We start from the raw sequence: 227846 nt of genomic DNA, 5'->3' as shown, positions 1-227846 counted from the left end.
GACGCTGGTCTTCGAAGGAAAGTGAGCGGATCACGTAACTTCGGCAAGGCCGGCATCATTTGAAATATCGTCAATCGACAGGAGGGATTTGTGCAGCGTGAAAGCTACGTGCATGGCAACAGCGGTGCGCCTCTGATTGGCAGGACGATTGGCGCCCTTCTGGACGACGTAGCTGCGACCGACGGGTCCCGCGAGGCGTTGGTCGTTGCGCACCAGAAGATCCGGTGGACCTACGCGGAGCTCAAGTCGCACTCCGACGCATTTGCCTCGGGACTTCTGGCTCTCGGTCTGGAGCCGGGAGACCGGGTCGGCATCTGGTCGCCGAACTGCGCGGAATGGACGATCGCGCAATTCGCAACGGCGAAAGCGGGCCTGATCCTCGTCAACATCAATCCAGCCTATCGCCTGAGCGAGCTGGAGCACGTCTTGAAGGCGGTCGGTTGTCGCGCGCTGATCACCGCGGCCCTCTTCAAGTCGAGCGACTACATCGCCATGATCCGCGAGCTCGCCCCGGAGCTCGGACGTGCAAACGGCGAGCTGCGCAGTTCCCGCCTGCCGGAGCTCCTGCACGTCATCTCGATTGCGGGGAAGCACGATGGCTGCTTGACGTTCGACTGGGTCCTCGAGAAGGGCAGGCAAACAGGCAACAGGCGGCTAGACTTCGTTGCGTCGAAAGTCCAGATGGATGATGCCGTCAACATTCAGTTCACCAGTGGCACTACGGGACTGCCGAAAGGAGCGACCCTCTCACACCACAATCTGGTCAACAATGCTTTCTTCGTCGGCGAGGCAACCGGCATCGAGCCTGGCTCGCGCGTGTGCATCCCGGTTCCGCTGTATCACTGCTTTGGCATGGTGATGGGCAATCTCGGCTGCGTAACGCATGCCGCTACGATGGTCTATCCATCGGAGTCGTTCGAGCCGCTCAAGACGTTGGAGGTCGTCGAGGCCGAGCGTTGCGACGTGCTCTACGGCGTTCCCACGATGTTCATCGCGCAGTTGAACCACCCCGAATTCCCGCGCTTCGATCTGAGGGCGCTGCGCCGCGGGATCATGGCGGGGGCGCCATGCCCGATCGAGGTCATGAAGGACGTCGCCTCGAAGATGCACATGAGCGAAATCACCATCGCTTACGGCATGACCGAAACCAGCCCGGTGAGCTTCCAGAGCAGCCGGAATGACCCGCTCGAGATGCGGGTCTCGACAGTCGGACGAATCCAGCCGCACCTTGAGGTCAAGATCGTCGACCGTCAGGGTCGGGTCGTTCCGCGCGGAGAGGCCGGCGAACTCTGCACCAGAGGCTACTCGGTAATGCTCGGCTATTGGAACGATGAGGCGCGAACGAAGGAGGCGATCGACGCCGCCGGTTGGATGCATACGGGGGACCTGGCAACCATCGACGAGGATGGCTATTGCCGCATCGTCGGCAGGATCAAGGACATGGTCATCCGCGGCGGCGAGAACATCTATCCTCGCGAGGTCGAGGAGTATCTGTACCGCCATCCCGACATTCAGGACGTCCAGGTCTTCGGCGTTCCCGACGCAAGATATGGCGAGGAGCTTTGCGCCTGGATCGTTCCGAAGCCCGGCGCCAGGCTCTCCGAGGAGGTCGTGCGCGCGTTCTGCCAGGATCGCATCTCGCACTACAAGATCCCGCGCTACATCCGTTTCGTGGAGAGCTTCCCATCGACTGTCACGGGCAAGGTCCAGAAATTCGCGATGCGGGAGGCGATGATCGAAGAGTTCGCGCGCGCGGCGAGGGTTAGCGCTTGAACTGCGGCGAACGCGGCGTTGAAGCAAGAGAGCAGCCAACACGTCGCTTGGCGTCCGGTTGGAGACTATGCTAATCGAAGGCCGAATGGGGACGAAAACAGCTCGGAAGAGGCGGCCGCGCAAGAGGGCTGAACAACAGCGCTCAATCGAGACGCGGGCCTCCATCCTCGATGCTGCGATTTCAGAATTTGCTGAAAAGGGATTTGAGGGGGCGAGCATCCGCGCCATCGCCGATCGGCTCGGCCTGCAGCATCCCCTGATTACCTATCACTATCGCAGCAAGGACATTCTCTGGCGGGCAGCAGCGGAGTATGCCTTCGCACAGATTCGGTCCGAGTGGGATGTGTCGGCCCCTGACGGGTCCGAGTTGTCGCCGCTGACGCGGCTGCGCCGAGAGTACGCGACTCTTTTCCGGTACACCGTCGCGTTTCCCGAGTTTCACCGCTTCATGCGCCAGGAAAGCTTGATGAATAATCCGCGTTTGAAATGGGTCGCGGAAACGGTGCTGGCTCCGCTCTTGGGGCGGTTGTTGCCTCAGATCATTGAGGCGCAGAAGCTCGATCTCATTCCTGCAGTCGACCCCATCTTGTTTCACTATATGATGGTCGGCCTCACCGCCACGCTTTCGGGATTCGGGCCGGAAATGCAGATTACGAGCGGGCTGTCCTCCGGGGATCCGAAAGTGGTGGAGGCCTATTGGCGACTTGTCGATGAAACGGTCTTCGGGAAAGGACCGAAGCGGGTCGCAAAGGCGCACCTCTAGCTAAAATCATGTAGCTTTCCGGTCAGGCCGTGGCGCCGGCGCCCCCGCTCAACGCCGATCTCGGCGCCCAACGCCTTGACCTTCGTCGTGTCGGGTGAAGTGGCGGCCCGTGGCTCGGACGGATCGACTTCGTTGGCAACGGCAATCTTCATGAGACCTCCGGCGACGCGACCAAGTTCGGAAAACTGTAGCTCTTGAACTGGTCGCGTAGCGCGGTCTTCAGGATCTTGCCGGTTGCGGTATGAGGAATGGGACGATCGTCGAAGCCGTCTTTTCGGTCGGTGAGACCCGTCACTTCGTCTATGGGAAGGGAGAATACAAGATCCACGATCTTGAAAATGTTGGCGATGCTGACTTGTGGTTCACCGCGGTTGAGTTTCTCGACAGTGCCAATGCGCCCTTGGCGCTTGGCATGTGATCTCAATCGTGGAGCTTGCACGAAGCTGACTGTCAGCGATTCGTCTGACGATTTGCACTCGCGCTTGATCGAGCGTGTAGTCGCCGGCGAGCGGGAAGCTCGCCGGCGACGCATCGCCATACCCTATTGCCGCGTCAGGCGAACCACGTCCTGCCTCAGGAGGTAGAGCGAGACGGCGAGCAGAACTACGTCCTTCATCAGGAACGGCACGTTACCGGTCATCGCAGGGAAGCCTCCTGCGGCGATGTCCCAGCCCTCTGGCATGAACGGAATGATGGTGACGGTCGCGATGAACGTGCCGGTCGAGCCGAGCGCGCCAAGAACGCCAAGCCGCTTGTCCCAGAAGCCCGCGAGCAGCAGGGACCCGAACGTCCACTCCGACGCGCCCAGGAAATAGCTGGCGCCGGTGTGACCGAACACTGGATAGAGCCACCAGATCAGCGGGCCGTTGCTGATGAACGGGGCCAGTCTCTCGAACTCGTACGGAAACCACTTCTGGTAACCGAAGAAGAGAAACATGATCACCATCGAGGCCCGGACGATGTGGTAGTCGAGATCCTCCGCGAGCAGCCCGGACCTTGAGAGCGCGCGGACAAGTGGGCTCTGTGTGGTGTTGGCAAGCGTAGTCATGGTCGTGATCCTTTCATGCAAGATCTGACTGGGGCGCGGTCGCGTCACGCGACCGCGGGGAAGTCGATCTCGGTGTCGTTGATGCGGTTGAACACGTTGGTGAAGACGGTGGTCGCGAACGCGAGGCTGATCTCCACCAGCTGCGCGTCGCTGTAGCCGGCGGACTTGATCGCGGCGAAATCCTCGTCGCTGACGGTGCCGCTGAATTGCGCAAGCTTGCGGACGAAGCGGATCAGCGCATCGCGCTTTTCATCGCCGGTCGCCCGGCGCTCGCGGATCCTCTTCAACTCTTCAGGCTTCACCCCGGCGAGCTTGGCGAGATGATTGTGGGCGGCGACACAGTAGTCGCAGCCGGCGGCTTCGCTGATAACGAGCTTGATAGTCTCCTGATCGCGCTTGGTCAGGCTGCCTGCAGCGAGCACGGTATCGGCAGCGAGCACTGCCTTGAGTGCAGCTGGACCGTGGGCGGCAATGGCCGCAAAGGTGTTCGGCACGCTGCCAATCGCCTTCTTGATTTGGGCGTAGATCTGGCCGGACGGGCCGGCGACGGTTTCGAGGTTGGGGACTGAAAGACGGGACATGATGGCACTCCTTGGTTTGGGTGGTGAACGATTGCGAATGACAGTATGGCCTCGTCATGATACTTTAAATGTCAGTATGTCTCATATTTATGCTCAATCGTATCAAATTGGGGCTCTCGGGAGGCCGCCATGGATTGGCTCAGCCGGCTGTTCGAGATGATGCCCGTGCGCGGCCGGCTCGACCTGCGCTGCAACTACGGGGCGCCCTGGCGCATCGACCAGGGGCCGGGCGAGGCGAACGAGATCCCGTACCATGCCGTGCTTGCCGGCTCTGCGATGCTCGAAGATCCGGCGGGAGGCCGGCCGTTGCAGCTCAAGGCCGGCGACATCCTGCTGCTTCCCGGCAATCCGCGGCACGTCATGCACGACGGCAGCGGTGCGGCGCCGCTTCCGGCCCGTAACCGCGCGACTCTCAACTTCACGATCAGCGAAAGTCTCGGCTCGGACGAGCGGCTCGATCTCCTGTGTGGGCACTTCGCGATCGCTCCGCCGCATGAGCGCCTCTTGCGCAACTACTTGCCAGCACGCCTCGTCGTGAATGCCGGCGTTCACGCCGGCGAGAGGGAGACGGCTAGTCAGCTCAGTGGCCTCGTATCTCTGATGCGCAGTGAGTCCGCGGACAATCGTTTGGGCGGTCGCGCGATGCTGAACGCGCTGTCGACTGCGATGTTCGCGCTTGTGCTGCGGCTCGCAAGCGAAGCCGACAGCGCGCCGCGCGGTCTTCTTGCGCTGGCGGGCGATCCCCGCCTGGCATCGGCAGTAGCCGCTCTGTTCAATGAACCCGCCCGCGCGTGGTCGCTGCCCGATCTCGCGCGCCTTTGCAACATGTCGCGCGCTACGCTCGCCCGGCAATTCCAGGAAAAGCTGGGCACATCGGCAAGCAACCTCCTCACCGAGATCCGGATGGCATACGCTGCAAACGAGCTGAGGAAATCTTCTCTCTCCACCGGCGCTGTAGCGGAGACTGTCGGGTACCAGTCGGAAGCGGCCTTCCAGCGCGCCTTCAAGAGCCACATGGGCGTCACTCCGGCGCAGTGGCGCAGGATGCGGGAGCCATCCGCTCGGGATGTCTTCGCAAGGTCGGCGGCTGCCGCCAGCGCGCCGAAGCGGATGTGGCTGACAAGGGTCCGCCAGCGAAGGGCGGCGACGCTCCTTCGCTGGCCGAGAGTTAATGGAGGGCGAGGTGCCGCTCAGGCGGCCGCTGCGGAGTCGGCAGTCGGATAGTCCGTATAGCCGCGCGCGTCGCCACCGTAGAAGGTTGACCGATCGTAGCGGTTGAGCGGCAGGCCGTTTCGCAGCCGCTCGGGCAGGTCCGGGTTGGAGATGAAGTGGCGGCCGAACGCGACGAGGTCGGCATCTCCGGCAGTGACGATCGCCTCGGCCGAGTGGGGGTTGAACCCGCCTGCCGCGATCAAGGTTCGCGAGAACTTTGGCCGCAGATGCTGGGCAGCAATCGGAGCCTGGCCCTTCGCAACTTCCTCGATACCCTTGATGCGCGGCTCGACCAGGTGCAGATACGCGATGCCCAAGCGGTCAAGCTCGCCCGTCACGTAGCCGAACGTCGCCGCCGGATCGCTGTCCGACATCGATCCGTACGTGCCGCTCGGTGCGATGCGCACGCCTACGCGATCGGCGCCCCAGATGGAGATCGCCGCCCGCGTCACCTCGAGCAGGAAGCGGGCACGATTTTCGATTGGACCGCCGTACTCGTCCGTACGCTTATTGGTGCCGTCCTGCAGGAATTGATCGGGCAGATAGCCATTCGCGCCATGAATTTCGACGCCGTCGAAACCCGCGCTTAGCGCGCGCTGTGCGCCCGTGCGGAACTCCTCGATGATGTCAGGGATCTCGTGCAGCTCGAGCGCCCGCGGCGTAGAGAAAGGAACTTCTCCGTTCCTGGTGTAGGCGTAGCCCTCCGCGGCGATCGCGGAAGGGGCGACCGGCGCCTCGCCGTTCGGCTGCAGGTCGACATGCGACTGCCGGCCGACATGCCACAACTGCTGGAATATGTGGCCGCCCTTGGCGTGGACCGCGTCGGTGACGCGCCGCCAGCCGACGATCTGAGTATCCGAGTAGATGCCCGGCGCTCCGGCATATCCGTTGCCGCGGGTGGAGACGGGCGTTGCCTCGGAGATGATCAGGCCGCCACGCGAGGCGCGCTGGGTATAGTATTCGACCATCAGGTCGCTCGGGATATCGCCGGGGTCGGAGCGCATCCGCGTCAGCGGCGCCATCACAACGCGATGGGACAATCGATAGGGGCCGACCTGGGTCGGCGTGAACAGCTTGGACATCGTCGTTTTCCTTTGAGACAGATCGGGTGAAGAGACGACGGCCGATGGTCGCGAAGACCTTGCGCCCCATCGGCCGCCTCATGCGCCGTCAGGCCTTGACGGCCACCGCCTGCTGAAGAACCGGGATCATGTCTTCTGGCTCGGGTCGGCGGGTGTAGTCGGGGTTCACTTCGGAGTAGAGGATCACGCCGTCCTGTCCGATCACGTAGCGGGCCGGCATCGGCAGCGTCCAACTCGGATCATCGTTGAACGTCGGCAGATCATTCTTCAGTTGCTTGTAGAGCTCGACCAGATAGTCGGGCAGGTTAAAGCGCAGACCGAACGCGGCGCCGACCTTGCCCTTGGCATCCGACAGGATCGGGAAAGACAACTTGTTCTGACGCACCGACTTGCGGCTGTTCGGCGCGGTCTGCGGCGAGATGGCGATGAGCGAGGCGCCGTACTTGTCGAACTCGGGCTTCGCTGCTTCGAGCGCCTGCAGCTCCATATTGCAGTACGGGCACCAGACACCGCGGTAGAAGCTGAGCACCAGCGGGCCGCGCTTCAGCAAATCCTCCGAGCTCACGACGTTGCCTTCGGGATCCCTGAGCGAGAAGGAAGGAGCGAGATCGCCAGCCTTCCTGGCGCGCTGCGCGGCGCCCGACTCGATCAATTCCGCGGTGGCGCGGTGCATCGTCTCAATGACGGAGCGAGGAACGTTGTAAGGCGGCTTTCCGGCCTCGAAATCGGCTTTGAAAGCATCGAGCTTGGCTTGAAGCGACATGACGGTTCTCCTTCGCTTGCGTGGAGGACGGCAGCGCCGTCCGTTTCGTTGAACTCACACGCAGCAAGCTAAGGGAGCCAGCCATGCCGGGTAGCGGGGTTGTTGGACTAGAGATTATTCCCACCGGGAATGACCGCTACGCAGGGTCAGCAGCCGCGACAGATGATCAGCTTGCGGTCCAGCTCCTGGTCGAACTGCTGTTGCTGATGCTCCCATGCCGACACGGCTTTTCGATCGGGGGACATCGGCCTGCTGTGGCTGCCGATGGCCGACCGGAGCGAGCCAGGGAAGGCGCGAGGTCAGTGCTATCGACCGGTTCCGTGCAACGGCTGAGTTCGTTTCCCTGGCATCGGCATGATTTGTTGTCGTGCTGATCGGCAGATCAGCATCGTCCTGGTAGGCCGCATTTACCGGCGAATGCGGGGCGATCAAGACAAGGCCTGCAGCGGCCGCGCGGATCGCGCGGTTGATGATCGAGATGCGGGGCATGGCGACACTCCTTGGCAAGAAGCTCGGGATGAGCAACTCCGTTGTATGTCACCGTACCTATCGCCCCGAAACCTTGAATGCCGCCCCGGATCGAAGACATGCTCGTTCGTCTCATCGGCATCGAGTGCCCATGGACGCCAGCGCTCAGGCTTACTCGGTCATGCGTTGAATGTACGTTCGAAGAAATCCACGAACGCCCGCGCTTTTGCCGTTGCGGCGCGCCCGCTCGGAAGCACGGCCCACAAGTCGAGGGCCGGGAGGCTCCATTCCGACAGGACCGCGCGCACCGCACCCGATCGCAGCTCGGGGCTGAACATCCACTCCGAGGCGATGGTGAGACCTGCATCCGCGAGCACCGCAGCTCTCACGCCTTCCGCGGCGGTCACGCGTAATCTGCCCTTAACGGTGACCGCCAATTCGGTGCTCTCGCGCCGAAATGACCAAATGCTGCCTTCTCCCTGGAGATAGACGACCGCCTGATGCTTGCTCAGTTCACTTGGCGTCAAGGGCGTGCCCGCGCGATCGAAGTAGGCAGGCGTGCCCAACACGAGACGCTGGCATCTTGCAATACGGCGAGCAGTCAGGGTCGAATCCATCATCTTCCCCATCCGAAGAGCCACGTCGATCCCCTCCTGGACGAGGTCGATCTGACGGTCGTCCAGAACGATCTCGAGCTCGAGCTCAGGGTGTTGCGACAGAAATTTCGGCAACAGCGGAATGAGATGAATGCGGGCGAAGGTCACCGCGGCGCAGATCCGCAATCTGCCTTTCAGTCCGGCGCCGGCTCCGCGTGCGGCGAGCTCGGCCTCGGCCGCTTCCTCGAGAGCCCGCCTGGCGCGCTCGAGATAGCCGAGCCCGGCTTCCGTCGGGGTGAGGCCGCGCGTCGAACGCGTCAGCAGCTTGACCCCGAGATATTCCTCCAGTTGGGCGACCGATTTGGAGACGGCTGGCTGCCCCACCCGAAGCTGTCGGGCGGCTCCGGAGAAGGAGCCCGTCTCAACGACCCGCACGAACGTCTCCATCGAAGCTAGACGATCCATCCTATTCTCCGCAGGAATGAGCGATATCGCTCCGCCCTGTCTGCCATGTCTGACGAGAATTGGCCACTCTCCATCCATCCAAGCGGTTGCCCGGCAAAGGAGAGAGAGTGATGTGCACCCATGAACACCCGATCGCAATTCCGGTCCGGAGCGCAGGCGCAGCCTCGAGCAGCTTGACTCGCGCGGAGGCGGTCGCCCTCCAGACCGTTCAAACCCTGAGCGCGACGGCAAGGGATGCTCTGTTCGCCTATGCGATGACGGGCAGCGCGGTGGCGAGCCTCGCCATCATTGCCGCGCCGCAACTGGAGGTGCTGCTGCGCTGCGTCTTCAATGGCCGTGGATGATAGGGCGCAGGCCGCCTGCGCGCCTTGCGTAGTTGACAAGCTCTCGCCAACGCATTGAATCGGATGCGGCAACGCATGCCAACAGGTGGAACTAGGACGTCCCGAATGGAGCAACCGATCGAACGCCCGACAGCACCTATCTCGCATAGGCGCACATTCGACCGGGCCAGCGTCCCTGGCCAGATCGTACTCGTTCTGCAGGGTGGGGGTGCATTGGGATCCTACCAGGTCGGCGTGTACCAGGCGCTGCAAGAGGCTGGCATCGAGCCGGACTGGATCGTCGGCACGTCCATCGGAGCCATCAACGCCAGCCTCATTACCGGAAACGCACCGCAGGATCGTCTGCCGCGACTGCGCGAATTCTGGAGCAGGGTGCAGCGCGTGCCGCAGTGGGGTTTTAGCGGCGTCCTGTCGGGATTTGGCGACAAATGGTCCTACTGGACGACGTTGACGCACGGCATACCCGGCTTCTTTACGCCCAATCCGTTCGCCCATGTCGGCGATTGCTATCCGCTGGGCACAGACCACGCCGGCTACTATTCGACTGCACCGCTTGAGGCCACTCTCTCCGAGCTCGTAGACTTCAATCTCATCAACGGAGGAAAGCCGCGCCTCACGGTCGGGGCGGCACATGTGCGCACCAGCCAGATGACATATTTCGACAGCCGCCGCTGCGAGCTGGACGTGAAGCACATCATGGCGTCCGGCGCGCTGCCGCCGGCATTTCCAGCGGTGCGTGTCAATGGCGAATTGTATTGGGACGGCGGCATCCTCTCCAACACGCCCACCGAGGTGGTGTTTGACGACAACCCGCGCAGGGATTCGCTCATCTTCACGGTCCACCTCTGGAATCCAGTGGGCGGCGAGCCAAGCACGATGGCGGAAGTCCTCAATCGCCACAAGGACGTGCAGTATTCCAGCCGGATCGCAAGCCAGATCACGCGACATCAGCAAGCCCACCGGTTGCGCCACGTCATCAACGAGCTTGCGGCGCGATTGCCTGATGCCGAGCGCGACAGACCGGAGGTGCGCGAATTGATGGGTTATGGCTGCCAGACCCGGATGCACGTGGTGCAGCTGTTGGCTCCGCAACTCGATTACGAGGATCACACCAAGGACGTTGATTTCAGTCCTGACGGCATCAGGCGGCGTTGGGACGCGGGCTACGGCCACACGAAGGCAGTGCTCGCACGCGAGCCGTGGGTCGGGCAGTTCGATCCGCTCTCGGGCGTGATCCTGCACGAGGCTAGAGAGTTCAAGGCGCTCGCCGCAGAATGAGGGGGAGGTAAGCGCCGCACTCGTTATCCTGCACCGGCGGCGCTCAGCTGATAAAGCCGCCCGGTTGCGTCCAGGTCCTCGACGCGCCATTCACCGCCGACACCGTCGATGATCCACCTGAGCAGCGCCCACAAATCGGTATCGACATTGGTGTCGTCCAAGGTCTCAAGCGCATAGGGCAGGGCGTAGACCTCGAGCCCGTCCGGAAACGGCTCGCCGCTCCGCCCGATGAACACCAGCGCGTAGATCATTCCCGAAGGAGCCCGCACGTAGCCAGGTCGCGACAAACCTGCGGAATTCAGCGCGAAGCGGTTCACGAAGAAATCCCGGAATTCGGGGTAATGGCCGAGGCGATCCTCGGTTAACACCAGTGCCCTTCTAGTTCCGCTCATTTCGGGATCATCGATGATTTCGATCTTCGTCGTCACTGCCTCCCATCGATGCGATCGAGAAAACGGTTGATCTTGCCGGCGATCTCGTCGCCGGAGTCCTCCTGCAGGAAGTGCCGACCTGTCACTAGTTCGGGTCCTTCGGCGTGCGGTAAGAGCTCCTTGAAGCGCGTCGCGAATGTCTTGTGGTCGAACACCTCGTCCTCTCTGCCCCAGACCAGCAGCGTCGGAAACTTCGACTTCTTCAGCTCGCGCTCGAGCCATTCGAAGCGCGCGAAGCCGCGTGCGCTTTCGTCCAACGGTATCCAACGCGGCCAGGTCCATGTGAGAAGACGGGATGCTGAATCGGGCAACATGCCCTCATAAATGGGCTGCGCCTCGTCCCTGAACTTCCTGCGGTCGACCACGGAGAGATACATCCCGCGACCTGCAAGCGCGTTGTGGCGTCCGAGAAGATAGGGCCCGACGAGGGGCGCATGCATTATGCGCCATGGGAAAATCTGCTTGTGAAATTCGGCCGGAGGCAGCGGCCATGCCCACGTGCTCATGATGACCAGGGCGCAGACGCGGTCCGGATTGGACAGGGCGAACCCGAGGCCGGTAGGTCCGCCCCAATCGTGGCAAACCATGGTCGCGTTGCGCACATCGAGTTGTCGCAAGAGACCGGTCAGGTTGGCGGTGTGTCCGTCCAGCGTGTGGGCCTGTTCGCGGACGGGCTTCTCGGAGAGCCCGAAGCCGACCATGTCCGGCACGATCACGCGCCTTCCCGCCGCGGTCAGCGGCTTGATGAATTTCCGGTACAGAAATCCCCAGGCTGGGTTGCCGTGGAGGAGAACAACCGGATCGCCGGCGCCCTCGTCGATGTAGTGCATGCGCCAGCCGTTGACTTGCTTGAATTTCGGCTCGTACGGCCATTGCTCATGCGTGAACCGCTGCGCTGTTTCCGACGCTTTCATCCTTTTCCTCCCTATCCAAAGAAGATGACGGCCTGGCCGTTGAGGCCCGGCAGCCTGACCACGGGGCCAAGAGATTTACCAGTCGCGAAATCGAACGCGACGACTTCGTCCTGGGCCACGCAATACAGCTTTCCGTCCGACCCGAAGCGTAGGCCGCGCGGCTTTCGAAACCCCAGCCCGCGATCCGGAGCAAGGACGCGAACAAGACGGCCGTTGGATCGATCATATTCGCGGAGAGTCGTCACCGCGTTCGGATCTCCAAATGGTCGTTCACTGCTGACGACCACGTTTCCGTTTGGCGCGATCGTGAGATCGAGCGGACTGAGATCCGGATCTTGGACCTTCCAGGAAGGATTGACCGTCCACTCCGGACCGAATGCCAGAATGGTGTTGTCGCCTTCGCCGCCCGGGCCGATGCCGGATGCGAGAAAGAGCGTGCCGTCCTGTCCGAACGCAAAACCGCGCGGGAACGGGACCACTGCGGTCGGAAGTACAACTTCGCCGGATCCATCGAGCGTCGGGGCAAACGCCACGATCGTCCGCGCAGCGCGCAATCCGACGTAGTACCGGCCATCTGGTCCAAAATTACCGCCGCCTGGGTTTAGCCTGGGTATTGCGCCGGTCTCGCGCACCACACGCGCCTTGCCATCGAGTGCCAGAACGCGGTCCGAACCTCTGTTGAGGAAGAGCAATGAATCGTCGACGCCGACCCCGCGCGGGTCGACGATCCGGGCGTCTTCACTGAACGGGCCGAGCAGTTTGCCGTCCGCATCGAACGCTAAGAGCTTGCCGTGCCCCGAGCCATTCGCGCCTGAGGCGCTCGTCACAAGAAGGACCATGGAATGCTCCTGTGGTTATCCTCACGCGATCATCTCGAGTGCCAGAGCGATCCCCTGGCCGCCGCCGATGCACATCGTGACAATAACCTTCTTGAGTCCATCCCGGCGCATCGAATGGAGGAGACGGGTGGTCAGCACAGCGCCTGTCGCGCCGATCGGATGGCCATGGGCGATAGCGCCGCCCTCGACGTTTACGATCTCGGGCGGCAGCTTGAGTTCCTGCATGACCGCAAGTGCTATGGCGGCAAACGCTTCGTTGATCTCGATGCGCTCGACGTCATCACTGGTCCAGCCGGCGCGCGCCAGCGCCTGTCTGACAGCGGGGATCGGGCCAAGGCCGAACATGCCCGGCTCGACCGCCGCGATGCCGTAGGACACGAGCCGGGCAATCGGCGTCAGGCCGCGTTTGGCGGCCCAATCCTCTCCCGCCAGCACCATCGCCGCTGCGGCGGTGTTCAAGCCGGGCGCATTGCCCGCGGTGATCGTGCCGCCATCGCGGAAAGCCGGCTTCAGCCTGCCCAGCGCCTCGATCGTTGCATCCGGGCGGTTATGCTCGTCGACCTGGAACGTACTCGGTCCCTTTCGGGTGAGAACTTCGACGGGCACGATCTCGCCCTCGAATTTGCCGGCGCTCTGCGCGGCGGAAAACCGCGTATGCGAACGCAGGGCCCACTCGTCTTGCGTTGCTCGGCTGATCTGAAACTTCGTGACCAGGTCTTCCGTGTGCCAGCCCGAGTGCGCGTCCGAGAAGGCATCGTTGAGGCCGTCGCGCAACACGCTGTCGTAGAGGGTGCCGTCCCCCAAGCGGTGGCCCCATCGGCCGCGCGCGATCAGGTACGGAGCTGCGTCCATGTTCTCCATGCCGCCAGCGATGGCGGCATCCACCGAATTCATCAGGATTTCGTGTGCCGCGGAAACGATCGCCTGCGCGCCGGAGCCGCAGACGCGATTCACCGTCATGGCAGGTACCTGGACCGGAAGTCCCCCTTGGATCGCGGCCTGGCGCGCGGGATTCATCTTGTTGCCGGCCTGCACCGTGTTTCCCATGACGACCGTGCCGATCTCGTCAGGCCGCAGGTCGGAACGCTGAAGAGTGGCATCGATCGCCGCCGCACCCAGTTCGACGGCCGGAATATCCTTCAAGGTTCCGCCGAATGTTCCGATGGCCGTTCGAACCGGCTCAACGATCACCACCGAGTGCTTCGATGTCATGGAAAGACCTCCGCCGAGAAGACGCACAGCAATTGAGAACCTAGCTGTCGTGCATGGGATGATTCCGGCAGAGCCGTCTTCGCAACAATACTTATTCCTGCGTAGAATATGCGGCGGGGGTTAAGGAGGGCCCTCCGCCGTCGACCTTCCGATCACTATCCATGCTGCGTCTTTGTTCCTATTGCGCCCTCGGCCTTTCCTGGATTGTGCTCGGATCCGGCTGGCCCAGAGTGGGCATCGGGGAGTAGAGTGAACCGGGTTCTGCGCGGGAGGTTTGCCTATGCCGCCCGGACCGACGCTGCTCACGAAGCGCTCCGCTGCGAGATGCTCCGACACGGCTAGAACAGCTTCCAGTTTAGCAATCTCTTAGAACATTTAGCTCGCTTGCCGCGCTTTGGCGAGCAATCAGGTCTTTCTGGCTCCTCGCCTGCGAGAGCAGTGAATGCGCGACGTGAGCGACCATACCGGGACCGAGGACCGTCACAGGATCCAGCAAGTCCCTCCAGTCGCTGCCGAGCGTCTCGCCTTTCCAGGTTCGTCGGGCGATCCAACGAGGGAGGGTCCCGGAACCATGGCCGCCGGCTCATTTGCGCGAGGACCCATTCCCCGCCGGAATGAATGATATCGCCAGATCACGCCTGCCGTAGCGCCGGGGAATGGGCGAGGGTGCTGTCCTACGTTCTGACCAGGAGACGGGAGAGAGAAATGATCAACGGATTTACGCTTCACGACACGAAAACCGCGCCGGCGGCTTCCGCCGAAATCCTCAACGGCGTTCAGAAGTCTTGGGGTTTCGTGCCCAACCTGCGCCGCGTCCTCGCAGAGAGTCCGGCAGCACTTGAGGCTTACAGCACCCTTTGGGGGATTGCCGAAAAGACCAGTTTCACCCCGCAAGAGCGCAACATCGTCTATCTCGCTATCATCTACGAGAACGAGTGCACTTATTGCATGGCCGGTCACACCAATCTGTCGCGCATGGCCAAGGTGGAGCCGGAGGCAATCTCCGCCGTCCGCGAGGGCCGCCCCATCGCCGACGCGAAGCTAGAGGCCTTGCGCCAGTTCGCGGCCAAGGTCACCCGGCAGCGCGGCGTCGTGAGCCAGGCCGACGTCGCCGCCTTCAAGGCCGCGGGCTACGACAATCAGTCGGTGCTGGACGTGCTCGTCCTCGCCGCGACCAAGCTCATCTCCAACTACACGAACCATCTCGCCGAGACCCCGAACGATTCGTTCATGAAGGGCGCCGAGTGGAGCGCGCCGGGCAAGTTGAAGCCCGCCGCCTGATACGTGAACGAGGCTGCCTTTGTTGTTGCGCAGGCAGCCGTCGCGCCTGACGCGCAAGGAGACCGAACATGATCGAACTCTTTTATTGGCCAACGCCGAACGGCCACAAGATCACGATGTTCCTGGAGGAAGCTGGGCTGGAATACGTGATCCATCCTGTCGACATCAGCGCCGGTGATCAGTTCAAGCCAGACTTTCTTGCGATCTCGCCGAATAATCGCATGCCGGCGATCGTCGACACTGCGCCGGCCGACGGAGGCAAGGCTATCAGCGTGTTCGAGTCGGGCGCCATCCTGCTGTATCTGGCCGAGAAGACCGGCCGCTTCCTTCCGAAGGATACCCGCGGCCGCAAGACCGCGACGGAGTGGCTGTTCTGGCAGGTCGGCGGCTTAGGGCCGATGGCCGGTCAGAACCACCATTTCGGTGTCTACGCGCCGACTAAGATCCCGTACGCGATCGACCGCTACGTCGGGGAGACGAACCGTCTCTACGGGGTGCTCGATCGCCACCTCGAAAACCGCGCATTCATTGTCGGCGACACCTACAGCATCGCCGACATGGCATCCTATCCCTGGGTCGTGCCGTGGAAGCGCCAACAGCAGAATCTGGATGACTTCCCGAACCTGCGGCGCTGGTTCGACGCCGTGCGCCAGCGTCCCGGCACGCAACGGGCCTACGCGAGAGGCGAACCGTACTCGAGCCGCCCTGCGGTTACGGAAGAGGGAAAGAAGATTCTTTTCGGGCAAACAGCGAGCAGGGCGTCGGTGGCGTGACGGAAGGATAGAACCTCGTTTCACGCGATGGAAGGAGAACAGCGATGAAGTCCTCGTCGGAAAACATGCAGGCGTCCGAAAGCAGGTCCATCGATCAAAGGAAGATCGCATACCAGAAACCACAGCCCATTGGCATGGTGCCGGATGTATTCATCGGCTCTGCGCTGGCGCTTGACGGGGACGAGCGGGAATGGGTCCCGCAATCGCCGACCGTCGCCTTCCGGCCGCTCGTGCTCAATGTGAGCCAAGGTTATTACATCAACATCCTTCGGGTCCGCTCCTCGGGCGTGCTGTCGCGCCATCGCCATTCCGGGCCGGTGCATGCCTTCACGTTGCGCGGAAGCTGGCGGTACCTCGAGCACGACTGGGTCGCGTCCCCTGGGGACTATGCGTTCGAGCCGCCCGGCGAGACGCACACGCTGGTCGTTCCGGATGACGTCAAAGAGATGGCCACGCTTTTCCACGTGACGGGCGGGTACACGTACGTCGATCCCTACGGCGAGGCGCTTGGATACGAAGATGTCTTCACCAAGCTCGAACACGCCATGCAGCACTACGAAGCCGTCGGGCTCGGCAAGGACCATGTGAAGAGGATCGTGCGATGACGAGACGAGAGACTGTCGATGTGGGTGGCTTGCCGATCAGCTATCTGACCGCCGGCAAAGGCGGCCCCTTGGTTCTCCTGCTTCACGGCACCTATTGGAGTCGCGTCTGGCAGCCTGTGCTCGAGGGCATCGCTGCCGCTGGTCTCCGCCCGGTAGCGGTCGATTTCCCCGGCTTTGGCCGCTCCGGAGGCGAACTCGCCCTGAGCGAGGCTTCGGTACCACGTCTTTCGGCGTGGCTCGTGCGTTTCCTCCAGGCGCTCGGGCATAAGGACCCAGTCATGGTTGCCGGCCACGACATCGGTGGCGGTGTCGCGCAGCACTGATGCTCGCAAAGGACGTGGAGGTCCCACGCGTGGCCGTCGTGAACGGTACTATGTACGACTCATGGCCGGTGCCAGGCGTTGCCCGCTTCCGGGATCCGGCGGTCGCTGCGGCAACGACGCGCGACGACATTTTGGCTGCGCGTCGCGTATCGGTCGTGAAGGCGCTCGGACGACCGGCCAGCGAAGCCGAGATCGCGGAGTATCTCAATCCCTGGACGGATCCACGGGTCGCTCGATCCTGGCTGGCGCTCGCGGGCGCCGCCGACCATCGCTACACCATGGAGATGCTGCCGGCATTACTGCAGTCCAGGGAGCCAAAGCTATTGGTGTGGGGCGAGGACGACCCGTTTCAGACCATCGACTACGCCGAACGCTACGCTCGGGAGATCCCAGAAACGCGGCTCGTCCGGATCAAGTCGGCCGGTCACATTCCGATGGAGAACGATCCCAAGGCGGTAGCTGGAGCTCTGGCCGAGTTCTTCGCCGCCGATCGCTGACGGAGGGCTGCAATGAAGGTTGCCATCCTCGACGATTACCAGAACGTGGCGCTGCGGCTCGCTGACTGGTCTGGCGTCCGCCAGCACGCCGAGATCACCGTGTTCAACGACCACGTGGCCGACCCCTCGGCCGTCATCGAACGGTTGCAGCCGTTCGATGTGGTTTGCATCATGCGTGAGCGGACGCCGCTTCCAAGGGAGATCCTGCAGCAGCTCCCGAACCTCAAGCTGATAGCTTCGACGGGACCGCGAAACGCGTCCATCGACGGCCAGGCCGCGACCGATCTCGGCATCGCGGTCACCGCGACGGGCTACGACTCGACCCCGACCATCGAGTTCACCTGGTCGCTGATCCTGGCGAACATGCGGGGCATCGACCGAGAGGCGGCGTCGCTCAAGGCGGGGGGATGGCAGACCGGTCTCGGCTCGAACCTGCGGGGCAAAACGCTCTCGGTCGTTGGGTTGGGCAACATCGGAAAAGAAGTCGCGCGGATCGCTCTTGCCTTTGGCATGAAGGTGATCGCCTGGAGCCAGAACCTGACCGAGGAGACGGCCAGTGCCGCCGGCGCTACCCGCGTCGAAAAGCCGACCCTGTTTCGCGAGGCGGACGTCGTCACGGTGCATCTCGTCCTGAGCAGGCGCACCACAGGCCTGATCGGGCGGTCCGAGTTCGCCCTGATGAAGCCGACGGCGAGACTCGTCAACACATCGCGCGGTCCGATCGTGGACGAAGCGGCTCTGATCGAAGCGCTGCAGGCGCGCCGGATCGCCAGCGCCGCCGTCGATGTGTTCGACATCGAGCCGTTGCCTATCGATCATCCCTTCCGGAAACTGGAGAACGTCCTGGCGACGCCTCACATCGGCTACGTGACCGAAGATCTCTATCGGACCTTCTACGGCGATGCCGCAGCCAACATCACGAAGTGGCTCGAGGCCAACGCGGCTGCGTAACCGTCCTCACGCGCGACAAACTCTTACTAAACAACGAGGATTGAAATCATGAGCACGACCAATCAGAGAAAAGACGTCCCGAAGAAGGTATTGATCACAGGTGCAAGCGGCCTGCTGGGCGTCGCGGCCATCGAGAGATTTCTGGACGCGGGTTGGGAGGTGGTCGGTGTCTCGCGCCGTGAGCCAGAGCTGCCGAGCGGCCGCAACGTCGACTTTCTGTCGGTCGATTTGCGTGACCAGGAAAAGACCCGCGCCGCATTCGAACCGCTGACCGACGTCACGCACATCGCCTATACGGCTCTCCACGAAAAGCCCGAGCTGGTCGCCGGCTGGTCGAGCAAGGATCAGATCGAGACCAACAATGCCATGCTGCGCAACGTGGTCGAGTCCATCGTCCGCGGCGCCAGGAATTTCCAGCACATCAGCATCCTGCAGGGGACGAAGGTCTATGGCGTGCACCTGCATCCCATTCCCATCCCGGCTCGCGAACGTGATGCCCGCAAGGATCACCCGAACTTCTTCTTCGATCAGGAGGCCTATGTCGGCGAGATGGGTGCCAAGCACGGTTTCAACTACACGGCTCTGCGCCCGCAGCTCGTCACCGGTCCGACCCCAGGGGCTCTGAACGTTCTCCCTGCCATCGGAGTCTATGCGGCGATCCGCCGCGAGAGGGGGGAGCCGTTCGGCTTCCCGGGAGGTCCGTCATTCGTTTGGGAAGCCGCCGATGCAGATCTCGTTGCAGACGTGGCGGTCTGGGCCGCCCAATCGCCGCAGGCAGCGAACGAGGCTTTCAACATCACCAATGGCGATGTGTTCGAGTGGCGTAATGTGTGGCCGGGTATCGCCGAGACTCTCGGTGCAGAGACGGGACCGGACGCGCCGACGAGCGTGACGGCCTACCTCGCCGAAAACGCCGCGATCTGGGACAAGATTGTCGCGAAGTATGGTCTTCGCTCGCGGAACCTGCGGGAGCTGGTCGGTCAAGGAGACCAGCATGCGGACTTCGCGTTCGCCTATGGCGCCCCGGCGGGACCGCGAGCCTTCGTGAGTACCATCAAGCTGCGCCAGGCCGGGTTCGCAAAGACGGTCGATACCGAGACCTCGTTCCGCAACGCGCTGCAGTCTCTGATCGACCGCAAATTCCTGCCTCCGGCGTCCAAATGATGTGGGTTTTTGCGCGGCGCGTGTCGATCGCGGGGATCAGTAATCTAGAAGGATGAGAAGGATGCTCAGGCTACAGGGCAAAGTGGCAGTGGTTACAGGCGGCAGCAGTGGCCTCGGGCTCGCGACAGCCCAGCGGTTTGCGAGAGAGGGGGCATTTGTCTACATCACCGGCCGCCGGCAGGACGAACTCAATATGGCGGTTGCTAATATCGGTGACCGTGCGGCCGCCGTTCGAGGGGACGTGCAGAAACTTGCGGGATATCGATCGGCTTTACGACCGGATCAAGAGGGAGAGGGGGAAGATCGATATTTTGGTCGCGAATGCGGGTTTCATCGATCCGGAGTCGCTCGTCGAGGTCACGGAGAAAAATTTCGATCAGACTTTCGCCATCAATGTACGAGGGCTTCTCTTTACGGTTCAGAAGGCGCTGCCTCTCTTTACTGATGGGGGCGCCATCGTCCTGATTTCGTCCATCGCCGCGTTTAAGGGGCATTCCGCGCTACACCGCCTACAGCGCGACCAAAGCAAGCGTTCGCTCGTTCGTGCGAACGTGGACCGCCGAACTCAAGAACCGCGGCATCCGTGTCAACGCGATCAGTCCGGGCGCGATCGACACGCCCATCATCGACGCTCAGGCGGTAACGAAAGAAGGCGCGGACGCGATTAGGGAGAGCTTCAAGGCTGCGACCCCACTCAACCGCCTTGGCCGGCCCGAGGAGATTGCTGCCGCAGCCCTGTTCTTGGCTTCTGACGAAAGCAGCTACGTGGCCGGAGCCGATCTCGTCGTCGATGGTGGACTGAGCGCGCTTTGAGTTTGAGGAGGCCATGTTCGCAATCCCGCGCCGCTACAGTCACTTCATCTTTGGCGTCATCCAATCGGGATTGACTCCCTTTATCGCCGCCATTGAGAAAGGCTCGTCTGCGAAGGCCGGCGACGTCGTGACGCGGCTCTCGGCGGTGGAATTGACGGCACAAGCGGACTAGGCGCGTGCCGCGCTCGCGTCCGCCATCGCAAACCGCAACAACGTCTATGCCGGTGTCCGCCGCGAAAGGTCGATTCCCTCAAGGCTGCCGTCGCCAAGGCAGGCGCCCGCCTCGACTATGTGCAGGCCCAGCTCACGCGCACCAGCAGGCTCGCACGGCAAAGCTTACCATCTTGTCGAGGCGGCGCTCGAGCACGGTGACCGCTGCGGCCGCGGCCTGGACCTGCGCGGCGCACAATTATCCGGCTTGCGTCGGGACGACCGTCTCCCGTGCCGCGTGGACCCGCCGCCAATCGAGCCCTTCGAGCAGCGCCGACAATTCCGCCGCTGAGCGAAATCCTGTTAGATGCTCGACCGGTGGTCTAGGTGGGTTGGTTGACGGCGATCAGTTTAGACTTTTTCATCGCTTTGTGTCTCGCGAGCGCGCTAAACCCTGTCTCCCGCTCCTCAACCCCACTCAGGTATCTCCTGATCTGCCAGACTTGCTCCTCGATCGGTGCCGGTACGTCCCTGATATTGGACCTGTCCCAAGCCGCGCGACGTTTGGCGTAGTGATCGGTCTTGCAATCAATGTCGACAGCTCCAACCATTGCGATCACGTCCGCTCGATCCATGATGCTCTTCATGTTGGCAATGAACTGGTGCCGGAATGTAAAAAGCGAAAACTTGATCTCACGCGAGGGGAACAGGATGTCACACGCCTCATACAGGAGTTGGGAACATTCCGAACGTCGTTGTTGAATTTTGTGATCCATGGCCCAGTCCCGTGAATTCTGGGCCATGCGCCTGACGGCTTCCACCGTATCCGGCTCAAAGCTGGAAATGTCGAGTGTACGGTAGGTCAGGCTATTCGGATCTTGTCGCTGGGGAGGCTTTCTCGCGCATGTAGCGTTCGCGCAATTGGCGTCCACGCTCGAGCAGAGGGCTCGCGTGGAGCTTGTGACCGGGTCGCTGTTCTCGTTCTCCATCTGGAGTGGCTGCCTTGCCTATTTCTGGTTCATCTCGCCTCGCGCGGGACAAACGTCGCCGTACGACATCGCGGCCGAGCGCCGCCAGGACCTGGCGGATTTGCGGTATGCTTCCGATTGGCGTCAGGACATTGACACCGCGCCAGCGGCCTTGCGGATGACGTCGAGCACCACATCGGGCTTCGACAACATGGGGACGTGCGAAGACGCGACTTCGGTCGTGGTCGCCTTCATGCGCTTCGAGACAAAACGTTGCAGATCCGGGGGAACCGTCTGGTCCTGGGTGGCGAGGACATACCAGCTGGGCTTGGCGTTCCACGCTGTGCCCTCGACCTTTTGGTTGAAGAGGTCTGCCACCGGCGCCGCCTGCGTCGCATACACCAGCTTTTGTTCCGCCTCGGACAGATCTCCCGCGAAGTGTTTGACGCCGCTTTGTTTGAGCCAGATGCGCCCTTCCGGCACATCGAGGTGGTCGAACACGGGGGACGTCGGAAACTTGCCAAGCAGGCTCTGAGAGGTTTCGTCGGCCTCCGGCGCGAGGGCCGCGATATAGACGAGTGCGGCTACCCGGGCATCGGTCCCTGCGTGCGTGATCAGTGTTCCGCCATAGGAATGACCGACGAGGATCGCCGGGCTGGGGACCCGAGCAAGGCATGCCTTCACGGCGGCGACGTCGGTCGCGAGGGAATCGAGGCCGTGCTGACTGGCCATCACGTCATGGCCCTCGGCTTGGAGCGCCGGGATCAGCTTGCTGAAGCATGATCCATCGGCCCAGAGGCCATGTGCGAAAACGATGCTTGGTTTGGTCATGGCAGTCTCCGTTGGCTGCGTGAACTTTGATCGCGTGACAGATAGGCCGCCGCTTGAGGCGGCCTCACGTTGTCGATGGCGTTCCGGCGTTGAGAAGATTGGAAATGGCGGTCACCAATTGCGCTGACGCGAACGGCTTTGGGATAACGATGCTATTCGGAACGCCATATGCGGGCCAGTCCCGATCATAGGCGGTAACGTAGATGACCGGGAAAGAGGGGTCCTTCTCTCGGATGCGCTTGGCGACTTCCCAGCCGGTCAAGCGACCCGCGAGCTTCACGTCCGTAATTAGTGCGCTGGGACGTCTGGCGCCGTCCATGAGCAGCGTCAGCGCTTCTTCGCCGGACGACACAATATCAGTGGCGAAACCGGCGTCGGTCAGCACCTTCTCAATATCGGCCTGCAAAAGATACTCGTCTTCGATGACGAGGAGCAAAGGCAACTCGGACACGGTTCCCCCTCGCGCGAACGCTGCGGCAAGGAAATGTTCCAAAGTGAACATTGGTTCCTAAAGGCTAGGCCACGCTCAAATTTAACTAGGGGTTCAACACGGATAGGACCCCGCCGCGTCCAAGAACAGATTGGCAATCGCCGAGGGACTAAGCAAATGCCCATCGAAATGTCCGTTAGGGGCACAAAGCGCGAGTTTGGGGTTCGGCAGCAAACTTCCGCTGCACGGCGTCAACGACACCGAAAGGCACAGAATGATACCTTCGGCGGTGCGAACGACCTACGAGGCAAAATATCAGGCTGCGTGGTGCGCGCCGCCAAAGCGGGGCTCAATCCGTTGGCTGCGGGCCGTCGTAGCCTTCGATCACGATGATATCGATGTCCACGGCGCCCGCGCGCAGTCCCCTCGCCCTGGTGTATTCCGGTGAGCGGTAGCAGGCGAGCGCGACAGTATGGCTCCGGCCCGGAATTACTGAAGCTCTGAGAATCAGCTCTCCAAGAATCGATGAGGCTCACCTCTTGGGCCTTGCACAACAGCAGACCTGCCAGGTGCCGAATCAACATAAAGGACTATCTGATCGTCGCCGCAATGCGCCAAGCACCGACCGCGACCTCCGCATTGCTACATCGCTAGACCGTTGGGATAGTGCCACCATCGATGACGTATTCAGCCCCCGTAATCGATGCGGCGCGCGGCGAAACCAGAAACGCGATGAGATCGGCCACTTCCTTCGGCTTCGCGGGGCGACCGAGCGGAATACCGCCAAGACCTTTCATGATCATTTGCTTCCCGCCTTCATAGTCTGTGCCGGCCTGTGCCGCGAGACGATCGGCCAGGGCAACAGCCGCTTCGGTTTCGATCCAGCCAGGTGAGACACGGACCACGCGGATACCCTTCGGCGTGACCTCCTTTGACAGGCTCTTGCTGTAGGTGGACAACGCGGATTTAGCCGCGGCATAGGCGGTGGTCGATTCGGGCAGTGGAAGCTGGCGTTGGATCGACGTGACGTGAATGATTACGCCTGATCCTTGTGCGATCATTGACGGCAACAGCGCGCGATCCAGCCGAACTGCCGCAAAGAGATTCTGGTTCAATTCTTTTTGCCATTCACTGTCAACGAGGGCTGCGAATCCACCACTTGGCGCGCTCGAGCCACCCAGCACGTCGACGATGATGTCGATGCCACCGAGCTGTTGTAAGGTCCACGTCGCAACGGCGTTGCAACCATCAGCCGTTGAGAGATCGGCCGCAACGTAACGCACGCCATCGGCCGGCTGAGTTGGGAGCAATCGGGCCGTTGTGACGACTCTCGCGCCGGCCTCGCGCAGCACCTCGACCACCGCGGCACCAACGCCCTTGGTGCCGCCGGTGACGAGCGCTCGGCGGTTCGTGAGCTGAAGATCGAAACTCATGGGGCGATCTCCAGCGCCGCGATCTTGCCGCGCTCGAGGCGGAATCGGTGTCGCAGAATGACCGGGCTCCCGGGAAAGTTACCCGTCAGCCGGCTGGTGACGACAACCACGCCATCCGTCTCATCGAGGGCCAAAAGCTCGCTCGTGAAGGTATACTTGGCCGACACGTCGGTCCGCCATTTCGTGATGGCCGGGAGGCCGGTGTAGGTATGCCCCTCATCTTTCACAATGGCATCGTTGGTGAAGCATCGCGTGACCGCCATCGCGTCGCGCCCGTCAGCGGCAAAGTACGCGGCGATCGGTTCGGGAATATCAAGGCGTTCGCTCATCTCAAATCTCCATCGGTCGATTGATGTGACCAAGATGACGATTTCTATCCATAAGATAATGACCTATAGTTGGATCAGCCTATTTAGGAAATGATGCATAATGCGCGGTTCCGATTTTGCCGAATTGAGGGCTTTTGCAGCCGTCGTCGAACGCGCGAGTTTCGCACACGCCGCAGGTCATTTGGGGCTATCGGCGTCAGCGTTGAGCCAGACGATCCGCCAACTGGAGACGCGTCTTGGGGTGCGGCTTTTGAATCGCACCACGCGCAGCGTGGCGCCCACGCCGGCCGGGGCTCGGTTGTACGAGCGCATCACACCTATGATGCTGGAGCTGGACGCTGCGGTCGCCGAGGCCATGACGGCTACCGGCCGCACTGCCGGCACGTTGCGCATCAATGCGCTCGGCATGGCCGTCAGAAAGGTGATTGCACCGAGGCTCGGACGTTTCTATGCAGCGCATCCGGATGTCGTGCTCGATATCGTGATCGACGATGGATTGACGGATATCGTTGCCGGCCGGTTCGACGCCGGCATCCGCGTCGGCGAGCGGCTCGAGAAGGATATGATCGCCGTGCGCCTGACGCCCGACGTCGAGATGATTGCCGTCGCATCACCTGACTATCTCTCTCGGCACGGCGAGCCGAAGACACCGGCGGAGCTGCATAACCACGTGTGCATCAACTGGCGGTTTCCCGGCAGCGGCAATCTCTATCGATGGCAGCTGGACAAGAAAGGAAACAAAATTGAGTTGAGTGTGACGGGCGCATTGATCTCAAACCATGAGGATGTCGTATTCGAAGGCGCGTTGCAGGGATTGGGCATCCTCTACGCGCACGACGACGATCGCATTCACGAAGCGATCGCGCGAGGCCAGCTCAAGCGTCTGCTCGCTGGGTGGTCCCCAACCGTTCCCGGTCTTTTTCTCTACTATTCGAACCGCCGTCACGCCCAGCCGGCGCTACGCGCATTTATCGACTGTTTGCTCGACCAAGATGCGCGGCCCAGTTTAGGGCAAAGACGGTCATCGGACAGTTCGCGTCAGCGACGTCGCACTGGCCAGCCTTGAATTGAGTGAGCAGAGCCGGTGACGACGCTGGATGTCTCCTATGGGTCTTGGCCGCGTGAAAACGTTTCAATGCGGGGGCGGCGCTTTGAACAGCCCCATGGGGTCGCGGATTGGCGCCGAAATGGCATAATTTCCGGCGAGGCCCCGGAAGCCAGCCCAATGGCTTGCCCGAGCCACTATAATCGATGATGAGGTTGGTGGCACGCGCGCGACAGCGCTCCTGGCTCACGCCTGAATCGCCGCGATCAACGCACCAGCACCCATGATGTTCATCACGCGCGTGAGATTGTAGGCGAGCACGTGCAGCGCCATCTCAGTGGCGACCTTCGGCAAGCGCTTCGTCAGGAAGTGCGTCGCGCCCATGCGCATCTTCAGCGTGCGGAACGGATGCTCGACCGTCTCGCGACGGCGACGCATCGCCTGGCCGATTAGGTGTCGTCGCCAGGACGCTGTGGTTAGCCTCGGGTCGCTCGCGGTCGGTCTTACAGGATGAAGGCGTGAGCGCGCGTGCGGGCAGATCTATCGATCAACGTCCTGGACCGGGCAGGGCACATCGTGCCCACTCGGAAGGATCCGGCTTCTCAACAGAACGCGCTATCCGAGATGTCCCGCGACGAGCTCGTTGCCTTCATCGAGCGCAACCAAGCTGAGATCGACAAAGTTGTCGGAAGAGCGCCGTCATTGTGCGCAGCGCTGTTGGCTGGCGTCAACGTTCAGCAAAAGTCAGACGATTGCGCTATCACCAATCTATCAAACGCGGGCTATCAATCGTCACTGCAATCTGCGAAATTTGACTGCCGACAAACAATAATGCGCTTTGTGAAAAACAAGCCGAAGGGAGGGTTCGCAATGGAGAAGGTGCGACGCTTACGTGCGATGGGTTCGCTGTGTCGTCAACAGGCCGCGTACAACAGCATGAACAAATGGAAGCTCCTCGCCGAAGCAGAATACTGGGAGTACCTAGCTGAGCTTGCGCTGTCGTCCTACTTCCAAGAATGCAATGCGGCTAGCTCAAACGAGAGCGAGCAGCCTGCCTTGGGAGTTACAGCTCGCGCTCGATTGCAGGATGCTGCCGGCTCTTGACTTTGATCCAGTACTTACATCGGCCAGCGACGTAAGGTTGTTCACGATGCTTTGACACCAGTCGTTCAAGCCCCAACTTGCAGGCAGCTCGAAACAGATCAGGCCCAAGTTCGCCACGTTCGAAAGGATTGATGAACACGCCTTCAGGACGACGGGCCAGCAGGGGCTCCAAATTCGTTTTCCGCAGCGACCGGGCGAGCATGCGCAAGTCCTCACCGCCTTCCGCGAGAATATCGATGGCGCAGAACTGCACTTCCTGATCGTGCTTGCGCGAGTGAAGCGCGTTAAAATCTGAGATGCCATCGATGCCGAGCACGACCGCTTCGCCGTCGAGCTCGAATTGCTTCTGGCGGACCTTGCGCGCGGCCTCCACGATCCACGGATAACGGCTGGTCCAATTGTAGCCACCGCGCGTGATCATGCGCACGCGGTCGCCATCGCGCTCTAGCCGGTCTCGTGGGGCCAATCGGGGCCGTCAGGGACGCTGGTCGCTCTTAGATCAGCATTCGCGGCGGTTTTTGGAGCACGGCACCTCACGCTACCGCTTGCCCCACCACGTCGGATCGTCTCCGAGATTCTTTTGGTGCGCAGTGAAGGAACTTGTTTCGCAGCTATTGGGATATCGCAATGTAGTGACGCCCTTTTTGCATGGAACGTCGGCGAGTGACCATTTTGAATCCTCGAGTTGCTCGCCTTGGGCGCGGAACTAAAAGTAGGAGGAGATATCGTGATTAGGAAAGCAAGGCTTCTTGCAGTAACCGCGATACCGGCGTTGTTGATTGCAGCGTCCGGCCCGCTGCATGCGCAAGTGGGCGGGGTCGGCGGAGTTGGCGGGGTCGGCGGAGTAGGTGGGGTCGGCGGGGTCGGCGGAGTTGGTGGAATTGGCGGAGTTGGCGGGGTGGGCGGAGCTGCTGGGGTCGGCGGAGCTGCCGGGGTCGGCGGAGTTGGCGGGGTCGGCGGAGCTGCTGGGGTCGGCGGAGCTGCCGGGGTCGGCGGAGTTGGCGGGGTCGGCGGAGCTGCCGGGGTTAGCGGAGCTGCTGGGGTTAGCGGAGTTGGTACGGGTGTGGGTACTGTCGGCCCCGCGAGTTCGATATCGGGCGTGACTCCGGGGCATTCGCCAAGTTCGATATCGGGCCTGCCTTCCGTTCATTCGGCAAAACACGGGATGCATTCTCAAAAGGGCCGCGAGCATCATCGAGCGCAAGAAGGGCAGCACGAGATACGCGAGCATAATGAAGCGCTAGGACAGCACAAGCAGAAAGGCGGCAAGCATCAGCAGGCGCAAGAAGAGCAGCACGAGACTGAAGCGCTAGAACAGCATGGCCGCGAGCAGAAAGGCCACGAGCATCATCAAGCGCAAGAAGAGCAGCACGAGATGCGGCAATTGTGCGGCGATCCGGACAAGGGCGTCACCGCCTGGCCGCTTGCCGAGATCGCGCAGGCGGTCCAGCCGACGCCGGAGCAGCGCGCTTTGCTCGACGAATTGAAAGCCGCGGCGGCGAAGGCTGCCGATGTGCTCAAGGAGTCGTGCACCGATACCTATGCGCTGACGCCACCCGGCCGCTTGCGCGCGATGACGAACCGCGTCAGCGCCACGCTCGAGGCGGTGAAGATCGTGCGGCCGGCGCTCGAGAAGTTCTATGGTTCGCTCAGCGACGAGCAGCAGGCACGTTTCAACGCGCTCGGTATCGGCGAGCCTTCGCAACAGCAGCCCCAGCAGCAGGAAGCGAATGCTCAGCCTGAGAGCTGCGGCGATCCGAAATCAAGCCTGACGCAGCTGCCGATCGAACGGATCGATGCAGTGGTAAACCCGGCTGGCAAACAAAAGGAAGCGCTCGAACGCCTGGGCGACGCGACTAAACAGGCGATTCATGGACTGCAAGCTACCTGCCCGAATGAAGTGCCGTTGACACCAGTCGGACGGCTGGAAGCCATGCAGAGGCGACTCGAAGCCATGCTGGAGGCGGCCAGTTGGGTGCAGCCCGCATTGGATGAATTCTACGCGACGCTCAGCAGCGAGCAGAAGGCGCGCTTCAACACGCTGCCCCGGAGGGCAAGCCAGTGATCGCCACCAGCGTTGCCTAAGCAATGATCCTAGAGCGTGATGGGATTAGGTCTAGGTCAGGTCGGGCGCCTCGGTGCTCACCTCTCCCCAGCGGGGAGAGGTCGGATTGCGAAGCAATCGGGGTGAGGGGCCGCAGAGCTCAGTGAGACCGTGACCCTCACCCGGATCGCATCTTTCGATGCGATCCGACCTCTCCCTACGGGAGAGGTGAACCGAGCGCTCCGGCTGGCAGCGATTCAATCAGAACTCATCATGCTTTACCACGCTCCGGTGCCGGTCGATGCAGGTGTGCAGCACTTCGTCCATAGGCTTCTCCCACCAGTCGTTGGAGAAGATCTCGATCTCGGAATAGCCAGCATAGCCTTGGGCCTCGACCGCGGCGCGCACCGATTTGATGTCGATGACGCCGTCGCCCATCATGCCGCGGTCGTTGAGGATGTCCTTCGTCGGCACCAGCCAGTCGCAGACATGGAACGCCAGCAGGCGGTCTTGGCCCGCGCGCGCGATCTGGGCCATCAGCTCCGGATCCATCACTAGCCTGTCGCGACTGGAAAGCCCCTGCCATGAGCAGCGCTTTCTGCCTAAGATGGCCAACGTGACGCGACCTTGGGAACACGCATCCCAACGTCGCGCTCCTCGTCAGTCGTGAGGATCACCGGCATCGCCTTGGGATGGATCGGCGCAACCTGTCATTCGGCCTGCAATATTGACCCCCCGTATTGCCTCATCTGCAGATGTTACCCTGATGGCGCCATTGCCGATGATGATCCGATGTCGATTGATCGGCCGCGCCAGGTGGCTTTCCCGGCTTGCTCGACGAGAGGGGCTGTGGGCGGGTCGGGCCCTACATAGCCCGAGCCGTCCACAACCCCGGGCCATGGGGCAGCGGTCGTGGCGGCGCCAAGCGCCTCCTGAGCGACCAGCTGTTCGGCAGCCTTGCGTCTAAGCGCCCTCAGCAGACGCTGCACGATCGAATGCTGTCTCGTCCCGAACTCCTCGGGGTATTTCTCGCTCAGCCGGCCGACAATGGCGAGTGCCGTCAGCTGCGGCTGCGCAGCGAGCCAACCCTCGATCGTAGCAATATGTGGGTCGAGCTTGGACGGCATGCGAACTCTAGTTTTATAGGGCCGACGGGATCGCCGGTGTGTGGCACGAGTCTCGCCGCCCTTCGCCGTCTTGCCGAGCGTTTTGGCAAAATTGGCTGCGGTCGCTGGCGCGTTGCGGGCCACGCGCCTGTCCGGCTCGACGGTCGACACGATTGCCGAGCTCCTCCTGGGCCGAGCGAATCTCGGCCAAGAGCGCGATTGGATCGAGCGAGCGATACTGATCGCGTAGCCGTTTCTTCACAGCCGTGGTTACCTTGGGATGCGCCAATGTACGCTCATAGGGCGTCGACGGAGGATAATAGCGCTTGATCACTTTAGCTCCTTCGCGGCGCTTCTCCTTCAGCTTGAAGGATGGCTGGAAGAAGTTGACGTAGAGCCGTGCGGCCGCATAGAGGCGACCCATCACGTGCGCCGTCTCGACGCCATCGAAGCGGCCGTAACCCATGAGGCGGCGGACGACGGCACCATTCTTCTGTTCGACGAACGCTTGATCGTTCTTCTTGTACGCGCGCGAACGCGTCACTTCGAGCTTCTGTTCGCGACACCATGGCACGACGACATCGTTCATGAAGGCGCTGTCGTTATCGAAGTCCACGCCGCGCAAAAGCCAGGGGAACAGGCTCTGTGCGTGTTTTATCGCCTCGACGACCAGCGAGCCATCCCGCGTCACCAATGGCAGGCACTCCGTCCAGCCCGTGGCGATATCGACCATCGTCAGGGTCTGGATGAATGAGCCAGCCACTGACGTGCCGCCATGGGCCACCATGTCGACCTCGCAGAATCCCGGCGGCGGACTGTTCCAGTCATTGAACGTGCGGATCGGGACCTCGCGCCGAATTGCCGAATAGAACCCTGCACGTCGGCGCCTGCCGCCGCTCGCCGCGACCTTCACGTCAACGAGCAGGCGATCGATGGTAGCGGCGCTGATGGCCAGAATACGACCACGATCCGCTTGGCCAAGCTGCAACCGACCATGTTGCTCAAGGGCTGGCAGCAAGGTCGGGATCATCACCTTGAGCCGCTTGCCACACACCCGATCCGATGCCTCCCACAGAGCCGTCAGCGCGTCCTTGATCGTCGCGCCATATCTTCGTCTGCGTTCTCGTGGTGCCTCGACCTCGCTCGGCCCAACCGTCTCATGTTGCCGTAGCGCGCGCACCGCATGCTTGCGATGCCACCCCGTCGTCGTGCACAACGCGTCGAGGATCTCCCCCTTCTCCGCCCGTTTGGCCGACCGGTAACGCTCCGTCACCGCCGACACCACCTCGCGCCGCGCGCCCATACTGATCCTTCCCGCCATCGACGACACCGACCCGATTCGGTGACGCCGCCCCAGTCATCGGCGGGAAATTGTCCAGTAACATTCTGGGTGAGGCAATGCGGGGTCAAATTTGAACGCCGATTGACAATCGGCTCTTGCCCCCGCGCAGCGGGCTGGAGCGCAGCGACTTTGTGCTGTGGCCCTTCGCGACGAAATCCGCCTATCGCCTGTATGTCGGCTGTGAGGGGTAGACCGGACCTAACGGAGATCGAGCAAAACTATCGCGATTGACCCGGATGTATGGTCCGGCCGCGTTGCAAGAGGTTTCGTTAACCTGGCCGATGCGGTCTTGCATCAATGTATCCGGCCTCTGATTGGAGCGTGTTGGGCTCCGGGCCATCATGGATATCAGCGCGCATGCGAGCTATTTAGCCGACAGGCCTCGAATGGGCCATTCGGGTCAGTGTTCTGCATGCGCCGGGAAGACCGGTCCTCCATCGTAATCGAGGAAGATTTGCGCGCTTTTGGAGCAACGCCGATGACGGACGGAAAATCGATCAGCTATCTCCGAGTTTCGACCGATCGGCAGGGCAAATCCGGTCTTGGCATCGAGGCACAGCGTAATGCGGTCGCCGAGTACCTGAACGGCGGCAACTGGTCGCTCGTGAAGGAGTTCGTCGAAGTGGAGAGCGGAAAGAACACCGAGCGGCCAAAGCTTGGCGAGGCCATCAAGGCTTGCCGAGTCTAACGGCGCAAAGCTGGTCATTGCCAAACTCGACCGATTGTCCCGCGATGCTCACTTCCTGCTCGGTCTGGAAACGGCTGGCGTTGATTTCGTTGCGGCCGATATGCCGAATGCAAATCGTTTGACCGTGGGGATCATGGCAATGGTTGCAGAGGAAGAGCGGCCGATGATCAGCAAGCGCACGAAGGATGCGCTGGCGGCGGCAAAGAAGCGCGGCACGAAGCTTGGTGGTGATCGCGGCGTGGTGCCGAGCAAGAAGACCCGCGCAATGGGCGTGCAAGCCTTGCAGGCGCGCGCTGATGCCAAGGCTGCCGATCTAGGCCCAATTATCGAAGAGCTACAGGCGACCGGGAAAAACGAGTCTGAGGGCCATTGCCGCGGGCCTGAATGATGCGGGCATTCCTACCGCTCGTGACGGGAAATGGTCGTCACCGCAGGTAATGCGGATGCTGGAGCGAATCGATCCCTTTCGCGAAGAAGAAGCGGCGGCGTGAGCGTGTAAACGGTAGATGAAGTTTGAGCTCGCCGGGGCATTGAGCGCCGTCCGTGTAGCGGCGAATGCGAAACGGCCAGGCCGGCTCAGGCTTTGAAGCCGGCTGTGGTTTGGTGACGGCGAAGTCACGACGCCCTGCGCTGGCCAGTACGCGAGCCCTTCGCGGTTGCGACCCGTAAGCTTTTTGCTCGCCTGCCTTTGCTGTCGATCCGGTGACCGAGGACATCCCGCAAAGCTTTCGCGATGTCTTCCGCCGCCACCGAGGTAATGCCTTCGTTCTGGTGTTCCGTGGCAACATGCTCGCGGTTGAATTCATGGCGAGGTCCCGTCCTGCGCCACCGATCTGGCCTTCAGATCGCCCGCGCCTGCCTGCGAACCTCATTTGCAATCGGCCTCAGGGATTCCGGAGCAGCCTGACCGACCAGGCTGTAGCCCACGCCAGCGTCAGCCCAGGCGAAGCCACCGACATTGCCCTGCGACCGGGGCGTCATGGGCGCATCATGGTCCGCACTGCTCATCGGCCGGGTCAGCATGACAATCCGGCTGCCGCGGTCATCGTCATACATGAACATTGCAGCGGGGCCGTGCGAGGTGGCGACAAGCCGTCCTCCCATCAATCGGTAGCCCGAAGTCGTCAAATCCGGCACCTTCACCGGCCGATGCAGCCGGTCGGAGACCCACTGTACGAGTTGGGCAGAGTCGGAGGCGCGAACCTCGACGGGTCGGACGCGGTCCGGCGCGTAGACGTTATATGAAGCGGTGGCCTCCTGCGCGAGCGCAACCAGTCCGCCCGGCGTCACCTCCAGCGCGCTGCGCGCGGCCCAGCCGCCGAGGCCGCCAATGCTCAAGAGCAGCATCGCCGCCATCGCCCAGCGGGCTACCGAGGGCCGTCGCGCGCGGTTCTCGATGATTCGCGATAGATTGAGCTCCGGCGGCAAAGGTTCTTCGGCGATCGGCGCGAGTGCCGTGCGCAACAGCTCCCGCTGGCCGGTGAACGCAGCGACGCGTTTGGCGACGTCCGGATGTTCGCGCAGATAGTCGGCGACTTCCGCCTGTCGCTCCGACTCAAGGACACGATCTACATAGGCGTGGAGATCATCTTCGGTGATCGGTCGAGGGCTCATTCTCCCCTCCGTAGTGACACGACGTTGGTGGACATATTGTCCGCAATCCCCTCGATCTCTTGCTGTAGTCTTTCACGTGCCCGGGAGAGCCGCGACATCACCGTACCCACAGGGATGTCAAGCACCTTTGCGGCGTCCGCATAAGAGAGGTCCTCGACCGCAACGAGCAGCAGCACGGCGCGCTGGTCTTCCGGCAGTCTCGCGAGCTTGTTCATGACATCCTGACACATCATTTTCCGTTCCTGCACGGCGGGCTCGCAGAAATCGTCCTCATTGGTCTCGTCGATCGGAATATGCCTGCCGCGCGTCGCCGTTTGACGAAACTGACTGATTGCCAGGTTGTGGACGATAGTGAAGAGCCAGGCGCGAACGTCGCCGTCGCGCCGCTGGTGCCAGCGGCTGACGGCACGCTCCAGGCAGTCCTGCACCAGGTCGTCGGCATTGGCACGATGGCGAACCAGGGCGCGGGCATAGCGGCGGAGCGCGGGTATCAGCGGTTCGACCTGGAGCAGCATGTCTTTCATTGCGCGCTCCGCCTGCGGCGTGCGTTACTCTAGCACTATTGGGTTTGCACTTGTACTGCCGCTCCGAACGTCGTCGCATCTCCGGGGGCGATGACCAGGTAGCGCCGCTCCGAAGTCGCGGGATCGTGGACGATTTGCCGGATCGGACCGGTCGCATTGACGATCGCCGATCCCGCCGGATTGGTCACAAAGGCCGCCAGCGGTTGCAGGGTGCCGCCCCCGTCCGCGCGATCGGCCAGTGCGAGCACGTACTTCTGCTTCGGCTCGAGCCCCGTGACGGACGCCTGCAACACCTGGATCAGGCCCTGATCAAACAGGGAAACGCTGGTTGGCGCCTGTCCGTCCTTTGCGTCTTTCACAGCCAGCGCCAGATGCAAGACCTGGCCGGCGACACCGAGAGGCTGCAGGTTCTGGCGATCGTCAGGATTCGGGGCAGCATTGGGCACATAGGCGATCGCCTGGGGCGCCTGTCCGATCGGAATGTTTGCGATCACGGTGTTGGTCGCAGTGTCGATCGCCGCGAGTTCATCGGCATTCTCCAGTCCGACATAGATACGTGACCCATCGCCGGACGGCCACACGCCGTGCGGAAGACTCCCAACCGGGATGGTTGCGACCTCCGAAAAATCGTCGATGCGGAATACCCTGACTTCGTTCAGGCCGCCGATTGTGACATAGGCAAATGTTCCCTTTGCCGTATGAGCGAAGTTCACGTGGTTCGTAATCGGGCCCGTGTCGATGGTCTTGATCAGGTTGAACGGCGGCTTCGCGTTGAACACCTGCGTCTTGCCGACATCCTTGAGCGTGAACCAGACCTGGGTCCCGTCCGGTGTTGCCGCGATGTTCGGACAGAATGGGCTCGCTTGCGTGACCTTTGCAATGATCTTGTGATCAGCAACGGAGACGACGTCTGTTTCCGGATTGAAGGACGAGCAGACATAGCCGTACTTGCCGTCGGGCGAGAATATCTGCATGCCGGGCCCGCTGGGCGTGGTGATGCGGGTCTTCTCCGTGAACGTCTTGCTGTCAATCACGGAGATATAGTTCTCGCCGCGCACCGTCACCCAGACCTCCCTGCCGTCGGGGGTGAAGAAAGCTTCATGCGGCGAGCGGCCAACATATGTCATATGCTTCACGGCATTCGTGGCAGTGTCGATGAAGGTCACGGAATTCGATCCGATCGAAACCACGGCCAGCGTCCGATGATCGGGCGAATAACCCATGCCATGGACGAGAACCTGTCCCTTGTAGAGAGGGCTAAAATTGGCCGGCTGCGGGTCCCCCAACCTGATAACCCCGAGGAGCTTGTTATCGACCGGGTCTGTCACCGAGACCGTATTGGAGAATTGTTCCGCGGCGTAAATGCGGTCGTGATGGCTGATCGGGACATCAGGCGCGGATAGCGCGCCGGGCGCCTGGCCTGCCCACGCATTGCCACAGGTCGCAAGCACGGTGCCTGCAAGAAGAAGGCTTTTGGCGAACGAGAACAGCTTGCTCATCTTCATCATCCCTTGGTTAAAGGCGAGGCAACTTTCGTGATGTCGGCCACAGCTTCGGCAAAGGCTTGAGGGGCCTCCTGCGGCAGATTGTGCCCGATGCCGCCCGTGACGGTCCGGTGCGAATATTTGCCGGAAAACATCTTTGCATAGGCCACGGGCTCGGGATGCGGCGCACCGTTCGCATCGCCTTCCATGGTGATGGTCGGCACGGTGATGACCGGTCGCTGGGCGAGCTTCTTTTCCAGATCGTCGTATTTCCGTTCACCCTCGGCGAGGCCGAGCCGCCAGCGGTAATTGTGGACCGCAACCGCGACATGATCGGGATTGTCGAATGCCTTCGCGCTGCGATCGAAGGTGGCGTCGTCAAACTCCCACTTCGGCGACGCGAGCTGCCAGATCAGCTTCGAGAAGTCGTGACGGTATTTGTCATAGCCGTCTCGGCCGCGCTCGGTCGCGAAATAGAATTGGTACCACCACTGCAGCTCGGCCTTTGGAGGCAGCGGTTTCTCTTCGGCTTCCGGGTTGCCGATCAGATAACCGCTCACCGAGACCATGGCCTTGCAGCGTTCCGGCCAGAGTGCCGCGACGATGTTGGCCGTCCGCGCGCCCCAGTCGAAACCGGCGAGCGTCGCCTGCTCGATCCTGAGCGCGTCCATCAGCGCGATAGTATCGACGGCGACTGCCGACGGCTGGCCGTTGCGGATCGTCGCATCGGAGAGGAAGCGCGTGGTGCCATAACCGCGCAAATACGGTACAACCACGCGATAACCCGCCGACGCCAGCACGGGGGCGACATCGGCAAAACTGTGAATGTCGTAGGGCCAGCCATGCAGTAGGATGACGGGCGCGCCGTCGGCGGGACCGGCTTCGGCGTAGCCGACATTGAGAAGCCCGGCGTCGACTTGCTTCAGCGACGCGAACGAGGTGTTCGTGCTCGGCTTGAAATTGCGCGTATCCGGGGTCTTCTTGCTGGCTGGTTGCGCGTTGGCGAAACCGTCGAGGGCGAACTGGGCTGCAGCAAATGTCATGGCCGCTGTGCCGAAAAAGCGACGCCGATCTTGATTGATCTTGTCTGACATTTTGATTTTCTCCTTTCGTTGCTTCTTCGCGAGGTGCTGACGAGTTCACCGGGCCGTGGCCGGTTTAGTTTGCAAATGCCGCGATCAGCTCACTAGGTGGTGGGTCTCGTCATCGTAATGGCATGTCGATCTGCATGCCGGAGTGGTGATGCTGGGCCGGAGTGGAAGCCGGTTCCTGTTGCGTCGGAGCAGGCGTGGAATTCGTTATGGATTCGCCAATCGCAAGCTTCATCGCCGCGATTTCCTGCATCTGGTCGACGATGATCTCCTGCGCGATGCGTCGCAGCTGTTCGTTCCTGCCGTAGCGCAGTTCGCTGATCGCCATGTCGATCGCACCTTGATGATGAGGGATCATCATCGCTGCGAAATCTCGGTCGATATCCCCGGTCGGCTTGATCGCCATATCGTTCATCATCTTGATCATTGCGGCCTCGTTCTCCTTCCAGAACGGAGCTTCGTCGGCGACCGTCGCTGGCTGCGCGGACGGGTGGACTTCGTGCGCCAGCACATGCGACGGAAGCGCAAACGCGATAAGAAGGCGAGCGCCAAGGACCGCAACGCCGAGACCATGCCTCGGAAGCGTGCCGCCGAGCGCCGTCATGACGCTGCGAAATGATGGCCGATACATTCTGAACTCCGTAGGTGTTGCATTCGGGGTGGGGCGTATCGCGACGCGTCTTATTCCGCCGGACCGCTACAAAGAATCTCGGCGGCGCCAACGATGGTCATCCCAGGATCAGGGATGACAAGGGATCATCGATATGAGTTTGAGGCTGCGTCCCATAGGCGTGCCGCGTAGACGTGCTGTCCATTCTGTGAACTTGCGCGTGCGATCGAACCTGCGGCTCGGCAAGGATATGTCTTGGGGTAGCCGCAAAAGCGGCAGGAGCGCCAAGCACGATGGCGCCGAGCACCAAAGTCGTGAAGACGAGAACAGTGCGACGTGATTTTTCAACGGTCATTTCAATTCTCCATTGTTAGATCGTTCGACGAATGATTGGGCGGACTTCGACGATGCCTGAGCGGGTTGCTTGAGGGTGGGACGTAGGAGCTGGCGTCCCTATTCCGTCGGACCGCGAAAAAATCTGGAGCAGTCGCTGGCAATCGTGAAAAATGCAGCCGTTACAAAGGCAAAGAACCGCCAGGGCGCCTGATCACATAAGCGTTAGCGAAGAGACTTCCGGCTCTTAGCCTTGGGCGTCAAGGGCATTCGGGGGCTTAGCCGTTCGTCAAAAACCGCTTTTCATCGTCGTCCGTTTCGAGTTCGCGGCCGGCCTGCTTGAACTTCTCAAGTTCGTTTTTTTGAGCCTTTGACATTCCCGCTATCCCTTTAGCGACCGGTTATTGGCTGGTGCTTGGTCCCAAGCGCTTGAAAGTGCTAAAATACCGCTGCGTTAATGGTCTTGGTCAGATCGCGATCGGTGGAGGCCATCGTGAAGATTGAGCGAGCACTGGCAATTGCAGGCCGGGCACGGGTCAGGCGGCGTGTTTCTTCCGATCTGGCTGCGCCATAACCGGAGCGATAGCGTCATCCCAGCGGCCGATCCCATTGCGCGATGGGCGCGGACGTTTTGTCAAAGGCTACGCTGGTGGACCGGGACGGCCGCCGCGTGACTGTCTCAGGGAAGCCTTTACGAGCGACTTACTTGCGGTCTGGAGACGCTGCACCTGCCAGGCCACGCAGGAGATGCGCTTCGTCCAGCTTCTGAAGCTGTGCGATTTCACGTCGGCGTGTGGCAGACGGCGTTCGAATGAGAGAGATGCTCGCGTTGTCACCCGGGTTTGGCCGCACTAGGTCGGGTTGGTCGCAAATGCAAGACACGCTGACCTATAAGCCTCAGCAACGTCAAATTTCGGCCATTGTGCCAGCACTTGGCCGAGTACATAGAATTGTCGCACACCTTAGCGCAAGGGGGGACAATGATCGAGGACAACAGCAATCGCCACACTGGAGCTATTGGCTCCAAGCTTTCAAAACACGTCCAATTGCACGTCATTCGCCTAACGCTTAATCAGCTTGACCAACAGCTATCAAGCATGCGGGAGAGCGATGGCGAGAGCGTTGTCGATGATATCATAGACAAGAGCCGCACCAGCACGTTCATTCGAACGGTGGTAGAGCGCGAGCTAAAGCGACGGGACCAAGGAGATCAATTGTTTGCTCGCGTTGAGGGGGTGGTTCAAGCGCTTCGTAGCGCAGACGAGGGCTTGTCGTCGCCTTCCAAAGGCTCTTCCAAGCGCGATGTCAGATCAAGCATGATGCCACGCTGTGGCTGACATCAGCCACGCTATCGCGAAAGGCGTTGCCCCTTAGGTAGTGGAGATTTCAATTGACGGCCGTGCCGACATGACGATGAAAGCCCATTACGTAACGGATGGAGATCGTCATGGGTCTCAAGAATCCCGAGCGGCAGGCGCGATGGCGCACCAATCGGAAGGAGGAAATCGAACGACTGCGCAACGTCGTCGCCGAACAGTCTAAGCAATTGGCCGAGGCGCGAAGAAAAATCGAGATTGCCGCCCTTCAGCAAGAGAACGCGACATTGAAGATTGCGCTTGCTGATGAGCGCAAACAGCATGCAGCAACCAAGGCCATGGCCGCCAAGCCCGCGCCGCCGCCGATTGATCCCGACGAGATGGCCCGCCTCGAGGAGAAGAATCGAAACCTGTGGCTCGCGCTGCAAGAGATGAAGAAATGGTATGAGGGGGAAAGTCGCCGGAAGGGCCTCATGACGTTCGCGACTTACGGCAAGCTCATGAAATGCTTGCATCCCGATAGCCAGCCAACCGACGCGGAGAGAAGCGAGGCATGCGCGCTGCTCGGTCAATGGAAACAGGACGGGGATAGAGCGCGACGCCGAGCCCACTAGCGGGCCGCGCCGCGCTGATCTTCCCCCGAAAAAATGGACAGGGTTAAGCTGCTTTTAGCTCCATCTCGATCGGGCTGATATAGCCGATGGCGGAGTGACGACGCTTTCGATTGTAGAAGCCCTCGATGTAAGCAAAGATATCACGTCTGGCTTCCTCACGTGTTTCATAATGCTGCTGATGGACGAGTTCTGTTTTGAGCGTATGGAAGAAACTCTCCATCGGTGCGTTATCGTAACAATCGGCCTTGCGGCTCATCGAGGCCCGAAAACCGGCGGACTGCATCATCTTGCGATAGTCCGCCGAAGCATATTGAACGCCACGATCTGAATGGTGGATCAAGCCGGCGCCAGGCCGCTGTGTCGCAATGGCCATCGCTAGGGCCGCCATCGGCAGTTCGGCGCGCAAATGATCCGCCATCGCCCAGCCGACGATTTTGCGGCTGTAGAGATCCATTAGCGTGGCCAGATAGAGCCAGCCCTGCTCGGTCTCGACGTAGGTGATGTCGGCGAGCCAGATCTGGTTCGGAGCAGTGGCGATGAAGTTGCGCTCGAGAAGATTCGCGGCGATCGGGAAATCGTGACGGCTGTCGGTGGTCCGCACCCGTCGTGGCTTCGCCATGATGGCCCTGATGCCATGGCGGCGCATCAATCGCTCGATGCGACCGCGGCTGGCCCCGCGGACAACTCGGCATGGACGCGCGGGCTGCCATAGCGGCCATTGGTGTCGCGGTGAACCCGCCTGATGTCGTCGACGAGCTCACGATTGGCTGCGGATCGCTGGCTCTCCGGGCGCGAGCGCCAGGCATAATAGCCGGCCGGCGAGACACCGAGCACACCGCACATGATCATCACCGGATAGTCGGCGCGGCGATCTTCGATAAAGCGGAATCTCATTTCGGAACTCCAGCAAAGATCGCAATGGACTTTTTTAAAATATCACGCTCCATGCGCAGCCGCTCGTTCTCCCGCTGCAAACGCGCGATCTCCGCCGCGTGGTCCGCCGACGGCAGCGTCGCCTGCGTTGTGGGGCGCCGCGTCGCCGCCGTCGGCTCCAGCCGGGCCCCTCGCTGCTCCACCCACCGCCGCAGCACGGAATCGCGCAGGCCAAGCTCCCTGGCAACAGATCCGATCGAGCGCCCGCTCGACACTACGAGATCAACCGCTTGCCGCTTGTAGTCATCCGTAAACGACCGACGTTGACGTCCTTCCATCCGACACCTCCTGGCTCTTCGAGCCTACTACAGGTGTCCATCAATTCGGAGGAGGTTCAGCGCCGACCATAACGATGGCCCCGACGATATTGCGCGTCGGGGCCCCTTCAAGATCATCCGGCCGGGTACATCCGCCGTGCCTTCCGATCCAGGTGGACCACACGCCGTCTGCGACGACGCGCATTCTCCGCTGGGTCCAACGGAAATTCTTATCGCGTGAGCAGCCCGAACCTACGCCTACGCCCGACGCGAACTTTCTTGGAGCGTTCGTAGATCAACTGACGAGCCATCACGCGCGCACGAATGCGTTCGACCTCAGTGCGGCCCTCCAATGGAGGCAACGCTGCGGCGATCTGTCTCGCGATCGAATTGGGGATGTCGGTTGGATCGCTCCCGAACCAGCCGTCAACCCTGGTCAGCGTCCTGCACGGCTCAGCACCGGGCGGACTAAATTTCATGAGGTCACCTCCAGATTGCGAGCGGTGCCCGCGCGCACATCACGCGGCAAATCCTTTGTAGGTCGGCTGAGCCTTCTTGATGAGATACGTGAAGTGTGGCTCCGCGGGCGGCTGGGCCGGCGCGGGGGCCTGTGCCAATGCCTGATCTTCGATACGCGGCAGCGTGGCCGGCGCACCGCATCTGCATGCGCACGCAACAACTTGGCGACCAATTCGAGCGCCGCAGGCACCTCCGCGCGACAGATCGGCATGAACTTGTCGAGCCCCAGCGCGTCATAGACGATCGGAACGGCCGCGCTCCGTCGTGCTGTTGAATTCTGCACCGACCTGCCGCTCTGCCGCTCTCCGACAATTTCCGGAGCACGATGGACGACAGCTGTCCCCCGTCCAGTTGGTCCGCGAGGTAACTATCGATTTACCGTGGGCGGCCTGCTAGCCCGGCCTGCGGATCAGGCGATGCTTCTGTCCTCCATGATCCGGCGTTTGACAGTTTCGCAGGTCTTGCGAACGTCCTCTGTGAATAGTGCACACTCCTCAATTCGCTTGAAAATCCTCTTGGCTTCCTCGCGATATGACGCCGCCGTATCACGCATGAAGGCAATCGTAGTATGCACCTCAGCGGTCATCGCCTCGCATTTCCTCGCCGCGCTGATCAACTCAACTCCCATAGCTTCGATCTCTTTGGCCGCGGCTTCATAGTCACGCACCACCGCCTCGGCAGTGAGTTGGCCTACACGCGAGACCCCTTCTCGATGCTCGACATAATCCGGCAATGGTTCAGATGGAACCGGTGGTGCAGCCCTGACGGGCATTGCTGGCAAAGCCGATGTGACATCTGCTTCAAGCTTGGCCAGATCTACTGCCTTGTTTCGCGGAAATTTCTCGATGATCGACATCCGTCCCTCCTACTGGACTCTCCCCTTCATCAAATGGAGCCAATGCGCGAGAAATTCTGGACAATACTCGGCAATGGCGAGCTCATTGAGACTTCTGATTCGTGGCGAAAGATTCGCGAAACTACGGCGACCTACTACCGTGAAGATGTCGCGCTATGGATGCTGCCGCATGACCGGAAGTTACAAGCAACCCGGACGGGGATGCCACCTATGTCAGCGTATTGAGGGCGATCGCCCAGGAGCGCCGTCGCTTCGGCTACCGACGCCTGCATGTTCTGCTCACTTGAACGCGGAGGAAGAGCCGGAGCTGCCCGACTACCCGAAGGACCCAGCATTCCGTGCCGTCGCGAGCGTTGCCGATGCCAAGGCCTTCCGATCGGGACGAGACTTCTCGGCCTGGGTTGGGCTCGTGCCGAAGCAGAACTCGAGCGGGGGCAAGGACAAGCTCGGCAGTATCATCAAAGGCGATCGCTATTTGCGCAGCCTGTTCACGGCCGGCGCGCTCGCCGTGATCCGCTATGCCAAGATCCACGGCACCCGGCATCGGCCCTGGCTCTGCTGACGCGCCGCCCCACCAAGGTCGCGGCCATCGCACTCGCTAACAAACTCGCCAGGATGGCCTGGGCGATGATGGCCAGGAACGAACGTTACAATGAACCCGCCGCTCTCGCGGCGTGACGAGACGAGATTACACCGGACATCCGGTGTGACGTAACGGTTGGGAGGGCGAACAGCACGTAATGCAGCGCCGGTCGATCCGGCGATCAGGACAACCCACTTGGGCCATGGCATCTTCGAATGCGTGGTTTTGACCGGGACCTGATCCGCGGAGGGCATTATGGCCAGCGGTCATGAGTACCGCGCTAACAGGCCGAACACATGGCTGCTCCGACTACCGCCGCATGCGCAAAGAAAACCCTTGCCAACCCGGAGCCGTCCACACATGGCCCATCGCGTCATTTCGCTGCGATGCAGAATTTGGTCGCTATCGGGGGTATAGCGGCCTTCAAGTAAGCCACTGCGATGTGGCGCTGCCGCTTAAGCCGCCGGTTAAGCAGTTGGTTACTAGTCACTGTCACCATCTGCATATTGGCCGCCTGTTCGCGGCAAGGCATTCTGAAAACGGTTTTAAACACGCCCGGTTGGCGGTCTCTTGCAGGGGAGGCCCAATGTTCAAGGGCTTCACGGTGGTAGTTGTGGCGCTGGTTAGTACAGTGCAGCTGGATCAATACCTAACCAACGGTCGGTACACCGACGCGGCCATGGCTATGCTGCGGCAAATCAGGCACGCGTTTGGGGTTTGAGATACCTCTCGGAGACAACTTTGAGGCGCGTGATGGAAGGCGGCATCTCATGGGCTGATCTCGACGCGGATGAGCAACGTGCCATTGCGATATTGGGAGCCGGACTTTCTATCGAGCTATGTGACCCCGTTGCGCTCCTGACCTTAAGGCGGCTCGGTCTGATCGTAGGCTCCCATTTGACGATCGCCGCACACGATTTGCGGAGAGACGTTGTTTTGGACGAACTCGGGGCGCGTGATTGCGTGATGTAACCTTATTGGCGCACTCCCAAACCTGCTTGGTCAGAAGGGCTTGAGGGTATGAATAAGGCTGGGGGTGGAGATGTCAGGAGCTATTGGGCTGATCGTGGATGGTTACGTTTCCCTCAAGGACCAGAAGGCTCTCGATGAGCTTCGGATACAACGCCGGAAACTTATCGCAGACCTCAATGCGTGTACCGGGATCGACTGCGCGAGTACTATCCAGCAGATCGAGGAAGACATCGTCGTAATCGAGGCTGGGCTGGCGCGGTTGGATAGCGCAACGACGAGCTAACCAACCAGCTGCTCGCGGTTCAACCTGCCGCCTTATCTTCCTTCTCCGCCCCACGCATCACGATCTTAAGCGCATCATCCGACAACGGCCGTTGCAGCGCCTTAGCCTCATCTCACGGCGCCCGCATCCAGACATCGCGCATCATTGAACCTCCTCCGAATTGATGGACACCTGTAGTAGGCTCGAAGAGCCAGGAGGTGTCGGATGGAAGGACGTCAACGTCGGTCGTTTACGGATGACTACAAGCGGCAAGCGGTTGATCTCGTAGTGTCGAGCGGGCGCTCGATCGGATCTGTTGCCAGGGAGCTCCAGAGCGGTCATGAGACCGATGCGCTCCATACCGCCTGACGGATCCTCATCATTGCGTTAATCCAATCTGCACCCTGGGTTTTGGACCCGCAACGGAACATATGGCGCTAAATCGTCGGGCGCGCTGGCAATTGCCCAAGTGCCAGAAGCGCTGCGGCCAGCGCCGCCGCGGCCTCTTCGGGCCGGGCTTTCTCATAGATTGCGAACTCAAGGTCAGGAAGGCGCGGCAGCCCCTCTTGCGGTCCCAGAATGCGCAAACCTGCGATGACCGCGCTCGCGGGAAGCGGCGTGATGGCGAGACCAGCGAGCGCCGCCGCGCGCACACCTGTCAGGCTGGGGCTGGTATAAATGATCTCCCACGTCAGTTCGCTGTCATTGAGCGCGGCGAGCGCTGCCTCACGCGATACCGACCGCTCGCGATAGAGCGCCAGCGGCAGCACCGCGCCCGGAACCAGATCAAACGCGTCGGCGGCGGCCCAGACCATGGGTTCGCGCCAGACCAGGCGCCCACGCGAGGTACCGAGCGGACGCTTAGCGAACACGACGTCGAGTCGTCCCTTGTTCAACTGCTCGATCAATTCCGCACTGACGCCGATCTGCACCTCGAGCTTCACGCTCGGGTGCAACATGGCGAAGCGTCCCAGCGCCGATGGCAGCGAGCCGCCGGCGACTTCCTCGACCACCCCAAGACGCACGGCTCCTGACAAACGCGGCGCTGACAGGCGATGGCGGGCCGCCTCCTCGAGTTGCAACAGACGACGGGCGTCACCGAGCAGCATCTCGCCGTCGTCGGTCAGCGCGACGCTGCGGGTCGTGCGCCGGAACAGCGGACGTTTGGTTTCAAGCTCCAATCGCTTGACCTGCTGGCTGATGGTCGACTGCGTCAGATTGAGCCGTTCGGCGGCGCGGTGGAAGCCGCCGTAATCCGCGACGGCAACAAAGGAACGCAAAAGCTCGAAATCCAGCATGTCAATTGATCCTATTTCATAATCAATCATATTACAAAATATCGTTTCTATAATCAATACTGGTCTCCTAACTTCTGCATCGAAGACAGCGTCGAGCGAAGGAGGTTCATCATGCACGCCACATCACGACAGGGAGCGGATCGCTCCGCCCGGCTGGCTCGGGCCGCCACGATCTGCTCTGAAAAGCTTTGCCCTGCCGAGCGCGCGACCGAGTTGGTCGAAGCGATCATCGAGCCGGGCGACCGCGTTGCCATCGAAGGCGACAATCAGAAGCAGGCCGATTTTCTTGCCGCCGCCCTGACGAGCGTGGATCCGGCGCGGATTCACGATCTGCACATGGTGCAGTCGGTGCTGGCGCTGCCCGACCATCTGGCCGTGTTCGAGCGCGGCATCGCCAACCGGCTCGATTTTGCCTTCGCAGGTCCGCAGAGCCGCAAGCTCGCCGAACTGGTCGGCATCGGCACGGTGAAGATCGGCGCAATCCATACCTATCTCGAGCTCTATGCCCGGATGCTGGTGGACCTGACGCCGCACGTGGCGCTGATCGTCGCCGACAAGGCCGATCGCAACGGCAATCTCTACACCGGTCCCAACACCGAAGACACGCCGACCATCGCCGAAGCCGCGGCCTTTCGCGGCGGCATTCTCGTGGCGCAAGTCAACGAGATCGTCGACCGGTTGCCGCGCGTCGACGTCCCCGGCGACTGGGTCGATTTCGTCATACCGAGCCCAAAGCCTTACGCGATCGAGCCTCTGTTCACGCGCGACCCCGCCAAGGTAAGGGACGAGAACGTGCTGATGGCGATGATGGCGATTGCTGCGGTCTACGAGCCATTTGAGGTCCGGCGGCTCAATCACGGCATCGGCTACGCCACCGCGGCGATCGAGCTGATCCTGCCGACATTTGCCGCCCGGCGTGGCCTGAAGGGCAAGATCGCGAGCCACTTCGTGCTCAACCCGCACCCGACCCTGATCCCGGCGATCGAAGCCGGCTTCGTCGACGGCGTCTATTGCTTCGGCTCCGAGCTCGGTATGGAGCGCTACGTCGCAAAGCACGCCGATGTATTCCCGATCGGCGCCGACGGCAGCCTGCGGTCGAACCGGGCGCTGGCGCAGGTCGCCGGACAATATGCCTGCGACATGTTTGTTGGCGCCACGCTGCAAATCGACACGCAAGGCAACAGCTCGACGGCCACGAAAGACCGGATCGCAGGCTTCGGCGGTGCGCCGAACATGGGCGCGGATGCACGCAGTCGTCGCCACGATAGCCCCACCTGGCTGCGCGCCGGTCAGGAAGCAGGCGATCCCTTACGCGGGCGCAAGCTTGTGGTGCAGATGGTGCAGACCCATCAGCCAAACGGCGCGCCCAGTTTTGTCGAGCGTCTGGACGCGTTCGATCTGGCTGCCTCCGCGGGCTTCGCATTGCCGCCGGTGATGATCTATGGCGACGTGAGCCATGTCATCACCGAGAAGGGCGTGGCGAACCTCTTGCGCTGCCGATCACCGCAAGATCGGGAGGCGGCATTGCGCGCGATCGCCGGCGACACCGAATTCGGCAAGCGCCAATTGCCTGTCACAACCGAGAGCCTGCGCCGCCGCGGCATCGTGATGTTTCCAGCAGACCTTGGCATCGATGTCGGCACGGCGACGCGCGATCTGCTCGCCGCCAAGACGATCGATGAACTCGTGGCCGCCTCTGGCGGACTCTACGCGCCACCGGCCAAATTCCGCCGCGCCGTCACCGCGCAAGCTTGAGGAGGAAGTAGTCATGTCCGCAGTCCGCCAAACTTCCAGCGATCCATCCAGCACGAAATTGCCGCCCCTCGATCGCGCGAAGCAGCTCGCAGCATCGCTGCTCTCCGAGCGCAGCCAGGCCTCAGGAGCGCTGGTCGCGCGGCAATTGCGCGAGCTGCTTGGCGCACTCGACGACAACGATCGCCGCTGCTTTCAGCGCTATCTCGCCACGGAGTTCCATCCTCACGGCCCCGCTTTGCGCGCGGCGGCGCAGCGCTACCTCGCCGAAGGCACCGCAGAAACCGCGGCCGCACTCGCGCGTGCCGCCGAGCCGCCGCGCCAGGAAGTGCTGCGGCGAATCAACATGGCACCCGGCGGGATCAGCGCGCTGATCGCGATGCGCAGCGAAGTTGCTTCATGCATGCGCACTGACCCCGAACTGAAGTTGCTCGACGCGGACCTCAAGCATTTGTTCGCCTCGTGGTTCAACCGCGGCTTCATCGAGTTGCGGCGCATCGACTGGCAGACGCCGGCCGCGGTGCTGGAAAAGCTGATCGCCTACGAAGCCGTGCACGAGATCAAGGGCTGGGACGACCTGCGCCGGCGCCTTGCACCCGATCGGCGCTGCTTCGGCTTCTTCCATCCCGCACTTCCAGGCGAGCCGCTGATTTTCGTCGAGGTTGCTCTGGTGGAAGGACTGGCCACGGCCGTGCAGCCGCTGTTGTTGCAGGACGCCGGTGAAGCCATCGTGCGGCAGCGCGCCGCGCGCGCCGACACCGCGATCTTCTATTCGATCTCCAATTGTCAGGACGGCCTGCGCGGCGTGGCGTTCGGCAATTTCCTGATCAAGCAGGTCGTCGAAGAGCTGCAGTCGGAGTTTCCGCAGCTGAAGCGTTTTTCCACCCTGTCGCCGGTACCGGGATTTCGGCAATGGCTCGATAATCGGCTTGCGAATGCGAGTGATCCCGATGCGGCGCTGTTGCCGCAACTGGAGAGCGATAGCTGGTGGAATGATCCGGCGCAGAGCGAGAAGCTGCGCGTGCCCTTGCTGCGGCTCTGCGCCAGCTATCTGACACGGAAGCCCTCGATACGCATCGACCCCGTGGCGCGCTTTCACCTCGGCAACGGCGCACGGCTCGAGCGCATCAACTGGCTCGGCAACACCGCGCAGCGCGCGATCCAGGAATCCTTCGGGATCATGGTCAACTATCTCTATGACCACGACAGCATCGAGACCAATCACGAGGCATTCGTACGCGACGGCACCATCGTCCGTTCGCCTGATGTCGATGCCCTACTGCACACCACCGACTGAGCCGCCATCAAGTTCGACCTTCCCGCCAACTCATGTGAACCCAGGAGAATGACCATGATGATCAACAGACGCGATTTTTCCACCGCCCTGCTTGCTGGTGCAGCCGCTTCGCTGGTTTCCACTCGCGGCACGGCCGCTCGTGCAGCGCCGCCAAAGGCCCGTAACGTCGTGCTGGTGCACGGCCTGTTCGCCGACGGCTCCAGCTGGTCGGAAGTCATTCCGCGCTTACGGGCGGTAGGGTTGAACGTCACCTCCGTGCAAAACCCGCTGACCACACTGCCTGAGGCGGTGGCTGCGGCCGAGCGCGTGCTTGCGCGGCAGGATGGCCCAACGGTTCTGGTCGGTCATTCCTTTTCCGGCATGATCGTCACCGAAGCTGGCGTTCATCCGAACGTCTCGGCGCTGGTCTATGTGGCGGCGCGCGCCCCGGACGCTGGCGAGGACTACACCGCGCTCGCCAAGACCTATCCGACTCCGCCGGCATCGGCCGGAATCGTGTTCGACGGCGACGAGGGACGCCTTTCCGAAGAGGCCTTCCTGCGGGATTTCGCGGGTGACCTGCCGAAGGCAAAAGCGAAGGCGCTCTATGCGGTGCAGGAGCCGTTCCAGAAAGCGCTCCTCGCCGGCAAGACCACGAACGCGGCCTGGCGATCGAAGCCGAGCTATTACGCCGTCTCGACCGAGGACCGCACCATCAATCCGGACCTCGAACGTTTCATGGCCAAGCGGATGGGAGCCAGGACCATCGAGGTGAAGGCGAGCCATCTTTCACTGATCACCCATCCTCACGAGATCTCCCGGTTGATCTTGGAAGCCGCCGGACAGCCCGCTTAACGGGCGAGCGTCCTCGTGCCCCGGCCGCTTTGCTGATCAGTTGCGGCGAAGTCCAGAACGGCCGGTCTCAAATTAGCGAATCGCAGCGAAGAAAGGCATATGTGCTATGGCCAGTCTATATTCCACGACAGTCACGGCGAGCGGAGGCCGTCACGGTTCGATCCGCAGCGAAGACGGTCTGCTCGACCTCAAACTCGCGCTGCCGCGGGCGCTTGGCGGAAGAGGCGATGCGACCAATCCCGAACAGCTCTTCGCGGGCGGTTATGCGGCCTGCTTTGAGAATGCGATCCTTCACGTCAGCAGGGATGCTGGCCACCGCTTTGCGGATGACGAGATCAACGTCGTCGCCAAGATCGACCTTGGTCGAAATGAAGCGGGTGCTGTTGTCCGCCGCGCTTGCCGTGACCATGGCTGGCATCGACCAACCGACCGCTGAACGGCGCGTCCAGGGTGCTCATGCGATCTGCCCTTACTCTAATGCGATACGGGGCAATGTCGATGTCACCATCTCCGTCTCGGTCCGATGAGCCCGATGGCGGCTAAGGCGTGCACGCACTCAGCGCTTCAACGCAATTGGTACGTTCTAAACCGCGAGCCAATCAGATAATAGAAGTCGCGATCGGGATCGCCCTCAACGTCTAGATAAACGGGATTTTGCGGAATGCTGAATGAGGGCGTTCCGACGACATGAACGCGGTTCTTGCGGATCGCGAGCGCCTTCAAGGCTGGTTCATACTTTGGTGCGCGCGAACGATGACGGACTGGACGCCTGCGTGGTCGGAAGGTGTAGGATAGCTGGGTTACCGTGAAGATCACTTTGTCGTTGAATTTCTTTCGTTCCTTCTCGCTGATGTTGGCCAATAGACTGAGTTCGTCTTTTTCACCAGCAATTTGGCGGCAGCGGTCCCGGAACTCACATGCTGGACAATGTTTGTTCAAGATCAGAGGCGGTGGTGTAGCATTCGCATGCCGTACGATGGTCTTCGTAATCAGCGGCCGAGCAACTTCGATCAGCTTCGGCAGAGATATTGTGGTTGATGCATGCTCAGCGCCATGGATGATCTTGCCGACGCGCGGCCTGATGCCTGTCAGGCGCGAGATTGCGAGAGCATCAAACGCGAGCAGCAGCTTGTCAGCGGCGGAGAGTTTTTGGTTCGGAACAAATCGAATAGGGCTATAGACTGTATCCGCCGTATCGCTGGTGGAATGGTTGAGCATCAATGCGTGAACCCGGGCTTGGATATCAGAAACTATGGTCACGCAGTTGAATACGACGCGATAGGGCTGCTGCTGCAACGCCTGCTGTGGAGGAGTTCCTACGTAGTACTCGCCTTCTCTTAAGCTCGCACGGAACCGATGCTGCTCCGCTCGAGTGAAGGTTTCGGTCCGACGGCGTTGCCAATCGGCAATGCCGGACGGAGCGCTTTGGGCGCCGTTGAGCAGGAGGTACGCTTTCGTCTCACATTGCAGAGCCGCCTCGAAAATCTCATTGGTGAGTGGCGTGTTCGCGGTCATGGATCACCCGTCTCTTCAGAGAATCGTCCGGGTCGTCACAAACGGAATCAGTCGACCCAGATGTGAGCAGGAGCGGCAAGCATTGTACGCGTGAGGCAGGGCTGTGACGAAAACTGTTGACTGAAACGCAAAAGTTACGCGGGTGTAAATCCGAAGTCTGTCCCTGCTCAATCGGGGGTCGCCTGAACGGAGTTACGCGGCCGTCTTGCTTGTTGGCGTTGCTGCGAACGGAGTCTTGCGGCACTTCCGATCGTGTGAAGGGTTTCGGATGCCGGCCGCATGAGGGACAGCGCCGCGTATTCGGGGGCCGGCGTCCGAAAGCCTCCAAGGGAGATGCTATGGGGCGGGCGGCGGCGGTGAGGACGGTGAGGATATGGCATTCATCGGCCCTGATGCGAACCGATGGAGTACCCCATGCAGAAGTTGAATGACCTGAGCCGATCCCTCACGCCCCTCAAACCAGACGGCACGCTGATCGCTGTGATCGAGATGAGCCTGTCGAGCTGGCTCGTTGCGGGGATTGTGCCTGGTGTCGAGCGCCAGCCGTCGAAGAAGCTTGAGGTCGACGAGAACGCCTTGCTGAAGCTGCTCAATCGCTGGCGAGAAGAAGCGCGGAGGGCAGGACACGGAATCGAACGCATCGCGGTCGCTTTCGAGGCCGGCCGTGACGGTTTCTGGTTGGCCCGCTGGCTCAGGGCGCGCGACATCGAGGCGCATGTCATTCACGCATCGAGCATAGCGGTATCGCGCGAGCACCGGCGCGCCAAGACCGATCGTCTCGACACCGAACTGCTCAAACGCAGCTTTCTCGGCTGGTTGCGGGGCGAGCGTGATCACTGCAAGATGGTCGCGATCCCGACAATCAAGGACGAAGATGCCAAGCGCCCCACCCGTGAGCGCGCGAGCCTCATCGGAGAGCAAAGTCGGATCGTCAACCGAATGAAAGCAGCGTTGATACGGCTCGGCATCCGCGGCTTCAATCCCAAGCTGAAGAAAGCCGCCGAACGCCTTGACGGCTTACGCACCCCCGAGGGCGAGCCGATCCCGCCCAACACCCTGGCTGAGCTGCGTCGCGACATGGCGCGCCGGCGGCTCGTCAGCGATCAGATACGGCAGATCGAGGACGGCCTGGCAACGGCGGAGCCTGTCGTAAGGTTGGTGCGACGGCCAACCTTGACAGCTTCTGCGCGCGCCAGCGCAAACGAAGTACGGGTCGGGACGAAGAAACGGATCTCAGATCGAACAAAGAAACTGACGAAGGAAAAGATGCGCCGACCTGTCGCCTGTTGAAACGCCGCCGCCTTGACAAAGCCCATACAAGGAAACCGCGGGTAAGGAACGCACGGCCGTGCGGCAGGCGCTATGGGGATTTAAGCGCCGCGGGCGAGCTGGCGGATGTGAATTGAGCCGATACAACGAGCTGTTCGACAGTTGGGCGGCTGACGAATGAACTGCTGACGGCATCGAGCTCTGCAAATTGCCGAACGAATTGCGGTGAAGGGCAGATATCAGAGTGCGCTCTGCCGTGGCCGGTCGAGAGATGGCGAGCACGATGAGTAGATTTGCGGGATTGTGACGCGGTCACGAGGTATCGATCCTGATGGCGTTCGTTGGGCCGGTCGGCCGATGCCGTGGTGTTGTCCCGCGGGCGAAGACCTCGATGATGATCATGCGACCGCCGCAGCATGGACAACTCGGCTTGCCGGGATCGATGGCGGCAGCGGTGGGCTGGCCTTCGGGTGTTGCGACAGCGAGCAGTTCACGCGCGTGGGCGATGTTGTCGGCGCAGACGCCCTTGGCGAACAGGCCGTAGTGGCGAATGCGGTGCAAGCCTTTCGGCAGCACGTGGATGAGGAAGCGGCGGATGACTCGTCTGTGGCGAGCGTCATCTGCTTGTATCGACCGCGGCCCTGGATGCGATAGTCCTTCCACTTGAAGGTGACGCCCTGTTCGTCGAAGGCGATCAGGCGGCTGTTGGCGATGGCAACGCGGTGGGTGTAACGCGACAGATAGGCCAGCACTGCCTCAGGTCCGCCGAATGGTCGCTTGGCGTAGACGACCCACTCGGTTTTGCGCAGCGGCGCGAGATAAGCTGCGAACGACTGCGCATCAGCCAGATGAGCGTGAGCGCCGAAGAAGCTCAAGCGGCCGGCTTGGTGGGCAGCTGTTAGCTTCTCCAAGAGCAGCCGTCGGAACAGGCGTGAGAGCACGCGCACGGCCAGGAAGAAGCCCGGCCGGCAGGACACCCAGCGCTGGCCGTCGGCAGAGATGCCGCCACCCGGCACGATCATGTGCACATGCGGATGGTGGGTCAGCGCCGAGCCCCAGGTGTGCAGCACGGAGGTGATGCCGATCCGTGCCCCCAGATGCTTTGGGGTCGGCGGCGATCGTCAGCATCGTCTCGGCCGAGACCTTGAACAAGAGATCATAGAGGACAGCCTTGTTCTGGTAGGCGATGTCGGCGATGGCCGCAGGCAGCGTGAACACCACGTGATAGTATGGCACCGGCAACAGCTCGGCCTCGCGGTTGGCAAGCCATTCCTTGGCAGCGGCGCCTTGGCACTTCGGGCAGTGCCGGTTGCGGCAGGTAATGGGCGTCGCCCATTACCTGTCTTATGGGCAAATCCATTAATGGGGAGCAGGCGACCAGCTCAGCAGCCAGTCTAGCGGCATTCGCGGGTTTCTGAGCTGATCAATCGCCCGATTGCTCTCCATTACAAAGAAGCCACCGAGACAGCTGCGTTGCGAGATTACCCGTTGGGGTACGCTTAATGTTCGGAAGGCTGTTTGTAGAGGGGATGTCCCGGGTTCTGTTGAATTTCTGAAGATGTCGGCGTTGCCCACCTTGAGCCGGTAGGCTCGGGGTGCTGATTCCACAAAGGAGAGCAACGCCATGACGAGAGATATCACACCGGCTGGTTCGCCGGCGACCGGGGCTGTGGACGAAGCGTTTGCAGAAGTGCGGGCGAGCTTCGATCGGTTCTGCCTTGCGGCAGGGATCGAGGCGCTCGGCACGATGATGGAGGCGGATGTCACGGCGGCCTGCGGGCCGCGCCACGGTCGCGATGCGGGGCGGCAGGCGCACCGTTGGGGCCGAACGCGGGGCCGGATCGGCTTCCACGGCGGCAAGATCGAGGTCGAGCGCCCGCGGGTCCGGGGCGTGGACGGCCGCGAGGTCACGATCCCGAGCTGGGAAACGGCGGCGCAGGAGGATTGGCTCGGTCGCTGGGCGATGAACCTGATGCTGATCAATGTGTCGACGCGCCGGTTCGGCCGCGCTGTCCGGCTGCCCGAGGGTGACGTGCCGGCACCGCCCGGATCGGGGGTTTCGAAGTCGGCGGCCTCGCGGAGGTTCGTCGCGCTGTCGGCGGCGCGGCTGGCCGACTTCATGGCTGCCGATCTGTCCGCGCTCGACCTTCTGGTGGTCCAAATCGATGGGCTGCATCTCGGCGACGATCTCGTGCTGGTCGCCGCGATCGGGGTTGACGGCGAAGGCAACAAGCATCCGCTGGCGCTGGTGGAAGGGGCGACCGAGAACGCCGCAACGGTTCAGGCCCTGCTGGACAACCTGGTCTCGCGCGGGCTCGACCCGACGATGCCAAGACTGTTCATCGTCGACGGCGCGAAGGCGTTGTCGAAGGCGATCCGCCGCACCTTCGGTTCGGCCGCTGCGATCCAGCGCTGCCAGATCCACAAGGCGCGCAACATCATGGAACGCCTGCCGAAAGAACATCATGCGGCCACCCGTCGGGTGCTGCGCCAGGCCTGGGAGCTCGATGATGCCGACAAGGCTGAAAAACTGATCCGCAATCTCGCGCGCCGACTCGACCAGCAATGGCCCGGCGTAGCGGCCAGCATCCTTGAAGGCCTCGATGAAATCCTGATTGTCGTCCGGCTGAAGCTGCCGAAGGAGCTTCGTCGATCGCTCGCCTGTACCAACATCGCCGAGAACATGATGGGCACCATTCGCCGCGTCGCTCGCAACGTCAAACGCTGGCGGGATGCTGGTATGGCCTTGCGCTGGGTCGCGGCCGGCATGATCGAGGCCAACAAGGGCTTCCGACGATTGAAGGCGTATAAGCAATTGTCGGTTCTGCGTGCGGCCCTTCAAGCTCACCACGATCGCATGACGATCAAGCCCGTTGCCCACGTCACGAGGGCCGCGTAACATTCATTCCGGCAACGTCGGCCCGGCGTAGTTCAACAGCGATCGGGACATCCCCGTTTGTAGATCGAACGCCGGAACAACGTAAATCTGCAGCTGAGATTGGTCCAAGTCGTCGCCACCTTTGTTGCCAATGCACTGGAGCAGAGACCGTTTGGTCTCCGGACAAGCTGAGCGCCTTGCTCAAGCGCAGTTCGTAATGGAGAGTGAAAGCCTCTAAAATCCACGTTCAACCCGGTGTGCTCATCCGTCTACTCCCCATTACGGAATTTGCCCATAAGGCAGGAGTTGTAGGCAATCGTCGTATAGGCGCAGTCCGCGCAGCGCGCGACATGGCCGCCGAGGGCTGCCGTGCGGCAGCGCTCGATCGCCGACATCACCTTCAACTGCTGGAGGCTGACATGGCCGGCATTGGCTTGACGCCATGCCGCTCCATGGTGGCGGAAGATATCCGCCACCTCCAATCTCGGACGCGCCACCTGGCTTAGGCCAGTGGCGTGTTCCTCGACTCGTTCTTCTTGGCCGTCAGCGGCGTGAGGCGATCGAGCGGGCTCATGACCTCGCGGATGGTATTGGTGGCGACGCGGGTGTAGAGCGCCGTCGTCTCGAGTTTGGCATGGCCCAGCAGGACCTGAATCACCCTGATATCGATGTTCTGCTCCAGCAGGTGGGTCGCGAAGCTGTGGCGCAAGGTGTGCGGCGTCACCCGCTTGTTAATCTCGGCCATGTCGGCCGCGGCGTGGCAGGCACGCGTGAGCTGGCGCGTCGTCATCGGGCTTGCCGGCTTCAATCCCGGAAACAGCCAGCCTTGCGGGCGGCCAATGCGATACCAATCGCGCAGAAGTGCGAGCAGCACCGGAGAAAGCATCGCGTGGCGATCCTTGCGGCCTTTGCCCTGCTCGACGCGCAGCATCATGCGTTCGGAATCGATGTCGGACACCTTCAGCGCGACGACCTCAGAGACGCGCAGTCCCGCACCGTAAGCGACGCTGAGCGCAGCCTTGTACTTGACGCTCGGCGCCGCTTCCAGAAAGCGCGCAACCTCCTCCGGGCTCAGCACCACCGGAACCTTGCGCGGCTCATGCATGAATGCCAGATGCTTGGCCAGTTCGGGCCGATCGAGCGTCACATTGAAAAAGAACCGCAGCGCCGAGACCGTGGCGTTGATCTTTGGCGCGTGGGCGCCGATCGACGCCAGATGCAACCGAAAGCCGCGCACGTCCTCCGGCTGGGCCTGGTCGGGAGAACGGCCGAGAAACGCCGCGAAGTCCTTGACCCTTTGTACGTAGTCATGTTGGGTCTTTGGAGCGAACTTGCGGATCGCCATATCTTCGATCATGCGCTGGCGCAACGGGCTGATGGCCTGCTTGGTCATTGGGGATGCTCCTGTCTTGAGTGAGGTTGTCGAACCCCTCGATCTCAAGACAGGACGCCCCGTTGCGCTATCGTCTTGCCTCCGTCGCCAGTCCCGGCGCCCTACCGCGCGAGCGGTTTAGTCCCGTGACCCTGAACGAACATTCGCAAGTTGGACCCGGCGCAAAAACCCCCTAAGCTTGCGCGCTGAGCGAAGGGCAACATGCATGAAGCGCCGCCAGTTTATAAGGCTTGCCGGGGGAGCGGCAATGGCGTGGCCGATGGTGGCGCGCGCGCAGCAATCGGCAAAGGTATGGCGGATCGGGTACCTGGGGTTTGGGCCCGCGTCCAGTTGGACGAGCGAAGTAGAAGCTCTACGGAGCGGCTTGCGCGATCTCGGCTATATCGAGGGTAGGAACCTTACGATTGAATTCCGGTGGGCAGAGCGGGCTGATCAAACGTTTGATCTCGCAACCCAGCTCGTTCAAATGAATGTCGATATTATCTTCGCGCCTGCCTCAACGCAGGTGGAGCCCGCCCGGCGTGCGACCAAAACGATCCCGATTGTCTTCGCTCAGCATGCCGACCCCGTCGGCCTGGGGGATGTGGCAAGCCTTTCGCGCCCCGGCGGGAATATCACCGGAATGTCGATGCTCCTTACCGAGATCTCCGTCAAAGAGCTGGAGATTTTGAGGGAAACGTTTCCCAACGCGGCTCAAATCGGTGTTCTCTGGAATCCCACGACACCTTCACACCCGACCGCCATACGCGCGGTTCAGTCCGTTAGCGAAAAGCTTCCAGTCAAATTGGTTTTGGCTCCAGCCGGAACTGTCTCGGAGATCCAGCAAGCATTCGCAACGATGTCGCGAGAAGGGGTCGGTGGCGTTCTCGTCTTATCGTCGCCACTTTACACCGCGCAGGCGGCGCTCCTGGCCGACCTTCAAATGAAGCATCGATTGCCCGGGATCTTCGCAAATAGAGCAAACGTAGACGCGGGCGGTCTTGTCAGTTATGGCGCGGATCTAAACGATCTCTATCGACGCGCCGCCTTCTATATTGACAAAATTTTCAAGGGAACTAACCCGGCTGACCTGCCAGTCGAGCAAGCGTCAAAGTACTTCATGGTTTTCAACCTAAAGACTGCGAAAGCTCTGGGCATCACGATTCCCCCGACCGTGCTCGCCCGCGCCAACGAGGTCATCGAATAGGCCACTTCCGGTTTTGGCCAAGCGGACTCATTTGCCACGATCCTCGACCGGCGCTTTTGTTCAGGGTTTCGGATGCCGGCCGCTTGAGAGACAGCGCCGCGCAAGATTTGCGCACGTCCGGCTGGTGAGACGAGCCCGTCATGAGATGCCGCTCAGGAGCGCATTGCGTCGATCGCATGAGCGATTAAAACCGCTACGCTCGCGGCGATGAGCAAGACGAAAATCCAAGTAGCGACTACGTCCATGCTCAGAGTGAATGCGCCGATCCATGCACAGTCAAAAACGATCGTGCCAGACCCCACAGTTTCAGCTCTGGCTGAGGATTCGCGGCAACAAATGCGCTCAGTATCGGCCCTATCGGCCGAATGCCGACAGGAGCAGCAGGCCGACAGCACACGCAGCCATAAGGAATAAGTAGAGGCCCACGAGTATCCTCCGACTCGCACATGGTCGGGGATTAAACGCCGATTTTCGGCTTTCAAACGTTAATTTGCCAGTTTTTCCCCAATGCAAATAAAGCCGTTGCATGAAAGGACGAGCTAAAGCGCTCATGCTGGCTGGCTTTGCCTGCAACGTTCTTCGGAATGCTGACCGTATTCGAGGTGGCGCAACCGCCAACGGCTGGCTGCGCTCGCCCGCAGGCTAAGGCGGTGAACGACAAGGCCCGCCAGCGTGAGCCGGCGGGCCTGGGCACTCCCGGCGCTCTGATCCGCAATCGAACCGGCAGCCGGGAGCTCGGGGCTGGAATGCAAGCCGTGCCACGGCCGCTCTTAAGTGGCAATGGGCGCTCCGGTAGTTGTACGGAATCCATTTTCGGAAAGGGGTGTTCTACTGTGAGAACACCGGAGGGATTTGAGTACCGATTTTTAGTTTGTCCGGGATGGCCGCAGTAGGGGCTGGAACCACTCTGCGGCCTTTCCCATTGAGCAGACGTTGCACCGCATATCCTGCTGCGCCGGCTCACGCTGGCGGGCCTTCCAAAGCGGTGCAAGAATCTGCCAGATGATCAACAGCACCACGATCACCATCATTAGGTAGATGGTCCTGCGGCCGATCCAGTTCATTCGAGAACCTCATATTCAAACGCCACCCCCTCGGGTCGTTCTCCTCGAACCACTTCTCGGCCGCGTCCTGATTGGCGAACACCTTGATGTGCTCTTTGTCGCCGACCGGCTTGCTGGTGTTGACGTAAACGAAGACGGTCATAGCTCACGTTCCATCGCGGGATGACTGCGGTTCTGCACTTTGACCCAGTGCTCGCACCGGCCGACCTTGTAGGCGCGCTCGCGGTGCTTGGAGACCAGACCCTCAGCCCCATGCGGCAGGCGGCCTCGAATAGCTCGGGCCCGATCTCGCCCTGCTCGAACGGCGCCACGAAGATGCCTTCCGGCCAGCCGCGCAGGAGCTGCGCCAGGCCCAAGCCGATACCATGAAAAAGAACAAAAAGAAGAAGAAGAAATGAGTTTCACCGTCAAAGGCATGTGCAAGCACGGCGAACTGGCGCACCGCAGGAAAACCGCCGAAGCGGCCCTCACGAAAGCCAGGGAGCTTGCCAAGATAGGCTGCTACGACGTCCATATTGCGGATTGAACGAACCCGCTACGCGGGAGTGGGGGCAAGCCTGGTGAACAGAGGTGTCCTGTCTGAGAGGATGTTGGTCTTCGCACCACCCCTCTCAAGACAGGAGACCCAGATGGCTACGATGAGCCCTCTTCGGCAGCGCATGATCGAGGACATGACGGTCCGCAATCTGTCGCCGTCGACTCAACAATCCTATATCTATGCGATCGCAAAGTTTAGCCGCCATTTCGGCTATGCCCCGGACCGGTTGAGTTTCGAGCAGGTCCGCGCCTACCAACTGCATCTCATCGGCCAAAAGCGCTCGTGGTCCCACATCAATCAGGTGGCCTGCGCGCTTCGGTTCTTCTATGGCGTCACACTCGGGCAGACGGAGGCATTTGAGCGGATCATCGGTGGCCAGAAGCCGGACAAGCTCCCGCTCGTGCTTAGTGCCGAAGAGATCGAGCGCTTCCTGGACGCGGTTACAGGGGTGCGCAATCCCGTCGTGCTGGCGACGGCTTATGCGGCTGGCTTACGGGTTAGTGAAGTCGTCCGCCTGAAGGTGAGCTCGATCGACAGCAACCGAATGTTGATCCACATCGAGAACGGCAAGGGCGGCAGAGATCGTTACGCGATGCTTTCTCCGCGACTGCTGGAGATTCTGCGTACGTACTGGATGCGAGCCCGACCGGGGCTGTGGCTATTTCCAGGCCAAAACCCCAGTGAACATGTCAGCGTCCGCTGCGTCCAGGCGGCCTGCCGCGCCGCCCGCCGCCGCGCTCGGCTTGCCAAGCCGATTACTGTCCATACGCTCCGGCACTCGTTTGCGACCCATCTCCTGGAAAGCGGGATCGACATTCGCATCATTCAAGTTCTGCTCGGACATGCCGACCTGGGATCGACCGCGCGCTACGCTCAGGTCGCGACCAATCTGCTCGCCCGCACGACCAGCCCATTCGATGAACTCTCCGTCAGGGTGATCCCACCCGACTGAGCTGCCCATATGCGCCCCGTGCTCGAGGTGGCGGACATCCTCCGCCGCCACGGCGGCGCGTTCCGTGCCGCGCAGGGTCCTCGGCTGTCCTCCGATCAGCGCCGTGTGATGGCGGCCATCGAGGCGTGTCGCACAGCGACGCTCGGCGGCCACGTCGAACGGTGCGACGACTGCGGCCTGGTCCGCGTCGCCTATAACAGCTGTCTTATGGGCAAATCCATTAATGGGGAGCAGGCGACCAGCTCAGCAGCCAGTCTAGCGGCATTCGCGGGTTTCTGAGCTGATCAATCGCCCGATTGCTCTCCATTACAAAGAAGCCACCGAGACAGCTGCGTTGCGAGATTACCCGTTGGGGTACGCTTAATGTTCGGAAGGCTGTTTGCAGATCGAACGCCGGAACAACGTAAATCTGCAGCTGAGATTGGTCCAAGTCGTCGCCACCTTTGTTGCCAATGCACTGGAGCAGAGACCGTTTGGTCTCCGGACAAGCTGAGCGCCTTGCTCAAGCGCAGTTCGTAATGGAGAGTGAAAGCCTCTAAAATCCACGTTCAACCCGGTGTGCTCATCCGTCTACTCCCCATTACGGAATTTGCCCATAAGGCAGGTAATGGGCGTCGCCCATTACCTGTCGCGATCGGCACTGTCCAAAGTGCCAAGCGCTCGCGCGCGCCCAATGGCTCGCCGAGCGCCAGGCCGACCTGCTGCCGGTCCCCTATTTCCATGTCGTCTTCACCGTGCCGGCGCCGGTTGCCGCCATCGCGCTGCAGAACAAGGCGGTGGTCTACGACATCCTGCTCAAGGCAGCAGCCGAGACGATCCGTCTCATTAGCGCCGACCCGAAGCATCTCGGTGCCGAGACCGGGATGATCGCCATTCTCCACACCTGGGGCCAGACCCTGACTCATCATCCGCATGCCCATTGCCTCGTGCCAGGCGGCGGGATCGCCCCCGATGGAAGCTGGGTTCATTGTCGCCCCGGCTTCTTCCTTCCCGTTCGCGTCCTGTCACGATTGTATCGTCGGCTATTCCTGGAGCGCCTGCAGGCGGCGTTCGATGGCACCAAGCTCCAGTTCTTCGGCCATCTCGCACACCTCGTCGAGCCCGCGGCATTCGCCCGCCATCTAAACGCCCTCCGCAAGGTCGAGTGGGTCGTCTACGCCAAGCATCCCTTCGGCGGACCAGAACAGGTTCTGGCCTATCTCGGGCGCTACACCCATCGCGTTGCGATCGCCAACGGCCGGCTCCTTACCTGTGACCAGGGCCACGTCCGCTTCCGGTGGAAGGATTATCGCGCTGGCAACAAATCCAAAGTGATGACACTCGACACTGAGGAGTTCCTTCGTCGCTTTCTGCTCCACATATTGCCGAAGGGGTTCCGCCGCATCCGTCATTTTGGTTTCCTGGCGAACGCCTGCCGCGCCACCAAACTCGCGCGCATCCGAGCGGCGCTTGACGCGCCGCAGCCACCTCCGCCTGCCGAAGCTGTCAACTATCGTGAGCGCTGCGCCATCCTCCTTGGTCACCGCCTCGACTTGTGCCCCATCTGCGGAGGCCGCATGGTCGAGATTGGACCTCTGCCGCGTGCGCCAGCGCAGCGACGCGCAGCACCTCGCTGCGATACATCATGACCGACGACCTCGACTTGTCCGCTCCCAATGCACGCGCTGCCCTGCCGACGTTCTCCGTCGGAAGGATCAAGCACGCTCACAACGTCCGCCGAACGGGCGATGATCAGCCGCCTGGGCTTGACGCGCCGTTCGACGCTATCGACGGCGGCAACCCTTGCTGCCAACATCAGCCGCAATCTGCGGCCACACTCGCTCGCGGGCCCGACATCGGGTCAATCGCGCCTACCGGCACCTAGATCGAGCCCCCATAGGTCCGAGCTCACAAGACGCGACTTCGTTCAATCCAGCTTCAAATAGGTCCCGCGCTGGACTTGCGGCGAGATCTGCGATGCGGGACCTATTTGAACCCTCCAGTATTCCGAGATGATCTCGCCCACCATTCCGATTTGATGTCGCCCGGGGCGTGAGGCGTTCTGGCAGTCTGGTTTCTGGCATTGTGAAGGTTTTGTGAAGGTTCAAAACGGTCACCGACCGCGCTGAGCCGGACGGGTTACTGTCATCCCGCGACAGGCGTACGAGCGCCTTCGACCCTCACGCCCTGAAGCCTTTCGGCGCCGGCTATCGGGATCGATGGGCTGGCGTATAGTCGATGAAGGCTCCGCAATCGATGCAGCGACCGCCCGTCACACTTTCGTTTTCAGCAGAGAAAGCAGTTTCGCGATCAAAGCGGCGGTCAACAGCGTGGCATGGCCGTCGGGCGCAATAGCATAAATGATCGCGCGACGCGTGAAGGCAGCGGGATCGTTCTCGAGTTCGCGCGCGGCTTGCATCGCCGCGAGAACGGTGGACCGCTTCTTGATGCGGTACTGACCGCGCCCGAGGAAGATCGATGCGGTGAAGTGATCCGCGCTGCGGATCGCCGCGACCGCCCGGGTCTCGATCTCGTCAAACGTCACGGCTGACCCCGAGCGATACCGCCGCGACCGCGAGTGAGATGTATTAGGCGAGCAGTTGCGCTGCTCGGCAACGAACTGCCACATCCAGGCGACGCATGAAGGTGATTGCTGCCGACGATGCCGATCATCACTGATGCCGAAATTGCCGAGATTCGGCGCAAGGCTGCCGAGTTGCCGCGTGGGTACCACCACGATCCGCGTGGTGTTTATGATCTTTCTGGGATCCGGACGCTCGCCGAGCTGATCGGCTACCTGGCGCGAGAAGGGCTGGGACGAGGTCGTGACCTGCTTCGACTGCCTCCACGACATGGGCGACCCGGCCGGCGCCAGCCCACATCCGGCAATCCCTCAAGCAAGACGGCACCTGGATGATCGTCGAGCCAATGGCAGGCGACAGTCTCGAGCAGAACCTCAACCCGGTTGGACGACTGTATTATGCCGGCTCGACCATGATCTGCGTGCCGACCTCGCTATCTCAGGAGGTCGGTGCCGGACTCGGCGCACAAGCTGGCGAAGCGAAACTTCGCGAAGTGATCACGTCGGGCGGGTTCAAGACTGTGCGGCGCGCGGCCGAGACACCATTCAACATGATCCTGGAGGCAAGACTCTAGCGCATGATCTTCTCACCGATGCAAGTTCCTCATGAGAAGAGGAAGAGGTCCGCTACGCTGAACTTATCATAAATCCCCGACATCTGGCATCAGACATGACTGGTTGGAGTGCAGCTTCACCCGGGAATAGTGGGAGTCGGCGACCGGTGGGCGGCCATAGGCCTGTTCGATCATGAGGGACGAGAGCGCGCCATAGGCCGCAGTCCATGCCTCGGCAGCCTCAGCCGTCCAGGCATCGCCCAGCCCCTTCTCCAGAGTCCACAGCAGCGCAGCGCCAACGACGGGGTAATGCTCGGGCTTGGCGCCATATGCGATATGGCGTTTGGCTAGCGCGCTTGCCACCGGCAACACCGATTGAAGGTTGGCCAACCCGTTCACCGCGAAGGCCAGCGTCGCGATTAGCTTTCGTCGCTGCCCAGACATGTCTGCCGGAAACATCGTTTTTACCTGGGGGGCGAGTTCGAACAGCCGATCATAAAACATGATCGCAGCCTGATCGGCGATCGGCGCGACCTTGGCGAAGCTCTCCTGCACGAGCGTGATCTGTTCGGATGTCATCTGCTTGTCGCTGGCCATCATAGTTGCTCCGCGTTGAGTTTTGCGCTCGAACGGATCGCCGCTCAGATTCCTAGGAGCGATTTCCGATATCGTTGGTTCGTGATCGACCATCTACGAGAAAAAAGCGCCGGAATTCGCATCGCGAACCCCGGCGCAAATTCACGCGGTCTTTGCGCCGTCATCGAGCCTGCAACTCACTGGCAAGCCGTTTGACAGCATGTCGAACACCGGCGAATAGGCCTGCGCCATTTCGATCAGGTCCTGCTTTCCTGCGTCGTCGCAATCGGCGTCGATGTCGAACAAGACGCGGATGTCCTTAAAACCGCGGCGGACATCCTTGGAAAGACCGAGAAAGCCCTGCAGGTCGATGTCACCTTCGAGCCGCGTGGCGATGCCCTTCACCGCAATGCCGCGCGCCGCCGCGTGATAGACCAGAGCGCCGGTTAAGCAACTGGCGAGCGCGTGCAGCACGTACTCGCCCGCATTCGGCCCGCGGTCCTGGGAAAGCAGCACTTCCGGCTCGTCGCTGACGAGGAAAAACGGTTGCTTGTGCCGCATTTCCTGACCGACGCCGTAAAAGTCGTCGATGCGCGAGTGGTTTTCCCCGCCGGCAACCCACTGGTTGGAAAGTCTGAATTGGAAGTTGGCGAGAGAAGCATCGGCCTTGATCGCTTCGATGGTGGCGGACAATCTTTCGGTATCAATGCCGTTCACGGTGGTGCTCTGGGGTACCTTTGGGTCCGCTGCAGGCTTTGCTGCCGCGGGCGGATGACATTCAATCTCTGTAGTCATGATGGATCTCCTCAAACTCTCCGAGTTGCACACATCGCCGAAGGGCGATCTAGGCCGCACGGCGCGTACGACCTTCGTGTGATACCTAAGTCATTCACGCCCACCGCTGAATGATTGCGCTGCCGAATTTCTTGCTCGCGCATCCAGAGTTGCTATCATTCTTGTTTGATCGCGGCTTTAGTCGCCAAAGGCCTGGTCGCGGGCGGCCCAAATGTCGGAGGTCATGTCCATGAGCTCGGACGCATTGTCCGATATCCTCTCCGCCGTGCGCTTATCCGGGTCGGTCTTTTTCGACGTGACCGCCAAATCGCCATGGGTTGCGGAAGCGCCGCCCGGAGCGCAGATCGCTAACGAGGTAACGCCCGGCGCCCAGCACGCAATCGAATATCATGTCGTCACCCACGGTTCGTGCTGGATATCACTCATCGGCGATGAGGGGTTCGAGCCGGTCAAATTGGAGAAAGGGGACATAGCTGTCATACCGCATGGTGACGCGCATGTGATATCAAGTGCACCGGGCATGCGCGCCAAACCGAACCTGGACATGCACCGCCGGCCTGAGGATAGCAATGCGTTGCCTTTTGCACTTCGAACCGGTGGCGAGGGTGCCAGCGATACCCACATTATCTGCGGGTTCTTCAGTTGCGACGTGCGCCCTTTCAATCCGCTGCTCGACTCACTGCCGCGATTCATGCGGCTGCGGCGTGACGCCTTACAAGCGTCACAAAGCTTGCTCGACCAGTTCATCCTTTTCGCCACCTCGGAGACAGTCAACAAACGCGCCGGAAGCCAAAGCGTGCTCAACCGCCTGTCCGAACTGATGTTCGTCGAGGTGATCCGGTTGCATATGGATCAGCTTGCGAACAACAGCACCGGTTGGCTCGCGGGATTGCGTGATCCTCTGGTTGGTCGCGCGCTGACGCTATTGCACGCGCGCCCCGCACATGCCTGGTCTCTGGAGGAGCTTGCAGCTCAAGTCGCCGCCTCGCGCTCAACGCTTGTCGATCGATTCTCTAATTTGGTGGGCTGTCCGCCAATTCAGTATTTGACCCAATGGCGGATGCAGATTGCAGCCAAACGCCTAGCGGATCCCGGTGTCAAAATTGCCGCCATCGCTCATGAAATCGGCTACGAGTCCGAAGCTGCATTCAGCCGAGCATTCAAAAAATTTGTCGGCCGCTCTCCGAGCCAGTGGCGATCAGAGTCTTAGAAGGGCTGTGAACTGACGCCGCATTGAGCCCGCTCGTACCAAGTACTTCGTCGTCGTACGGAGCCTAGAGCTTTAAAACGGAGGACCAGAAACAGCGGGCTTAAAGCGCCGCGGCCCAATGTCCGAGAATGGGATGGACCGGCCGTGCTCCCGCCCAACCAGCGAGCATGCTTGTGGGGCAGTCAGGAGAAGGAGCCACGCCATGCCGCGCAAGTTTGACACCGCAGTCGTTACCATTGGTATCGATCCGCGCAAGAACATACTGCACCTAGTTGGCCTCGATGCCCGAGGAGAAATTGTGCTGCGCGAGAAGGTAGCGCGCGCCAAAATTGTGTCGCGGCTGGCGAATATGCCGCCATGCTTGATCGGGATAGAGGCAGGCATGGGAACGCACTATGTGACCCGCGATCTGCTCGCCCTCGACCACGACGTGAGGCAAGTGCCACCGGTCTACGCCAAGTCTTTCCGGCAGACCCACAAGAATGATTTTCGAGATGCGCATGCGGTCGCTGAAGCCGTGCAACGCCCCACGACGCGGTGCCTACCGCCAAAAACCGATGAGCAGCTCGATCTGCAGCGTTGCATCGCGTGCGCTATCGTCTGGTGGGACAACGAACCGCGATCATCAATCAGATGCGCTGTTTTCTCCTAGAGCACGGCATCACGGTGGCTTGCAGCCACCAAATGTCCTACTTTGCCACGTGATGGTTCCTGAGCCATGCCGATCTCTAGGTTGCCGCAAAACATGCCGGTGGGACCGGAAGAAACCTGCCGCATGACCATGGCTTATGAAAAAACCTTGCGTCCTGTGGGCATTGTCGACAGCAACGACCCAATAGCTGAGATGATCGCCAAGAAGATAATCGAGATCGCGCAAACCGGCGTGCAAGACCCGGTGCAGATTTCCGAGCTGGCGATAAGGGAACTAGGAGTACGGTAGCCCTGTCCGGCGAGCGCTTCGCGCTAAGAAGAGATCCAGGGGCGGCGCGGAGTAAAGCGGATGGCATTCAGCAAATACGAGTTCAGGGTCGAGCTGTGGCGCCTGATCGAGAAGCACCTGGACAAGGCCGACAGGGTCGAGACCTACTGCGTGATCGATGGGGAGCTGGAGGCGGCGGCGGCTCGCCTGAACCGAAGGGCTGACAAAATCCCCGACGAGGACTTCGATAACCTCGATCCCATGGATCTCCCATGAGCCGGCGGGCGAGTGTAGCGAGTTCGCGCTGATCTATATGCGCCGAGCGCTTCGCGCTACCAAGTAAGAAAATGCCGGAGGTGCCGATGGAGATTAGATTTTCGGTATGATACGATAACTTCACCCAATTGGAGTTCGCCTAGGGTTTAGTTCAGAAACACTACTAGGGAGGACTCGTTATGGCTTATCATCTCAAGGGTGATCTTCTCGAGGTCTGCGACTGCAAGACCCTCTGCCCCTGTTGGATCGGCGAGGATCCCGACAACGGCACCTGCCAGAGCGCCTTGGCCTATCGCATTGAGTCAGGTCAGATTGAAGGCGTCGATGTCTCGGGGCTCAACTTCGGTGTCGCCGTATTTATCCCGGGCAACGTGCTGAAAGGCGGCTGGCGTGCTATCCGCTATGTCGACGATCGCGCTACGTCCGCGCAGGAGCAGGCCCTGCTCAAGGTATTCCGCGGCCAGCTCGGTGGCCCGCTGGCTGACCTCGCCGGGCTGGTCGGAGAAGAGGTCGCAGCGAGGCGTGCGCCGATCAGCTTCACCGTCGAGAAGGGCAAAGGGACGCTGCGTATCGGCGATGGTATTGCCGCCGACATGGAGCCGTACCACGGCCCGACCGGCGAGCCGACGCGGCTCGTGGAGAGCATCTTTTCGACCATCCCCGGCTCGCCGGCTTATGTCGCGAAGGCATCTCGCTTCCACATGGAACAGCCGGAGATCGGCGTGAGGCTCGACCTCGCCGGCCACAACGCCATCCAGGGTCTGTTCGAGCTGCAAGGCTGAGCGTTGCGGGCGTTGCCTACAGCGGGGCGCCGTTTGGGCATTTCACCCTACGATGTTGTATTCCTGCCCATTCTAGGCGGGCTGATTGTGGTCGCTTGGGTGACGTTAGCCATCTGGAGTGCCTCGCCTTACGGCCGCTATGTCAGCCACGATTGGACGAGTTTGGGCCTTGCTGCATATGTGTGTGCGGCATTGCCGGCAGGCGAGATCCTCTTGCCGGCGTTCCTGTACGTGTTTGGCTGGGTCCTGATGTCGGCGGCGATGATGCTGCCGACCACCGTACCCCTGCTGCGCGTCTTTGGTAGGCTCGTCGGTAAGCGCGGCGATGCAGGCCGCCTGCTAGCCGTCGTGGTTGGCGGCTATCTCTTCGCGTGGCTCGGTTTCGGCATCGCCGCCCATCTAATCGGGGTCGCCCTCGTCGCGCTCGTGCAGCGTTCGCTCTGGCTCAGCTTCAACGGCTGGGCGATCGGGATGGCACTCCTCCTCGTCGCGGGCCTATTCCAGTTCTCTCGCCTCAAATATCTTTGCCTAGAGGCGTGCGGCGCACCCTTGGGGTTTGTGCTGGCTCGCTGGCGCGGCCGTCGTCCAGCTCTCGAGGCCTTCCTCCTCGGCATTGCCCACGGCGCTTTCTGTGTCGGTTGCTGCTGGGCGCTGATGCTGCTCTTGTTCGCCATGGGAACTGGCAGTGTCGGCTGGATGGTGGCGTTAGGTGGGACGATGGCGATCGAAAAGAACACTTCATGGGGCCGACGGTTGGCGCGACCACTTGGCATCATGCTCTTTGCATGCGCTGGCGCCGTTGCCGCGTTCAATCTGCCGGCTTGACCTACCAGGCTCGAACGTTGAAATCCCGATCGAGCGCTCGTCGTTGTACCGGCCGGAGTGCAGCCAGTCAAACTGCGAGATGCCGCGGACATCGAGCACACAGATCTCGCCGTCGATGATGAACTGGCTCTGGCGCATCTTCCGCGCCGCCTCGACAATCATCGGGTAGCGCCAGGTCCAGTCGAGTCCAGCCTTCGAGATCACCTTCACATCCTTGCCATCGCGGACCACGCGCCCGCGGTAGCCGTCCGGCGATCTCTCGGCATTAAGGAACGCACAATTACAGCTTCGAAAAGTCGCTTGGATCGCTCGCTTGCTAGTCCTATCCCGACGAATTTCTGGGATGCCCCGCCGCTACGCCACACGCTGCGATCGGCTGGAAGCGGAGAGCAACTGCATTACTGATCTGGAGCAAACCGCTTTGCTGAATAAAAAGCCTTGCGCCTGATCAACGCCGTGTCTCAGTGTCGCCGAGGCCTGAGCTTCCGTTTCGACGCCCTCTGCCGTAGTGGACAGATTAAGGCCGCCGCAGAGGCCGATGATTGCTCGCATGAAGATTTCGCTCTCGCTGGTCATGCCAAGCTCTTGAACAAATCGTTTATCGATCTTGAGTTTGTCAAACCGCAATTCATACAGATGAGAGAGGCTCGAGTATCCGGTACCGAAATCGTCGATAACTATACGAACCCCCGAGTTGCGCAAAGTCTCTATCGCGTGTCGCGTAGCATCGATGTCCGTCACTATCGCGTTCTCGGTAATTTCCGCTTCGAGGCGATGCGCTGGCAGGCCAGTGTTGCTCAAAATTGTCAGCACTTTATCCGCAAAACACCTGTCACTGAGTTGAGACGGCGAAAAATTGAACGACAGCGTAATGTCGTCGGGCCAAGTCAAAGCGTCGCGGCAGGCTTCGCCAAAAAGCTGTCTCCACAATATTTCCATCTGTCCCAGCTCCTCCGCAACCGGGATGAATTTATCCGGCGGGATGAAGCCAGTCACCGGATGGCGCCACCTAGCCAAGGCCTCAAAGCCGACGATCTGCCTTGATTTCAAATCAACGATCGGCTGGTAATACGGTTGAATTTCACGCCTTCCGATTGCTGTCACCAGGTCCAATTCCAAAAGAGATCGTTCGCGAACATGTGCGTCCATCATCGGATCAAAGAAGCAGTATTCAGTTCGATTTTTTCTGGCGCGAGACAGTGCAACATGCGCACATCTGAGAAGCTCATCGACAGTGACTTGCCCCCGGCCAGCTTGAGCTATGCCGACATTTGCGCCAAGGCTGAGATGCTCGATCCCGATTTGAACGGGCTCCTTCACATCCTCAACGAGTGACGATGCTATTTTGCTGGCGACTTCTGGATCTACGTGTGACAAGGATAGAGCAAATTCGTCATCGCCAATTCGCGCAAGTAAACTGTCGGAGTCAATCCGATCTTGCAACCGCCTCGTCACCTGCAAGAGCGTAGCGTCGCATCCAAGGTGGCCATACACGTCATGAAGCCTCTTGAATTGATTAAGGCCCAATAACAGTACCGTCATTCTGCTGTTGGGGCGCCTCAACCTGGCGCTTGCCTCGACTTCAAATTTCGCTCGGTTTGGCAACTGGGTCAACGGGTCACGCATCGAAACGTCATGGGCGTGCTGCTCAGCTGCGACGCGTCGGATCCGTTCGTTCCTTTGGTCTATGATGCGACGGATGCTGAATACGACCAACGCAATCCCGACAAAGTACAAGAATAGCGGCTGCTCCTGCTGCGCGCCGAGGATCGAGAACCCGACCCAGTCCATCATGGCCAAGTGGTACGAAATGACGGATATGGAAAAAATCACCAAAGCGTCGATGATTTCGCGCGGCGCGATTTTCAATAGCTTGGAACCAAGAAAATGCTTGTGACTCAAGGCACCCTCCACATAAGTACCGCAGCCAATATGACGCACGTGAGCAAACCGTGATAAACAATCATTTCAATAGGTTTAAACACGCTACGAAAAGTCCGAATGAGGACCGACCAAAGCTCACCTAAGTTACCTATCTGTCTCTTGGTAAGCCGATCCTTAAAGTCCCATTCCACGCTCTCTAGGGCGGTCCCTGCGGAACCGCTTCGGCTCTTTGGCGTAATGTATTTCGGGCGGGCAGGAGATCGCGGCGGTGCCGAGTGAAGACTATCTCATCAGGCAAGTGGCCATGCTTCTCAAGTTTGCGAGGCAGACCAGCAACCCCGGCGTCGCCGCCGTGCTCATCGGCAAGGCTGCCGATCTTACTGAGAAGGTGGAGCAGTTGCCGTCGCTCCAGACGGACATGAGCCCCAGTCCCCCAGACGTCCTGCGATAAGCCATGGCGCGTTGCTTTAACCTTGAAGGTGGGCAAAATACCCGGCATCTATTCGAGACCGAGCTGGATGCTTTCCGTGCGGCTGAAAGATTCGCGAGGGAGTTGGGCAGCAGGCGGCCCCTCTTGCGGGGCAATACCTGCGTGGTAGTCACCCGCAATGACCGGAGCGAAGTCTACTACGTCGGCGTGTGAGGGCAACCACCGGTCGCTTTCGTTACAGAATCCTTCACGATGACTCCGGAAAGACGCGCGACTTTCGAGGACAGGGTTCATCGTATTTATCAGAGTTTGAGCTTAGTGAAGCTTCCCCGCGTAGGAGATCCAGTTGTCTTCCCGCAGCGAAAACGATCAAGCAATTTTCCTTGGCATTATGCCCACCCTCATATGGGGCTTTGAGAGTCAAGTGTCTTGGATAGGTCTGGGTTGGGTTTTGATAGTGACAGGGCGGCGCGCGGAGCCATGCGTAGCGCAGCGCGACGAGCGAGCTCCGGGCGAGGATTGGCTTGCGACGATTGCAGCAACTCACTGCATCACCTCATATCCGGTCGGATCGTCTGATCCGTACCCACATTCCGCATGCTTGCGGCGAGGAAGCCATGAGGATGAGACCCATCTACAAAACGGTTTGGTTTGCCCCTGGGTGGCCCGGTCATCATCCATCCTCAGTGACCGCAGCGAAACTGCGGCGCGCCTGATTGCGAGGTTTGGTTCTTAAGCCTTCATCGCGGCCTGCTCAGGGACGAGCCCGGTGTTGAGATAACGCCACAGCGCCACGATCAGTTTGCGCGCCAGCGCAACGATGGCGATGCGTTGGCTCGTCCGCCGGCGTTGGCCGTGCGGGTACGAAACCATTGGCTGAGCGCACTGTCCGGTTGATGGCGCAGCCAGAGCCAGGCAAGCTCGATCGCCTTCAGCCGGGCGCGGCGATTGCCCGCTATGCTGATACCCTGCTCGCGGTCGATGCCGCCGCTCTTCCAGGGGCTGGGCGCCAATCCACAATAGCTCGCGACCTCGCGGCGGTTGCGGAAGTCCTTATAGAATAGCTCGTTCATCAGTGTCGAACTGAAGGCAGGGCCAAGCGCCTTGATCCGCTGCAACAGCTTGCACCGATCGTCCATCGAAGCCGTGGCAGGCGGATTGGCAACCTGGGCCTGCTCGAGTGCCGCGAGCTGTTCCCGTACCAGCATCAGACGCGCATGCTCGCGCTTGACCTCAGCGAGAAGATGCGGTGGTAGCGGCTGGCCCTGCCAATCGCGCTGTTGCTCCAGCCAGGCAGCCAGTTCCGCCGTCGCAGGCTGCCGCCGTCATTCCCAGCAGGCGCAGCAGCGCCTTGATCCGATTGGTATGGGCCGTCTGCTCCTCGATCAGCCGATCGCGTTCGCGGCTGGCCTGCCGGGCATCTTCCTGTTCCGCGCTCGGGACGCGCACGACCCGGACCACCCGCGGCTCGCCGCGCAAATAGGCCATCAAGGTGCGTATCAGGAGTTCGCCGTCGATCCGGTCGGTCTTCGCTCGCCGGCTCCGCTGTTCGACCGCAATGCTCGCCGCATCGAATACGAGGTTCGTGAGCCCCGCCGCAAGCAGCAACCGATGCAGCCAGAAGCCGTCATAGCCGGCCTCAAAACAGCTCACCACCCGCGGCACCGATCCGAGCTTCTCGGCCGCCCTGGCGCGGACCTTCCCGATCAGCGCATGGCAGAAGCGCCCATGCCTTCAGCCTTGAGTGCCTTCACCTTCGCACCGCCAAGCTCGTCCCGAAAGGCGTTATCTGCCACACCTCTGCGCTGGCGTTTCACGGACTAACCGATACGATTCCGCTGCCCGGTCAAGCGGAAAGGTCGCCGTGACTGCCGGCGTCTCAGGGCCGCCGTACAACGCGAGCGACTCAGTCTGATTGGGGGCGTTGACTGCAGGCAGCGACAGCATGTTGATGCAGAGACTGACGCAAGATTTCAGCGAGGGACATAAACCGTCACCTTCCCGATGCGGCTCGCGCGCCGCACGTCCCTAGTCCCAGGGCGGCGTGCCGCGAAACGCCTCGGCCAGAAAATCCACCATCACGCGCACCTTGGCGCTGAGGTGGCGGCGGCTGGGATAGACCGCCAGCACGTCGGTTTCAGGCATGCGGTAGCCGGTCAACAGGGGCACCAGCCGTTTCCGCCGCAAATCCTCGCCGATCAGGAAGGTCGGCTGCCGCACAATGCCAAGTCCGGCCAGCGCCGCTGCGCGGGCAGTATCACCATTGTTGGTGCACATGATGTGGCGCACCGCGACGGAATGCTCCTTGCCTGCACTGTCCAGCAACCGCCACTCGTCAACGGAGTCCGAATAGACATAGGCAATGCAGGCATGTTCGTTGAGGTCTTCAGGGCTCTGCGGCACGCCGTGGCGCGCGACGTAGTCGGGAGACGCGCAGATCAGGTGGCGCGTGGTCGCGAGCTTGCGACCGACAAGGGCCGGCGATCCGCCGCGCGAGATGCGGACGGCCAGATCATAGCCCTCCTCGACGAGATCGACGACCCGGTCGACCAGGCTGACATCCAGCTCGATATCCGGATAGCGCGCGCAAAAGCGCGGCCAGAGCGGCGCCAGATGGCGAATGCCGAAACTCAACGGCGCGTTGACCCGTAGCCGTCCGCGCGGCTGCATCGTGGCGGTGGACGCGATTGACTCGGCTTCGGCCACGTCCTCGAGGATGGCGAGTGCCCGGTCGTGCAACATCTTTCCGGTCTCGGTCAGCGACAGCCGCCGCGACGTGCGGTGGAGCAGGCGGGCGCCGAGCATCTCCTCCAGTTCGTTGACGTACCGGGTGACATTCGCCGGCGAGGTGTCGAGCTTGTCCGCGGCGCGGCTGAAGCTGCCTTGGCCCACGACAGCGACGAAAACCTCGAAAGCTCGCAACCGGTCCATGTCTCGCCTCACATCATTCATAAAAACTGAATGATGTAACCAGTTTCTGTGTCTTCCTTCAACTCCATGTTGGGTTTACCTACACTCATCAGGCCGCGATTTCCGCAGCCGCAAACGGGAGAAACGGACATGACACAGCAGCAAACAGGGCGCCTTCAGAACAAGGTCGCCATCGTCACCGGCGCCAGCTCCGGCATTGGCCGCGCGACCGCCAAGCTCTTCGCCGCCGAAGGTGCCAAGGTCGTCGTCGGCGCACGGCGTGAATCCGAACTTGCGAGCCTCGTGGACGAAATCAAGGCGAGCGGCGGTGCGGCCGTGGCGCTCGCCGGGGACGTGCGCTCCGAAGCCTATGCCCGGGCCCTCGTCGCGCTGGCCGTCAAGACCTTCGGCAGGCTCGACATCGCGTTCAACAATGCCGGCACGCTCGGCGAAGGTGGGCCCTCGACCGGCGTTTCCGAGGCGGGCTGGAACGATGCCATCGCCATCAACCTGACCGGCTCGTTCCTCGGTGCCAAGCACCAGATCGCCGAGATGGTCAAGCATGGCGGCGGATCGGTGATCTTCACCTCTACCTTTGTCGGCCACACGTCCTCATTTCCCGGCGTCGCCGCCTATGCCGCAAGCAAGTCGGGCCTGATCGGACTGACGCAGACGCTGGCCGCCGAGTTCGGCCCGCAGAATGTCAGGGTCAACGCGATCTTGCCGGGCGCGGTGGATACCGACATGTATCGCGAGATGAACGACACCCCGGACAAGACGGCCTTTATCACCAATCTTCACGCCCTCAAGCGCGTGGGACGGCCGGAGGAAGTCGCGCGTTCGGTCCTGTACCTGGCATCCGACGATTCCGCTTTCGTCACGGGTACCGCGTCGCTGATCGATGGCGGCCTTTCCATCACCCGTACCTGAGCGCGCCGCGGTTGCACAAGGAACGAGGAGGCTGATATGGGACTGCTGGTCGACGGCCAATGGCGCGATGCCTGGTACGATACCGCCTCGACGCGTGGCCGCTTTGTGCGCAAGGATGCGGCCTTCCGCAACTGGATCACGGCCGACGGCAGCGCCGGCCCGAGCGGGGTGGGCGGCTTCAAGGCGCAAGCCGGCCGCTACCATCTCTACGTCAGCCTCGCCTGTCCCTGGGCACACCGCACGCTGATCATGCGCGCGCTGAAAGGCCTCGAGACCATGGTCTCGGTCTCCGTGGTGCACTGGTTGATGCTCGAGAACGGCTGGACCTTCGCGGACGGCCCCGGCGTCGTCCCGGATACCGTCTACCGCGCGCGGTTCCTGCATCAGATCTACAGTGCGGCCGATCCGCATTACAGCGGCCGCGTGACCGTTCCCGTCCTTTGGGACAAGCACGCGCGCGCGATCGTCAACAACGAATCGTCCGAGATCATCCGCATGTTGAACGTGGCCTTCAACGCGATCGGCGCGAAGCCCGACGACTATTACTCGCAAGCGCTGCGCGCCGATATCGACGCGGTCAACGCCCGCATCTATGACACGCTGAACAACGGCGTCTACAAGGCCGGCTTCGCGACGACCCAGGAAGCGTATGAGGAAGCCGTCGTCCCGCTGTTCGATACGCTCGACTGGCTCGAGCAACGGCTTGCCGACCGCAGGTTTCTGTTCGGCGACAGCCTGACCGAAGCCGACATCCGCCTGTTCACGACGCTGATCCGCTTCGACGCGGTCTATGTCGGGCATTTCAAGTGCAACATCCGCCGCATTGCCGATTATCCCAACCTGTCGGCCTATACGCGCGACATCTACCAATGGCCCGGCATCGCCGCGACCGTGAATTTCGAGCATATCCGGCGGCACTATTACGAGAGTCACCGCTCGATCAATCCGACGGGAGTCGTACCCGTCGGGCCTCTGCTTGACTTCACCGCGCCGCACGGGCGCGGGCACCTGGCTGCCGCTATGACACTGCCATCGCAGCACCGGCAGTCATCCCGGACCGCGGTTTGATTGAATCATCCATCAGCGGCTTTCCCTGGAGATACCTCGGCATGACCAATCGTGTTCGGACAATCTTCGCTGCCTTGCTTGCGATCGCCGCGTTGAGCGGCACCGCTGGAGCCCAGACGCCGTCGGCGCCCGCTGGCCCGATCCCGTCGGCCGCCCTAACGCCGCTCGGCATCGGTCTTGAGGGCATCAACTATCCCTATCCGGTGCAATATCTTGATCTCACACTCGAGGGCCAGTCGGTGCGGATGGCCTATATGGACGTGCCGCCGGCCGCGGCAGCGAACGGCAAGACCGTCGTGCTGCTGCACGGCAAGAGCTTTTCCGGCGACTATTGGGCACATACGATCGCGACACTGACCGGCCAGGGCTACCGGGCCATCGCGCCGGACCAGATCGGTTTCGGCAAATCGTCGAAGCCCGACATCCGCTATCACTTCGATATTCTGGCGCGCAACACCAAGGCGCTGCTCGACGGCCTCGGGATCACCAGGGCAGCGATCGTTGGCCATTCCTTCGGCGGCATGCTCGCCGTCTATTTCGCCCGCAACTATCCGGAGACCACGCAGGTGCTGGCGCTGGAGAACCCGATCGGCCTCGAAGATTATCGCAGCGCCATCCCGCCGCAGCAGATCGAGACACTGATCAAGACCGAGATGTCGCAGACGCCCGAGAGCTTCCGCGCCTTCATGGCAGCGTTCTTCGTCGGCTGGCCGCCGGTCGCACAGCACTACACCGAGATCTTCTCGCGGGTGCTGCAAAGTCCTGAATACCCGCGTTGGGCGCGCGCGTCGGCGCTGACCTACGACATGATCTACAACGAGCCGATCCGCCACGAATACCGGCTGTTGAAGATGCCGGTGCTGCTCGTGATCGGCCAAAACGATCGCAGCGTGTTCTTCCGCCGCTATGCCGCGCCCGAGGCGATCAAGCCCCTCGGCAACTGGCCGGCGCTTGGCCGCGACGCCCTGAAGGATCTTCCCGACGGCAAGCTGGTCGAAATCAATGACGCCGGCCACGTCCCGCATGCCGAGAAGCCGGACGAATTTGATGCGGCTCTCTTAGCGTTTCTGAAGGCCAACCTACCTTAGCCGCGCCGGTATGCGCCCTCCAGACAGTGGCAAGCTCCAGACAGGGCATCGTCGAGCTGCTTGAAGCGGTTTTCAATGCAGCACCGAGAACGCCCGACGAGCGTCAGGCCCGCCGTCGCGCCCGCAGCATCCATCGTCTCCTCTCTGAGACTGCTGCGGCCAAGGTCCGACGCTCCATCGTGGAGCGCACAGACGAACCATTCCGAGAGACGCTAGCTCGGGCCGAGGCGGACGAACTTGCCAGCGCCGCAACGGCAAAAGCAATCGATAATCTCATCATGGCAATTCTCCATAGGTGAGATACTTCGGTAAACAGCGGAGCTGTACTTCGCTATTCGCTGTTCTGTCTCTCCTCGACCTCGGCGTGGCCGCAATCCAAGGAAATCCCGGTTCTGATCGACCGCAACGATCAACCTGCGTGGCTGCTGCGGGCATCAGTCAGCGGTGCGCTGCACTTCCGCGCTGCGCCATGCCATCGACAGATCGCTTAGCTGCCGTTACGCACATTGCCGAAAGTAACCACTACCACCCGCCGTAATAGGCATCGGCCTGATCAAATCGATGACTTTGCGAGTGGTTCGGGCTCAAAGGGGCCTAGCGCTTCGCGCGACATCGGGCCGCCTGATCGATAGCCAGCCGATGCAGCCACCGAGTCCCGCACAAATCGATGCTGTCCACATCACGGTTCGAAGCGCGCCATCGAATGCGGCCAATCCGCCCTCGCTGCTGCCGGGATGTCCGGCCATCACTGCATTCAGCGCGTCGCTCGTCTGCGTGGGGGTGATTCCGGATAAGTGGTTTGAAAAACTTGCGGACAAGACCGCGCCGAGAGCGGCCACCGCCAGCAGGCCGGCGATGCGGGCAACCGCGTTGTTGACGCCCGACGCAATGCCCGCGTGCTCGTCGCCGGCGGAGGTCATCACTGTCGACGTCAAGGGCGGAACGGTCACTGTCATGCCGAGGGCAAGGATGCAAATCGCCGGAAACGCACCGGCCCAATAAGATCGCGCGAGATCGACCAAACCGAGCAGCGCAAGCCCACGGGCGGCGATGATCGGCCCATCGTCAGGGAGAGCCTTGGGCTGAAGCGATCGGCGAGGCCCCCCGCGAGCGAGGCGCTTGAACCCATGATCAACGCGAACGGCAGCAGCGCGGCGCCCGCTTGCGTTGCGGAATAACCGCCCAGCCGGATCAGACCGAATGGAAGAAAGTACAGAGCGCCGCTCAGCGCAAAGTAGAGCAGCAGCGTCAGTGCGTTCGTTCCGCTGAACTCCCGCGACATGTACAATGACAGGGGCATCATCGCGCCGGCTCTGGCGCGCGCTTCGATCGCGACGAAAACGAAAAAGAGCGCGGTTCCGCCGCCCAGCGCCCACAACACATAAACGTCGCGAAATCCAAACTTAGGAATCGCGCCGAACCCCCAAGTAATCGAAGCAAGGCTGACGGCGATCGCAGTGGCGCCCCTCAAGTCGAGTGCTCTGGCTTGCGGGTCACGGCTCTCGCAGGCAAAGGCGGTCGGAAGACCGGCTGCCACGACGGCCAGCGGGACGTTCAGCAAAAAGATCACGCGCCATGACACATGGTCGACCAGCCAGCCGCCGAGAACCGGGCCAGCCGCGGATGTCAGCGCGCCAAAGCCCACCCACAGGCCAATCGCCTTGCTGCGCTCTTGCTCGTCGAAGGTCGCTCCCAACATCGCAAGGCTCGCTGGTGTAAGGACCGCGGCTCCGATGCCCTGCACCGCTCGGCAGACAATCAGCAAGGTGATGTTTGGTGCCAGTCCGCATCCGATCGAGGAGATAGTGAACAGTGCGACGCCGATAAGGAAAATCCGTCGGTGTCCATATAGATCGGCAGCAGCACCCCCCACCAGCACCAGGGCGCCCAGCAGCAACAGATAAGCGTTGACGATCCATTGGGTCATCACCCCATCGGCACGCAGCGCCTGCTGGATTGCGGGCAGCGCGATGTTCACGGAGCCGTCGATGAACGCCATGCTCGACCCGAGAATTGTCGCCGCCAGCGTCCGCTGCTTGCGCCGCTGCGACAGCCCGGTGGGAAAAGTCGGCGTCGAGCGGATGACGCCTGCGTGGCATGGTGGCCTGGTCGCACCGAGCATGCGCTCTCCTCCCACACGATTGATGCGCCGTCCGCGAGACAAAAAACGGGTGGAGCAGAGTGGAACAGAGTACGAGTACGATGAGAAAGCTTTAATTAACCCCCGGGGCGATGGTTGGTTGAGTCGCTCGCGGTTTGCATGAAACGCCATTTGAGCACGTTCGTACTCGGACATCGCGACCTTGGCGTCCGCTTCCCTGAAGGCCTTTTGAGCCTCGCGCTGAGCTGAGGTGGGCCTCTTTAACTAGTGGGTGTAAGTCATTTCTCCTCTTTCGTTCCGACGCGTGCGGCAAGATGGCGAGAAGCATATCCAGACTGTCAAGTGGGCGAACGATGCGCAGTCTGGTCGAGGTGAATGGGAAACGGAGATAGGGGACGATGTGCCCGATCTCGTCACGGCCGACGGCACGCCGTTCGAGAAATTCGCCCTCAAAAAGCTGCGCCGCAAGATGAAGCCGATCTTCAAGACGTCCGTCCATCGCATCACACTGCCTGTCCGCACCAAACGAAGCGAGACCGAGCACCTCCGCTACCCTGCCAAGCGCTCACGCCACCAACCCTCTCTCTTTATTAGCGGAGATCGCGACTTCGTGCGGACCATGTTCGGGGACAGGCTTCATCTGCTGAGAGCGGACTGGCGAAAATTCACTTGAATGCGTTCGTACAAGGCATCAGAAGCCAACCCCACCAAGCCGCCGCATATCGCGCAAAGCCGACAGAACTTGTCCCGCTAATGATCACGTGTGGCCTTTCTACTCTCGAAAAGGAGCTGCCGAACGCAAAGGGATATCGCTGCGACGTGTCCGATCCTGCGCAGATCGACGCGGTGGCATCCGCCGTCGAGCGCGACCTCGGCAATCCCGGCGTTGTCACCCACAACGGCGTTGGTGGAGCATTCGGCACATTCCGCGAGATCGATCCGGACATTCTCAACCGCAACTTCCAGGTCAACACGATGGGGCTCCTGTACCTCGCGCGGCGCTTTGCCCCGGCGATGGTCAATGCCGGCAAGGGCGCCATCGTCGCCACCGGCAATACGTCGGCGTTGCGGGGCAAGGCTGGCTTCGCGGGCTTCGCGCCAACCAAGGCCGCGCAACGGATCCTGGCTGAAGCGATGGCCCGCGACCTGGGGCCGCAAGGCGTGCACGTCGCCTATGTCGTGGTCGACGCCTTGATCGACCTGGAGTGGACGAGGAAGCGCTGGCCAGAGCGGCCAGACGACTTCTTCATCAAGCCGCGCCCGATCGCGGACGAGATCTGGCACGTCGTTCGCCAGGATCGCAGCGCGTGGTCATTCAACGTCGAGTTGCGGCCATTTGGAGAAAACTGGTAGCCGCAGTGCAAAGGGCAACGGGAGCGGTGCCTCAGCCGTAGGTCTCCGCGATGAAATCGATGAAGGCGCGAAGCTTTGGCGTCATCTTGCGGTTCTTTGGCCATAGAATTTGTCGCGCGCGGGACTGCGTCTTGTAGTTCGACAGCAGGAGTCGCAGCCGTCCCGCGGCGATATCCTCAGCAAGAAGCTCGTCGCGCATCAGCACGATGCCTGCGCCGGCGAGTGCGGCATAGCGAATGCCGAACGCGCTGTTGATGGCCAGTCGGCTCTTGACGTCGACCTGGACTTCGCCATCCGGCCCGAAGAACGTCCACCTTTGACCATCAGCCCAGCCCGGATAACGCAGGCATTCGTGATCAACGAGATCCTTTGGGTGCGTCGGCGTGCCGCGTTCGGCGAGGTAGCTCGGCGCCGCGCAAACCACGCCTGTGTAAGGCGAGAGCGTGCGCGACATCATGGTCGAATCGGCGAGGGTGCCGACCCGGATGGCGGCATCGAGACCTTCCTCGAGCAGGTCAACCATCCTGTCGCTCAGAACGAGCTCAACCGAAACGTCGGGATACTTCCTCATGAAGCGGACGACTGCAGGTGTCAGGCTGTACGATCCGAAGGCCACCGAAGTCGCCACACGGAGCTTGCCGCGCGGCGCGCTCATAGCTTCTTCGACCAGCGCATCTCCCGCTTCGGCCTCTTCCAGCAAATGCCGGCAATGGTCGAGGTAATTGCGGCCAAGTTCGGTGAGGCTCTGTCGACGGGTTGACCGGTTGATCAATTGCGACCCCAGCCGCTCTTCGAGAAAGCGGATGTGCTTGCCAATCATGGTCGGTGACTGCCGTAGCTCCTTCGCCACTGCGGCGAATGAGCCCAGATCAGCAACCTTGACGAAGATGGACATGCTGGTCAGTCGGTCCATGATTATAAACCATAGGTTCTTTCAGAGCGGAACAAGCGGCTGTTTATGCCCGAACAGTATTGATTACCATGAGTGAGTAATGAACGCGAACACCATGGGAGTGATTGGGTGCGGTTCGATTTCGAGACGATGCTCGCGTCCGAGCGCTACGGGCTGCTGCTCGCCACCGTGCTGCCGCGGCCGATCGCCTGGGTAACGACCTGCGATCGAGACGGCCTGGTGAACGCCGCCCCGTTCTCCTTCTTCAACGTCTTCGGCAGCGACCCCGCGACCGTCGGGGTTGGCATCGGCAGCAAGGGACCGGCCGAGCCCAAGGACACCCGCGCTAACATTCGCGAGACCGAACAATTTGTCGTCAATTTGGTACCGTTCTCGCTCGCACAGGAGATGCGCGTCACCTCGATCGCCTTCCCAAGAGGCGTCGAGGAGCCCGCCGAGGCGGGCCTGTCACTTGCTGCATCCGAGCGCGTCGCCGTTCCGCGCATTGCGCAAGCTCCGGTTTCAATGGAATGTTCGTTCATGCAAGAGATCGCCCTCGGCAGCTTCGGGCTGGTGCTCGGCAAGATCGTGATGGTTCACGTCAGCGACGAGGCGGTGATTGACGCCGGCCGCCAACATGTCGATGCGAGCAAGCTGGACCTGATCGGCCGCATGGAAGGTGCCTGGTACACCAAGACGCGCGACCGCTTTGAAATGCCGCCGATCGCGCTCAACGATTGGAACGATGCGCGGTCCGCGCGGCACATCGCAGCTGAATCAACATAGCTTTCTGAAAGAGGTCACCATGGCTTTCCAGCTTACGATCAACGGAGATCGTCATTCCGTCGACGTTGACGGAGATACACCGCTTCTCTGGGTGCTGCGCGACGTGCTCGGCATGACCGGTACGAAATTCGGCTGTGGCATGGCGCTATGCGGCGCCTGCACAGTGCATATCAACGGCGAGGCCGTCCGTTCGTGTATCACCTCGATCGATAGCATCGGCGATTCGAAGGTCACCACCATTGAGGCGGTCGGCAAGACGCCGGCGGGTGAGAAAATTCAGGCTGCCTGGCTCGATCGAGAAGTGCCGCAATGCGGCTATTGCCAATCCGGCCAGATCATGTCGGCGTCTGCATTGATTGCGAGCAATCCACACCCGACGGATTCGGACATCGATGATGCGATGTCGGGCAATATTTGCCGCTGCGGTACGTATGTACGTATTCGTGAAGCGATCAAGCAAGCCGCACAATCGGGAGGCTGATCATGACGCTCGCCCACACTAATTCCGACTTAGCCCAGGCTGGTCTGTCGCGGCGGGGCTTTCTCCGCGCGGGCGCCGGAGTGAGCGGCGGCTTGCTGCTCAGCCTGAACTTGCCGTTCGCGAGCCGCGAGAGCGATGCGGCGAGCGCCGATACCTTCGAGCCGAATGCCTTTATCCGGATCGGAGGCGACGGCCAGATCGTCTTGACCATGCCCTATGTCGAGATGGGGCAGGGCACCTACACCTCAATCCCGATGCTGATTGCCGAGGAGCTCGAGGTCGGCCTGAACCAGGTGCGCCTGGAGCATGCCCCGCCGAACGAAGAGCTTTACGTGAACCCGCTGCTCGGCGTGCAGGCGACCGGCAACTCGAATGCGATGCGAGGCGCCTGGCAGCCCCTGCGCAAGGCCGGTGCGACCGCGAGAACAATGCTCATCGCGGCGGCGGCCAAGCGTTGGAATGTCGATCCCGCCTCCTGCCGGGCCGAAAACGGCGAGGTGCATCATCAGGCGTCGGGACGCAGCCTCGGTTACGGCGCGCTTGCCGCCGATGCGGCGCGGATGCCGGTGCCTGAGAGCGTGACGCTGAAGAAGCCGGCGGACTTCAAGCTGATCGGCACGCCGGCGAAGCGGCTCGACACGCCCGCCAAGGTCAACGGCACGGCGCTCTACGGCATCGACGCCCGGCCGCCCGGCGTGAAGATCGCGACGCTCGCGCAGTCGCCGGTGTTCGGTGGGCGGGTGAAGCGTGTGGACGATGCGGCGGCGAAGGCCGTCAAGGGCGTTCGCCAGATCGTCCGGCTCGATGACGCGGTCGCTGTCGTGGCGGACCATATGGGGGCCGCCAAGAAAGGCCTCGCCGCGCTCACGATCGAATGGGACGAGGGGCCGCATGCGAAGCTTGCGACCGCCGCCGTCGCTCGCGAGCTCGAAAGTGCCACGACGAAGCCCGGCGCGGTGGCGCAGAATGTCGGCGATGTCGGCAAGGCGATGGCAGGCGCGTCCACCAAGGTCGAGGGGACCTATCAGCTGCCGTTCCTCGCGCACGCAACCATGGAGCCGATGAACTGCACAGTCCATGTCCGGCAGGGCGGCTGCGAGATCTGGGTCGGCAGCCAGGCGCTTGGGCGCGCGCAAGCCGCGGCGGCAAAAGTCCTGGGTGTACCGCCTGAGAAGGTGGTGGTGCACAATCAGCTGCTCGGGGGCGGATTTGGCCGCAGGTTGGATGTCGATGGTGTCATCCGCGCGGTCGAGATCGCCAAGCAGGTCGATGGCCCGGTGAAGATCGTCTGGACCCGCGAGGAAGACATCCAGCACGACATGTATCGTCCCTATTGGTTCGACAGGATTTCGGTCGGTCTCGACCAGACCGGCAAGCCGGTTGCCTGGAACAACCGCTTTGCCGGCTCTTCGGTGATCGCGCGGTGGCTGCCTCCGGCGTTCAAGAACGGCCTCGATCCCGACACGACCGAAGGCGCCATCGACCTTGTCTACGACATCCCCAACTTCCACGTCGAATATGTGCGGGTCGAACCGCCGGGCATTCCGACCGCGTTCTGGCGCAGCGTCGGGCCCTCGCACAACGTCTTCGTCACCGAAAGCGTGATCGACGAACTGGCCGCAGCCGCGAAGCAGGACCCGGTCGAATATCGGCGGTCGCTGCTCGCCAAGTCGCCTCGCGCCAAGGCTGTGCTGGACCTTGCGGCGGCAAAGTCCGGCTGGGGACAGCCCTTGCCCAAGGGAAGCGGTCGCGGCGTGTCTTTGCAACTCGTGTTCGGCAGCTACCTGGCGCAGGTCGCCGAGGTCGAGGTCGCGAAGGACGGTGCGGTCCGCGTCAGCCACGTCGTTTGCGCAATGGATTGCGGCGCAATCGTCAATCCCGACACGGTGCGGGCGCAGATCCAGAGCGGGACGATGTTCGGCGCCACCGCGGCGCTCTACGGCGAGATCACGCTTAAGGACGGACGTGTCGAGCAGACCAACTTCGATACGTATCAGATGCTGCGCATCAACGAGGCGCCGGCCATCGAGGTCCATATCGTGCAAAGCTCCGAGCCGCCCGGCGGAATGGGCGAAACCGGCACATCGGGGATCGTGCCTGCGATCAGCAATGCGATCTTTGCGGCGACGGGCAAGCGGCTGCGCAAGATGCCGGTCGATGCCGCGCTGTTGAAACAAACGTAACGTATTACGAGGAAGCGATGAACGAGCTGCTCGGCCATGTCCTCGAGGCGCATGGCGGCCTGGAACGCTGGCGGCGATACAACAAGGTCGAAGCGACGATCGTCACCGGCGGCGGCTTCTTCCCGCTGAAGGGCGTGCTGCAGGATCGCAACCCGCGGCGCATGACAGTGTGGCTGCATGAGGAGCGCTCGTCCGTCACGCCGTACGGGGCTCCCGATCAACGCACGATGTTCAAGCCGGATCGGGTGGCCATCGAGAAGCTCGATGGCACCGTGGTCGCGGAGCGTTACGCGCCGCGGGATTCGTTCGCCGGACATCAAATGCACACGCCGTGGGATCCGCTGCACCGCGCCTATTTCAACGGTGAGGCCGTGTGGACCTATCTCACGACGCCCTTCCTGCTGGCGATGAACGGGGTCCGTGTCGAAGAGACAGAAGCCTGGCGCGAGGGAGCGGAGAACTGGCGCGTGCTGCGTGCCTACTTCCCCGGCTGGATGGAAACCCACTGCATGGTCCAGGATTTCTTTTTCGGCAAGGACATGATGCTGCGTCGTCAGGATTACAGCGTGAACATCGCGGGAGGGTTTCCGGCCGCGCAACTCACCTCGGACTACATCGAGGCAAGCGGTATTCGCCTCCCAAGCAGGCGGCGTGCCTACACCCGTGGTCCCGATCGCAGGCCCATCACGGATATGCTGATGGTCTCGATCGACTTCAGCGAGGTCGTCTTCTCGTAATCGTTCGCTCCCCGGACAGAGCTCTCCGGCGGCAGGATCACGGGGCTTCTATCTGGCGGCCGATCGTTCACGATGAGGAGCCGAGGTCCAGTCGTTCGCCGGGGCGCGCGCATCCCGTTGCCTCAGATCGTGCGGGACTGATCGTCCCTGCAGCGGCAGCTTCCTTATTTGGAAAACACTGCCAAGCTATTGAAACTGCGAGGAGCCATATTCAATCATTTTTCCAAATGCGCCTTGAAATCATTGACAAGCAGATTTTGCCCGCCTTGAGGCTACCGAGATCAGTCGCGTCGGGCGGCAGATGGCGGCCGAGGGCGGGCTGACTTACGGCGAGATCGTGGACGAGGGAGGTCGTAACATGGGCAGGGTGGTCAGATCGACCGCCCGCGGCGTCTGGAAGCGGAAGCACCGGATCTCGAGCAACGGATAACCGCCGTTGACTGCCTGGTCGATCTACGGCGAGGGGGCAACCGGGTCTGGGACACCGTCACCACCTCGGAGCCGGACCGATAAAATTCATCCGGGACAGCGGCGCACAGCGCTGCATGGATGGCTTCCCAGGACGTGAATTCCCGCGGCATCTCCTGGAGAACGCCATCTCCGCCGTCAGGGTCGATTATCAGACTTGCACGGCGGTTGAAGGAGACGGCTTCGGATTGCCACGCCCATGCGGCCGCCTCGGCGGTTCGATCCCGATCGCCCGCGCTAATCCCATGGCAGATGTGCGGCTTTGCGCGCAGCTGCAACCCAGTCCGTGACGTTGTCCGAGTTCAAGCTCGCATCTTCCAAGCACTCTTGGCCGCCGCCAACCGCCCGCCGAACTCGCCGAACGCGAGCTTGCCGCCTTTGCCGCATGCGTGATCGATCTCGAGTTGGATCTTGAGAATCTCCTCGGCCGACCTTCCGCACCTTGCCGAGGGCATGCAATCGCTCCGAGATCGACCGGTCGCGTTGGGTCGTCTTCGGCGCTGCCTTCTTCGGGGCCGGCTTGCGCTTCTTCGCGAACTTGGCTGCCTTCTTCGTCTTCTTGACCACCGACCTCTCCTCATGTTCGGCCGGCCAGGCTACAAGCCATTTTTCAGCGGGCAGCATACGGGTGGTGTGGTTCGCCCGCGCATCCGACCTCAGGCCTCCAAGGGGGCGCACTTGCCATTCACATCGACGGAGGGTTGCGTCCGCCGAGGGGGCAGGGGCATGCTTGAGAATAGGTGGAAATCCTACGCAACAAGCGCAACACAATGAAATCGGAAATTTTCAACTAACCCATTGATATCATTGGCGCGTATGATGCTCGACCCCATTGCAGCAGGAGGTACCGAGGTTAGCTGGCAACTTTGATTGTGCTGTTCACGGAATTCGGGTTGCACGGCCCGTATTGGGTCAGATGAAGGCGGTGCTGGACCAGATGGTGCCGGGCATATCCATTATTGACCTGTTTGCTGATGCGCCGGTTGGAAATCCCAAGGCATCGGCCTACCTGCTGGCGGCCTATGCCGCATGGTTTCCGGCGGGTACCGTTTTTCTTGGCGTCGTCGATCCCGGCGTCGGCGGTGCACGCCCGCCTGTCATCGTCGAGGCCGACGGCCGCTGGTATGTCGGCCCGGGCAACGGATTGTTCGAACTGGTCCAGCGCCGCGCCGGACAGACGCGGAGCTGGCACATCGACTGGAAGCCGGAGCGCCTCTCGGCCAGTTTTCACGGTCGCGATCTCTTCGCACCGGTTGCCGCCATGCTGACGCGCGGGGAGCCGCCTCCAGGCCAGCCATGCCAGGATGACGCGAATCGCCACCTGGATTGGCCGGACGACCTCAGCGAGATCGTGTACGTCGATCATTTCGGCAACGCCATGACCGGCGTGAGGGCGGTCATGTTGCCAACCGACGCAAGGCTTTGCGGTCGCCGATCGAGTGTTGGAGCGCGCAAGGACGTTTAGTGATCTGCCGACGGGTGCTGCCTTCTGGTACGAGAATTCGAACGGGCTTGCCGAAATCGGCGTTAATCAGGGGCGCGCGGACCGCGAGCTCGGTCTTTCGATCGGCATTTCGCTCGAGATCGTCTCTTGAACAAAGGCTTGCCCGGTCACAGTTTTGAACTGTGATGGGCAAGGTAGTGAAACAGCGCACCGGCCCGGATCGGCCGAAACTGCGAGAGCGCCGCAGCAAGCTGGCGGCGAGCGGTAACGGGCGGCTTCCAGAGCAGATCCGCAAAATTCTCCGCAAGCATTATTCAAGCAAATATCGAGTGCGGTGAGTACCCTTGGCGGAGCGGCTGTGGCAGCAGTCTCGGAGCTTTCGCTGCGCGGAATGATGCGCCATACTCATCAAGCCTGTCGCGGCAGGATGGATTTGTTGCTTGGAGGCGTAGGCCAATGCCTGAGCGAACCCACAGTCGAGAGAGCGAGATCGATGTCACCAAAGCAAGCGCACGTCTGCCCGGGCTCGACATCGACATCACTCATCGACAATCGCCGGGCGGCGAGTGGGAGCAGGTGTCAATAAACGTACGTGCAACGCCGTCCTTCGAATCGCTCGGGCGCTTATTCGAGGCAGCCGATCCTTTCCTGCTTTGGGTGCAGGCCGCGCGATTGATGTGGATGCCCTGGCTGCTAACGGGGCAGACGATAATGTTGCCGGGAGGCTGGCCGCGAAGACTGCCGAACTCCGAGTGAGGATGGCACTATTGCTTCGCCGCGGCGCCTGACTAGAGCTTTTCGGTTAGCGCTGACGGGAAGTGGCGCGCCCGACACGATTCGAACGTGTGACCTTTGCCTTCGGAGCAAGATAACGTGCCCATCCGAAAAATGCGATAGGGCACGCTAGGCTACGCTATCCACCTGAAGCGGCTGGATATTCTCAGAAACATGGTTGCGATCGGATTCGCCAGAGCAGCGGCGGCTCAAGGCGCAACCGTTCTGCCGAAGACGGACGTGCTCACCGTAAACATCACTGCCAACAAGGTGACTGGCGTAACCACCACGAGAGGCGTCATTGAAGGCCCGATCGTGGTTGATGCAGCTGGTGCCTGGACGCGACAGGTCGCGGAGGTAAGTGGGATTTCCGTGCCGTTGGTGCCTACCCGGCAGCAACTGATTGTCACGGAGTTCTTGGATGGCGCGCGTGCTGACCTACCGATGGTTCGCATTATGGATGCCGCCGTGTATACGCGCCCCTGCCAGGGCGGTTTCCTTTGGGGTGTCTACGAGGAGACGCCACGATTTTTCGAGATGAAATCGCTAGGGGCAGTTTCGATATCAAGGACATGCTACTCGACATCGAGGTTCTTCGTTCGGCCGCTGTGGAGGTCAAGGATCAACTTCCGATCCTGCAAACGGCTCAGGTGCGAGAGTTTCGTGGCGGCATACCGACGATGACCGCGGACGGCCACCACGTTCTCGGTCCTGCCCCGGGGGCTGAAGGTTTCTACTTCGCGAGCGGCTGCAACGTTGCCGGCCTTTCAATCTCGCCGACGGTCGGCGAGGCTATTGCAACTTGGATTGTCGATGGCAGGCCGCGTGTCGATCTCTCGCCTAGGTCCGTCATGCGCTTCACGGACTAGTCGTGGTCTGAAGCCCAATTGCAGAAGGAAGCCGCCTGGCAATATCGGCACTTTTACGGTGCGGTCTGACCTATCGACTTCGCCCACAGAGCGCATTGGCGAGTAGGACCGGGCGAGAAAGGGGTCGAAAGTGGTTCCCGCATGCGCTGGCGTAGAGTGGCGCGCCGTTCAGAACAAAACAGCGAACTCCTATGCTATCGAAATCGCAACACAATATCCAACCGAGAGCGAAGCGGCGAAGTTGACCGCCTGCAGCGGGCGGATCGCGCTACGATCCGCCCGCCACCTCGACCTCGCTCGGTCAATCAACCGAGGTGATGAACTTTCTGCAGGCCGTAAACCGGAGTCGGGATGCCTTCCATCCGCGCCTTCAGCTGCAACGCCAGATATTGGGAGTAATGCCGCGACTGATGCAGATTGCCGCCGTGGAACCAAAGCGCTTGCTGCTGGGTCGGCTTCCACATGTTGCGCTGCTCACCCTCCCACGGCCCGGGATCCTTGTTGGTATCGGATCCAAGACCCCAGACCTTGCCGACCTTGTCGGCGACTTCCTGCGAGATCAGGTCGGCCGCCCAACCGTTCATCGAGCCATAGCCGGTGGCATAGACGATGAGATCAGCGGGGAGTTCGGTACCGTCCACGAACCTGACGCCGGTTTCGGTCAGTTCCTGCACCGCCGCACCCTTGCCGCTCTTGAGCTTGATCGAGCCGTCGATCACGAGATCGCAGGCGCCGACATCGATGTAGTAGCCCGAGCCACGGCGCAGGTACTTCATGAACAGGCCGGAGCCGTCGTCGCCCCAGTCATGCATGAAGCCGACCTTCTCCAGCGCGTCGTAGAATCCCTTGTCGCGCTCGCGCATCTGTTGGTAGAGCGGAATCTGGAACTCAGGCATGATCTTGTAGGGCAACGAAGCGAAGATCAGATCGGCCTTGCGCGTGGTCATGCCGCTCTGGACCGCCTGCTCCGAGTAAAGCGCGCCGAGGCCGATATCCATCAGCGTATCGGACTTCACGATATGGGTGGACGAGCGCTGCACCATCGTGACGTCCGCGCCCCCTTCCCACAGCGCGGCACAGATGTCGTGAGCGGAGTTGTTGGAGCCGATCACCACCACCTTCTTGCCGCGATATTTCTCCGGTCCCGGATGGTTCGAGGAGTGTTGCTGCTCCCCCTTGAAGACGTCCTGTCCTTTGTACTTGGGCCAGTTCGCTTTGCCGGACATGCCGGTGGCAAGCACGAGCTGCTTCGGCTTGAGGGTAGTCTCCTTGCCGTCGCGCTCGACGACGACGGTCCATTCCTTGGCCTTGTCGTCATACTTGGCGGACTTCGCGACCGTAGAGCTCCAGTAGTTCAGCTCCATCACCTTCGTGTACATTTCCAGCCAGTCGCCGATCTTGTCCTTGGGCGCGAAGACGGGCCAGTTCTTCGGGAAATCGATGTAAGGCAGGTGATCGTACCAGACCGGATCGTGCAGGCAGAGCGACTTGTAGCGTTTGCGCCAGGAATCGCCGGCCCGTTCGTTCTTCTCGATGATGATGGTGGGCACGCCAAGCTGCCGCAGCCGCGCGCCGAGCGCGATGCCGCCCTGCCCGCCACCGATGATCAGCACATAGGGCTGCCTCGCATAACCCAGTTCGGCGACCTCCTGATCGCGTTCCTCGCGCCAGCTTTTGCGATCCTTGCCATGGCCGTGCTTGGCGCCGAGCGGACGAGTGAAGCCCGATTTCTCCTCGTGACCCTTGAGTTCGGCCATCGTGGTGAGCAGCGTCCAGATGCGGCCATCCTTCATGCGCACATGACCAAAGCCGCGGGCGACATCGGTTTCGAACTGGATCCAGCTATCGACGATGCCATCGGCCTCGGTCGCAGTTTCGCCGTCAGCGATGCGAAATCCTGACGGCCTGGTATCCGCAAGCCGCGCCTGCAGCATGTCGCGGATCTGATCCTTACCCTCCATGGTTTTGATGTTCCAGGTGAAGGTAACGAGATCGCGCCAGTAGCAATCGGTCTGGAACAGCGCCAGCGCACGTTCGATGTCGCCGGACGACAATGCGGCATTGAACTCGTCGAGCAGTGCGGTGACTCTTCCGTCCGGAGCCTTCGTGAGCATGGTTTCATTCTCCCTTGTGCCGGCGTCGATCGCTCTCGCGTCGTGGTCCGGTGCGTTGTTGTCGAGGTCGAATTTTGCCTCCGCGCCAATGTTAGCAAGCCTCGTGCCACGGCGCCCGATCTCGAAATTACCTATTATTTCCTCGTGTTAATGACGCCGCCACGGCGCAACGGCTGTTGCGCCGTGCAACAGGTGTTGCACGCAACAAACTTGATCGGCGGCACAATCCGAGTGACACTCAACGCAACAACGTGCGAGGAAACATCCGGGAGTATCTGCCGTGATTACGGAGCAGGCTGCGCACATCGACGAGCTGGTTCGCGTTGCGGTCGGGCAGAGCAGCGCGCGTGATGCGATCATCCATCAGTCGTGGGTACGATGCGTCTCCGAACACAAGCTCGATCCGGTGGTCCTGCGCGATGCTCATATCGTCACCTCCAGACGGCTGCGCGAGCATCGCGACGCGATGGACGAATTCCTCCACACGGCTCGCTTCGGCGTCGAGATGCTGTATCGCCAGATCGCCGGACTCGGCTACGTGCTGTTGCTGACCGACGCCAGGGGCATCACGGTGGATTTCATCGGCGACCCGACGTTCAACAACACGCTTCGCAAGGCCGGCCTTTATCTCGGTGCCGATTGGAACGAGCCGCATGCCGGCACGTGCGCAGTCGGCACATGCATCGCGACCGAAGAAGCCCTGACGGTGCATCAGTCGGACCATTTCGACGCCACCCACATTCCGCTGACCTGCACGGCTGCGCCGGTCTTCGACCCCAGCGGCAAGCTCGCTGCGGTGCTGGATATCTCCGCGCTGCGCTCGCCGGAACCGAAGGCCAGCCAGTTCCTGGCACTGCAACTGGTCAAGTCGTTCGCCCACAAGATCGAGAACGCGAACCTGCTGAATCGTTTCCGGCAGGAATGGATCATCAAGCTGTCCGGCTCCGCTGAATTCGCCGACGTCGATCCGGATTATGTGATGGCCGTCGATAGCAGCGGCCGCATCATCGGCTTCAACAATCGCGCGAGGCAGCTACTCGCCCGCGAACTGAGGAAGCGTCCGGACCTTCGCCTGCGAGCCGACGGCTTCAGCGTGTCCGACATCTTCGAGTGCACGATCGACGATCTGCCGCGCTTCGCCCATTCGCGGCCCACCGGCCAACGCGCGCTGCGGCTTGCCAACAGCGGCGCGACACTGTTCGCGCAAACCTTGCCGCCCCCGAACAAGCTGGCCGCACCGGCCTCGTCCCGCAGCGAGTCGGCGCTTCCGGCGCCGTTGCGCAGCCTGTTCCGAGGTGATCCCACCATGCATCAGGTGGTGACGCACGCGGCCAAGCTCATCAATACCCAGATGGGCCTGCTCATCACCGGCGAAACCGGCACTGGCAAGGAGCACCTGACGAAGGCGCTGCATTCGGTCAGTGCGCGGGCAGGCAAACCTTTCGTTGCGGTCAACTGTGCCGCGCTGCCGGAAAGCCTGATCGAGAGCGAGCTGTTTGGCCACGAGGCGGGTGCCTTCACCGGCGCGGCGGCCAAGGGCAAGAAAGGTCTCTTGCTCGAAGCCGACGGCGGCACCCTGTTCCTTGACGAGATCGGCGACATGCCGATTTCGTCGCAGACGCGCCTGTTGCGTGTGCTCGCCGAACGCGAGGTGACACCGGTCGGCCGCACCCGGCCGGTCCCGCTCAATGTCCGCGTCATCGCAGCCACCCATCGCGACCTCGTCGCGCTGGTGAAGACCGGGCAGTTCCGCGAGGATCTCTATTTCCGCCTCAACGGCGCGGTGTTTGCGTTGCCTCCGCTGCGTCAGCGGACCGATATCGAGTGGCTGATCGATCAATCCCTGCATCGACTTTCGACGGAGCACAAGGCCAACTATGCGCTGACGGCAAGCGCGCGCGGCGCGCTGCTCAAGTACCAATGGCCCGGCAACATCCGAGAGCTGGTCAACGCGCTCGATCATGGCTGCGCGCTGTCGACCGACGGCACAATCGATCTTGCCGATCTGCCGGACCGGATCGCTCATCCTCTGCGTGTGGAGATATCCGGAAAACCGGCACGTGGGGGAGTGGCAACGTCACAGCAAGCCGACGAGTTACTGACAGCGTTGCGCAACAATCGCTGGAACGTCTCGCGGGTAGCACGCGAACGCGGCGTCGATCGCTCGACCATTCACCGCCAGATTCTCCGCTTCGGCATCACCATGCCGAAAGACCTGACCTGAGTGCAGTTGCAGCACTGGCTGCACGCCGTCGCTGACCTCCATGGTCAGATACGACCTGTCTTAGCCGACTTCACCGGAAACGACCGCGAAAGCAGTCGCAATGTCACCGTGAACCCCGACGGCGATCGGCCGCTGCGGCATCGATCGAAAGCCGAACATGGCAGGAATGGCGACTTAGCCGCCGACCAGCCTGGGAAGAAGACGGTTTCTTCCGCGTTCGGGCGAACGATCGGACCTGCGAGACCTGACCTGGACCAATCCGGACCGCTACGGTGAAACCGATATTCGTCAGCTCGTAGAACCGCTGCTCCGCCTTCGCCAGTTCTTGCGCGTCGTCGGAGTTGAAAGGATGACGGCTGTCGCCGGTGTGGTCCATCACGATCTGGATCGCCATGATCGCCCTCCTCGGATTGCTGATAGCCAAGGACCTTGATCCAGTATCCGGCCAAAGTCGCGGACTTTCAAAGGGAGGAGTATTCCATCGCCCCTAGTCCGCTGATCGCAGCGGCTTGCGCATGCACCGTAAGCAGTGGCAGCACGCGATTGGCGATTGAGAGTGCCCTCTAGATGCAAATCATCAGCTGCAGCCATCATATCATATGTGACGCTTGCTGTAATTTCACTGCAGGGGGGAGGCGGTAGCAGCCAAACGTCCCTTTACGGTTTCCCTCGCAATCGGCCGGCCCGCACCGGCCTGACGCCGCTAACGAGTAATTCTTACTCGGTCTCGACGGCACAACCTGCTAGGGTGCGCGCCTTCACAACGATATGCGCCGGGATCACCGGCCATCCCGAGGAGTGCCCCTTGCAAAATCCAGGAACAGGCGTGCGGTGGATGGTCACCGCGATCGTGTCGATCAGCTTCATCACGTTCGGCCCAGCGCGGGCGGCGTCGGTTGCGCCGGTTGCCACAGAGAACGGCATGGTGGTTTCCGCGCAGCATCTCGCGACGCAGGCAGGCGTGGATGTGCTCAAGCGCGGCGGCAATGCCGTCGATGCGGCAGTGGCCGTCGGTTACGCATTGGCGGTGGTCTATCCTGCGGCCGGCAATTTGGGCGGCGGCGGTTTCATGACGATCCAACTCGCCGACGGCCGCAAGACGTTCCTCGATTTCCGCGAAACGGCGCCCAAGGGCGCGACTGCCAACATGTATCTCGACAAGGACGGCAACGTCATCAAGGGCGCGTCGACCAAGGGGCACCTCGCCGTGGGCGTGCCAGGCTCGGTGTCCGGCATGGAATATGCGCGCGAAAAGTACGGCACCATGAAGCGCGCCGACTTGATCGCCCCTGCTATCCAGCTCGCCGAGCAGGGATTTGCGCTCGACCAGGGCGACATCGACCTGCTGCGCACGGCGACCGACGATTTCAAGGACGATCCGGCATCGAACGCCATCTTCCTCAACAACGGCCAGCCGTTCGACGTGGGTGATAAGCTGGTGCAATCCGAGCTGGCCAAAACCCTACGCGAGATCAGCAGCAAAGGCACCGACGGCTTCTACAAGGGCTGGGTCGGCAGCGCCATCGTGGCGTCGAGCCAGGCCGGCAAAGGCCTGATCACGCAGGAAGACCTCGACGGCTACAAGACGCGTGAGCTCGCACCCGTCGAATGCGACTATCGCGGCTACCATGTGATCTCCGCGCCGCCGCCGAGCTCGGGCGGCGTCATCATCTGCGAAATCCTGGATATCCTGGAGGGCTATCCGCTGAAGGAGATGGGCTATCACTCCGCGCAGGCTGTGCACGTCCAGATCGAAGCCATGCGCCACGCTTATGTGGACCGCAACAGCTACCTGGGCGACCCGGACTTCGTGAAGAACCCGCTCGACCGCCTGCTCGACAAGGCTTACGCGGCCAGGATCCGTGCTGCGATCGACCCGAACAAGGCCGGCGTGTCCAAGGACATCAAGCCCGGCGTCGCGCCGCATGAGGGCAGCAACACCACGCACTATTCAATCGCGGACAAGGACGGCAACGCGGTATCCGTGACGTACACGCTAAACGACTGGTTTGGCGCCAAGGTGACGGCAGGCAAGACCGGCGTCCTACTCAACGATGAAATGGACGACTTCACCGCCAAGGTTGGCGTGCCGAACCTCTACGGCCTGGTGCAGGGCGAGGCCAACGCCATCGCTCCCGGCAAGCGGCCGCTGTCCTCGATGAGCCCGACCATCGTCACCAAGGACGGCAAGACGGTCATGGTGGTGGGCACGCCCGGCGGCAGCCGCATCATCACGGCTGTCTTGCAGACCATGATCAACGCCATCGACTACGACATGAACGCGCAGGAAGCCGTCGACATGCCGCGTATCCACCAGCAATGGCTGCCGGACCTGACCAACGTCGAGAACTACGCCCTGTCGCCGGATACGCAAAAGATCCTGGAAAGCATGGGCCACAAGTTCGGCCCGCCGCAACCGGCCAACCATCTCGCGGTCATCATCATCGGTGCGCCGTCACTCAACGGCAAGCAGGTCGGCAACAACCGCTACTACGGCGCGAACGATCCCCGCCGCAATTCGGGGCTAGCTGCCGGGTACTGAAGAGAACGCGTAGGTAGCGAGGCGTAACCCACCTATTTTGTTGCCAAAGAAGGCTGTCTCGCTCCCGGTTCGGCCGTTTGGCATCCTCCTCTTCGATCATTGGGATCGCGACCATGCTGCAGTGACGCTTCTCGCCGCGGAGCCTTCCAAGTAAGGCGCGCAGCAGCAGTTCCGTATCGAGGCGATCTGTCCTTGCGCGTCGATGTACCGCAATGACACGTGACGTCATGCTCACGGGTGAGACGACGGCCAAACGGCATGTGAAGATGAACATCGTGAACTTCGCCGCCAGGCCATTCTTGGCATGGCGCATTATCGCTCGGCACGCGCTTTCGCCGTCAATCCCGCGCGCCAAAAGGCGCGCCAATTGCGGTCTGCAGGGATTGACCGCTCAGCGTGGCCAAGCAAAGGGTGGCCCTTCATGCCGAGAATGCAAGGAAGCGCCTCGCTGACACCCAACCGGAGCGACTCGACAAGTGGATAGAGAGCAGCGTGTGGGGAAGTTTACCCTTGACAGGGAAAGCCCCATACAAGGTTAAGACGCGCCGTCGTTCAGGAGCCGGACATACGTGCCGCTCTCGTGCAGCCCCAACCAGCCTTTTTCGACCGCGTGCTTGATCCCTGCGCCAAACTCGGCCCCGCTGGCTTTGAGCGCGTAGAGGAACGGGGCGTTGATCTTCTCGATGTGAAATGCGCCTATCCTGCACGGCCTCGATGCTGGCGGCGAGTTCGACCAGCTTGCGCGCAGTCGTCCATCCGCAATTGTCACTATCAATGTCACCTCGGACTGGCGCTACCGGCGAGAGCGTCCTAAACGCGCTCAATCCGGAACGGCTATTCGTCCTCTCCTGATTACCCGAAAGCTGTCTGCCGCCCGCAGCAACGACGGTAGGCCCTCGACGCGAAAGCGCTCGCCGTCTTCCGAAATCCATACGACCTTTGTGCGCTCGCCATGCGGCCACTCAATGATGTCGTCCGGCGCTAGCTTGGGTATCAATCGGGTCATTAGCCTAATTCTGCTGTGTCGCGCGGGCGCGGATGAAAATGTTCCGCCTGACCCGTGCTCGAGCTGCGATTGCCAGTGCTCGCTCAATCTTCACGATGGCCTCCACCGATTCGCGATCTGACCAAGACCCGTTAACGCAGCGATATTCTAGCACTTTCAGGCGCTTGGGACCAAGCACCAGCGTTTTCAATTCGAGACTCGGACTCGGTGAGACGCAGCGCGCCGTGAGACGAAACGGCTCGGTCGCTGGTATCTCCGGTGATGACCTTCAGATACCGAATGCGCGCGCGATTTGTCTCAGCATCGTTGAGACGCCGTCCGTGACCTGACTTCCGTTCAGCAAACGATCCGCACCGAACAGCACCAGTAAAGCGACTGCGGCCCCCTTGAACATTGTGGGCTTCCTCTCCAGAAATAGCACCGCCGACCGGGTGGTCGGGTATCGGAAGACCGCGAAAAGAACATTTGAGACTAGGTCATGCATCTGTCAGCAACGCGACAGAAGGTGCTTACCTGCCCGAGATCTATCGCTTGCGCGGCGCGTGCCTCCTGGCGCTCGACCGCGGCAACAAGACGGAGGCACTATCAGCTTTCACAAACCGCTGCCGATAGCGCCGCGGAACTATCCCTGAGATGTCAGGTCATGCTCCGTCGCGTCATTTGCTGCGTGTGCACACGAGTATATTCCGCACAATTATTTGTTGCTTCGGCAACTAACTTGTGCAACGACTAAAAACAAGGGCGACAGAGGGAGGAACCGCTGCGTCCGATATCGGAGGAAATGATGCTCGGCAGGAAGGGGGCCGCAGGCAGCCACGGCCGCATGCCAGGTGGCGACAGCGTGCGGCCGCGGTGCGGTGCGTCAGCTGAAGCTGCTGTCCGTCACGGCGCCGAGATTCTCATGCAGCCGGCGCAGCAAGCCGATCAGGACCTCACGCTCGTCCTCGTTCAGGCACGACAACAGCCGCCGCTCGCGCTCGAACGCTGCGACGATCACCTTGTCATGGGTGGCGCGGCCCTTCGCCGTCAGTGCGATCGAATGAGTGCGGCCATCGTTCGGGTCGGTGCGGATCGAGACCAGGCCGCGCTTCTCGAGACCCGCCAGCGTCCGGCTCACCGGGCCCTTGTCGAAGCCGATGACGTGGCAGATGCGCGAAGCCGGAATGCCCGGCTCGATCGCCAGCAGCGACATGATCCGCCATTCCGTGACGTTGACGCCGAACTCCCGCTGATAGAATGCGGTCGCGCTGTTCGACAGCTTGTTGGCGATGAAGGTGATGAACGCCGGCACGTAGCGTTCGAGATCGAGCGTCGGTCCTGCCTCAACGGGCGAAGACTTCTGGCGGGCTCTGGTCGAGGACGGCGGCATAGCGGGATTCTGACTCGCGGCGGACACAAAGACCTAAGGGCATGCGCCGCCCTTTCACAAGCTCAAAATGAGGGAGGTCTTCCATGACCGCATCCGGCTCCGCGGAATCGGGCGTCCCGCATCTCGACGTCGATCCCTTCGACATGACTTTTTTTGCCGATCCCTATCCCGCCCATGAGCTGCTGCGGGAGGCGGGCCCGGTGGTCTACCTCGACAAATGGAAGGTCTATGGCGTGGCGCGCTATGCCGAGGTCCACGCGGTGCTGAACGATCCCGCGACGTTCTGCTCCAGCCGCGGCGTCGGTCTGTCCGATTTCAAGAAGGAAACGCCATGGCGGCCGCCGAGCCTGATCCTGGAGGCCGATCCGCCTGCGCACACCCGCACGCGCGCCGTGCTGTCAAAAGTGCTGTCGCCGACGGTAATGAAGCAGGTGCGCGACCGCTTTGCCGCGGCGGCGGAAGCACGGGTCGACGCGCTGCTCGACAAGCGCAGCTTCGACGCGATCACCGACCTTGCCGAGGCCTACCCGCTGTCAATTTTCCCGGATGCGCTCGGCCTGAAGCCGGAGGGACGCGAGCATCTGATTCCCTATGCCAGCGTCGTGTTCAACGCCTTCGGCCCGCCCAACCGGTTGCGCCAGGAGGCGATCGAACGATCGGCGCCGCATCAGGCCTATGTTGCCGAGCAGTGCCAGCGCGAGAATCTGGCGCCCGGCGGCTTCGGGGCCTGCATTCACGCACAGGTCGACGAGGGTGCTATCACGGCCACCGAAGCGCCGCTGCTGGTGCGCTCGCTGCTATCTGCCGGACTCGACACGACGGTCAACGGCATCGGCGCCGCCGTCTATTGCCTCGCGCGCTTCCCCGATCAGTGGCAGCGCCTGCGCGAGGATCCTTCGCTCGCCCGTGGGGCCTTCGAGGAGGCGGTGCGCTTCGAGAGCCCGGTGCAGACCTTCTTCCGCACCACCACGCGCGAGGTCGAACTCTCCGGTGCCCGAATCGGCGAGGGCGAGAAGGTGCTGATGTTCCTCGCCGCTGCCAATCGCGATCCCCGCCGCTGGGACGACCCCGACAGCTACGACATCACCCGCCGCACCTCCGGCCATGTCGGCTTCGGCTCCGGCATCCACATGTGCGTCGGCCAGCTCGTCGCCCGTCTCGAAGGCGAGGTGATGCTGACGGCGCTGGCACGCCGCATCGCGAAGATCGAGATCACGGGCGAGCCGAAGCGCCGCTTCAACAACACGCTGCGCGGGCTCGACAGCCTGCCGGTCACCATCACCCCGGCCTGACGAGGAGCCTTGATGCCCGACATCATCTTCATCCATCCCGACGGCAAGCCCGAGCGCGTCGAGACCTCGGGCGGCGAGAGCGCCATGCAGGCCGCGACCCGTCACGGCCTCGACGGCATCCTGGCCGAATGCGGCGGCAACGCCATGTGCGCGACCTGCCACGTCTATGTCGACGAGAGCTGGCTCGCGCGCCTGCCCGTGATGGCCGACGACGAGGACGCGCTGCTCGACGGCACCGCCGCCGAGCGGCGGCCGAATAGCCGCTTGTCCTGCCAGATCACTATCACGCCCGAGCTCGACGGGCTCGTGCTGAGACTGCCGGAGCGGCAGGTGTGATGCTCAAGATGCCGGCAACGACCGGCAACCAACACACAGGGGAGGGAATGATGAAGCACCTGAGGTGGACACTCGCACTGGCCGCAAGCTTGGTGACCGGCGCGGCGAGCGCGGAGATATCCGACAATGTCGTGCGCATCGGCGTGCTCAACGACATCTCCGGCATCTTCCAGGACACCAACGGCATGGGTTCTGTCGAGGCCGCGCGCATGGCGGCGGAGGATTTCAACGGCGGCGGCAAGGACATCAAGGTCGAGATCGTCTATGCCGATCACCAGAACAAGGCCGATGTCGGCAACGCCATCGCGCGCAAATGGCTCGACGTCGAGGGCGTCGACGCCATCGTCGACGTGCCGAACTCGGCCGTCGGCCTCTCCATCAATGCGTTGCTGCGCGACAGCCGCATGACATTCCTTGCGTCCTCGACGGCAAGCTCGGATCTCGCCGGCAAGGCCTGCTCGCCCAACACGATCCAATGGGTCAACGATGCCTGGGCGACCGGCAACACCACCGCTGCGGCGATGATGTCGCGGGGCGGCAAGGATTGGTATTTCCTGACCGTCGACTACGCGCTCGGCAAGGGCATCGAGGCGGAGGCGCAGAAATACATCGAGGGACACGGCGGCAAGGTACTGGGCTCCTCCAAGCATCCGCTCGGCACCTCCGATTTCGCCTCCTTCCTGCTCCAGGCGCAAAGCTCGAAAGCGCAGGTCATCGGCCTTGCCAATGCGGGCGGTGACACCATCAACGCGGTCAAGCAGGCCGCCGAGTTCGGCATCCAGCAGAGCGGGCAGAAGCTCGTCGCCTTCCTGCTCTTCATCAATGACGTTCACGGCATGGGCATCAAGGTCGCGCAGGGTCTCCAGCTCATGGAAGCCTTCTACTGGGACATGAATGACGATACCCGCGCGTTCGCCAAGCGTTTTGCCGCGCGGCCCGGCATGAACGGCAAGATGCCGAGCGGCAACCAGGCCGGCGTCTATGCTTCCACGCTCGCTTATCTCAACGCCGTCGCCGCCACCGGCAGCGACAATGCGAAGCAGGTCGTGCCCGAGATGAAGAAGTTCAAGGGCAAGGACAAGCTGTTCGGTGACACCACGATCCGCCAGGACGGTCGCGTCGTGCATCCGATGTACCTGTTCGAGGTGAAGAAGCCGGAGGAGTTGAAATATCCGTACGACTATTACAAGCTGGTCTCGACCATTCCCGCCGATCAGGCGTTCCGTCCGCTGGCGGAAGGCGGGTGCGAGTTGGTGAAGTAGGTGGCTTTTATTTGGTGTTGACCAGCACGCACCTTACAGCGGTTGCGATAGTTCTGTGCAGATCGATCGGCCTCTGCTCATCGCACCGGACCGCGCCGGACTCGGGATCTGCGCTGATCTAGTCTAGGGCTCTGCGCCGACGGTAACGGACAGGATTTCGCGTTTGCGAGAGCACTGCACATAGCGATCTGCGCGACTTCTGCCTGGGCTCAAGCGCGGGTGGGTCAAGCAGCTCTTTTGCCGCCACCATATCAGAAATGGGCGCCTGGACTTGCTCAAATAAAGGCGGATCCAGCAGGCGGGCCGCAACTGCAGTGAGGTTGGCGATCTTCATAGGGCAGGTCGCGCCGGTCGAGCGGCCGGCACAACATGCGTTAGGCTGGGCGGTCCCACGTCACCGGCAGGTTGAGCAATCCGCGGAACGCCCAGCCTCCCATCCGTGCCGGCTCGTCCGCGATCAGGCGCAAGCGTTCGAGCCGCGTGAAGATGGCGGGCAGGGCGACATCGGCCACCATCGCCCGCGACGCCCAGGCGCCGGCGCAAAAATGCGGCCCGGCACCGAACGCGATGCTCTTGCTGGTATCGCGCCGGACGTCGAATTCATCCGGCCGCGAGAAGTGCTTCTCGTCGCGGTTGGCTGAGCCGAACATCAGGAACACCCGTTCCTCCGGTTCGAAGTCGACATTGCGCACTGTCCATGGCTTCGCCACCCGTCGTGGCGACATGCCGATCGGCGATATCCAGCGGGTATACTCCTCGAACGCCTGCATCCAGGGAATCTCTCTGGCCATCAGCAGCCTGAGCTGGTCCGGATGGGTGATCAGCGCCCAGACGGTGCCGGCAATCGCATCGCGCGGTTCGTTCTGCCCGCCGCTGATCGCCAGCTTGATGTTGGCGCGAATGCTCTCCATCGGCATCTCGCAGGCCAGCATGACGCCGAGCAGGCTCTGGTCGGGCTGTCGGCGCAACAGTGGCACCATCTCGTCGATCGCGGCGTCGATGCCCGAGGTCGCCGCGCGGCAGCGTGCATCGACATCAGGATCGCCGACGTAGTTGGCGATGCCGTCAATCATGCCTTGCGACCAGGCATTCATGTCCTGGAAACGCATGTTGGTGAGGCCGGTGATCGATTTCAGGCATTCCGCCGAGAACGGCAGCGCGAACTCGCGCACGAAATCGCAAGCCCCGGCAGGCACCAGAGCGTCAAGGATCCGGTCGGCATGACTCTGAAACTGAGTGGTCCAGTGCGTCTTGACAGTCTTCGGGGAGACGGCAGGGAAGATCGCCTTGCGCTCGGCGAGATGCGCGTCTCCATCCTTGCGCATCATGTTGTGCCCCATCAGCCGGTTCATGAGGCCTTCGGGTTGGTGCGAGCTGAACACCTCGATTTGCTTTTCGCAGACATAAATGTCGTCCCGGCTGCACAGAAGTGTGCTGCCGAGCTGCGGCACAAACGCAATAGGCGCCTCGCGGCGGAGGCGCGCCAGAGTCGGATAGGGATCGTGCCAGAAGGCGGCAACGTCGACGTCGATACGGGGGGCTGTGCTCAAGATCGGTCCTCCGGGCGCGAGCGTATCGTCTCACGACCTGGAAGTCTGTCCCTGTCGTCAGGGACAGCCGAAATGCGGCCGCGCGATGAGCCGTAGCGCAATGGCGAACAGCTCATTCTGCGAGGAGATGCCAAGCTTCTCATAGGCCCGCTTGCGGTAGGTGAATGCCGAGTGCAGGCTGATCCCGAGATCGGTCGCGATCGCCTCGGTGCTGTAACCGGACAGGATCCGCCGGCACACGTCCCTCTCACGCTGGGTCAATGTCATAAAACATTCGCGCGTCGCGAACAGTCGCTCGATCTGCGTGCGCGGATCGGGAACATCCTGCTCCTGGCAATGTCGCGCCACGATCGCCGCCAGCGCCGGAGCAAGCTCGGCGAGGCGGGCGGCCTCGGCCGACGTGAACTGCCCCTGATCTTTCGTCCGATAGAAGTTCAGGTAGAAGCAGATGTCAGCCACCCAGATCGCAGTAGCGCTCTTATCGACGATCTCGCCGTCCTCGAAGAACAGCTTCCGGTAGGTGTTGCTGTACATGCGCGGCGAGAATCTCGGCAACAGGATCGGCCGCGGCGAGGACTGCTGGCGCAGCAGCGTGTCGTGGTTGGGATCCGCGGCATAGAAGTGCTCGGCATAGGCCGCGCCCAGGTCCGGCCCGATCTGGATGTTTCCGATTCCGAGCGGACAGCGCGTGGTGCGGCCTTCGAAAGCGAAGACCATGCAATGGCCGACATTAGCCGCATCCCGCACGCCATCGAGCAGCAGCTTCGGGAACGACGGCCGGCCGATCGCCAGCACTAACGGCGCGAGCACGGATGCCACATCGGTGGGACGCGGGTCCGCCGTCATCGCTTCCTCCTGTTTTTTGAAGTCTATCAGCCGCATCGGGGCTTTTGAAGCCTCGCGCTGGTGCTGCAGTTGCTAACTGTCCCCAATCGTGGGGACAGACGCAGGCCTTCAGGCGGCGGATAATCCAAGTATGGTGCGCTGGGCCCCAAGAGCCTGCGCATCACAAGAATTGATTGTGCGGAGGAGAGCGACAATGAAGCTGGCTGCTGCCGGGCTGAGGGTTCTTGCGAGCACGATGCTGCTGCTGTCGCAGGCGCAAGCGGACATCAAGGTGGGGGTCGTGGTGTCGGCCAGCGGGCCGGGCTCTTCGCTCGGCCAGCCGCAGATGCGAACCATTGCCGCGCTGCCAGCGGAGATCGCCGGGGAGAAGGTCGTCTGCATCGCGCTTGACGACGAGTCGGATCCGACCAAGGGCACGCAGAACGCGCGACGGCTGGTAATCCAGGACGGCGTCGACGTCCTGATCGGGTCGTCACTGACGCCCGTGACCATGCCCATGATTGACGTCGCCATGGAGTCAAAGACCCCCATCGTTTCCCTCGCCGCAGCCACGTCGATCGTGCAGCCGATCGACGACCGCCGCAGATGGGCTTTCAAGGTGGTACCGAACGACGATCTGATGGCGGCTGCGATCCTCAGGCATGTCGCCGCATCCGGCGTCAAGACGCTTGGCTATATCGGTGTCTCCGATGGCTATGGTGAGGGCTATTACGCCGAAGTGTCTCGGCTCGCGCCGGGGCTTGGCCTTACCGTGACGACCCACGAGGTCTATGCCCGTTCCGATACCAGCGCCATCGGACAGGCGTTGAAGGTGATCGCCACCAATCCGGACGCCGTGTTCATCGCCTCTGCGGGTACGCCGGCCGTTCTGCCTCAGGAAGCGCTCCGAACCCGCGGCTATGCAGGCAGGATCTACCAGACCCACGGTGTCGCCACCGAGGACTTCATTAAGCTCGGCGGCGCCAACGTTGAAGGTGCGGTGTTTGCCGGAGAGGCCTTCACCATCGCCGACGACCTCGCCTCGGAAGATCCGTTCCGCCGCGCGCGTGATGAGTTCGTGGCGGCCTACGAGAAGGTGAACGGTAGCAGACCCAACATTTTCGCCGCACATCTGTGGGACGCGATGACGCTGGTCAGGCAGGCTGCACCGGATGCGATGACAATTGCGAAACCCGGCACGCCGGAATTCCGCATCGCGCTGCGTGATGCACTAGAGCGGGTAAGGGATGTCTACCTGAACAACGGGGTGTCGACGATGAGCCCCCAGAACCACAATGGCTATGACGCCCGGTCGGCGTTCCTGATCAAGGTCGAGGGCGGAAAGTTTCGGCTCGCGCGGTAGTACGAGCGGAGGCCGGTCGGCTGCATCCTGCATGCGCCGCCCAACTAAGGTGGCCCATTAGAATCTTCGAAGCCGCCGCGCCTTGAAGCTTCGGAACGTCGGGTCCGAGGACGGTCGCACTGGTCAGCACCATCACCAATATGGATCCTCGTCGCACTTGCCCGACGAGATTTCAAAATCGCGACTGCTTTTGCGCGGTGTTCACACTCGCAGCCTACGTCGTCTCGGTCCTTGAAGGCGCGGCAGGATGGCCTGCTGTCCTTGCCGTGCGATATCGCTCACCAAGCGCCTCGTAGCGTATGCTTGGCCTTGTCTAGCGCTGTAGCGCTAATATCGTAGAGCGAAACCTTGTAGCCATGAAAGGCCGTTTGCATGGCAATCTGGCTTCCAGGATACACCGCTGCCGGCAACTGCTATCTTCTTGATATTTTAACTCCTCGCGTGTGCCAATGGATGCAAAAATGGCAGCGACGATTCATTGGTAGGTCGATCCGTCGACGTCGTACGCTCGGTAAGCGTGCGCTTGGCTAAGGGGCCGACGGTATCAAGGCCCCTCGCCATCAGGATCGATTATGCAGCTTCGGTTACCCGCTCTTTGCAAGAGGACACAAAATCACCGATCGACGCATACATTTCTCGAACGCCCGGGATGAACGCGCTCATGTTGAACACTCCATGGAACAGTCCATCGAAGCGATGCAACCGGACAGGAACTCCGGCCGAAGCCAAAGCATGGGCATAATCCTCAGCCTCGTCGCGGCTCATATCGAGCTCGAGAGTGAGGACGAGTGCGGGTGCAAGTCCGGCCAAGGTTGGAGCCCTCGAGGGCGCGGCGAGCATGGTCACTTCGGCCCCACCCAGGTAAGCGCCCCACATCTTCTCGCCAATGGCCCGAGTAAAGAAGGGGCCATTTGCGAACTCGGTGCGGGATGCCGTGGATGCCTCCGGATCAATCGGAGGATAAATCAGCACCTGCCCCGCGAGCGGAATGCCGGCATCGCGTGCGCGGATGGCAGCGACTGCGGCCAGATTCGCGCCGGCGCTCTCACCCATGACGACGATCCGATCGGAATCGCCGCCGTAAGCGCTGATGTGCTTCCAGACCCAGCCTAGCGCAGCAAATGTATCATCGGTCGCGGCCGGGAACGGATGTTCTGGTGCGAGCCGATAGTGCGCGGATACGACGATTGCTCCAATTTCGTCGGCGAGCGTTCGGCAGGGAGCATCGGCCAAATCGAGCGACCCGGAGATCCAACCACCTCCATGATAGAACACGATCACCGGCAGAGTGCCCTCGCGGTCGGGAATGTAGATTCGAGCGCGAGGCGCCTCGACGGTTTCGACTCGCATTGCGGGTCCTGGCAGCTGCAGCTCCCTCAGGGACTCGGCCACCGCTCGCACCTCATTCAGATTGAGCTCATCGAGAGGCTTCATGCCGCGGGCCAGCATCGAGCCCAGGAGGAGCGCTGCGGCGGGATCGAGTCTGACCAATGGGGGGATAGGCGCCGAGACACGGTCAAGGGCAAATCCGCCATAGCCCACATGCGCGATCTCGGCACAGATCGCACGGTACAACGGCGCGCCCCCCGCAAAGAAATACGCCGCCCTCGCCTTGCCCGGGATGTTCTCGCCCATGTACCAGGAGCCCTTGGAATGCGGGATGACGGTCAGGTTCAGAATGCCTTCGCACAGGCGGCCCCAGGCTTCTTCAGCCTCGTAAGTTGCCTCAAATGTCGCGGTCTTATCCGCTATGGCGCGGGCGAGAGCCGCAGCAACAAAGTCGACGCTGTCCTCGGTCGCCAATGGAACGTTATAGAGCGCGACCGCATTCTTCGGGCCGTTGATGAGGAACAGATTTGGAAAACCGGCGATCTGGACACCCAGATAGCTCGTGGGGCCGTTCGCCCATCTGTCTTCGAGCTTCAGACCATCGCGCCCCCTCAGGCCGAGTTTCAACAGCGGCCGTGTGAAGACATCGAATCCAGTTGCGAGGATGATCACATCGAATTCGTAGGATTTCGACGACGTGCGAACACCGGTTGGCGTGATCGCCTCAATCGGCACGGAGCGCACGTCGACAAGATGAACATGCGGGAGGTTGTAGGCCTCGTAATAACCGGTCTCGAACGGCGGACGCTTCGACGCGTAGGGATGGTCCGTAGGACAAAGCAACGCTGCCGTCGCAGGATCCTTCACACGCTCACGGATACGTTCGCGGATATATTCTGCGATAGTTTCGTTGGCCTGTTGGTTGAAAATCACATCGCTGAATGTCGAGACGAGCAGGCGAAAGCCGCCGCGGTCCCAATACTTGTCGCAGATCCTGCGCCGCTCATCCGGCGTCGCTGCAAGTGCAGGACCGCTGGGCGGGTCGTAGGGCACGCCGATCATATGTTGGCGCGAGCCCGCTCGCAGCTCGGCGTGATGCTCTGCATTCCATCGCCGCTGCGCCAGATCGACGGGTTCATTGCCCAGGGGAGCGGCGAAATTGGGCGTCCGCTGAAACACGGTCAGCTCCGCCGCCTCGTTCGCAATCTCCTGGATAACCTGGATGCCTGTCGAGCCCGTGCCGATCACCGCAACCCGCTTGCCAGTGAAGTCCACGGGCTCGTGCGGCCAACTACTCGTCCGGTAGAGTTCGCCCCTGAATGTCTCTGAGCCCGGAAACTCCGGCTCCTTCGCGACAGAAAGGCCGCCGACACAAGGCACTACAAAGCGTGCCGTGCAGGTGGCTCCGTCATCGGTACAGATTATCCAACGCGCGGCCTTGTCATCCCACGTCGTCGACGTCACGCGCGTATTGAAATGAAATGCGCGGCGGACATCCAGCTTGTCAGCCACCCATTCCAGATAGGCCAAGATTTCCGGCTGCCCGGCAAAGCGCTCCGACCACTCCCATTCGCGCTGTATCTCTTCGGAAAAGGAGTAGCTGTAGTGGATCGATTCGAAATCGCAGCGGGCGCCGGGATACCGATTCCACCACCATGTACCGCCCACTCCTCCGGCCGCCTCGAAGGCTTGAACATTCAGCCCAAGCTCGTCGCGCATTTTGTGCACTGCGTACAAACCGGCAAACCTGCGCCGACCACAACGACATCGTAGTGCGATCCCATCAGCGTATCCTCCATCTGAAGCGAGCCCCAGGTTTCCTGCGTAGCCAGCACAGAGCTTGGACCCGACCGATATCGGTTGTCTTCGGCTAAACGCTCAAATCTCTGGAGCAAAATTGACCATTTGGCGATATGCTAGACCTATGGCACGTTCTTCGGAAAAATTGATCCTCGCAACCGTTCGCCGTATCGCCACGGCTTTAGTGCCCGAATTGCCCTCGATTGGTGACGGGACCCTTTCCCACATTCTAGCGGCGATGCCAGAAATCCCCCACGGCGGCATGATCGACCTCGCGCGGGCGAGTTGCCACGCCAACAGCAAGGCGATCCTGCACGCGCTGATCAACTCGGTCCCGTTTGAACAGATGGCTCCCCCAGCCGAAGTGGTGCAGTCCACCCGCGCTATGGTCCAGCACAACTTCAGCTACGACGCGATCATGCGGGCTTACCGAGTGGGGCTGATCTACTGGTGCAAGCGCTGGTCCGATGCGGTCGAGCGGTACTGCCGCGATAAGTCCATTGCCGTGTCAGTTGTCAGTTATGGGACAGCGTTTTTGATCGGCTGGTTAGATCTAATCACGCAGCGGCTAGGTTCCGAGTATACAGATGAGGCCGAGCGCGTTGCGCGGGAGGGCTCCCTGGCCTGGGCGGCTTACGTCAGGCGCGTCTTGACGGAAGACGATGTCAATATACGCGATGCAGGCCTGCGCTTGGGCTACAATCTTGCAGGGCATCATGTTGCGCTCGTTTTGCAGCGACATCAAGGTGGGGATCAGACGCCACTAGATTCGACCGCGCATGAGATAGCCGCTACGTTGAGCCGAGCAAAACCTCTACTAGTTCGCACTGACATCGATACGGTTTGGTGCTGGATCCCTGCACAGGTCACGAGTGAAGGTCGTCCAACGCAAGCTGCCGTGATTGTCGGTCAGGGACGGCCAGCCGTCGGTCTCACCGGATTCCGCCGTAGTCACCGAGAAGCGTGCGATGCGCTTCGAGTCGCGCGTCTCGCAGGCTATCCAGCGGGGACCGTAACGTACTTTGAGCACGTAGAGCTCGCCGCTCTTTGCGGCAGCGATCCCGCAAATTGCCGCGCCTTCATGGCCGACCAGCTCGGTTCCCTAGCAGACGAGACGGTCGAAGCACGCCGCCTCCGTGCCACGCTTACGGGATTCTTCGATGCCAATAGCAATTTCCGCGCAGCCGGCAGCCGCCTTGGCCTCCATCACAACACGGTTCGCTACCGTCTCAATCGCGCGGAAACCCTCCTCGGACGTCCTCTCGAAGAAAACCGACTACACCTCGAGCTCGCTCTCCATTTAGCGGACCGACTCGCAGCGCCACAGCGTCGGGTGGAGAGGTCCGCGGACGTCGCCGGTTCTCGTGGTCGTGGACGCAAGAAAACAGTCGTTCGACAACAGTAGCCAGCCCTGATTCACAGCACTGACTAAAGAGAGCGGCTTTGCCAGGCAAAGGCTCTATTTCGGCGATGATGCTGCGCAAACACTGAAAAGAACACCTAGACGCGAAGCTTGAAGAGATTTGTACGCGCGTGCGGCTTTTGAGCTGATGACGCGGTGTCACTGGGCCGAGGCACGCGACATGCTCCAATCTGCCAACAATTCGACTAGCTGACCATCGGCGACGTGCCTGTTCACAACGGGCTCAGCCTTGAAAGCAATTCCGAGGATTTGGCATATTATCTCGTGTGCGGCCTCATTGGCCCGAACGAGAAGACCTCTGCGCTGAGGTCACAAGGGTCCTTGCTTCCGCACAAGATGGCGCAGCTACAATCGCTGAATCTCGTGCCGTCTTAAGCAGGATCGATTTTTCAGACAATCACCTGGAGGCATGGAGCTGATCGCCCGTGAAGTGAGCAATGCTGTCTCCACGAAGTGCTCCAATTGCGAAGTCCATGATCTGCTCTAGATTTGGTCGATGAAAACCTCCCCTCGTAGCGATTAGGCGCGGATCGCAAAAGACAGCCGTAGTTACAAGAAGACATCGCCCAAGGACTATGCTATCTCCGCCTTGAAACTGGCGTCGTGCTATCCCTTCCGAGACGATGTCGGCCACGATGGACTCGATCCGCTCCGTGAAGGAACGGCTAACCAACCAGTTCTCTCGTACCGAAATCACCACTAGTTCATGGAGATGTTTTTCGTTGAGGAAGCGATCAGCATGGCGCTTCTCGATAGCTGCCAACGTCGCCCTTAGTCGCTCGGCGGGAGTTCGCGGGGTTACAGAGGCTTCAGTCGCGAGAGCGATCACCTCCGCAAACAACCTGTCTGCAACAGCATCGTTCATCGCTTGCTTCGAGCTGAAGAACCGATAGACGTTTGCGGGCGACATTGAACACTCGCGCGCAATATCGGCCACCGATGTCTTCCTATGACCCATCAGCCGATACAGTCTGGTAGCAGCGTCCAGAATGCGACAGCAGGTAGCAGAATGTTCGGCCGCTAAGTTATTATGTTTCATGGCCCTGAAACGCTGGCTATTCTCGCACGCTGTGAATCGCGCATATCATGCTTAGGTGTTCGAGCCAGGGTTGCCTCGGGGACTTTCTTCGCATTGACATATTTGGCCGGCAGCGCTGCTAACGTTCGTCGTCATGGATCGACGACGGATGCCGGCACAGCGGCGCGACCCGGATCTCCATGAATGGAAACAGCGGCAGGCTGGACAGGATGTCGTGCAATTCTTGCGCGCCCGAGACGTCGAATATGCTGACATTGGCATAGCGCCCGGCCACCCGCCACAAATGGCGCCAGGCCCCTGTGCGCTGCAGCTCCATGGCGCGGACACGCTCCGCCTGCTTCAGAGCGTCGGCTCGCTCAGTCGGCAGATCGTGCGGGATCCGCACCTCCATTTCGACGTGAAACAGCATGACGATGAACTCTCTCTGCAAGCATAAAGCGACCGCGCAAAAATGGCGTGGAGCCGCGGCGCGATCGCGGCGGCTCCCTTGATCGTCTCTACCGGATCGCCAGCCTTGCCTTCAGCCCTGCACCAGTCCGCGGCTGACGAGGTTGATGTCATCGGGATTAACCAGATCCTCCGCCGTCCAACCGGAGACGTCGTAGTCGCTCATGCAGTTGCGCACGAAATCCTGCATGGCGCCGAGGTCCCCGGTGGCGGCCGCGGCGTTCAGCGTCTCGACCCGCAGGTTCTCGTAATTGCCGGCATAGTTGCGCTCGTAGAGCTCGTGCCTGCCACCGAATTCGGAGCCGACCGCGTCCCACAGCAGCTTGAGCAGCTTGATCCGGTCGATCGCGGCATAGCCGTTCGAGCCGCGCACGAAGCGATCGAGATAGGGCCGGATCGCATCGCTCTCCAGATCGGCCGAGCTCGACGGCAGATAGATCAGGCCGCTCGCGACATGGCGCTCGATCAATTCCTTGATCCGCGGATAGGCCATCGGCGCGAACACACGATATGCCAGCCCGTAGTTTAGGTTGGGCAGATTGTAGCCCTCGGTGCCCTGCCAGGCGATCGGCGATTTCACCATCGCGTCCGCAATGCCGTGGAACAGATTGCGCCAGGCGATCACCTCCCCCACGGCGGTCTGCACGCCGCGGAAGTCCTTGGAGCCGGTCGCTTCGACGGCCATCGAAAACAGGCCGGCGATAAAGTCGAGCTTCACGGCCAGCCGCGTCACGCCGTGCAGCGTGAACCGCGGGATGAAACCGGACGCCGGGAAGAACTGGTTGATCTTGTCGACATCGCCATAGATGAAGACGTTTTCCCAGGGCACCAGCACCTTGTCGAACACGAGGATCGAGTCGTTTTCGTCGAAGCGGCTCGACAGCGGGTAGTCGAACGGCGAGCCAGTCGCCGCCGCCGTGAATTCGTAGGACGAGCGGGCGATCAACTTGATGCCCTTGGCATCCATCGGCGCCGTGAAGATCAGCGCGAACGACTTGTCCTTGATCGGGATGCCGTAGTGGGCGATGAAGTTGTAGTGCGTCAAGGCCGAGCCGGTTGCGACCACCTTCGCCCCGGAGACGATCAGGCCGGCGTCGGTCTCCTTCTCGACATGCATGAAGACGTCGCGCACCTCCTCGATCGCCCGATCGCGATCGATCGGAGGGTTGACGATGGCGTGATTCCAGAAGTCGAGCCGCTCCTGGGTCCGGGCATACCACTTCCTGGCGTTGCCGGCGTAGTCGCCATAGAAGCTCGAATTCGCACCCAGCGTGCCAAGGAACGATGCCTTGTAATCAGGTGAACGGCCCATCCAGCCGAACGCAACCTTCTGCAGTTCGGCGATCGCGTCGCGGCCCTTGATCAGATCGTCGGCCGTCTTCGAGCCGAGGAAGAACGGATGAGTCAATTGTCCCGAGCCGGTGTCGGTCAGGACGCCGATCTGATCCTTCTTATCGTGAAAACGATCGTACCAGCGCGCCACCATCCGCGCCGAATTGCGAAAGGCGGGATGCTGGGTGACGTTCTTGACGCGCTCGCCGTAGATGTAGATTTCTCTTCCGTCCTGGATGCTGTCCAGGAATTCCGCGCCGGTATAGACGCTGGTGGTCGACGCAGGCATGTCGGCTCGCAGGGCGGCTGCTGTAGTCATGGACGCTTCTTCTCCTTTGTGTCGTTAGACCCGCGGCTGTTGCCGCATCGGCCCGATACCATCTCGTCACGCTCTTGGTCGGCGTGACATCGGAGGAAAAGCTACGCGCTCGTCCGGAGCCGGCGGAAGGTATCACACCATACCGCGCGGACCGGCCCGGCTCGGGCTATGACTCGATGGCACGGACCGGACGGCAATGATCGTCCGGCCGACGCAACGCCGCAGCTGACGCAGCAGTCGCGCAGCACGGCAAGGGAGCGAAAACCGGAGCGAACCATGGCCACGGGTTTGGGCAAGGGTTTTGACAGCAGCGCTGGCGAACTGGCCCTCGACGCCTGCGTCGTGACGATCGGCGCGTTTGACGGCGTCCACCGCGGCCATCAGGAGCTGCTCCGACAGACAATTGCGGCAGCGCAACGCCGCGGCGTTGCCGCCGTGGTCTACACCTTCAATCCGCCGCCAAAGGTGTACTTCGGCCAGGCCGAGCCGTTGATATCGCTGCGCGAAAAGCTCGCGCGCATCGCAACATTCGCGCCGGACCACATCATCGTCGCCGACTTCAACCGGATCTATGCGCGGCGAACCGCGGCGGATTTCCTCGCCGAGCTGCGGCGGCTGCAGCCGCGTGAAGTGGTCGTCGGCGAGGATTTCCGCTTCGGGTCCTGCAAGGGCGGCACGGCGCTTCTGTTGCAGCAACACTTCAACACCCGCATCCTGCCGCCGGTGCGCTGCGGCAATGGCGAGATCGTCTCCAGCAGCCGGATCCGGAGCTTGCGGCGATCCGGCCTTGCCGCTGCCGCGGCGACGCTGGAAAACTGGCGAGACATCGTGACCGCGCCACCGGCCAATCGATCCGGCTTGGCCCAAGCCGAGACCGCAAGCCAATGACCGCGATCGATCCGCGCGAACTGCGCAATGCCTGTGGCCAGTTCGGCACCGGCGTGACCATCATCACGACGCATTGCGAGGGCCGCGACCATGGCATGACGGCCAACGCCTTCATGTCGGTCTCGCTCGATCCGCCGCTGGTCGCCATCTCGATCGCGAAAAGCGCGAAGATGCTTCGCAACATCCAGAACACCGGCCGCTTCGCAGTGAGCGTCCTCGCCGAGGGGATGGACGATTTGGCGTGGCATTTCGCCGGCAAGCCTAGGCTCGAGCTTTGCGACATTTTCGAACAGCGCAACGAGCTACCCGTGATCGCCAACGCGGCCGCCTATTTCGTGACCGATCTCGCCGACGAGATCGTCGCCGGGGACCACACCATCTTCCTCGGCCGCGTCCGCGCGATGGCCTTGGAGCCCAGCAAGAAGCCGCTGCTGTTCTTCCGCGGCCGCTTTGGCGGCCTTGCCGACCCGCACCCTGCGCCCGCGATGCTGGAGAATGCTGCTTACGAATTTGTGTGGTGAGGCCACCAACCGATATTCCCGAAAACGGGATGCAAGTTTGATCAACCTGCAAGAAGAGGAGGAAACGACCATGTTGAACGTCACCAAGGACACCATCACCGACCACGTGATCGCCGCGCTCGCAAAGGATATTCCGGATCGCAACCGCCAGATCATGACTAGCCTGATCCGCCACATGCACGCGTTCTGCAAGGAAGTCGACCTGACCTTTGCCGAGTGGTTCGCCGCCTGCGAATTCCTGCGGCGCGCCGGCGACATCTCGGACGAGAAGCGCAACGAGTTCATCCTGATCGCTGATATCCTCGGCGTCGAGGTGCTGGTCGATATGCTCGACCACCGGGTCACCGACGGCGAGAGCGAGTCCACCGTGCTTGGGCCGTTCTACCGGGAAAACCCGCCGGTACTGCCGAAGGGCGCCTCCATCATCAAGAAGACGTTCGACAACGCGCAGACCGTCAAGGTCAGCGGGCGCATCAGCGACACCGCAGGGCGGCCGATCGAGGGCGTCACCATCGACGTCTGGGAGGACGCGCCGAATGGGCTCTACGATCTGCAGGATCCGGAGCAGCCGGCCTACAATCTGCGCGGCCGCTTCACCACCGACGCCAACGGCGAATATGCCTTTGTGGCGCTTCGCCCCGAGCCCTACCCGATCCCCTATGACGGCGCGGGCGGCGAGCTGTTGAAGTACATGGGCCACCATCCCTGGCGCCCGGGCCACATCCACTTCATGCTCCAGAAGGAAGGTTATCAATCGCTGATCTCGCAGATCTACGATTCCGAGACCAAATATCTCGACAACGACGCGGTGTTCGCCGTGAAGCAGAGCCTGATCGGCAAGTTCAACAAGGCACCGGCCAGTGCCGACACTGATCTGGTTCTCAACTTCGACTTCAAGCTCAAGAAGGCGGCAGTCGAACGGCTCGTCGCGGCCGAGTAATACCCGTGATGTCCTGCCAGGCCCCCCGGCCTGGCAGGCTCATTCTGAACTGACCTGCGAGGATATATGAGTCGTGCCGTGATCGAAATCGCCGAGCCTGTGGAGCGAGTGCAGGCTCACACAAAGGACACCGCGATCCGCAGCATCCGCGCCACCATCGTGGAGGCGCCGACCCGCCGTCGGCACAAGCTCTCGAACACGGAAGTCACGCATCAGGGCTACGTGCTGGTGCGCGTCCTGCTCGACAACGGCGTGACGGGCATTGGCGAAGCCTCGACGCTCGGCGGGCCGCGCTGGGCCGAGGAGAGCGTGGAGTCGATCGAGGCCGCGGTCACGAATTATCTGGGGCCGGCGCTGCTCGGGCAGCCTGCCCTCGGCTTCGAGGCCAATGCGCTCCGCATGGGCAAAGCCGCGACCCGCAATTTCGCGGCCAAGGGCGCGATCGAGTCCGCCCTGCTCGACGCCGCGGGCAAGACACTCGGCCTGCCCGCCAGCGCGTTGCTCGGTGGAGCAGTACACGAACGCATCGAGGTGATCTGGGCGCTGGCCTCGGGCGACAGCGGCCAGGAGGTCGAGGAAGCTAGGGAGAAGCTGCGGCGCCGCGAACACCGCCAGTTCAAGATCAAGTTCGGCTTCAACCGGCCACAAGCCGATCTGAAGCGGCTGCAGGCGCTGCGCGCGGGCCTCGGCGACGAGGTCCGCCTGATCGTCGATGTTAACCAGGGCTGGACCGAGGCCGAATGCATCCGCTTCATGCCCGTGCTGGAGGAATTGGATGTTGCCCTGATCGAACAACCGGTGTCGGCGCTGCAGTTGGACGCCATGGCGCGCGTCGCGGCCCGCACGTCCATCCCGCTGCTGGTCGACGAAGCGGCCTTCACCAAGGAAGAGATCGCCCGCGCAGGCACGATGGGCTGCGGCAGCGTCTACTCGCTGAAGCTCGTGAAGAGCGGCGGCCTGTTTGAGATGAAGTGCGCCGCTGCGGTCGCCCGCGCGCACGGCCTCGAGCTCTATGGTGGCTGCCTGCTTGAGAGCAGCATCGGCGCCGCTGCGCATCTCGCCGCATTCGCCACCCTGCCCAAGCTCGAATGGGGCACCGAGCATTTCGGTCCGCGGATCCTCGTGGAGGACTTGGTCGTCAACCCGATCAGATTCGAGGAGTTCGAGATCTGCGTTCCCGATGGTCCAGGTCTCGGCGTCGAGGTCGATGAGGACAAGATCCGCGCCTTCGCCCGGAAGGACTAGGGCGTCTACTCATAAAGGCGCCGACCTCGGTATCATGTGGACAAACAGAAATCCTATGATCGACCAGAGGAATGCCGTTGATCAGCTAATGTGGACGTTCGACGAGCGTGCGGTCCGGAAATGCGCGCGGATTTACCTCGAACGCGATGAAGATGCTGCGGGCGCGGCTGTATCATATCGCCTGTGAGCGGTTCGAAACAAGGAATGAGACCTTCTGGATCGTTGTCCCCGCCATCGGGGTCACACTGTTAATGGCCACAATAGTTTTGGAAGGTAAAGGCGGCCATGAGTAGACGGCCTAGGCAGGCGGCGTCGTTCCCGCGGACAATTGACAACCCGGGGACCTACGCCCAGTCTTTACGCTGGAACCATCGTCCTGATCATGCGCTGATGACCACGCGATACCAAACCCGGCAGGACCTCCCGGCCGCTTCCGCGGAAGCGCGCGAACAAGCGTCCGGCTGACCGTGACCGACCGCGACGACGTCATGGACCTCAGGCGACTGGTCTATTTCGTTGCGGTCGCAGAGGAACTGCATTTCGGCCGTGCCGCCTCGCGGCTCGCGATCGCGCAGCCGCCGCTCAGCCGGCAGATAGCGCAACTCGAGAGCGATCTCGGCGTCATGCTGATCGACCGGAGCCGAAGCCAGATCCGGCTGACCCAGGCCGGCAGCGTGCTTCTGGAGCGTGCTCGCGACGTGCTGGAGCGACTCGACCGAACGCATCGCGAGATCAAGCGGATCGGAGAAGGCTTTTCGGGACATCTGCGCGTCGCCTTCGTCGGATCGGCGACCTATGGCGTGCTGCCCAATGTGATCAAGGCGTTTCGCTCCGCCTATCCCGACGTCGAACTCGCGCTGTCGGCGATGAACAACGCCGAGCAGAAACGCGCGGTGATCCAGCGCGAGATCGATATCGCCATCGCCCGCCCCTCGCTCGACGACGAGGAGTTGAAGTCGGAGCCGCTGCTGCACGAGCCGTTGATCCTTGCGCTGTCCGACACCTCGCCTTTGCTCGAACAGCCGGTCACGAGGTTGTCGGCGCTGAAGGCCGAGACATTCATCCTCTACCCGCGCAAGCCGCGCCCGAGCTTCGCCGACTACATCCTCAACATCTGCCTGGAAGAGGGCTTCATTCCAAAATCGCAGGTGCTAGCCCAGGACTATCAGACTGCGATCAGCCTGGTCTCGGTCGGCGTCGGCATCTCGCTGGTGCCGAAATCGGTCTCGGAGGCGGAACGCCCCGGCGTCGCCTACCGCGCCTATGAGGGACATAATCCAGGGACCGCGCTGTCGCTGAACTACCGGCGCGACAACCGGATGCCGCATTTGTTCAATTTCCTGAAGATCGCACAAGACGTCACGCGGCGGCAGCGCAAGCCATAGTCTCGCGCTCTCAGGCCGCGACCGGCGCGAGTGCGCGATCGTCGACGCTGCGATCGCATCGGAAAACACGTCGATCATTGCACCCAGCGGCACGCCGTTCTCCGCGAGGTGCCAGCGGAACCCGTGCCGGGGACGCCAAGGAAGGCCCCGACGAAGTGACGCGCGATCGAAGCAGCCGCGCGCCCGACATGCCCGCGCTCTCGGGCGAGGTGAAGTTGATGGAAACATCGGTGGTTTGCTGCGTGGACATGAAGAGGCGTCTCCGAGTCGATCGGTTGCGTTGTGCGTTTCGGATGGGTAAAGGATTTGCCGATCAGCTTGGATTGCGACGCTCTGCGTCCGGCGAAGCCGAAATCGTGTAGTCGAAGCTGTAACCCTCCAGGATGTCGACGAGCCTCTGGCGTAGAGCATCGTCCAATGCAGGAGCGGCGACATTGACGGTCGTGCCAAGCTTGCCGCCGGCCGAGACCGCCACGGAAACATCCCGCCCGACCGCTGCGTCGATTGCCTCTGTGACGAACCGTCGTACGGAATCAATTCGCAGTGCCGGCTTGAAGATCTTGCCCACTCCGGTCACGGGAATCGCGTCGATGATATAATAGCGTTTGGGCCACGCGGGACGCTCCGGGATGAGCGGCTCAGCGAACGTCCGCAGCTCTTCTGTGGTCGCCTTCATGCCAGGTTTGATGCTGACGTAGCAGACAGGGAGCTCGCCCGCGTACCTGTCGGGTTGCCCCACGGCCGCGGCAAGCTGCACCGCGGGATGCCGCGAAACTGCTTCCTCGATCGTCTGAGGGTCGATGTTGTGACCGCTCCGGATGATCAGGTCCTTGGCCCGTCCAGCGATGTAGATACGTCCTTCCCCATCCGAGTAGGCGAGATCTCCGCTGCTCAAGACGCCATCACGGATCGTGTCGTCGTCCTGAATTCCTTTGTATCCCGGCGACACGTTTGGGCCGACAATGGTGAGCACGCCTACTTCGCCTGTTGAGCATTCCTGGCCAAGCGAACCGTTCCCCAGCAACTTGCGTACCGAAATGGAGGTGTATGGCAAGCGGAATCCGACGGACCCGATGGCGGGGTCGGCTGCTGCGGGCGCAATCGCGGCCAGGCCGCCACATTCCGTCATCCCGAATATCTCGTGGACCTTGAGGCCGGTCTTGTGCTCGAATCGCTCTATCATCGCGTTCGGGGATGATGACCCGCCGGTGATCGCCAAACGAGCCCGCGAAAGGTCCGCGCCATCGAGAGGGACATCAAGGAGCGCGGCGAGTACCGTAGGTACGCCACCCAATATCGTGGCGCCGTAACGCTGGCTGATCTTCCAGAAGTTCTGAATCATGCGAGGATTGCGGAAGCCGGCGGGCGATAGAACCAATATCCGGCCTCCGGCCATGAAAAAGGCGAGACCCGAGGCGATGGTTCCCGCAACATGAAACAGCGGCAGGCCGTGGGTCATCACATCGGCCTTCGAGTACTGCAGCATCGCAGCACCTCCGAACGATGCGACGATCTGGTTGCGATGCGTGTGCGCCGCCAGCTTCGGCGCGCCTGTAGTGCCACCAGTGTGAAAATAGGCCGCGACGTCGTCGCCGGATCGCGGCTTCTCAAAATCCAGGCTGCTGCCGGAGTGGCGCGCGATTAACTCGGCGAAATGCGACGCGCCCCCCTGCGCAGGACCACCTGGAGCGACCTGTATGAGCCTCAACTCCGGAAGGAGCTTGCTGACCGCGACAGCCTTCTCCCAGATGTCCGATTGAGGAGAAGGACCGAGGGCTACAAGGACACTTACCCCGGCGGCGCGAAGAAGATTTGCGATGTGAGCGGTTTGCAGCAGAACATTGACTGGTAGAGCATAGCCGACGGTTTCGGCTCCCCAGAGGGCGAACTGGGTCTCCGGAAGATGGGGAAGCATGAGACCGACGCCGGCACCTGGACCCGCGACGTCATGGAAGAAATTGGCTGCGCGCGTGATTCCTGCGAGTAGTTCGCGATAGGAGACGTTTTTCGGCGATTCGTCTTCCTCGCCCGTCAAAATTAAGGTGAGGGCAGGGGCATTGCCGAGCCGCTCAGCGCCGTACGAGAAGACGTCGTACACGCTGCGCCATGGGCACCGTTCCTCGAAGGTCTTCTCGGTCTCGAAGCGCTTGACGTCGGACAAGGTCCGAAACGGAAAGTCGAACTGCACCCTGCGTCTCCTCTGGGTTGTGGCGTCGGCTGGGCGCCTACCGCAGTAGCCCCAACCGCAACCGCGCTTTTCCGAACTTTCATCGGGACGTTCGGTTTGTTTAACGATGTAAACTATACGAGACGAAGAACAGCATCATGCAGTACATGGTCAAGCTCGAGAGCTAGAATTGTGCTCCATTCTTACGAGCCCGGTGTGGAAGAGCATTTGATGTCGCCTTCGCAGGTTATGCGAGTTCGGGGCCACTATGCCCCTAGTGCAACTCACCTATCGGGAACTGCGGTCGTGCGCGAAAGCCTGGCCGGAACTACGCAGCCGTCAGCCGCACTAACATACTCTCGAGGCCACGCAGGGAATTGTTGAGCCTGCGTTTCGGCTCGGCCGTCAGCTCGATGGTCTTCACGCGCCTCGCAAGCTCGCCGAAGATCAGTTCGCCCTCCAGGCGGGCGATCATCTGGCCGACACAGGCGTGGATGCCGGCGCCGAAGCCGACATGCCCGGTCGCAGCACGTTCGACGTTGAAGCGGTCGGCCCTGTCCCACCGTGCGGGATCGCGATTGGCTGAGGCCATGAACAGCAGCACCTTGCAGTGGGCGGGAATTACGCCGCCGCCGATCTCGACCTCGCGCGAGGTGGTGCGAAAGAACGTCTGCACCGGTGAATCGTAGCGCAGGCCTTCCTCGAATGCGTTGCGCGCCAGCTCCGGCTTCTGGTGGAGCTTGCGATACTCGTCCGGATGGGTGGCGAGCGCGAGCAGGGTGTTGCCGATGCCGTTGACGGTGGTGTCGACTCCTGCGGTGAGGAACGGCCGCACCAGATGCGTCGCTTCATGCTCGGTGATCTCGCCCTCGTCGGCCGCCCCGTAGATCATCATGCCGAGGCTGTCGGGTCGCAGCGCATCCCGCGCGCAACATTCCATGATCCAGCTCTGCGCCGCGAGACCTTCCTGCCGTGAAGCCGCCAGGATCTCGTTCTCCGGGCCGAAGCTGTTGAACACGAACGTGCTCCAGGCCAGGAGCTTCTCGCGGCCGTCGGGCCGGATGCCGATCGCGTCCGGAAACACTTTCATCGGATAGGCTTCCGCAAGATCGGCGACGGCGTCGAATGTGCCCTTGTCGATCAGCTCCGAGACCTTCTTCTCGGCCTCACGCTGAAACGTCTCGCGCAGCTTCCTTGCGACGCCCGGCGACAGCGTGCGGCCGAGGACCCGCCGGCCCTTGTCGTGGTCGGGCGGATCGATCTGGAGCGTCAGGGGTTTCGGCAGCGCCGGGTTCATCCCGTGGAGCCCGACGCCCTCGCCGCTGATGAACGTCTTCCAGTCCTTCAGCGCCGGCTCGACCTCGGCATAGCCGGCCATCGCCCACACGCCGTAACGCTCCAATTCGAACACAGGCCCGAGTGCGCGCAGCGCCGCATAGGCAGGATAGGGATCCATCAGGAAGTCGGGCGCAAACGGGTCGACCGCGCTGGAGGCAATGCCGTTCATGGTCAGCTCCGCTGTGGCTTGCTAAGAGGGCACTGGCCTTCACTCTCTGCACGGAATGCCTCCTCGCCCTTGATCGTAGCGACGACCTTCAGCAGATCCCAGTTCGCCGCCGATTCCTCGGGCGACTTGACCTGGAGCAGGTAGAGCGAGTGGATCTTGCGCCCGTCCTTGCGGATATAGCCCCTGCCGAAAAGCGGATCGTCGGTGGGCATCTCCTTCATCGCAGTGACGACGGCCTTGCCATCCTTGGCGCTGCCGACCTTGTCGACCGCCTTGAGATAGTGGATGACCGAAGCATAGACACCGGCCTGCATATCGTTCGGATAGGCTTTCGATGGAATGCGCTCGACAAAGCGTTTTGCGAAACCCCGCGTGCCGTCATTGAGATCCCAGTAGAACGGATTCATGATCTGCGCGCCTTGCGCAAATTTCAGCCCAAGCGCGGGAAGGCCGTTCATGCCCAGGATCAATCCGACCAGCTTGTGATCCCTGGTCAGCCCGAACTCGGCGGCTTGCTTCATCGAGGTGATGGTGTCGTCGCCGGCATTGGCGAAGCCGACGACGTTCGCGCCAGATGCCTGGGCCTGGAGCAGGAAGGAGGCGTAGTCGGCCGTTCCCAGCGGATGCCGCACGCTGCCGAGCACCTCGCCGCCGGACGCCTTCACGGCCTCCGCGGCCTGCTTCTCCAGATCATGGCCAAAGGCATAGTCGGCGGTGATGAAGAACCACTTCTTGCCGCCCTGCTGCACGATCGCCTTGCCGAGGCCGCGGCCATAGGCATAGGTGTCGTAGGTCCAGTGCACCGTGTTCGGCGTGCACTTCTCGCCGGTAAGCAGCACCGTGCCGGCGCCCGATCCGACGAAGACCTTGTTCTTCTCGGCGCTCATGCCGGCCACCGCGAGCGCGATCGACGAGTTCGGAATGTCGAAGATCGCATCGACGCTCTCGTTCTCGTACCAGCGCCGGGCGATGCCGATCCCGATATCGGTCTTGTTCTGATGGTCGGCCGCGACGACCTCGACCGGCTTGCCGGCAGCCTTCCCGCCGTAATCCTCGACCGCCATCTTGGCGGCGACGACCGAGCCGATGCCCTGATAGCTCGCGAACGGACCGGATTGGTCGTTGAGGATGCCGATCTTCACAGCGTCCTGGGCGAAGCCCGGTGCGGTGGTCAGCATTGCCGCCAGCATGCACAATTTATGCAGGAATTTGCTGTTCATTGTGTCCCTCCCATGGCGGTCTTGGTGCCGCTTCATAATAGTTATATTTTATAGCTATTTTTGAGAGTGTCAATTCGGCCCGCTTTGGATGCAAATCATGAGCCCGAAGACCCCGAAATCCGGCGCCAAATCTGCTGAACAGCAGGAGAAAACGCTGGATCTGAATGCGCTTCAGCGCACACCCGGCTTCATGCTGCGCCTCGCGCAGCTGAAGTTCTTCGAAGGCTTCTATGAGGAGTTCGCCGCACTGGGGCTGACGCCGGCAACCTACGCGATCTTCGCCATCATTCGCGACAATCCCGGCGTGCCGCCGAGCAGCCTCGCCAGCCTGCTCCGGCTGCGCCTGCCGAACCTGATCAAGATCCTGAACGAGCTGGAGTCGTCCGGCTTCATCAAGCGCAACCGCTCGAAGTCCGATCGCCGAGCCGTCGAGCTCGTGCTCACGCCGAAAGGCGCGAAGCTCATTCAGGACGGGGCAAGGCTGACGGAGCCCTATAATCGGAAGATGCTGGCTCCGCTCACCGAGGCCGAGCAGCGCACATTGCTCGACCTCTTGAACCGAATGCTGCCGCTTTAAAGGTGGCCAGTTCGCGGAGCGTTATCCGGCGCGGCGACAGCTCCAGCGACATTCGTTGAAGCATGTTCTAAGAGTGATAGAAGCGGAGCACCCGCATGCATAGGCACGGCGATCAGCTCCATGCAAGCGGACAGTCGTTGTGTCGCTCTCGAATCCGATTGGCGCACACGGTCTGCCCCGCACATGTCGAGCTTGTAAGCACCGCGAACCCGCCGAGCAGCCGCTACTCATTTGTTTGAAGCCTCAGTAACTTGTAAATGATGATGTCGAGGATCGCTCATTGACCCACCGGATGCTAAGAGCGCGTGGTTATGCCACTCCTCTGACGGGCGGCATCGACCAGCACTAGCCCAGAGCTGCCGCTAATACCGACCCGCTTGAGGATTCTGTCATCATCAACATACGTCCTGTTCCATCGAGGGCAACGTTTGTGCAGGTCGGACCAGCGCATGATTTGACGCGTGCGACGCACTCGCCGTTCGGCGCCAGCATAAAGATGTGGCCGAGCGAGCATGGGCGACGAACAAGCGGCCATCACGGTCCATCGTCAGGCCATCCGGCCCGCTGGAGCCGAAGAACGAGGCGAAGCGGCCGACCTTCGCGACGCCCCCGCGTCATCGCCACGAACAGGACGGTCTCGTCCGGGCTCAGCACGAGCCCGTTCGGACTCGGTCCATTCGAGATCAGGCAGTCGAGACGGCCGTCGCTGCGCAGGCGGAAGACCCGGCCGCTCGAAGCGTGCAATCCGGTCTGGCCCTGATCGGTAAAATAGATGTCACCATTCGCGGCGTGTGCAAATCGTTGCAGCCGCGGAACGACTCGGAGTTGCGATGCGACAGCAGCGGCCGGAGCGTGCCGCGCACAGAATCGAGCTCCATGATGCCGTTCATGTAGTCGGCGACGAGAATGCGGCCATCCGGCGCGATCTTCAGGCCGTTCGGCCAGCCCTCGTATTCGGCGATCAGCGACCAGGCACCGTCCGGTGCGATCCTGAAGATGCGGCCGAATGGGATGTCCACCACATAGAGATGGCCAGCGGCATCGAAGGCCGGCCCTTCGATGAAACTGTCCACGGGATGCCGCGATTCGCAAGCTTCGCAGCGTCGTCTACGACTATTTTGCCTTCGGACGAAGCCTGGAAGCTGCGCGCGAGATCTTCGCGAGCTTTGTTGGCCTGTCCCCCACTCAGTATTTGATACTGATCGCCATCAAGAATTCGACCGCGGAAAAACCGATGGGCGTCAATCAGGTTGCCGAGCGCCTGTATCTAAGTGGTGCCTTCGTCACCAACGAGATCAACAAGCTGGTCTCTGACGGTCTGATCGAGAAAAGCCCACACCCGGGCGACGGGCGGCGCGTGCAACTCACGCTGACCGAACACGGGATAAACCTGTTGATCCGCCTCGCCGCTCTGCAACGCCCCGTCAACGACGCGCTGTTTGGGATGTTGACGCGCGAGGAGTTCAAACTCCTCTCGCAAATGCTTTCTCGTCTCGCGTCAAACGCCGACAGCGCGCTGAAGCTCGCCGAGCACGTTCGGGCGACGCTCACGTCGCAAAGTAACGAAGCGTACCGCTTCGAGCCGCAAAGAGGCCGCAAGAAACAACGAACAAGCCGGTAAAACCTGAGGTGGTATCTCCAGCAGATATAGGGGACGATTTCGCGTTTGAAAGCGATGGACAGGCCACCGAAATTATCGGGTTGCTCACGCCTCACCGGAACACGCGGCGGGTTTCACACGCCGCGCTTCTTGAGGCCGTTGGTGAGAATCTTCATCACCGTGCCGAACATGGCGTCAATTTGCGCGGCGTCTGCCCGCAGGCTGTCGGTGCGCCACATCAGGCTCAATACGCCATTCATCATGGTCCATAGGGCGGTGGAAGTGAGTTCAGGGTCGAACCCGCCGTCGATGACCGCCTCATCAATCCCCCGGCGGATCAAGGCGCCCAACTTGGCGTTTTGCTCCCGGATCAAATTCGCGATCCGCGTCAGCGCCTCGGGCTCGTTCGGCGGCTCGACCAGGATACGAAACTGATGCGGGCGTTCCTTGGCGAAGTTGGTATAGGCCGCCGCCACCGCGTACAAGCGGTCTTCCACCCCGCCCGGCGAGGCATAAGCGTCGTCCATGTATTGCCTGTTCTCTTCCAGCGCGCGCTCGGCCACGGCGATTAGCAGCGCCGAGAGACCGCCGACCCGGTTGTATAAGGTCTGCACCGCCACGTCGGCACGTGTTGCGACCGCTTCCAGGGTGACCGCGTCGCGCCCCCCTTCCGCCAGAAGAGTCTCCGCCGCTTCCAGGATCGACAACCGGGTCGCCTTGGCCTTGCGTTGGGTTCGAGTCTCCTTTCCCCGGCCCGCTTCCTTCTTTATTGGATTGACTTCCATTTTTATAACCTGTTATAGTATTGTAAGTCGATACAAGTTTGTTGCTGAATCTAAGATTATCATACATCGACATATCGGGGGGAAGAATGAGGCGACGAGCGAACGTCGAGTTCGCCTCTGGCCAGCGAGGTGAGCGGTGCCGGGGCTGGCTTTATGAACCGGAGGGGAACAGGCCCTTCCCCGTCATTGTCATGGCGCACGGCCTGGGCGGCATCAAGGAGATGCGCCTGGACGCGTTTGCCGAACGCTTTTCCGACGCCGGCTACGCATGCCTGGTCTTCGACTACCGCAATTTCGGGGCGAGCGAGGGGGCTCCCCGGCAGTTGCTGGACATCGGCAAACAGTTGGAAGACTGGTCCAGCGCAATCGCCTTTGCACAGCAGCAGCCCAGCCTCATGCGCAACAAGGTCGTCCTGTGGGGCACCTCCTTCGGCGGCGGCCATGTCATTGCCTCTGCCGCGCGCGACCAGAAAGTGGCGGCTGCCATTGCCCAATGTCCCTTCACCGACGGCATCACCTCCGCCATTGCGATGGATTTGCGCAGCAGCCTCAAAGTGACGGCGATGGCCATGGTGGACCTGCTGCGCGGCCTAGTCGGCATGACACCCTTGATGGTGGCCACTTCCGGCCCGCCACATTCCGCCGCCCTCATGACCGCGCCCGGCGCCCATGACGGCTATCTGGCCCTGGTGCCGAGCGGATTTTCGTTCAGCAACCACGTCGCAGCGCGCTTCGCGGTGAACATCCTGCGCTACCGTCCCGGACGCTGGGCCGCAAAGGTGTCCTGCCCGATTCTTTTCTGCATCTGCGAGACCGACTCTGTCGCGCCCGCCGGGCCGACCCGGCGCTATGCCAAGAAGGCGCCGCGCGGCGAAGTCCGCCTGTATCGGGACGGCCATTTCGACATCTACATCGGCGAAGCCTTCGAACGGGTGGTGGCCGATCAGCTCGATTTTCTCAAACGCCATATCCCCCTGAAAGGATGAACCATGTCGAAATAAGATTCATCACTCTTCCGGCGCTTTATCGAGTGCGCCGAGTTCCGTGGCAGGATCCAATAAGTCAACAACCTTCTGCAAAAGAAAGTACATGATGACTTACCACTTGAACGACAAGGTGGTGCTGATCACCGGCGCGGCGGGCGGAATCGGCGCCGCGACCGCACGCGAACTCTATGCCCTCGGTGCGAGTTTGGTGCTGACCGATATGCAGCAAACCGCTGTGGACAAACTTGCAAAAGAGTTCTCCCCATCTCGGGTGCTACCTGTGGCGCTTGACGTCACTGACGCCGCGGCAACGAATGCTGTCATCCAGAAGACTATCCAACGCTTCGGACACCTAGATGTGGTTTTTGCCAACGCTGGCATTTCGTGGCGTAGTGGCGCCTCAACAATTGCCAGTTGCGATGAGGCGGAGTTCGAGAAAATCGTAGAAGTGGATTTTCTTGGCGTCTGGCGCACGATTCGCGCGGCGCTGCCGGAGATTATTCGCAACCAGGGCCAAGTCCTTGTCACGTCTTCCGCATACGCTTTTCTGAATGGCTTGGCGAATGCACCTTATGCCGCATCGAAGGCAGGGGTAGAAATGCTCACACGCTGCTTGAGAGCAGAGTTCGCATATACCGGTGCAACGGCCAGCGTCGTCTACCCCGGCTGGACGGCTACGGCCATCGCGAAGGTTGCCTTCGGCGGAAACGCAACCGTGACAAAAATGAATGAGGTTGTATTTCCAGAGTGGCTGCGTCGGGCCATTCCCCCCGAGCAGGTAGCACGTGCGATCGCGAAAGGTGTGCAGTATCGCAGGCCTCGCATCTACGCGCCATGGCGGTGGATTCCGTTCTCACTCTTCCGCGGTATCTTCGGTGTACTGACCGATGTCATGCTGAGTCGACACAAAGAAATGCACGCCCTGATCCAGCAACTCGAGGCTGAATCACCGCGCTGAGAAAAAAGCCTCGGAAACGACTTCTGGGCTTTTACGGAAACGTTATCGCGATCACCCCGTCCGGAATCTGAAGGCGGGTGTCGCTCTGACATCTCACGAGCGCATCCTACTAGTGTCCTGATTCTGAAGTCGGCTTCATTCTAGGCATTAGCGGCGAGTGTGCGAAGGCAAAAGCGTTGGATGCTGGCCAAGATGTCGTCGGCGGTCTTGGTCCAGCGGAACGGTTTGGGATCGGTATTGGTGGCGTCGATGTAAGCCTTGATCGCTTTTTCGAGCTCGGCGACCGAGCGGAACACGCCTCGTTTCAAGGCGCGCTCGGTCAGCAGGGCGAAGAAGCGTTCGACCTGATTGATCCATGATGCTGAGGTTGGCGTGAAGTGCACGTGCCAGCGCGGGCGCTTGGCGAACCAGTTACGGATCGGCCTGGTTTTATGGGTTGCGTAGTTGTCCATGACGATGTGAACGTCGAGATTGGCCGGCACGTTGCGCTCAATCTCATCCAGGAATTTGCGGAACTCGTTCGCGCGGTGGCGGGCCATGCACTTGCCGACGATGGTGCCCGCTTTCACATCGAGCGCCGCGAACAACGATGTCGTTCCGTGCCGCTTATAATCGTGCGTGCGCCGCTCGGCCTGTCCGGGCCGCATCGGCAACAGGGGCTGCGTGCGGTCGAGCGCCTGGATCTGGCTTTTCTCATCGACACACAACACGATAGCGCGTTCGGGCGGTGACAAGTAGAGCCCGACGATATCGCGCACTTTCTCTACGAACAGCGGATCGGTGGAAAGCTTGTAAGTCTCGACGCGGTGCGGTTGCAGACCGAAGGCGCGCCAGATGCGATGCACCGTCGAAGGCGCATGACCGATCTCCTTAGCCATGCTCCTGAGGCTCCAGTGGGTGCCACCCCTTGGTCGCGTCTCCAACGTTTTGCGGATCGTGCTCGCGATTTCGTCGTCGCCAATCTCGCGCGGCGCGCCGGGCCGCGGCTCGTCGTAGAGACCGTCCATACGCTGGTCGGCAAAGCGGTTGCGCCAGGTGCCGACCGTGTGCGTGCAGACCCCAAGCTTCGACGCGATCTCTTTGTTCTTGAGACCGCCAGCCGCCGCCAACACAATGCGCGCCCGCTCCGCCACGGCCTGCGGCGCGCCGTGCTTGCGCGTCAATGCCGTCAGCTCGCGCTTCTCCACGTCATCGAGTACGATCGCGACAGCTCGTCCCTTGGCCATTCCAGCCTCCCAATCTAAGGGTCGGCAGAAATGTAACTGATTTGTCGATCAGGACACTAGGGCGTGTACTCATCTGTGGACGCCCCGCGAGATGCAAGCGATTTTTGAAGAAGATCGGCACGTAGTCGGATGCTGCCATCTGTCCGGCCTCTGATGGTGCAACGATGAAGCTGCGGGCCCGTATGGGAGTTCGCGGACCGAAACCAAATCATAAACGCGTGCTCTGGGCACGATGAGTACACCTGGTTCTTCCGGCCCCGTCTCGCCGACTGTTGCGCCATACCCTCCTTCGACCGACTACATCTCTGACGACCTCTGGCCCACCAAGATCAAGCCTTGGCTGAGACCGGAGCCCTGTAGTTTTCGCGCTTTACAAGTAACGCCCAGACAATCCGGGCCATCTTGTTCGCAAGCGCGACCGTTACCAGCATGCGAGGTTTGCGAGTCAACATCTGTTCGAGCCAGGCCCCCTTGGGCGCTCCGCGTTTGCTCGCCTGCTGCACAACAGCGCTGCTGCCGATGATGAGGAGGCGCCTGAGCGTTCGCTCCCCCATCTTGGACGTCGCGCCAAGCTTCTGTTTGCCACCCGTCGATTTTTGAAGAGGCGTGAGACCCAACCAGGCGGCAAAGTCGCGGCCCTTGGCGAAAGTCTCGATCGGCGGTGCTAGGGCGGCGATCGCAGTGGCGGAGATCGGGCCGATGCCAGGAATGGTCATCAGCCTGCGCGATACCTCGTCCTCGCGAGCGCGTCGCGCGATCTCCTTGTCGAGATCCACGATCTTGCCATTCAACTCGGCCAGAACGTCTAGCATCACTCGGAACATGGGACGGGCCGCTTCGGGAAGGGAGCTGGCCATCGCTTCTTCCTCGATCAGATCGGCAAGCGTCGCCACATGCGATGGCCCCTTGGGCGCTATCCAACCATATTCCGTGAGGTGTCCTCGGATCGCGTTGATGAGCTGGGTTCGCTGCCGCACCAACAGGTCCCGGGTTCGAAACACCAGACCCGCAGCCTGTTGCTCTTCACTCTTCACGGCAACGAACCGCATGCTCGGCCGCTGCGCAGCTTCGCAGATCGCCTCGGCATCGATCGCGTCGTTCTTTTGCCGCTTTACAAACGGCTTTACATAAGCGGGTGGGATCAGCCGAACCTGATGGCCAAGCTGCGTGAGCTGTCGGGCCCAGTGATGGGCTCCGCCACATGCCTCTAAAGCTACCGTGCAACTTGGCTGAACTGCGAAGAAATCCAAGAGCTTTCCTCGGCTGATCCGTTTGCTGAATACAGCCCGTCCTTTCCCGTCCGCTCTTAACCCGGCCTCTGCATTGATGATCGTCGCTGTGAGCGCGTCGACGACAGCACCATAGGTGCGCACAAAATCCTCTGAGGTCTGCAATGGCGCTTCGCCCTTTGCATCGCCCAGATTGTACCAACTCGGCTTCGACTTCCAAGACATAGCGCGCTCCTGTAGTGTGTTACGAGAACATTTCGCTCCAACAGCGATGCAACGTTTCCGGCGCTTTATCGAGCGCGCCGGTTTCCGTGGCAAAAACATCCAGCAAGCCATCAAGCTGGCATCGTCCACCGGATGGAACTTGCCCGCAAAAGCTCATGGGGGTCATTCCGGCAATGTTGACGTATCGATGAGCACCCCTAAGTGCTGCAGGGTTGGATGAATCGGCAATGAGGTGATCTTCGCCGCGTTGCACCTTCATCGATCACGCCAGGAGGGTCTGGCGACGGCCGGCGCGAGGACCGTTCGGACGAAGTCCACCCAGGGTCGTCATGCCAGACTGTCCCAAGCCGCTTTGCCAGGCAGCTGCCCGGGTAGTGTGTGATTCGGCGATCAGAGCAGGGTCGACAGGAGCACAGTCTAGTGGTACAAGCGTCGAACTTGGTGCAAAGGTAAGTGGTTGTTTTTGCTATAATTTGATGGATCAAGCCCCAATCCTTTCCTGGGCACCATCGCTCCGCGATGTAGTTGATTTCGCTGAAGTCCCTGATACTCAAGGGTGATCGACCGTCTCAACTGGTACACAGAGACGGTACACATGCTTCTGCGAATGGCCTCTCCTATCCGCCGCGACGGCTCCTCCGTTCACTACCTCCGAAAGCGCGTTCCTGCTGATCTGACTGACAGGGCAGCGGGCTTGGTGCTGCATGTCCCCGTGGGGGAGGAGACCGCTGGGGTGCGTGTCGGTCGCACCGGCACGATCAAGGTGTCGCTGCGCACTCACGATCCCCGCGAGGCCAAGGCGCGACAGGCCAAGGCGCTTGCCTATCTCGACGACATGTAGCGGTCGCTCCGGGAGGGTCCTCGCCGGTTGACGCATCGCGAGGTCGTCGCGCTGGCGGGTGAATGGTATCGAGACACAAAGCGCACGTGGGAGAGCGATCCGGGTCGGGCCACGCTCTGGAACATGCTCGATGCGGCCCTCAGAAATGGGACGCCGCTGCCGTTCAGCGCGAGATGGCCCCCTACGTTGCTGAGTTGCTTGCCCAGCGTGCTCTACAGGTGGACGATGACAGCCGTTTCCGGTTGGCCAAGGCAATGCACGAAGCCTTTCGGGACGCCACCGCGTTGCTGGAGCGTCGCGGCAGGGGCGACTACGGGCCCGATCTGATAGAGCAGCGCTTTCCCGAATGGGAGCCCGAGGCCCGTCGAACGCGCAGACGAGCTTGAGCATTACTTTGCTGTTCGCAGGCTGGGAGCTGGAAAGCCGAGCGGCGGGCGTCACCGACAAGACGATCAGCGAATACAAATCGGTGCTCACGCGTTTCGCCACCTTCGTCGGGCACGACGATGCCACCCGCATCACGCCTCACGATGTGGTCGGCTGGAAAGACAAGCGGCTTGCGGACGGACGTTCACCGAAGACAGTGAAGGACGTGGACCTATCCGCCATGAAGTCGGTGTTCGGCTGGGGCGTTCGGAACCACAAGCTGAAGACCAACCCCGCCCATGGTGTGACACTGAAGGTGGGAAAGAAGACGCGTGAGCGCGGGAAGGGCTTCACCGACGACGAGGCTAAGGCGATCCTGAAGGTCGCGCTGGAATACAGCGGAGTTGCTCAAGAGAACACGAAGACCACTGCCGCGAAGCGGTGGCTCCCTTGGCTGTGCGCCTACACTGGCGCTCGGATCGGCGAGGTTGCCCAGCTACGTCGCGAAGATGTTCGCCGCGAGGGCGACCATTGCGCAGCCGTTCGGCCCAGCGCAGCGCCGCGTCGTTTGAAGGTTGGCGCAGTCGCCTCCGGGTCTCGGTTGACTCGGTCTGGCCGCTCGGCTGCGGTGCGCCGATGGCGTCCTGATCGTCGACCAGGCCAGAGGCTTCGGTCATCGCGGAAGCTTCTTTTATATCCATGCGGTTCTCCTATTCCGATCTCAGGCTGACTTCCGCTGTGGCCTGGCCGCCGGCTTCTTCGCCGCCGTCTCCTTGGCCTTCTTGCCCTCGATCGGCATCAGCATCTCCTTCTGGCCGCTCGATGCCTTGCGCGGCTTCTTGGCTGCCTTTGCGGCCTTCGCCGGCGCGGCTTCCCGGCCGACGCTCCGCCGCAGTGCTTCCATCAGGTCGACCACGTTGGTCGCTGCGGGCCACTCCTTCGGAGTGATCGGCTTGCCGGCGCGCTTCCTGTTGATGAGGTCAATGAGCGCTGTCTCGTAGTGGTCCTCGAACTTCTCGGGCTCGAAGCGTCCCGCCTTCTGGTTCACGATGTGCTTGGCGAGATCAAGCATAGCGTAAGCTCTCGCAGTTACAGACGGGACCGTTCGCCCAAGTCGTTTCGCGGCTGATGCCGCGGATGCGCCCGAAAGAACTAGCTGCCGCAGACGTTCGTCTTCATCTGCCGTCCACGGCTTACGTTTGTCTTGCGCCATTCCAATTCTGCCTTCAGATTTTGATCGCGTGGTTCGACCTCTCGCATTTCGCAGCTGGCTTCCGATTGCGCAGCGATCAGCAAGTATGACGCCAACCTGCAATCAGAGAGCCGCGTGAGAGGACGCTCATCCGTATCTTCCTCCGCAGGACGGTTGGATATGGTCCTTCCGCATCGCTTGGCCTGTGCCTCCCGGTTTTCGTCTGTTTGCCAGATCGTAGTCATGCATGCTCTTGTTAAGGCGATCGCATTCAGCTGCAACAGGTGCTTCTTAACCTTATCATGCACGCCCTGGACGCGATGAGCTGTCTTACCGAGGACGTGGGAGAACTCATGATTAGCACTTCGAGCGATATCTCGGACTGCGTGCTCGTATCTGTGCGCGATACGGGATCTGGCGTGCCCCTGAATATGACGGAGCGCTTCTTCGAAGCCTTCTACACTAGGAAGTCCGAGGGCATGGGAATTGGCTTGGCCATCCGTCGTTCGATCATCGAGGCGCATGGAGTGCGGCCATGGGTCGTTGCGTTGCGAATGAGCCGCGGGGGGCTGCGTTGCAGCGCCTTCTCGGGAGGGGCCGAGGCTCGAGACAGTAGCATCCTCCGCCTTCAAGATGAGACCAGTCGCTTCGAATCCTTGGTCGCATGAACCCGACTTGAAACGCAGGCGCTGTAGCATGATACAAGAGATTGTGACATTCTAAGAAGGCAAGCATCCGAGGAGGATCCGTCATGTGCAATTTGTTTGCGCACCAACCTCAACGCAATTACGAAACGCAGACCCGTTCGCTGCGGATTGGAGGTCACTGCACATCGATCCGTCTCGAGCTCGCATTTTGGGATACTTTGGAAGAGATAGCGGCAGGGGAGAACGTTAGCCTTGCCAAATTTCTTACCACGCTCCAGGACGAGGTCCTCGAACATTACGGCGAGGTGAAAAATTTCACCTCGCTATTGCGATGCTGCTGTCTCGTCTATCGCTCCAGCGATGATGGCCCGAAAAAAAAGGAATCAGATACCCCTATGTCAGTTTTGCGGAGTAGCCGACCGGAGCCCCTGCCATCCACGTTGGAGCGCAACCAGCAAGAAGACGCAGCTCTGTCACTTTCCGAGTGACAGAGTTGGTCGTCCGCAAATCGCGTCTAGATTTCGTTTTTCTGCATCGCGGTAGCCATGTAGTCCGCTTGTCGGATCGCCAGGGAAACGATTGTCAGCGTGGGATTGCAGGCCGCGCCCGAGGTGAACTGACTACCATCGGAGATGAACAAGTTCTTGATGTCGTGACTCTGGCCGAACTTGTTCACCACGCCGTCCCTCGATTTCTCGCTCATTCGGTTGGTGCCGAGATTGTGCGTGCTCGGATAAGGGGGCGTCGGATAGGTCACGGTGGCGCCGACGGCCTCATAAACGGCCGCCCCCTGCTTGTAGGCATGGGTGCGCATCGCAACGTCGTTCGGATGATCGTCGAAATGCACGCTCGCGACCGGCATGCCGAACTTGTCCTTGACCTTCGGGTCGAGCGTGATCCGGTTGGTCTCCTGCGGCATGTCCTCGCCGACGAGCCACATGCCGGCCATCCGCGGATAGCCCTCCATCGCCGAAGTGAAGGAGCGGCCCCAGGCGCCCGGATTGAGAAATGCGGCCATGAAAGGCAAGCCGATCGACAACGTTTCCATCTCGTAGCCGCCCACGAAGCCGCGCTTCGGATCGTTCCTGGCCTCATCGCGGACGATGCCGGCCATAGTGGTGCCGCGATACATGTGCACCGACTTCTCGAACACGGCGTAGACGCTGCCAGTCATGTGCCGCATGTAGTTGCGGCCAACCTGGCCGGATGAATTTCCGAGCCCGTCCGGGAACTTATTGGAGGCGCTGTTGAGCAACAGCCGCGGGCTCTCGATCGAATTGCCGGCGACCGCTATCACGCGGGCCTTCTGGCGCTGCATCGTACCGGACTCGTCGGCATAGACCACCCCGGTGACCTTGCCGGAAGCGTCATGCTCGATCTTGATCACCATGCTGCCCGGGCGCACTTCGAGATTGCCGGTGGCCTCGCCCTTCGGGATCTCGGTGTAGAGCGTCGACCACTTCGCGCCGGATTTGCAGCCCTGGAAGCAGAAGCCGATCTGCTGGCAGGAGCCGCGGCCGTCGCGCGGCTCGCTGTTGATCGCCATCCGCCCGGTGTGGACTTCCTTATAGCCAAGCTTCTTGGCGCCGGCCTCCAGCACCTTGAAATTGTTGTTGCCGGGCAGTCCCGGAATTCCGTTGGTCCGCGTCACGCCCATCTTGTCCTCGGCTTTGGCGTAATAAGGCTCCATCTCAGCGAGCGTGATCGGCCAGTCTAGGAGATTCGCGCCGGGAATATTGCCGTAGGCCGACTTGATCTTGAACTCGTGCTCGTCGAAGCGCAGCGACGCGCCGGCCCAATGAGTGGTCGAGCCACCGACCGCTTTTACGATCCAGGCCGGCAGGTTCGGGAAATCCTTGGCCACGCGCCAGCTTCCCGACGTTGTGCGCATGTCCGACCAGGCGAGCTGCCCGAAGCTCTCCCACTCGTCGTTGACGAAGTCCTGGTTCTCGACACGCGGACCAGCTTCGAGGATGACGACCTTCACGCCCTTTTGCGCGAGCTCGTTGCCGAGTGTTCCGCCGCCTGCGCCGGAGCCGACGATGACGACCACGCCGCTGTCATTGAGATCGAATTTTGCCATTGTTGTTCCTCCGAGACCGTTCGCTGCCTAGACCTTCGGGAGCCAGTCGATGTCGGCGAAGCCGCGCTTGATGTAGCCGCCATGCTCGGCCGAGGAGCCCTCATAACCGAATTTCGGCCACACCTCTTTCTGGTTGTAGAGCGAGACGACGAGGTCGCCGCGGATCTTCTGGAAGAATGCGGTCTGCTCGATCTGCTGGAGCAGCGCGACCCGGTCGTTCTCCCATTGCACCTGCGCGTAGGGGACCTTGTGATGGTCGTTGGCCGCCTTGTCGAGCTGGGTGACGCCATCTGAGATCAACGACTTGACCGCGGGATCCTTGGCCGCCTTGCCGTCCCACGGCTTGACCGCGGTTATGTAATAGCTGTCGCCGAGGAAATCGTGCGGATAGATGTCGCGCGCCATCTTCACCAGCGTCTTCAGCGTCGTCGGCGTCAGCGTGGTGGCATCATCGGCCCAGGCGTCGCTGACGCTGAGACCCGTACTGGTTGCTATCGCAACCGCCGGTGCCGTTGCAGCCGCCCCCTTCAGGAAGACACGGCGATCATATTTGCTGCGACGATCGACTTCTCTCATCAGTTTCCTCCGTGGAATGCTCTTTTTGATTGCAGTTAACCGAAGCGCCCGCCCCGCTGGATCACTTCGATCTTGTAGCCATCTGGATCGGCGACGAGGAAAAACCGCGCCAGCGTCAAGCCATCATGCTTAAAGTCGCGCAGGGGTCCCGGTGATAGAGTCTCGCGTTCGAAACGCTTGTGTTCCGCATCGACGTCTTCGACGACAACCGCAAGATGGCCGTAGCCGTCGCCTAGCGCGTAAGGCGCTTTTCGATCGAAATTAATGGTCAGCTCGACCTCGAACGGTGAAGACGGGTGACGCAAATAGATGAGCGCGAAGTCCGAAAACTTCAGGTGATCCGCGACCTCGAGCCCAAAAGCACGCTTGTAAAAGTCCAGCGATCTCGCTTCGTCAAGCACGCGGATCATCGAGTGAACCGGTTTGGCCATTCAGTTGAGCTCCTTCAGATAGGCGATGATCGCAGCGCGGGTTGCCGGTTTGGCTTGCCGATAGGCCATCACCGCCCCCGGGATCACCGCCTGTGGGTTGGTCAGCCAAGCGTCGAGCCTCGCGTCATCCCAGACGAAGTCTGCTTTGGCGAAACCATCCGAGTAATGAAACCCATCCGCCTTGCCAGCGGTACGGCCGATGATCTTGTAAAGTGATGGCCCTTGTCGGACCGGGTCCGAGAGGTTCGTGGTATGGCAGGTGGCGCATTGTTGTTTGAACAGTGATGCGCCGTCGTAAGGAGCGGCTGGCATCGGCATCTGGGCGCTGGCTATTGGCGCGCCAAGCAATGCACTGCAAACGCCGGCTGCCATTACTCTTATCGAGCTGAACTTGACCATCGATCCTCCGTGACGATTGCGGACTTTAGAGGACGCCAATTCACACTTGGTAGTAACGGGTTGTTTCATTTCGAATGAACGACATGCACTGCACTGCACCGCAGCCGTTGTCCCTTTTGGAAAGCTGGCTGCGCTGCGAGGTAAGTCAACTGGCACAGAAAATGCTGAGGCTCGATCGCCAATGGAGACCCGAAGGTCGCCGATAAGACGGAGGAGATCATGAAAGCCCAAGTATTGAGAGCCTACGACGAGAAACTTTCCAACGACCGGTGGGTCAGCGAAGAAAAAGTGCCTGATCCGAAGTTGACGAAATCGACGGACGTCATCGTTCGCATCGGTGGTGCGGGCGTGTGCCGAACTGACCTTCATATCATCGAAGGCGTGTGGAAGCCGCACATGGATCCGACCGGTGACAAACTGCTCCCCCTCATCATGGGACACGAAAATGCAGGCTGGATCGAAGAGGTTGGCAAGGAAGTCGAGGGACTGAAGAAAGGTGACCCGGTCATTGTTCACCCGAAGATCAGTGGCGGCACGTGTCTCGCCTGTCGTCGTGGCTTCGACATGCACGGTCCCGGCACATTTCCGGGTCTCGATTGCAGCGGCGGCTACGCGGAATTCCTTTGCACCTCGGAACGCAATATCGTGCCGTTGCCGCGGACGCTTGCGCCGAAGGATGTAGCGCCCTACGCGGATGCAGGTCTTACGGCCTATCGCGCAGTCAAGAAAGCCACGCGTCACCTTCTGCCAGGCGAATTCTGCGTCGTTATCGGAGCAGGTGGGTTGGGCCACATCGGAGTCCAGTGTCTCAAGGCAATGTGTGCGGCTGACGTTATTGTGGTCGACAAGTCCGAGACATCGCTGAAATTGGCCGAAAAGTCAGGCGCCGATCATCTGGTGAAAGCTGACGGCAACGAAGTGGCGGCAGTGCTGGCTCTGACTGCCGGAAACGGCGCGGAAGCGGTGATCGATTTCGTCGGCGAGAAGGGCACGACATCCAAGGGGTTGGGGATGACCCGCCCGATGGGCAGCTATTACGTTGTTGGCTATGGTGAGGATATCCGAGTGCCGACCGTCGACATGGTGATTACCGAGAAAAATATCATCGGAAATCTGGTCGGCACGTGGGCTGAGCTAACTGAGATGATGGCGCTTGCGGAGCGAGGCTTGGTTGAACTGGCGACCGCCGAGTATCGCCTCACGGATGCCAACAAGGCGTTGCACGATCTCAACGCCGGCAAAATTCATGGACGCGCTGTTTTAATTCCTTGATTCAGGACCACGTAATCCATCGCGAGCAGGCACTGCTCGCGATGGATTTGGCGTCCGCCCCTCATTTCGCCGGTGCGGGTTCCCCACCTTAACGAAGAGGCATTTAGATGGCCTCTGGGCTTCTCGAACGCAGCGCGAAGCGGCTGTACAATCAGATCTGTCCAAGTATCCCCGCAGGCTGCTCATATTGCGGCGCAAACGCTCGCGAACGAATAGCCATACGGGTCCCTGAGATTCTCATTTTGCGTCGTTGTCGCAATTTGCATCGCGGGCGGTCTCAGGTCGCGCAATGTCGTCGTTCAGCGCTGTTCTGTCTGCTCAGAATACGATCCGAAAGAAGCCCCCGGACGCTCTGGCACGATCGTTGCACACCTCATGTGCAGGTACTCGCCGGCGAAGCACACCGATACGGCCGAGAACGAGCCGCTTCGCCCTTAGGCGCAATGAGAGGCAAACTCTTGCGCGCCCGGCGTCCGTATCCGCCGCGCGACATGGCACGCCACCACCATCGCCGACGCCGCACCTCACGTGTGGGCGCGGTGCCATGTCGAAGCTCGGCGAATTTTTCATGTCAATGCCGACAGGAGGTCAGAATGCGCAAGAGCTCCGGGAAACCTCACCACGGCACAGCGAGTTGCTGCGCCATCTGCGGCGGAAAGTTCGGGCTTATCCGTTACTATTGCTGGCGAACTGCGCTTTGCTCCAGGAAGTGCGTCGACCGGTTCAGAGTGCGCAGGGAGGCCGACCACAAATGGCTGCGCTGGTTGCGAGCCGCTTAGAAGTTCAACGATTACAAGCATTGTAAATGCTTCGCATTGGGAGGCGTCACATGAGGTTCATTCTGGTGAACGGCAGGACGCCCTGTTCAAAAACGTTCTGCATGCTTTGCTGTGAGCCAATTCACGCAAACTATCTGAGAGAGTTCAGTACCGGACTGCCATTTTGCGATCACGAATGTTACGCCCTTTATGCCGGCCGCTGGATCTCGAGCGCAGGGGCAATCAAACCGCTCAGCTGTTTTGGAAGGCCATCGCTAGTTCAGGCGGGCGAGTAGGGAGGCAGCTCGCAACGCGCGGCCCGTCGGCAGTAAGCAAAGCTCGCCACTCTCAAAGTGCAACCGGATAATCACTCTCGGTTGAATGAGCGTCGAACCATCGAGCCCGGCTGCAGAGCGCTTACCGCGCCACATGCCTGTGTGGCATCGACGAACAAAGCAATTTCAGCATTTGGACGATTGATCAATATTGCGACGCAAACGTTGCGGTGCAAAACAGGTGCCGGTGCGTCGCTGAAATTCTCAATTTGCAATTTGAGTCGCAAATTGCATCTCAGTTAGTCGCAAGCGAAGAGTTGCGACCCCGCCGCTTCGCTCATTTCCGCGCTCACCCAATCAGAAATCACTTGGCAGGGCCCCCGGACGCTCTGGCACGCCCATTGCAAAGCTCTTTAGCACAACAACGCCGACTGCTCCATCTGGGGCGAGCCGCGAAAAGAACGAGGGAAGGGGATGCTTAGCTGAGGGCGCGCCTTAAGCGGGATGACACATTGCGATCTGACGGCCGCTGGCTCCGAAGATCGCTCCTGATCATCCCTCGAGTGCTTCACAGTCATCCCAAGACCCTTGCCGATATCGAACGTCCGGCCGTGCGAACGGCCGCGAGGTGGCCCGTAACGCACGGGTAAGCGCTGCCCGGTCCGTCGAGGTCCCGGGCGGGCGGAATATCGAAGTGGTTTCTGACCCGATTAGGAGGATAGACTAGATGTCTGGAACGCTAACACTCAACAAGATCACCGCCCAGCGCGGCATTTCCGTCGGCGAGGCTGCAAAGAAGATTGCAGATCTCGGATGGAATCCATCCTACGTGCAGGAAGCGATGACCTTCCCCACGGACTACAAGATCACGAAGGCGCCGAAGGATCCGATGAAGCAGGTCCTCCGCTCCTATTTCCCGATGCAGGAGGAAAAGGACAACCGTGTCTACGGCGCGCTCGACGCGGCACTGCGCGGCGACATGTTCCGCAATGTCGAGCCGCGTTGGGTCGAGTGGATGAAGCTCTTCCTGGCGATCATCCCGTTCCCGGAAATTTCCGCTGCGCGCTCTATGGCCATGGTCGGGCGACTCGCTCCCGGTGAAGATCTCCGCACCGGCTTCACCATGCAGATGGTCGACGAGTTCCGTCACTCGACGATCCAGATGAATCTCAAGAAGTGGTACATGGAGAACTACATCGACCCGGCCGGCTTCGACATTACGGAGGAGGCGTTCGGAAAGTGCTACGCCACCACAATCGGCCGTCAATTCGGTGAAGGCTTCATCACGGGTGACGCGATCACGTCGGCGAATGTCTACCTGACCGTAGTCGCCGAGACGGCGTTCACTAACACGCTGTTCGTCGCCATGCCGTCGGAAGCGGCCCGCAACGGCGACTACGCGCTGCCCACCGTCTTCCTTTCGGTTCAGTCGGACGAGAGCCGCCACATCGGCAATGGTCACTCGATGCTGATGTCGATGTTGAAGGAGCCCGAGAACCACCTACTGCTTGAGCGCGACATGCGGTATGCCTTCTGGCAGAACCACGCCATCGTCGACGCGGCAATCGGAACCTTCATCGAGTACGGCACCACCAACCGCGACAAGAACAAAGAGTCCTACGCGGAGATGTGGCATCGCTGGATCTTCGAGGACTATTACCGCACCTATATGCTGCCGCTCGAGAAGTACGGCATCAAGATCCATCACGATGACGTTCAAACCGCCTGGAAGCGGCTGACCGAGAAGCACTACGTCCACAAGATCGCGCAGTTCTTCGCGGTCGGTTGGTCGGCGAACTTCTGGCGCATCGAAGCCCAGACCGACAAGGACTTCGAGTGGTTCGAGCACAAGTATCCGGGCTGGTATGCCCAGTTCGGCGAGTTCTGGAAGTGGCACGAGAAGCTGTCGCATCGCGGCCAGACCAATATCCTGTTCAACGGTGATGTCGGCTACGTCTATCCGCATCGCTGCTGGTCAAGCCTCGTGCCCTGCGTCATCCGCGAGGATATCGTCACCGGCGAGATCGATGGCAAGCTGCATACGTTTGCCCATGAGCTCGATCGCTGGACGGCTGTCGAAGCCTTCTCTGGAGAATATCAGGGGCGTCCGACCCCGGCGATGGGGCGGTTCAGCGGCCGACGCGAGTGGGAAAGTGTTTATCACAATGTTGATCTCGCAGACGCCATCAAGGATCTCGGCTTCGTTCGCACGGACGGCAAGACCCTGGTCGCCCAGCCGCACCTTCGCTTCGACGAGAAGGAAATGTGGACGCTCGATGATGTCCGCGGCCACATCCTCAAGAGCCCGCTGATCACTCTGCGGGAGATGAGCCCGGCCGATCGCGAAAAGCATCTCGCCGACTATCGCAATGGATTCACCATCAATCCCTGCAACTAAGCGATATGGGAAGGAGCAGGCCTCGGCCGGCTCCTTCCCGATCGATCCCCTGAAGATCTGCAAGCCTTGGTTTGAGGAGGCCCCTATGGGCGCGCCCACTAATGTCGTTCGCCTGCAACCGGTAGGCATAGAATTCGAGGTCGAGGAGAACGAAACCGTTCTCGACGCCGCGTTCCGCCAGGGCATCGCCCTGCCGCATGGTTGCAAGGAGGGACAGTGCTCGGCCTGCAAATGCGTCCTGACCGGCGGCGACGTTGAGCTGAAGAAATACTCGACGTTTGCGCTGAACGAGATGGAGCGCGGCCAGGATTACATTCTGCTGTGCCGGACGTTGGCTTATTCGGATCTCGAGGTGGAGCTCCTCAACTACGACGAGGAGGTGCTATCGAAGTCGATCCCGGTCAAGGAGTTCGCGGGCACGGTCACGAGCGTGTCCGCGCTGACCCCGGACATTCGGCGGCTCGAAATCTCGCTGGACCAACCTCTGAAGTTCTGGGCGGGTCAATATGTCGACATCACGCTCTCGGGGGCAGAGACGATTACGCGCTCGTTTTCCATGGCAAATTCGCCGAGCGAAAGCCAAAAGCTCGCATTCATCATCAAAAAATACCCCAACGGACGCTTCTCCTCCCGGCTCGACGGCGACCTCGCCGTCGGAACCAGCGTCGGGATCAAGGGACCTTACGGCACCTGCTTTCGGCGAGAAAACAAAAACGGAGCCATGATCCTGGTCGGCGGCGGATCGGGAATGTCGCCACTGTGGTCGATCCTGCACGATCACATCAGCTCCGGGGAGGTACGTCCCGTGTACTTCTTCTACGGGGCTCGGACGCAGAATGATCTTTTCTATCTCGATCGTTTCAAGGAAATCTCCGAGCAGCATCCGGAGTTCACGTTCGTCCCGGTGCTCTCCCATGCGGCTGATGACACCGTCTGGTCCGGAGAGAAGGGCTTCGTGCACGAGGCGGTCGGAGCGCACCTGCGTAACGCCGGATATGGCGAAGACGTCGACGTCTATGCCTGCGGACCATCGCCGATGATCGAGGCACTAACGCCGGTGTTGCAGATGAACGATGTCGAGTCCGACCGCATCTACTTCGACAAGTTCACACCAGCCAACAATTGAGACTTTTGGAGTGCCTAACGCGCAAACGTAGAGCCCAATAGTGGGAGGAGGAAGACGACCATGACTGCCGTTCAAAGTGTTTTGACGAAATCCGGTGCAGCCGGATCCGCAGTATTTCCGGATTCGGACAGCCGTAAATATCGGTATTTCGAGCCGCGCAGCAAGCGAGCGACGCACTACGAAGACGTGACTGTCGACGTACAGCCCGATCCGGAGCGCTACCTGTTGCAGGACTGGATCATCTCCTTCCCCAACGGAAAGGGCGCCTACACCAAGGACAACACTGAGGCGCTGAGCTCGAACTGGCACGCGTTCCGTGCTCCCGACCAGGAGTGGGAGCGAACCCATTACCAGCGCCAGTCCAAGATCGAGGCGATGGTTCAGGCGGTGATCGCCAACGGTCGCAAGTCCGGCGCGCCGAGGTCTTTCGACAAAGCCTGGATCAAGGTGCTGCAAAGTCACCTTGGCGCCTGGAAGCATGTGGAGTTCGGGCTTGGTACGTCGCTGATGCAGGCCCAGCGCTACGGCTATACCCAGATGATCAACAACGCGACGCTGACAAACTCGTCCTACAAGCTTCGCCTGGCTCAGGACATCACGCTCTATCTCGCTGAGATCGGAATGGACATTCCGGGCTTCGATGATGCGGCTGGCAAGCGCGCCTGGCTCGAAGACAAGGGGTGGCAAGGCACCCGCGAAGCGATCGAATCGATCATGGGGTCGGCGGACTATCTCGAGCAGTACTTTGCGACCAACATCGTGTTCGAACCGCTCGTCGGCGAACTGTTTCGTAGCGGCTTTCTGATGCAGGTCGCCTCGTCGAACGGCGACTTCATCACGCCGCCGGTGATTTCTGCGGCCGAAGCCGACTATGAGCGCAATCTCGCGAACACGATCGACCTGATGCACCTCCTCGTGACTGACAACCAGCACGCCGCCCACAACAAGAAGCTGTTCCAGGGCTGGGTCAACAAGCATGTCGCGCTCGCCAACAAGGCGGCCGCAGGCCTGCAGCCGATCTGGTCGCAGCCTCATTCGAAGCCGGTGCAGTATGCCGACACCCGCGCCCAGTCGGTCGAGCGCATCAAGAAGATTCTCGGCGAACTCGGCCTCACCCTTCCCAAGGAGTAAATTGCAATGTCCGTTGCTTCCAGATCTGCGACCAACCAGAACATCTTCCAGAAGATGGGAGACCTTCGTTTCGAGCAAACGATCTCCCATCAGTGCGGCGTCACCATGAACGACAGCGTTGAGGCGCGCGCCATCGCCGAGTTCATGGGAAAGAAGCCGAATGTGACCGTCACCTATCAGCCGGCCCTCATCCGCATCGACGGAGAAGGCAAGCTGATCTTCAAGATGGACGAAATCAGCGAGATTCTCGGGAAGGAAATGACGGCCGAGATCTTCGAAGTGAATACTTCGACCCATTACGGCCGAATGGTGCGCATCGACGACAATACGGTAACGCTGTTCGGCAATATGGACGAGGTTTTTGAATACATCGAGTGAGCTTCAATACCTCCCTGACTAGGTGGGGCCGCATCCCATGCGGCTGCGGCCCCATCACTTCTCGCAGCTGTCTCGCGCGGCTTACGGCGCATGGATTGAATTGAAGAGTGCTAACCAAGAACTCCTGGAGACCATCATGTTCATAACTCCCACCGGCGAGGAAGTCTTCGTCATCGACGGTCACACCCATTTCTGGGACGGAAGCCCGGCGAACCAGCTCAACATTCACGGCAAGCAGTTCATTGATTGCTTCTACGCCTACCACACGTCGCTCAGTCCGAAGGACAAGCTCTGGCCCAAGGAGCAGTTCGAGAAATACAGCGCCGACCAGATGTATCACGATCTGTTTGTCGATGGCCCGGATGACATGGCCATCGTGCAGTCGACCTACCTGACGGAATTCTACAAGAATGGGTTCAACACCATCGACCGCAACGCGGAGATGGCGAAGAAGTACAAGGATCGCTTCATCGTCAACGGCGCGTTCGACCCGCGCGATGGGGAGCGGGCGCTCGAGTACATTCAGTACATGAAGGAGACGTTCGGTATTAAGGGCGTGAAGCTCTATACGGCTGAGTGGAAGGGTGAATCGCGCGGGTGGAAGCTCACGGATCCTAACGCCTATCGTTGCTTCGAACTCTGCCAGAAGCTTGGCATCAAGAACATCCACGTCCACAAGGGGCCGACCATCATTCCGCTGGACAAGGATGCCTTCGATGTGCACGACGTCGATCATGCGGCGACCGATTTTCAGGGACTGAATTTCATTATCGAGCATTGTGGCCTGCCGCGTCTGGACGACTTCTGTTGGATCGCGGTGCAGGAGACGAATGTCTATGGCGGGCTCGCGGTGGCGCTGCCGTTCATCCACGGGCGTCCGCGCTATTTCGCCGAAGTGATCAGCGAGCTGCTGTTCTGGGTCGGCGAAGACAAGATCCTTTTCGGCAGCGATTACGCGATTTGGACGCCGCGCTGGCTGGTCGAGAAGTTCTGGAATTTCGAGCTGCCGGAAGATCTGAAGCAGGAGCACGGCATCGACCTCACTCCCCAGGCGAAGAGGAAAATTCTGGGTCTCAATGCCGCGCGCCTCTATGGTGTCGACGTCGAGGCGCAGAAGGCGAAGCTTGCGAAGAGCGCTCTCTCGGCCGCAGCGGAGTGACGAGGATGGACGAAGTCCTTCCACATTGTGACGACAAGACCAGCGAAGTGTGGGCACGCCTTTCGCTGGTCACGGATCCCGAGCTCGACGAGTCCGTAACCGAGCTCGGGTTTGTTGAGCGCGTCACGGTCGATAATGATGGCGGGGTCGATATCGTCTTTCGTTTGCCGACCTACTGGTGTTCGGCAAACTTCGCATTCCTCATGGCCGATGACATGCGCCGGGCGGTGTCGATGCTGCCGTGGGTTCGCGAGGCGCGACCGCAGCTTCGGGATCATATGGTCGCTGAGGAGATAAACCGTGGCGTCAGTGAGGGCAAATCATTCGCCGAAGCACTCAAGGATTTTGCACCTGGAGGCTCACTTGACGATTTGCGCGAGAAGTTCCGTCGCAAGGCGTTCGAGCGGCGCCAAGAAGTCATGATACTCGCCTTGCGCGGGGTGGGCTATGAGGATCCAGCGATCTGTCGGATGAATCTGAGCACCTTTGACGAGGTCGAGTTCGGTTCGGAGATAGTTGCACGCCAAAAGGCGCGCTATCGAGAGCTTCTGGTTGAACGACGCCTTGCCTGTCTCCCCGACGACTGCGCCTTTGTCACCTACGAAGGGCAGCCCGTCAGTCGCCACGAACTGGCCGCATATCTACAGCGTTTGCGCGGAGTGCGCATCAATATGGAGTTCAATAGCTCATTGTGCCGAGGCCTTCTTGCTGTCCGCAATCGCGAGCTCGATGGAGACAGTGCGGGATCGGCACCTTCCTCGTGTGAAGGCTGCGGCACTGGCTGTGCCGTGCGACCTACTGCGCTACGTGTAACTACGGAGAAACTCACCGTTGCACCGGCGTGACGGGGGCTCATCATAGCATCTACGAGTGCCAACAAACAGAGCGGACAGCAAGTCCGCCCGACCTGAACCAAGAGACGACCACGTGGGAGTGAAACGCAATGCCAAAAGTTCTGCTGCATAACATAGAAGCGCGCCGTGCTCTTGCGCGTGGAGTCCAGAAGCTGGCCGCTGCGGTCGAATCGACCCTGGGTCCCAAGGGCATGAACGCGATGGTCGACAGGCCGATCGGCACGCCCATCGTGTCTCGCGATGGTGTTACCATCGCCTCCGAAATCGAACTGCCCGATCGCTTCGAGAACATGGGCGCGCAGGTGGTGCGCGAGGTCTCAATGCAGACCAATGAGGTCGCCGGCGACGGTACGACGACGGCGATGGTGCTCGCGAATGGTCTCATTCAAGGAGGCGTTGCGGCCCTCGAGCGAGGAGCCAAGGCCGTGGATCTCTGCAAGGGTATTGACCGTGCCGTCGAGGTTGTTGTCGAGAGCCTGAAGAGCGCGGCAATTCCTGTATCGGATCGCAAGACGCTGCAGGCGGTAGCAACGATTGCGTCGACCGACTCCCATTTGGGCGGTCTAATCGCGGAGGCGGTAGAGCGCGTCGGCAAGGACGGCATCATCAGTTCTGATTACGGGCTGACGACGAGCACGACGCTTGAGGTCGTCGAAGGCATGTCATTCGACCGCGGTTACATTTCCCACCATATGGTGACGGATGTCGAGAAGATGGAAGTGGTGCTGGATCAGCCCTACATTCTCCTGACCGACCTGAAAATCAAAACGCCGAGCGAGTTGGCAGCGGTGCGTGCGACGGTAGCCGGGACCGGACGACCCCTCGTCATCGTCGCTGAAGAGATCGCACCTGAAGTCGTCGTTACGCTGCTTGGCGATGGCAACCGCGGCAAGGTCCTGGTGGTCAATCCGCCCGATTACGGCCACTGGCGCAAGGCGATGATGGACGATCTCGCTATCATAACCGGGGGACGGGTCATCGCCCGCGAGCTCGGCGGCAAGCTGGAAGAGGTGAGCCTTTCCGATCTCGGCACCGCGCGGCAGGTGCGGGCCAGTGCGCGCGAAACGGTGATCATCCGGGGCGGTGGCGACGATGCGGCGATCGCGGCGCGGCGCCAGCAGGTGGCGAAGCAGCACGATCTGGCCCCGCCGAATATTGAGCAGGACAAGCTCAAGGAGCGGCTGGCGAAGCTGTCAGGCGGAACCGCTGTCATTTTTGCCGGCGGTGTGACGCCGGTCGAGCAAAGGCGTACGATTCAGTTGATCGACGATGCGCTGAGTGCGGCCCGCGCCGCGGCCGAAGAGGGTATCGTGCCTGGTGGCGGCACAGCATTGGCGCAGTGCGCGCCGGTGGTGGCGCGCACCCTCGGCAATATCAATGGCGATCTGGGTGAGGGCATCAAGCTGGTGCGCGAAACCCTGTCGCGTCCTGCTGCTTTCATTGCCCGAAATGCGGGGCATGACGCCGAGAAGATTGTGGCCGACCTTCAGAATTCGCGGGCGGGTGTCGGGTTCGACGCCGCGAACGGCGTGTTCATCGACATGGTTTCGGCGGGCATCGTCGACCCCGTTAGGGTGACGTATACCGCTCTTCGAAACGCCGCTTCCGTCGCCACGCTCGTGCTGACGACCAACACGCTGGTTGCCGATGTGCCGGAATACAGCGATCCGACACAGGGGCCGGCACTGGGCGGCGGGGCAGAGAAGCTTGGCCGCGCGTGAGGCATCTGTACGCGGTTCGCGTTCCGCCGCGTCGCCTTAGGCTCCGGCGGTCGGCATATCGTGGCCAAATACTTGACCGTATCGCATTACGAGCGCGTCGCGACAAGCGGACGGGCGCCTCGATATCGAAGTCATCACTAGGAGGGGAAGTTATGCATAAGTACGTTGCGGAATTCATTGGTACGTTCGCGCTAGTGTTCTTTGGCTGCGCGACCGTGATCTTCATGCGGGCCGAGGTCGGGTTGCTGGGCGTGGCATTCGCATTCGGTCTGTCTGTGGTCGCGATGGCCTATTCGATCGGGCATATTTCGGGAGCTCACCTTAATCCGGCCGTCAGCCTCGGCATGCTCGTCGCCGGCCGGATGTCGTCGCGGGATTTTTCCGGCTACGTCGTTGCGCAGTTCATCGGGGCAATCGCGGCTGCAGCGGTGCTGTACCTCATCGCTGAAGGCAAGGTCGGAGGCTACGACGTCGCGGCGAACGGTTTTGCCCAGAATGGCTGGGGGCAGTATGGCATGCTCTCCGCGTTCGTGTTTGAAGCGGCGGCAACCTTTCTGTTTCTGACGGTCATCCTTGGTGCAACGCAAAATGGAGCGGCGTCGGCCTATGCGGGCTTGGTGATCGGTCTCACATTGGTAGCGATCCATCTCGCCGGGATCGCAGTGTCGGGCTCGTCGGTCAATCCGGCGCGCTCGCTTGGTCCCGCATTGTTTGCTGGTTCCGATGCACTATCACAGGTGTGGCTCTACTTTGTGGCACCGTGCTTCGGAGCCGCAATTTCCGGTTACGTCTTCAAGGTCGGAGTGACGCGCCAGATGGTGGCGACGGCGTGACCTTCGCGGCTGATTGGACTGTGACAACGATCTAGAACGGGCTACAATCTTGGGAGCTCCGGCATGACCCGAAGGAGGCGATACAACAAGCCTCCAGGGTCATCCGACTAGCCGGGCAGGAGGAAATTGGGACATGGCCTACATCATCTCCAAGCGCGACGGTCCGCACCGCGAAGAGTTGGCGGCGAAGGACTTCCTTCAGAAGAACCGCACGAAGATCAACTCGCTCGCCAATCATCTGACGCTCGGGCGCTGGCAGGAGTTGCGCAATCCGACGCCTCCTTCGCAGCCCCAGCCCTCGGGCAAGCTCTGGTCTACGCCGCCGGCGCGCCCAAAAGAGGCCGAGCCCTATGTGCGGATCAGCTATAACGGCCGCGTCGTGATTGCCGATCTTGCTTCGGGGCGGCAACTCCATTTTGTCGGCGAACTGCAGGGCAACGGCCAATCGCGACACTTCGTTCTGGCGACCCGCGAGAATGGGATATTCGAGCCGCTGGATGATGAATTGTACAAGGTCCTGGTCGACCTGGAAGGAGTGAGCGTGCCCGACGAGACGTCGGAAGCGCAACTGGAGCAGATCATCTCAGGCCGTCTCGGCCTGGACGCGATCGCCAGAAGCGTCGAATAGTCTCCATAAGCTGGACCTACGAGGATATTGATCTCGATCGGGTGCGGCTCATGTCGGTTCTGTCGATCAAGCTGCTGCTTGCAATGTAGGTGTGGTGCTCCAATGCTGACGGAAACGTTGATGGCTAAGCCGCCGTTTTCCCTGGAAGGCTACAAAATTCCGGACGCCGCGGAAGAGCAGGGGCGGCCGTACGATGAACGAGAAGCAAATAGAGCGTGGGAAAACTTCCTGACGTTCGGAGATGCAAAGCGCGAGAACTCTCTGGTGCGAGGCGTCATCGAGGAATCATGGCAGCGCAGCATCAAGTCGGGGGTCAATGCACGTTCCAGGGGCAGCAGCCTCATCGCTTCGCCCGACGATCTCTATGAGCTGCGTTTGAAGAATGATGATCTACTTGGCTCTAGCGCTCGGACGTTCCGCCGCGTTGCGGAAGTACTTGGCGATGCGGCCACAATGTTGGTCATCACCGACAGGAACGGCGTCGTGCTTGATGTAGGGGGCGATCAGCGGACGATTGACGCTGGGCACGATATTCGCCTCGAAGTCGGCGCCGCCTGGGGTGAGACGGTGACCGGCACCAACGGCATTGGCACAGCGCTCGTCACAGGAAAGCCGGTTCATGTCCACGCTGCGGAGCATTTTTCGGAGGGCATCAAGGCCTGGACCTGCGTCGGTAGCCCAATTCGTAGCCCGATTGACGGCAGCATCATAGGCATCATTGATTTTTCCGGACCCCAAGCGATCTTTCATCGACACAATGTCGCATTGGCGGTGATCGCCGCTAACCACATTGAGCTCGCACTCTCGGAAAAGATCCGGCTCGAAAGAATACTACTTCTCGAGGCAAGCATTTCTCGAATGCCAGGGATGGGCAGCGCTGACGGCGTGGTGATCCTGGATCGCTTTGGTCGGGTCGTCCATCACAATGACATGGCGTCGGCTCGCTGGCGAGGGATCGCGCAGTCTCGTGAGTTGAGCATCGGGTCCCAGATTCTCCCGAGCAGCGAAGGTCTGCTGGGCAAAGACCTGGCCGAGGGGTTGCCCGAGGAGCTGCGCGAACAACGGATCGAGCCACTAGTTGTTGACGGGGTCGTGAAGGGCGCAATGCTCGTTCTTGCTTCGAAGCCGCGGACAAAGCCTGCTGCATCCGAGATGTCGCCGACAGCCCGCACAGCCTTGATATCGGCCAAGGACGCAATCGTCGGATGTAGCGAGGCACTGCTTGACGTCGTGCAGAAAGTTGAGCGGGCGGCGCTCGGCAGGACGGCGATCCTGCTTGAGGGTGAAACTGGAGTCGGCAAAGAACTCTTTGCTAGTCTCATTCACGCGGCTGGCCAAAAGACGGGCAAGGAGCCCTTCATTGCGTTCAATTGCGGTGCGGTCTCCAAGGAGCTTCTGGGCGGGGAATTGTTCGGCCATGCTCCCGGCGCCTTTACCGGTGCGACTCGCGAGGGAAAGGCCGGACGCTTTGAGTTCGCCAACGGCGGGGTGCTCAGTCTCGATGAAATTGGCGAAATGCCACTGGATCTTCAGCCCTATTTGCTCCGTGTGCTGGAGGAGCGGGCGGTTTACCGGCTTGGCGACAGCAAGCCGCGTCCCGTCGACGTCCGACTTGTCGCATCGACGAATCGGAACTTGAAGCAGGAAGTGGCGGAAGGACGTTTCAGAAAAGACCTGTATTTCCGGATCGGCGTCGTCAAATTCACCATCCCGCCTCTCCGCGAGCGTCTCGGCGATATCGAGATCCTGATCGACCATTTCAACCGCAAATTTGCGACGACCTATAACACCCAAGTGCTGCGCTTCGAGGCAGACACGATGGACTTGCTGCGGCGCTACAGCTGGCCGGGGAATGTCCGCGAACTTCGCAATCTGGTTGAGAACCTCGTGCTGATGACGCTGACTGGCGTTGTTACTCTCAGGGACTTGCCGGAGGATTTCCTTGAATCAACTCCTGCCGAGCCTAAGTCAGGCCTCCCACAAACGGTGCATCGCGCAACGGAGTCCGAAGCCGAAGAGATCGCCCGGTTCGACGATATGGAGCGCCGTGCCATCGAGAGGGCGGTTGCAAATGCTGGCGGCAATATTGCGGCCGCCGCTGAAAAGCTGGGGCTTTCGCGCGCCACGCTGTATCGCAAATTGCACCAATACCGGTCCCGGACCTAAGGATGGGGGTGGGCATGGCGGCTGTCTGGCATGAACAGAAGGGTGAGGGAGAGCCGCTCGCGGCAGCGACCCTGGCGTCTCAGATCCTTGCGCGCGCGGACCGAGACGTCACCTTCGTGGTGCACCTGATCGGCGAAAGCCAAAACCTGCTGGTGCGGCATTTCATTTTGTTTATCGAGGCCGAACTCGCAAAGCGAGGCACGAGTTACGGCATCCATCCACTATTGCGGCCGTTCATCGAAACGCATGCACGCGAGCTGTCGGATTTCGTCCTGCAAGGCATTGGCTTACGGCATCAGTTCGGCCTCCAGACGATCGAGACGATGGCCGGCGATCCGGCGCGGTTACTGAGGGTCGATCTGTGGGACTCGCTGCAATCTCACATCAATGACGCGCAGGAACACTTCGTATCTGGTGCCGGAGGCCTGCAGCGGATCTTGGCCCAAATCGAGTCGGGCGCATGAGTGGCGATCCGCCGACCCTTGTCGAAATGCTGAAGGAACGGTTGCTCGTCGTTCAGGAGATATCGGCCGCGCAATCGCGCAACCTTGTGAACCGTCAGCTTGGCGGTGGAGCGGATTTCGAGATTCAGAGGATCGAACGGGAGATTGCGGCGACAGGCGCCTCGCATGGGCTCGGAGGCGCTCGAGCAGGCGCGCGAGCGCTTGAAGAGCGCAAATGCCGGAATGGCAGCATGCGACGCTCAATGCGCCGCGCTGGAACGACGCCTTGAAGATCTTGATACGTGGATTGCGACCGGCAAGTGAGACGATCGATGGATACGATGGAAGCAGAGAACGCAACGCTCTATGATTTACTGGGGCGGCACTGGAGTGTAGGCGCACCCGTTACGAACGTGGTGTTCGACGCTGCAGGAGAAGCAGTCGCGTTCGCGCTTGCCGATGGCTCTCTGGCCATCGCTCCGCTGATCGATAGTGAGCCGCCGAAAGATCGCTGTCGGATAGCGCTGGACGGGGGCCGGTCGACGATCTCGCCGCGGCGGAATCCGGTGCCACCGTTGACGAAAGTCGTAATCAGCGATTCTTCGCTTCATCTCGCCTCGATCGAGCCTTCGGGCTTCATCGCAAGTGATCGGAGCCAGTTGCTGCATGTGTCCGCAGCCGGTGTTAGGCGAGAAGCTGCAAAGTTCGGAACTCCAATCGATCTCGTCGCTTCGGTGAATGCCGGCGGTGTTCTGGCTGCTTCCGGCGGGGCGGTCATCTACTATGATTCCAATGGCGACGTCGGATGGCTCCAGGAACGTGCGGGTGGAAGTTCGTCCGCGATGGCCGTATCGCCGGATGGTCGGAGCTTCGCGATAGGAACTGACGGCTGCCTGCTTGTTCGAGCCTTCGGACCGAGACCCGAGCCGGTTGCTTCATTCGCGTTAGGCGCAGTTTCGATCCTGTCGTGGAGCCCCGACGGAAGCTGGTTGGCGACGTCCCTCGCGGAGGCGGGCATCGTGTTGCTGCGCCTTTCCGATCTGCGGACGGTTCGGATTTGCAGCTATCCCGCGAGTGTTACGTCTCTTTCGTGGAGTGCGGACTCCCGCTTCCTCGTGACGAGCGGGGCCTATCGAATCATCGCATGGGACGCTTTCAGTCTCGACGACGGTGGCGAACAGCCGACGAGCCTCGGCACGGGCTGCGGCGGGTTCGTCCTCGTCGAAACGGTGAACATGCACCCGGGGCGTCGGTTGGTCGCGGCAGGATATAGCGACGGCAGAGTCGTTGTCGCCAGGATTGGAGAACCCGACGAACTCGTCGTTAAACCGCCGGGCCGGAGTGCCGTCCAAGCCCTCCGATGGTCCGACGATGGCCAGCATCTTGCGGTCGGAACGCGAGGCGGTGAAGCGGCGATCGTGACGTTTCCGCCGCAAATCTTCAAGTAAAGGCGAGCAGGGCGAACAGCCTTGCCGCGAACTCCAGGAGAGAATTCATGACAGTCATCGAAGCGTCAAACCAAGCCGCAAGCAAGGATCAGTTCTTCAAAGAGCTGGCGGAACTCTCTGAGCGCATGATCTCCGCGCACGGAAAAGAGTTCTCGATGGGCGCCTTGGTGCTGGCAGCGAGGTTCATCGCCGAAAATAGGCCCTTCGAGCGAAGCGCGACAACGCAGTGACGCTCGTCTTTCGGTAGTCTCGCCATCCAGATACTAACCAAGCCGGACTGGATCGGTCGCAAGAAGGCCCGCAGCGCGGCGCTGTGGGCGGAGAAGGGTGGCTTCGGCACCACGATCATCGAAAGCAGATTCGTGGAGGGCACGAAGCGCTCGGCGGACGAACCTGGCCTGGCGCTCGTCGGAGTGGACAATCTTGCGGCTCGACGTGCCGCGGCGAATTCGAACTTCGACCTCGTGCTTGATGCCGGCCTCGGCGCCACGCCCCCGAGATCTTCGACATCCGCATCCACGGCTTTCCCGGTACGCGCTCGCCGGAGCAGGCGTGGCCCGAACCAGACATCCAACCGGAAACGCCCCTCGACGCGTGCTTGCAGGAACTCGTCGATGCCGGCCGCATCGATCGCTGCGGTGCCATCACCATCGCTGGCCGTAGTCTCGGAGTACCTTCGACCGCGGTTGCCGCCGCCGTTCAGGTGGCACAGGCTTGCCGGGCCGTGTGCGACGGCGGCTTCTTCGATCTGGCCGACGCGCCGCTAGTGTCCTGAACCAGAAGTTCGCAATATCTGGTCGTGGTGTGTCGGGGCATTGTATCGGCAGAAGCGCTCGATGGAAGCCAGGATGTCATCGGCGGACTTGGTCCATCGGAACGGTTTGGGATCGGCGTTGTGTCGCTCAATGAACGAAGTGATGTCGGCCCTGAGGGCGGCGACACTGCGATAAACGCCGCGCCTGATCTTCTTGTCGGTAAGGAGCGCGAAGAAGCGCTCGACCTGAGTGAGCCATGACGAACTGGTCGGGGTCAGATGCACGTGCCAACGCGGCCTTTTAGCCAGCCATTTTCGGATCAGCGGGGTCTTGTGTGTGGCGTAGTTGTAGATGACGAGATGGACATCGAGTTCGCGTGGCACGGCGGCCTCGATCTCGTCGAGGAACTTGCGGAACTCGGCGGCACGGTGCCGTGCGTAGCACTTGCCGATGACCCGTCCGGTCGCGATGTCGAGGGCGGCGAACAGCGATGTGGTGCCGTGCCTTTTGTAGTCATGGCTCCTTCGGGCCGGCTGGCCGGGACGCATCGGCAACATCGCGCGAACGCGGCGTCGATCGCTCGACCATTCACCGCCAGATTCTCCGCTTCGGCATCACCATGCCGAAAGACCTGACCTGAGTGCAGTTGCAGCACTGGCTGCACGCCGTCGCTGACCTCCATGGTCAGATACGACCTGTCTTAGCCGACTTCACTGGAAACGACCGCGAAAGCAGTCGCAAAGTTCGCCCCCTATGCCGAATGGTGGCGAAATGGCGCGCCCGACACGATTCGAACGTGTGACCTTTGCCTTCGGAGCAAGATAACGTACCAGTCCGAAAAGTGCGATAGGGCACGCTATTCTACGCTATCCAGCTGACGCAACTGGATATTCTCAGCAACTCAAGCGACGTTCCTATCCGAAAACACGCACCGATTTTCTCCCGCCTGCTTACGTCCTGCTTACGCGCGCGAGAGGTGCCCGGAATGAAGGAACGTTATGGTCAAGATCACCAAGAGGGTTGTCGAGGCGGCGGAAGCCCGAGAGAAGGATTACCTCATCTGGGACGACGAACTGCCGGGCTTCGGATTCCGGGTGTTTAGTTCCGGAAAGCGTAGCTACGTGATCCAATATCGAACGAGAGGTCGATCACGCCGCTACACAATTGGACTGCACGGAGCCTGGGCACCGGAGACTGCACGCCGAGAGGCAAAGATGCAACTCGGCCGGGTCGCCGGGGGTGATGATCCCGTCGAAGATCGCCAGCTCGATCACAGGGCTATCACCGTGAAGGAGCTCTGCATCCGCTATCTTGCCGATCTGAAGGCTGGACTCATCCTGGGAAAAGGAGGGCGCCCGAAGAAGCCCTCAACCATCGTCACAGACACCGGTCGCATCGAACGTCACATTGTTCCGCTCATAGGGACCCGGCGGGTTAAGGACCTCACCAAGACCGACATCAACAAAGTCCTCAAGGACATCATGGCGGGAAAGACGCGGGTTTCGGTCAAGACCAAGAAGCTGCGCGGAAAGGCTATTGTCCGAGGCGGCGCTGGAACGGCGACGCGCACCGTGGGTCTTCTCGGCGGCATCCTCACCTACGCCGTCGAAGCAGGAATCATCGAGAACAACCCGGCCCATGGCGTGCGCAAGCCAAAAGACAACGTCCGCAAGCGTCGTCTCTCGGAGGCAGAGTACCGAATATTGGGTGGGATGCTCCGTGACGTCGCCAAAGACGAGAAATACACCACGATCGCGGACATCACTCGCCAGCTTGCGCTGACCGGCTGCCGGCGGAGCGAGATGATCGGCTTGAAATGGACGGAGGCCGACACGGAGGCGAGCTGCTTGCGGTTGGAGGACAGTAAGGAGGGTGAATCCATCCGGCCCATTGGGTTGTCGGTCGTCGAATATCTTGAGCGACGGCACACCGATGATGTCGGCACATACGTTTTTCAGGGGCAGGGTGAGGATAACGCGTTCGGCAGCTTCCCGAACCATTGGAAGCATCTCTTCGAGGACTCCCCGCTATCTGACATTACTCCCCACGTCCTACGTCATAGCTTCGCGAGCATCGCCAACGATCTCATCGCGGCTTTGGTTGGCCATGCCAAGGGTTCAGTAACGAGCAAATACATCCACACGTTGGATACGGCGCTCATTATGGCCGCAGATACGATCTCGGGCTACATTCAAGGGCTCCTTGACGGCATTGAATTCAAGCAGACCGCCTACGCGTTGGACCGCGATTCACGAAAAGCTGCTCTGGCTCGCTTCCTAAAGAGGGCTTCGGGCGGTGACCCAGACGAGGTCGCAGAGAAGCATAGCCTGGCTGCATAATCCCGGGCCGCAAATCAGGTTCGCGTTTGACGCCCGCTACGGGCGAAAGGGCGCAAGCGCAGACGTCGCGGGTGGCGCGACCAACACCATCCCTACCGTGCCGCTTTTCAGTGCGCGCTGGGGTAGGGTTTACCCCTCGCAACGGCTGGAGACGACGACGGCGATAGCGCGCGACCGAGAGCGCCAGTTGCACGGTCTCGCACCGGATGATGCGGCCAAGCGCGTCGCATGCGAAGCTCCAGCCCCCATCGCGGTTGATGTAGGACGCCGCCCAATAGCCGACGCAAGGCGTAGCTCGGATCGACGTTTGCGGGTCCGTGAGTGCTGTCAGCCGATCCCCGTCGACGTCTCGCAAGGATCGCGCTGGCTGCTCTACTTCGGCGGTGGATGACACTGCACGCTCCCTCTGGTCAGCGCTGCATTTGTAAATTCATCATCTCGCCATGTGCCATCATGTTCTCATTCAGGTTGGCCATGATCACGAGAGAGCCCGCGAGGACGAGGAATACGATGAGCACGCCGAAGGCGAGCGCCAGGACATTGTGGGTGCTGTCCGGTCCCGTCGTGATGTGAAGAAAGAACACCAGGTGCACGCCCATCTGAGCGATGGCAAGGACAGCGAGGCCGGCCGGCACGCCGGGAGCCCAGATCGCCGTGGTGTTTGCCACCCAGAAGGATGTGGCCGTCAGGATCGCCGCCAGCAGTAGGCCGATCGTGTACACGAGCAAGCCCGAAGATGCGCTTTGCTCTGAAGCCGGAATCGCTGGCCGATCCCCCGGTGCAACATCCCAACGCGTATCGGTCATGGCAGGACTCCCATCAGGTAGACAATCGTGAAGATCAGGACCCAGATGATGTCGAGCGCGTGCCAGAACAGGGAGAAGCAGTGCAAGCGGCGCACCACGACCTGCTGGAAACCCCTTAGCGACAGCTGGATCATCATGAGAACCAGCCAGCCAAGCCCGGCCGCGACATGCAACCCGTGGCAGCCGACCAGCGTGAAGAAGGCGGACAGAAACGCGCTGCGTTGCGGGGCTGCGCCCAGCGCAATCATGTCCTGGAATTCGCGAAGCTCGAGATTGAGAAACGCCGCACCCAGGAGCAGCGTCACCACTGCACCGAAGAAGGTGCCGAGAGTGTGCCGGGAATTGATAGCGAGCGACATCAGCCCGCAGCTGTAGCTGGAGAGCAGCAAAAAAGCGGTCTCCATCGCGGCGGTGCGCAGATTGAACAACTGCGCACCGGCTGGACCTCCCGCAGTGGCTTTTGCGAGCACGGCATAGGCGGCAAAGAGCGCTGAGAACATCACGATGTCGCTCAGCAGGAAGATCCAAAATCCAAAGCCGGCGACGATTCGCTTGGGTGCGGGACCCGCTTCACTGACGTTTAGCAGTTCGCCCTTGCGGACAGCATCTGCCTCAACCAGGACATTCATAGCGATACCTCCACCGAATGCGTCCGGTCGAACCGACCGAGCTGCTCTGCCGGGATCTCGACCTCATCCTCTGTGCGGAACATGAAGGCAAGCCACGTCACGGCCGCACCGAGAAGTCCGACGCCGGTCATCCACCAGATGTGCCAGATCAGGGCGAAGCCGGCGATCGTTGCGAAGAACGCGGTGACGAAACCGGCGGGACTGTTCTTAGGCACTTCGATTGGAGCGTATTCGTGCCGCTGACCGGGCAGCTCCTGCTTCGCCAGAACGCGCTCTTTTTTTGCCCAGAAGGCGTCGATCTCGCCGACGCGAGGCAGGATCGCAAAATTCCAGGCCGGCGGCGGCGATGCGGTCGCCCATTCCAGGGTGCGGCCGTTCCAGGGATCGCCGGTCGTGTCGCGGAGCTGTTCACGGTGGCGAATGGACACCACGAGCTGGACGACCTGACAGATGATACCGGCCATCACGATGACCGCGCCCGCCTCGGCGACCAACAGCCAGGGCTGCCAAGCCAGCACATCATAGTGCTGCAGGCGGCGGGTCATGCCCATCAGCCCGGTCACGTAGAGCGGCATGAAGGCGAGATGGAAGCCGATGAACCAGCACCAGAACGCGGCTTTGCCCCAGCGCTCATCCAGCTTGAAGCCGAATGCCTTGGGAAACCAGTAATTGTAGCCGGCGATGGCTCCGAACAGGACGCCCGGGACGATGACGTGATGGAAATGGGCGATCAGGAAGACACTGTTGTGCACCTGCCAATCGACCGCCGGCAGGGCCAGCAGAACTCCGGTCAGGCCGCCGAACACGAACGTCACCATGAAGCCGATCGTCCAAAGCACCGGAACCGTGAATCGGACACGACCGCCGTACATCGTGAACAGCCAGTTGAAGACTTTGACGCCCGTCGGCACCCCGATGATCATGCTGGTGATGCCGAAGAAAGCGTTCACACTCGCACTTGCGCCCATCGTGAAGAAGTGATGCAGCCAAACGGTGTAGGAGAGCACGCAAATCGCCAAGGTCGCGCCGACCATCGACCGGTAACCGAACAGCGGCTTGCCGGAGAATGTCGCGCTCACCTCCGAATAGATGCCAAACGCCGGCAGCACCAGGATGTAGACTTCGGGGTGACCCCAGACCCAGAACAGGTTCACATACATCATCGCGTTGCCGCCGGCATCCAGCGTAAAGAAGTGAAAGCCGAGGTAACGGTCGAGCAACAGCATTGCGAACAGTGCGGTGAGCACCGGAAACGCAGCCACGATCAGGAGATTCGAGGCGAGCGCAGTCCAGCAGAAAACCGGCATGCGCATGTAGCTCATTCCCGGCGCCCGCATCTTCAGGATGGTGGTGACGAAATTCACCCCGCTTAACAAAGTCCCGAGGCCCGAGATTTGGAGGGACCAGAGGTAGTAGTCGACGCCGACGCCCGGCGAGAACTGCAGCTCGCTGAGCGGCGGGTAGGCGACCCAGCCGGTCTTTGCGAACTCACCGACGAAGAGCGAGACGTTGATTAGCAGGATTCCCGTCGCCGTCAGCCAAAGGCTCACGGAATTCATCGTGGGGAACGCCACATCGCGAACGCCGAGCTGCAACGGCACGGCAAAATTCATCAGGCCGATCACCAGCGGCATCGCCACGAAGAAGATCATGATCGTGCCGTGCGCCGAGAAAATCTGGTCGAAATGCTCGGGCGGTAGATATCCCTGCGCACCGCCGGCCGCCACGGCCTGCTGCGTGCGCATCATGATTCCGTCCGCGAAGCCGCGCACAAGCATGATCAGCGCAAATACGAGATACATGACGCCGATGCGCTTGTGGTCGACCGACGTGATCCATTCCCGCCAGAGATACGGCCAGTATCCCTTGACGGTGACCCATGCGAGACCGGCCAGGATGACGGCGCCAACGCTCCCCACCGTGCCCATGATGATCGGTTCATGAAAGGGGATAGCGGCCCAGTCGAGTTTGCCCAATAGGTTCATCGTTCTGCCCTCATGGATTTTGGATAAGCGACACAGAGACCCGCGGCCGATTGCATTGCGGCACTCTGAATGTCGGCGAACAGGCCGGTGGCGACCGACCGATAGGTAAAGGGCGCAACCGCCCTGCTCGGCTTGACCAGCGCGGCATAAGCCTGCACGTCGAGCACCGGGCCGGCGCTCCGCGTCGAAGCCGTCCATTGCGCAAAGCTGTCGGGCGCCACCGCGTCGACCTTGAAGACCATGTCGGAGAAACCCGCGCCGCTGTAATTCGCCGACATCCCCCGGTACGTGCCGGAATAGTCGGCCCGCAGGTTCAGGCGCGTCACCATTCCAGCCATGGTGTAGATCTGGCCGGCGAGCTGCGGCACGAAGAAACTGTTCATGACGCCTGAGGACGTCAGCTCGAAACTGACCGGCGTGCCGACCGGGATCGTCAGATGATTGACGCTGGCGATGCCTTGCTCCGGGTAGATGAACAGCCATTTCCAGTCGAGTGAGACGACTTGAATCTTGAGAGGCTTGGCGGTGGATGCAATCGGCTTGGGCGGATCGAGATCGTATGCACCGATCCAGGCCACGGTGCCGACAAGCAGCACGGTCATCAGCGGGATCGACCAGACGAGCATCTCGATACGGCCGGAATAAATGAAATCCGGTCGATAGCGCGCCCGCTCATTCGATGCACGGAACCAGAAGGCAACGCCAAGCGTCCCAAGGGCCACCGGGATCACTATCGCAAGCATGATGCCGGTCGCGTTGAACAGAATTTGCCGCTCGGCCAGGGTAATGGGTCCCTTTGGATCCAGCACACCACCGTCGCAGCCACCGAGCGTCGCGGCGACCAGCAGGACAACCGTAAGCAAACCGAGTCGCATATCAGGCCTCCCGAATCTTGAAGGTGCACGCGTTGTGCGCGGCGTTCGGCTGTCGCGCGGCAGACGGGGACGCGCCCGCTCGGTCATCATGAGACGGGCGCCTCGGCGTGAATGTACTGCCGCCGTGATCGGCCAGAAGGGTCGCAAACAGCAGGAACAGATAGGCGATGGAGAAGACGAACAGCCCGTGAGCCGCGCGACGATCGGTTTCAGCGCTCCGGCTCAGTCGAACTGCAAGCAGCAAGAAAAGCGCGCCGCAGATCGCGACGATCACACCATAGATCGCGCCGGCAAATCCGAGCACCCAGGGTAGTTCCGAGGCGAGAACAAGCAGGCTGCTGTAGATTAGGATCTGCCGCGTTGTTGCGCTCCGTCCTGCGACGACCGGCAGCATGGGAACGCCAGCACGTGCATAATCATCGGTGCGATTGAGCGCGAGAGCCCAGAAATGCGGCGGTGTCCAAAGGAAGATGATGAGGAAAAGCGCCAGCGGCTCGAGCCCGATCTGCCCGGTCGCCGCGGCCCATCCGATCACGGGTGGCAGCGCGCCGGCGGCACCGCCGATGACGATGTTCTGTCGCGTTACCCGTTTCAGCCAGGCCGTGTACACGACGACATAGAAGAGGATCGAGCCGGCCAGCGACGCGGCCGCCGTAAGGTTTGTCGCCAGGGAGAGAGTCGCGACTGCGATGGCGCCAAGGACGAGTCCAAAGACAAGCGCCTCGGCTTTCGAGACTTTGCCACGGGGAATTGGCCGCATTGCGGTGCGAGCCATCACTGCGTCGATATCGGCGTCGTACCACATGTTCAGTGCACCGGCGGCGCCAGCGCCGGTTGCGATTGCTAGAATTGCGATCAATCCGGCGAGTGGTTCGAGGCGTACCGGTGCGATCATCAATCCGACGAACGCGGTGAACAGCGCGAGCGCCATAACGCGCGGCTTGGCCAAGCTGATGAAATGGGGCAGTCGCTCCACCCAGCCCGACCGCGAAGTGAGCCGATGGCGCGATATCGAAATCGCGATGCTGTTCATGCTGGGCTCCTCAAGCAGAAAGCTGACCTGTGACACCGCTGCCGTCCCATCACCGGGGCTTTGCGGCTCTCCCGATAGCTAAGCTGATCGGCTGCAGGAGCGTGAGTGAAGGCTGGCAAATCCCGGCAAATCGTTCCTAATGATGCAGGCATTGCCGCGGCCTGGGGGGAAGGAATGGGAAGAGGGATGGTGATTGCCAAGCCGAGACCAATCCGGCCACTCTGTGCGTTGGTAGTGTGATGCGATTCAGCGATGATTAATTGAGTGCTTGCAATTCAGCCCGGCATTGCTCGCTGAACGCCCGCAGCGGATTGACGGCGTCGCTGCTCATCAGGTCACGCAAATCTGAAAAGTTCTTGTTTGGAATCGAATAGGTATCCAGGATCAAAAGGACGACGGCCTCGGCTTTCTCGATCACGGCAGCAGTCGATAAGACACGCATCCGGCTGACGAGCGCGTAGACGCTGACCAGTGCGGAGACTTCGGCCTTATCGTGCACCAGCGCGTCCGCGTAGAGCTTCGATGCCTCGTTGATGAACTGCTTGTACAGTTTTTGCCGCCGCGACTTTTCGCCTGACAGCCGCCTGGCGCGGTCCTGATGGTGCGCTGACGCGAGTGAAGTAAGGCCGCCGATCGCCGATCCCGCCAACGCCGAGAATGCAGGGATGAAGACGCTATTCATGGCGCAAGCAACCGCTCAACGGTCGGACGCAGGAGCAGCGACCGGCTGCTCGGGGATCAATCGCGAACTGCGTTGGCCGGTGAAATACGACCAGAGCCACTGGCGCTGCACGCGCAGCCGGTTCTGAAGTTGCGGCAGGGCGAGGATGTGAACGAAAGCCCACACCAGCCACGTCAGCAACCCGCTTGTGCGCAACCGGCCGCGCTCCAGCACAGCGTAGTTCTTGCCTACAACGGCCATATTGCCCTTGTCGAAATAGCGGAACGGGCGTTTGACCTTTCGTCCCTTCAGTTCCTTTGCGATCAGCCGCCCGACATAGCGTCCTTCCTGGATCGCCGCCTGCGCCACGCCGGGCACCGGGTGCTCGTTTTGCATGACCGACGCCGCGTCGCCCACGACGAACACGCCACGTGTATCCCCGACCCTCAGGAAGGGATCGACGAGCGCGCGCCCTGCGCGGTCGGTCTTGGTGCAGAGCATCTTTGGAATAGGCGATGCCGCAACGCCGGCGGTCCACAGCACAGTGGCGCTGCGGACCCGCCTTCCGCTGGCGATCACGCCCTCCGCATCGACGGTCTCGACCTTCACTCCGGTCAAGACCTTCACGCCCAGCTTCGTGAGCCGTCGGGTCACCCTGCGGGACAGCGACTCGGCAAAGTTCGGCAGAACCCGCTGGCCTGCGTCGAGCAGAATGATGCTGGCCTGTGCCGGGTCGATGCGGCGGAAATTCGCGCGCAGCGTGACCTTCACCATTTGCGCCAGCGAAGCCGCGAGTTCCACGCCCGTGGGGCCTCCGCCGACCAGCACGAAGGTCATCTGCCGCGCGCGTTCATCTTCGTCCTCGGTCGTTGCGGCGAGTTCGAACGCGCCCAGGATTTTGGCCCGGATGGTCTCGGCGTCGCTGAGGCTCTTGAGGCTTGGCGCATGCCGCGCGAACTCGTCGTGCCCGAAGTAGCTCGGGCGCATGCCGGTCGCGACCACCAGATAGTCGAATGCGATCTTTCGGACGCCCAGACCTGGCAAGGACGCCTCGACCGTGCGGGAAGCAACCTCGACGTTGGTAATCTCCGCCAGCAACACGCTCAGGTTTCGTTGCTTCGCCTCGAGCTGTCGGATTGGTGCGGCGATCTCCGCGGGCGAGAGTAACGCCGTCGCGACCTGGTAGAGCAACGGTTGAAAGATATGGTGGTTGCGGCGGTCGATCAGGACTACATCGACATCGGCGTGCCGGAGCGCGCGCGCCGCTGCGATGCCGGCAAAGCCGCCACCGACGATGATGACGCGCTTGTGCTCCCGGTGGGGAATCCTGACAAGGGCGGCTGCGTCGTCGGACCGGGCCTCAGCCATCGTCGCGCTCATTGATTACCTCGTTCGTACCCTTTGTCATTGAGGGCCTCAGCAAGCACAGGGCTCCGATGACGAACGTGACCACGGTCAAGATGTTCTTCATGGGAGACTCCGATGCATGTCTCGTTTCGCGGGACCATTATGTTCTTACCGCTCCAACCACTCGGGTTTGCTCGAACCTCGCGGCACCAGCACCGTCCTGAATGCTGGGGGCGTCCGCGATAGCATCGTCTCGGTTATTCCTTGATACGTGCCCAGCGGGGTTTCCTCGGTGAACAGATCGGGAGCCACGTCGGCGTGCTCATCAGACGACCCGGCAGTCACTCGCGCATAGTCCTTGTCGAAAAGGCCAAGCGAATACAGCCACAGCAATGTCCGGGTCAGTGAAACAGTGACCTGATAGCTGCCGCCTTCGACCGCACGGCGGCGCAGCGCCGATAGAATGCCGACCGTGCCAAGCCAGCCCACCACATTGTCGCAAATCGGGATGATGGGTGGCGATTTTGGACCTGTGGGCGTGCCCTCGATGCAGAACAACCCCGATACGGCCCCGCCGATCTCATCAAATCCGACGCGGTCCTTCCAGGGGCCTTTGTCACCGTGGAGAAGGACCTCTGCATGGATGAGCCCTGGCTTCCTGGCGCAGAGCTCTTCCGCGTCGAGGCCGTTGCGCTTCAGATAGCCCGGCCGCTTGTTGGCGAAGAAGACGTCGGCATCTTTCAGCAGACGATCGAATTTCGCCAGATCCTCCTTCGAGTAATCCAGGATCGTTGAGCGCATGCCGACCTGGACGTCCCAGGCGAAAGCCTCAATCTCGGTGTCGTCGGGCCGCCAGATGTTGAGGACATCGGCCCCGTGTTGAGCGAGGTCTCTGCCCATTGCGGCCCCGGCAATCACATGCCCCATTCCGAATGCGCGAATGCCGTCCAGCGGGCTCTTTGCATTCTTCTTGAAAGGCACTGGATCGCTATCGCCGATCTTTTCGACCGAGATCAGCGGCATCCTGGAAAGGACTTCGGTGTATTGAAGCTCTTTCCTGAATTCTTCGAAAGTGCGCACCATGGCGATAGGAAGCCCGGCCTCGGCAGCAGCGTTCTCCAGATCCTGGGCATGCCATTGCAGAATGGCGTTCCGCACAGACTCGGGGTTGGAACTGCACCTGAGAAGATTGAGCGCGCGGGCGGCTAACCTGGGGTAGATGTTGAGGGGGACGACGTACCGCCCATCGCGAGTTTCGCGAAACATGGGAATGCTGATGAACGGGTTCAGGGGCTCGTAGAGGGCCGGGGGCCGTCCATTGATGGTTTCCCATTTCAGATCAAAGAAGCCGGCGAAGCGCCGGAGCGCCTTGCGGACATCCACGGCAATATCCTGTTCCTCGCCCGTTCGGGTTTGCCACAGCGCCGCAATAGCGACGGCTTTGGCGGCCAGACCGATCGCGGCCATCGTGCCGAAGCGAAACGGGCTGGGAATGATCGGGTCGCTGCCGTAGAAGGTGAGTTTGCCGCCGCTGTCCGAGGTCGACATTCCGACGTCTTTGAGGACGTCGTTGACCGCGCCGTGATAGCCGAAGTCCGAGCTGGTCGCCGGATTGGCGAGCTTCGATACGATCGTCTCTGTGAGCAGATCCGGCTTGAGCTCTTTTGTCGCTTTGATGGTCGTCGAGACGTTCATGTGTAAATTCCTTCGCGTTTGTAGGTCTGCGGGCTGCCTGCAGCGGATCGTTACTCGGCTGCGACCGTATGCGTGGCGGCCGTCTCCGCCTGCTTGCGCAATTCGATAAGGCCGAGCAGAACTTCGTCCCGTTCTGCCTCCAGCGACTCGATGGTGCGCGACCCGGCCTCGGCGTGAAGGCCGTCGACGAGCTTCTTCTGGAGCTCGGGTGTCAGCGTCGGCGATCCCAGAACCTTCCACCAGGCCGTCATGGGTCCGGAGAACTGCTTCAGCATATGTTCGATACCGCCGGGGCCGCCGCCCAAATGATTGAGCATCACCTGGCCCATGATGCCCCAGCGCAAGCCAGGCCCCCAGGAGAGCGCTGTGTCGACATCGGCGACGCTGATGACGCCTTCGTCGACGAGATAATAGACCTCCCGCGCAAGCGCGGCCTGCAGCCGGTTGGCGACGTGCCCCGGCATTTCCTTGTTGATGCGCACTGTCCGCTGCCCGATCGATGTGTAAAATTCCACCGCGCGCCGGATCGTCGCTTCCGAGGTCTTTGCGCCGCCGACGATTTCGGTCAACGGGATCAGATGCGGCGGATTGAACGGATGCCCGATGACGCAGCGCTCGGGATGGGACGCGGCGCCCTTCTGGATTTCGCTCATGGTGAGCCCCGACGAGCTCGATGCGATAATCACGTCGGGCGGCAGCAGCTCGTCGAGCTGTCCGTAAAGCTTCTGCTTGAAATCAATCCGCTCGGGCCCGTTTTCCTGGACGAGGTCGGCGTTCGTCAAGGCTTCGGCAAGATCGGTGGTGAACTTCAGCTTTGACTGTGACGCGCCGGCCGAGAGACCGAGGCGGGTAAGTGCCGGCCAGGCGCGTGCCACGAATTCCCTGAGCCTCGCTTCTGCGTTGGGCGCGGGGTCAGTCGCCACGACGTCCAGTCCCTTGGCGAGGAAAAGGGCCGCCCAGCTCGCACCGATGACACCGGTGCCGACGATGGCAATGCGGCGAATGGGTTGGTTGCTCGACATGGTGTGATTCTCCTGCTCGGTTTTTCAGATTTCGGCGTAGGCGATGCCGGTGAGATTGCCCTGGGCGTAGAGGAAGTTGCGCTCGTTCTTGCCATCGAGATCGGCGGAATAGACCGAGCCGGCGAAGTCGGTGACGAACATCCGGTTGCCGGGCACGTCGAGCGCGATGCCGATACCCTCCATCAAATGCGTGACCACGATCTCCGGGTCAGCCTTAGTGTCGACCGGCACACGATTGACGGTATTGCCGCGCGGAGGATCGCCGCGGTCGGTCCAATAGAGAACGCGGTTCGCCAGATCGAGCTCGAGGTCGATCGGTTCCGGGAGACGATCGAACAGAACTTCGATGTCGGTGCGGTTCGCCGGGGTCTCGCCGGCGGGAATGTCGATGTTGGCGCGGAGGATGCGACCCTGGCCGCCGTTGTCGGGACCCTTTTGCGTCCAGTAGATATGCCGCCGTTCCGGATCGACGGTGATGCCGACGCACCAGCGGGATTGATCGGCTCGGACCTTGTCACCGCGGCCGGTTTCGACCAGCGTTTCGACCTGCGAGCCGTCGAGGTTGGCGCGCATAACGCGCATGCCTTCACGATCGCACCAATAGAGCTTCCTGCCCTCCCTATCGAGGTGCATCTGCTTCGGCGTGTACGTCGCGCCTTGTGGAATGATGACCTTGCGATTGCCGCCATCGAGATCCGCGCGCTCGATCGAGCCATCGTTGAGATGTGGAATGCCCATGTTGGTCCAATAGATATGGCCAGCCTCCGAATCCACGACGATGCCGTCGGGGTAACGGCAATTCGTGACGATGGTCTTGCGGTCGGAGCCATCGGGATTCATCGCGTGAATGCGATCCCCACTCAGTTCGAGAACGAACAGTCGGCCGGAGCGGGCGACGCCCGATGAGGTCTTTGACTTGGTTGCTTCACGTGTCGTCATGATTTTTCCTTTGGCGTCACGGTTGAGCCGACATCTATTGACACAGGGGTTAGCCTCTGCGGAGTAAAGCCCTGCAAATCGCGCCAAGTTGCTGCTAAGGTGCGCGGTCGCTTTCCAGACTGCGCGCGTCAACGGCGCGACCGCATCGGTGAGCACTGCTGGCCGACATCGCTCGATTTGCGCGAACCAAATGACCGAGTCAGTGTGAGCTTGACCGCGATCGGAGTGCGGCGAGTACGGCAGCCGGCCGAATTGGAAGATCGCGCAAGCGAATCCCGGCGGCGGCAAAAATGGCATTGCCGATGGCGGGCGCGACGACCGTCGTGCCCGGCTCGCCGAGACCGACCGGAGCCTCGGTGCTCTCGATGAATTCGATGTCGAGCTCCGGCACGTCACCGATGCGCAGCGGCGTGTAGCTGTGGAAATTCGTGTCTTTCACCTGGCCGTTGCGGAACTCGGTTCCCTCGTGAAGCGCCATGCTCAGGCCCCACAAGGCGCCGCCTTCGACTTGCGCGAGCGCTCCGTCTGGATGAACAAGCGTACCCGCATCGACGACGATGGTGAGCTTTTCGACCGAGACAGCGCCGCTGTTGCGGTCGACGCGAACGCGTGCGACGCAGGCGGTCCATGTGGGCATTGAGCGTGCCTGACCGAAGGTGGTGGCGACGCCAAGTCCGGTGCCCGCCGGCATGGCAATGCCCCATCCGGCCTTTTCAGCAGCTCGCCTGAGCACGGCTGCCTGACGCTTCGCTCCGCCTGTTGCGCTGGGCGCTGCCCCGGCATTGCGGCCGGCGCCGTCCAGTAGCCCTATGCGGAACGCGACGGCGTCCGCGCCAGTCATCCGCGCCACCTCGTCCATGAAGCTCTCGATCGCCCAGTTGGTCCAGCCGGGACTCACCGCTCGCAGATAGCCAGGACGAAACGCGGTGTTGGCAAGGTCGTTGGAGAGAGCGCGGACACGTTGCGCACCCACGCTGTACCAATGGTCGGCGCCGTCGATGGCAAATGGATCATAGGGGGTCCCATCAGCTGTCTTCGGCAAGTCGGCCGGCGCCGCATAGACGGCGGTCGGCCAGCCGGCCGACGCATGATGCTCCATCGCCGTCACTTTGCCCTGCGCATCGAATGCCAGCCGCAATTTCTGGATCGACGGCGATCGAAACGAATCGAAGCGCATGTCGTCCGGGCGTGTCAGCACCAGCTTCACGGGCTTGCCAAGAGTCTTGGCGGCAAGCGCGGCGGGGACCGCATAATCGGTATTGAGCCGGCGCCCGAACGCCCCACCCATCGGATAGGTGCGCATGATGATGCGCTCCTGAGGCAGGCCGAGCGCTTGCGCGAGCACGGGCAGGATCGTGGTCTGCGCCTGGCTGCCGGTATGAATCTCGAAGCGGCCGTCCTTCTCGAAGGCGAGCGCGTTCACCGGCTCGAGCTGGGCATGAAGAACGCTGCCGGTGGTGTATGTCCGCTCGATCGTGGACGCAGCTGCGCGAAAGGCCAAATCGACCTTAGTGTCGTCAACCACAAGCGCTCCCCCGCGTGGCGCGGCGATCTGCATGGCGCCGTAGTCGAGGATGTCTTGCTCCGACACCTGCGCGGGATCGCCCGCGGACCAGTCGACCTTGACAAGGTCGGCGGCGCGGATCGCCGCCGGATAGGACGTCGCGCACACGACGACCCAACCGGGCACTGTATTGGAGGGATCCTCCAGCACCAGGCTCGCGATATATCCCTTGACCCGCTTCGCCGCCGCGTCGTCGACGGCGCGGACCACCGAACCGTATCGCGTCGGAGGAAGTTTTGGCCGGGCATAGACCATGCCCGCGACCGCAGCATCGATACCGTAACGCGCCGTACCATTGATCTTCGCCGGGATGTCCAGCGCATCGGTCTTTTTTCCGATCAGCTGCCGCTTCGAGGGCGACTTGATCGGCAGCTCCGCGAGTTCTTCCGGCGTGAATTTGCGCGTCGGCTCCCCGCGACTGATGATCTCACCGTAGGAGATGGATCGATTTGCGGCGAACACGGCGCCCTGGCGCGCGACACATTGCGACGGGCTCGCTCCGAGCAGCCTTGCTCCGGCCTCGACAAGGGCGATGCGGCCCGCGGCACCCGCGCGGCTGTAGACCGGGAAATCGAGCCACACCGACTTGCTGCCGCCCGTAACCATAACGCCCCACTTCGGATCGGCGTCGACCATCGAGATGCGCACATTGCCCCATTCAACCTCGAGCTCGTCAGCGAGGATGCGCGCGATGGCCGTGCCGATATGCTGGCCCATTTCCGCGCGGGCGATGTTCACGGTCACGATGCCATTGCGGTCGACGTTGTACCAAATGGTGGGCTCAAAGGCGGCCGACTCCAGCGCCGTCGCTTTTCCTGGCGCGAAAGCGAAGGTGGCGGCGGTGCCGGTCAGGCCGATCAAGAACATGCGGCGCGAAAGCGCGCTCTGATTGTCTGGCTCAGTCATCGCTCGCAACCTTCCTTGATTGGGCGGCGGCTTGTTTGATCGCGTCGCGGATGCGGACATAGGTCATGCATCGGCACAGATTTCCGGCCATGACGACATCGATGTCCTGATCGGTCGGAGACGGAAAGTCCTTGATGAGCGATGCCGCCTGCATGATCTGGCCCGACTGGCAGTAGCCGCATTGAGGAACCTGAAGGTCGGCCCACGCCTCTTGCACTGGATGCCGGTTCTCGGGATCAAGGCCCTCGATGGTGGTGACCTCTGCGCCGGCCACGCTGGCAAGCGGCGTTATGCACGAGCGCGTGGGTCGGCCGCCGACGTGGACCGTGCAGGCGCCGCACATCCCGATTCCGCAGCCGAACTTCGTGCCGGTGAGGCCGATGTCGTCGCGGATCACCCACAACAAGGGCGTGTCCTCCTCGGCGTCGACCGTTACCGCGCGGCCATTGATGTGAAATGTGGTCATGTTCGGTCTCCGATCGTTCAATTGGCCTTACTGTTGTGCCGGCGGATCTCTGCGATCCTCGCCGCGAGATCCGGCCAGGGCGGCAGGCTCGTGCGCGTCCGCCGCAGGTACGCGGCGATGCGGGCGATTTCGGTATCGCTGAATGCGCCGGCGAAGGCAGGCATCACGACACCGGGCATTCCCGCCTCGGAGCCGATGCCTTGCAGGATGACTTGGATCAGATTGCTCGGGTCGGAAAGATGCACGGCGCTGTTGAGCGCCAGATCGGGCCGCGCGGCGAGCGGCGCGTTGGTTGCGTTGTAGTGACAGGACGCGCAAGCTGCGGCGTAGAGCCGCGCGTCGGGATCGAACGGCGCGCCCTGCTTGGCCACTGCGCTGGACATCGCAAGGCTCACCGCGCCGGAGACGTATGGCAGCCGGTCCGCCGCCTTGTCGAGATCGGCGAAATAGGTCGCGAGCGCGCGTATGTCGGAGTCCGGCAGCGCACCAAGCCCCTGCACAACGGGGTACATCGGTCCGGCGGCGGTTCCATGCAGTTTGCTCGTGCCCGTGCGCAGGTAGTCGTAGAGTTCTTCGTGCGTCCAGGCCGGCGCGGGATTTGCAGCCGTTAACGGCGGCGCGACCCAGTTGTCGATCACCGCGCCGCCATAAGCGTTGCCGGATATCTCCGCTCCCAGCAGGTTGCGCGGTGTATGGCAGGCGCCGCAGTGGCTCAAGCCGAGCGCGAGGTAGGCGCCGCGATTCCACTCCGCGCTCTTCTCGGCATCCGGCTCGAAACGGCCTGGCCTGAAGAACAGCAATTTCCATCCTGCCTGCAGGTAGCGGATGTTGAACGGAAACGGGATGCCGTTCTGCTGCCGTGCGGCATGAACCGGAGGTCTGGTCATGAAGTAGGCGTAGAGCGCGCGCACGTCATCGTCGGAGAGTTTGGTGAAATGGTCGTAGGAGAACACCGGAAGGAGATGCGAGCCGTCACGCGAGACGCCTTCATGCATGGCGCGTCTGAAGGCTGCCTCCGACCAACTGCCTATGCCGGTCTCCGGATCAGGGGTGATGTTGGTCGAATAGATCGCGCCGAACGGAGTTTCCATCGCATAACCGCCGGCGAACTTCTCGCCGCCTTTTGCGGTGTGACACGCCGCGCAATAGCCCCCGCCTGCGAGTGCTTCGCCTCTGACGATCAGTTCCGGTGCGAAGCTGCCCGCAGCCGGCCGCACCACCGGAGCGATGGCCGGCCGCCATGCCAGCGCGCCAAAACCTGCAAGCCCGAGACATCCGAGTGTAACGGTCGCGATGAGCAGCTTCTTGAACACGACGACCTCCTGGGGCCTTTCTTGCGTTCAGGGCGCGCGCCCGAATCTCCAATAGGCGATCAAGGCAGCGGCGAGCGCGAACAGCACGCATATGACGGCGTCGTTTCCCGCCAACATGCTCAATCCGTGGGGATGCGCATGTGGCGCGAGTGATTCATGTGCTTGCGCCGGCATGCTCGACGCGGCAAGAAGAAGCGCCATGATTCTCGTCATCGGACCACTCGATCGGGCGTGGGTAGGATTCGATGCAGCGAATCGGTCCCAAGCATGGCGGAGTTTTCGACCACCACCTCGCTGATCTGAATGATCGGCGTCACGTCGGTGAAGTTGCGTATGTCTCCCTGGATCTCGCGGGCATGCGGTGCAAACGCCGACTGGTATTCGTCGAGCGAGTCACACAGCAGGTGGCACATCGCAACATATGCGCTGGGAGATTTCCCATCCCTGTCCACGAGCCCCTTGTCGATGGCGTAGTATTTCAAGGCGGCACCCATCCTGCTCTTGATGAGCGGAAGGTGTTTAGTGCGGTAATAATCGTGGTCAAACCGCACATCCGGTTGGTATGGATATATGACGCTAACCTTGATCAACGCTTCCTCCTGGAAATTGTGACGTGCGCGGTTTGCCTCATCGCGAGATCAGTGATTACACGAGCGGAGTCGATTGCGTGAATGAAGACTTCCAAAGAACGGCAAATCGGTGCGAAGCGACATCGATCGCGCCGATGCCCGAGACGAAGGGCGTGCGATCGATCGTCATGTCGGCATTGCAACGCCGGACGCTTCGCGTAGACCAATTGCGGATCCGACTTCGTTGGCGATCGCCGCGATGGCATGCGCCTGCTTGACGGCACGGCGCGTGGGACGATTGGCGACATTCGTCCGCGCGAGTTCGAGCGCGCGCCGCCAATCGTTGCCGCTGCCGGCATAGAACTCAGCGGCGTGGTCTGCGAAGGCGAGTAGATACCTCCCGAGAAGCTGATCGAAGCCGACCCGTGCGGCATCGAGCTGTCTCTCGGCCTCTTCGAACCTGCCTTGCGCCATCAGCACGTCGGCAAGACGCCAGCGGACCTCCGGATCGCGGCTCGAAAGCGCGGGCAAAAGTAACGCTTCCGCCTCGACGTTGCGACCTTGACTCGTGTAGATCTCTGCCAGGTGCACCCGCGCCTTCACATAGCCCGGCAGGTAGGCAATTGCGCGTCGATACCAGAGCGCGGCGAGGTTGGGGTCCGGCTCGGGCACGAGCTCTCCCCACAGCATGCCGAGCTGAAAGCAGACCCACGCCAGCGGGAACGGTGAAACGTCGTCGTACGAGGACAACGCCTGCCGATAGATAGCGTCCGCCTCGGCGAAGCGCTCGAAATCGGCAAGCAAGGCGCCGAGCGGCACCAGGTCTTCGAGCCGGCCGCTCGCCGCCGCGATTCGGCGTCGCGCGGCAAGTACCGCATCGAGCTCCACGCCACAGGCCTGATCGATGCTCAAGACGTGGCGTTCGATCTCCTCACGCGGCCCGCCCAACGACGCGGCCCGCGCGAGGTGGTTTCGTGCATTGGTAAAGCGATGCACGGTTGAAGCCACCTCGGCGTAAATGAGCGCCGAGCGGAACGAGTCGTCCACGCATGCGAATTGCGAGGCCAGTCCCTCCAGGCGGTCGAGCGCGTCCAAGTCGCCGAGATATTGCGCCATCAGATTCTCGGTGTAGACAATCACCTCCGCAGCGCCCGGCAGGCGCGGGTCTCGCGCAAAACGCGCCCATGCACCGCGGCGCGCGCTTTCCAGGTTGATCGCGGCGATTTCTCCGTCGGTTGCGAGTGGAGCGGGCTGGTCAAGTTCCATGAATCGGGACTCCAAAACGCGATTTCAGACTTTCGAGACCGGTCCTGAGCAGCGGCGACACTATTCTCCTCACGGCAGCGTCGGTTTGATTGTTGGCCAGGAATTGAACGCGCCAAACGACGGTGCAGCCGCTGCCGTTCGGCGTGACTTCGAGAATGCCAGCGTAATGGGAGGCGGGGATACCGGCGATGTTGGTGTAGCGAAAGAACCGCTTCGCGTTGTCGATGGCTTCGAGACGTTCGACCATTTCCTTGCCATCGACCGTTCCGATCGTGCGGAGCTGACCGGTTCCTGTACCGGTCAAGCTTACTTTCGCAACCAGCGGATGCCAGGCTCCGCCGAACTGTCCGATCAACGACCACACCTCTTCGGGCGCCGCTGGAAGCTCGACAGATTCGGCGATGATCTGCAATTCCGTGTTCGGCGTGGCCAAGTACGGAAAAACTTTCATGCCGGGTTTCGTTGCCCCGGTCGCGCCGCCGAGGAGGAACTCCCGATCGTGGTTGACGAGCCAGGTGAGCAGGATGTCGATCGAGTTTGCGTCGACTGTGCGGCCTCCTCCCGTCTGATAGGACCGGCCGTCTATTGTGCTCTTCTCGATCTCGAGGTGGCTTTCGTCGGTAATAGGCTTGGCTACATCGAACAGCAGAAAATCGTCGAGGAAGACGTTCGCGTTGGCGGCGAGGGCTTCCGGCGTCCAATCCGCCTTGCCGTCGCGCATATCCCAGTCGGCGAAGCTGTCCTTCAGGCGCTGCAGGAACAGCGGCTGCAGCTCCTTGGAGATCGCGAACGGCGTCTGCTGATTCCACAGGTCGCGTATGTCGTCTACCCCGAACAGCGCCGGGTTGTTGAGCCGTATGTTCGTCTGCTCGGGGCGCCCGATCCAGTCGATGCGTGCCGGAGGGTGTCCGATGGGGCCGGGCGGTTCCGTGGGGACTGTTTCGGCGATCGCGCCGAACAACGAGCCTTTATCCGGATCGAGCACGCGGCGTGTATCGAATTCGACGACCATGCAGAGCACGTTGTTGTGCTGCAGCAGATTGGGAACCTTCTTGAGCGTCGCGGCGATCCAGGCGAGATAGAACGGGTCGGATCGCAGCCCCGCGAATACGCGGACATCGCCCTCCGATGCCGTCGTTCCCTGTTCGTCGTTCACCGTGACCGGCAGTTCGCGGGCGTCCGGCAGAGTACAGATGCCGCGCTGCGTCACTTTTCCCGTGGCATCGCGCTCCAGCAAGTTGAAACGGAAGCTGAAGTGAATCTCGTCATCCGCAGGCTGAAATTTCGCGGCGTTGCCAATGCCAGCAACGGTTACGCGCCGAACGGCGATCCTGTACTCGATGACGTTCGAGAAGGCCGCACCTTCGCCGGCTGAGGGGAAAACACACAGGGCGAGGACGGTGCGCGCCGGATCCTTCGGACTCGTGAACGCGAACAGGTCGGTGATGTCGGCAGGCGGATCGCCGATCTGGCGCGGACCGTCTACATGATCGGACATCGTCAGCCTCCGGTTGGGTTCGCGAGCCAGTTCAATGCGGACAGGCTCGGCATGAAGAAGTATTCGCCGCCCTTGAGCACGTTGAACGTTTGGATGCCGTGAATGCGTCGCCGGACCGGCTCCTTCGGAATCGTGAAGGTCGCGCCGTCCTCCTGCCGTCCGATGATCGGATCGCGCTCGTCGCCGGCGCCGATGAAATCGCCCTCGTTGATCCACTCTTGTTGCAGAAATTCGATGGTGGCCATCGCTTTGGCGCTGATGAACAGGAATATGCTGCCGCGCGACACCTCATCGTCTGCTTCGGACAGCGCGTGCGGATCGTATGGGAGTCCATAGGTCGTGCCGCGCCTGATGAGGCGGTGGATATTGACGTCGGTCAGGCGGGTGAGCTTCGTATCCCGCGGGTTCATGCGCCGGATGTGGGCGCCGAAGGGCACCTGCCGGCCGCGCGGATCGTTCGCATAATCGAAGTCGTTGTTCCGCTGCGGGTCCGCGCCAATCGCGGGGTTATCTTTGTCCGGCGCCAGCGTCAGCGGCGCGCCACTGCGCCAACGGCCGACCAGCTTCGCGGCGAGCAGTTCCCGCTCTTCCTCGGTGCTGCCGTTGTCGCGGAGGAATCGATTGAATGCGCCGATGCGCGCCTGATATTTGCGGAAGCCCACATAGGTGCCGTTGCGGCCGAGAATGTCCGGATGCGGCATCGGCAGGGGGCCCCCGGCCTCACCCGGATATCCAAGGATGAACTCGCCGGCCTTGATCCGCCGTCCATAGGCCGGCGGAAGCTCGATGCCGCTGCCCTCGATCGCCGGCTGGTCGATGCCGTCCTTGTAACCCAGCGCATTGAGGTCGCCCGGCTGGGCGCCGAAGTCCTGCATGCCTAAAACGCTGACGCCCGAAAAGCCCTCGTATTGCTCGCGAGCAATGGCGAGGGCGCGCCGCCGCTTTTCCTCCGAATCGGTGAATACGCTCACGCCGATATGAACTTGACCTGTGCCGAACGGCTTGTCCCAATTCTTCGGATCGTTGACACCGTCGTCCCCCAGTTGCCGGGCTCGGGCTGCCATCCCGACGCGGAACGCCTCGGGGAAGCTCTGCAGCGACTCCTGGGAAAGTCCGAGAGCTTCGAGGCCCGCATAGCTGATCCCGACGTCCAGCCAGGCATTGGCTGCGATCCGCGAGTCTGCGGCAGAATCGACATACGGTGTCAGCCGGCGGAGAAACGCGCGGCCCGCTTGAGCATCGTCGATGCGCAAGAGCACGTGGGTGCCAAAGTATGGTGCTGGCCTCGGTCTAAGCACGGTCGCCTGTATTTCGTGCAACTCGAGGGTCGGCGCGCTCGCCGAACGATTCTCACCGACGGCTTCTTTTGCGGAAAACATGCTTGCCTCCTTTTTTGGTCCGGGCCGATTTTGGCCCGGACCTCGGGCTACGATTGGCCGCTGCGGCTACCCGACCTTGTCGAGCAGTTCCTCGACGGCGCCGCCAACCTTTTCGAGCCGTCGGGTCTCCGCCACTGTCAGGTTCGGATTTGCGACGTACCAGCCTTCTGCCGGGACCTGGTACTTAGCGATCCAGTCTTTCACTGTGGGGGCGCGAAACCCCGGAAACTCCTCGAGTTCGGAGAACAGCAGATCCAGCTCGTCAGGAATCTTCGTTGCGAACTCGTCGAGATAGCTGTCCCACGAATTGCCATCGTAGGCGGTGGCGAAGAGCAGCTTCGTGTCATTGTCCAGGAACACAAAACGCATGTCGTGGACGGTGAGCACCTTCTCCGCGCTGAAGTTGGCTTCCAGCGCCCGCAGCAGGCCGCGAAGTCGCTTCGCTCCGCCTGGCACGAAGTTGAAGATCAGGGTGAGCTCCGAGACCTTACCTTGACGAAGGCCGACCCGGCCGGCGCTCTCATATCGCAATCCCCCCGCCAACTGCTCCTTGAGCGATGGGATCGAGTTCTCCAGCGCGGTTTTCCCCCTCGGCGAGTCGGCGTAAAGCTGCCGGAGCACCTGAATCTTCTGGTCGATGGTCTGGCCCTGTTGCGGTCTGGTCAGTGTTTGCTTTGTCATATCCGTTCTCCTTTTCGTGTGTTTGGTTTGGTGTGGTGGGTTTGCTCAGGCGAGCTTGTCGAGAAAACCTTCGACCGCCTTACCCGTGCGCTTCACGCGTGCGGTCTCCGCCACCGTCAGATCCGGATGAGCGACAAACCAGCCTTCAGCGGGGATCTGGTGTGCGACGATCCAATCCTTCACCTTTGGACTCCGAATTCCCGGCCAGCCTTCGGCGGCGGAGAAAATGATGTCCATTTCATCGGGGATCTTGGTCGCGAAGTCCTCGATATAGGGATCCCACAGGCCGTCGTAGGCAGTGGCGAAGAGAAGCTTCGTGTCGTTGTCCAGGAAGACGAAACGCATGTTATGGAGAGTGCCGACCTTCGCTCCCGCGCTGAAGTTGCCATTCAGCAGCTGCAGCAGCGAGCGCAGCCGCTGTGCTCCACCGGGGGCGAACGGGCTGATGAGAGTCAACTCCGAGACCTTGCCGAGGCGTACTCCGATCCGGCCAGCACTTTCTGCATGGGATGTTTGCGCCTCCGAGCCCAGCGACTTCAGCGAGGGGAGTGTATTCTTCAGCGCCGTTTTCACGTACTCCGGCGCATCGGCGTAGATCTGCTGCACCTGCTGGATCTTTGTCTCGACAGTCTGGTCATGCTGCGGTCTGGTCGGTGTTTGAGTTGCCATGGCTGTATTATCCTTTCGATGCTCTTCGATTCGTGCGTTACGAAAATACTGTTGGCCTCACCGGCCGATTGGCGCACGGCTGCGGGGTTGAGTTGCCATCGTGGGACGTCGTGCCCGCGATCGGCTTCTAATTGGCCCGCACACGTTCCCGACGCCAGTAAAGCTCGGCAAATCGCGCCAAATCGCTGCTAATGAGAAGGCGAGCTGGCTGGCATTTCCTGGCCGATCGGGTACGATTTATGGCGTGCCAGAAGGAGGCCGCGCCTGTGGCGCACGTCAAGCTTGGCTGATCGAGTTTAATTTCGAGTTCGAATGCCGGAGGCTCGCAAATGGTGGAGCATTCACCAAAAGTTGGGCACGCGGACGGCGACTCTCAGGTCTTGTGGGAGGACGGTGAACGCAGCTGTCGCCGCGGTTGGCGAGTGGACGAAGAAGGCAAGCGGCGCGCCGTGCTACTCGTTGCTCCGACCGCCGACTACCCATCGCGGGCATGTCTCGATCGCTTCACGCACGAATACGAACTCAAGGACGAACTCGATAGAGCATGGGCGGTGCGCCCGCTGGACCTCGTACGCGACGCCGGCCAAACTCTGTTGGTGCTCGAAGACGAGGGCGGCGAGCCGGTTGATCGGCTACTCGGCGTACCGATGGAGATCGGACGCTTCCTGCGTCTCGCTATCGCTATCTCCGTCGCTGTCGGCAGACTTCACCAGCGTGGGCTAGTCCATAAAGACATCAAGCCGGCCAACATCCTGCTCGACGACGCAACCGGCGAGGTGCGGTTGACCGGGTTCTGCATCGCCTCGCGCTTCGCGCGGCAGCGCCAGCCGCCTCACCCTCCCGAGACGATCGCCGGCACGCTGGCTTACATGGCCCCCGAGCAGACCGGGCGGATGAATCGGTCAATCGATTCGCGGAGCGATCTGTACGCGCTTGGCGTCACTTTCTATCAAATGCTCACCGGTACTTTGCCATTTACGGCCACGGATCCGATGGAATGGGTGCACTGCCATCTCGCCAGGCGACCGGTGGCGCCTAGCGAGCGATTGAATGAAATTCCCCGCGCGGTGTCGACGATCGCCATGAAGCTGCTCGCGAAGAGGGCCGAAGACCGCTATCAAACGGCGCGTGGCCTCGAACACGACCTTGGCAGCTGCTTGATCGAATTGGAGGCGAGAGGCCGGATCGACGATTTTCCACTCGGCGAGCACGACACGTCCGACCGTCTCCTGATCCCGGAGAAGCTCTACGGCCGCCAAGGTGAGGTCGGAACTTTGCTCGCCGCGTTCGATCGGATCGTCAACGGTGGCGCTCCGGAATTGATTCTAGTCTCGGGCTACTCCGGGGTGGGCAAATCCTCGGTCGTCAACGAGCTTCAGCCGGTGCTGGTTCCGCCGCGCGGTCTTTTCGCGTCGGGCAAGTTCGATCAGCGCAAACGTGACATTCCCTACTCGACGCTGGCACAAGCGTTTCAGAACCTGATCCGGCCCCTCCTTGGCAAAAGCGAACCCGACCTTGCGCCTTGGCGCGATGCCCTGCGGGAAGCCCTGGGAGCGAACGCAGGCCTGATTGTGGATCTCGTTCCTGAACTGAAGCTCATCATTGGGGAGCCAATGCCGGTACCGGAGCTTCCGCCACAAGACGCGCAACGGCGCTTTCAGCTGATATTTCGGCAGTTCATCGGTGTCTTCGCTCGGCCTGAACATCCGCTGGCACTCTTTCTCGATGACTTGCAATGGCTCGACGCAGCGACGCTCGATCTCATGCAAGATCTGTTGAACCAGTCCGAACTCCGCAATCTTTTCCTCATCGGTGCCTTCCGCGATAACGAAGTCACGACAACGCATCCTCTGATGCGAAAGCTGGAGGTGATCCGGGCAACCGGAAGGGTGCAGGATATCAAGCTTGCTCCGCTAAGAGCCGAAGATGTGGGAGGACTTGTCGCCGACTCGCTCCGTTGCGAAGTGGCACAGGCCGCTCTGCTCGCACAGCTGGTGCACGCCAAGACCGATGGAAATCCGTTCTTTGTGATCCAATTTCTTCACGCCCTTGCCGACGAGGGTCTCCTGATCTTCGATCACGAACGGGCGCGGTGGTCTTGGAATATTGGCGCCATCCAGGCCAAGCGATATACCGACAACGTTGTGGAGCTACTGGTCGGAAGGCTGACGCGACTGCCGCTCAATACGCAGAACGTGTTACAGCGGCTCGCTTGCCTCGGCAACACCGCCGACGTCCCGTTGCTCTCGATCGTTCTGGACATGCCCGAGGAACAGATGCACGCGTCTCTCATAGATGCTTTCCGCCAACAGTCAATCGAGCATCTTGATCACTCCTACAAGTTTGTTCACGACCGGGTACAGGAAGCCGCCTACGCGCTGATACCGGAAAAGGCGCGCGCGGGGACGCATCTGACAATCGGCCGGCTGCTGCTGGCGCACACACCACCGGAAAAGCGCGACGAGGCAATCTTCGACATCGTCAGCCAGCTCAACCGCGGTGCGGCGCTGATCACGTCACAGGACGAATGCGGGCATCTTGCAGAACTGAACCTGACCGCTGGCAAGCGCGCCAAAGCGTCGTCGGCTTATGCCTCCGCGCTGACGTATTTTATCGCCGGCGCGGCGCTGCTGCCGGAGGACGCGTGGGAGCGCCGGCAGGAGCTCGCCTTTGAATTGGAGTTGCACCGGGCGGACTGCGAGGTCTATGCCGGCGACCTGCAGGGGGCCGAGAAGCGGTTGGTTGCGCTGGCAACGCGCACTGTCGGCTCGGTCCAACGATGCGCCGTGGCACACCGGCGGGCGGATCTGAACATTGCGCTTGGGGCAGGCGAAAGGGCGGTGGGGGTCGCGCTGGAATGCTTGCGGCATGTGGGTGTTGATTGGTCAGCCCATCCCACCGAGTTGGAGGCGCGCAACGAGTACGAACGCATCTGGTCATTGCTCGGACATCGTACGATTGAGAGTCTCGTTGACCTGACGCCGATGCAGGATCCGGAAGCCCGGGCGACGCTCGACGTGATTACCAGTCTGGTTCTAGCGGCCCTTTACACCGACAAGAACTTATACGCACTCAGTGCCTGCAAGGCCGTCAATCTTAGCGTGGAGCACGGCAACAGCGCAGGATCCCTGTTGAACTATGTTGCAACGGCCATGATCGCGGGCCCCCGCTTCGGCCAGTACGCTGAAGGCTATCGATTTGGAAAGTTGGCCTGCGATCTGCTCGAACGCCGTGGAATGACGTACTTTGGGGAACGGACCTATGTCGCCTTCGCGGTTGTAGTTCCGTGGACGCGACCGCTGAGCGAGGGTATCGAGCCGTCACGTCGTGCTTTCGAGATGGCGAAGGATCACGCCGACCCGACGTACGCCTCACTCGCCTCCAGGGGTCTCAGTAGCATCCTCCTTGCCATGGGCCATCCACTCGACCAATTCGAGCGCGAAATCGGCGACGCATTGGAATTCGTGCAGAGGTTCGGCTTCTTCCTCGACAGACTTTCCGCGCCGCTCGCGCTCGCCCGAACGCTGCGCGGAAGAACCGCTAAATTCGGCTCGCTCGACGATGGTGGATTCACGGAGCGCTCCTTCGAGGAGCGCATTACCGGTCAACCCTCTCGCGTCTTCCTGGAATGTTTCTACTGGATCCGAAAGCTCCAGGCGCGCTTCTTTGCCGGTGACTATGCGTCAGCGATGGAGGCAGCGGCGAAGGTGGAGACATGGTATGCGACCTCGGCGGCGCTGTCTCTCTTTCCCGTCGAGGCGGCGGAATGGCATTTCTATGCCGGCCTGTGCCGCGCTGCACGGTGCGAACCCGTGGGTCCCGACCCATACGCCAAACATCAGGAAGCGCTTCGGGGGCATGAGCAGCAGCTTCGGGCCTGGGCGGCGAATTGTCCGGAGAATTTTGAGGGTCGTGCAACGCTGGTCGGCGCAGAAATTGCACGCGTCGAGGGACGCTCGCTCGAAGCCATGGACCTTTACGAGCGGGCTATCGTGGTGGCGCGTGCAAACGGCTTCGTCCACGATGAAGCGATTGCCTATGAGCTGGCGGCCCGTCTTTACGCGACGCGCGGATTCGATGAGGTCGCGCACCTTTATCTTCAAAACGCACGGGACCGCTATCGACGATGGGGAGCCGACGGAAAGGTGCGGCAACTCGACCAGCTCCATCCGTGGCTGAGGCAGGGCCAGCGCGCACCCGGCTCAACGGGCACGATCGAAGCGCCGGTCGAATATCTCGATCTCAAAACCATCATCGAACTCTCGCAAGCCCTCTCCGGCGAGATGGTTCTGGAAAGGCTCATCAACAGGCTCTTGCGAGCCGCCATCGAGCACGCTGGCGCCGAGCGAGGTCTCTTGATCGTTCCGCAAGGGGATATGTTGCAGATACAAGCGGAAGCGTTGGCGAGTGGCGACCATGTAACAGTTCATATGGGGGAAGGTCCCAACAACGCAGCCAGCTTTCCGGAGTCACTCGTTCGACACGCAGCGCGCACCCATGAGCGCCTGATTCTCGATGATGCCTCTTCTCAGAATGCGTTTTCTGCCGATCCTTATGTCCTTCGGAGCCGGGCTCGTTCCATTCTCTGTTTGCCATTGATTTGTCAGGACAAGCTGATCGGTATTCTTTATCTTGAGAACAATCAGGCGCCGAACGTTTTCACGCCTGATCGCGTCACCCTGCTGGAGGTGCTTGCGTCGCAAGCTGCCATCTCGCTTGAAAATTCGCGGCTCTATCACGACCTCGCAGATCGCGAAGGCAAGATCCGGCGTCTTGTCGACGCCAACATCATTGGGATCATCGTTGCCGATACCGAAGGCCGAATTTTTGAAGCCAATGACGCGTTTCTCCGTATCGTTGGATTTAGTCGTGACGACTTCGTTTCAGGCGACGCGCGCTGGACCGAACTGACTCCGCCCGAATGGCGTGACCGCACCGCAAGCGCGCTGGAAGAATTGATAGCGACCGGCGTGGTGCAACCCTTCGAGAAGGAGTACTTTCGAAAGGATGGCAGCCGCGTTTCCGTGCTGATCGGCTACACGGCTTTCAACGAGCAAAGAGATAAAGGCATCGCATTTGTACTGGATTTGACCGAGCGCAAGCGCGCCGAAAACGCACTGCGCGAGAGCGAAGAAAGGTTCCGCGACTACGCCGAAACCGCGTCCGACTGGCTTTGGGAAATGGGCCCAGACCACAAATTAACGATGCTGAGCCCGAATGCGTTCGGCTCCAGCCCTTCGGCTCGGCTTGGCACCGCAGCCTGGGAGCGGGCCCTCGACCTGGAGACCGAACCGGAAAAGTGGCGGAAGATCCAGGCCACCATGGACTCACACGAGCCGTTCCGCGACTTCGTCTATCTCGCCGCCGGCTACGACGGTTCCCCGATGTATGTGAGGGCCAGTGGCAAGCCCGTGTTTGACGCCGGCGGCGAATTCCTCGGCTATCGCGGTACCGGCACCGACGCGACGGCGATTATTCGCGCCCAGGAGGCATTGCGTGAAAGCGAGCGAAATTTGCGCTCGGCGATCGACGGAATACCTGGTCTCGTTGGAGTGTTGGCCCCGAATGGTGAGGTCGAAGCGGTCAATCGCCAAATTCTCGAGTATTGCGGCCAGTCACTTGAAGAACTGAGGAACTGGGGGACAAACGGAACCATACATCCCGAAGATCTTCCTCACGTCGCCGAAGTTTTAGCGAAATCGATCGCTTCGGGGATTTCCTATCAGATCGAACAGCGCCTGCGCCGCTTCGACGGCGAATATCGCTGGTTTGACAACCGCGGCATTCCTGTTCGCGACGACAGCGGGCGTATTGTCCGCTGGTACGTTCTGCTGACGGACATTGAGGATCGCAACCACGCGCTGGCGCGCTTGCAGCAGATGCAGGCGGACTTCGCCCGCATGAATCGCGTGGGCGTTATGGGAGAATTGGCCGCCTCGCTCTCGCACGAAATAACGCAGCCGATCGCCAGCGCGCGCAACAACGCCCGGGCGGCCCAGAATTTCATGAAGATGCAGCCGCCGGATTTAGACGAAGTCAGGGAGGCGCTTGCCTGTGTCGTTGGTGATACGGACCGGGCCCGGGATATCATCGACCGCATCCGCGATCAGATCAAAAAGGCGCCGCCGCGAAAGGAACGTTTCGATCTTAACGCGGCGATCAATGAGGTGATCGTACTGGCGCGAAGCTTGACAAACCGGAATGGCGTTTCGGTCCAGACTCGCCTATCGGATGGACTGGATCCGGTTCTGGGAGATCGCGTCCAGTTGCAACAAGTCTTGCTCAACCTGATTCTGAATGCGGCCGAGGCTATGGCGTTGGTCGAGGAGGGCGCGAGAGATCTGTTGGTCGCCACCGAACGAGACCTGGCAGGCGTCCGCGTGGCCGTGCGCGATACCGGTCCTGGCATTGATTCGGCGCATCTCGATCAGGTCTTCGACGCCTTCTATACCACAAAGTCCAGTGGAACCGGCATGGGGCTGTCGATATGCCGCTCCATCATCGATGCTCATGGCGGCAAGCTATGGGCGGAAGTCAATGAGCCTCGCGGCGCTGCCTTTCAGTTCACCTTGCCCGGCGCCCAAGCAGAGTTCACGACTCCTCCTCATGCGAGCCCGCGGACTTGAGGGCGTCGCGAACGCATTGCGTGAGATGCTCCTCATCCACCGGCTTGCGCAGGTAGCACACGATTCCATCGTTCAAGGCTCTGGCCCGATCAATGTCATTGGGAAAGGCGGTCACAAGAATTGTCGGAATCGCGTGGTCCGTATCAATGAGCCGCTGGTGAAGTTCGTATCCAGTCATAGCAGGCATATGGACGTCGGTGATCAGGCAGGCCGTCTCGGCAAGCCGCGGGGAAGCGAGAAAATCGGCTGCAGACGGGAAGAAGTCGGCCGTGTAGCCCAACGATCTCATGAGCCTGCACATGGACTCACGAAAGAACTGATCATCATCGACGACCGAAACCAATAACTTTTTCATCATGCCGCCTGTGGCCATTGGCAGAGCCCGTCGTGCGTTCGGGCAGCCTGTGCTGACGCTCCGCCTGGGATTGTTCGTTATGAGCGAGAATGCCACCAGTACGGTGCCGGTGCCCCGTAAACTTTGGCTTATGGCAAATAGGCATTTTCCTGCCTGAGGCCCGATGTCTCGGCTTTGACCGGCACGAAACGCAGGCAGTAGACCATTGTTCAACGATCTCTGGCGCTAGATATCGGGCGCCATAAGCCTTCGTATCACGTTCGTGCGCCCTTCAGACACCCGACGTCGACTTGGGCTCAATTGAGCCGATGATCGCGATCCGTCTTAACTCTGTGCATCGGAAATTCCCACGTTCATGACGTGAGCCAACGAGCAGCAAGAGGAGGCAACCATGCCCCACAGCTCCGAAGGTCTTGGCAAAACAACGCGATGCGCGGTTTGTGATGGCAAGTTCGGCTTGGTCCGGCACTATTCATGGCGGACCCCGCTTTGTTCCAGGAAGTGCGTCAATCACTTCACAGCTCGCCGCCAAAGTGACCGCAATTGGTTGAATTGGCTGCAATGGTTGAATTGGCTGCAAATCCCCGTCGACCAACTTCCAGAGAACCACGCGAGGACGTCATGACCTTTCGGATCTCGCCACGAGGCAAGCAATATCTCAAAACGGCGCAGACCTTGTTCTCTGCCGCCCAAACCATGACCGACGGAGCGGTTGCGGGTCATCTCAAGGCCCTAGCCGATGACTACGAGCGGCGCGCCGAAAAGGCCTCGCGCGATGATGCAGCCAAGGCATTGGCTCGGTCGGTTGCTGAGATTGAACGCGAGTTGAGTGCCTAAGCTGATTGACGTGTTACTCAGCAGCGATCGAGCCAGTCCGTGGATGGAACTTCAGCCAAGTCGACCAGCCCGTCTGACGGGAGGCGATCCATGTCAGCGCGCGTAAACTTTGGTGTACCCCCACGCACCCCCGGGGGGCTATTCAGGTTCCAGGATTAGGACTAGAAGTGCGGAGTTGATTTTCGCGATCTCTTCCGAGTAGCAGCGATGTCTGACGCAACCTCCACCGTGTTGGTCATCGACGATGATGCGGAACTCCGCGCGTCGGTCGGACGCCTGCTGCGATCGCTCGGTATCAATGTTCAGCTATTTGCGTCCATTTCCGAATTCCTCAAGTCCGATCCAGCGGACTGCCCCAGCTGCCTGGTGCTCGACATCAGAATGCCCGGCCAAAGCGGCCTCGATTTTCAGCGCGAGCTCGCTGCGGCAAACAGGGAAATCCCGATCATCTTCGTCACAGGGCACGGCGACATACCGATGTCCGTGCAGGCTATGAAAAGGGGAGCGATCGAGTTCCTGACCAAGCCGTACCGCGATCAAGACCTCCTCGACGCTATCCAACTCGGCCTCTCTCGCGATCGTGCACGGCGGGAAAGTGACAAGGACATGGCCGGTCTCAGGGAGCGTTTTGGGTCACTCAGCCCCAGGGAGCGCGAGATCGTGATTCAGGTCGCTCGTGGCCGCCTCAGCAAGCAAATTGCCCACGATATCGGGATCGCCGAGGCTACGGTGAAGGTCCATCGCAGCCGGGCGATGCAGAAGATGCAGGCCGGTTCGCTTCCAGAGCTCGGCTTAATGGCCGCCAAGCTTAAGCTGGTGCCCGACGCGCCGCGACGGTCCTAGGCTGCTCCTTACGCGTGACGCAACTGGCGCGGCTAGATTGGACCCCCGTCATTGCACCTTCGAATGATTTTCCGGGCAGGAGAAAAGGCCGGCGGGCGTTACGCCGTCGGCCCTGTCCTGCAACTGCCGGCTCGCGGGTCCGGTTCCGTTGCGATTCTCGGCACTGGGTGCCTGAGCAAACGAAGAGCGGGCTGCTGTGCACATGGCGGTCCGCCTCGGTCAACCGTTATCGCCGAGTGATCGCCGCTTCCATCGTACGCCGGCATGGTGCTGGTAAATCTAAGTTTAGGGAATGCAACCAATCCGTCATTGCACACCACCAGCGTGGAATAGCTCGCGGCAATCAAAATCATCAAATTGTCGGTCACGAGCATCTCAGCCGGGATAACCCTGCCAAAGCACGCGAGGTCACAATGCGATCGACTTTAGCTTTCGGGCGCTTGGAGCAATTTCATCCCGAACCGGAGTTTGACGTTGGACGCGCCGTTCAGCGTCCGGCTGCGGTGAGATCATTCTTCGAGACTCGAACAAGATCAGGCGGCGTCGCCCCAGCCGACGTTTCGTTCGGATCGTTTCGCCTGCTTCCAACACAGCTTCTTCTGCTGGAAGACGATAAGCCCGTGTCGATCGGCAGTCGCGCTCTCGCGCTCCTGATTGCTTTGCTTGAACGCCGCGGCGAGTTGGTCAGTAAGCAGGACTTGATGGCTCGGGTTTGGCCGAATCTCTTTGTCGAGCCTGCCAACCTCACGGTCCATATGTCTGCGTTGCGTCGCGTACTGCGTGACGGACGGGACGGGAATCGGTTCATCGTCAACATTCCCGGACGTGGCTACTGCTTCGTCGCCGCAGTCGATGTGTCGCGGCACGAGAACTGAGCCCGAGTGGCAAAGCATCCGCAGAGGCATCGCCATGATCGCGACGACATCAGAACGACCGTTCACCATAGCGAAGATTCCCGTCAGCTCCTGGAGCTTCGCCATCCGTGTTTGGCTGGCGACGGTCCTGGCTCTGTTCGTGAGTTTCTGGTTGCAGCTGGAAGCGCCGACGACGGCCGCGCTTACGGTTGCAATTCTTGCCGAACCAACCCGCGGTCAGGCGCTGGACAAGGCAGGTTTTAGATTGCTCGCCACCGTCATAGGCGTGACGGCGTCAATCGCAATCACCGGCGCGTTCTCGCAGGCGAGGGACCTGATCCTCGCGGCATTCGCTATATGGCTTGGCATTTGCGTCTTTGCGGCGAAGCTTCTGGATGGTTATCGGGCCTATGCGGCGGTGCTGTCCGGCTACACGGTGGGACTTGTTGCGGTACAACAGATCGATCACCCGCAGCATGTGTTCGAATCCGGCCTGGCGCGTGGCGCCGCGATCGCGGTCGGCATCCTTTCGATAGCGGTGGTGAATACGTTGATATCCACCTCCGACCGTCAACCGGGCCTGCTCGCACAGCTCACGGCCATTCACCGCCGCGTTCGCGAGTACGCGACCGCAGCTTTCGCCCGCGAACCAGGCAACTCTGCCGCGTTCCTGACGCTGCTGCGCGATATCGTGGCGCTGCGGCCAGCGATCGCGAGCGTAGCCTTGGAGTCGAGCAGCGGCTCGGTCAGGAGTGCTGCCGCCCGCAGCGCTGCGGTCGCGCTGGTCGCCGAGTTGCAGGCTGCGCGCCTCAATCGTGATGTCCAGAGCGAAGCGTCGAACGGGGCAGCCGGAGAGATGCTGCGCCGGGATGCCGAGGTTCGCCAGGATCTGGCAGCCCTGAGATCGGCGAGATGGCCATTGCGGGTTTGGCGGGCGCCTCTGCATCGCTCCTGGAGAACGGCGGCCGAAAGCGGCGTCCGCGCCGCCGCATGGTTTGCGATCGCATCGGCGTTCTATGTTTGGGCCGGCTGGCCCGCAGCTAGCGTGTCACTGTCTATGGTCGCGCTGTCGGCCGGACTGGGGTCCATAACTCCGAACCCGCGCGGCTTCACTGCCGTCAGCCTGGCTGGTACGCCGGTTGCGGCTGTGCTGGCCGGCACACTCGAGTTCGTAGTCCTCAATGGCGTCGATGCCTTTCCAGTGCTGGCCCTCGGTCTAGCTCCCCTCACGATCGGCGCAGGGCTGCTCCTGACTTCCAGGAATTTTCTTTGGTCGGGTCTCGGTCGCCTTATTCTCACTTTCACCATGGTCATGCTGTCGCCGACCAATCCGCAGACCTACAATCCGCAGAGCTTCCTCTTCACCGCGCTATTTTTGGCCGTGGCATCCACGCTCCTGCTTGCGGCGCAGACGCTGATTCCGCCAGTCTCGGAGGAAAACCGCAGGAAGCGGCTGCTCGCAGACGCACGCAGCGCGCTGCTCAAATACGACCGCCCGAATCGAGAAGCGCCGGAGGAAGCAATGTTCCGGGACGCCTCGCGTATCGAGCAGTTTTTCGCCGCAGGAGGCGCGCAGGACAGTCGCGCGGTTGCGGAGATGCTCTCCTGCTTTGACCAATCGGCAGTGCGGCGGCTTTGCGACGCCAAGCTGATGCCCCGGAAGGCAGCCTGATGGCACACACCTTTCCAGAGCTGATCATCGGCGGCGTCCTGTTGGCGCCGTTTGTAACCCATTTGATGGTGACCCTCGTCATCATCATCGTCCTGCGACCGCTTCTGCTTGTCATCGGCTTTGCGAAGATGTTCAGCCATGCCGCAATTGCGGAGCTCAGTCTGGGCGTGACTATTTTGGGCTTATTGATCCTGTTGTTCTAGAGGAGATGGCCATGGATGCGGCCGTTCATGATGAGGTTGTTCGACAAGGCACGACGCGAACGACGGTGATGCGTCCGCCGCCAAACGTCGATGACGCATCGGCGCGCCAGGCTGGCGAGATCGACGACGTTGCGCTGAGATCGCCGGAAAGCGACCCGGGTGGCCGACCGATCATCCCGTCCTCCGGAAAGCGCAGGGCACGGCGGCGAAGCGGTGTCTTGCAAACCGCGCGGTTTGTGCTGCGCAGGGTGGCGACAGCCGCGATTGCAGTCGTTGCGGCGGCGGTCGCTCTCGTCACCTGGGACCAGTACAACGCCGGCCCCTGGACACGCAACGGGCGCGTGCGAGTTCATGTCGCAAGTGTTGCGCCGCAGATTTCCGGTCAAATCAGGGAGCTGCGAGTTGTCGACAACCAGTTCGTCCACAAGGGTGACGTTTTGTATGTCATAGATCCCTTCGATTTCGAGGCCGCGCTGCGTGCGCACAAGGCGGCGCTGCAGCAAAAGATAGCCGATCTGAACGTGAAGGAATTGCAGTCCGAGCGGCGGAACCGCTTGTCCGATCTGTCTACTTCAGTCGAACAGAAGCAGGTCTATGAGGGCAATGCGCTGCAGGCGAAAGCGGCCGTTGACGCCGCGCAAGAGCAGGTGGCGCAGGCGGAGGTCAATTTGCGGCGCACCGTGGTGCACAGTCCGGTGAACGGAATCGTCACCAACCTCCTGTTGCGCGAGGGCGATTACGCGCATCAAGGGGCCACCAACGTCTCGATCATCGACGCGGACGGCTATTGGATCGATGGCTATTTCGAGGAAACCAAACTGGCACGGCTGTGCGAGGGTGACCGCGCCGAGGCAAAATTGATGGGCTACGCGGCGCCGATCACGGGCCACATCGCCACAGTGACGCGGGGCATCAGCGTGTCCAACGCAGCCGCGTCCACGCAAGGGTTGCCCAACGTCGACCCGGTCTACACCTGGGTGCGCCTGGCGCAGCGTGTGCCGGTCCGCATTGCGATCGACAAGGTGCCGTCCGGTGTCCCGTTGGTATCCGGCTTGACCGCAACCATCACGATAGGGGATGGCAAGGACAAACCGTTCTTGCAAAGAGTTCGCGCCGAACTGAAGACAAGCTTCTTCGGCTTGATCGGCGAGGCTTCGGCACGGCCAGGCTGCATTCCCGGCCTCTTGTCTGCATCGCCGTAGCCGCATACGAAGCCGCCGCCCGAAGTTTCTAAGCCAAGGTTTATGTTCCGCAACCACAGCCGTATCCGGAACGACTCGCGTGCAATAGAAGATAGAGACGCAGAACTGTAAATCTCCTCGCAACGATCCGCTCTGTGGAGTTCGATCATGAGGAGAATACTGGTTCTCATCGCGTCAATCGCGATCAACGCGTCCACGCTTCCTGTCGCTGCGGCGGAATGCACGTCGATCAAGGACATCGACGCTTCTCGCTCGCGCTGGGAGCTGCTGCGCAGCCAGACTGCCAAGGCAGCCGACAGGGAGAAGATTTGCGGCGCCTACGCCGCCTCCTTCTACGAGTCGGTGACGCTTCGGCAGGCCGTGGCAAATTGCGCTGCCAGCGGACGAAATTTGGCTGTGCTGGATATCGAAATCAACGCTTTCAACGACCTGCTGGCGACGAAGTGCGGCGGTTGAGTCTCCCAGCAGCTTGGTAAATGGCAACCCACGAGGTGCGCAGATGATCCTCTTACCTCTCATGGCAACCTGGATGTGGTTCCAGATACTCGCCGCGTCGTCGCTTCCCGCGATCGCCCCGTCGCAACGAAAACATCTGCGGCGCTGACATCGCGTTGCTACCCGTTCCCTTTGAAGGAGGTTGAAATGACCCAGGTATTTTTCCACTGCTCCAACCCCAAGAAGGTTTTCCTCGATCATCACGGTGCCGTGGTAAGCGACCTCGCCGAAGCGCGCGATCATGCGACCCGCCTCGTGCAATCCTTCACCAACCAGCGCAGCGTCGAGGATTGGCGTGACTGGGTCATGCATGTCAACGACGACCAGGGCGACGAGCTGTTCGTCGTGCCCTTCACGTTCGTGCTCGGCAAGTCGCATTGATGAGGGTGTCGATCGACATCAGCTACTTCGCCTGCTCCTGGGTTGCTCCCAGGCAATCTCGCTTGGCGAATGTGGTCGAAGTGTTGGGATACGCATTAGCCACGATTTGCCGGGATTTGGACTGCTTCACTCGCTCCAACGTTCCTTGTCGGATACCAGTTTCCCTCACGGAGACAGACACCTTTGCAAGTGCTCGGCGCCCGGCGCTCGGTCCCTCCGCCGTGGCTCGCCTGCGGCCGGTCCTTTCCCCTCCCGAGGACCGGCCGCCCCTTTCGGGGCCTGACGGACGACGGCTGCGGATCGGATGGGCTCGGCGGCTCCTTCGATCTGCGAAGCCCCGATAGCTGAGCATAAACCGGGCGGAGATTTGCGATGGCCTATGATCATTTCTTTTCCGCAGCACTTGCTCGCCTGCACGGGGAACGGCGCTACCGTGTATTTGCCGATCTCGAGCGCATCGCCGGACGTTTCCCGCACGCCATATGGCATTCCCCGGACGGCCCGCGGCCGGTCGTGATCTGGTGCTCGAACGACTATCTGGGCATGGGCCAGCATCCGAAGGTGATCGGCGCCATGGTTGAAACCGCGACCCGCATGGGCGCCGGTGCGGGTGGCACCCGCAACATTTCCGGCACCAACCATCCACTCGTCGAATTGGAGCGCGAGCTCGCCGACCTCCACGGCAAGGAAGCCGCGCTGGTCTTCACCTCGGGATATGTGTCCAACGAGGCCGGCATCGCGACCATCGCCAGGCTGCTGCCGGACTGCGTGATCCTCTCTGACGGCTGGAACCACAATTCGATGATCGAGGGCGTGCGGCGAGCGGGCGTGGAAAAGAAGATCTGGCGCCATAATGACGTCGGCCACCTCGAAGAATTGCTGGCGGCGGAATCGCTCGGGCGGCCGAAGCTGATCGTGTTCGAGGCTCTCTACTCGATGGACGGCGACATCGCCCCGGTGAACCGCATCTGCGACCTCGCGGAGCGCTACGGCGCCATGACTTACATCGACGAGGTCCATTCGGCCGGCATGTACGGCCGGGGCGGCGCCGGCATCGCCGCGCGGGAAGGTGCGTTGCACCGCATTGACGTCGTCGAGGGCACGTTGGCGAAGGCCTTCGGCTGCCTGGGCGGCTACATCGCGGCGAGCGCCGATATCATCGATGCGGTGCGCTCTTACGCGCCGGGGTTCATCTTCACCACCGCGCTGCCGCCGGCGGTCTGCGCCGCCGCCACCGCGGCCATCCGGCACCTCAAGTCGTCGCAATGGGAGCGCGACCGCCATCAGGAGCGCGCGGCGCGCGTCAAGTCGGTGCTCAATGCCGCAGGCCTGCCGGTCATGCCCAGTGAGACGCACATTGTGCCGTTGATGGTGGGTGATCCGGAAAAGTGCAAGCAAGCGAGCGATCTCCTGCTCGCCGAACACGGCATCTATGTCCAGCCGATCAACTATCCGACTGTCCCGCGCGGCACCGAGCGTCTGCGCATCACGCCGACCCCCTATCACGATGACAAGCTGATTGATGCGCTCGCTGAAGCGCTGGTCGATGTGTGGGGCCGGGTCGGATTGCAGCTGCGACGCCACGCGCTCGCGGCAGAGTGATCCGAAAACCGCATTGAGGCAACGCTTTCAAAGAAGCGAATGACCAAAACACAGTGGAGCACACAATGAAGAACCTTCTCACGTCTGCGATAGCGGCAAGTTGCCTGGTTGCCTTCGTATCGGTCGCACAAGCCCGCTCGGCATACGATGGTTCTTGGGAGCTGCTCTTCGTTACGCAAAGCGGCGCGTGCGATCCGACCTATAATTTCTCCGTCAACGTCACGAACGGCGCCGTCACGCATCCCAACCTCGTGAAGTTCAGGGGCCATGTGGCGCCCTCGGGCGCCGTCCACGCCTCGGTGAGCGTTCCGGACAAGTATGCGTCCGGCTCGGGACGGCTCGCGGGCAATTCCGGTCGCGGGACGTGGAGCGGCTATTCGGGAGGCGCGCGTTGCTCAGGGTACTGGACCGCCCAGCGGAACTGACGGCAGATGTAGCGCCCTGTTCAATCCCGGGAAGCTCGTTCGCGAAAGCGACTTCGTAGTTCGTGTCGCGGTTCAACATCTGTCAGCGGAATGCTGAAAGATTTCCGGGTTTGACTGACGTCCGGCCCACGAGTTGTTTATTCCCTGTACCACCAGGCTGAGCGCCACCCACGGTTCGCACCGCGACACTAACCGTAACGGGTTAGAGCAAAGGCCGCCTCAGTTGGCGACCTCTTTCATTCAGACGTCCTTTTGGTTTCATTCAGACGTCTCGTACGTCGACCGGCCGATCGACCGATGTCACTGAACGAGGTGCGACGTTCTCATCAGTCGCAAGGACCAGGTAGGCAGATCCCTAAACCTAGGTATGCTCCCCTAAACCAATGAGCATTGTAAGTCGACCTCCGTGCAATGGCTCCATCCATTTCTCCTGACTACGCTTAGCGCGTGACCAGCTCGATGTATCTCTCGAGCGACAGGACAACAAGAGGAGTTCAGGCGATGAGAATCGTGGACGCATCGGCATGGTCAGGTTTTGCTCGCAAGACGGCTGAGTCAGCCTCCGACTTTGCCCAGGTCATTTACAACCTGATTATGGACGTGCGCGACAGCTACCGGCCTGGCCTGCACTACATGCGTGGCCCGGGTTCGAAATGGCGCGCCAAGCATCGGTCCTGGCTAGGAGTCGATCTCAGACCCGTACCGTCTGCCGGGCAGCGCTAGATGTCGCGCTGGATCCTCGTCGTCGCCCGCGCAGCTGGGCCGATCCGATAGCCGAACCGAAATTAAAAAACCAACCTCGTGAAAGGTGTTGCTCTCTTGCTGGCTCGTTCGACAATCTCCTCGAAGTGTGCCCGCACTTCCCATCTGACCTCTGTTCGCGCTCATTGGGCGGAAATCCGAGGTTGGATGCTGCTGGTTGGCGCCGCCCTTTGCATCGCTTTGGTGGCCATGCAGAGTAGTTCGGCGCATGCCGGCGTCGCCCTCGAAGCACGCAAATTGCCAATGAAGTTCAGCTGGATCGCTTGCCAGCCAAATTGCGGAGGCTGGGTCAGCGCAGTTGGCATCGTGACCGCCAATACTCCAGGAGATTTTGATGAATTCGCGCGGGGGCGACAGCTCCGCGGCACGACCTTCGTGCTGGATTCCAGCGGCGGTTCGGTCAACGACGCGATCGCGCTTGGACGTCGCTGGCGCAATCTCGGGGTACTGACCACCGTCGGCACCAGCCTGCAGATCAATACCGCGCAGGAGACTCCTGCCAACACGGCGCCGGTGGCGTATTGCGAATCGATGTGCGTGTTCCTGCTTCTGGCAGGCAAGACGCGTTACGTGCCTGAGAGTGCCCATGTTCGGGTGCATCAGATCTGGATGGATGACCGCGCGAATGACGCCAAGGCTGCGGTCTACCGCGCAGATGATCTGATGATTGTGGAACGCGATATCGGGCGTCTCGCCAAGTATACCTTCGACATGGGCGGCACGGGTGACCTGTTGTTGCTGTCCCTGAACGTGCCGCCGTGGGAAGATCTGCACGAACTGTCTCGGGAAGAATTACGCCTGACCAATCTCGTCACGACCGATATGATTGCTCAGACGGGCAGCTCCGATGCAGCATTCGTTGAACTGACTTCCAAACCGGCGCGGGATCACTTCGTAAGCAGTGCTGTTGCGGTCGAGACAAATCCAGCGCCCGCGAAATCAAACAAGTCGGTTGAAGCCATGGGGCGGACGGGTGGCGGGAGGGCAGCGACGGCCCCCACGCGAGAATAGTGGGTAGCCCCTCTGAGGAATCCGTTGGATTTGCCTGTTATGAGGCGGTAAATTCGCTGCTGAAGTCCACATTGTGCAAAGCTCCGAGCGGCCCCGCGGAATGGGCGAAACGGGGACATCGGGAATCGTTCCCGCGATCAGCAACGCGATCTTTGCTGCGACGGGCAAGCGGTTACGCCGGATGCCGGTCGATTCCGCCGCCCTGAAGCAGACGTGAGGCATCGATGAACGCGCTATTCGACCGCGTCCTTGAGGCGCATGGCGGCCTGGAACGCTGGCGGCGATACACCAAGGGCGAGGCAACGATCGTCACCGGCGGCGGGTTCTTCCCGCTGAAGGGCGTGCTGCAGGATCGCAATCCGCGGCGCATGACGGTGTGGCTGCATGAGGAGCGTTCGTCGGTGATGCCGTACGGCGCTCCCGACCAGCGCACGATGTTCACGCCAGACAGGATCGCGATCGAGAAGCTCGATGGCACGCTGGTCGCCGAGCGCCATGCGCCGCGGGATTCCTTCGCCGGCCACCAGATGCACACTCCGTGGGATCCGCTGCATCGCGCCTATTTCAACGGCGAAGCTGTGTGGACCTATCTCACCACGCCATTCCTTCTGGCGATGGAGGGTGTTCGCGTGGAAGAGACCGAGGCCTGGCGCGAGGGGACGGAAACCTGGCGCGTCCTGCGCGCGTACTTCCCCGGGTGGATGGAAACGCACTGCATGGTCCAGGACTTCTTCTTCGGCGAGGACCTGTTGCTGCGTCGTCATGATTACAGCGTGAATGTAGCGGGCGGCTTTCCCGCGGCGCAACTCACGTCCGACTACATCGAAGCGGACGGCATTTGCCTCCCGAGCAAGCGGCGCGCCTACACGCGCGGTCCGGATCGCCGGCCGATCACTGACATGCTAATGGTCTCGATTGACTTCAGCGAGGTCGCCTTTACCTGACCGGTCGCCGCTGCAAGCCTCGTCGATCCCGAACCGCCTGGCTCAAGTCACCATTTCTCGACTCATGGCCGGAGAACGACTTCGAACGCCCAAGTCGACCGGTGCTGAAGTCTTAATCCGGCACTTTCCCCTACATGCTCCAACTAAGATGAAAGGTTCGCACGAGATAGCCGGAAACTCCGTCCCACAATAATTTCAACGCCGTCACAGCCCGCCAACTTCCGAGGCTTTCCCTTGTGCCTCGATAGGTCCGCGTTGCTTTACACTTTCGCGGCAGGGGTGCCCATGAGCACTAGCCGCATAGTGCTCACCGATTCCTGCGAGTGCCAATCCTACCAATTATAAAGCAGTTGTTATTCGAGCTTCTGACCGACATCGTCAGTTGCCAACCATCTGCACTCGGCGGCGATTTTTCTCCACCTTGCTTACTTGCTCGAAGCGATAGAAACTGGATTTTCAATCCGGGCGCGCACATCGCATTATAACGTAACGAAAAACTGGCGCACCCGACACGATTCGAACGTGTGACCTTTGCCTTCGGAGGGCAATAGTTGTCGATGTCTCCCATAGTGGTAATGGCCACCTGCTGGGGACTCGTCCGCTCCGGGTACACCATCGCATACGCTTCAGGACGCATCGGCCGACGTTAGCCCGAACCCTCCTTCAGGACGTGCTCTCGGGAGAAGATGTGGACTGATCGTTCAACGACGCGGCCGAGGGCTCGATTTCGGGGCACAAGACTGGTACACAGGAGACGAACGGGCGGTCCTTAAGCTATTGATTTTGTTCGTGTCACTGGCGTTCTGCGGCAATCCCTCCCTCTCCGCCATGAACGCGACATAAGCAACTGAAGTCGCGGAATAATCTGGATAGAATTTGCGCTCGGTCCCCAAGTTGGTCCCCAAGGCAGCACCCGCCAAGGCGTTTCGGTAAGCTGAGTAGCTCGAAGGAAACGGCCCGATTGCCGGCCCCATAGGCGCGAACCCGCGCCGCCGGTGGCACCAGTACCAACCCGCGCCGCGGCCATCCGAAGCTTTCCAGCGATCGGTCAGCAAAGAACACCTCGATTGAGGCGCCGGTCACCGGATGGATGTCGAAGAACGCCTGATAGGGCTGTTCGGGAGGGCGCACGGCCGCGCCTCACGCAGCGACGTCGGCCGGCTCGGCCAACGCCATGCCGCGCAGGTAGTCCGCCGCCTTTGAGGCTTGGCTGCAAGCGGTGAAAAAAGCCCGCTTGTCGGACTTCAGGAGATCGATCCAGGTCGCGATATAGCCAGCGTGCCGCAGATCACCGTCGAAACCAAATTCCGCACACAGGTAGGCAGCGCCTAGCTCTGCAATTAGCTCTTCCGCTGCGTAGTTGCGCGAGCCGAACCGGTTCTTCAGATCGCGATCAAGGCGGCTCTTGTGCCCGCACCAGTGCAAAAGTTCATGGAATACCGTGCCATAGAAGTGATCGGCGCCCTTGAAGGCCTCGAATGCAGGCATGGAAATAAAATCGCGGCTCGGCACGTAGTACGCCTCGCCGCCCTCACGGATATCAGCGCCGGTTGAGAGCAAGAATTCGTCGGCTAACTCATCACGGGCATCAGGATTGCGAACGCGCGCCGCTTCCCTGTAGCGACGCTATCGGGAAGGCCCTCACACTGGTCGACGTTGAACACGGTGTATTCCCGCATCATCGGGACCAACCGGGTTGCAGTGCCGTCCTCCGCGTCGTCCCCGATGTGCAGTTGCTTGACGAAATACACTTTCGTGCCCCGTTCGCCCGTGCGAACATGACCACCCAACTCCAACGCCTTCTTGAATGTGAGAAAGCGCGGCGTGCGATATCCCGCCGCTTGCGCCATCCACAACAGAACCACGTTGCAGCCGGAGTAGGGCCGGCTGGTCACAGCGTTGCACGGCGTGTTTGCGCCAGGCGTTGCCGACCATGGCTTGATCCATGGGGCGGCGCCGGCTTCTAGTTCTGTGATGATGCGCGCTGATACTTCCGCGTAGAGGTCGCGTTTCATGGGTCGCTCGCTGCTGTCGGAGGCGACCACTCGGTCGCTTCCTTACAGCCGCGTCGGGCCCTCGCCGCGCATTTTGCCCCCCGGGGTGCATGGACAGGCCGCCCGTCTCGCGCGTGCGCAGACGTGTGCCGGAAATATGTAGCCTATGAAAAGGTCGCGTTAACGATGATTAACAGCGGCTATGGCAGTGGGAGATCAGGCGGCGGCGTTGGAGCTTTCGCGTCGAGCCCAGCGCGTCGAACGCGGCTGGAGCGCGCGGTAGACCAGGGGGTTAGCGCTCGCCCGGAGCACGACGCCAAAATCCCTGCTGCCTAAAGAGTTGGCGAGACACGGCGCCCGTCCTGTTTTTCGGCAAAAGGCGCATCAAGATCGCAACTTCCAATTTAGTCGATCTTGGCTGCGCGGCCGAGACTGACCGCACCTGCGCCACAGGTGCGCCCTATTGTCTTCCCTTCGCCTCCTTACTCTGCGTGCCAAGTTGGGGATATGAATGGGGGAACCGCGGCCGCGCGGCTGGCGACATTGAAGATTTGGCAAGCAAGCTGTATTGCCGGCGCGCTGACCGCGACTTCGCTTGCCGCGATTCATCAGATCGCGGTATCGCGCCCGAGCATCGCAACGCCGAATGCGAGAGTTGCTGATGCGTTCAGCGCCATCTCGCTGAATGTGACGGCGATGCTGACAAATGCCCGCGCGGCGTTTCCGAGCCCAGTCATCGACGAGAAATTCGATACAGGATTATCAGCTAATGCGGTCGTTGCGGCGGCATTCAGCGCCGCGGCGCCGGACGTGATGATGCCGTCCGATGTAACCACTACGCAAGGGCGAATGTTGCAGGTCGCCAGTCTTGAGGCAGCATCGCCAGGAAAGGAGGCAACGCCACAGCAGGACCGTCCGCCCGCTGCTTCGCCCGATCCGGGCGAAGGCAAACCGGCGTATCTCAAGTACTACGTCTACTCGGAAATTCCGCCGCCGGAGAAACCCGCGAAGATCGCGTTGTTGGCATTGAGCGACGTTCCGCTCGGAACGCCCGTCCAGGAGATCGAACGCGCGGCCGAAGCGTTCGGCCTCGATGCCAATTTCATGAAGGCGGTCGCCAAAATCGAATCCGATTTCAATCCCAGGCAACGCACCGGCTCCTATATCGGTCTGTTCCAGCTAAGCAAGTTTGAATTCAGCAAATACGGATCGGGCGACATCCTCAATCCTCGCGACAACGCTATGGGTGCCGCCTACAAGTTCCTCACCGAGGCTGCGCTATTCGAAGTAATAGCGCACAAGAAGCCGACCTTTCCCGATCTCTACCTGATCCACCAGCAGGGTTGGGAAGGAGCCGCCGAACACATCAGCCATCCGCAGCGGATTGCCTGGAAGTCGATGTGCGCAACCCAGGAGGGCTCGGCGAAGGGCGAGCGATGGTGCAAGCGCGCCATCTGGGGCAACACGGTGCCGGCGGTCAAACGCGAATGGAAGTCGGTCGATAATCTCACCTCGGGCGCGTTCGTGGCGATGTGGCGGGACCGCGTCGACACGCTCTATGCCCGCTATCCAGTGCTAACTGCGACGGCCGAACGCTTGAGATAGAACAGTTTGCGACTGCCCACGCGCACACGTCTTGGCCCACGAGGCGGTGTGTCGGCAATCTATTTCCGGCGCCGGGTAGATTTGCGTTCCGCTTAGACTGGGTGGTTGTTCGGCTCCGGCGTCAAATTGACCCCAAAACCTCGAGCGGTGCCGCTCCGAGGCCCGGGCTCCAGCAATCACGTCGGCTGATGGCCCTTCCACCTGAGCGCTCGGCCCAACGCACGATGTTCGCCGAGTGGCGGCGAAACAAGATGAAACGGTTTTGCTCGTGGAAGCAGCGAACTGACAAGGTGAAACCACCGAACTCTCGCGCTCGTTTTTTTAGTACGCGAGCGGTTTGACCTTGTTACCTTTCAGGCAGCGGCAGCAGTCTGCCATCGGGACCCGCCATCGCGAATTGCAAAGTAGCCTTCGAGTTCGCTGATCGCCCGACGCTCCCATTCGTTTGCCTGCTCCAATAGCGTCCATTTTTGGGTTGGACGGAACGCGGCGGTCTGCCGGCACAGCGAAGTGATGGTGCGATATCGTCGTACGTTTTCAAGGATAGCGTTCCCACTCATCGAATGTCCCCGTTTGCTGAAAGTGAGTGGAATGTGCAGCAGGCGATTTTCAAAATCGTTAGCGAGCTTGGCTGAGACGGCGGATGGTTTGCAAACCGTTGAGTGAAAGATGGTCGGGGCGGAGTATGATGCCGAAAGGCCCGGCAGCGATACCGGGCCTTCCTTGTACTTTTTGGGCGCTCAATGGTCGGCTTAGAAGTCCATACCACCCATGCCGCCGCCCGGGGGCATGGCGGGGCTGGCAGCCGGCTTCTTCGGCAATTCGGCAACCATGGCCTCGGTGGTGATCAGGAGCGCCGCAACCGAAGCTGCGTTCTGGATCGCCACACGCACGACCTTGGTTGGGTCGATGATGCCCTTGGTGACGAGGTTGCCGTACTCGCCGGTCTGGCTGTCGAAGCCGAACGAATACTGATCCTTCTCCAGGATCTTGCCGACGATGACGGAGCCGTCCTCGCCGGCGTTGATCGCGATCTGGCGCGCAGGAGCCGACAGTGCCTTGCGCACGATCTCGACGCCGGTCTTCTGGTCGTCGTTCTTGGTGCGGATGCCCTTGAGATGCTCGGAGGCACGGAGCAGCGCGACGCCGCCGCCCGGCAGGATGCCTTCCTCGACCGCCGCGCGGGTCGCATGCATCGCGTCATCAACGCGATCCTTGCGCTCCTTCACCTCGACCTCGGTCGCGCCACCGACGCGGATCACCGCGACGCCGCCCGCGAGCTTGGCAAGACGCTCCTGGAGCTTCTCACGGTCGTAGTCCGAGGTGGTCTCCTCGATCTGCGCCTTGATCTGGGCCACGCGCGCCTCGATGTCGGCCTTCTTGCCGGCGCCGTTGACGATCGTGGTGTTCTCCTTGTCGATTGTCACCTTCTTGGCGCGGCCGAGCATGTTGAGCGTGACGTTCTCGAGCTTGATGCCGAGATCTTCCGAGATTGCCTGGCCGCCGGTCAGGATCGCGATGTCCTGCAGCATGGCCTTGCGGCGATCGCCGAAGCCCGGCGCCTTCACGGCCGCGACCTTCAGGCCGCCGCGCAGACGGTTCACCACGAGCGTGGCGAGCGCCTCGCCCTCGACGTCCTCTGCGACGATGACGAGCGGCTTGCCGCTCTGCACCACGGCCTCGAGCAGCGGCAGCAGCTCGTTCAACGAGGAGAGCTTTTTCTCGTATATCAGGACGTAGGCGTCTTCCATTTCAGCGCGCATCTTGTCCGCATTGGTGACGAAGTAGGGCGAGATGTAGCCGCGGTCGAACTGCATGCCCTCGACGACGTCGAGCTCGGTCTCGAGCGACTTGGCTTCCCCGACGGTGATGACACCCTCGTTGCCGACCTTCTTCATGGCATCGGCGAGGAACTTACCGACTTCGGCATCGCCATTGGCGGAGATGGTGCCGACCTGGGCGATCTCGTCGTTCGAGGTGACCTTCTTGGAGTTCTTCTCGAGGTCGGCGACGACGGCGTCGACGGCGAGGTCGATACCACGCTTGAGGTCCATCGGGTTCATGCCGGCGGCAACTGACTTGGCGCCTTCACGGACGATCGCGGCGGCCAGCACGGTCGCGGTAGTGGTGCCGTCGCCGGCAGCATCCGCCGCCTTCGACGCCACTTCCCGCACCATCTGCGCGCCCATGTTCTCGAACTTGTCCTCGAGCTCGATCTCTTTGGCGACGGCAACGCCGTCTTTGGTGATGCGGGGCGCGCCGAACGACTTGTCGAGGACGACGTTGCGACCCTTCGGGCCGAGGGTGACCTTCACGGCATTGGCAAGGATGTCCACGCCACGCAGCATGCGATCGCGGGCATCGACGCCTAGTTTGACTTCTTTAGCTGACATATTTGTCCTCCCAGAATTGAAATTCGTCTCTCACCTGCGAGGTAGAACTGGCAGGCGCTCCTCAGAGGCTGTGAATCTTTTTGACTGCTCGCAAGCGGTATAGCCGAAAGCTGGTGCTGTGTGATTCTCTTGCGGTGATGGATTCGCAGGAGGGATGATGGCCGCTGATGAATTGTTTGGGGATCTGCCGGAGCAGGCAAAGCCGCAAGCCGGTGCGGCGCCGCTCGCAGCGCCGCGACTTCGTGAGCCCCAACGCGATCAAATCGAGTTGCGAGCAGTGGATATCGAGAGCCTGATCGGGGAAGACCATCCGGTGCGCCTGATCTGGTCCTATGTCGAGGAACTCGACCTGAGTGAGCTGGAGAACCGGATCAAAGCGCGGGGCGATCGGCCTGGTCACCCCGCGACATCGCCGCGGCTTTTGCTGGCGCTGTGGCTCTATGCCACCAGCGAGGGCGTCGGCAGCGCGCGCGCGTTGGAGCGGCTTTGCGAGAGCCATGACGCCTATCGTTGGCTGTGTGGCGGGGTGTCGGTGAACCATCACACGCTGGCGGACTTCCGGGTCGGTTGCGCCGACCTGCTCGACCGGCTGCTTTGCGAGCATTTGGCGGTGCTGGCGAAGGTCGGCCTCGTCAATCTGGAAACGCTGGCGCAGGACGGTGTTCGGGTCCGGGCCAGCGCCGGGGCCGCTTCGTTCCGGCGGGAGGCGACGCTCGATCGGCACCTGGCCTTGGCTGAGGCGGTGGTGGAAGACCTCAAACGCGAGGTTGACGCTCGTTCGGATGCTAGCAATCAGCGCATGAAGGCCGCCAAGGAGCGCGCCGCGCGTGAGCGCAGAGCGCGCGTCAAAGCGGCGCAGACGGCGCTCGCCGAAATCAAGCAGCAGCGCAAGGAGCGCGAAGAAAAGCGCGGCAACGGCAAGAAGCCGAAAGAGCCGCGGGCCTCCACGACAGACGCCGACGCACGGGTCATGAAGATGGCCGACGGCGGCTTCCGCCCCGCCTACAACGTGCAGGTGACGAGTGCCGCCGGCCAGCCGATCGTCGTTGACATCAAGGTCTGCAACACCGGGTCCGACCGCGGCCTGATGCGGCCCATGCTGGAGCGGCAGCGCGCGCGTCCTGGCGGGTTGCCCAAGGACCATCTCGTCGATGGCGGCTTTGGCAGTGCCGAGGACATCGAGTGGGCGCACGCCGAGGGCATCGATATCTTTTGCCCGCCCACTCAATCCAAGCACGGCACCGATCCCCATCTACCGCGACGCGGCGACGGCCCGGGGGTGTTGGCCTGGCGTGCGCGCATGGCGAGCGAAGAGGGCAAGGCCCGATACAAGCCCCGGTCGATTTGCGAGTGCATACATGCCCGCTGGCGCAACTGGGACCTGCGCCAATTGACCGTGCGCGGCTTCGAAAAGGTCCGCGCCGTCGTGCTCTGGTACGCCCTCGCCAACAACATCCTGCAAGGCAACCGCCTCGCTAGCGCATAGAGGAGCGTTCATCGACATCCCCCAACCTCGCCACAGCCGCCCAGCCCACGCGTTGCCACGACGAGGAACTGCCACATCCTTCGATGACCACGCAAAACGAGAAAGATTGGCAAGCTCTCAGGGTGAGCGGTGCGAGCGGTTGATCAGGCGGCCTTCTTCTTCGAAGCGGGAGCTTCGAGCACCCCCATGATGTCGCTTTCCTTCATGATCAACAGGTCCTGGCCGTCGATCTTGACCTCGGTGCCCGACCACTTGCCGAACAGCACGCGGTCGCCGACCTGCACGTCGATCGGGATCAGCTTGCCGTTCTCGTCGCGGCCGCCCGGACCTACGGCGATGACTTCGCCCTGAGAGGGCTTTTCCTTGGCCGTGTCGGGAATGATGATGCCGCCAGCGGACTTCTCCTCAGCTTCGATGCGCTTGACCACGACGCGGTCGTGAAGCGGGCGGAATTTCATGCAGTCCTCCCTCACTTTATGAATATTCTTTGGGTTGGCAGTCGCAATGCACGAGTGCCAACCGCTCTCACATATACCAGTGATACTGGGGCGCAAGAGGGATGTGATTGCAACTTAAAACTTATATTTCTATTTATAACTCGCTCACATTGTTGTCCTCGCCCCCTGCCGCAAACAAAAAGCGTAACAAGAAAAGCCCGTACGCGATGGTCCATCTTATCGCGCGGGTTCTGTAGCGAGAATGATGCGCCCTAGCTCCGTCTGGGAGAGCTACTCGTTGGACTTTCAAGCCGCGGTCAAGGATGGACCCACCGCCCCGGAGCTCGCCGCCGATGCGCATGACTGCATCATGGTTCGATCCTCAAAGAATCGACCGAATACAAGGCTGCGGCGCGATCAGCGCCTGATAGCGGGCTCGCCTCGGATTTCGTCGCCGGTGCCAATGCCGCTGTACACGTGACGTCACGCTTGCGGGCGAGAAGACGCGCCAAACGGCGTGTGAAGATGAAGATCATGAACTTCGCTGTCAGGCCTTTCTGGCATGGCACATTATCGCTCGGCAGGCGCTTTCGCCGTCAATCCAGCGCGCCTAAAGGCGCGCCCCTTGCGGGCTGCGGAGATTGACCGCTCAGCGCGGCCAAGCAAGGGGCCTTCATGCCAAGAATGGAAGGAAGCGCCCGCTGAACCCAGCCAACCGGAGGACCCGACAAGAGAGCAGCATGTGGGGAAATTTACCCTTGACTAACTCGCCTCGGGTGTACTGAGCGGAACGTGGTCAAGCGCCCGCTTCTCGATGCTATCTGCTTTGGCTTCCAAGGGCTTTACGCGCCTCTGCGCGTCCACCCAAAGAGAACCAAAAATACAAGGCGCGGGGAGGTAGGAAGCCGCTATGGCGAAGACAGCAAACCATTCATACCCGTCCGATATTTGATCATCGGCCTTCAATGCGATAACGACGAGAAGCGCCGCCAAAACAAGGGCAACAACGGTGTTGAGCACGACGCACCAGCGGTACTCTCGGAAAAATTCGATCTTGAAGAGTTCATACCGGCTTTCGACCCAGTTCAACTCCTCCTCAAGTTCACCCGCAGGGCGGTCCGGTTCGGGTACCCGGAAAAGCCTCCTGATTCGGGAGATTCGCCGCTCCAGCGGGGCAATCCCCAATTCTCCGTATAGCTGAAGAATAGCCGTTCCGACGTCGGAGCCACAGCAAATGGCTTTCGTTGGTCCATAGCGACAATCCCGACTATTCCAAATAGGGTGGCGGAGGCAAACAACCGCCTGCACAGGAAAAGGTAAAGCTCGCAAAATTTGGGTTCGCATTTGCCAAAGACTTTAAGCGATTTTTGGATCAGGGACTGATTAGCGAAATTGATCTCTATCGTGCGTCTGGGCTGAAGCCGAAGTATCAGAAGTCCTGCTTCGAGACTATGTGAACTCCCTTTCAGCTAACGAGCTCCGGAATCTGGAGCTCGATGATGGCTAAAAAGCCGGAGTCTGACTGCTCGTGCGTCATCGACACGAGCGGTTTGTATGAACTGGCAACGGCATCCGGCAATCTGAAGGCGACGCTGATCGCGCGTTTGGAGGACGGCACAATCGGCGTGCCGAGCTGGGCGTGGCAGGAGTTCAAGGACCTTTACGAAGACGAGGCAAAAGAACTCGCTCCGCACATTGTGAAGCGGCTTCAGTTGACCACACATGTGGAAGTGCGGGCCGCCCGGATTACGGAGGAGTTGAATTTGGGGTTTTCGCGAGGTGCCTACGATAGCCACGTCGAACGCCACACGGCGGCGGTGGCACTGAACAAGGGCTACACCGTTCTCACGTCTACCAACAACGTTGCCGCTTATGATAGCATGCAATGTGCGATCAAGGACCTCGCTGGCTGGGCTGATGAGATCGCTTGACCAGACCGCGCATCCGGCTTGACTGCCACGCGCACCGTCATCGCCTGCGCCTCGGTCAGCGGCCGGCCGTTGATGCTGATGTGCGGTTCGGCGGGAGTCATGGCTTCTTATTTCTCGTTTCTCTTCCAGGAATTGCAAGAAGGAAGGGGCACTCGATCATGAGTGGATAAACAGAAGCGAACGGATATTGCGGAATGGCTACGGAGCGAAATTCCCGGTCCGAAGACAAGACCCTGGGATAAAAATGGGGCAATCCAATGCAGACGTTGACACTATGGTTTCAATCGCTCCGGATGGAGGAGCACACCGGATATGGAAGTGATTGGTCTGAAAGCAGGCTCTTCCAAACCTCTTACGACGTCTATCTAACAGGCGGACTGCTAGAATTGGAGACGGGAGAGGTGTTAGGCGACGGCAAGTTTGAAAAATCAACGATCACCGCAAACCTAACCTTTAGTTCGACGCCGACAGAACCGGCGGGAAGCACAATGCGGTATTGGCCTTTCATCGGGCACAATGATGGGATCGGTGGGATCGGTCCATTCATTACACTCGATATCACTGCGTCGCCCTCGCGCTTTCGCGAACTTGTTACAAACGTCAGGCATGGCCTCGTGCCCGAAAACATTTCCATCAAGTTGGCAGAGGACGAAAGGTTCTGGCGAAGCGTCGATCCTACTAGTAAGTGGTCGAGAAAGATTTGGCGGAACGAGGTCGACGATACGTTGGGATGCGCTGCTATTCCCATTGAGAACTAAGCGTTCAGTTACCTTATCAAAAAGGCAGCCCCGAACACTTAATCCGCCCCCTTGCTTCGTCGCCTCGGTCAGATCGGTGCGCCGCACCTTCGCGTGAACCTTTAAGGCGAAATTCAGCAAACGAAACCCGAAAAACGAAAATTGTAAATATGCTGACCCCACGCACGCGACCCTCCCCAAAGGACCCGGACAACCAATGTCAAATGTCATGAGATTGAAACGCGATGAGACCAATCGCATCATGGGTCTCGCCGAAGGCAATCGCAGCGGGCGAATTTGCCCGTTTTTGGCGCAAACCGGACCTGGCGGGACCTAAAGGTCTCAGAAGGGGAGACGTTTCGGAAATGAAGAGGCTGCGAACTGAGGGGGCCTCACTCTTCGGTGCGCCAGCCTCCTAAGAGAAAACCTTGCGCGGCCTGCGCTTTGTCTCAGCCTGCTTTTGGACATCAGTGAGGTCAACGCTGTAGCGCCTCATCAGGAGTTTGACGGCTATCCCGATGATCAAGAACGGCGTAAGGTAGATCGCAAGCGTTTGAAGCGCCCACATGGTTCTTCTCCCGGCGACAGTCTAAGTAGCGCGTGGTAACCAGCCTGAGCGCGTGTAATTGTCACCTGATGGCCTTGGTGGCCTCGACGAGCCGGGTGCTAGCCGAGGCGGTCGCGAGCAGCGTGCCGTCGTCCGCAGTCAGCTTTCCCTCGACGAAGGCAATACTTTTGCTGAGCAGCGTGACCTTCGCCTCGCTCGTCATCGGGCCGGTCTTCGCCCGCGCCAGGAAATTCACGGTCAAGCTGATGGTCGGGCCGTACAGCTTTCCGTCGGTCATAACGAACACGGCCGCCCCCATGGTGCCGTCGAGCATGGCGGACTGGATGCCGCCCTGCACGAACCCGGCGGCATTGCAGAACTCTGGCTTGCCTTCGAAGCCGATCCTGATCCAGCCCTCGTCCGGGCGCGCATCGATGACGCGCCAGCCAAGTTGATTTGCCCATGGCGGAATAGGAATATGATCAAGCGCGGTTGCAATCATGCGAACCCCCGATCCTACCTATGGGTCTCCGTTCGGCGAGATCTGGTTCATGCATTCCGCGTGTTTCCGCTTCGCAGCAAATGACGCGATGGGGCCATTGGCTGGACAAGCATTACGTCACCTCGAAAGGCGGTATCGTTGCATTTACGCGGGCATTGTCACGCGAACTCGGCCCGCACAATATTTGCGTGAACACTTTGGCACCAGGACTGATCCAGACCGAAGGTACCCATGCCAATTCAGATCGCAGGGCTGCTGCCCGCGATCGCGCCATCGAGAGCAGAGCACTGAAACGGGACGGCTATCCCGCTGAACTGATCGGTGCGTTGATCTTTCTGGCCGCGGGAGATAGTGACTTCGTCACTGGCCAAACGATCGTCGTTGACGGGGGATCGATCAATACTTAGCAATAGCTGGGAGCGATGGGGAGCAGCGTAAGCACGTCATGATCCGTTTGCCGCTGAGCGCGCTCCGTTGTACCCGGGACGTTGTCCACCGCAATCTGTAGCGGCTTGCCTGTCCCGCGCGGCGCGGCGCATTCTTCCGCCATGGGCACCAAATCGCGCGAGACCGGCTTCGGTTCGGGCGGCGGCAGAGTAGGCAGCAGAAGTGCGCAGGGGGGATGTCCCGATCGTTGTTGAACTAGGTCGGGCCGACGTTGCCGGAATGAATGTTACGCGGCCGTCGTGACGTGGGCAACGGGGTTGATCGTCATGCGATTGTAGCGAGCTTGAAGAGCCGCACGCAGAACCGACAATTGCTTATGCGCCTTCAATCGTCGGAAGCCCTTGTTGGCCTCGATCATGCCGGCCGCGACCCATCGCAAGGCCATACCGGCATCCCGCCAGCGTTTGACGTTGCGCGTGACGCGGCGAATGGTGCCCATCATGTTCTCGGCGATGTTGGTACAGGCGAGCGATCGACGAAGCTCCTTCGGCAACTTCAACCGGACGACAGTCAGGATTTCGTCGAGGCCTTCGAGGATGCTGGCCGCTACGCCGGGCCATTGCTGGTCGAGTCGACGCGCGAGATTGCGGATCAATTTTTCAGCCTTGTCGGCGTCATCGAGCTCCCAGGCCTGGCGCAGCACCCGACGGGTGGCCGCATGATGCCCTTTCGGCAGGCGTTGATGTTGCGCGCCTTGTGGATCTGGCAGCGCTGGATCGCGGCCGAACCGAAGGTGCGGCGGAGCGCCGTGCGGCCTTGACGGCGGCTTCATCACTGGCCGCCTCAATCACCCGCGCATCGCAGATGTGACCATCCTCGCCGATAATAAATGGGGTCGAGGCCGATTCGACGCTCGGCTCTATCCGCTTCCGGACATTGGCGCAATCGCCCCTCGGGCCAGCCGGCCCTGTATCGGAGAGGGTGGGCCGGCGGTCCGATGGACGCGGCGCGGGGGGCCAATGCGCCACGCACAAAATGTCTAGCGCGCATCAGGCACACCGCGGTGTTAACTTTTGCCGCGAGGCTGTATTTGTAATGTTTCCGCAACGGAACAGCGAAGCCGGCCATGAAGGATATGCAGGCCCGACTGGAAAAGCTCCGCACCGACGCTGCCGAATGCGCTCTCGTTCGGGACCTCGCAACCGACCCGAAAAAGCGGGAGCTGTTCGCCAGACTTGCTGAGCACCTTACTGTGCTGGCCTCGGAAGTAGAGCGCGCTATTGGCGAAAGTAGTCCCTCGTGGCGCGGGCGACGCGGTAAACAGTGATGCAGCGGGCTTCATTGCCGATGTCTCGTCGGCCACAATTCGGCGTCGCGCGACCGAAGCAGCGGCATGTGGTAAGCCGCTCGGCATTTTGATCGCGGGTTCGATCTGGCTCATCAGCAAGAGGCGGCTGATCGATTGGATTCGAGACCACGAAGGTGAGTACGCGGCGCTCTGCGCGATGACACGGGCGACGAAACTCACTCAAATGAGCGCGACGCTGCAAGCTTCGGCACCGAATGAGCGCGCGACGACAGCGTGACCTCTTTCAATTGTGCGACGACGGCATACCATCCCACCATGGCAGCAAGGAAGACCACAACGATTGAGAGCCTCGACATTGCCCTCGCGAAATTGCGTTCGCGGCATTCGACCCTCAATGAGCGAAAGGCGGAAACCCAATCCGCGCTCGATCAGGCCAGGGCAGATCAACAGAGATTTTTCTTCGAATCCGATATCAGCGACGATGGGACGATCGCGAAACTTGAAAACGCGGTGGACGCGGCGACGCTGCGCCTGTCCAGCCTCAGCGACGCATGCGCAGCGCTTGCGGGCCAGATCGCCGATACCGAACAGAAAATTGCCACCGAGGCCGAGCGTGAGGAGCGAAAGGCCGCAGCAAAAGAGATTACGGCTACCGCCGACGCGATTCAGGAACGGCTTGAGTCGTTGCTCCGCGAACTGCGCAGTCTTAGGGAAAGCTTCGTCACGATCGACCACTTGACGTTCGAGGCCGGTCAATTCGGTCATTTCCTTCGAAAGGTAGCCGGGGAGATCGAGGTCGCGTTAGGCGTCACGCCACCTCAACTGCGTGGCCTGGCGGGAGCAATCGAGCGGGGCGAAGCGAAAATCCCGCGTCGATCCGCGTGATGTATGCGAACTCGCTGCTCGTCGGGTCGAGAGGCGGGCCACCGTTCTCGCGGCGATGCAAGCCGCCCGCGAGATCGAGACGGACCCCGCCGCGCGTACAAGGCGCGCGCTCATCTACGCCATTGCGCCCGACGGTCACGCTACGCTGCTGACCGGCGCGCCAATCGCGAAACTTCTTTCGCTCCCAGGACGCGGATTCATAAATCCGGGTTCGTAAGCGTCGCTCAATGTCCGCTTCGGTCCCAGGCTGTTCTCTAATTCCGGGCCTGCGGTCAAGACTCTCCAAACACATCCTTGCCGGGTTCATGGTTCTCTCCGCGGTAGGGGCATGCCCTCCGCATGATGGCGTAGGATGACGCTGGCGGATCAATGTGTGAAGCGCGCTTGCCTTTTGAGCATCGCAAAGCCTGGGGCGATCGCACCAACGCCAACGTCCCGGCAGGGACCTTGGATCCCGCCGGTGCTCGGCGGGAATTCGCTATCTGCTATGCTGTTTGCACGGCGGTCTCCTTTGACGACCATCTAAATTCGGTACCATCGATCCACATCCGATGCAGAATGACCGCGAGCTTTCGCGCGACCGCAACTTTGGCCTTGCGTAGCCCAGTTCGCTTTGCAAGCCGAATGCCCCAGGCTTTGAGCGCTGACCATTTTGCTACGCGTGTGAGCAGCACATTGGCTGCCTCATAGAGATAGCCGCGCAACATTTTGTCGCCGCACTTCGAGATTCGACCCGTCCAGTCGATCTCGCCGGATGCGTAGCGTCGGGTCGTTAGTCCGACATAGGCTCCGACGCTTCTTGACCTTTTGAAGCGCGTAGGGTCGTCGATCGTTGCAAGAAAGCAAAGAGCCGTAACAGGGCCGATGCCAGGTGTCGTCATGAACTGTCGCACTTGGGCATTGCTGCGTGCGAGCTTCATGACCTTACGGTCGAGATCAGCAATCTGCTGCTCGATGGCTGCTCGGGCGCTGAGTAGCGGCGTTACCGCAAGGGCGAGTTCCGGCCGCTCTTTGGTGAGCTCCGCAGCACGCAATGCGAATACGTTCATCTTTGCCGGACCAATAACCAGCCCGAGGTTCTTTAAGAGCCCGCGGATTTGGTTCTCGAGATCCCGCTTGATCTTGACGAGCAGAGCCCGGCTGACGAGGAGAGCCTTTACCGCATGACTGTCGAGGCCTTTGACGCACACCTCCTTATACCATCCACATTGCATGATGCGGGCGATGCCTACGGCATCGTTGCGGTCACTCTTGTTGATCTGCATTTTCAACACCGCCTTGGCGTGCCTGGCGTCGATGCAGATGACGGGCAGCCCCAGCTTATTCAACTCGGTCCACAGCCATGTCGACGTTGCCCCTGTTTCGAGTCCAATCCGCGCGACATGCGGCGCGTTTGACTTGATGAATGCTGCGATCGCTTCGGGGTCGGAACGAACAACGCCTTCGTGCTCAATCTTTCCCGTCCGATCAACGATGCAGATCGCTGTTAGCTTCAAAGAAACGTCAAGTCCGACATAGCGCTCCATTGCAGCTCTCCTATCATTGCAAGGCCCAAGAGGTGAGCCTCATCGATTCTTGGAGAGCTGATTCTCAGAGCTTCAGTATGGCTCCGGCCCGGAATTACCCCATGTGTAAAAAAAATCGCATCAGCATCGTGTGCAGACCGCACCGCCGGCAACTTGCCCGGCTGAACACATTTCTTCCTGGAAGCCGTCTCCGGGCGCGCGTAGCGCCCCTAGGCCTTCTGTTGGCGTCCATTTGAATGCGCAAGTCCTTGGCTCAAGTAGCCAAGGCCTCCAGCAGCCCAGTCACGCCGATGATCGCCATCACGCGCTTTATGTTGTAGGCGAGCACATTGAGCGCCATCTCAGTTGCCACCTTCGGCAGCCGTTTCGTGAGAAAGTGCGTTGCTCCCATCCAGCTCTTGATGGTGCCGAACGGATGTTCCGCTGTCGAACGACGCACTGTCATTTTCTCTGGATGGTGATCGAGGCGCGCCTGCACAGTCTCAAGCACGGCCTCGTGTTCCCATCGGGAGATCAGTCGCTCCTTGCCAGTGGTGCAGCTATGCTTGATAGCGCAACTCTGACAGGCGTCGGTCCGGTAGCGTCGTAACACCAAACCTTTGTCCGCGGTCGTAAAGAAGTAGGTAAGCTTTTGTCCGGCAGGACAAATGTACACGTCTTCCGCCGCCACGTACCGGAAGTCCTGCTTGCCGAAACGCCCTGCCGCCTTCGCGTTCGAGGTCATAGGCTTTGGTAGCGTGACGGCGATGCCGGCCTCTTCGCAGGCGCGAATCTCTTCGCTCGCGTAATAGCCGCGATCCGCCACAGCATCGAGCCTCTCAACGCCCATCTCGGTTCGCGCCTGCTCCGCCATATTCGACAGTTGATGGCGATCCGTGCCAACGTTCGTCACCTCGTGAGCCACAATCAGATGGTTCTTAGTATCGACTGCGGCTTGCACGTTGTAGCCGCACTCGTTGCCATCGAACGCGCATCAGGATCGGTCAGCGAGATTTGCTTGTCTTTACTCATCACCATCTCGGCATTGATTACACTTAGCCGCGCGATCTCCTCGTTCAGTTTCGCGATCTTGTCCTTGAACCGCTCAACCTTTGCCTCTGGCATTGCATCACCGCGGCGGTCGGCGGTCTCCAATTGCGCTATGTAGCGCGCGATGCTCTCCTCAATCCGCTCCAGACGCCGTTTCATCTTGGCTTCGGTGAAGTTTTTATCGCGCGCATTGACAGCCTTGAATTTGGATCCGTCAATGGCGACGCTCGCCTCGCTCAGCAAATCAAGCTCGCGGCACAGCGCCACGAAGGCACGGCAAACCTCACGAATGGCCTTGCCATTGTCCTTACGGAAATCCGCGATGGTCTTGAAGTCCGGTGCCAGATGCCCCGTCAACCAGATCAGCTCGATGTTGCGCTGGCACTCGCGCTCTAAACGACGGCTCGATGGGACGCGATTGAGATAGCCATAAATGTATATCTTGAGCAGCGTCGCCGGATGATAGCAGGGCCGCCCTCTTTCCAGCGGGACAAACCGACCAAAGCCGAGCTGGCCAAGATCAAGACCCTCAACGAAAGCGTCAACCGCGCGAACCAGATTATCCTCGGCTACATAGTCCTCAAGTGCCGCTGGGAACAAACTGCTTTGGCTCCGATCAATCCCCTCCACGAAGCCTGACATCCCAGCGCTCCCGATTCGCCGATTCACGCGCAGAATCATAGCATCGATGGGACTTTTCACACATGGGGTAATTCCGGGCCGGAGCCATACTGAAGCTCTGAGAATCAGCTCTCCAAGAATCGATGAGGCTCACCTCTTGGGCCTTGCAATGATAGGAGAGCTGCAATGGAGCGCTATGTCGGACTTGACGTTTCTTTGAAGCTAACAGCGATCTGCATCGTTGATCGGACGGGAAAGATTGAGCACGAAGGCGTTGTTCGTTCCGACCCCGAAGCGATCGCAGCATTCATCAAGTCAAACGCGCCGCATGTCGCGCGGATTGGACTCGAAACAGGGGCAACGTCGACATGGCTGTGGACCGAGTTGAATAAGCTGGGGCTGCCCGTCATCTGCATCGACGCCAGGCACGCCAAGGCGGTGTTGAAAATGCAGATCAACAAGAGTGACCGCAACGATGCCGTAGGCATCGCCCGCATCATGCAATGTGGATGGTATAAGGAGGTGTGCGTCAAAGGCCTCGACAGTCATGCGGTAAAGGCTCTCCTCGTCAGCCGGGCTCTGCTCGTCAAGATCAAGCGGGATCTCGAGAACCAAATCCGCGGGCTCTTAAAGAACCTCGGGCTGGTTATTGGTCCGGCAAAGATGAACGTATTCGCATTGCGTGCTGCGGAGCTCACCAAAGAGCGGCCGGAACTCGCCCTTGCGGTAACGCCGCTACTCAGCGCCCGAGCAGCCATCGAGCAGCAGATTGCTGATCTCGACCGTAAGGTCATGAAGCTCGCACGCAGCAATGCCCAAGTGCGACAGTTCATGACGACACCTGGCATCGGCCCTGTTACGGCTCTTTGCTTTCTTGCAACGATCGACGACCCTACGCGCTTCAAAAGGTCAAGAAGCGTCGGAGCCTATGTCGGACTAACGACCCGACGCTACGCATCCGGCGAGATCGACTGGACGGGTCGAATCTCGAAGTGCGGCGACAAAATGTTGCGCGGCTATCTCTATGAGGCAGCCAATGTGCTGCTCACACGCGTAGCAAAATGGTCAGCGCTCAAAGCCTGGGGCATTCGGCTTGCAAAGCGAACTGGGCTACGCAAGGCCAAAGTTGCGGTCGCGCGAAAGCTCGCGGTCATTCTGCATCGGATGTGGATCGATGGTACCGAATTTAGATGGTCGTCAAAGGAGACCGCCGTGCAAACAGCATAGCAGATAGCGAATTCCCGCCGAGCACCGGCGGGATCCAAGGTCCCTGCCGGGACGTTGGCGTTGGTGCGATCGCCCCAGGCTTTGCGATGCTCAAAAGGCAAGCGCGCTTCACACATTGATCCGCCAGCGTCATCCTACGCCATCATGCGGAGGGCATGCCCCTACCGCGGAGAGAACCATGAACCCGGCAAGGATGTGTTTGGAGAGTCTTGACCGCAGGCCCGGAATTAGAGAACAGCCTGGACCAAAAGCGACGGCAACGCTGCGTCGCAGCGAAATGGTGCGATGGGCCATGTGTGGACGGCTCCAGGTTGGCAAGGAGATTCTTCACTTGCGGCGTTGGTCGGAGCAGCCATGTGTTCGGCCTGTTTGCGCGGTACACAGATGACCGCTGGCCATAATGCCCTCCGCGGATCAGGTCCCGATCAACAGCACGCATTCGAAGATGCCTTGGCCCATGTGGGTTGTCCTGATCGCCGGATCGACCGGCGCTGCATTAAGTGCTGTTCGTCCTTTCCAACCGTTACGTCACACCCGGATGACCGGCTGTGATCTCGTTCAAACGGCGCCCACTCCTTGGCACTCTCGTGCCGGTGGAGGAGCCGTCCACATGGGGTAATCGCAGGAGCGAGTCGCCCCCGAACCCGGGTCAACCGACAATGGAAGCTGGTGGCTGTTCCCCGATAGGATGGAAATACGGGCTCACGACTGGACGCCGGGCCGAAGCATCGAATGGAGAACAGCCATGGAAGAATATATTGGTCTCGACGTGTCGATGAAAGAGACGGCAGTCTCGATCCGCCGAGCAGGCGAGCGGATCTGGCGCGGCAAGTGCGCAACTGATCCCAGTATCGTCGCCGAGCTCATCCGCAAGCGGGCGCCATCCGTGAAACGCGTCGTATTCGAGACCGGACCGCTGTCGGTATGGTTCTATCATTCTCTCCGCACCGAAGGGTTGCCGGCGATCTGCATCGATGCGCGCCATGCTAAAGCGGCGCTCGATATGGCGGCGAACAAAACGGACGCAAACGATGCCGATGGCCTGGCGCAACTCGCGGAAGTCGGCTTCTTTCGTGAGGTGCGTGTGAAGGGATTCGACAGCATGCTGACCCGCACGCTTGTCGCAGCGCGGACGCGGCTGGTCCGAATCACTACCGAGCTTTCCAACCAGATCCGCGGCGTCATGAAAACCTTCGGTCTGCTCGTTCCCGCCGGAAAGGGAAGCACCTTCGAGAAGAATGTGCGGAGTCTTCTTGCCGACCAGGACAGACTTGCATCCATCGTGCTGCCGATGCTGGAAGCCTGGCGTGGCATTCGCCTCCGCGCCGCCGAACTCGGACGCCAATTGGTGCGGGACGCGCGCCAGAGTCAGGCTTGCCGCATCCTCATGTCGATTCCTGGCATCGGTGCCATCACCGCAACCTCCTTTACCACCGCTATTGAGGAGCCTGACAACTTCAGGAAGTCCCGATCTGTCGGTGCGTGGATCGGGCTAACAACGCGCCGCTACCAATCCGGAGAAGTTGATTATGACGGCCATATATCCCGACGTGGCGACCACAATTTGCGAGGGCTTCTCTACGAAGCGGCGGCGGTCATTCTGACGCGCAGCTCAACTCACAGCACGCTGCGCACGTGGGGTCTGCAGCTCCGGGAGAGGATCGGCTTCAAAAGAGCTGCCGTGGCTGTGGCCCGCAAACTGGCGGTAATAATGCATACGATGCTTAAGACCGGCGAGCTGTTTAACCCGAATGCCGGAGCCGCCGCATAAGTCCCGATCGCGTTCGGAACCCGAACGCCTAAGGCGTCCCTGCCGGGACGTGAGCCGAGCCATTCCGCTGATGCTGTTGCATTGCTGACTCAGCAAAGTGCGTCGTCCACATTGAAGGCTCGTCCCGCGAAGCTCCATCATGCGGCGGCTGATGCCGACCGCGAAGACAACCATGCACCCGGCAGTGTCCTCAGCGATTATATGCTTGACGCCCCGGCAGCGATTAGACAACAACAGCATCACAACCGGACTCACGCGTCGCAGCAAATCGCGTTGTCTTCAATGACCTCGTCGGCGCTAGTGATGGCGCCTACATCTTCTCCGACTTGATCGGATGAGCCGATGTTCGCCGGGTCGAGTGCGGCAATTGCCACGGTTCCAGGTGGGTCGCGGGGGTCGACGGGCAGAGTGAAGCGCGCCAACATGGCGGATTGGCTTAAGCGGCTCGATCGATTACAGTAGTGATTGTTCAATCCGCGATCAGTCAGCCTATGAACCTGCTAGCGGCCACTGTGCGAAGCTGGTTTCAATATGGACCGCCCATCGGTTGGAGGCCCAACTCCAAGATGCTGCGGGAGTATATTGCGCTATCATTTTACCTATACGTCTGCTTCGCCGCACTCCTTCTGTACAAGGCAGCGGTCTTGCGCGGCCATCATATCGAGTACGCGCCATATGGACTGGCAGTTTGCAAAGCATTGCTTCTGGCAAAATTCATTCTCATCGGACGCAAACTTCGGATCGCGGGGACTCTCGGCAGCACGCTCATTCACAAAATCATATATACCTCGGTGGTCTTCCTTGTTTTTCTCGTCGCGCTTTCAGCCATCGAAGTGACGATTGGCGCTTATGTCCATCACCGGACGATTCGTGAGGCTTTGGCCGAGGGTGTCGCCGCGACACCTGGAGAGATCTTCGCGACGTGCCTTCTCCTGCTGCTGGTCCTGATCCCGTACTTTGCATACGGAGAAATTCACACGGCTCTGGGCGAAGGCAAGCTGCTCCAGCTCCTTCGCGGCGAGTCCGATGGCCGTCGCGATCAGAGTTCGGTCACATCCGAAGCCTCACCATCCGGCTGTGGCCCGGTTGGAGCCACCCAACCCGATTGCAGTGCGGCTATGACCAATGCTCTGCCGCCATCCCATCCTGCTGAGCGACAACGTGAAGGAAAGACAGCGTAGGGGGGCAACACATGGATAACGTCTCTCACCTGCAACCGATTCCGCGCCCGCCGGGCCGTTTGTTCGTGGGTAACCTGTTCGATCTGGACGTCAGTCGCCCCATCGAGAGCCTGGTCGACCTGGCGCGCACTCACGGACCCATCTTCCAGATGTCGCTGCCGGGTCGCGGCCCGATCGTCATCGTGTCGGGCTATGAGCTGGTCAACGAGCTGTGCGACGAGTCGCGATTCGACAAGAAGGTGGGGCCAGGCTTGAGCGCTTTGGCCGACGGCCCGGTTGGTCGGGGGCTGTTTACTTCCGAGACAACGGACCCGAACTGGCGCAAAGCCCACAACGTGCTGATGCCGGCGTTCAGTATGGACGCGATGCGCGGCTACTATCCGCGGATGCTCGATATCGCCGTGCAGCTCACCCAAAAATGGGAGCGGCTGAACCCCGACGATACGGTCGATGTGCCAGCCGACATGACGCGGCTCACGCTGGACACGATTGCGCTGTGCGGCTTCAATTATCGGTTCAACTCCCTGTACCGCGAAAGCCCCCACCCCTTCGTGGTTGCCATGCTGGGCGTGCTCGAAACAGCGCAAACAACGCAACGGGAGCTGCCCATCCAGCGTAAACTGCATCGCAAGCGGGCTCGGCAGCTTCTGGCCGACCAGCAGTTCATGTTGCACACGGTCCAGCGCCTCATCCAGGATCGCCGCGCGTCCAGTGCCGTGGGCACCATCAACGACCTGCTGGATCGGATGCTGACCGTGGTCGACCGTCAGTCGGGCGAGAAGCTCGACGACGCCAACATCATCGCCCAGTGCGTCACCTTCCTGATCGCGGGTCACGAGACAACCAGCGGCTTGCTGTCGTTCGCGCTCAATGCCCTGCTCAAGAACCCCGGCGTGCTGACGCGGGCCTACGACGAAGTGGACCGTGTGCTTGGCACGGACCTAACCGTGCTGCCGACCTACGCCCAGATCCATCAGCTACCGTACGTCGACCAGATTCTCAAGGAGACCCTGCGGCTGTGGCCGACGGCACCGGCCTTCACGCGGCGTCCGTATGAGGACACCGTCATTGGCGGCAAATACCGGTTGGAGAAGGCCGGCCTTACAACGGTCCTCACTCCGATGCTCCATCGCGACAAGCAGGTGTGGGGCGAGCACCCCGAGGATTTCGACCCGGACCGTTTCAACCCCGAGCGCGGGGCCAAGATCCCACCGAATGCCTTCTTGCCCTTCGGCACCGGGCAACGTGCCTGCATTGGCCGGCAGTTCGCCATGCAGGAAGCCATCCTCGTGCTGGGCATGCTCCTTCAGCGGTTCGAGCTCATCGACTTTGCCAATTACAAGCTCGAAACCAAGCAAACGCTCACCGTCAAGCCCGACAACTTCCACATCAAGGTCAAGCTGCGGGCCGGAGGCGAGACAAAGCCGCTGGTGGTGATGGCGCAGCCCGCCGCAGTGTCCCAGCCGGCTGCGGCGCCACCGCCTAGCGCAGATGCCCACCAGACGCGCTTACTGGTGCTCTATGGCTCCAACCTGGGCACAGCCGAGGGCTTGGCCCACGGCATCGCCGACGAAGCGAGGAACCGCGGGTTTGTGGCCACCGTCGAGGCACTCGATGACCACGTCGGTGCGCTGCCGAAAGAGGGGGGCGTAATCATCGTCGCCGCATCGTATAACGGCCAGCCGCCCGATAATGCGGCAAAGTTCTGCCGTTGGCTCCAGGACCCATCGCTCGCGGCTGATGCGTTTGCCGGCGTGGAGTACAGCGTCTACGGCTGCGGGAATCGCGACTGGGCGGCGACCTATCAGGCGATCCCGACGCTGATCGACGCGGAGCTCGAGAAGCACGGCGCGAAGCGCATGTACAGGCGCGGCGAAGGTGATGCGCGCAGCGACTTTGATGGCGACTACCGTACTTGGAATGGTGGGCTGTGGCCCTCCATGGCCGCGGCGCTTCACTTACCGGACAGCGTGGCTCGGACGCAGGCCGCGCGCCCGCGCCTGTCGGTGGCCTTCGTTAACAAGCAGGCCGCCAATCCCATCATACGGTCATACAGTGCCACGGGAATGACTGTGCGGGTCAACCGCGAGCTGCAGCATCGCGATTGCGAGCGGCCATCCGAGCGCTCGACACGGCACCTGGAAATCGCCCTGCCGTCCGGCGTGAGCTACAATGCGGGTGACCACCTGGGCATCGTCCCGCGCAACGGCCTGGATCAGGTCCGGCGTGTTCTGCTGCGGTTTAAGCTGGACCCCGGCCTGTACCTGACCATCACACCGCACACGAACGCCAGCACGTACTTGCCGGTCAACGAGCCAGTGCCGCTGCTCGGTGTGCTGGCCCATCGTGTCGAGCTACAGGATGTTGTTACGCGGGCGCAGCTTGCTACGCTCGCCGAGCACACCGGTGGCGCCGGCGACCGGGAGATGCTGCTGGCACTCGCCGGCGACGACACCGGCGAGATACGCTACCGCGAGCAGGTGCTGGTGGGGCGCAAGTCGGTTCTCGACGTGCTCGACGAGGTCCCGTCTTGCCAACCGCCGTTCGAAGTATTCCTTGATCTGCTGCCTCCGTTGCGACCGCGCTACTACTCGATCTCGTCGTCACCGCTGGTGTCGAGCGATAGCTGCAGCATTACTGTGGGCGTGGTGGAGGGGCCCGCGCGGAGCGGGCATGGCGCCTTCAAGGGCATCTGCTCGAATTACCTGGCCACACAGCCGGTCGATGCGACGGTGTTCGGTTTCATCCGCAAGCCCACCATTCCGTTTTGCCCGCCCGACAACCCGCACGTGCCGATGATTATGATTGGTCCTGGCACCGGCGTCGCGCCGTTCCGCGGCTTCCTCCAGGAACGCGCGGCGCTGAAGGAACAGGGTGTTCCCGTGGGCGAGTCCATACTGTTCTTCGGTTGCCGCGATCCACTGCAGGATTTCCTCTACGAGGATGAGCTGCGGGGGTTCGAGGCGATGGGGGTCACGCGGCTGTTCTCCGCGTTCTCGCGCGAGCCCGGCAAGCCGAAGGCCTATGTGCAACAGGCGATTAAAGAGCGCAGCGAGGATGTGTGGCGTCTGCTACAGCAGGAGGGGGTGGTCTTTGTTTGCGGTGATGCCTCGCGCATGGCGCCGGACGTTCGGAAGGCTCTTATGGGCGTATTCCAGCAGCGCACTGGTACCACGGCCGCTGATGCACAGGCTTGGCTCACCGGACTGACCTCGAGCCACCGCTATCTCGAGGATATCTGGGCGTCTGCCCCGTAACCGATCACTCAGGAGGCGCCGATTCGCACACGGGCATGATCACGGCAGAGTAGGGCCTTGTCGGTCTCCTTTAACAGTCGAAACCCGATTAAGGCCATTAGCGGCCGATAGAACGCCTTCGCGCGAGGCAAATCCTTGCTGCCTACCGGTAAATCATCCGAGCGCGCTCCAGATCAGCACTAATCGCGGAAACAGCTTCTAAGTTCCGCGCATGGCGAGTTGCCATCTGATGGTTAGCGAGTGTCCAAATACACTAGCGTTTGGCTACGGTGCTCAAAGTGAGCAGCGAACGTATGGCATTTCCATTGGCACTGGCGCTTTGGAGCTAAGTATAATCTGGTTCTCTCCAGAGATTTTCAAGTCGAATGTTACGTCCGAAACCGCGACCCCGTCCCTGCACGACGCTGTCACATGCAGAATCGAGCCATCATCGTGCGACGATTTGACGGCGCACTTTTGAAATCTGCCGGTTATTTGCTTTCCCTGGATGATCACGCCACCCGCGTAGAGATCAGCATCTGGCTTGAAGGCAAGCTTACCATTTTCTCTGGTGAACACTTTATCGCAGACCGTGGAATCGCTCGCCCAAGCTCCGCTCAAATCTGCGGCCTGTGTTGCGCCCGATTGGGTAACGAGAAGCACTAACAGCATGAGGGGATTAAAGGTTCTCATGAAAGTCTCCTGAGTGTTAGCAGTCGCACTAGCGAAGTCCAATCGATTAGAGATGGAGTGATCCCTCAGGTTGGCTGACGCCGATCGGGCCGCCACTAGACGGCGAGACCTTCCGGACACGCGCAGGATCTAGTGGCTGGGCAGTCGCTGATAAGTGTTCTGTAGCTCATCCTGGATGATATGCGCTTCGCCCCCCGACTGCGCGGTCAGATCGGCAGTCAGTGTGCGACTGCGGTATTGCCACCCCTTGGGCGGCTTGAGACGACTTCCGAGTGCGACGAGATCGGCGTAGGCAAGTCTTGGGTCGACGATTTGCGAATACGACTGCATGACGTAAATTTGCCCCTTCGGACTAACCAGCTCGTAAACCGGTTTGCCGGCGAGAAAAATCCAATTCGTCGTCCGTCCGATGGTCCGCTCGACATAGAAAGCTCGCTTCTCAATAAGCTCGAGTAACCGCAAGCTCATAGTCGCGACGGGCCGCATAGCAAGACCCTGGATATCGGAAGCGTTCCTAGTAACATCGCCCGACGCGAGACGGTCCATGATGAAATGTCTGGGACCGTTGCGGATCACCCGAACGGCTCCGAACTCCGAAGCAACCTTGGCGGTATCGAGCGCCTCCCAAGCTGCCTGTGGGCACTCGTTGAGCCCCAAGGTATTGTAAACGTCGGCGACGAGACCCGCGCCTTGGCGCTTTACAACGAACAACTCGCAATAACGTCGATCCCGAACGTCGTCGAGCGTCCTCATAGGTGGTGTGGACGATTGTGCGGCCGCGGCGGTGGCAAGAATCACGAGGCCCGCGGCGAGGAAGATTGAATATCGGATATCGAGCATCGGTCTCACCCATTTTTTGCGGGCGAAGAAGGCCAGTCTGCACTGAACCACTACCTATTGCCAATGGATTTTGGAGCCACACTCTGGTGGGGCCCGCTTGCTTGGTCAAACTACCGAGAGAAAACCAATGAGTTTGACACCGCTTGCTTCTCTCCTGATGTCGTCTCGTGGCTGCTGTGTCGGCTCTGGGTCCATGTGTGGACGACGCCCGCGTTGCAAGAAGAATCTGACGTTCGGCTGGCGGTCGGGTGCAAGTCATGTGTCCGGCCTGTTTGCGCGGCACCATGACCGCTGGCCCTGATGTAGTCCGCGGATCAGGTCCCAATCATTTTCACGGGCTTTAATGCCCATGACCCAGAAGCGGGTTGTCCCGATCGACGGCTCGACCGTTTCGCATCACACCATCATCACCCTCGCAATTCGATTGTCTTGCTCCGCCGTCGCCTCACGCTCCCATTGCCAAGCCCCTTCAGGTGGCTGCAGCAAGCTCCGGCGCGCGATAGTATCCTCCCTTGGCCATGATTGCCCAGGCGATGCGCGCCATCTTGTTGGCAACGGCAACGGCGACGAGCTTGGCCGGCTTCCTGGCCAGCAGCCTTATGATCCAGGGATGCTTTTGCGGATGTCGCCGAGCGTGTTGAACAACGGATGTTGCACCGATCACGAGCAACCGTCGAAGGTAGCGATCTCCCTGCTTGGAGATGCCTCCGAGCCGCTCCTTGCCCCCGGTCGAGTGCTGCCGCGGCACAAGTCCGATCCATGCGGCAAAATCCCGACCGGATTTGAAGTCACTCGGGTCTGTGACAGTAGAAGCGATGGCCGTGGCCGCGATCACGCCTATCCCAGGCACGGTCTCGATGCGGCAGCTCATATCGTTGGCACGATGATGGGCGTGAATGGCGCGATCCAGAGCCCCGATCTGCAATTCCAGCGCAGCGAGCTGATCGACAATGGCCTTCATCGCAGACGGAAGAGCTTCGCGATTACTCTCGTCCGTGATGATCTCGGCAAGCTGCGCGAGACCTTCGCGTCCCGTCTCCGCAACGAGGCCGAACTCGGCAAGGTGGGCTCGGAGCGCATTGATCAGCTGCGTGCGCTGACGGATTAAAAGATCCCGCGTTCGATGCAACATCAGCAAGGCTTGCTGATCGGCCGACTTGATCGGCACGAACCGCATTGATGGGCGTGTCACGGCCTTACAGATGGCGGCTGCGTCGGCCGCATCGTTTTTCGACCGTTTGACATAGCCCTTCACGTAGCTCGGCGGCATCAGACGGACGGTGTGACCGAGCTTGGAGACTTCGCGCGCCCAATGATGCGCGGTTCCGCAGGCTTCCATGCCGACCAGGCAAGGGGAAATCTTGCTAAAGAAGTCGATGACCTGCTTGCGCCGCAACTGGCGAGTGATGACGACCTTACCCGCACTATCCACGCCGTGCACTTGGAACACGTTCTTGGCGAGATCAACGCCGATGGTGCTAACCTGCATGTGGACGACCCCCTCCGGTGATTCGTGGTTCAACCATCACCCTTTGGCACATTCGATGCCGGGAGCGGGCGTCGTCCACATGGGGTAATCGCGGGAGCGAGTCGCCCCTGAGTCAGTCCCAACCGACAATGGAAGCTGGTGGCTGTTCCCCGATAGGATGGAAATACGGGCTCACGACTGGACGCCGGGCCCAAGCATCGAATGGAGAACAGCCATGGAAGAGTATATTGGTCTCGACGTGTCGATGAAAGAGACGGCAGTCTCGATCCGCCGAGCAGGTGAACGGATCTGGCGCGGCAAGTGCGCATCTGATCCCAGCATCGTCGCCGAGCTCATCCGCAAACGGGCGCCATCCGTGAAACGCGTGGTATTCGAGACCGGACCGCTGTCGGTATGGTTCTATCATTCTCTGCGCACCGAAGGGTTGCCGGCGATCTGCATCGATGCGCGCCATGCTAAAGCGGCGCTCGATATGGCAACGAATAAGACGGACGCGAACGACGCCGATGGTCTGGCGCAACTCGCGGAAGTCGGCTTCTTTCGTGAGGTGCGTGTGAAGGGATTCGACAGCATGCTGACCCGCACGCTTGTCGCAGCGCGGACGCGCCTGGTCCGAATCACTACCGAGCTTTCCAACCAGATCCGCGGTGTCATGAAAACCTTCGGTCTGCTCGTTCCCGCCGGAAAGGGAAGCACCTTCGAGAAGAATGTGCGGAGCCTTCTAGCCGATCAGGACGGACTTGCATCCATCGTGCTGCCGATGCTGGAAGCCTGGCGTGGCATTCGCCTCCGCGCCGCCGAACTCGGACGCCAATTGGTGCGGGACGCGCGCCAGAGTCAGGCTTGCCGCATCCTCATGTCGATTCCTGGCATCGGTGCCATCACCGCAACCTCCTTTACCACCGCTATTGAGGAGCCTGACAACTTCAGGAAGTCCCGATCTGTCGGTGCGTGGATCGGGCTAACAACGCGCCGCTACCAATCCGGAGAAGTTGATTATGACGGCCATATATCCCGACGTGGCGACCACAATTTGCGAGGGCTTCTCTACGAAGCGGCGGCGGTCATTCTGACGCGCAGCTCAACTCACAGCACGCTGCGCACGTGGGGTCTGCAGCTCCGGGAGAGGATCGGCTTCAAAAGAGCTGCCGTGGCTGTGGCCCGCAAACTGGCGGTAATAATGCATACGATGCTTAAGACCGGCGAGCTGTTTAACCCGAATGCCGGAGCCGCCGCATAAGTCCCGATCGCGTTCGGAACCCGAACGCCTAAGGCGTCCCTGCCGGGACGTGAGCCGAGCCATTCCGCTGATGCTGTTGCATTGCTGACTCAGCAAAGTGCGTCGTCCACATTGAAGGCTCGTCCCGCGAAGCTCCATCATGCGGCGGCTGATGCCGACCGCGAAGACAACCATGCACCCGGCAGTGTCCTCAGCGATTATATGCTTGACGCCCCGGCAGCGATTAGACAACCACATCATTTTCGACCGATTCAAACGGTTTTGCTTGCCGGTTCATGTCTGCGTCGCCCCCGAAAGCTGACCTGACGCTGGGGCGAACAAGCCCGAGGCTTTTTTGCCCTCCATTCGGAGCGTGGCGGTCGCCGCTGCCGCGCCGCTGTGCCGAGGGGGCCTCGGCCATCGCCTGCTTGCCACGCGCAATTCCGCGATACATCCCGGCGCCGCGCCGCTCGATCTCCGCATAGGGGATTTCTTTGCAGACGAGCCGCGCACGCGCCTCGGAATTGAGAAAATAGATATACCGCATTTGGTAGCCGTCGAGCGGTTCGCCCTGGCCCGACCATGATCCGCCGGTTTTGGCGAAATGCGCCGCCCGGTTCTTTCCGGTTACTTGCGTCATCTTGTGCGTGACCAAGCCATCCGGCAGTCGCAGCAAGCTTTTGTTCAGCTTGATCCCGGTGAGCACAAAGCCGGCCGCGCGATAGATCGTCCCGTCACCGCACTGGCATCCATCGGCGAACGAGATCACCCATTCGACGTGTGGATAATGCTTTTTGATCATCCGCAGCGCGATCGAGAGCGCGCGGCTTTCGCTGTTGCGCGGCAGCGCCTCCGAGAACGCCAGCCGGTTCAACTCGAGAAAACCGTTCCATGCGGTATCGCGCACGAGCCCGAGGATGTTCGACTTATCCATGGACGGGCCGAACGTCATCGCGCCTTCAAGCCGGCCGCCGAGGAAGACGCCCAGCGCTAGGAAAGCGTTGTTGACCGTCTTGTGGCTGTAATGCAGCCGGATGATCAGCGCGTCCGCGTTTTTCTTTGAGATCGGCGCGACGTGGATATACTTAGCTTGTCCCATGGCGCTCCTTGAATTCACGTCCACGGCGGTACCCACAACGGCCCGTACGCGGAGCCGCCAATGCTCTGAATCACTTCCGCTTTCGGGGCATAGCGCATATGGCCGGACTTGCTGCTGGCTCGACTCGGTCGAGAATGACCCAGCGGACACTTGTCGATACGCCGCCGGAACTTCGGGAATTGCCCAGCATGATGCCAAAGGATACGCTCTTCGCGTATCCTTGAGTCCTCGTAGGGGCCCACAATGCCTCATCAAAAACTGATTGCACGTCTGCAGGCGACCGGCGGCCTATCAGATGAAGAGCGACGCTCGCTGGCTGACATGCCGAGAACGATCAGATCATTGGCCGACGGGGAGTACTTTTCGCGAGAAGGCGATGTTGCGTCGCACTGCGCCATCTTGGTCAGCGGCTTTCTGTGCCGTCACAAGATCGTAGAAACTCGGGACCAAATTTTGTCCTTTCACGTGCCTGGAGACATGCCTGATCTCAACACCTTGCACCTGCCGGAGATGGACCACGACCTGATAAGCATCGGGCGATCCACCGTCGCTCTGCTGCCTCACCGGTTCCTAAGCCAGATGCTGGACGGCTCTCCGAGGCTCACGCACGCCTTCTGGCGCGAAACCCTGATCGATGCTGCGATTTATCGCCAATGGGTCGCCAACTTAGGTGGCCACGACGCAATTGCGAAAATCGCGCACCTCATCTGCGAGCTTCTTGCTCGCTTGGAGGCTGTCAGCTTAGCGCAGGATAATAAGTTCCAGCTTCCCTTCACGCAGAAGCACCTGGCCGACGCTTGCGGTATCTCGATTGTTCACGTCAATCGCACGCTTCAGGAACTAAGACGTCGTAGCTTAATTGTTTGGGAAGGGGGAGAGGTTGCTGTGCTCAACCGCGAGGAACTGGAACGCATTGCTGAGTTTGTGCCTGACTATCTTCATCTGAAGCGATAGGCATTGTTGTGGCCGCCTACAAGTTCGTCATAGAAGGGAGATCAGGCTTCGAACCCGTCCCCCTCGAATTGCCGACCGAGATTGCCGCTTGGCGAGAAGCCACGACTCTCTGCGGAGAACTTGTGAAGGACGAATTGGAGCCCTCCACCGGCTTTCGGCTGCTGGTCCTCGACGGGAATGGGGCGCAGCTATTCCAGATCAGTATTGTGGCGACCTGATCTTATGCGCGCTCGCGGAGGCGCGCTATCGCGGCGAGATGGGTCCAAGTCCAGATTCAGCCCTGTAATAAATGCGACCCCTAAGCCTCCTTACTGCAAGAATAGGTGCATCGGGGTTAGGGGCTGACGTCGGCTCCTGTGCTGGTTTTCGGACGCCGGGATCATGGGAGCCTCCACACGATGAGGTCGCCGGCGGCCGAAAAGCGCCAAGGCACGAAGTCGCGGGAAGTGAGGCACCGGCCGGGCAGCGGGCGCTATGGAGATTTAATGCCGGCGCCGATGTCGATGATGGACGGGATGCCAGGATGACGCCAGCGGCATATCTGCACATGCGCGAGGTCGGGCGAGTGCTGTAGGCATTTCGGCGGGTGTTCGGAGCGTATCAACGTGTGATCTGCGCACTGATAGATGTCATTGGATTGAGCGAGATCGCGGCCGGCGCGGGGCCAGCGTATCGGAAGCGGAAAGCAGCATCGCTTGCAGGTCGTCTGGCTCATGACGTGTCTGTTCGGTGTCGGCCGCCACTTCGGCTCGCAGCCGCACGCGAAGGTCTCGATGACGATCATACGCGCGCCACAGCATGGGCATGGCCAGGGCAGCGCACGCAGCGTGCCCTGGGCAGCGTCGGGTTGCTGTTGGGAATCGGCTGCGGGCGGAGCGACATTGAGGAGTGCGCGGGCAGTCGCGATGCTCTGGGCGCGGTTGGTCGAGGCAAAGAGCCCGTAGTGGCGAATGCGGTGGAAGCCCTTGGGCAGCACGTGCCGCAGGAAGCGTCTGATGAACTCATGCGGGTGAAGCCGCATGGTCTTCCAGCGGTCGGGGCCGTTGACGCGATAGTCTTTCCAGCGGAACGCAATCGCCTCGTCGTCGGCTGCAACGAGGCGGCGGTTGGAGATGGCGACACGATGGGTGTAACGGGAGAGATAGCGCAGCACCTGCTTAGGCCCTGCGAACGGCGCCTTGCAATAGACCACCCACTTGATGCGCCGCAGCGGGGCGATGAAGCGCTTGAACGTTCGTTTGTCGGCGAGCCCGCCATGGGTGTTGAAGAACTTCAACTCGCCGGCGGTGTGCGCATGTATGAGCATCGCCAGCATTTTGCCCTGGAACAGGCGCGCCAGGATGTTGACATGGACGAGGAAGTTGGAGCGCGCAGGGACCCATCGCGCGCCGTCGAGCGAGAGCCCTCCACCTGGCACGATCATATGCACGTGCGGATGATGGGTGAGCGCCGAGCCCCAGCTGTGCAGCACGGCGGTGACACCGATCCGCGCGCCGAG

210 protein-coding genes, 1 tRNA gene and 25 pseudogenes (2 of these 236 only partly in view) are annotated in these 227846 nt (G+C 61.1%); 125 read left to right on the top strand and 111 right to left on the bottom strand.

The window, feature by feature from the left end; all coding sequences use genetic code 11:
* The 3 genes from QA640_RS47540 to QA640_RS47530 form a co-directional block, all read left to right on the top strand.
* On the top strand, positions 1-25 hold the 3' portion of the coding sequence (locus tag QA640_RS47540) for an enoyl-CoA hydratase/isomerase family protein (RefSeq protein WP_283043407.1). Its footprint begins 761 nt before the window's first position; the window shows 25 of its 786 coding nt (coding positions 762-786); its start codon lies off the left edge, out of view; it ends in the stop codon at positions 23-25.
* Between the two features lie 65 nt (positions 26-90).
* Complete coding sequence (locus QA640_RS47535; protein WP_283043406.1) at positions 91-1773, top strand: AMP-binding protein; 1683 nt, start codon at positions 91-93, stop codon at positions 1771-1773.
* A gap of 85 nt (positions 1774-1858) precedes the next feature.
* Positions 1859-2536 carry a TetR/AcrR family transcriptional regulator gene (locus tag QA640_RS47530; protein WP_283043405.1) on the top strand — a complete coding sequence of 226 codons (678 nt, stop codon included), beginning with the start codon at positions 1859-1861 and terminating at the stop codon, positions 2534-2536.
* Here QA640_RS47530 and QA640_RS47525 read toward each other — a convergent pair.
* The 4 genes from QA640_RS47525 to QA640_RS47510 are packed head-to-tail and all read right to left on the bottom strand — an operon-like array spanning position 2533 to position 4165.
* Positions 2533-2688 (bottom strand): hypothetical protein, encoded by a 156-nt coding sequence (locus tag QA640_RS47525; RefSeq protein ID WP_283043404.1) that lies wholly within the window; start codon positions 2686-2688, stop codon positions 2533-2535. The two genes, QA640_RS47530 and QA640_RS47525, sit on opposite strands and share 4 nt — an antisense overlap.
* Complete coding sequence (locus QA640_RS47520; RefSeq protein ID WP_283043900.1) at positions 2685-3074, bottom strand: hypothetical protein; 390 nt, start codon at positions 3072-3074, stop codon at positions 2685-2687. The genes QA640_RS47525 and QA640_RS47520 overlap by 4 nt, the downstream gene beginning before the upstream one ends.
* Before the next feature lie 3 nt (positions 3075-3077).
* Positions 3078-3584 carry a DUF417 family protein gene (locus QA640_RS47515; RefSeq protein ID WP_283043403.1) on the bottom strand — a complete coding sequence of 169 codons (507 nt, stop codon included), beginning with the start codon at positions 3582-3584 and terminating at the stop codon, positions 3078-3080.
* Positions 3585-3628: 44 nt separating this feature from the next.
* A complete protein-coding gene (locus QA640_RS47510; RefSeq protein WP_283043402.1) occupies positions 3629-4165 on the bottom strand; it encodes a peroxidase-related enzyme in 537 nt (178 codons plus the stop codon).
* Positions 4166-4294: 129 nt separating this feature from the next.
* Here QA640_RS47510 and QA640_RS47505 point away from each other — a divergent pair, with 129 nt between their 5' ends.
* Positions 4295-5389 carry an AraC family transcriptional regulator gene (locus tag QA640_RS47505; protein ID WP_283043401.1) on the top strand — a complete coding sequence of 365 codons (1095 nt, stop codon included), beginning with the start codon at positions 4295-4297 and terminating at the stop codon, positions 5387-5389.
* Here QA640_RS47505 and QA640_RS47500 read toward each other — a convergent pair.
* From QA640_RS47500 to QA640_RS47485, 4 genes are all read right to left on the bottom strand, one after another.
* Positions 5356-6459, bottom strand: coding sequence for an alkene reductase (locus tag QA640_RS47500; RefSeq protein ID WP_283043400.1), 1104 nt, complete (start codon positions 6457-6459; stop codon positions 5356-5358). The two genes, QA640_RS47505 and QA640_RS47500, sit on opposite strands and share 34 nt — an antisense overlap.
* 88 nt (positions 6460-6547) lie before the next feature.
* Positions 6548-7222 (bottom strand): peroxiredoxin-like family protein, encoded by a 675-nt coding sequence (locus tag QA640_RS47495; protein WP_283043398.1) that lies wholly within the window; start codon positions 7220-7222, stop codon positions 6548-6550.
* A 114-nt stretch (positions 7223-7336) separates the two neighbouring features.
* Positions 7337-7711: a hypothetical protein gene (locus tag QA640_RS47490; RefSeq protein ID WP_283043397.1), complete on the bottom strand. Its 375-nt coding sequence runs from the start codon at positions 7709-7711 to the stop codon at positions 7337-7339.
* A 158-nt stretch (positions 7712-7869) separates the two neighbouring features.
* A complete protein-coding gene (locus QA640_RS47485) occupies positions 7870-8751 on the bottom strand; it encodes a LysR family transcriptional regulator (RefSeq protein WP_283043396.1) in 882 nt (293 codons plus the stop codon).
* A 110-nt stretch (positions 8752-8861) separates the two neighbouring features.
* On the opposite strand from QA640_RS47485, the gene QA640_RS47480 reads away from it, so the two are divergent.
* Positions 8862-9095 (top strand): hypothetical protein, encoded by a 234-nt coding sequence (locus QA640_RS47480; RefSeq protein WP_283043395.1) that lies wholly within the window; start codon positions 8862-8864, stop codon positions 9093-9095.
* A gap of 105 nt (positions 9096-9200) precedes the next feature.
* The gene (locus tag QA640_RS47475; RefSeq protein ID WP_283043393.1) at positions 9201-10373 is read left to right on the top strand and encodes a patatin-like phospholipase family protein; all 1173 of its coding nucleotides are present in this window, start codon (positions 9201-9203) and stop codon (positions 10371-10373) included.
* A 23-nt stretch (positions 10374-10396) separates the two neighbouring features.
* On the opposite strand, the gene QA640_RS47470 is transcribed toward QA640_RS47475, so the two are convergent.
* Genes QA640_RS47470 through QA640_RS47455 form a run of 4 tightly spaced genes read right to left on the bottom strand, consistent with a single transcriptional unit; the run spans position 10397 to position 13769 of the window.
* Positions 10397-10801 (bottom strand): hypothetical protein, encoded by a 405-nt coding sequence (locus QA640_RS47470; RefSeq protein ID WP_283043392.1) that lies wholly within the window; start codon positions 10799-10801, stop codon positions 10397-10399.
* Positions 10798-11718, bottom strand: a complete 921-nt coding sequence (locus tag QA640_RS47465) for an alpha/beta fold hydrolase (protein WP_283043391.1) — start codon at positions 11716-11718, stop codon at positions 10798-10800. The genes QA640_RS47470 and QA640_RS47465 overlap by 4 nt, the downstream gene beginning before the upstream one ends.
* A gap of 11 nt (positions 11719-11729) precedes the next feature.
* On the bottom strand, positions 11730-12557 hold the full coding sequence (locus QA640_RS47460; protein WP_283043390.1) for a hypothetical protein: 828 nt from the start codon (positions 12555-12557) through the stop codon (positions 11730-11732).
* Positions 12558-12578: 21 nt separating this feature from the next.
* Positions 12579-13769, bottom strand: coding sequence for an acetyl-CoA C-acyltransferase (locus tag QA640_RS47455; RefSeq protein ID WP_283043389.1), 1191 nt, complete (start codon positions 13767-13769; stop codon positions 12579-12581).
* 705 nt (positions 13770-14474) lie between these two features.
* Here QA640_RS47455 and QA640_RS47450 point away from each other — a divergent pair.
* From QA640_RS47450 to QA640_RS47415, 8 genes and pseudogenes are all read left to right on the top strand, one after another.
* Entirely contained in the window at positions 14475-15050 is a 576-nt protein-coding gene (locus QA640_RS47450) for a carboxymuconolactone decarboxylase family protein (protein WP_283043388.1), read from the top strand.
* A gap of 68 nt (positions 15051-15118) precedes the next feature.
* Entirely contained in the window at positions 15119-15823 is a 705-nt protein-coding gene (locus tag QA640_RS47445; protein WP_283043387.1) for a glutathione binding-like protein, read from the top strand.
* A gap of 134 nt (positions 15824-15957) precedes the next feature.
* Complete coding sequence (locus tag QA640_RS47440) at positions 15958-16428, top strand: 2,4'-dihydroxyacetophenone dioxygenase family protein (protein WP_283043891.1); 471 nt, start codon at positions 15958-15960, stop codon at positions 16426-16428.
* Positions 16425-17248, top strand: a pseudogene (locus QA640_RS47435) (alpha/beta hydrolase). Before QA640_RS47440 ends, QA640_RS47435 begins: the two are co-directional and overlap by 4 nt.
* Before the next feature lie 12 nt (positions 17249-17260).
* A complete protein-coding gene (locus QA640_RS47430; protein ID WP_283043386.1) occupies positions 17261-18199 on the top strand; it encodes a D-2-hydroxyacid dehydrogenase family protein in 939 nt (312 codons plus the stop codon).
* 48 nt (positions 18200-18247) lie between these two features.
* Positions 18248-19363: an SDR family oxidoreductase gene (locus tag QA640_RS47425; RefSeq protein ID WP_283043385.1), complete on the top strand. Its 1116-nt coding sequence runs from the start codon at positions 18248-18250 to the stop codon at positions 19361-19363.
* Between the two features lie 61 nt (positions 19364-19424).
* Positions 19425-20176 (top strand): annotated as a pseudogene (locus tag QA640_RS47420) (glucose 1-dehydrogenase).
* A gap of 13 nt (positions 20177-20189) precedes the next feature.
* On the top strand, positions 20190-20348 hold the full coding sequence (locus QA640_RS47415; protein WP_283043384.1) for a hypothetical protein: 159 nt from the start codon (positions 20190-20192) through the stop codon (positions 20346-20348).
* Between the two features lie 361 nt (positions 20349-20709).
* On the opposite strand, the gene QA640_RS47410 is transcribed toward QA640_RS47415, so the two are convergent.
* The 6 genes from QA640_RS47410 to QA640_RS47385 all read right to left on the bottom strand — a co-directional run bounded on the left by QA640_RS47410 (position 20710) and on the right by QA640_RS47385 (position 24317).
* Positions 20710-21315 (bottom strand): hypothetical protein, encoded by a 606-nt coding sequence (locus QA640_RS47410; RefSeq protein WP_283043383.1) that lies wholly within the window; start codon positions 21313-21315, stop codon positions 20710-20712.
* 123 nt (positions 21316-21438) lie between these two features.
* On the bottom strand, positions 21439-22125 hold the full coding sequence (locus tag QA640_RS47405; RefSeq protein ID WP_283043382.1) for an alpha/beta hydrolase: 687 nt from the start codon (positions 22123-22125) through the stop codon (positions 21439-21441).
* Between the two features lie 64 nt (positions 22126-22189).
* Positions 22190-22576, bottom strand: coding sequence for a response regulator (locus QA640_RS47400; protein ID WP_283043381.1), 387 nt, complete (start codon positions 22574-22576; stop codon positions 22190-22192).
* A gap of 328 nt (positions 22577-22904) precedes the next feature.
* Positions 22905-23045 carry a DUF1330 domain-containing protein gene (locus QA640_RS47395; protein WP_283043890.1) on the bottom strand — a complete coding sequence of 47 codons (141 nt, stop codon included), beginning with the start codon at positions 23043-23045 and terminating at the stop codon, positions 22905-22907.
* A gap of 160 nt (positions 23046-23205) precedes the next feature.
* Positions 23206-23988 carry an SDR family oxidoreductase gene (locus QA640_RS47390; protein WP_283043380.1) on the bottom strand — a complete coding sequence of 261 codons (783 nt, stop codon included), beginning with the start codon at positions 23986-23988 and terminating at the stop codon, positions 23206-23208.
* A complete protein-coding gene (locus tag QA640_RS47385) occupies positions 23985-24317 on the bottom strand; it encodes a nuclear transport factor 2 family protein (RefSeq protein WP_283043379.1) in 333 nt (110 codons plus the stop codon). The genes QA640_RS47390 and QA640_RS47385 overlap by 4 nt, the downstream gene beginning before the upstream one ends.
* Positions 24318-24417: 100 nt before the next feature.
* On the opposite strand from QA640_RS47385, the gene QA640_RS47380 reads away from it, so the two are divergent.
* Complete coding sequence (locus QA640_RS47380) at positions 24418-25383, top strand: LysR family transcriptional regulator (protein WP_283043377.1); 966 nt, start codon at positions 24418-24420, stop codon at positions 25381-25383.
* A gap of 225 nt (positions 25384-25608) precedes the next feature.
* On the opposite strand, the pseudogene QA640_RS47375 reads toward QA640_RS47380, so the two are convergent.
* Positions 25609-25803 (bottom strand): annotated as a pseudogene (locus QA640_RS47375) (transposase); the annotation flags it as partial.
* Between the two features lie 429 nt (positions 25804-26232).
* On the opposite strand from QA640_RS47375, the gene QA640_RS47370 reads away from it, so the two are divergent.
* The gene (locus tag QA640_RS47370; RefSeq protein WP_283043889.1) at positions 26233-26466 is read left to right on the top strand and encodes a hypothetical protein; all 234 of its coding nucleotides are present in this window, start codon (positions 26233-26235) and stop codon (positions 26464-26466) included.
* Here the strand turns inward: QA640_RS47370 and QA640_RS47365 are convergent.
* A complete protein-coding gene (locus QA640_RS47365) occupies positions 26426-26887 on the bottom strand; it encodes a DNA ligase (RefSeq protein ID WP_349253791.1) in 462 nt (153 codons plus the stop codon). The genes QA640_RS47370 and QA640_RS47365 overlap by 41 nt on opposite strands.
* 744 nt (positions 26888-27631) lie before the next feature.
* On the opposite strand from QA640_RS47365, the gene QA640_RS47360 reads away from it, so the two are divergent.
* Positions 27632-28531, top strand: coding sequence for a Spy/CpxP family protein refolding chaperone (locus QA640_RS47360; protein ID WP_283043376.1), 900 nt, complete (start codon positions 27632-27634; stop codon positions 28529-28531).
* Positions 28532-28771: 240 nt separating this feature from the next.
* On the opposite strand, the pseudogene QA640_RS47355 reads toward QA640_RS47360, so the two are convergent.
* The 3 genes and pseudogenes from QA640_RS47355 to QA640_RS47345 form a co-directional block, all read right to left on the bottom strand.
* Positions 28772-29059: pseudogene (locus tag QA640_RS47355) on the bottom strand (TIM barrel protein); the annotation flags it as partial.
* Positions 29060-29268: 209 nt separating this feature from the next.
* Positions 29269-29637 carry a hypothetical protein gene (locus tag QA640_RS47350; protein ID WP_283043375.1) on the bottom strand — a complete coding sequence of 123 codons (369 nt, stop codon included), beginning with the start codon at positions 29635-29637 and terminating at the stop codon, positions 29269-29271.
* Between the two features lie 13 nt (positions 29638-29650).
* Entirely contained in the window at positions 29651-30937 is a 1287-nt protein-coding gene (locus tag QA640_RS47345) for a transposase family protein (protein WP_283043374.1), read from the bottom strand.
* A 499-nt stretch (positions 30938-31436) separates the two neighbouring features.
* Here QA640_RS47345 and QA640_RS47340 point away from each other — a divergent pair.
* Positions 31437-32137: pseudogene (locus tag QA640_RS47340) on the top strand (recombinase family protein).
* Positions 32138-32486: 349 nt separating this feature from the next.
* Here QA640_RS47340 and QA640_RS47335 read toward each other — a convergent pair.
* The 6 genes from QA640_RS47335 to QA640_RS47310 form a co-directional block, all read right to left on the bottom strand.
* The gene (locus QA640_RS47335; protein ID WP_283043373.1) at positions 32487-33260 is read right to left on the bottom strand and encodes an anti-sigma factor; all 774 of its coding nucleotides are present in this window, start codon (positions 33258-33260) and stop codon (positions 32487-32489) included.
* On the bottom strand, positions 33257-33784 hold the full coding sequence (locus QA640_RS47330; RefSeq protein WP_283043372.1) for a sigma-70 family RNA polymerase sigma factor: 528 nt from the start codon (positions 33782-33784) through the stop codon (positions 33257-33259). The genes QA640_RS47335 and QA640_RS47330 overlap by 4 nt, the downstream gene beginning before the upstream one ends.
* Positions 33785-33819: 35 nt before the next feature.
* Positions 33820-35289, bottom strand: a complete 1470-nt coding sequence (locus tag QA640_RS47325) for a YncE family protein (RefSeq protein ID WP_283043371.1) — start codon at positions 35287-35289, stop codon at positions 33820-33822.
* A complete protein-coding gene (locus QA640_RS47320; protein WP_283043370.1) occupies positions 35289-36362 on the bottom strand; it encodes an alpha/beta hydrolase in 1074 nt (357 codons plus the stop codon). The genes QA640_RS47325 and QA640_RS47320 overlap by 1 nt, the downstream gene beginning before the upstream one ends.
* A gap of 109 nt (positions 36363-36471) precedes the next feature.
* Positions 36472-36963, bottom strand: coding sequence for a DUF305 domain-containing protein (locus tag QA640_RS47315; RefSeq protein WP_283043888.1), 492 nt, complete (start codon positions 36961-36963; stop codon positions 36472-36474).
* A gap of 124 nt (positions 36964-37087) precedes the next feature.
* Positions 37088-37324: a hypothetical protein gene (locus QA640_RS47310; RefSeq protein ID WP_283043369.1), complete on the bottom strand. Its 237-nt coding sequence runs from the start codon at positions 37322-37324 to the stop codon at positions 37088-37090.
* A 958-nt stretch (positions 37325-38282) separates the two neighbouring features.
* On the opposite strand from QA640_RS47310, the gene QA640_RS47305 reads away from it, so the two are divergent.
* Together QA640_RS47305 and QA640_RS47300 are read left to right on the top strand one after the other, a co-directional pair.
* Positions 38283-38639 (top strand): hypothetical protein, encoded by a 357-nt coding sequence (locus QA640_RS47305; RefSeq protein WP_283043368.1) that lies wholly within the window; start codon positions 38283-38285, stop codon positions 38637-38639.
* A 110-nt stretch (positions 38640-38749) separates the two neighbouring features.
* Complete coding sequence (locus QA640_RS47300; RefSeq protein ID WP_283043367.1) at positions 38750-39232, top strand: hypothetical protein; 483 nt, start codon at positions 38750-38752, stop codon at positions 39230-39232.
* 43 nt (positions 39233-39275) lie between these two features.
* Here QA640_RS47300 and QA640_RS47295 read toward each other — a convergent pair.
* The 3 genes and pseudogenes from QA640_RS47295 to QA640_RS47285 all read right to left on the bottom strand — a co-directional run bounded on the left by QA640_RS47295 (position 39276) and on the right by QA640_RS47285 (position 41797).
* Positions 39276-40443 (bottom strand): annotated as a pseudogene (locus QA640_RS47295) (IS3 family transposase).
* Between the two features lie 209 nt (positions 40444-40652).
* Positions 40653-40901: a hypothetical protein gene (locus QA640_RS47290; RefSeq protein WP_283043365.1), complete on the bottom strand. Its 249-nt coding sequence runs from the start codon at positions 40899-40901 to the stop codon at positions 40653-40655.
* Positions 40902-41350: 449 nt separating this feature from the next.
* Positions 41351-41797: a hypothetical protein gene (locus QA640_RS47285; protein ID WP_283043364.1), complete on the bottom strand. Its 447-nt coding sequence runs from the start codon at positions 41795-41797 to the stop codon at positions 41351-41353.
* Between the two features lie 157 nt (positions 41798-41954).
* Here QA640_RS47285 and QA640_RS47280 point away from each other — a divergent pair.
* The 5 genes and pseudogenes from QA640_RS47280 to QA640_RS47260 form a co-directional block, all read left to right on the top strand.
* A pseudogene (locus tag QA640_RS47280) lies at positions 41955-42075 on the top strand (IS3 family transposase); the annotation flags it as partial.
* Positions 42076-42140: 65 nt separating this feature from the next.
* Positions 42141-42320, top strand: a pseudogene (locus tag QA640_RS47275) (transposase); the annotation flags it as partial.
* An 813-nt stretch (positions 42321-43133) separates the two neighbouring features.
* Positions 43134-43352, top strand: coding sequence for a hypothetical protein (locus tag QA640_RS47270; RefSeq protein WP_283043362.1), 219 nt, complete (start codon positions 43134-43136; stop codon positions 43350-43352).
* A gap of 70 nt (positions 43353-43422) precedes the next feature.
* Positions 43423-43635, top strand: coding sequence for a hypothetical protein (locus QA640_RS47265; RefSeq protein WP_283043361.1), 213 nt, complete (start codon positions 43423-43425; stop codon positions 43633-43635).
* Between the two features lie 204 nt (positions 43636-43839).
* A complete protein-coding gene (locus QA640_RS47260) occupies positions 43840-43983 on the top strand; it encodes a transposase (RefSeq protein WP_283043359.1) in 144 nt (47 codons plus the stop codon).
* 68 nt (positions 43984-44051) lie between these two features.
* Here QA640_RS47260 and QA640_RS47255 read toward each other — a convergent pair whose 3' ends face one another.
* On the bottom strand, positions 44052-44912 hold the full coding sequence (locus tag QA640_RS47255) for a LysR substrate-binding domain-containing protein (protein ID WP_283043358.1): 861 nt from the start codon (positions 44910-44912) through the stop codon (positions 44052-44054).
* Positions 44913-45023: 111 nt separating this feature from the next.
* On the opposite strand from QA640_RS47255, the gene mdcA reads away from it, so the two are divergent.
* From mdcA to QA640_RS47235, 4 genes and pseudogenes are all read left to right on the top strand, one after another.
* The gene (mdcA, locus tag QA640_RS47250) at positions 45024-46667 is read left to right on the top strand and encodes a malonate decarboxylase subunit alpha (RefSeq protein WP_283043357.1); all 1644 of its coding nucleotides are present in this window, start codon (positions 45024-45026) and stop codon (positions 46665-46667) included.
* 13 nt (positions 46668-46680) lie between these two features.
* Positions 46681-47961, top strand: coding sequence for a malonyl-CoA decarboxylase family protein (locus tag QA640_RS47245; RefSeq protein ID WP_283043356.1), 1281 nt, complete (start codon positions 46681-46683; stop codon positions 47959-47961).
* Positions 47962-48015: 54 nt separating this feature from the next.
* A complete protein-coding gene (locus QA640_RS47240) occupies positions 48016-48795 on the top strand; it encodes an alpha/beta hydrolase (protein ID WP_283043355.1) in 780 nt (259 codons plus the stop codon).
* A gap of 106 nt (positions 48796-48901) precedes the next feature.
* Positions 48902-49322: pseudogene (locus QA640_RS47235) on the top strand (Ohr family peroxiredoxin).
* A gap of 37 nt (positions 49323-49359) precedes the next feature.
* Here QA640_RS47235 and QA640_RS47230 read toward each other — a convergent pair.
* Positions 49360-50310, bottom strand: a complete 951-nt coding sequence (locus QA640_RS47230; RefSeq protein ID WP_283043354.1) for a hypothetical protein — start codon at positions 50308-50310, stop codon at positions 49360-49362.
* A gap of 576 nt (positions 50311-50886) precedes the next feature.
* Between QA640_RS47230 and QA640_RS47225 the strand changes: the two genes are divergently transcribed.
* On the top strand, positions 50887-51600 hold the full coding sequence (locus tag QA640_RS47225) for a hypothetical protein (RefSeq protein ID WP_283043353.1): 714 nt from the start codon (positions 50887-50889) through the stop codon (positions 51598-51600).
* Between the two features lie 291 nt (positions 51601-51891).
* On the opposite strand, the pseudogene QA640_RS47220 reads toward QA640_RS47225, so the two are convergent.
* Positions 51892-52899 (bottom strand): annotated as a pseudogene (locus QA640_RS47220) (IS91 family transposase); the annotation flags it as partial.
* A 304-nt stretch (positions 52900-53203) separates the two neighbouring features.
* On the opposite strand from QA640_RS47220, the gene QA640_RS47215 reads away from it, so the two are divergent.
* On the top strand, positions 53204-54478 hold the full coding sequence (locus tag QA640_RS47215) for an IS256 family transposase (RefSeq protein WP_283043352.1): 1275 nt from the start codon (positions 53204-53206) through the stop codon (positions 54476-54478).
* Between the two features lie 317 nt (positions 54479-54795).
* Here the strand turns inward: QA640_RS47215 and QA640_RS47210 are convergent.
* A pseudogene (locus QA640_RS47210) lies at positions 54796-54954 on the bottom strand (transposase zinc-binding domain-containing protein); the annotation flags it as partial.
* Between the two features lie 5 nt (positions 54955-54959).
* Positions 54960-55850 (bottom strand): tyrosine-type recombinase/integrase, encoded by an 891-nt coding sequence (locus QA640_RS47205; protein WP_283043351.1) that lies wholly within the window; start codon positions 55848-55850, stop codon positions 54960-54962.
* A 205-nt stretch (positions 55851-56055) separates the two neighbouring features.
* On the opposite strand from QA640_RS47205, the gene QA640_RS47200 reads away from it, so the two are divergent.
* Positions 56056-57036, top strand: a complete 981-nt coding sequence (locus QA640_RS47200; RefSeq protein WP_283043349.1) for an ABC transporter substrate-binding protein — start codon at positions 56056-56058, stop codon at positions 57034-57036.
* 960 nt (positions 57037-57996) lie between these two features.
* Here the strand turns inward: QA640_RS47200 and QA640_RS47195 are convergent.
* Positions 57997-58242, bottom strand: a complete 246-nt coding sequence (locus tag QA640_RS47195) for a hypothetical protein (RefSeq protein ID WP_283043348.1) — start codon at positions 58240-58242, stop codon at positions 57997-57999.
* A gap of 252 nt (positions 58243-58494) precedes the next feature.
* Between QA640_RS47195 and QA640_RS47190 the strand changes: the two genes are divergently transcribed.
* From QA640_RS47190 to QA640_RS47175, 4 genes and pseudogenes are all read left to right on the top strand, one after another.
* Positions 58495-58626 (top strand): hypothetical protein, encoded by a 132-nt coding sequence (locus QA640_RS47190; protein ID WP_283043347.1) that lies wholly within the window; start codon positions 58495-58497, stop codon positions 58624-58626.
* Positions 58627-58729: 103 nt separating this feature from the next.
* On the top strand, positions 58730-59590 hold the full coding sequence (locus tag QA640_RS47185) for a site-specific integrase (protein WP_283043346.1): 861 nt from the start codon (positions 58730-58732) through the stop codon (positions 59588-59590).
* 9 nt (positions 59591-59599) lie between these two features.
* Positions 59600-59794: pseudogene (locus QA640_RS47180) on the top strand (transposase zinc-binding domain-containing protein); the annotation flags it as partial.
* A gap of 419 nt (positions 59795-60213) precedes the next feature.
* Positions 60214-61218, top strand: a pseudogene (locus QA640_RS47175) (IS91 family transposase); the annotation flags it as partial.
* 623 nt (positions 61219-61841) lie between these two features.
* Here the strand turns inward: QA640_RS47175 and QA640_RS47170 are convergent.
* The gene (locus tag QA640_RS47170) at positions 61842-62423 is read right to left on the bottom strand and encodes a hypothetical protein (protein WP_283043344.1); all 582 of its coding nucleotides are present in this window, start codon (positions 62421-62423) and stop codon (positions 61842-61844) included.
* On the opposite strand from QA640_RS47170, the pseudogene QA640_RS47165 reads away from it, so the two are divergent.
* Positions 62389-62725: pseudogene (locus tag QA640_RS47165) on the top strand (SAM-dependent methyltransferase); the annotation flags it as partial. The gene QA640_RS47170 and the pseudogene QA640_RS47165 sit on opposite strands and share 35 nt — an antisense overlap.
* Positions 62726-62878: 153 nt before the next feature.
* Here QA640_RS47165 and QA640_RS47160 read toward each other — a convergent pair.
* Both QA640_RS47160 and QA640_RS47155 read right to left on the bottom strand, forming a co-directional pair.
* A pseudogene (locus QA640_RS47160) lies at positions 62879-63283 on the bottom strand (globin family protein); the annotation flags it as partial.
* Positions 63284-63442: 159 nt separating this feature from the next.
* Positions 63443-63973, bottom strand: a complete 531-nt coding sequence (locus QA640_RS47155) for an OsmC family protein (RefSeq protein WP_283043343.1) — start codon at positions 63971-63973, stop codon at positions 63443-63445.
* Between the two features lie 331 nt (positions 63974-64304).
* On the opposite strand from QA640_RS47155, the gene QA640_RS47150 reads away from it, so the two are divergent.
* From QA640_RS47150 to QA640_RS47125, 6 genes are all read left to right on the top strand, one after another.
* Complete coding sequence (locus QA640_RS47150) at positions 64305-65285, top strand: AraC family transcriptional regulator (protein ID WP_283043342.1); 981 nt, start codon at positions 64305-64307, stop codon at positions 65283-65285.
* A gap of 202 nt (positions 65286-65487) precedes the next feature.
* A complete protein-coding gene (locus QA640_RS47145; protein WP_283043340.1) occupies positions 65488-65937 on the top strand; it encodes a transposase in 450 nt (149 codons plus the stop codon).
* 123 nt (positions 65938-66060) lie between these two features.
* Positions 66061-66225 (top strand): hypothetical protein, encoded by a 165-nt coding sequence (locus QA640_RS47140; protein WP_283043338.1) that lies wholly within the window; start codon positions 66061-66063, stop codon positions 66223-66225.
* A 60-nt stretch (positions 66226-66285) separates the two neighbouring features.
* Complete coding sequence (locus QA640_RS47135) at positions 66286-66480, top strand: hypothetical protein (protein ID WP_283043336.1); 195 nt, start codon at positions 66286-66288, stop codon at positions 66478-66480.
* Positions 66481-66659: 179 nt separating this feature from the next.
* Positions 66660-67262 (top strand): DUF1326 domain-containing protein, encoded by a 603-nt coding sequence (locus QA640_RS47130; RefSeq protein ID WP_283043335.1) that lies wholly within the window; start codon positions 66660-66662, stop codon positions 67260-67262.
* Positions 67263-67361: 99 nt separating this feature from the next.
* A complete protein-coding gene (locus tag QA640_RS47125; protein WP_283043334.1) occupies positions 67362-68087 on the top strand; it encodes a DUF2182 domain-containing protein in 726 nt (241 codons plus the stop codon).
* Between the two features lie 354 nt (positions 68088-68441).
* Here the strand turns inward: QA640_RS47125 and QA640_RS47120 are convergent, their stop codons facing one another.
* Entirely contained in the window at positions 68442-69989 is a 1548-nt protein-coding gene (locus QA640_RS47120; protein ID WP_283043333.1) for a bifunctional diguanylate cyclase/phosphodiesterase, read from the bottom strand.
* 286 nt (positions 69990-70275) lie between these two features.
* On the opposite strand from QA640_RS47120, the gene QA640_RS47115 reads away from it, so the two are divergent.
* The gene (locus QA640_RS47115; RefSeq protein WP_283043332.1) at positions 70276-70422 is read left to right on the top strand and encodes a hypothetical protein; all 147 of its coding nucleotides are present in this window, start codon (positions 70276-70278) and stop codon (positions 70420-70422) included.
* A gap of 776 nt (positions 70423-71198) precedes the next feature.
* On the opposite strand, the gene QA640_RS47110 is transcribed toward QA640_RS47115, so the two are convergent.
* Both QA640_RS47110 and QA640_RS47105 read right to left on the bottom strand, forming a co-directional pair.
* Positions 71199-71609 carry a transposase gene (locus tag QA640_RS47110; RefSeq protein ID WP_283043331.1) on the bottom strand — a complete coding sequence of 137 codons (411 nt, stop codon included), beginning with the start codon at positions 71607-71609 and terminating at the stop codon, positions 71199-71201.
* 25 nt (positions 71610-71634) lie between these two features.
* Entirely contained in the window at positions 71635-72057 is a 423-nt protein-coding gene (locus tag QA640_RS47105) for a transposase (protein ID WP_283043329.1), read from the bottom strand.
* 107 nt (positions 72058-72164) lie between these two features.
* On the opposite strand from QA640_RS47105, the pseudogene QA640_RS48585 reads away from it, so the two are divergent.
* Positions 72165-72239, top strand: a pseudogene (locus tag QA640_RS48585) (transcriptional regulator); the annotation flags it as partial.
* Between the two features lie 190 nt (positions 72240-72429).
* Here the strand turns inward: QA640_RS48585 and QA640_RS47100 are convergent.
* Positions 72430-73332 (bottom strand): LysR family transcriptional regulator, encoded by a 903-nt coding sequence (locus QA640_RS47100; RefSeq protein ID WP_283043328.1) that lies wholly within the window; start codon positions 73330-73332, stop codon positions 72430-72432.
* Between the two features lie 129 nt (positions 73333-73461).
* Here QA640_RS47100 and QA640_RS47095 point away from each other — a divergent pair, with 129 nt between their 5' ends.
* Genes QA640_RS47095 through QA640_RS47085 form a run of 3 tightly spaced genes read left to right on the top strand, consistent with a single transcriptional unit; the run spans position 73462 to position 76397 of the window.
* Positions 73462-74241, top strand: coding sequence for an SDR family oxidoreductase (locus QA640_RS47095; RefSeq protein WP_283043327.1), 780 nt, complete (start codon positions 73462-73464; stop codon positions 74239-74241).
* Positions 74242-74277: 36 nt separating this feature from the next.
* Positions 74278-75309, top strand: coding sequence for a glutathione S-transferase family protein (locus QA640_RS47090; RefSeq protein WP_283043326.1), 1032 nt, complete (start codon positions 74278-74280; stop codon positions 75307-75309).
* Between the two features lie 41 nt (positions 75310-75350).
* Entirely contained in the window at positions 75351-76397 is a 1047-nt protein-coding gene (locus QA640_RS47085; protein ID WP_283043325.1) for an alpha/beta hydrolase, read from the top strand.
* 584 nt (positions 76398-76981) lie between these two features.
* Here QA640_RS47085 and QA640_RS47080 read toward each other — a convergent pair.
* On the bottom strand, positions 76982-77317 hold the full coding sequence (locus QA640_RS47080; RefSeq protein WP_283043324.1) for a hypothetical protein: 336 nt from the start codon (positions 77315-77317) through the stop codon (positions 76982-76984).
* Positions 77318-77349: 32 nt separating this feature from the next.
* Complete coding sequence (locus QA640_RS47075) at positions 77350-78396, bottom strand: MFS transporter (protein ID WP_283043323.1); 1047 nt, start codon at positions 78394-78396, stop codon at positions 77350-77352.
* Between QA640_RS47075 and QA640_RS47070 the strand changes: the two genes are divergently transcribed.
* The 3 genes from QA640_RS47070 to QA640_RS47060 all read left to right on the top strand — a co-directional run bounded on the left by QA640_RS47070 (position 78386) and on the right by QA640_RS47060 (position 79851).
* Positions 78386-78661, top strand: coding sequence for a hypothetical protein (locus QA640_RS47070; RefSeq protein ID WP_283043321.1), 276 nt, complete (start codon positions 78386-78388; stop codon positions 78659-78661). The genes QA640_RS47075 and QA640_RS47070 overlap by 11 nt on opposite strands.
* A 237-nt stretch (positions 78662-78898) precedes the next feature.
* Positions 78899-79171 carry a hypothetical protein gene (locus QA640_RS47065; RefSeq protein WP_283043320.1) on the top strand — a complete coding sequence of 91 codons (273 nt, stop codon included), beginning with the start codon at positions 78899-78901 and terminating at the stop codon, positions 79169-79171.
* Between the two features lie 146 nt (positions 79172-79317).
* Entirely contained in the window at positions 79318-79851 is a 534-nt protein-coding gene (locus QA640_RS47060) for an SDR family NAD(P)-dependent oxidoreductase (RefSeq protein ID WP_283043319.1), read from the top strand.
* Positions 79852-79882: 31 nt separating this feature from the next.
* Here QA640_RS47060 and QA640_RS47055 read toward each other — a convergent pair whose 3' ends face one another.
* Complete coding sequence (locus QA640_RS47055) at positions 79883-80764, bottom strand: LysR substrate-binding domain-containing protein (RefSeq protein ID WP_283043318.1); 882 nt, start codon at positions 80762-80764, stop codon at positions 79883-79885.
* A 108-nt stretch (positions 80765-80872) separates the two neighbouring features.
* Here QA640_RS47055 and QA640_RS47050 point away from each other — a divergent pair, with 108 nt between their 5' ends.
* The 7 genes from QA640_RS47050 to QA640_RS47025 all read left to right on the top strand — a co-directional run bounded on the left by QA640_RS47050 (position 80873) and on the right by QA640_RS47025 (position 87598).
* Positions 80873-81529, top strand: a complete 657-nt coding sequence (locus tag QA640_RS47050; RefSeq protein WP_283043317.1) for a flavin reductase family protein — start codon at positions 80873-80875, stop codon at positions 81527-81529.
* A gap of 19 nt (positions 81530-81548) precedes the next feature.
* The gene (locus QA640_RS47045) at positions 81549-82010 is read left to right on the top strand and encodes a (2Fe-2S)-binding protein (RefSeq protein ID WP_283043316.1); all 462 of its coding nucleotides are present in this window, start codon (positions 81549-81551) and stop codon (positions 82008-82010) included.
* 2 nt (positions 82011-82012) lie between these two features.
* The gene (locus QA640_RS47040) at positions 82013-84193 is read left to right on the top strand and encodes a xanthine dehydrogenase family protein molybdopterin-binding subunit (RefSeq protein WP_283043315.1); all 2181 of its coding nucleotides are present in this window, start codon (positions 82013-82015) and stop codon (positions 84191-84193) included.
* A gap of 17 nt (positions 84194-84210) precedes the next feature.
* Positions 84211-84930: a hypothetical protein gene (locus tag QA640_RS47035; RefSeq protein ID WP_283043314.1), complete on the top strand. Its 720-nt coding sequence runs from the start codon at positions 84211-84213 to the stop codon at positions 84928-84930.
* A gap of 1384 nt (positions 84931-86314) precedes the next feature.
* Positions 86315-86863, top strand: coding sequence for an SAM-dependent chlorinase/fluorinase (locus tag QA640_RS47030; RefSeq protein ID WP_349253778.1), 549 nt, complete (start codon positions 86315-86317; stop codon positions 86861-86863).
* Positions 86838-86993: an SAM hydroxide adenosyltransferase gene (locus tag QA640_RS48580; RefSeq protein WP_349253777.1), complete on the top strand. Its 156-nt coding sequence runs from the start codon at positions 86838-86840 to the stop codon at positions 86991-86993. Before QA640_RS47030 ends, QA640_RS48580 begins: the two co-directional genes overlap by 26 nt.
* A 305-nt stretch (positions 86994-87298) precedes the next feature.
* Positions 87299-87598: a hypothetical protein gene (locus QA640_RS47025; RefSeq protein WP_283043313.1), complete on the top strand. Its 300-nt coding sequence runs from the start codon at positions 87299-87301 to the stop codon at positions 87596-87598.
* A gap of 63 nt (positions 87599-87661) precedes the next feature.
* On the opposite strand, the gene QA640_RS47020 is transcribed toward QA640_RS47025, so the two are convergent.
* Positions 87662-87756, bottom strand: a tRNA-Ser gene (locus QA640_RS47020).
* Between the two features lie 34 nt (positions 87757-87790).
* On the opposite strand from QA640_RS47020, the gene QA640_RS47015 reads away from it, so the two are divergent.
* Positions 87791-88300, top strand: coding sequence for an FAD-dependent oxidoreductase (locus QA640_RS47015; protein ID WP_283043312.1), 510 nt, complete (start codon positions 87791-87793; stop codon positions 88298-88300).
* Complete coding sequence (locus tag QA640_RS47010) at positions 88189-88485, top strand: FAD-dependent oxidoreductase (RefSeq protein WP_283043899.1); 297 nt, start codon at positions 88189-88191, stop codon at positions 88483-88485. Before QA640_RS47015 ends, QA640_RS47010 begins: the two co-directional genes overlap by 112 nt.
* Positions 88486-88790: 305 nt before the next feature.
* On the opposite strand, the gene QA640_RS47005 is transcribed toward QA640_RS47010, so the two are convergent.
* Positions 88791-90599: an NAD(P)/FAD-dependent oxidoreductase gene (locus QA640_RS47005; RefSeq protein WP_283043311.1), complete on the bottom strand. Its 1809-nt coding sequence runs from the start codon at positions 90597-90599 to the stop codon at positions 88791-88793.
* Positions 90600-90879: 280 nt separating this feature from the next.
* On the opposite strand from QA640_RS47005, the gene QA640_RS47000 reads away from it, so the two are divergent.
* Positions 90880-92823 (top strand): sigma-54-dependent Fis family transcriptional regulator, encoded by a 1944-nt coding sequence (locus QA640_RS47000; protein ID WP_283043310.1) that lies wholly within the window; start codon positions 90880-90882, stop codon positions 92821-92823.
* A gap of 191 nt (positions 92824-93014) precedes the next feature.
* Here the strand turns inward: QA640_RS47000 and QA640_RS46995 are convergent.
* Both QA640_RS46995 and QA640_RS46990 read right to left on the bottom strand, forming a co-directional pair.
* Positions 93015-93217, bottom strand: a pseudogene (locus tag QA640_RS46995) (hypothetical protein); the annotation flags it as partial.
* A gap of 323 nt (positions 93218-93540) precedes the next feature.
* Positions 93541-93747 (bottom strand): hypothetical protein, encoded by a 207-nt coding sequence (locus tag QA640_RS46990; RefSeq protein WP_283043898.1) that lies wholly within the window; start codon positions 93745-93747, stop codon positions 93541-93543.
* Here QA640_RS46990 and ggt point away from each other — a divergent pair.
* Positions 93659-95365 carry a gamma-glutamyltransferase gene (gene ggt, locus QA640_RS46985; RefSeq protein WP_283043309.1) on the top strand — a complete coding sequence of 569 codons (1707 nt, stop codon included), beginning with the start codon at positions 93659-93661 and terminating at the stop codon, positions 95363-95365. The two genes, QA640_RS46990 and ggt, sit on opposite strands and share 89 nt — an antisense overlap.
* Positions 95366-95900: 535 nt before the next feature.
* Here ggt and QA640_RS46980 read toward each other — a convergent pair.
* The 3 genes and pseudogenes from QA640_RS46980 to QA640_RS46970 form a co-directional block, all read right to left on the bottom strand.
* Positions 95901-96141: pseudogene (locus QA640_RS46980) on the bottom strand (hypothetical protein).
* Between the two features lie 498 nt (positions 96142-96639).
* Entirely contained in the window at positions 96640-96765 is a 126-nt protein-coding gene (locus QA640_RS46975) for a hypothetical protein (RefSeq protein ID WP_283043308.1), read from the bottom strand.
* A 468-nt stretch (positions 96766-97233) separates the two neighbouring features.
* Positions 97234-97740 carry a MarR family transcriptional regulator gene (locus QA640_RS46970; protein WP_283043306.1) on the bottom strand — a complete coding sequence of 169 codons (507 nt, stop codon included), beginning with the start codon at positions 97738-97740 and terminating at the stop codon, positions 97234-97236.
* Between the two features lie 83 nt (positions 97741-97823).
* Between QA640_RS46970 and QA640_RS46965 the strand changes: the two genes are divergently transcribed.
* Genes QA640_RS46965 through QA640_RS46955 form a run of 3 tightly spaced genes read left to right on the top strand, consistent with a single transcriptional unit; the run spans position 97824 to position 100630 of the window.
* A complete protein-coding gene (locus QA640_RS46965; RefSeq protein WP_283043305.1) occupies positions 97824-99032 on the top strand; it encodes a cytochrome P450 in 1209 nt (402 codons plus the stop codon).
* A 12-nt stretch (positions 99033-99044) separates the two neighbouring features.
* A complete protein-coding gene (locus tag QA640_RS46960; RefSeq protein ID WP_283043304.1) occupies positions 99045-99368 on the top strand; it encodes a 2Fe-2S iron-sulfur cluster-binding protein in 324 nt (107 codons plus the stop codon).
* A gap of 50 nt (positions 99369-99418) precedes the next feature.
* Entirely contained in the window at positions 99419-100630 is a 1212-nt protein-coding gene (locus QA640_RS46955; protein ID WP_283043303.1) for an ABC transporter substrate-binding protein, read from the top strand.
* 374 nt (positions 100631-101004) lie between these two features.
* On the opposite strand, the gene QA640_RS46950 is transcribed toward QA640_RS46955, so the two are convergent.
* Both QA640_RS46950 and QA640_RS46945 read right to left on the bottom strand, forming a co-directional pair.
* The gene (locus tag QA640_RS46950; RefSeq protein ID WP_283043302.1) at positions 101005-102180 is read right to left on the bottom strand and encodes a cytochrome P450; all 1176 of its coding nucleotides are present in this window, start codon (positions 102178-102180) and stop codon (positions 101005-101007) included.
* Positions 102181-102237: 57 nt separating this feature from the next.
* Positions 102238-103026, bottom strand: a complete 789-nt coding sequence (locus tag QA640_RS46945) for a helix-turn-helix transcriptional regulator (protein ID WP_283043301.1) — start codon at positions 103024-103026, stop codon at positions 102238-102240.
* Positions 103027-103219: 193 nt separating this feature from the next.
* On the opposite strand from QA640_RS46945, the gene QA640_RS46940 reads away from it, so the two are divergent.
* Complete coding sequence (locus tag QA640_RS46940) at positions 103220-104368, top strand: ABC transporter substrate-binding protein (protein WP_283043300.1); 1149 nt, start codon at positions 103220-103222, stop codon at positions 104366-104368.
* Between the two features lie 278 nt (positions 104369-104646).
* Here the strand turns inward: QA640_RS46940 and QA640_RS46935 are convergent, their stop codons facing one another.
* Positions 104647-104742 carry a hypothetical protein gene (locus tag QA640_RS46935; RefSeq protein WP_283043887.1) on the bottom strand — a complete coding sequence of 32 codons (96 nt, stop codon included), beginning with the start codon at positions 104740-104742 and terminating at the stop codon, positions 104647-104649.
* 196 nt (positions 104743-104938) lie between these two features.
* The gene (locus tag QA640_RS46930; RefSeq protein ID WP_283043299.1) at positions 104939-107416 is read right to left on the bottom strand and encodes an alpha/beta hydrolase fold domain-containing protein; all 2478 of its coding nucleotides are present in this window, start codon (positions 107414-107416) and stop codon (positions 104939-104941) included.
* A 205-nt stretch (positions 107417-107621) separates the two neighbouring features.
* Here QA640_RS46930 and QA640_RS46925 point away from each other — a divergent pair, with 205 nt between their 5' ends.
* Positions 107622-108902, top strand: a complete 1281-nt coding sequence (locus tag QA640_RS46925; RefSeq protein ID WP_283043297.1) for a helix-turn-helix domain-containing protein — start codon at positions 107622-107624, stop codon at positions 108900-108902.
* Positions 108903-109317: 415 nt separating this feature from the next.
* On the opposite strand, the gene QA640_RS46920 is transcribed toward QA640_RS46925, so the two are convergent.
* The 3 genes from QA640_RS46920 to QA640_RS46910 form a co-directional block, all read right to left on the bottom strand.
* Positions 109318-109857, bottom strand: a complete 540-nt coding sequence (locus QA640_RS46920) for a TetR family transcriptional regulator (RefSeq protein WP_283043296.1) — start codon at positions 109855-109857, stop codon at positions 109318-109320.
* 220 nt (positions 109858-110077) lie between these two features.
* On the bottom strand, positions 110078-110368 hold the full coding sequence (gene catC, locus QA640_RS46915) for a muconolactone Delta-isomerase (protein WP_283043294.1): 291 nt from the start codon (positions 110366-110368) through the stop codon (positions 110078-110080).
* A 111-nt stretch (positions 110369-110479) separates the two neighbouring features.
* Complete coding sequence (locus QA640_RS46910) at positions 110480-112057, bottom strand: 4-hydroxyphenylacetate 3-hydroxylase N-terminal domain-containing protein (RefSeq protein WP_283043293.1); 1578 nt, start codon at positions 112055-112057, stop codon at positions 110480-110482.
* A 276-nt stretch (positions 112058-112333) separates the two neighbouring features.
* Between QA640_RS46910 and QA640_RS46905 the strand changes: the two genes are divergently transcribed.
* The 5 genes from QA640_RS46905 to QA640_RS46885 all read left to right on the top strand — a co-directional run bounded on the left by QA640_RS46905 (position 112334) and on the right by QA640_RS46885 (position 117036).
* Positions 112334-112945, top strand: coding sequence for an FAD synthetase (locus QA640_RS46905; protein WP_283043292.1), 612 nt, complete (start codon positions 112334-112336; stop codon positions 112943-112945).
* Positions 112942-113466 (top strand): flavin reductase family protein, encoded by a 525-nt coding sequence (locus QA640_RS46900; RefSeq protein ID WP_283043291.1) that lies wholly within the window; start codon positions 112942-112944, stop codon positions 113464-113466. The genes QA640_RS46905 and QA640_RS46900 overlap by 4 nt, the downstream gene beginning before the upstream one ends.
* A gap of 70 nt (positions 113467-113536) precedes the next feature.
* Positions 113537-114406, top strand: a complete 870-nt coding sequence (locus QA640_RS46895) for an intradiol ring-cleavage dioxygenase (protein WP_283043290.1) — start codon at positions 113537-113539, stop codon at positions 114404-114406.
* Positions 114407-114472: 66 nt separating this feature from the next.
* Positions 114473-115651 (top strand): muconate/chloromuconate family cycloisomerase, encoded by a 1179-nt coding sequence (locus QA640_RS46890; RefSeq protein WP_283043289.1) that lies wholly within the window; start codon positions 114473-114475, stop codon positions 115649-115651.
* Positions 115652-116139: 488 nt separating this feature from the next.
* Positions 116140-117036: a LysR family transcriptional regulator gene (locus QA640_RS46885; RefSeq protein ID WP_283043886.1), complete on the top strand. Its 897-nt coding sequence runs from the start codon at positions 116140-116142 to the stop codon at positions 117034-117036.
* Positions 117037-117349: 313 nt separating this feature from the next.
* On the opposite strand, the gene QA640_RS46880 is transcribed toward QA640_RS46885, so the two are convergent.
* The 3 genes from QA640_RS46880 to QA640_RS46870 form a co-directional block, all read right to left on the bottom strand.
* The gene (locus tag QA640_RS46880) at positions 117350-119224 is read right to left on the bottom strand and encodes an AMP-binding protein (RefSeq protein ID WP_283043288.1); all 1875 of its coding nucleotides are present in this window, start codon (positions 119222-119224) and stop codon (positions 117350-117352) included.
* A gap of 307 nt (positions 119225-119531) precedes the next feature.
* Complete coding sequence (locus QA640_RS46875) at positions 119532-120710, bottom strand: cytochrome P450 (protein WP_283043287.1); 1179 nt, start codon at positions 120708-120710, stop codon at positions 119532-119534.
* A gap of 2 nt (positions 120711-120712) precedes the next feature.
* Positions 120713-121930 carry an ABC transporter substrate-binding protein gene (locus tag QA640_RS46870; protein WP_283043286.1) on the bottom strand — a complete coding sequence of 406 codons (1218 nt, stop codon included), beginning with the start codon at positions 121928-121930 and terminating at the stop codon, positions 120713-120715.
* 97 nt (positions 121931-122027) lie between these two features.
* Between QA640_RS46870 and QA640_RS46865 the strand changes: the two genes are divergently transcribed.
* Positions 122028-122507, top strand: a complete 480-nt coding sequence (locus QA640_RS46865) for a MarR family transcriptional regulator (protein ID WP_283043285.1) — start codon at positions 122028-122030, stop codon at positions 122505-122507.
* Positions 122508-122852: 345 nt separating this feature from the next.
* On the opposite strand, the pseudogene QA640_RS46860 reads toward QA640_RS46865, so the two are convergent.
* Positions 122853-123580 (bottom strand): annotated as a pseudogene (locus QA640_RS46860) (SMP-30/gluconolactonase/LRE family protein).
* Between the two features lie 119 nt (positions 123581-123699).
* Between QA640_RS46860 and QA640_RS46855 the strand changes: the two are divergent.
* Positions 123700-124128 carry a MarR family winged helix-turn-helix transcriptional regulator gene (locus QA640_RS46855; RefSeq protein ID WP_283043284.1) on the top strand — a complete coding sequence of 143 codons (429 nt, stop codon included), beginning with the start codon at positions 123700-123702 and terminating at the stop codon, positions 124126-124128.
* A gap of 113 nt (positions 124129-124241) precedes the next feature.
* Here QA640_RS46855 and QA640_RS46850 read toward each other — a convergent pair whose 3' ends face one another.
* Complete coding sequence (locus QA640_RS46850; protein WP_283043283.1) at positions 124242-124892, bottom strand: TetR/AcrR family transcriptional regulator; 651 nt, start codon at positions 124890-124892, stop codon at positions 124242-124244.
* An 86-nt stretch (positions 124893-124978) separates the two neighbouring features.
* Between QA640_RS46850 and QA640_RS46845 the strand changes: the two genes are divergently transcribed.
* Positions 124979-125878 (top strand): alpha/beta fold hydrolase, encoded by a 900-nt coding sequence (locus tag QA640_RS46845; RefSeq protein WP_283043282.1) that lies wholly within the window; start codon positions 124979-124981, stop codon positions 125876-125878.
* A 106-nt stretch (positions 125879-125984) separates the two neighbouring features.
* Complete coding sequence (locus QA640_RS46840) at positions 125985-126836, top strand: SDR family NAD(P)-dependent oxidoreductase (protein ID WP_283043885.1); 852 nt, start codon at positions 125985-125987, stop codon at positions 126834-126836.
* Between the two features lie 140 nt (positions 126837-126976).
* On the opposite strand, the gene QA640_RS46835 is transcribed toward QA640_RS46840, so the two are convergent.
* From QA640_RS46835 to QA640_RS46825, 3 genes are all read right to left on the bottom strand, one after another.
* Positions 126977-128062: an IS630 family transposase gene (locus tag QA640_RS46835; protein WP_283043281.1), complete on the bottom strand. Its 1086-nt coding sequence runs from the start codon at positions 128060-128062 to the stop codon at positions 126977-126979.
* 329 nt (positions 128063-128391) lie between these two features.
* A complete protein-coding gene (locus tag QA640_RS46830) occupies positions 128392-129516 on the bottom strand; it encodes an IS110 family transposase (RefSeq protein WP_283043280.1) in 1125 nt (374 codons plus the stop codon).
* Between the two features lie 19 nt (positions 129517-129535).
* The gene (locus QA640_RS46825) at positions 129536-129775 is read right to left on the bottom strand and encodes a hypothetical protein (RefSeq protein WP_283043279.1); all 240 of its coding nucleotides are present in this window, start codon (positions 129773-129775) and stop codon (positions 129536-129538) included.
* A gap of 336 nt (positions 129776-130111) precedes the next feature.
* Between QA640_RS46825 and QA640_RS48575 the strand changes: the two genes are divergently transcribed.
* Both QA640_RS48575 and QA640_RS46820 read left to right on the top strand, forming a co-directional pair.
* Positions 130112-130357 (top strand): DUF6538 domain-containing protein, encoded by a 246-nt coding sequence (locus tag QA640_RS48575; protein ID WP_349253776.1) that lies wholly within the window; start codon positions 130112-130114, stop codon positions 130355-130357.
* A 394-nt stretch (positions 130358-130751) separates the two neighbouring features.
* Positions 130752-131453, top strand: a complete 702-nt coding sequence (locus QA640_RS46820) for a site-specific integrase (protein ID WP_283043278.1) — start codon at positions 130752-130754, stop codon at positions 131451-131453.
* Here QA640_RS46820 and QA640_RS46815 read toward each other — a convergent pair.
* Positions 131445-131795: pseudogene (locus QA640_RS46815) on the bottom strand (Ku protein); the annotation flags it as partial. The gene QA640_RS46820 and the pseudogene QA640_RS46815 sit on opposite strands and share 9 nt — an antisense overlap.
* A 422-nt stretch (positions 131796-132217) precedes the next feature.
* Between QA640_RS46815 and QA640_RS46810 the strand changes: the two are divergent.
* Positions 132218-132583 carry an ATP-binding protein gene (locus tag QA640_RS46810; RefSeq protein WP_349253775.1) on the top strand — a complete coding sequence of 122 codons (366 nt, stop codon included), beginning with the start codon at positions 132218-132220 and terminating at the stop codon, positions 132581-132583.
* Positions 132584-132666: 83 nt separating this feature from the next.
* Positions 132667-133050 (top strand): ribbon-helix-helix domain-containing protein, encoded by a 384-nt coding sequence (locus QA640_RS46805; protein ID WP_283043277.1) that lies wholly within the window; start codon positions 132667-132669, stop codon positions 133048-133050.
* 26 nt (positions 133051-133076) lie between these two features.
* Here QA640_RS46805 and QA640_RS46800 read toward each other — a convergent pair whose 3' ends face one another.
* From QA640_RS46800 to QA640_RS46785, 4 genes are read right to left on the bottom strand one after another with little or no spacing between them, the layout of a single operon-like run.
* On the bottom strand, positions 133077-134645 hold the full coding sequence (locus QA640_RS46800) for a GMC family oxidoreductase (RefSeq protein ID WP_283043276.1): 1569 nt from the start codon (positions 134643-134645) through the stop codon (positions 133077-133079).
* 27 nt (positions 134646-134672) lie between these two features.
* Positions 134673-135221: a gluconate 2-dehydrogenase subunit 3 family protein gene (locus QA640_RS46795; RefSeq protein WP_283043275.1), complete on the bottom strand. Its 549-nt coding sequence runs from the start codon at positions 135219-135221 to the stop codon at positions 134673-134675.
* Positions 135222-135256: 35 nt separating this feature from the next.
* Positions 135257-135652 carry a VOC family protein gene (locus QA640_RS46790; protein WP_283043274.1) on the bottom strand — a complete coding sequence of 132 codons (396 nt, stop codon included), beginning with the start codon at positions 135650-135652 and terminating at the stop codon, positions 135257-135259.
* Positions 135653-136051: a c-type cytochrome gene (locus QA640_RS46785; RefSeq protein ID WP_283043273.1), complete on the bottom strand. Its 399-nt coding sequence runs from the start codon at positions 136049-136051 to the stop codon at positions 135653-135655.
* A 219-nt stretch (positions 136052-136270) separates the two neighbouring features.
* Between QA640_RS46785 and QA640_RS46780 the strand changes: the two genes are divergently transcribed.
* From QA640_RS46780 to QA640_RS46705, 16 genes are all read left to right on the top strand, one after another.
* A complete protein-coding gene (locus QA640_RS46780) occupies positions 136271-137323 on the top strand; it encodes an NAD(P)-dependent alcohol dehydrogenase (RefSeq protein WP_283043272.1) in 1053 nt (350 codons plus the stop codon).
* Between the two features lie 1760 nt (positions 137324-139083).
* Positions 139084-140754, top strand: a complete 1671-nt coding sequence (locus QA640_RS46775) for an aromatic/alkene/methane monooxygenase hydroxylase/oxygenase subunit alpha (protein ID WP_283043271.1) — start codon at positions 139084-139086, stop codon at positions 140752-140754.
* An 85-nt stretch (positions 140755-140839) separates the two neighbouring features.
* Positions 140840-141880, top strand: a complete 1041-nt coding sequence (locus QA640_RS46770; RefSeq protein WP_283043270.1) for a 2Fe-2S iron-sulfur cluster-binding protein — start codon at positions 140840-140842, stop codon at positions 141878-141880.
* 60 nt (positions 141881-141940) lie between these two features.
* On the top strand, positions 141941-143011 hold the full coding sequence (locus QA640_RS46765) for an aromatic/alkene monooxygenase hydroxylase subunit beta (RefSeq protein ID WP_283043269.1): 1071 nt from the start codon (positions 141941-141943) through the stop codon (positions 143009-143011).
* Between the two features lie 6 nt (positions 143012-143017).
* Positions 143018-143389 (top strand): MmoB/DmpM family protein, encoded by a 372-nt coding sequence (locus QA640_RS46760; RefSeq protein ID WP_027550986.1) that lies wholly within the window; start codon positions 143018-143020, stop codon positions 143387-143389.
* A 136-nt stretch (positions 143390-143525) separates the two neighbouring features.
* A complete protein-coding gene (locus QA640_RS46755) occupies positions 143526-144548 on the top strand; it encodes an amidohydrolase family protein (protein WP_283043268.1) in 1023 nt (340 codons plus the stop codon).
* A 5-nt stretch (positions 144549-144553) separates the two neighbouring features.
* Positions 144554-145393, top strand: a complete 840-nt coding sequence (locus QA640_RS46750; RefSeq protein WP_283043267.1) for an iron-sulfur cluster assembly protein — start codon at positions 144554-144556, stop codon at positions 145391-145393.
* Between the two features lie 98 nt (positions 145394-145491).
* Positions 145492-147123, top strand: a complete 1632-nt coding sequence (locus QA640_RS46745; protein WP_283043266.1) for a molecular chaperone GroEL — start codon at positions 145492-145494, stop codon at positions 147121-147123.
* Between the two features lie 152 nt (positions 147124-147275).
* Complete coding sequence (locus QA640_RS46740; protein WP_283043265.1) at positions 147276-147956, top strand: MIP family channel protein; 681 nt, start codon at positions 147276-147278, stop codon at positions 147954-147956.
* Positions 147957-148089: 133 nt separating this feature from the next.
* A complete protein-coding gene (locus QA640_RS46735; protein WP_283043264.1) occupies positions 148090-148584 on the top strand; it encodes a hypothetical protein in 495 nt (164 codons plus the stop codon).
* 120 nt (positions 148585-148704) lie between these two features.
* Positions 148705-150750 (top strand): sigma 54-interacting transcriptional regulator, encoded by a 2046-nt coding sequence (locus QA640_RS46730; protein WP_283043263.1) that lies wholly within the window; start codon positions 148705-148707, stop codon positions 150748-150750.
* A 14-nt stretch (positions 150751-150764) separates the two neighbouring features.
* Entirely contained in the window at positions 150765-151214 is a 450-nt protein-coding gene (locus tag QA640_RS46725; protein ID WP_283043262.1) for a hypothetical protein, read from the top strand.
* A 165-nt stretch (positions 151215-151379) separates the two neighbouring features.
* Positions 151380-151517 carry a hypothetical protein gene (locus QA640_RS46720; RefSeq protein WP_283043261.1) on the top strand — a complete coding sequence of 46 codons (138 nt, stop codon included), beginning with the start codon at positions 151380-151382 and terminating at the stop codon, positions 151515-151517.
* Between the two features lie 8 nt (positions 151518-151525).
* Positions 151526-152641 carry a WD40 repeat domain-containing protein gene (locus QA640_RS46715; protein ID WP_283043260.1) on the top strand — a complete coding sequence of 372 codons (1116 nt, stop codon included), beginning with the start codon at positions 151526-151528 and terminating at the stop codon, positions 152639-152641.
* A gap of 47 nt (positions 152642-152688) precedes the next feature.
* The gene (locus QA640_RS46710; RefSeq protein WP_283043259.1) at positions 152689-152871 is read left to right on the top strand and encodes a hypothetical protein; all 183 of its coding nucleotides are present in this window, start codon (positions 152689-152691) and stop codon (positions 152869-152871) included.
* 368 nt (positions 152872-153239) lie between these two features.
* Positions 153240-153416 (top strand): hypothetical protein, encoded by a 177-nt coding sequence (locus QA640_RS46705; protein ID WP_283043258.1) that lies wholly within the window; start codon positions 153240-153242, stop codon positions 153414-153416.
* Here the strand turns inward: QA640_RS46705 and QA640_RS46700 are convergent.
* Positions 153405-153965 (bottom strand): annotated as a pseudogene (locus QA640_RS46700) (IS630 family transposase); the annotation flags it as partial. The gene QA640_RS46705 and the pseudogene QA640_RS46700 overlap by 12 nt on opposite strands.
* 429 nt (positions 153966-154394) lie before the next feature.
* Here QA640_RS46700 and QA640_RS46695 point away from each other — a divergent pair.
* Complete coding sequence (locus tag QA640_RS46695; RefSeq protein WP_283043257.1) at positions 154395-155735, top strand: tyrosine-type recombinase/integrase; 1341 nt, start codon at positions 154395-154397, stop codon at positions 155733-155735.
* Positions 155736-156145: 410 nt separating this feature from the next.
* Here QA640_RS46695 and cyoD read toward each other — a convergent pair whose 3' ends face one another.
* The 19 genes and pseudogenes from cyoD to QA640_RS46600 form a co-directional block, all read right to left on the bottom strand.
* Positions 156146-156541: a cytochrome o ubiquinol oxidase subunit IV gene (cyoD, locus tag QA640_RS46690; protein ID WP_283043256.1), complete on the bottom strand. Its 396-nt coding sequence runs from the start codon at positions 156539-156541 to the stop codon at positions 156146-156148.
* Positions 156538-157170, bottom strand: a complete 633-nt coding sequence (locus QA640_RS46685) for a cytochrome (ubi)quinol oxidase subunit III (RefSeq protein ID WP_283043255.1) — start codon at positions 157168-157170, stop codon at positions 156538-156540. Before QA640_RS46685 ends, cyoD begins: the two co-directional genes overlap by 4 nt.
* A complete protein-coding gene (gene cyoB / locus QA640_RS46680) occupies positions 157167-159155 on the bottom strand; it encodes a cytochrome o ubiquinol oxidase subunit I (RefSeq protein WP_283043254.1) in 1989 nt (662 codons plus the stop codon). Before cyoB ends, QA640_RS46685 begins: the two co-directional genes overlap by 4 nt.
* A complete protein-coding gene (gene cyoA / locus QA640_RS46675) occupies positions 159152-160030 on the bottom strand; it encodes a ubiquinol oxidase subunit II (RefSeq protein ID WP_283043253.1) in 879 nt (292 codons plus the stop codon). Before cyoA ends, cyoB begins: the two co-directional genes overlap by 4 nt.
* Before the next feature lies 1 nt (position 160031).
* Positions 160032-161063: a heme o synthase gene (locus QA640_RS46670; RefSeq protein WP_283043252.1), complete on the bottom strand. Its 1032-nt coding sequence runs from the start codon at positions 161061-161063 to the stop codon at positions 160032-160034.
* Positions 161064-161319: 256 nt separating this feature from the next.
* Positions 161320-161745: a hypothetical protein gene (locus tag QA640_RS46665; protein WP_283043251.1), complete on the bottom strand. Its 426-nt coding sequence runs from the start codon at positions 161743-161745 to the stop codon at positions 161320-161322.
* 15 nt (positions 161746-161760) lie between these two features.
* Complete coding sequence (locus tag QA640_RS46660; protein ID WP_283043250.1) at positions 161761-163092, bottom strand: NAD(P)/FAD-dependent oxidoreductase; 1332 nt, start codon at positions 163090-163092, stop codon at positions 161761-161763.
* A 147-nt stretch (positions 163093-163239) separates the two neighbouring features.
* The gene (locus tag QA640_RS46655) at positions 163240-164766 is read right to left on the bottom strand and encodes a CoA transferase (protein ID WP_283043249.1); all 1527 of its coding nucleotides are present in this window, start codon (positions 164764-164766) and stop codon (positions 163240-163242) included.
* Positions 164767-164816: 50 nt separating this feature from the next.
* Positions 164817-165788: a 3-hydroxyacyl-CoA dehydrogenase NAD-binding domain-containing protein gene (locus QA640_RS46650; protein WP_283043248.1), complete on the bottom strand. Its 972-nt coding sequence runs from the start codon at positions 165786-165788 to the stop codon at positions 164817-164819.
* A 24-nt stretch (positions 165789-165812) separates the two neighbouring features.
* On the bottom strand, positions 165813-166727 hold the full coding sequence (locus QA640_RS46645; protein WP_283043247.1) for a 3-hydroxyacyl-CoA dehydrogenase: 915 nt from the start codon (positions 166725-166727) through the stop codon (positions 165813-165815).
* Between the two features lie 199 nt (positions 166728-166926).
* Positions 166927-169197 carry a molybdopterin cofactor-binding domain-containing protein gene (locus QA640_RS46640; RefSeq protein WP_283043246.1) on the bottom strand — a complete coding sequence of 757 codons (2271 nt, stop codon included), beginning with the start codon at positions 169195-169197 and terminating at the stop codon, positions 166927-166929.
* Complete coding sequence (locus QA640_RS46635) at positions 169190-169663, bottom strand: (2Fe-2S)-binding protein (RefSeq protein WP_283043245.1); 474 nt, start codon at positions 169661-169663, stop codon at positions 169190-169192. Before QA640_RS46635 ends, QA640_RS46640 begins: the two co-directional genes overlap by 8 nt.
* A gap of 17 nt (positions 169664-169680) precedes the next feature.
* Entirely contained in the window at positions 169681-170976 is a 1296-nt protein-coding gene (locus QA640_RS46630) for a cytochrome c (protein WP_283043244.1), read from the bottom strand.
* A 281-nt stretch (positions 170977-171257) separates the two neighbouring features.
* A pseudogene (locus QA640_RS46625) lies at positions 171258-171566 on the bottom strand (EthD family reductase); the annotation flags it as partial.
* 165 nt (positions 171567-171731) lie between these two features.
* Positions 171732-172640 (bottom strand): hypothetical protein, encoded by a 909-nt coding sequence (locus tag QA640_RS46620; protein ID WP_283043243.1) that lies wholly within the window; start codon positions 172638-172640, stop codon positions 171732-171734.
* 160 nt (positions 172641-172800) lie between these two features.
* Positions 172801-174048 carry an SRPBCC family protein gene (locus QA640_RS46615; RefSeq protein WP_283043242.1) on the bottom strand — a complete coding sequence of 416 codons (1248 nt, stop codon included), beginning with the start codon at positions 174046-174048 and terminating at the stop codon, positions 172801-172803.
* Between the two features lie 263 nt (positions 174049-174311).
* Positions 174312-175688, bottom strand: a complete 1377-nt coding sequence (locus QA640_RS46610) for a peroxidase (RefSeq protein ID WP_283043241.1) — start codon at positions 175686-175688, stop codon at positions 174312-174314.
* 66 nt (positions 175689-175754) lie between these two features.
* Positions 175755-176369: a hypothetical protein gene (locus QA640_RS46605; RefSeq protein ID WP_283043240.1), complete on the bottom strand. Its 615-nt coding sequence runs from the start codon at positions 176367-176369 to the stop codon at positions 175755-175757.
* Positions 176370-176414: 45 nt separating this feature from the next.
* Complete coding sequence (locus QA640_RS46600) at positions 176415-177038, bottom strand: hypothetical protein (protein WP_283043239.1); 624 nt, start codon at positions 177036-177038, stop codon at positions 176415-176417.
* 329 nt (positions 177039-177367) lie between these two features.
* Between QA640_RS46600 and QA640_RS46595 the strand changes: the two genes are divergently transcribed.
* Positions 177368-183664: an AAA family ATPase gene (locus QA640_RS46595; protein ID WP_283043238.1), complete on the top strand. Its 6297-nt coding sequence runs from the start codon at positions 177368-177370 to the stop codon at positions 183662-183664.
* Here QA640_RS46595 and QA640_RS46590 read toward each other — a convergent pair.
* Positions 183630-184037, bottom strand: coding sequence for a response regulator (locus tag QA640_RS46590; protein WP_283043237.1), 408 nt, complete (start codon positions 184035-184037; stop codon positions 183630-183632). The two genes, QA640_RS46595 and QA640_RS46590, sit on opposite strands and share 35 nt — an antisense overlap.
* Positions 184038-184640: 603 nt before the next feature.
* Between QA640_RS46590 and QA640_RS46585 the strand changes: the two genes are divergently transcribed.
* From QA640_RS46585 to QA640_RS46525, 13 genes are all read left to right on the top strand, one after another.
* Positions 184641-184856, top strand: coding sequence for a hypothetical protein (locus tag QA640_RS46585; RefSeq protein WP_283043236.1), 216 nt, complete (start codon positions 184641-184643; stop codon positions 184854-184856).
* A gap of 207 nt (positions 184857-185063) precedes the next feature.
* A complete protein-coding gene (locus QA640_RS46580) occupies positions 185064-185699 on the top strand; it encodes a response regulator (protein WP_283043235.1) in 636 nt (211 codons plus the stop codon).
* A 236-nt stretch (positions 185700-185935) separates the two neighbouring features.
* A complete protein-coding gene (locus QA640_RS46575) occupies positions 185936-186574 on the top strand; it encodes a winged helix-turn-helix domain-containing protein (RefSeq protein ID WP_283043234.1) in 639 nt (212 codons plus the stop codon).
* Between the two features lie 34 nt (positions 186575-186608).
* A complete protein-coding gene (locus QA640_RS46570; protein WP_283043233.1) occupies positions 186609-188225 on the top strand; it encodes an FUSC family protein in 1617 nt (538 codons plus the stop codon).
* A complete protein-coding gene (locus QA640_RS46565) occupies positions 188225-188428 on the top strand; it encodes a DUF1656 domain-containing protein (protein WP_283043232.1) in 204 nt (67 codons plus the stop codon). Before QA640_RS46570 ends, QA640_RS46565 begins: the two co-directional genes overlap by 1 nt.
* Before the next feature lie 11 nt (positions 188429-188439).
* Entirely contained in the window at positions 188440-189630 is a 1191-nt protein-coding gene (locus QA640_RS46560; RefSeq protein WP_283043231.1) for an HlyD family secretion protein, read from the top strand.
* A gap of 147 nt (positions 189631-189777) precedes the next feature.
* The gene (locus QA640_RS46555) at positions 189778-190086 is read left to right on the top strand and encodes a hypothetical protein (protein WP_283043230.1); all 309 of its coding nucleotides are present in this window, start codon (positions 189778-189780) and stop codon (positions 190084-190086) included.
* 186 nt (positions 190087-190272) lie between these two features.
* Complete coding sequence (locus QA640_RS46550) at positions 190273-190506, top strand: hypothetical protein (protein ID WP_283043229.1); 234 nt, start codon at positions 190273-190275, stop codon at positions 190504-190506.
* Positions 190507-190878: 372 nt separating this feature from the next.
* Positions 190879-192108 (top strand): 5-aminolevulinate synthase, encoded by a 1230-nt coding sequence (hemA, locus tag QA640_RS46545; protein ID WP_283043228.1) that lies wholly within the window; start codon positions 190879-190881, stop codon positions 192106-192108.
* Between the two features lie 65 nt (positions 192109-192173).
* Positions 192174-192533: a hypothetical protein gene (locus QA640_RS46540; protein ID WP_283043227.1), complete on the top strand. Its 360-nt coding sequence runs from the start codon at positions 192174-192176 to the stop codon at positions 192531-192533.
* Between the two features lie 501 nt (positions 192534-193034).
* Positions 193035-193256, top strand: coding sequence for a hypothetical protein (locus QA640_RS46535; RefSeq protein WP_283043226.1), 222 nt, complete (start codon positions 193035-193037; stop codon positions 193254-193256).
* 186 nt (positions 193257-193442) lie between these two features.
* Positions 193443-194306 (top strand): hypothetical protein, encoded by an 864-nt coding sequence (locus QA640_RS46530; RefSeq protein ID WP_283043225.1) that lies wholly within the window; start codon positions 193443-193445, stop codon positions 194304-194306.
* A 224-nt stretch (positions 194307-194530) separates the two neighbouring features.
* Positions 194531-195250, top strand: coding sequence for a hypothetical protein (locus QA640_RS46525; protein ID WP_283043224.1), 720 nt, complete (start codon positions 194531-194533; stop codon positions 195248-195250).
* A 1140-nt stretch (positions 195251-196390) separates the two neighbouring features.
* Here the strand turns inward: QA640_RS46525 and QA640_RS46520 are convergent.
* On the bottom strand, positions 196391-196810 hold the full coding sequence (locus QA640_RS46520; RefSeq protein ID WP_283043223.1) for a zincin-like metallopeptidase domain-containing protein: 420 nt from the start codon (positions 196808-196810) through the stop codon (positions 196391-196393).
* Positions 196811-196821: 11 nt separating this feature from the next.
* Positions 196822-197265 (bottom strand): ArdC family protein, encoded by a 444-nt coding sequence (locus QA640_RS46515; protein WP_283043222.1) that lies wholly within the window; start codon positions 197263-197265, stop codon positions 196822-196824.
* Positions 197266-197751: 486 nt separating this feature from the next.
* Here QA640_RS46515 and QA640_RS46510 point away from each other — a divergent pair, with 486 nt between their 5' ends.
* Complete coding sequence (locus QA640_RS46510) at positions 197752-198849, top strand: transglycosylase SLT domain-containing protein (protein ID WP_283043221.1); 1098 nt, start codon at positions 197752-197754, stop codon at positions 198847-198849.
* A 353-nt stretch (positions 198850-199202) separates the two neighbouring features.
* Here QA640_RS46510 and QA640_RS46505 read toward each other — a convergent pair whose 3' ends face one another.
* Positions 199203-199409 (bottom strand): hypothetical protein, encoded by a 207-nt coding sequence (locus tag QA640_RS46505; protein WP_283043220.1) that lies wholly within the window; start codon positions 199407-199409, stop codon positions 199203-199205.
* Between the two features lie 192 nt (positions 199410-199601).
* The gene (groL, locus tag QA640_RS46500; protein WP_283043219.1) at positions 199602-201242 is read right to left on the bottom strand and encodes a chaperonin GroEL; all 1641 of its coding nucleotides are present in this window, start codon (positions 201240-201242) and stop codon (positions 199602-199604) included.
* Between the two features lie 154 nt (positions 201243-201396).
* On the opposite strand from groL, the gene QA640_RS46495 reads away from it, so the two are divergent.
* A complete protein-coding gene (locus QA640_RS46495; RefSeq protein ID WP_283037042.1) occupies positions 201397-202728 on the top strand; it encodes an IS1182 family transposase in 1332 nt (443 codons plus the stop codon).
* Between the two features lie 143 nt (positions 202729-202871).
* On the opposite strand, the gene groES is transcribed toward QA640_RS46495, so the two are convergent.
* The gene (gene groES, locus QA640_RS46490; RefSeq protein ID WP_283043218.1) at positions 202872-203186 is read right to left on the bottom strand and encodes a co-chaperone GroES; all 315 of its coding nucleotides are present in this window, start codon (positions 203184-203186) and stop codon (positions 202872-202874) included.
* A gap of 741 nt (positions 203187-203927) precedes the next feature.
* Complete coding sequence (locus QA640_RS46485; protein ID WP_283043217.1) at positions 203928-204254, bottom strand: hypothetical protein; 327 nt, start codon at positions 204252-204254, stop codon at positions 203928-203930.
* Between the two features lie 410 nt (positions 204255-204664).
* Between QA640_RS46485 and QA640_RS46480 the strand changes: the two genes are divergently transcribed.
* Both QA640_RS46480 and QA640_RS46475 read left to right on the top strand, forming a co-directional pair.
* On the top strand, positions 204665-205096 hold the full coding sequence (locus tag QA640_RS46480) for a hypothetical protein (RefSeq protein ID WP_283043216.1): 432 nt from the start codon (positions 204665-204667) through the stop codon (positions 205094-205096).
* A gap of 257 nt (positions 205097-205353) precedes the next feature.
* Complete coding sequence (locus tag QA640_RS46475; protein WP_283043215.1) at positions 205354-205854, top strand: hypothetical protein; 501 nt, start codon at positions 205354-205356, stop codon at positions 205852-205854.
* A 608-nt stretch (positions 205855-206462) separates the two neighbouring features.
* Here QA640_RS46475 and QA640_RS46470 read toward each other — a convergent pair.
* On the bottom strand, positions 206463-206882 hold the full coding sequence (locus QA640_RS46470; RefSeq protein WP_283043214.1) for a PaaI family thioesterase: 420 nt from the start codon (positions 206880-206882) through the stop codon (positions 206463-206465).
* Between the two features lie 20 nt (positions 206883-206902).
* Between QA640_RS46470 and QA640_RS46465 the strand changes: the two genes are divergently transcribed.
* Entirely contained in the window at positions 206903-207289 is a 387-nt protein-coding gene (locus tag QA640_RS46465) for an SDR family oxidoreductase (RefSeq protein ID WP_283043213.1), read from the top strand.
* Between the two features lie 266 nt (positions 207290-207555).
* Here the strand turns inward: QA640_RS46465 and QA640_RS46460 are convergent.
* A pseudogene (locus QA640_RS46460) lies at positions 207556-208076 on the bottom strand (transposase); the annotation flags it as partial.
* A 319-nt stretch (positions 208077-208395) separates the two neighbouring features.
* Here QA640_RS46460 and QA640_RS46455 point away from each other — a divergent pair.
* From QA640_RS46455 to QA640_RS46445, 3 genes are read left to right on the top strand one after another with little or no spacing between them, the layout of a single operon-like run.
* Positions 208396-208596, top strand: a complete 201-nt coding sequence (locus QA640_RS46455; protein ID WP_283043212.1) for a hypothetical protein — start codon at positions 208396-208398, stop codon at positions 208594-208596.
* The gene (locus QA640_RS46450; protein WP_283043211.1) at positions 208550-208855 is read left to right on the top strand and encodes a hypothetical protein; all 306 of its coding nucleotides are present in this window, start codon (positions 208550-208552) and stop codon (positions 208853-208855) included. Before QA640_RS46455 ends, QA640_RS46450 begins: the two co-directional genes overlap by 47 nt.
* A 38-nt stretch (positions 208856-208893) precedes the next feature.
* On the top strand, positions 208894-209463 hold the full coding sequence (locus QA640_RS46445) for a hypothetical protein (protein WP_283043210.1): 570 nt from the start codon (positions 208894-208896) through the stop codon (positions 209461-209463).
* 485 nt (positions 209464-209948) lie between these two features.
* Here QA640_RS46445 and QA640_RS46440 read toward each other — a convergent pair whose 3' ends face one another.
* Positions 209949-210989, bottom strand: coding sequence for an IS110 family transposase (locus tag QA640_RS46440; RefSeq protein ID WP_283035482.1), 1041 nt, complete (start codon positions 210987-210989; stop codon positions 209949-209951).
* 253 nt (positions 210990-211242) lie between these two features.
* Positions 211243-212660 (bottom strand): annotated as a pseudogene (locus tag QA640_RS46435) (IS1182 family transposase).
* A 165-nt stretch (positions 212661-212825) separates the two neighbouring features.
* Between QA640_RS46435 and QA640_RS46430 the strand changes: the two are divergent.
* The 4 genes from QA640_RS46430 (at position 212826) to QA640_RS46415 (ending at position 220075) form a co-directional block, all read left to right on the top strand.
* A complete protein-coding gene (locus tag QA640_RS46430) occupies positions 212826-213866 on the top strand; it encodes an IS110 family transposase (protein ID WP_283035482.1) in 1041 nt (346 codons plus the stop codon).
* A 745-nt stretch (positions 213867-214611) separates the two neighbouring features.
* Positions 214612-215637 (top strand): IS110 family transposase, encoded by a 1026-nt coding sequence (locus QA640_RS46425; protein WP_283043209.1) that lies wholly within the window; start codon positions 214612-214614, stop codon positions 215635-215637.
* A 566-nt stretch (positions 215638-216203) separates the two neighbouring features.
* Entirely contained in the window at positions 216204-216818 is a 615-nt protein-coding gene (locus QA640_RS46420) for a hypothetical protein (protein ID WP_283043208.1), read from the top strand.
* A gap of 11 nt (positions 216819-216829) precedes the next feature.
* Positions 216830-220075: a cytochrome P450 gene (locus QA640_RS46415; RefSeq protein WP_283043207.1), complete on the top strand. Its 3246-nt coding sequence runs from the start codon at positions 216830-216832 to the stop codon at positions 220073-220075.
* Positions 220076-220348: 273 nt separating this feature from the next.
* Here the strand turns inward: QA640_RS46415 and QA640_RS46410 are convergent, their stop codons facing one another.
* The 3 genes from QA640_RS46410 to QA640_RS46400 form a co-directional block, all read right to left on the bottom strand.
* Entirely contained in the window at positions 220349-220747 is a 399-nt protein-coding gene (locus tag QA640_RS46410) for a hypothetical protein (RefSeq protein ID WP_283043206.1), read from the bottom strand.
* A gap of 129 nt (positions 220748-220876) precedes the next feature.
* Positions 220877-221587, bottom strand: a complete 711-nt coding sequence (locus QA640_RS46405) for a hypothetical protein (RefSeq protein WP_283043205.1) — start codon at positions 221585-221587, stop codon at positions 220877-220879.
* A gap of 469 nt (positions 221588-222056) precedes the next feature.
* Entirely contained in the window at positions 222057-223076 is a 1020-nt protein-coding gene (locus QA640_RS46400; RefSeq protein ID WP_283043204.1) for an IS110 family transposase, read from the bottom strand.
* 214 nt (positions 223077-223290) lie between these two features.
* Between QA640_RS46400 and QA640_RS46395 the strand changes: the two genes are divergently transcribed.
* Complete coding sequence (locus QA640_RS46395) at positions 223291-224316, top strand: IS110 family transposase (RefSeq protein WP_283041373.1); 1026 nt, start codon at positions 223291-223293, stop codon at positions 224314-224316.
* 223 nt (positions 224317-224539) lie between these two features.
* Here QA640_RS46395 and QA640_RS46390 read toward each other — a convergent pair whose 3' ends face one another.
* Entirely contained in the window at positions 224540-225418 is an 879-nt protein-coding gene (locus QA640_RS46390) for a hypothetical protein (protein WP_283043203.1), read from the bottom strand.
* 219 nt (positions 225419-225637) lie between these two features.
* On the opposite strand from QA640_RS46390, the gene QA640_RS46385 reads away from it, so the two are divergent.
* Positions 225638-226348 carry a Crp/Fnr family transcriptional regulator gene (locus QA640_RS46385; protein ID WP_283043202.1) on the top strand — a complete coding sequence of 237 codons (711 nt, stop codon included), beginning with the start codon at positions 225638-225640 and terminating at the stop codon, positions 226346-226348.
* A 763-nt stretch (positions 226349-227111) separates the two neighbouring features.
* Here QA640_RS46385 and QA640_RS46380 read toward each other — a convergent pair.
* Positions 227112-227846, bottom strand: a pseudogene (locus tag QA640_RS46380) (IS91 family transposase); its annotated part runs 420 nt beyond the window's last position; the annotation flags it as partial.

Source organism: Bradyrhizobium sp. CB82 (assembly GCF_029714405.1).
Taxonomy (GTDB): domain Bacteria; phylum Pseudomonadota; class Alphaproteobacteria; order Rhizobiales; family Xanthobacteraceae; genus Bradyrhizobium.
Note: the sequence above shows the minus strand (reverse complement) of the source record. Positions and strands in the feature narration are given on the sequence as shown.

Excerpts from the sequence above, each read along its gene's own strand:
- QA640_RS47530 (WP_283043405.1), top strand. The coding sequence starts at position 1,859 with ATGGGGACGAAAACAGCTCGGAAGAGGCGGCCGCGCAAGAGGGCTGAA.
- QA640_RS47525 (WP_283043404.1), bottom strand. The coding sequence starts at position 2,688 with ATGAAGATTGCCGTTGCCAACGAAGTCGATCCGTCCGAGCCACGGGCC.
- QA640_RS47520 (WP_283043900.1), bottom strand. The coding sequence starts at position 3,074 with ATGGCGATGCGTCGCCGGCGAGCTTCCCGCTCGCCGGCGACTACACGC.
- QA640_RS47515 (WP_283043403.1), bottom strand. The coding sequence starts at position 3,584 with ATGACTACGCTTGCCAACACCACACAGAGCCCACTTGTCCGCGCGCTC.
- QA640_RS47510 (WP_283043402.1), bottom strand. The coding sequence starts at position 4,165 with ATGTCCCGTCTTTCAGTCCCCAACCTCGAAACCGTCGCCGGCCCGTCC.
- QA640_RS47505 (WP_283043401.1), top strand. The coding sequence starts at position 4,295 with ATGGATTGGCTCAGCCGGCTGTTCGAGATGATGCCCGTGCGCGGCCGG.
- QA640_RS47500 (WP_283043400.1), bottom strand. The coding sequence starts at position 6,459 with ATGTCCAAGCTGTTCACGCCGACCCAGGTCGGCCCCTATCGATTGTCC.
- QA640_RS47495 (WP_283043398.1), bottom strand. The coding sequence starts at position 7,222 with ATGTCGCTTCAAGCCAAGCTCGATGCTTTCAAAGCCGATTTCGAGGCC.
- QA640_RS47490 (WP_283043397.1), bottom strand. The coding sequence starts at position 7,711 with ATGCCCCGCATCTCGATCATCAACCGCGCGATCCGCGCGGCCGCTGCA.
- QA640_RS47485 (WP_283043396.1), bottom strand. The coding sequence starts at position 8,751 with ATGGATCGTCTAGCTTCGATGGAGACGTTCGTGCGGGTCGTTGAGACG.
- QA640_RS47480 (WP_283043395.1), top strand. The coding sequence starts at position 8,862 with ATGTGCACCCATGAACACCCGATCGCAATTCCGGTCCGGAGCGCAGGC.
- QA640_RS47475 (WP_283043393.1), top strand. The coding sequence starts at position 9,201 with ATGGAGCAACCGATCGAACGCCCGACAGCACCTATCTCGCATAGGCGC.
- QA640_RS47465 (WP_283043391.1), bottom strand. The coding sequence starts at position 11,718 with ATGAAAGCGTCGGAAACAGCGCAGCGGTTCACGCATGAGCAATGGCCG.
- QA640_RS47460 (WP_283043390.1), bottom strand. The coding sequence starts at position 12,557 with ATGGTCCTTCTTGTGACGAGCGCCTCAGGCGCGAATGGCTCGGGGCAC.
- QA640_RS47455 (WP_283043389.1), bottom strand. The coding sequence starts at position 13,769 with ATGACATCGAAGCACTCGGTGGTGATCGTTGAGCCGGTTCGAACGGCC.
- QA640_RS47450 (WP_283043388.1), top strand. The coding sequence starts at position 14,475 with ATGATCAACGGATTTACGCTTCACGACACGAAAACCGCGCCGGCGGCT.
- QA640_RS47445 (WP_283043387.1), top strand. The coding sequence starts at position 15,119 with ATGATCGAACTCTTTTATTGGCCAACGCCGAACGGCCACAAGATCACG.
- QA640_RS47440 (WP_283043891.1), top strand. The coding sequence starts at position 15,958 with ATGGTGCCGGATGTATTCATCGGCTCTGCGCTGGCGCTTGACGGGGAC.
- QA640_RS47430 (WP_283043386.1), top strand. The coding sequence starts at position 17,261 with ATGAAGGTTGCCATCCTCGACGATTACCAGAACGTGGCGCTGCGGCTC.
- QA640_RS47425 (WP_283043385.1), top strand. The coding sequence starts at position 18,248 with ATGAGCACGACCAATCAGAGAAAAGACGTCCCGAAGAAGGTATTGATC.
- QA640_RS47415 (WP_283043384.1), top strand. The coding sequence starts at position 20,190 with ATGTTCGCAATCCCGCGCCGCTACAGTCACTTCATCTTTGGCGTCATC.
- QA640_RS47410 (WP_283043383.1), bottom strand. The coding sequence starts at position 21,315 with ATGGAGAACGAGAACAGCGACCCGGTCACAAGCTCCACGCGAGCCCTC.
- QA640_RS47405 (WP_283043382.1), bottom strand. The coding sequence starts at position 22,125 with ATGACCAAACCAAGCATCGTTTTCGCACATGGCCTCTGGGCCGATGGA.
- QA640_RS47390 (WP_283043380.1), bottom strand. The coding sequence starts at position 23,988 with ATGAGTTTCGATCTTCAGCTCACGAACCGCCGAGCGCTCGTCACCGGC.
- QA640_RS47385 (WP_283043379.1), bottom strand. The coding sequence starts at position 24,317 with ATGAGCGAACGCCTTGATATTCCCGAACCGATCGCCGCGTACTTTGCC.
- QA640_RS47380 (WP_283043377.1), top strand. The coding sequence starts at position 24,418 with ATGCGCGGTTCCGATTTTGCCGAATTGAGGGCTTTTGCAGCCGTCGTC.
- QA640_RS47370 (WP_283043889.1), top strand. The coding sequence starts at position 26,233 with ATGGAGAAGGTGCGACGCTTACGTGCGATGGGTTCGCTGTGTCGTCAA.
- QA640_RS47365 (WP_349253791.1), bottom strand. The coding sequence starts at position 26,887 with ATGATCACGCGCGGTGGCTACAATTGGACCAGCCGTTATCCGTGGATC.
- QA640_RS47360 (WP_283043376.1), top strand. The coding sequence starts at position 27,632 with ATGCATTCTCAAAAGGGCCGCGAGCATCATCGAGCGCAAGAAGGGCAG.
- QA640_RS47350 (WP_283043375.1), bottom strand. The coding sequence starts at position 29,637 with ATGCCGTCCAAGCTCGACCCACATATTGCTACGATCGAGGGTTGGCTC.
- QA640_RS47345 (WP_283043374.1), bottom strand. The coding sequence starts at position 30,937 with ATGGCGGGAAGGATCAGTATGGGCGCGCGGCGCGAGGTGGTGTCGGCG.
- QA640_RS47335 (WP_283043373.1), bottom strand. The coding sequence starts at position 33,260 with ATGAGCCCTCGACCGATCACCGAAGATGATCTCCACGCCTATGTAGAT.
- QA640_RS47330 (WP_283043372.1), bottom strand. The coding sequence starts at position 33,784 with ATGAAAGACATGCTGCTCCAGGTCGAACCGCTGATACCCGCGCTCCGC.
- QA640_RS47325 (WP_283043371.1), bottom strand. The coding sequence starts at position 35,289 with ATGAAGATGAGCAAGCTGTTCTCGTTCGCCAAAAGCCTTCTTCTTGCA.
- QA640_RS47320 (WP_283043370.1), bottom strand. The coding sequence starts at position 36,362 with ATGTCAGACAAGATCAATCAAGATCGGCGTCGCTTTTTCGGCACAGCG.
- QA640_RS47315 (WP_283043888.1), bottom strand. The coding sequence starts at position 36,963 with ATGACGGCGCTCGGCGGCACGCTTCCGAGGCATGGTCTCGGCGTTGCG.
- QA640_RS47310 (WP_283043369.1), bottom strand. The coding sequence starts at position 37,324 with ATGACCGTTGAAAAATCACGTCGCACTGTTCTCGTCTTCACGACTTTG.
- QA640_RS47305 (WP_283043368.1), top strand. The coding sequence starts at position 38,283 with ATGATCGAGGACAACAGCAATCGCCACACTGGAGCTATTGGCTCCAAG.
- QA640_RS47300 (WP_283043367.1), top strand. The coding sequence starts at position 38,750 with ATGGGTCTCAAGAATCCCGAGCGGCAGGCGCGATGGCGCACCAATCGG.
- QA640_RS47290 (WP_283043365.1), bottom strand. The coding sequence starts at position 40,901 with ATGAAATTTAGTCCGCCCGGTGCTGAGCCGTGCAGGACGCTGACCAGG.
- QA640_RS47285 (WP_283043364.1), bottom strand. The coding sequence starts at position 41,797 with ATGTCGATCATCGAGAAATTTCCGCGAAACAAGGCAGTAGATCTGGCC.
- QA640_RS47270 (WP_283043362.1), top strand. The coding sequence starts at position 43,134 with ATGGAAGGCGGCATCTCATGGGCTGATCTCGACGCGGATGAGCAACGT.
- QA640_RS47265 (WP_283043361.1), top strand. The coding sequence starts at position 43,423 with ATGTCAGGAGCTATTGGGCTGATCGTGGATGGTTACGTTTCCCTCAAG.
- QA640_RS47260 (WP_283043359.1), top strand. The coding sequence starts at position 43,840 with ATGGAAGGACGTCAACGTCGGTCGTTTACGGATGACTACAAGCGGCAA.
- QA640_RS47255 (WP_283043358.1), bottom strand. The coding sequence starts at position 44,912 with ATGCTGGATTTCGAGCTTTTGCGTTCCTTTGTTGCCGTCGCGGATTAC.
- mdcA (WP_283043357.1), top strand. The coding sequence starts at position 45,024 with ATGCACGCCACATCACGACAGGGAGCGGATCGCTCCGCCCGGCTGGCT.
- QA640_RS47245 (WP_283043356.1), top strand. The coding sequence starts at position 46,681 with ATGTCCGCAGTCCGCCAAACTTCCAGCGATCCATCCAGCACGAAATTG.
- QA640_RS47240 (WP_283043355.1), top strand. The coding sequence starts at position 48,016 with ATGATGATCAACAGACGCGATTTTTCCACCGCCCTGCTTGCTGGTGCA.
- QA640_RS47230 (WP_283043354.1), bottom strand. The coding sequence starts at position 50,310 with ATGACCGCGAACACGCCACTCACCAATGAGATTTTCGAGGCGGCTCTG.
- QA640_RS47215 (WP_283043352.1), top strand. The coding sequence starts at position 53,204 with ATGACGAGAGATATCACACCGGCTGGTTCGCCGGCGACCGGGGCTGTG.
- QA640_RS47205 (WP_283043351.1), bottom strand. The coding sequence starts at position 55,850 with ATGACCAAGCAGGCCATCAGCCCGTTGCGCCAGCGCATGATCGAAGAT.
- QA640_RS47200 (WP_283043349.1), top strand. The coding sequence starts at position 56,056 with ATGAAGCGCCGCCAGTTTATAAGGCTTGCCGGGGGAGCGGCAATGGCG.
- QA640_RS47195 (WP_283043348.1), bottom strand. The coding sequence starts at position 58,242 with ATGACCGTCTTCGTTTACGTCAACACCAGCAAGCCGGTCGGCGACAAA.
- QA640_RS47190 (WP_283043347.1), top strand. The coding sequence starts at position 58,495 with ATGAGTTTCACCGTCAAAGGCATGTGCAAGCACGGCGAACTGGCGCAC.
- QA640_RS47185 (WP_283043346.1), top strand. The coding sequence starts at position 58,730 with ATGGCTACGATGAGCCCTCTTCGGCAGCGCATGATCGAGGACATGACG.
- QA640_RS47170 (WP_283043344.1), bottom strand. The coding sequence starts at position 62,423 with ATGTCGTGGAGGCAGTCGAAGCAGGTCACGACCTCGTCCCAGCCCTTC.
- QA640_RS47150 (WP_283043342.1), top strand. The coding sequence starts at position 64,305 with ATGAGCTCGGACGCATTGTCCGATATCCTCTCCGCCGTGCGCTTATCC.
- QA640_RS47145 (WP_283043340.1), top strand. The coding sequence starts at position 65,488 with ATGCCGCGCAAGTTTGACACCGCAGTCGTTACCATTGGTATCGATCCG.
- QA640_RS47140 (WP_283043338.1), top strand. The coding sequence starts at position 66,061 with ATGACCATGGCTTATGAAAAAACCTTGCGTCCTGTGGGCATTGTCGAC.
- QA640_RS47135 (WP_283043336.1), top strand. The coding sequence starts at position 66,286 with ATGGCATTCAGCAAATACGAGTTCAGGGTCGAGCTGTGGCGCCTGATC.
- QA640_RS47130 (WP_283043335.1), top strand. The coding sequence starts at position 66,660 with ATGGCTTATCATCTCAAGGGTGATCTTCTCGAGGTCTGCGACTGCAAG.
- QA640_RS47115 (WP_283043332.1), top strand. The coding sequence starts at position 70,276 with ATGCTTCTCAAGTTTGCGAGGCAGACCAGCAACCCCGGCGTCGCCGCC.
- QA640_RS47110 (WP_283043331.1), bottom strand. The coding sequence starts at position 71,609 with ATGCTGGTACGGGAACAGCTCGCGGCACTCGAGCAGGCCCAGGTTGCC.
- QA640_RS47100 (WP_283043328.1), bottom strand. The coding sequence starts at position 73,332 with ATGGACCGGTTGCGAGCTTTCGAGGTTTTCGTCGCTGTCGTGGGCCAA.
- QA640_RS47095 (WP_283043327.1), top strand. The coding sequence starts at position 73,462 with ATGACACAGCAGCAAACAGGGCGCCTTCAGAACAAGGTCGCCATCGTC.
- QA640_RS47090 (WP_283043326.1), top strand. The coding sequence starts at position 74,278 with ATGGGACTGCTGGTCGACGGCCAATGGCGCGATGCCTGGTACGATACC.
- QA640_RS47085 (WP_283043325.1), top strand. The coding sequence starts at position 75,351 with ATGACCAATCGTGTTCGGACAATCTTCGCTGCCTTGCTTGCGATCGCC.
- QA640_RS47080 (WP_283043324.1), bottom strand. The coding sequence starts at position 77,317 with ATGACCTCCGCCGGCGACGAGCACGCGGGCATTGCGTCGGGCGTCAAC.
- QA640_RS47070 (WP_283043321.1), top strand. The coding sequence starts at position 78,386 with ATGAACGCCATGCTCGACCCGAGAATTGTCGCCGCCAGCGTCCGCTGC.
- QA640_RS47075 (WP_283043323.1), bottom strand. The coding sequence starts at position 78,396 with ATGGCGTTCATCGACGGCTCCGTGAACATCGCGCTGCCCGCAATCCAG.
- QA640_RS47055 (WP_283043318.1), bottom strand. The coding sequence starts at position 80,764 with ATGGACCGACTGACCAGCATGTCCATCTTCGTCAAGGTTGCTGATCTG.
- QA640_RS47045 (WP_283043316.1), top strand. The coding sequence starts at position 81,549 with ATGGCTTTCCAGCTTACGATCAACGGAGATCGTCATTCCGTCGACGTT.
- QA640_RS47040 (WP_283043315.1), top strand. The coding sequence starts at position 82,013 with ATGACGCTCGCCCACACTAATTCCGACTTAGCCCAGGCTGGTCTGTCG.
- QA640_RS47035 (WP_283043314.1), top strand. The coding sequence starts at position 84,211 with ATGAACGAGCTGCTCGGCCATGTCCTCGAGGCGCATGGCGGCCTGGAA.
- QA640_RS47030 (WP_349253778.1), top strand. The coding sequence starts at position 86,315 with ATGAAGGCGGTGCTGGACCAGATGGTGCCGGGCATATCCATTATTGAC.
- QA640_RS47025 (WP_283043313.1), top strand. The coding sequence starts at position 87,299 with ATGCCTGAGCGAACCCACAGTCGAGAGAGCGAGATCGATGTCACCAAA.
- QA640_RS47015 (WP_283043312.1), top strand. The coding sequence starts at position 87,791 with ATGGTTGCGATCGGATTCGCCAGAGCAGCGGCGGCTCAAGGCGCAACC.
- QA640_RS47010 (WP_283043899.1), top strand. The coding sequence starts at position 88,189 with ATGCTACTCGACATCGAGGTTCTTCGTTCGGCCGCTGTGGAGGTCAAG.
- QA640_RS47005 (WP_283043311.1), bottom strand. The coding sequence starts at position 90,599 with ATGCTCACGAAGGCTCCGGACGGAAGAGTCACCGCACTGCTCGACGAG.
- ggt (WP_283043309.1), top strand. The coding sequence starts at position 93,659 with ATGGTCACCGCGATCGTGTCGATCAGCTTCATCACGTTCGGCCCAGCG.
- QA640_RS46990 (WP_283043898.1), bottom strand. The coding sequence starts at position 93,747 with ATGCCGTTCTCTGTGGCAACCGGCGCAACCGACGCCGCCCGCGCTGGG.
- QA640_RS46975 (WP_283043308.1), bottom strand. The coding sequence starts at position 96,765 with ATGTTCAAGGGGGCCGCAGTCGCTTTACTGGTGCTGTTCGGTGCGGAT.
- QA640_RS46970 (WP_283043306.1), bottom strand. The coding sequence starts at position 97,740 with ATGCCGCCGTCCTCGACCAGAGCCCGCCAGAAGTCTTCGCCCGTTGAG.
- QA640_RS46965 (WP_283043305.1), top strand. The coding sequence starts at position 97,824 with ATGACCGCATCCGGCTCCGCGGAATCGGGCGTCCCGCATCTCGACGTC.
- QA640_RS46960 (WP_283043304.1), top strand. The coding sequence starts at position 99,045 with ATGCCCGACATCATCTTCATCCATCCCGACGGCAAGCCCGAGCGCGTC.
- QA640_RS46955 (WP_283043303.1), top strand. The coding sequence starts at position 99,419 with ATGAAGCACCTGAGGTGGACACTCGCACTGGCCGCAAGCTTGGTGACC.
- QA640_RS46945 (WP_283043301.1), bottom strand. The coding sequence starts at position 103,026 with ATGACGGCGGACCCGCGTCCCACCGATGTGGCATCCGTGCTCGCGCCG.
- QA640_RS46940 (WP_283043300.1), top strand. The coding sequence starts at position 103,220 with ATGAAGCTGGCTGCTGCCGGGCTGAGGGTTCTTGCGAGCACGATGCTG.
- QA640_RS46935 (WP_283043887.1), bottom strand. The coding sequence starts at position 104,742 with ATGCAAACGGCCTTTCATGGCTACAAGGTTTCGCTCTACGATATTAGC.
- QA640_RS46930 (WP_283043299.1), bottom strand. The coding sequence starts at position 107,416 with ATGCGCGACGAGCTTGGGCTGAATGTTCAAGCCTTCGAGGCGGCCGGA.
- QA640_RS46925 (WP_283043297.1), top strand. The coding sequence starts at position 107,622 with ATGGCACGTTCTTCGGAAAAATTGATCCTCGCAACCGTTCGCCGTATC.
- catC (WP_283043294.1), bottom strand. The coding sequence starts at position 110,368 with ATGCTGTTTCACGTCGAAATGGAGGTGCGGATCCCGCACGATCTGCCG.
- QA640_RS46910 (WP_283043293.1), bottom strand. The coding sequence starts at position 112,057 with ATGACTACAGCAGCCGCCCTGCGAGCCGACATGCCTGCGTCGACCACC.
- QA640_RS46905 (WP_283043292.1), top strand. The coding sequence starts at position 112,334 with ATGGCCACGGGTTTGGGCAAGGGTTTTGACAGCAGCGCTGGCGAACTG.
- QA640_RS46900 (WP_283043291.1), top strand. The coding sequence starts at position 112,942 with ATGACCGCGATCGATCCGCGCGAACTGCGCAATGCCTGTGGCCAGTTC.
- QA640_RS46895 (WP_283043290.1), top strand. The coding sequence starts at position 113,537 with ATGTTGAACGTCACCAAGGACACCATCACCGACCACGTGATCGCCGCG.
- QA640_RS46890 (WP_283043289.1), top strand. The coding sequence starts at position 114,473 with ATGAGTCGTGCCGTGATCGAAATCGCCGAGCCTGTGGAGCGAGTGCAG.
- QA640_RS46885 (WP_283043886.1), top strand. The coding sequence starts at position 116,140 with ATGGACCTCAGGCGACTGGTCTATTTCGTTGCGGTCGCAGAGGAACTG.
- QA640_RS46875 (WP_283043287.1), bottom strand. The coding sequence starts at position 120,710 with ATGAACGGCATTGCCTCCAGCGCGGTCGACCCGTTTGCGCCCGACTTC.
- QA640_RS46870 (WP_283043286.1), bottom strand. The coding sequence starts at position 121,930 with ATGAACAGCAAATTCCTGCATAAATTGTGCATGCTGGCGGCAATGCTG.
- QA640_RS46865 (WP_283043285.1), top strand. The coding sequence starts at position 122,028 with ATGAGCCCGAAGACCCCGAAATCCGGCGCCAAATCTGCTGAACAGCAG.
- QA640_RS46850 (WP_283043283.1), bottom strand. The coding sequence starts at position 124,892 with ATGGAAGTCAATCCAATAAAGAAGGAAGCGGGCCGGGGAAAGGAGACT.
- QA640_RS46845 (WP_283043282.1), top strand. The coding sequence starts at position 124,979 with ATGAGGCGACGAGCGAACGTCGAGTTCGCCTCTGGCCAGCGAGGTGAG.
- QA640_RS46840 (WP_283043885.1), top strand. The coding sequence starts at position 125,985 with ATGACTTACCACTTGAACGACAAGGTGGTGCTGATCACCGGCGCGGCG.
- QA640_RS46835 (WP_283043281.1), bottom strand. The coding sequence starts at position 128,062 with ATGGCCAAGGGACGAGCTGTCGCGATCGTACTCGATGACGTGGAGAAG.
- QA640_RS46830 (WP_283043280.1), bottom strand. The coding sequence starts at position 129,516 with ATGTCTTGGAAGTCGAAGCCGAGTTGGTACAATCTGGGCGATGCAAAG.
- QA640_RS46825 (WP_283043279.1), bottom strand. The coding sequence starts at position 129,775 with ATGAAGGTGCAACGCGGCGAAGATCACCTCATTGCCGATTCATCCAAC.
- QA640_RS48575 (WP_349253776.1), top strand. The coding sequence starts at position 130,112 with ATGCTTCTGCGAATGGCCTCTCCTATCCGCCGCGACGGCTCCTCCGTT.
- QA640_RS46810 (WP_349253775.1), top strand. The coding sequence starts at position 132,218 with ATGCACGCCCTGGACGCGATGAGCTGTCTTACCGAGGACGTGGGAGAA.
- QA640_RS46805 (WP_283043277.1), top strand. The coding sequence starts at position 132,667 with ATGTGCAATTTGTTTGCGCACCAACCTCAACGCAATTACGAAACGCAG.
- QA640_RS46800 (WP_283043276.1), bottom strand. The coding sequence starts at position 134,645 with ATGGCAAAATTCGATCTCAATGACAGCGGCGTGGTCGTCATCGTCGGC.
- QA640_RS46795 (WP_283043275.1), bottom strand. The coding sequence starts at position 135,221 with ATGAGAGAAGTCGATCGTCGCAGCAAATATGATCGCCGTGTCTTCCTG.
- QA640_RS46790 (WP_283043274.1), bottom strand. The coding sequence starts at position 135,652 with ATGGCCAAACCGGTTCACTCGATGATCCGCGTGCTTGACGAAGCGAGA.
- QA640_RS46785 (WP_283043273.1), bottom strand. The coding sequence starts at position 136,051 with ATGGTCAAGTTCAGCTCGATAAGAGTAATGGCAGCCGGCGTTTGCAGT.
- QA640_RS46780 (WP_283043272.1), top strand. The coding sequence starts at position 136,271 with ATGAAAGCCCAAGTATTGAGAGCCTACGACGAGAAACTTTCCAACGAC.
- QA640_RS46775 (WP_283043271.1), top strand. The coding sequence starts at position 139,084 with ATGTCTGGAACGCTAACACTCAACAAGATCACCGCCCAGCGCGGCATT.
- QA640_RS46770 (WP_283043270.1), top strand. The coding sequence starts at position 140,840 with ATGGGCGCGCCCACTAATGTCGTTCGCCTGCAACCGGTAGGCATAGAA.
- QA640_RS46765 (WP_283043269.1), top strand. The coding sequence starts at position 141,941 with ATGACTGCCGTTCAAAGTGTTTTGACGAAATCCGGTGCAGCCGGATCC.
- QA640_RS46760 (WP_027550986.1), top strand. The coding sequence starts at position 143,018 with ATGTCCGTTGCTTCCAGATCTGCGACCAACCAGAACATCTTCCAGAAG.
- QA640_RS46755 (WP_283043268.1), top strand. The coding sequence starts at position 143,526 with ATGTTCATAACTCCCACCGGCGAGGAAGTCTTCGTCATCGACGGTCAC.
- QA640_RS46750 (WP_283043267.1), top strand. The coding sequence starts at position 144,554 with ATGGACGAAGTCCTTCCACATTGTGACGACAAGACCAGCGAAGTGTGG.
- QA640_RS46745 (WP_283043266.1), top strand. The coding sequence starts at position 145,492 with ATGCCAAAAGTTCTGCTGCATAACATAGAAGCGCGCCGTGCTCTTGCG.
- QA640_RS46740 (WP_283043265.1), top strand. The coding sequence starts at position 147,276 with ATGCATAAGTACGTTGCGGAATTCATTGGTACGTTCGCGCTAGTGTTC.
- QA640_RS46735 (WP_283043264.1), top strand. The coding sequence starts at position 148,090 with ATGGCCTACATCATCTCCAAGCGCGACGGTCCGCACCGCGAAGAGTTG.
- QA640_RS46730 (WP_283043263.1), top strand. The coding sequence starts at position 148,705 with ATGGCTAAGCCGCCGTTTTCCCTGGAAGGCTACAAAATTCCGGACGCC.
- QA640_RS46725 (WP_283043262.1), top strand. The coding sequence starts at position 150,765 with ATGGCGGCTGTCTGGCATGAACAGAAGGGTGAGGGAGAGCCGCTCGCG.
- QA640_RS46720 (WP_283043261.1), top strand. The coding sequence starts at position 151,380 with ATGGGCTCGGAGGCGCTCGAGCAGGCGCGCGAGCGCTTGAAGAGCGCA.
- QA640_RS46715 (WP_283043260.1), top strand. The coding sequence starts at position 151,526 with ATGGATACGATGGAAGCAGAGAACGCAACGCTCTATGATTTACTGGGG.
- QA640_RS46710 (WP_283043259.1), top strand. The coding sequence starts at position 152,689 with ATGACAGTCATCGAAGCGTCAAACCAAGCCGCAAGCAAGGATCAGTTC.
- QA640_RS46695 (WP_283043257.1), top strand. The coding sequence starts at position 154,395 with ATGGTCAAGATCACCAAGAGGGTTGTCGAGGCGGCGGAAGCCCGAGAG.
- cyoD (WP_283043256.1), bottom strand. The coding sequence starts at position 156,541 with ATGACCGATACGCGTTGGGATGTTGCACCGGGGGATCGGCCAGCGATT.
- QA640_RS46685 (WP_283043255.1), bottom strand. The coding sequence starts at position 157,170 with ATGAATGTCCTGGTTGAGGCAGATGCTGTCCGCAAGGGCGAACTGCTA.
- cyoB (WP_283043254.1), bottom strand. The coding sequence starts at position 159,155 with ATGAACCTATTGGGCAAACTCGACTGGGCCGCTATCCCCTTTCATGAA.
- cyoA (WP_283043253.1), bottom strand. The coding sequence starts at position 160,030 with ATGCGACTCGGTTTGCTTACGGTTGTCCTGCTGGTCGCCGCGACGCTC.
- QA640_RS46670 (WP_283043252.1), bottom strand. The coding sequence starts at position 161,063 with ATGAACAGCATCGCGATTTCGATATCGCGCCATCGGCTCACTTCGCGG.
- QA640_RS46665 (WP_283043251.1), bottom strand. The coding sequence starts at position 161,745 with ATGAATAGCGTCTTCATCCCTGCATTCTCGGCGTTGGCGGGATCGGCG.
- QA640_RS46660 (WP_283043250.1), bottom strand. The coding sequence starts at position 163,092 with ATGGCTGAGGCCCGGTCCGACGACGCAGCCGCCCTTGTCAGGATTCCC.
- QA640_RS46655 (WP_283043249.1), bottom strand. The coding sequence starts at position 164,766 with ATGAACGTCTCGACGACCATCAAAGCGACAAAAGAGCTCAAGCCGGAT.
- QA640_RS46650 (WP_283043248.1), bottom strand. The coding sequence starts at position 165,788 with ATGTCGAGCAACCAACCCATTCGCCGCATTGCCATCGTCGGCACCGGT.
- QA640_RS46645 (WP_283043247.1), bottom strand. The coding sequence starts at position 166,727 with ATGACGACACGTGAAGCAACCAAGTCAAAGACCTCATCGGGCGTCGCC.
- QA640_RS46640 (WP_283043246.1), bottom strand. The coding sequence starts at position 169,197 with ATGACTGAGCCAGACAATCAGAGCGCGCTTTCGCGCCGCATGTTCTTG.
- QA640_RS46635 (WP_283043245.1), bottom strand. The coding sequence starts at position 169,663 with ATGACCACATTTCACATCAATGGCCGCGCGGTAACGGTCGACGCCGAG.
- QA640_RS46610 (WP_283043241.1), bottom strand. The coding sequence starts at position 175,688 with ATGTTTTCCGCAAAAGAAGCCGTCGGTGAGAATCGTTCGGCGAGCGCG.
- QA640_RS46605 (WP_283043240.1), bottom strand. The coding sequence starts at position 176,369 with ATGACAAAGCAAACACTGACCAGACCGCAACAGGGCCAGACCATCGAC.
- QA640_RS46600 (WP_283043239.1), bottom strand. The coding sequence starts at position 177,038 with ATGGCAACTCAAACACCGACCAGACCGCAGCATGACCAGACTGTCGAG.
- QA640_RS46595 (WP_283043238.1), top strand. The coding sequence starts at position 177,368 with ATGGTGGAGCATTCACCAAAAGTTGGGCACGCGGACGGCGACTCTCAG.
- QA640_RS46590 (WP_283043237.1), bottom strand. The coding sequence starts at position 184,037 with ATGGCCACAGGCGGCATGATGAAAAAGTTATTGGTTTCGGTCGTCGAT.
- QA640_RS46585 (WP_283043236.1), top strand. The coding sequence starts at position 184,641 with ATGACCTTTCGGATCTCGCCACGAGGCAAGCAATATCTCAAAACGGCG.
- QA640_RS46580 (WP_283043235.1), top strand. The coding sequence starts at position 185,064 with ATGTCTGACGCAACCTCCACCGTGTTGGTCATCGACGATGATGCGGAA.
- QA640_RS46570 (WP_283043233.1), top strand. The coding sequence starts at position 186,609 with ATGATCGCGACGACATCAGAACGACCGTTCACCATAGCGAAGATTCCC.
- QA640_RS46565 (WP_283043232.1), top strand. The coding sequence starts at position 188,225 with ATGGCACACACCTTTCCAGAGCTGATCATCGGCGGCGTCCTGTTGGCG.
- QA640_RS46560 (WP_283043231.1), top strand. The coding sequence starts at position 188,440 with ATGGATGCGGCCGTTCATGATGAGGTTGTTCGACAAGGCACGACGCGA.
- QA640_RS46555 (WP_283043230.1), top strand. The coding sequence starts at position 189,778 with ATGAGGAGAATACTGGTTCTCATCGCGTCAATCGCGATCAACGCGTCC.
- QA640_RS46550 (WP_283043229.1), top strand. The coding sequence starts at position 190,273 with ATGACCCAGGTATTTTTCCACTGCTCCAACCCCAAGAAGGTTTTCCTC.
- hemA (WP_283043228.1), top strand. The coding sequence starts at position 190,879 with ATGGCCTATGATCATTTCTTTTCCGCAGCACTTGCTCGCCTGCACGGG.
- QA640_RS46540 (WP_283043227.1), top strand. The coding sequence starts at position 192,174 with ATGAAGAACCTTCTCACGTCTGCGATAGCGGCAAGTTGCCTGGTTGCC.
- QA640_RS46535 (WP_283043226.1), top strand. The coding sequence starts at position 193,035 with ATGAGAATCGTGGACGCATCGGCATGGTCAGGTTTTGCTCGCAAGACG.
- QA640_RS46530 (WP_283043225.1), top strand. The coding sequence starts at position 193,443 with ATGCTGCTGGTTGGCGCCGCCCTTTGCATCGCTTTGGTGGCCATGCAG.
- QA640_RS46525 (WP_283043224.1), top strand. The coding sequence starts at position 194,531 with ATGAACGCGCTATTCGACCGCGTCCTTGAGGCGCATGGCGGCCTGGAA.
- QA640_RS46515 (WP_283043222.1), bottom strand. The coding sequence starts at position 197,265 with ATGAAACGCGACCTCTACGCGGAAGTATCAGCGCGCATCATCACAGAA.
- QA640_RS46510 (WP_283043221.1), top strand. The coding sequence starts at position 197,752 with ATGAATGGGGGAACCGCGGCCGCGCGGCTGGCGACATTGAAGATTTGG.
- QA640_RS46505 (WP_283043220.1), bottom strand. The coding sequence starts at position 199,409 with ATGAGTGGGAACGCTATCCTTGAAAACGTACGACGATATCGCACCATC.
- groL (WP_283043219.1), bottom strand. The coding sequence starts at position 201,242 with ATGTCAGCTAAAGAAGTCAAACTAGGCGTCGATGCCCGCGATCGCATG.
- QA640_RS46495 (WP_283037042.1), top strand. The coding sequence starts at position 201,397 with ATGATGGCCGCTGATGAATTGTTTGGGGATCTGCCGGAGCAGGCAAAG.
- groES (WP_283043218.1), bottom strand. The coding sequence starts at position 203,186 with ATGAAATTCCGCCCGCTTCACGACCGCGTCGTGGTCAAGCGCATCGAA.
- QA640_RS46480 (WP_283043216.1), top strand. The coding sequence starts at position 204,665 with ATGGCTAAAAAGCCGGAGTCTGACTGCTCGTGCGTCATCGACACGAGC.
- QA640_RS46475 (WP_283043215.1), top strand. The coding sequence starts at position 205,354 with ATGCAGACGTTGACACTATGGTTTCAATCGCTCCGGATGGAGGAGCAC.
- QA640_RS46470 (WP_283043214.1), bottom strand. The coding sequence starts at position 206,882 with ATGATTGCAACCGCGCTTGATCATATTCCTATTCCGCCATGGGCAAAT.
- QA640_RS46465 (WP_283043213.1), top strand. The coding sequence starts at position 206,903 with ATGGGTCTCCGTTCGGCGAGATCTGGTTCATGCATTCCGCGTGTTTCC.
- QA640_RS46455 (WP_283043212.1), top strand. The coding sequence starts at position 208,396 with ATGAAGGATATGCAGGCCCGACTGGAAAAGCTCCGCACCGACGCTGCC.
- QA640_RS46445 (WP_283043210.1), top strand. The coding sequence starts at position 208,894 with ATGGCAGCAAGGAAGACCACAACGATTGAGAGCCTCGACATTGCCCTC.
- QA640_RS46440 (WP_283035482.1), bottom strand. The coding sequence starts at position 210,989 with ATGGAGCGCTATGTCGGACTTGACGTTTCTTTGAAGCTAACAGCGATC.
- QA640_RS46430 (WP_283035482.1), top strand. The coding sequence starts at position 212,826 with ATGGAGCGCTATGTCGGACTTGACGTTTCTTTGAAGCTAACAGCGATC.
- QA640_RS46425 (WP_283043209.1), top strand. The coding sequence starts at position 214,612 with ATGGAAGAATATATTGGTCTCGACGTGTCGATGAAAGAGACGGCAGTC.
- QA640_RS46420 (WP_283043208.1), top strand. The coding sequence starts at position 216,204 with ATGCTGCGGGAGTATATTGCGCTATCATTTTACCTATACGTCTGCTTC.
- QA640_RS46415 (WP_283043207.1), top strand. The coding sequence starts at position 216,830 with ATGGATAACGTCTCTCACCTGCAACCGATTCCGCGCCCGCCGGGCCGT.
- QA640_RS46410 (WP_283043206.1), bottom strand. The coding sequence starts at position 220,747 with ATGAGAACCTTTAATCCCCTCATGCTGTTAGTGCTTCTCGTTACCCAA.
- QA640_RS46405 (WP_283043205.1), bottom strand. The coding sequence starts at position 221,587 with ATGCTCGATATCCGATATTCAATCTTCCTCGCCGCGGGCCTCGTGATT.
- QA640_RS46400 (WP_283043204.1), bottom strand. The coding sequence starts at position 223,076 with ATGCAGGTTAGCACCATCGGCGTTGATCTCGCCAAGAACGTGTTCCAA.
- QA640_RS46395 (WP_283041373.1), top strand. The coding sequence starts at position 223,291 with ATGGAAGAGTATATTGGTCTCGACGTGTCGATGAAAGAGACGGCAGTC.
- QA640_RS46385 (WP_283043202.1), top strand. The coding sequence starts at position 225,638 with ATGCCTCATCAAAAACTGATTGCACGTCTGCAGGCGACCGGCGGCCTA.